Here is a 219201-nt window from a genome sequence, read left to right as displayed (position 1 = left end):
GTACGCTTAGTTGTTGATTTCATAACACTCTCCAATTTACTTAAAGAAAAGTGTCAACCTTATTTAGGACGGGTCATTAAGAACATAAAAGGCCTCAATTCTCTCTCAATGATGAAATTTATGTGATTATCAAGGCATTGTTATAAACCAATAGCTGGCTATTGAGCGTAAAAACAACGCAGATAGGCGCTTAAATAGCATTATTGAGTAAAATAGCTTAACCCGAGCTGAGGTTAATTAATAAGCGCCAGCAGCATAAGTTAATTCGTAGCTATGGCTGTAGATTTCAAGAATATTTCCAAATGGGTCTTCCATATAAATCATACGGTATGGTTTTTCATTAGGATAGTAATAGCGTGGCTCTGCCATTCTCTTTTTACCGCCTGCAGCAACAATCTTCTCAACTAACTCTTCTAAGTTTGGATCTTGTACACAGAAGTGAAAAACACCGGTTTTCCAATATTCAAAGTTGTTTTCAGGATTTTCTTGGTTTTTAAATTCAAATAACTCAACGCCGATACGATCGCCTGTCGACATATGAGCTATTTTAAACTTGCCCCAGTTAGCACCAAATACATCGGTACACATTTCACCGATTGGGCTGTCATCTTCTATAATTTCTGTTGGTTCCATAATTAAATACCAACCAAGCACTTCGGTATAAAATTTCACTGCTTTTTCTACACTAGGTACTGAAATACCTATGTGTGAAAATGTTCTTGGGTATGCTTTGCTCATAGTGTTTCCTTAAAGACTTACTTAACTCATTTGATGGGCAAAGTGTACGCCGAATGATAAAGTATAAAAAATTATCATTTTTAATAATAATGAGTACAGTTTGTAATGATAAATCCTAATTGGCTTAAAACGTTCTGCACCCTTGTTGATACCGAACACTTCACTAAAACCGCTGAACTGCTTTTTATGACTCAGTCGGGCGTTAGTCAGCACATCAAAAAACTAGAACAGCAACTCGATACCCCATTATTGATACGTGATGGGAAATCTTTTTCATTAACTTCGCCAGGTGTAAAGCTTTATCAACAAGGTAAGTATTTGTTGAACAACTTAACGGAATTAGAAGCTTCCATTAAGTTAGACGAGCCATTTACTGGCAGCGTTAAAATAGCCTCTCCAGGCAGTGTTGGCTTAAAGCTATATCCGTATTTATTAGACATACAAGAACAACATAAAAGCTTAGTAGTTGATTACAGTTTTGCGCCAAATCGTGATATTGAAGAGAAGATTATTGAACGTAAAATTGATATTGGTTTATTAACCGAACGGAGCAAAGCCAAACATGTTGTTTGTAAGAAAATAGCAGTAGAACCTTTAGTATTAGTAACATCAAGTGATATTGAATCAGTAAACTGGCAACAATTACTTGAATTAGGTTTTGTATTTCATCCAGATGCAGCCCATCACGCCCAGTTATTGTTAAGTAAAAACTTCACAGCCTTTGAACATATAGAACAGTTCGAGCGTAAAGGTTTTTCTAATCAAATTAGTTTGATTTTAGAGCCAGTCAGCCGTGGTATAGGTTTTACTATTTTACCTTTACACGCAGTTAATGCATTTCATAAACAATCAGCTATTCGTATTCATCAACTTGAACATTCAGTTGGCGAATCATTATACCTTTGCCACAATAGACAATCCTTCGAAACCAAGCGTAGCAGCTATATAGCGTCTCAGATTTGTGAGTTTCTTGGTAAATAGAATAGCGATTACATTGTTTAGCTCCGGCTTGGAACCTGAACTCCTAAGTTAGAATTTACTTAAACTGGGTATAAAGTAAAAAGCACGCTGTTATGATTAATAACCCGCCCATGAGGTAATTAAAGCACTTTAACTTAAAGGCATTATTTAACAGTATTGCCGCTTTCTTACCGACTACTGACCAGATAAAAAGGGAGCCGTAACATACAACGAAATAGATAAAAGCGAAGGTTAAAAACTCCAGGTTACTGTTTGGCACAGAGAATAAAGAAATACCCACCATACTTGCAACCCAAGCTTTAGGATTTAACCACTGCAACAAGAAACCTTGACTAAATGTAGGTTGAGCACGAGTTTCTATATCAACTTTAGGCTTTGATGTTGCTATTTTATAACCCATATAAACAATAAATAATGAGCCAACAACCGCTAGCACATCAAGAAAGTGCGGATACAAATCAATAACTTTAGAAAAACCTAAACCAACAAATAACAGCAATAATGTGAAGCCAATTGCTCCGCCTGAAACGAATCCAAATGTTTTACGTATTCCATAATTAGCACCTGAAGACACAACCACCATATTTACTGGCCCTGGTGAAATTGACATAGCTAAAGAGAATGAGAACATTGCGAATAATAACGACATGGGTTTCCTAAATATGATTTTTAGATAGTTGGAGCATTTAAAACGTAACTATAAAGACGAGAAGAAGATTAAAAATTAAACGGAACGTTGTTGGTGTTTATCAAGCCATTATATCACTAACTATAATAAGGAGTGAAAGTTGTATAGTTAATTTAAACTTAACTACATTTTAATAAGAAGCGACTGCTGATCTTTCTTACTCATGTTACTCACTACCAACTTAAATGAGTTGTCTATCATACGCTCTATTTCACCTTGTGGAATAGAGCCATCTAGAATAACGGTATTCCAGTGACGTTTGTTCATATGGTAACCAGGGATCACAGAAGGGAATATGTCGCGTAGCATTAAGGCTTCGTCAGGTTCGCATTTTAAATTGATGTAGTAATGCCCTGACATTTTGCTATCTGACTTTTCAGTCTCTTTACCTAAAGATAAAAATCCAAACATTTTATGTTTAACGCGATAAACCTCTACGCCATCACCAAAAGGATAATTTACAAAGGCTTCGGGTTTACTCAATAAGTAATCTTGTACCTGTTCTTTGTTCATAAGTGACTTTAATAAAGATAATGAAACAAAAGCATATCATAACATTCCAGATACACTTCATATTCATTACCTAAATATAAGCCGCTTATTTAGAAAGCACTTTTAAACGCTCCGATAATTTAACCACACAAAGCATTAAAAAAGATGCGAGGTAATTTGAGAAAGCTTGGCGAATGTTGAAACTGTGTAAGTAACTGCCCAATCTTATCCTGCTTCTTGTTAGTAACAAACCATGGTGGTTTAGGCAATAACGTTAGCTCACCTGATAATAGGTTACGTGGGAACGGTCGCCATGGAGAACGTACAATTACACGTTCAGGTTTGTCGAACATAAACGTATTATGTGCGAAGCCAATACCACTTTGTACATCTTGTAAGGTATGACCCGGAAATGCCCCCCAAGGACAAGCAGGAGTTAAAAAGCCAAGACCACTCCACGTATTGATAGCGATAGTTCCATAACGTAATTCAGCAATTATCTCTTCAAAGCGCTCTTTCCCTATCTGCTTAATAGTTTTAGGGTGAATAACAATATTAGCGCCCAATGTGCCATAAAGTTCGTCATTAGCAAATTTAACCGCGGCACGTAAATAGGTTTCAGGATCTAGCTCTGAAATTTCATGTGTCGCAAGTGCTGGAGCAAAAACTTCAGTTATACGATACTTATCGTTAGTTGAATCGGTTTCAGAGCTAACCAATAAAGGTGTAACGGTTCCACGATCAAATTTAACAACATTGTTCGCGCTTTGCTCGAATTCGGACAAGCGTGCTTCAGCACCAGGATAATAAGGTTGGCGAGGATCGAGGTTACCTATGGTTTCTTCAATCGTTTTCAGTAGCGTTTCTTTCTTATCCCAACCTTTTGGTAAAATAAGCATTTGGCAAGCAACACAGTTAAAGCCCGAGTTATGCATTTTTTGTGTTGCTATGTTCTCAGCCTGAAACTTTAAGTCTGCTGCTGACCAAGAACCAGGAACAACTATAGTAGGGCAAACAGCACCTAATTCAGATGTGATTGTTTTAGTCAGCTTAGGAGTGTCTGCGGCTTTGTTACGAAAGCCTTCTTCACCTGGTCCCCAAACAATAATGTCGTGTGAGGCACCAGAGCCGGTAATATGTATTTCATTCACATCCGAATGTTCACACAAATAACCACCTACATCAGCACCACCTTTGACTATACGTAGAACATTCAAATCAATCAGAGGCTTCAACGCTTCATTTAAAAATTCTGTTAGATATTCATTAACAGGGTTCATTTTCAAGATGACCACTTGATGTTCATTAAAGACTTTATGAAAAACATCTAATGGCGCTATTGATGCAATATTACCTGCACCTAAAACTAAAGCGAGTTTACCTTTACGTTGTTTTGGAGGAATGTCGTAACTGCCTGCCGTATGCTGTGCAAGATTACTTTCTGTAACTTTATCTTCCATCCACACTTCTGCAGAAACACCAGATAACAATAAATGATCCCATATAGAATGCGGTAATACTTTTACAGCGAGTTGACCTGATTGCGTTTTACGTTTTTTCAGTGAATTAAGAAAAGTTTTACCTTCCATCTTCGTGAGTGTTTGCAGTAAAGCATTACAGGCAGACATCACGGAATACGGACCTGAAATCCACTCTTCACCGACTAAAGCGGAATCTTCTGGTATACCTTTTTTATGGCCTGCTGTTTTAGCCCATTTTTCTGAAACAGGTAAAAGACAGTCTTTAATTTCAAGCAATACTGAAATACGTTTAGCAATACTTGTTTGAGACCATTCATCTTTCTCGGCAGTAAGATCACTGAGATCTTGATCCAGAGCAGTTTTATCAATGGAAATGCTTTGTTCTGTGTTATTAGTCATTATATTTTCACTTATCAATTAAGTGTTCACCAAACTGCTTACGTAATTCTGCTTTTTGTACTTTACCCGTAGCTCCCAATGGTAAGTTATCAACAAAAATAACTGCATCAGGTATTTGCCATGATAAAATTTTGTCTTTGTAGAAAGCTAAAACGTCTGCTTCAGTAGGATTCATGTTTGGAGCTTTAACGGCGATAACAATTGGGCGTTCATCCCACTTTTCATGTCGGGCAGCAACCACTGCAGCATTAGCAACTTCAGGGTGTGCAATAGCTATATTTTCTAATTCAACGGTAGAAATCCATTCTCCTCCTGACTTAATAATATCTTTGGAGCGATCACGAATAATCATAAATCCATCTTCATCAATTGTAGAAACATCACCGGTATCAAACCAACCATCATCGGTCAGTGCATCTTTATCTTGTCCAAAATAACGTTTAGCAACCCAATGCCCGCGAACCTGAAGGTCGCCTTGCGTTTTTCCATCATGAGGGAGTATTTCGCCGTTTTCATCAAGCAAGCGTAAATCGACACCAAATAATGGTCTGCCTTGCCCTGTGCGCAATGTGATTTTCTCTGTTTCAGATAATGCACTATGACGCTGTAGAAACTGATTAATGGTTGCTACTGGAGAGGTTTCGGTCATACCCCATGCATGCAATAACTCAACACCGTAAGAGGTGAAAACTGGGATCATAGATGGCGGCAATGGTGCCCCACCTACCACTGTGCGGGTTAAACTTGCTAATGTAGAATCTGAAGCTTCAAGTGCCGCTAATAAGTTCATCCAAATGGTAGGAACGCCAAGTGCTATAGTTGTTTCAGTATCATCAATTAGGTTGAGAATACTTTTTCCATCTAAGTTAGGACCTGGTAACACAAGCTTACAGCCGTTAGCCGCCGCGATGTAAGGAACTCCCCATGCATTTACATGAAACATAGGTACAACAGGTAAAACAGTGTCTTGTGCAGAGAGTGCAAGACCATCAGGCTGATTACCCACCAATGTGTGCATTAACGTTGAACGATGCGAATAAAGCACACCTTTTGGATTACCAGTAGTTCCTGAGGTATAACATAAACTTGAAGCCGAACGTTCATCTACTTCTGGCCAAGGCGCATCAGCATCACCGATAGCAAGAAGTTCATCATAAAATAACAACCCTTCAATCGTTTGAGCAAGATTTTCGTCTCGAGGACCCATCACAACAAAGTGTTTAACGGTTTTCAGTAAAGGATAAATTTTTTCAACTAAAGGTAAAAAAGATTGCTCAAAAAGTAAGACTTGGTCTTCTGCATCATTAACCACAAAGGAAAGTTGTTCTGGAGAAAAACGTGGATTGATCGTATGACACACCATGCCACCGCCAGAAATACCAAAATAACTTTCTAGATGGCGACGGTTATTCCAAGCAATAGTTGCACAACGCTCTCCACTCGCAATGCCAAGCTTACTAAGAGCGGAAGCAAGTTTGCGAGAATTACGCCCGACTTCTCCCCAGTTACTCGTGATTCGTTCGCCTGTGGTTTCTACTGAGATGATTTCAGTGTTGGTGTGGTAACGTTCCGCATGAGCAATGAGGCTACCAATAGTTAGTGGCATCTCCATCATTTGTCCTAGCATTATAACTCCCCTATTTATTTGTTATTGTTAACCAATAAAGTAATTACATTCAGAAATCCTACAAAAGTACTATTGATTTCATAAAGAAGTAACTTATCGATAGATATACATATGATATATTTTTTATATAGTCACATTGCCACAGCTTTAAAATTTAACAAGCTTTAAGAATATAATTTATAAGATTATGCTTTACAGATCATGTCAGTAAACTGCGAACAATATTTTTGTTTTGTAGGTTTTATCTGTAGTAAGGGTTATATGAGTATATAAAATATCAAATCAATTCTGTTAGGCAGAAAAGTTATTGAATTGATGACTATGAATATACTTAGTTTGCAGGTTTAAATGATATGACTTTACATTACGTAAAGTCATATCATTTGATTTCATAATAATAACAAGATTAAAACTATTTAGCGGTAGCTCACCAGTGTTGGAATAGTAAGTATATTTTTGCCAAAACGCTTTAAAGTCATATATATACCAAAGAATACTAAACTAACAACAGTCAATATGCTAAATGAATGCAAAGGTGTTGTAGCAAAAGTTGCAACTTGGTAACTAGCTACAGCTGACAAATAAGCTAAAGTGAAACTCCATGAGGCTGCAAAAACGGCCCAACGTGTACCAACTTCATTTTTAATTGCGCCCATTGCTGCAGCACAAGGCGTATAAAGTAAAATGAAAAGTAAGTAACTAAATGCGCCTATTTTACCAGCAAATGCCGCCTGCATTATAGTTATGGTACTTTCCTCAACCTCTTGAGCTTGTGCAGCCGCTTGTACTGTAGAAACGTCACCAATATCTGTACCTAGCGGGTCATCTGCTTCTATTCCTTGCAGATTATCTTTAATGCTAAAGATTGCTTCATCCCATATCACACCAAAAGATTCTGGCTCACTAGCTTCTTCTGATTTAGGTGAGTACAAACTGTTAAATGTTGCAACAAGTGCTTCTTTGGCGAATAAGCCCGTAATAATACCTACACTCGCCTGCCAGTTATCTTCTTTCACACCCATAGGTGCTAATAACGGAGTAACGACTTGAGCACTTCGACTTAATAATGAATCTTGTGTATCGTGATGACCAAACTCGCCGTCAGTACCTAAAGAGTTGAAAAAGTTAAGTACACAAACGACAACAATAATCGTTTTACCTGCGCCGAGAACAAAAGATCGAGTTCTTTGCCACACTCGTTTAAATAAGTAAGATAATTTAGGCCATTCATATAAAGGAAGTTCCATAATATTAATGGAGTTACTCCCCATTAAAATAGTTTTCTTAAGCATTAAGCCTGTAAACAACGCTGCTGCGATACCAATCAAATACAATAAAAATACAATGTTTTGACCTGAATCAGGGAAAAAAGCTGCGGCGAAAAGGGCATAAACAGGCAATCGAGCACCACACGACATAAATGGTGACATCATAACTGTGGTTATGCGTTCACGTTCATTATCTAAAATTCGTGCTGACATTACCGCTGGTACCGTACAGCCGAAGCCAACAATTAACGGTACAAAGGCTTTACCTGGTAAGCCAATTTTTTGCATTGCACTATCAACAACAAAAGCGGCTCTAGCTAAATAACCACTACTTTCTAGCAACGATAAGCCAATAAATAAACAGGCAATAATAGGAATGAAAGTCGCAACTGTTTGAATACCTAGACCAATACCACCAATAATTGTTGTTAACCAATCAGGCAAACCAAAACTACTTAAAAAATGCAGAGGGTAATCTACAAATATTGCGCCTGCTAGAATATCGAAAAAATCGATGAAGGCACTACCGACATTAATCGCAAACATGAATAATAAATACATCATTACCAAGAAAATTGGCACGCCTAATACAGGATGCAACATCCAATGATCGAGCTTATCGCTAAAGGTATTTTTTTCAGGAGGCATAACGGTAACGTCTGCAATCACTTGTTCAATAAAGCTATATCTTGCTTGCATAACTGCAAGAGCTTGCTTGTCGTTTGATTGACAAGAGCCCGAACATGCTTGACGCTCTAATGATAAAGGTATGCCTTCAAAATCAGCTAATTCAATTGGCAATGTTAATAAGTGCTTTTTTTCGCTAACCTTAGGGAGTGTTTTTAATATGTCTTTTAGGTTTTTTCCGGCATTTTTGCCGATACTATTTTCAGTAACAACAGGGCATCCAAGCTGTTTAGACAACTTGCTGATATCTATATTTTCAGCTTCTTTACGATCGTGTTTGTTAAGCACAACGATCATAGGTAACCCAAGCTCTAACAATTGAGTTGTTAAATACAGTTGACGCTTAAGCTGTGTAACATCGATTACATTAATTAAGCAATCAATCGGCTTATTTTTAATAAAGTCTTGGGTTATGGATAAGTCTTTACCTTGCTGATCACGTTGAGCTAACGAGCTAATACCCGGTAAGTCGGTTAACAATGTAGGTGTGTTGTTAATCTCACACTGCTTCTGTTTGGCAGAAACCGTTACACCTGTCCAATTACCTGTTTTTTGTTTTCCGTCACTTAAGGCATTAAATAATGTACTTTTTCCTGAATTAGCAAAACCCGCTAATACAAAATTTTGCTGTGTCATTCGTTTATTAACTCAATTTTTATTTGGTTGGCAATATTATTAGGTAAACACATTTTTGTTCCATGTAAATGGAAAGCAAGAGGCCCTTTAAAAGGCGCTTTATGTGCTAAAGATATTTGTGTTTTTAAGGCAAAACCCTGCTCAATAAGCTGAGCACTTAAATTAAAGTTATCAGGTAAAAAACAAATACGCGCTTGTTGATTGGGTGATAATTCGGATAAAGTCATAAAAGCCACAAATGAATGATAATTGTTATCATTTGATAATACTAAATCTGTGGGTATCCGACAATATAATTAACGCATAGATACCAAAATGAATGTATCAATTTGCAACAATGGAGAATTATCCTGAGTTGTTAAGCCGTTTTCAGTTTTATCTTAGAAGTTTTTTGTTATTAAAGTGTTTTTGTAAGATTTTATAAGTGCTTGTTTACATTAAAGCTAAACCTTGCATAATAACTCTCAGTATTATTGTTATTCTAGTATTCATATTATTAATTGAATCAGCGATATTATTTAAGGTCTATCATTATCTCGAAATTTTTTTCGGATATATAGAAATGTTCAACTAGGCATATTTTGATAGCTATAATTTTTATTAAACATGATTTAGCTCGCATAGTTCAACAAGCCCAGTGATATTTAATGACAATTCAATTAACAGTGGCACAATAGAAAAGTATTTAACGATAAGGATTCTCAATGAAAGGTATTATCGCCTTACTACTTATAGCAACAAGCAGTATTTGTAATGCAACAGAACAAGCAGAAGCAATTTTTAAACAACTCGCGCCCTCTCTGTACCAAATTAGACTTATCGATAAAGCCAGTGGTGAAAAATCATCGATTGGTTCAGGCTTCCAGATCACTAGCGATGGACTTATCGCAACCAATTACCATGTAATCTCTGGCTATGCTCGCCATCCAAGTAAATACAAGATTGAATACTTAGATAACAAAGGTAATAAAGGCGCTCTCGAACTTAAAAGTGTAGAAGTAATTAACGATTTAGCCTTAGTAAAACGTGAAGTTACTCGAGAAATGCCGTTTTTCGAAATTTCAGATACCACACCAACCAAAGGTGAAGAATTATTCTCTTTAGGTAATCCCCATGATTTAGGAATGATTGTGGTACCTGGCACCTACAATGGTTTGAAAAAAGAATCTTTTAACGACCGTATTCATTTTACTGGTTCAGTTAACTCGGGTATGAGTGGTGGGCCTGTTGTAAATGCTCAAACACAAGTAGTCGGAATTAACGTTGCAACATCTGGAAATCAAATAGGTTTCTTAGTTCCACACGACAAATTATTATCACTTTTTGCTGCTTATAAAGTCGATGAAAAGATAAGTATTGAACAGCAAATGTTAGATCAGCTAACTAAAAACCAAGAAAAACTCATGTCGACTATTTTAGCTAATGAATGGCAATTAAAGCAGTTAGGCGAGAGTTTAATTCCAACAGTAGATGTACCTTTTATTAGATGTTGGGGTGACTCTAACGCTGACAAAGCTGACGCACTTATTTTAGCTGCTGTTGCCCATTGTACTTTAGAAGAAAACACCTATCTTTCGTCACACTTTTTTACTGGTATTCTTGAAATGGAATTTAGGTATATGCAAGCGAAAGAGCTAAGTGATACTAAGTTTTATACCTTATATGAGCAACGTATTAAAAGAGCGGGTCCAGCTAACGAAGCCAATAAAGAAGACGTAACTGAATACCAATGTCAGCACGACATAGTAATGCCAGCTCATCAGGGAATGAAAAACAAAGCGGTATTTTGTACCCGAGCCTATAAAGACTTTCCTGGGTTATTTGATATTTTATACCTAGCTGCTTCTATTGATAAAAACGATCAAGCGCTGTTAAGTCACTTCACCGTTGCTGGTGTGACTCAAAATTCTGCCATGGCATTTTCTAAGAAGTTTATGGAGTCTGTAACATGGAAATAATTATTGAAGAAATCAGCAAGGGTCATAAGCTTTTAGGCAGACATAAGTTTTCTAAAACATCGATAACTATTGGAAGAGGATATCAAAGCGATATCATTATTTCTGATCCACATGTTTGCGCCGAGCATTTAAACTTTGCTTACGATGGTGAGCATTGGCTGGTATCTGATGCAGATACCATTAATGGTAGTTTTATAGAAAATAGTAAATCTGTTATAAAACAGCACATTGTAAAGTCTGGCGATATCATTTCGTTAGGTAAAAGCCAAATTCGGGTTTTCTTCCCTGATCATCCTGTTGAAGCGAGTACTACCTTCAGTCCTTTCGAAAACTTAATTGATATTGCACGCCACCCAATTTCGTTGGTGTTTAATATTGCCTTGTTTGCAGTTATTACTGGATTCTTATTCTATCTAAATCATGGGACCGAAGTTTCATTTACTCAGCTGTTTGTTCCTACTATAAGCATGATGTTGATGTTCGCATTATGGCCTGCAGTGATCTCAATCATATCGCATCTAACAAAACATGATGCCCGGATAACCAGCCAACTAGGCATAAGTTTTGTGTTTTTTAACTTGATGTGGGTGAGTGATGTTATTCAACGTTTTGTGCAATTTAATGTATCTAGCCAATGGCCATTGATGTGGCTAGTGTCTGCAATCCCTATCGCCCTAGCTTTTTGTTTGTTCTGGTTTAACTTGAGTATTGGTTTTCATACTTCAGAACGTCGTCGTTTAATTATTTCTGCTGTGTTAACTGGCTTGTTATTTGGTGGTAATGCACTGATTGAGTTAAGTAAAAAACCTGAATTTAGTACACGCCCGAAATACGATGCAACCTTAATGACACCAATGTTTAGCATAACGCCTAGCACCAGTGTTGATGAGTTCCTTGAAGACAGCGCTGAGTTATTTGAAAATGCGAGAAAAGAAATAGATGAGGAATAATCAGAATAATATAAGTTAAGCTATTCGATTACCTTAAAAAACTAAAACGCCCTCTAAATTTATATTTAGGGGGCGTTTTGTTTATTGCGTTTACTTATTCTGATATCAGAATAAATAACCTGAGCTCGACTTAATATATTCTTATCTAACAGCTACTTTTACTTGCTTCATCGTTAAATTTACTTGCAATAGGCTAGCTATTGACGCGAAATTTGCCTTGAAGAAAGAAAAACTATCAAGCTAGAGTATAAGTTAAATTTTATGAGTAATTATTTCAATGAATTAAAAACATCTTAAACCGAGTTCAGGTTAAATAACCAATTTTAATTATGGGCGAGGAATAAAACCAATCGCTTCATATACAGACTTAAGTACTGTTTGCGCATGAGCTGAAGCTTTCTCTGCACCTTGACGCATAACAGAATCTAAAAAGGCTTGGTCGTTACGGTATTGATGATACTTCTCTTGAATTGGCTCTAACAGGGCTACAACAGCTTCTGCTACATCGCCTTTAAGATGACCATACATTTTGTCGGTATATTCAGGCACTAATGACTCAACAGTTTTACCAGTACAACAAGATAACAATGACAATAAGTTAGACACACCTGGCTTTTCAGCGATATCGAAGTAAATGTTCGCTTGTTCATCCGAATCTGTCATTGCACGTTTGATTTTCTTGGCAATTTTCTTTGGGTCTTCAAGCAAACCAATAAAGTTACTTGGATTATTATCTGACTTCGACATCTTCTTAGTTGGTTCTTGTAAACTCATTACACGCGCACCAAACTCAGGAATGTATGGATCTGGAACAGTGAACACTTCGCCATGAATGTTGTTAAAACGTGTCGCTATATCACGAGCAAGCTCTAAATGTTGTTTCTGATCGTCTCCAACGGGCACTGTATCTGCTTTATATAATAAAATATCGGCAGCCATTAGCACTGGGTAGGTAAATAAACCAGAGTTCATATGGGCTTCAGACTTTTGAGATTTGTCTTTATATTGAGTCATTCGATTCAACTCACCCATTTGGGTGTAACAATTTAGTACCCAACTTAATTGAGCATGCTCTGGTACGTGAGATTGAATAAAAATAGTGCTTTTATCAGGGTCTACGCCACAAGCCAGATACAAAGCTAAGCCATCAAGTGTCGCTTTGCGTAATGCTTCAGGATCAGGACGAACGGTAATGGCATGTTGATCAACAAGCATATAAAAACATTCGTGGCTGTCTTGCATATTAACCCACTGTTTTAAAGCTCCTAAATAATTACCAATAGTTAATTCACCTGACGGTTGGCAGCCACTTAATACAATAGGTTTACTCATGATTTTCCTTTAATAGTTCTTTAATTAGTTTTGAACTTTGTTTATATGTTGGATACAGCTTAAGTTAGCTTTTGCTAACACTAGATAATTCTTTTCTTAGTTCATCAATAGCGACTTTATAATCAGGTTGCGAAAATATAGCACTTCCAGCAACAAACATATCAGCGCCTGCGGCTGCAATTTCTGCAATATTTTTACTGTTAACACCACCATCCACTTCAAGCCTTATGTCTCTTCCGCTTGCTGTGATTTTGGCTTTAACATGTTTAATTTTTTCGATTGTGGTCGGAATAAAGCTTTGCCCACCAAAACCTGGATTTACCGACATTAATAAAATAACGTCTACTTTATCCATAATATAATCTAAACAACTTAACGATGTTGCAGGGTTCAAAACAACGCCCGCTTTACAGCCTTGATCTTTAATTAGCTGTAATGTTCTATCAACATGATCGGTTGCTTCTGGATGAAATGTTATTATGTCTGCTCCAGCTTTCGCAAAAGAAGGAATTAAAGTATCCACCGGCTTGATCATTAAATGAACATCAATAGGAGCCTTGATACCAAAAGCCCTCAATGATTCACAAATCATTGGACCGAAAGTTAAGTTAGGGACAAAATGATTATCCATTACATCAAAATGAATAACATCGGCTCCAGCATCTAAAACAGCTTGAACATCATCGCCCAAACGAGCAAAGTCGGCAGATAAAATAGAGGGTGCAATTAAAAAAGACATAGGTAATCCTTCAAATAAAATCTGCGCTACTTTATAACAAAGCTCAATTTTTTTCCATTATAGAAGGCATTATTATCAACTTATCCCTCTGATAGTTGAATATATTAGCTATGATCACTCAAAGTTTAATAAAAAACGTTCCTCATATTCATTTTATGTCTATGCTTGAGGTTTTTACTCATTTTAAAGCACAGAAAACAATCGATTAATTCAGTTAAATATGTGAAAAATGCATAGTTCACTACCTATTTAGAATTTTTATTCTCTTTAATGGAATATTTATTTACCTTGCACACATATGGTGCACAAGTCAGATTGGATTCGCACCAAAACCGCACAAATATAAAAACAAGAGTTAACAACATGTTAAAAAAATGACATAAGTCAATGATAACAATAATAAATAAATATTTTTAATTTTTGGCAACCAAATTGCTTTATATCAAGGAAACATTTAATAAAATAATAGAGAGAACTAAACATGAAAAAATCAATTATATCTATCGCATTAAGCGCTACTTTAGCGACTTCAGCACTTGTTTCTACTCAAGCTTCAGCAGTTGAAGGTTTATCTGCAAACGTAGCAGCTTCATCAAACTACATTTGGCGTGGTATTAGTCAAACTGGTGATGAAGCAGCAATATCAGGTGGTATTGATTATGCAGCGGATTCTGGATTCTATGTAGGTACTTGGGCTTCAAGCCTAGGAGGTGGTGCTGCTGAAGTTGATCTATATGCTGGTTACGGCTTTGAAGTAGATGGAATAAGCTATGATTTTGGCTATATCTTTTACGGTTACGATAGCTCAATAGCATCTACTGGTGATGCTGATTTCGGTGAGATTTATGCTTCTGTAGGAATTGACGCATTTTCATTTGGTGTATCTGTTTTAGCTCACGCTGAGTGGGATCAAGATTTTGCTGATGACATTTATTACACAGCTGATTATGCGCTTGATGTTGAAGGTCTAGAAGTTGGTTTTCATGCTGGTTATTACGATACTGAATCTTCATATGATGAAGGTAATGTATATGATGGTTACGATTTAGGTGTAACTCTGTCTAAAAACAATTTTACTTTTGGTGTTAACAAGCACGAAAACACAAACACAAGCGTATATCTTTCTTACTCTGTAGATATTGATTTATAATCAAATCTAACTGATTTCCAAAAGGCCTAAATATTCATTTAGGCCTTTTTTTTGGGCTTTTTATCTAAAGTATCAATAAATATACTCTTGAAAATAGCCTTTAAAATACATAAAGAATCTAATCACTACTTTTTATTGTGATGACATTGCCTCCATCAGACCGGTTCATTTTTATATCTTATAAAACCTCTAATGAACTTACCTATTACGTTAAAGATTTAATTCCTCAAGTAAAAACCATTTCAGTTTTGTTTAATATATTATTGATTGAAATAAAACATCTTCATCACTGGTCTTATCTTTACTATATAAATATTGATTTATTTCCTGGATAGAGGTTTTTATGAAAAAAATACTTGGCTTAGTTTTATCAACATCAATGCTTTTGTACTCATCTTTAGCTAGCGCAGATAAAGCTGTTTTAGCTGGTGGTTGTTTTTGGTGTATGGAATCTGACTTCGAAAAATTGCCTGGTGTAACTAAGGTAGTTTCAGGTTTTACAGGTGGTAAAGTAAAGAACCCAACTTATCAAGGTGATCATACTGGTCACTATGAAGCTGTAGAAATAACCTATAATCCAGAAAAATTAAGTTATCAGGATATACTTGATCATTATTGGATTAACATCGATCCTTTTGATGCCCGAGGTCAATTTTGTGATAAAGGTTCTAGCTACTTAAGTGCCATTTTTGTTGCCAATGAAGAAGAAAGAATTCTTGCAGAAAAATCTAAAGCATTAGTTATAAAAGAGTTCCCTGATCAAACTGTTGTGACTCCTATATTAAACAGTAGTACATTTTACCCAATAAAAGGTAAGGAAAGTTATCATCAAGATTTCTATAAAAATAACCCTATACGTTATAACGCTTATCGTTGGAACTGTGGTCGTGACAAACGTTTAAATGAAATTTGGGGTGATAGAGCTAGCCATTAAAGTAAGATGTGTTATCAATAACTCTGCAAAAAGCTTAAATCGGTTTTAAATTTAGGCTTTTTTTTCGCCTATCTTTCCCTTACTCTGGTGTATCAATAAACAACGGATGTACTTATGAGTGATAAAAATGATGAAAACAGCTTTAAAGAAACAGCAAAGAGTGTTGGAGCTGCCTTTATTGGCGTGCAAAGTGAAGCTAATAGAAAGCGAGACTTTTCCAAAGGAAAGTTTAGTCACTTTGTTATAGCTGGGCTTATTGGCGTAGTGCTGTTTATAACGATGTTATTGGTTATTGTATCGGTTGTACTACCTTAAACTTTCAGACTTAAAGCTATTTAGTTTTAGGTAAATGATACAGAGCTAATAATTCTGCGGCTTTTTTACGTCCGCCACCTTTTTGGCTTATAGTTCGTGCAACTTGAATAGATTTAATTTTATTCGCGTGCTCGTAAATTTTTCTTGTCCAAATAGTATCGTGATTACTAATTAAAACACTGGTTTTAACCTTATTAATGATCTCTTCAGCCGCATTGGCTAAATCAGCTTGCTCATCTAAACCAAACCCATTACCAGAATAACTAGTAAAGCTGGCTGTAGCACTTAATGGCACGTATGGTGGGTCACAATATATAACATCGCCATCTTGTGCATTATCTATAACACTTCGATATCCCTGACACACAAAAGTAGCCTTCTCTGACTTTTCAGAAAAGTATTCTAGCTCTTCACGAGGGAAATAAGGCTTTTTGTATTTACCAAAAGGGACATTGTAACCACCTGACTTGTTATAGCGACATAAGCCATTGTAACCGTGTCTATTCATATACAAAAACAAAAGCGAGCGATAATATTTATCTGTGGTGTTGTTGAACTCTTTACGCAGATGATAATACACTTCTGGATCATTATTTTTTTGATCAAATAAGCGCGCTGCATCTTCAATAAACTTGATAGGAGTTTGCTGGACGATTTTATATAAGTTAATTAAATCAGCATTAATATCGTTAAGAACATACTCATCATAATCTGTATTTAAGAAAATTGAACCTGCGCCAATAAACGGCTCAATTAAGCGTTTACCATCGGGTAATAATTTGTTGATGGTGTCAGACAGTGTATATTTTCCACCTGCCCATTTGAGAAACGCTCTATGTTTAATTTTCATCTAACTTTTTTATGGTTAACACTTTTCTAAGAGGCTGGATTGTAACTAATTATTGAGACTGATTATATAGGTTGATTTCATTATTCACTGCTTGAACCGACTTTATCCATGGACCTCGGTCTCGAAGTTCTGGCGATAGTACACTTATTGCCTGTTTAGCTTGCGGAATTGACTTATACACATGTGAAGTAACTATATGCGTTACTTTACCATTGAGCTCTCTTGTATAACCATGGAATGGATTATTTTTATGTGTATTTAAAAATGATTTATACCCTTCTACCTTAGTAAAACTGGCAAGCTGTATAACATAACCTTCTATGTAGCTTTGGTAATAATCAGCATTATTGCTAATATCAAGCTGTTCACTTTCTGGAGAAATAGTTTGCTCGTCTACCACCTTTACTTCTTGTGCTTTTGCAACTTCAATTTTATCAGGCATACCGGCAAGTTCTGAAACAGGCAACGGCTTAGATTCAAAAGAACCTGTATTTTTATTATTTAAGCTTACTTCATTCTCTAACTTTGTTACTACTTTGTCCTTAGTTACAGGTTCATTACTACGAATATCCGCAATAGAAGCAGTTAATTCTTTTTTAATTGTATTTTCCTCTGCAATTAAAAACTTAAATACTTCTGCAGATGTAGCAATAATCGGCACTTCTATTTGTTTATCTTCCTGCAAATTAGTATGTGCAGTTTTATTGGCTTGCACAAAAACCTTTTTATACTCTTCTTTAGGAATAGTACTTTCTTGCTTGACTGAGTTGGTATTACTGAAACCACCAGATATATAAACAAATGCCAGGCCACACAATACTATTAATAACGCAAAAATTATAAGAAGATTTTTAACTAAAGCACCACTTTTCTTATTTTTAAGTATTGATGAATTCCAGCTAATAAGCTGTCCATTTTCAGCTAACAAAATAGAGATTTTATTATCAAATAAATGTTTATTTTCAGAAAGATTTATCGCTGCTTGTATCTTACCTAATAGTAAAACATTAATGGTTTTATTTAACTTCTTAGCAATTTCAGCTAATTGACATAATTCGTGAGATAACTGTAATGAAAGGTATTCTACATTTGAGATAACAATGGTAATTGCTTCGTTCTTAGCTTCAGCTAACTTGACTACATTTACAGAAAGGGGCTGCTCAGGATCGAATAAAGTATTGCCAAATAATTGTTCAATGATTCGACAACGGATTTGGATATCATTTAGTTTTGAGGAAATTGATACAAAGGCAGCATTATGATTTTTTGATAATGACCCGAGAAACTCATTACCAACATTGGTATAAACTTCAGGATCATCATCAATCACTAATACTGCATGTTTAGAGAATCTTAATATGTAGTCTATACGTGCATTAGCACTTATTGTTGTAACACTTTCACGCAAGGTTGGCGTTTTATTTATGTGCTCAATTTTAGACATACTTTTCTCTTAATAAATGTTCGCTAGTACGCGAGCAGTTTTACAGTATCTCTTTTAAAAGGTCCTCTGCAATATCGTCACGGATTTCTGATTTACCAATTGCTGTTGGTATTATAAATCTTAATTTACCTGCTAGGTTTTTCTTATCGCGCTTCATATGACAGATAAATTCTTCAAAGCCCATATTACTTGGTGCATCTAGCGGTAAATCAAATGCTTTAATTAAAGCTTCGATACGACGTAAATCTGACGTTTCAAGCAAATTTAGCTTAACAGCTAATTTAGCAGCAAGTACCATACCAGTAGCAACAGCTTCACCATGTAACCATTTACCGTAACCTTGATCGGCTTCAATAGCATGACCAAAGGTATGACCTAAATTAAGTAAAGCTCTGATCCCGCCTTCTTTTTCATCGGCAGATACAATATCAGCTTTTAACTGACAGCATGTTTCTATCATTTTGCTTAATGTAGCTGGCTCACCTGAATTAATTGCATCTATGTTATTTTCTAACCACACAAAAAAATCGTAATCACCTAAAATACCATATTTAATAACTTCGGCCATACCAGCATTAAATTCACGCTTCGGTAAAGTTGTCAATGAATTGATATCTATAAATACAGCTTTAGGTTGGTAAAAAGCACCAATCATGTTTTTACCTAAAGGATGATTAACCGCTGTTTTACCACCAACAGACGAGTCTACTTGAGAAAGTAGCGTTGTTGGAATTTGGATGAAATCTATACCACGTTGATAACATGCTGCAGCAAAGCCAGTAATATCGCCAATGACGCCACCGCCTAATGCAATTAGAGTTGAATCTCTACCATGCGCACTAGAAAGGAGATGTGACATTATTACATCAAAATTTGAAAGGCTTTTTTCTGATTCTCCATCAGGAAGAATCACTTCATCAACATCAAAATCTTTTAACGTATTTTTTAATGCTGATAAATACAAAGGCTGAACAACAGTATTAGATACAATACACACGCGAGTACCACGGATATGTTTAGAAATAAGATCACTAGTTTCTAGTAATCCTTGATCTATATATATCGGGTAACTGCGTGTATCTAACTCAACGTGAAGAGTTGTCATGACTTAAATACAACTTAGAAATCTAAGCGCTCCATTATTTTATGAGCAACAACTTTGGCACTTTGGTCATCTGTCTGTACGATCACATCAGCTATTTCTTCATATAAAGGGTTACGCTCAATAGCTAGATTTTCTAGTACTGTACGAGGCTCTTCTTCAGTTTGAAGTAATGGACGTTTTCTGTCTCTTTGAGTACGAGCGACTTGTTTATCTATTGTTGTTTCTAAATAAACAACAATACCGCGTGCTGATAGACGGTTTCGTACTTGCGCACTAATAACTGATCCACCACCTGTAGCGAGAACAATACCCTGCTTTTCGGTTAAATCTTCAATTACAGACTCTTCCCTTAAACGGAAACCTTCTTCGCCTTCTAGGTCAAACACCCAAGCAATATCAGCGCCTGTACGACGTTCAATCTCTTGATCTGAATCAAAAAAATCTAGATGCAACCTATCTGCTAACTCTCTACCAATGGTACTTTTACCGGCGCCCATAGGGCCCACAAGGAAAATATTACGTTTCTCTGCCATTAGACTAACTTTAACTCATTAAATAACAATTATGTAAAATAGGGTATATCTGGAAACCCCCAACGAAAACTCAAGGGCGCAATTATCGCAATTCTTCTATGTAAAATGCAAGTAAGTGAGGACAAAAGTCCTCACTTACTGCAAAATAGTTATAAACGCTCTGTTACTATGCGGGGTGTAACAAAGATTAATAGCTCTTTTTTCTCACTAACATTGCTGGTATTTCTAAATAACCAACCAAAATATGGCACATCGCCAAGAACTGGAACTTTTGAAACACTAGTAATCAATGATTGTTCATAAATGCCACCTAAAACAATTGTTTCAGCATTATTTACTAATACTTGTGTACCAATTCTCTGCGTATTTATTGAAGGACCAGAAACAGTTTCTTCACCTCTTGTATCTTGAGATACAATTAAATCAAGAATAATACGATCGTCAGGTGTAATATGAGGGGTTACCGTTAAGCTTAGTACTGCCTTCTTAAATGAAACAGAAGTTGCACCACTTGAAGCCGCTTCTTGGTAAGGTATTTCAACACCTTGCTCAATATAAGCTTCTTTCTGATTTGATGTTGTGATGCGCGGGCTCGCTATTACTTCACCTTTGTTCTCTTGCTCAAGGGCACTTAATTCTAAATCTAAAATAGTACCATTTGCTAATCTAGCAACCTGAAATGCAAGACTTGCTGCACCACTACTTGCTGGTAGATTTACATTTAATCTGTCAGCTAAATCAGGAATTGCACCTGTGCCCACTGGAGTTTGAGTCAACCCATTCGCGTCATCAAGAGCATCTATAGTAGCTGCACTTCCATATTCGCCATCAGTATTGGTAATGCCCCAGCGTATGCCCAACTCTTCATCTACACTATCAACAACCGTAACCATGCGGGCTTCAATAATTACTTGGCGAATAGGTATATCAAGAACCGTAACCATTCTTTTAATGTCTTCAATACTTTTTGCCGTATCACGAATTAGAAGTGTATTCGTTCTTTCATCAACGCTAACACTACCACGTTCTGATAAAATACTGTTATCTTCAGTTTTAACGAGATCAGCTAATTCACTTGCTTTAGCGTAATTCACTTGAACATATTCAGAGTATAACGGAGCTAGTTCTTCAACTTGTTGTAATGCTTGTAAGTCACGAGCTTCACGTGCAGCTAATTCATCACTTGGCGCTACCATTAAGATATTGCCTTCCATACGCTTATCAAGACCTTTAACTTTAAGGATAATATCTAAAGCTTGATCCCAAGGAACACCATCAAGTCGTAAAGTTATGCTACCAGCAACTGTGTCACTGGTAACAAGGTTAAAGCCATTATAATCTGCGATGATTTGTAAAACGGTTCTTACTGGAATATCTTGAAAGTTAAGTGATATCGCTTTACCTGAAAAGTCATCACTTTCACCTAAATAACCAGGTACTTTAATCTTCTCAGCTACAGTTAAAGAAAATAGGTTATTAAGTTGTTGATGCTTAAAAGTGAAATCACCATTTATATCTATGACTAAACGTGCATTACGACCTTCTTTAAAGGTTTCAATATTTGTAACTAGAGTACCAAAATCAGTCACATCTAATTGATATAATAAGTCTTCCGAAATTTCAGTATTATGAAATTCAACATATAACTTACCCAGTTTGTCACTTACATCAACAGCAACCATGCTATCTTCTAGGTTAACTAAAACCTGAGCTTCGTTATTTTGTCCTTTTCTAAAATCTAAAGATAAAACATTGTTAATAAAGTCTTTACCAATATCAGGTAATTGTCCAACAGATGTATTTTTTAGGCCTTTATTCAGTACCAATGAAAACTCATTGTCTATTTGAGACACATCAAATACAGATAATTGATCCATATGAATAGTAGCGACAACCTTACCTGAACGTTTTTGTACGGTTATATTATTAACACCCGCATGTTCAACTATGGTTTCTTGAAGTTGCAGATCAAAACTGTCAGCCTCGAAGGTAAGCGATATATTTGCGGGGCTCATAGAAGTTTTTACTTTCGGCTGGATCTTTAGATCTTCTGAAAGTATAAACGTTAGTTTTATTTCTTCATTTTGCATCGTATTGTATTTAACGCCTGTTAAACTAGAAGACATTGCAAATGTAGAAAATAAACACATCAACCCAGAAATAAGGTACTTAATGTTTAACATTTTATAAGAATTATATTTATTCATTTTATTTAATAGCAACATTACTTCCTTTGCCCCTTTGAATCCGATTCTGACATTGTAATAACCGTTTCTCTTTCAACCCAACAACCTGCACCATCAGGAATTAATTCTGTAACAGCAACCGACTTCTGATTTACTGCAGTAATTTTTCCATTATACAAACCTACGTATCCACCTATTGCAACACGATGCAATGTAGAATCAGATGCTTCAACAAGACCCCACGTAATACCCAGCTCACCTAAAGTACCGCGCATAGTTAGATCACTTATAGCAAACTTTTCAAGCGGTTGTTTTCTTCGACGAGGATCAGGACTTAAACATCCAGAGGTTTGCTGTAGTTTTTCTTGAATGGCTTCTGCTTGAGGTAAATCAAACGGGCTACGCATATTCTGAGCTTCGTAATCATAATGATTAAAAACAGGTACCTCTGGCATTGGCTCGATACGACTTGTCGTATTCGCTTGAACTTCTGCAATATAGGTTCTGATTTCATCAGTATCATCAAAACAACCTGATAATAACAATGGAAATAGCAAAGCTAATCTTTTCATTCTTCAGCCTCCCTATAACGATAAGTCTTCGCTTGCAGCTTTAATACAAGAAAGTCAGTCGCTTTAAAAGGAGCAGGTGGAAACTCTATATCAAAGTCATGTAATGTGACGATTCGAGGTAAGCCTGCTATTTTACTTACAAAATTACCAAACTCGTGGTAGAAACCTTGTACTTCAATATCGATTGGAAGCTCAATATAGATTTCTTTAGTAATTTCTGGCTGCCAATTAAGTTTAGCAAAATCTAATCCACTTGTAGTCCCAACAAAAGTTATATCATCCAATAAACCTGGAGTTTCATGACTCTCTGGTAGGCTTTTAAGTTGCTTAGCGAATAAATTTTCTGCTTCTTTCATTTGTTCTTGAAAAAGTTCTAAATTAGCAGCAACATGATATTTAGCACGATATTCTTCACGTAACGTTAACTCTTGAGATTGTACATTCTTCAATCTATCTATTTTGTCACTTACTAAACCGATATAACCTAAAACGAGTACGACAATACCAATAAAAATGGTAAGTACTATTTTAGGTAAAACAGGCCATTCGCCAATATTATCTAATTCTAGTCCATCAAACTGAGAAAAATCTAATTGCATATTTATCTTCCTCCTTGAGCTGATTTCGTTTGTTCATCTGACATTAAGCCCTTAATTGTGACTCTCATTTTAAAGTCACTCAATAGCTTACTCTCAGCATCTTTCGATGTTATTGATTCAAGTACAGCATCAATAAACAGATCAGATCTTTCTATCTCTCTAATCATATTTGCTAAATGGTTATTTGATTCACTTTTCCCTTGTAATTCAAGGGTGTTATTTACTTTCTTCAAATGAGTCAAATAAATACCATTAGGAATTGTCTTAGCAATTTCATTCAAAACTTGAGTACCAACATTACGGCTTCGTTGTAATTGCTCAACTACGCTCATACGTTGCTCTAATTCTTTTTTCTTTTCATCTAAAGTTTTGATTTCGGCAATGCGAATATCTAATATTTTAATTTCATTCTTTAAATATTCATTGCGTGTGTTCTGACCGTCTATTTTAGCTTGAAAATATTGGCTAATTGCAAAAACAATAGCAAAAGCAACAATTGCCACAAGCGCAAGTATAGAAAAGTACTCTTTTTGTTTAGCTTTTTCGGCTTCTTCGCGCCATGGAAGTAGATTTATATATGCCATGAACTAAAGCTCCTTAACGCTAACCCAGCAGCAACCATAAATTTAGGTGCAATACTTTCTAACTTATCCATATCAATGTTGTCAGATTTTTTCATTTCTTTAAAAGGATTAGCAATAACCGTATGTATTCCTAATTCTTCAGTAAGAAGATTTTCAACGCCTTCTACTGAAGCTGTACCACCAGAAATAACAAGGTAATCAACTTTATCTTTACCACTTGATGTTAAAAACATTTGAATAGCACGACGTATCTGTTGAACTAAAACGGTATGAAAAGGAGCTAATACTTCAAAAGTATAATTTGGTGGTAAATCATTACTAACTTTCGCAAACTCGGCTTCTTCAAAAGTTTTATTATAATAAGATACAATTGAACGGGTATATTGTTCGCCACCAAATATTTGGTCTCGACTATATATATGCTGACCAGCTTCTGTGACTGAAAATAAAGTCATCACGGAACCAATATCTACCATGGCAACAATCTTATTTTCGGCATCGTCAGGCAATTGCGATAAGATTAAATCATAAGGTCGACTGATAGCGTATGATTCAACATCAATAACTTTGGTTTGGAACCCTCCACTTTCAAGTGCTGAAACACGAGCTTCAACAGATTCAGTACGAGCCGCACTTAATAAAACATTAATTTTGCTAGGATCCGATTCATTTACATCTAATGATTCAAAATCCAAACTAACTTCATCGAGTGGGTAAGGTATTAAACTATCAGCTTCAATTTCTATCTGACTCGCTAATTCTTGTTCACTAAGGTTTACATCCATATAGATGATCTTGGTGATTACTGTTTGCCCAGATACCGCAGCAGCAGCGTGGGTAACCGAAGAAGTTATCTTTTTTCTTATCTTAGCAATAACATTACCAACGGCTTCAATATCTTGAATTTCACGATCAATCACTGCACCTCTTGGCATTGTTTCTTCCAACAAAGCCTCAAGTATGTAGCCATCATTCCCTTGATTGAGCAACACAGCTTTAACGCTATGTGAACCAATATCAATCCCAACAATGAGTGATACTTTCTTTTTCCATAGACTGCTTAACATAACATCCTACTAAGTTATTTTTGTTATTCAAAATAATAAACATAAATACATTTATTACACTGTTTTACAGGATATACTAGTAATATTAAACGATTTTATTAATTTTATTGAGTATTTTTTATTGTGTTTACATTTAAAAATCTATTAAAAGTATTTTTTATATTATTTATTCTTGGTTCGATATCTCTTGCAGCACTATATTTTTCAATGCGTTCAGAGTTACCAAGTGTCAATATTCTTAAAGAAATTCAATGGCAAACGCCAATGCAAATATTTAGTGCTGACGGTAAACTTATTTCTCAATTTGGAGAAAAAAAGCGCATACCCGTAACTTTAGATGAAGTTCCTCAGCATTTAATCAATGCACTTCTCGCCACAGAAGATGATCGATTTTATTATCATTTTGGTGTTGATCCGATTGGAATGAGCCGAGCTATTTTAGGTCAATTAACAGGCCAAAATAAGGGTGGAGCTAGTACAATAACCATGCAGGTTGCTCGTAACTTTTTCTTAAGTTCAGAAATTACTTACACCCGGAAAATTCGCGAAATTTTTCTCGCTTTTCATATAGAAAGCTTATTAACCAAAGATGAAATATTGACCCTTTACCTAAATAAAATTCCTCTTGGACATCGTTCATTTGGATTTGCTGCAGCTGCACAAGTTTATTATGGCAAAGAACTCAACGATTTGAGCTTAGCGCAAATCGCTGTTTTAGCAGGCTTACCTAAAGCACCTTCAGCAATTAACCCGATTCGCTCACCAAGTAAAGCCAAAGCAAGACGAAGCGTTGTATTAAGACGTATGCTAGACACAAATTACATTACAAATGAAGAGTACGCAGAGGCAATGCGAGAACCAATTACTGGTGAAAAGCACGGAACAGAAATACAACTTAGTGCACCTTACCTTGCTGAAATGGCTCACCAAGAAGTTTTAGATATTTTTGGCAAAGAAGCTGCGTATTCTGAAGGTTACAAAATATACACAACAGTTCAAAGTCATTTACAAATCGCTGCTCAACAAGCCGTTATAACTAATTTGCATGCTTACGATCAACGCCACGGATACAGAGGTCCATTATTAAGTTTACGTCCTCAGTTAAAAGAAAACTTTCAAGATGAAAACCCAATCATCACTAATACAGAGTTATTGACAGAATCAGAGATAACACAAGCCTTTGAACAAATAACAACTTACCAATCATTACTAGCTGCTGTAGTGATTGAGGTTTTAGATAATTCAATAAAAGTGCGTTTAGAAGATAATAGCATTGTAACTATAGATTGGGACGGACTATCTTGGGCGCGTAAATATATTACTGATAGCAGACAAGGAACAGCTCCAGATTATGCTTACCAAATTCTAACCTATGGCGATGTTATCTTAATCGACAAAAAAGATGACTTATATCGATTAAGTCAACTGCCTTTAGCTAGTTCAGCATTAATATCATTATCACCTGATGATGGAGCGATTGAAGCCATAGTAGGTGGTTATAGTTTTCAGCAAAGCCAATTTAACCGTGTTACTCAAGCCAAGCGTCAAGTAGGTTCGAATATTAAGCCTTTTCTTTATTCTGCAGCACTTGAACATGGCTTTACTTTAGCATCGCTAGTAAATGATGCCCCTATCAATCAATGGGATGAAAGTAGTGGCAGTGTTTGGCGTCCAAAAAACTCACCCGCTAAATACGATGGCCCGATAAGAGTTAGACTCGCATTAGCTCAATCTAAAAACGTTGTTGCCGTTCGTTTATTTCGACAGGTAGGTAAAACAAATGTTATTAACCATTTACAATCTTTTGGCTTTAAAAGAGACGAAATACCAAGAAACGAAACTTTAGCGTTAGGTTCTGCCTCTTTTACACCACTAGAAATTGCAACGGGATATGCAGTTTTTGCAAACGGAGGCTTCTTAATTGAACCTTACTTTATAGACAGAATTGAAGACTCTAATGGTAATGTAGTATTTAAAGCAAACCCAAAAATTGCCTGTGATGAAATCTGTATACAACAAAAATTAGCAGAATCACTAGAACCAGTAAATACAGAAAGCAATGCTCAAGATGTTGTCGTTGAATTTATCTCGAATAATGATGAAATCAGTGATGACCCAGAATTAACAGAAACAGAGCTAATTAATAGCGAACTAACTACTAGTGCTCAGGCTTCTGATGATTCGGGTATTGAGTCAAAAACGACCAACAAATCAATCACTACAGATAACAACCTAATAGAATTAAATATAGCTGAAAGAGTTTTAAACCCTCAAAACGCTTTTTTAATCACTAACGCAATGAATTCAGTCATTTGGGGTGCAGACTGGAATAAGAAGCCATACTGGCAAGGTACGGGTTGGCGATCGCGTGCTTTAAAAAGAAAAGACTTATCTGGTAAAACAGGAACAACCAACCAATCGAAAGATGCTTGGTTCTCAGGATTTTCAAGACGCCTAGTGACTTCTACTTGGATAGGGTTTGATGACCCGTCGAAAGATTTAGGGCGGACTTCATATAATAATAATCTACCAAAGAATCAAATCACTGGTTCTGAGGCTGGGGCTAACTCTGCTCAACCTGCGTGGAACCTTTACATGAAAGAAGCTTTGCCTTATTTCCCTTATGAAGCTTTTACGCAACCTAATGATGTGGTATCTGCACGTATAGATAAAGCTACAGGTAAACTAAGTCATAAAACTGACCGTTCAAGTGATTTTGAGTATTTCAAGAAAGGAACGATTCCAACAGAATCTATCCCTAAAAATGATACATATAACTTAAACGAAGGCGATAACTCTAGTATCGATGGAATATTTTAACAAAAATGTAACAACAACTAACAACTTACATAAAAAACTCCAAAACATAACATAAACCTTTCTAAAAATAGATTTCTGAATAACTAAAAACAATGTTATCCAGAAATCTCTCCCAATTCCAAATAAAACAAATAACCATTTATAAACAACAAGATAGAAAAACAAAACCCTAAAAAGATTAATTTTACTTATAATATAGTTGTGAAAGTTATATCAAAAACTTTCACAACGAAAGATTTAAACCTTTCGCTTTACATGAAAGTCAACTAGAATGATTACAAGCTTAATTCTATTTAAAACTTTACCGCTGGAGATACATCAGATGACTACTTTGGGAAATACAATCGATCTAACACAATACGGCATAACGAATGTTACTGAAATTGTTTACAATCCATCTTATGAAATGCTATTTACTGAAGAAACCAAAAGTACGTTAACAGGCTTTGATAAAGGCGTAGAAACAGAGCTAGGTGCGGTAAACGTTAATACAGGTATTTTTACAGGTAGATCTCCAAAAGATAAATATATTGTTAGAGACGATGTATCTCGCGACACGGTATGGTGGTCAGATCAAGGTAAAAATGATAATAAGCCAATGTCACCAGAAACATGGGCTCATTTGAAAGGCTTAGTGACAACTCAACTTACAGGTAAAAGATTATTTGTTGTAGACACATATTGTGGTGCCAATAATGACACTCGTTTAAAGGTTCGTTTTATCACTGAAGTAGCATGGCAAGCTCATTTTGTTAAAAACATGTTCATACGCCCCACGGATGAAGAATTAAAAACTTACGAACCAGACTTTATTGTTATGAACGGTGCTAAAACAGTTAACCCTTCATGGAAAGAACAAGGTTTAAATTCGGAGAACTTCGTTGCCTTTAACCTAACCGAAAGAATTCAGCTAATTGGCGGTACTTGGTATGGTGGAGAGATGAAAAAAGGTATGTTCTCCATGATGAACTACCTATTACCTCTTAAAGGTATCGCTTCAATGCACTGTAGCGCTAACGTTGGTGAAGATGGTGATGTTGCTATATTCTTTGGACTTTCAGGCACAGGTAAAACAACACTCTCAACAGACCCTAAACGTCAACTGATTGGTGATGATGAACATGGTTGGGATGACAACGGTGTTTTCAATTTTGAAGGTGGCTGTTATGCAAAAACAATTAATCTTAGCAGAGAAAACGAACCGGAAATTTATGATGCAATCAGACGCGATGCATTATTAGAAAATGTCACCGTTGACGCAAACGGAAAAATAGATTTTGATGATGGTTCCGTTACTGAAAATACACGTGTTTCATACCCTATTCATCATATTGAAAACATTGTTAAGCCGGTTTCAAGAGCAGGTCACGCTAAAAAAGTTATCTTTTTAACAGCCGATGCCTTCGGAGTTTTACCTCCTGTCGCTAAGCTAACAGCTGACCAAGCACAGTATTATTTCTTATCTGGCTTTACAGCAAAATTAGCTGGAACGGAAAGAGGAATTACTGAACCAACACCAACATTCTCAAGTTGCTTTGGATCTGCTTTTTTAAGTTTACACCCAACGCAATACGCTGAAGTATTAAAAAATCGTATGGAAGCAGTTGGTGCTGAAGCTTACTTAGTGAATACAGGTTGGAATGGCACAGGTAAACGTATTTCAATAAAAGATACACGTGCAATAATCGATGCAATTTTAGATGGCTCTATTGATGATACTGAAACATCTGTTGTGCCTTTATTTAACCTCGAAGTGCCAAACACTTTAAAAGGTGTGAATACACAAATATTAGACCCAAGAAATACTTACGACGCCGCAGGTGAATGGGAAGATAAAGCTCATGCACTGGCAACTCGATTTGTGAATAACTTTGAAAAATTTACTGACACCGAGAATGGTAAGTCGCTTGTGCCTGCGGGGCCACAGCTTTAAAAGTATCTAAATTCTATATTCAACATTAAAAAAGCAGTATAAGTTTTCACTTATACTGCTTTTCTGTATTACACACTCACCCAACAGCCACGAAGCTATTAAACAATATAGACTCCGCTAAGTTTAAGTAAACTTAATTTAGCTTAAAAGGTAAAGTTACAGTAGCTTTGAGACCACCTTCTGTAACATTAGTCAACTTAACACTTCCACCATGAGAATCGACAATACGTTTAATAATAGCTAAACCTAAGCCACTACCTTCACCACCCCGTGCAATATCACCTTGGGTAAAAGGCTGAAATAAACGAGATATTTCATCTTCCGGTATTCCAGGACCTTCATCTACGACCGTAATGATCACTTGATTACTTTTTACTTTCTCACTTAACTCAACCGTTATTTTACCATCGCTATAACGTAATGCATTTTGAATCAGATTAGCCATAACTCTTTTTATTGCGATATAGCGAATAGGCACTAATGAGATTTTATTCTCTTCATAATCAATAACACGGTCTTGGGTCTTTTCGGCTTGTATAACTTCTTTTAACAGCTCATTTAAGTCACTGCTTTCAATAGTATCTTTAGTATCATGGCGAATATAATCAATAAATTGATCGATGATCTTATTCATATCATCAATATCACCCTCAATACCTTCTTTTAGAAACTCATCTTCTACAGATATCATTTCTGAAGCTAAACGAATACGTGTAAGCGGTGTACGTAAATCATGAGAGATACCGGCCATCAATAAGTTTCTATCATCCTCTAACTGTAGAATACCTTTAGACATATGATTAAAGGCCTGAGTCACCGAAACAACTTCAGTCGTACCATGTTCTTCTAGTGGCTCAGGGAAGTTACCTCTTCCCACCTCTTCTGCGGCATTCTGTAATGCAGTTAATGGCCTATTCAGTTGTCGTACAAACAGCCAACCACCAGCTACACTAACCACACCTAAAATGGCTAAAATAACAAGTAATGGATAAAGATTTTCTTCTTCTAGCCCAGTTAACGGTATTTTGACCCACCAATTAGGAGATTGAGGCGGCCTTATCCAGAATAAATATTCATCACCTTGTGAAATGCGAACTTCTGCAGGTCCGCCAAGCAAGAATGACATTTCTTCAGAACGAAATGGATAATGAATGGCGTGCTGTAAACCTAGTTGCATAGCAACATTCTCACGATATACACCAATTCCAGTTTCTTTATGAAATGCCTCAGCCATTGCAGGCCTAAGAACAGGATCATCAATATCAATAAATACAGCTTTTACTTGTTTTGCGAGTAGTTGGTTAACTTGTTGGGCGTTGGGTTGAAGGATATAGATAGCAATCGAAATGTAAGAAACAACTTGGTTAACTAAGAGTAAAACACCAATTAATAATACCGTTTGCCCAAATGCGCTTTGTGGTAATACTTTCATAATAACTTTTTACCTAAATACCTAAGCTTTTGATGTGCCATATAATAACAATTTGAACTTGGGAGTGGATGTTAACTTTCGAATAAAGAATTCTGAGTAAACACTTCATTATTAAAAATGAAGTGTTCTTTCTCAATGAGTTCTAGCAGATATTCTGCCTTATAAAAATGATGTTAAGCTGTTAAAAAACTTAAGCAGTTTCTTTACCTTCAGGAACAAATACGTAACCTAAGCCCCATACCGTTTGAATATAACGAGGTTTTGCAGGATCTTCTTCAAGCATACGTCTTAATCGAGAAACTTGAACATCGATACTTCTTTCAAGTGCAGAATAATCTCTGCCTCGAGCTAAATTCATTAGTTTATCTCGAGAAAGAGGTTCTCTAGGATGACTAATTAATGCTTTTAAAACAGCAAACTCACCACTCGTTAATGGCATGCTTACATCACCTTTCAACATTTCTCGTGTTGCTAGGTTTAGTTGGTATTCGCCGAATGAAATTATGTTCTCTTCTAAACTTGGAGCACCTGGCGCTTCAAGAACCTTACGTCTTAACACAGCTTTAATACGTGCTAACAATTCTCTTGGATTAAATGGTTTAGGCATATAATCATCGGCGCCTAATTCTAAACCAATAATTCGATCTACTTCATCACCCTTAGCTGTCAGCATAACAATTGGAATATCGTTAGAGTTTTGACGTAAACGACGACAAATAGATAAACCATCTTCACCTGGAAGCATCAGATCTAATACTAATAAATGGAAATTTTCACGTTCTAATAAACGATCCATTTGTTCTGAGTTAGCAGCACTTCTTACAACATAACCTTGCTCAACAAGATAACGCTCAAGTAATGCGCGTAAACGCATATCATCATCAACCACTAAAATTTTTGGAGTTTCTTGACCCATAGGAATGTTCTCTGTTTCGGTTATGTTCTTAATATAAGTGAAAAAGCGCTAAAACTGAAAAGCTCCTTTGTGACAATGGCTAGGCATTTGTTACAAATTATGAATAGCTGAACAATTCTAACGCAATAAATGCCTGTATTTAGGTTAAATAGGTTTACTCACCCACATTCAAATTATACTTTTCAATAAGTGAATATAAGGTAGGCCTTGTTACACCTAGTAACTCAGCTGTTTTTGACATATTAGCATCTGAAAGTGAATAAGCTTTCTTGATTGCAATCGACTCAGCTTGTTCACGCACAGTACGCAAATTCAGGGACAGCTCGAAAGATGTATTTTCATGATCAAAGAAACCTAAGTCCATCGCTGTAACTTGTGTACCTGTACACATAATTACTGAGCTTTTAACTTTATTCTGTAACTCACGAATATTACCGGGCCATCTGTGTGCTTTAATAGCAGCAAAACCATCATCTGAAAAGCTCTTTACATTACTTTTATATTCAAGAGCATAACGTTGTAAGAAGTATTGCGCTAAAATGATAACATCTTCATCTCTGTCTCTAAGTGGTGGGATATTCAAAGTAATTTCACTCACACGGTAAAATAGATCTTCTCTGAATGTTTTCTCTTTTACCATTTCTTCAAGATTTTGATTTGTTGCACAAACCACTCTTACGTCAACAGAAATTTCTTGTCTGCCACCTAATCGCTCTATTTGTTTTTCTTGTAAAAAACGTAATAATTTAGCTTGAAGATTAAAAGGCATATCGCCTATTTCATCTAAAAATAAAGTACCGCCTTCAGCACACTCTATTTTACCTTTAGTGGTTTTATGAGCTCCTGTAAAAGCCCCTTTTTCAAAACCAAATAACTCACTTTCTAATAAAGTTTCAGGAATAGAAGCACAGTTGATAGCAATGAATGGTTTGTCTTTTCTATCACTTGCTAAATGAACAGCATTAGCTGTCACTTCTTTACCTGTACCACTTTCACCTAATAGTAATGCTGTGATCTGAGTAGGAGCAATACGTTTAACCATAGTACGCAGTCTGTCTATGGTTGCACTATTACCTATGATGCCAATATCGCTACCAGCAACTGAACGCATTAATCTGTTTTCTTCTTCAATTGCAGCAACGCTGAAAGCGCGAGAAACGATCACATTAATAACTTCAGACTCTACAGGCTTCTGGTAAAAGTCGTATGCACCGGCAGCAATCGCTTTTAAAGCATTGGTTCTATCATCATTACCCGTGATAACAATCACTTTAGTGTGTGGCGCTATAGTAAGAATTTCTTGTAGTGCAGCTAAACCTTCTGAAGCATTTGCTTCATCTGGTGGTAAACCTAAATCTAATGTCACTACTTTTGGTTCAAAACGTCTAACCGCTGCAATAGCACTTTCTCTATCGCCAGCTAAAACTACATCGTAATCAGATAAGCTCCATTTAAGCTGCTTTTGAATACCTTTATCGTCATCAATGATTAATAATTTTTCCATTTAGAAAGAATCCTTCTCTTTTAATCTTTCATTTATATTAATGGTGAAGTTGCTGGAATGGTAACAGTAAACTTACTACCGACTCCTTCCTCACTTTCTACTTTAATAACTCCTGAAATGCTTTCAATGAACTGTTTGGCTTCATAAACACCAATACCCATCCCAGCATTACCTTTTGTTGTATCAAAAGGTTTAAACAATCTTTTTTCAATAAATGTTTTTGACATACCACTACCATTATCTTCAATGATAATAACCGCCTCATTTGACATATTATTTAATGATACTTTTACCCAGCCATCAGGTTGTGTTGCTTCTTGAGCGTTTTGAATAAGATGATTTAATACAGAAAACAACACCTCTTTATCTGCAATAACGGTAGCTTCTGCATCTACACTAAAGGTAACTAAAGGTTTTTTAACATTTCTCTGTTCTACTACTTTTTCTAATACACCACTAATAGTAAACGTATTACTCTTAGATTGTGCGACTTGCTTATTACGTAATTGGGAAAGCACCTTGTCTAAACGTTCAGTAGCAGACTCAACTGTTTCAAACACATCATCAATAAACTCAGGGTTATTTCTATGCTTTTGTGCATTTGTTGTTATAAGTCCTAGTTGCGCTTGTATATTTTTCAAGTCATGAACGAGGAAAGCCGACATGCGATTAAAAGCATCAAATTGTCTTGATTCCGCAAGCTTATCGTTCGCTTCGTATAACGATAAAACATTACCTAACTGTTGCGATATTGCAAAAAGTAAATCGCGATCTTCCCAATTTAACTTATCTAATTTTTTCTCTGTGGCTAAAATAAATAAGCCATAAAAATCTTTTCCAATAAAAATTGGCACTACAACCGATATATTTTTCTCTTGCCACTGTAATAAATTAAGGGACAAATCCGGATAAATACTAGGCCCTTTTGAGTATTCTTTGAAATCAACAATCCAACCTTGGCGCTTACAAAAATGACAAAGGTGAATTAATTGCGGCAGAAACATTTCCTCAAACTCTAAACCAGATGAATATTTAGTTTCAAATTGCGTATTAGATACTTGCTTAACAATAGCACCATATTGCGCATCTGTTTTGTCCATCATGATATGAGTTGCCATTTGATAGTTATTTTCAGCATTACTCGTTTCAATTTTACCTATGAGGTTAAGCCATTCATCTCTGTATTCATATTTATTTGCAAAGAAGTTCTTAGCAATAAATACCTTCACATTTCTTCGTAAAGTTTCTGTCGCTAATAAAACAATAAGAACAACGCCACCTAAAACAAGAAAGCCAATACTAAATACAGATCCCCATTTGCCACCTAGGTAACTTAATACATAACCAACAATAGCCATAACAACTAAATATAGTCCTGCAATCATAAGCATAGAACTATAAAAAACAACATTTCTTGAAACGAAAATTCTTACGGAGCCATTTTTTATTCTACGTGTACTGATCAATAAAAGTGGTACAACAACAATAGCGATAAAGCCTCGGCTAAACCAAAAATCGAAGTCTAAGCTTTGCACCATCATCGCTTGTGCATACAAAACGAAGTCAAATAAAGAGATACTCGCAATAGCAATAACAAGTGGCCAGATCGCCCATCTAACTTGAGAATCTGCACTGCGATAGAGTTGTTCAAGTAGAACTAATGTCCATAAATTTAAAACTATAAATAATAAAAACAAATACTCATAAGAAAAATTAAGACTATAGGTAAGTCCCCAACAACTCAGCATTAAACCAAGCCATATTAGGCAATATTTTTTTATATAAACATTAGAAAGTAAACGCCGAAAGGTTGGCTCTTCTGTATTACATATAAGGATTAAAATAGACCAACAAGCTATTTTGAAGCCATCGGCAACCATAACAAGCTGTAAACTAAAACCCCATTTGATTTGAAGCGCCGCTACTAGGTTGGCCGCCAATGTAGATAATGCACAAATAATTATACATCGAGCCAATAAGGTATTATTTCGTGCTGCAAGGATAAGTAATGTAAAAATAACATATGAAAAGCTTGCAAATGCAAAGCCTAAAAAACCAATTGAATTCATTACTATTCATCCTATGTGCTTCTGAATAAAGAGATTAATCACGTTAGCACTCTTTAAAAACTAATAGCATGTTAACGTTAAAGTACGACTTTTTCTATGTATATGTATCGAATACAAAAGGATTTGTTTTAGAGTGATAATTAAAGCAAGAATTGGCGCTCTCGGCAGGAATCGATTAATACCCACAAGCCTTTATATACATTAAAAAACATCAAATAGACCACGCGCAGTACTACACAGGGTACTACTTAATAGGAAGTTCACTGTTTGATAGATAGTTACCAAATGTATTTTTCAATTGCTGAGCGGCTAAAGCCCAATATGTTTTTTCTAACTCAATTATTTTATTGCGTCTTTGTTCAAATGTTTTCCAACGCATCCACTTAGGTTTAGGCCAATATATGACGCGTTCAAACATATTATTAACATCAGGCCAATCATATCCCCATAAATCTTTTCTTAGCTTTCTGATTCGCCTCATAAGTCTTTCTTGTGGTCGTTCGCTTTGCGTAGCGTAATGTAAGCCAATACATTTACGGCAACCATAAGCATATTTAATTGCGTAAAGGTGTTGGCGCTGTCCTTGGCAATAAGGACAAGTTATATAAAGTTTATTGCTCGCACTTCGATTATCAAGTTTTAACGCAATATGATGGGGTTTATGATTTATAGTAAATGTTAAATAGCGAATGCCATTTTTGTTTTCTGATAACTTTAGCTTGGAGTGTTCATTATCTAAGTATTCAGAATCAAGAGAATAATTCCCTAGCGGATTTGTGAGTAGAGGCTTAAATATACGAGCATTAATCCGATGATATTCACCTGTATAAGCTCTAGTTTGTTTTCTCCCAAAATGTTGACCTTTAGGCATCAGATATACTCCAAAAACTCTGATTAAGTTATCAGATCTTCACCTGTTTCCCTGCGAGCTGTCATAATACCAACTTGTTTAATTGGAGCGCAAACAAATGGCATAAGCTTAGTTAAGAAGTTTAATCGTTGAACGGGATCTTTAATTTCAGCTAGAGTACTTGGTAAGTTTGCTAACTCACTTTGAATAGCATCATTAATTAAGTGTCTGATATCACCACTCATGTATTTACTGCTGATTGGTTTTTCCATAATACAAACCTAATTCGTAAAGATAAGTTTACATTATAGCATTTTATCTAGTACGAAAAACAGGTTTTAACTCAAGAGCTTTATAAGTAGAAATAGATTCCAATCATGATACTGTGTTTACCTTGCCAACAAGTCACACATCAATTTATACATTTCATAACCATTGTATATGAATCAGAATAGCTCCTCTTAAAAGTAACCTCATATTTATCATGCTCTAAGGCCTTCACACTTGATATATATCCGTTACCTACTTGAGCCTTATGGCTTTTAAGCAATTTTATCAACTCTCTATAACAATTAATCAATGCTTCAGAATTAAATTGATCGACTTTACATGTTGATCTAAATAATAAGATGTCTAATGCCGTTTCACCAAAATTGTGAATTTCATCTTTTGAAAACTCGTTTGGTTCAGCGCCTCTTAAGAGCATGAGTTCCGCACATCTATATATATCATTTGTGTCCATTTTAAAGTTAATTGATTTAATAAAATTATAGAAACATTGTGATGGAATACTCCCATGCTCCAACAGTGTTACCGCTAGATCAGGCCTAAAGCTTTTTATCGCTGCTTGTAATGGTGTACCGTAATAAAAGACTCCAGTTTGTTCTTTTTGTTGTTTGTTATAATTTTCCATCCTATTTAAGTTAGCTCCACATGAAATCATTTTTTCAACGATTTGATTACTATACCCTCCAGAATCAAACATCCCTGTGACACTATAAAATAATAGAGTCGTTGGCCTTTCATTTTTAATTTCATATTTTTTGTTCATATCAAGGTGAGCAATTACAGATAGAATACTTTTATCACCTCTTCTTATTTGTGAGATAAGTTCTTCATTTGTATATGTAAACTTTTTTAAATAGCCAATCAACTTTATATCCTTATTTTTATTTTGTGTATTTTATTATAAATAACTACTTATGCCTTTTAAAAAGCCCTAACGAAATTAACCTGAGAATAACTTCTCCCTTTTCTCATAAGATTTAGTCTGTAAGAGAAATTTAAGCTTTATATTTATGATTATTGTATTATTTAAAATAAATTTTCAACCTGACATATCCAATAAATGCGACACAAACATCCTTTATCAATAGTTAGATTAGCTCGAAGTTTTGAAGCTTTATTCGAGATTCTTTTTAAAATCTTAGGCGTAGCTATCACTTATATTTTATTGAATGGGATACTTATAATATTATTTAGAGATGACGGCCTAAACCGACTAATCAATAGCTATGGCCTATTACTTATCGACAAAGCCTATCAAAGTGAAGACTTATTTAATCTATTAATTTTTCCTGTTTTATATATTCTTAAAGACTCGTATAGAATAGCCGAACCTTTCTGCATTCAAGCATATATAACAGATACAGATGTCACCGTTGAAAGTGGTATTCTAACTAGAAAAGTTGATAAATTAAAAATAGAAAATCTAGAAAACATTGAACTCGTAACAACTCCAATGGGGAGGTGGAATTTAAATCTATGGAAAAAATATGGCACATTAAACCTATATGCTTATGGCGGTCTTGTTGTTATTCCATACTTAGAAAACCCAGGAAGAGAACAATTAAAGATTGAAACTAATCAGGCTAAAATTAAAACTAAAACAGTCATACACTACGATGTTTAATCAGACTTGTTCTATAATTCTTCGTTTGTGCTGGTTTATATCCTTTTCCCCTAGCTTTAGCCAAATAAGATATACGCCAAATAGCCGCCTGTATCGTTTTAAAATCACCTCTTTTTATATTGTAATAGCAGTTCTTAGGAAAGAATTCTGATCCGTCTAATTGCCGCCATATTTCTTTCACTTTTTCATTAATCGTTATAGGGTATTTAACTTTATGCCCGTCAATCATAAGAGCATAGTGATAATGCTGCTGCTTAGAGGTTTCCAGCTCCCTACACCAAACAAAACCAATACGTTTTAAATCATATTTACTTTTAAGCCATTTGTGTAATCTACGATTTAAGACCGTCATAATTCCGTTATTTTCGGTATATTCATAAACTCTTAAATCAAAGCGAATTATATGAATTTTACTATGATGACTTAATATTGCGTCAACTTGGTTAATCATTGCTTTAATTCCATGACTAATTAACCCACTACCAGAAGAATTAACCCACCATGTTTTATCGTTTACAGTTATTGCTTTGTCTTTAATTATGTACGCCATTAGATAATATAAATAACAGAGATACACTAAAGGATATTATTAAATACCTAGTTCAAAGTTAGTTATCACTTACCTATCCCAGCCTATTACTTGTATAGCCTTACCATCAAACTTTTAAAATCTAGAGGGTAAAGAACCTATAAATAAAAGTTAATAACAATCAACACATATATAAAAAGACTTAGCAGGTATGTGAACACTAACTATTGAAAAGTTGTTTTCTCAGTTATACTCTAGTTGTTGGCTAGCGGTTTGGCCGTCAAACTTCACCGTCTAGCCAGTTAAAATCAATGCCTACTTTGTTAATACTCTGTAGGCGTTTTACTTTCTATGCTAGGTTCATTAGCAGCATCACCAAGTGATAGTAAATACTCTATTTGTGCCTTATTTAATTCAGCTATAGCCTTTGGTATCCTCCTTTCTTCTTGCTTAGCTTTTTTAAGTGAAAACTCTGCCCTTTCTTTACGCCTCAAACGTCTAGCTTCAAGATCAAGTTCTCTACTACCAACTAAGTGACGTTCGTTAAAAATAAGACAACTATCACCATCTAAATCTTTATAGCGGTCAATAAGCCAATGGCCATATTTATCACCCTCTATATCTTCAAGAGGCGCACCATGAAAGCTTTCATTAATAAGCCTAAGTTCTTTTCGTTTTACACCGCAAATCAACTTATCAAATACAGGCCTTGATTTGCTTCCTAATAAAGGAATATTTTTTGAATCAACAGTTTGTTGAATATTAGTTAGTAATGTTTTCATGATCCCCTCCTAAACTGAATTGTTACGTTGATTAGTTAACTCTTGTACAAGCTCTTTTATCTGTTGAGGGGAGTAACATTTAATCATTGCGTTCACAATTGCGTAAACTTCAGTTGATACGAACCCAACCGATCTTTGACCAAGTGGGATAGGGGTTATGAAATGATGTGAGTCTATACGGTTGTACAATGTGCTTTTAGACCATCCTGTGATTTTTAGTACTTCTGGTCTGCGTAATATTCTTGGTTGGTTTTGAAATTGATATGTATTCATATAAAAACTCTCTATGTTGTTTGAGTTTTTAAAGAATATAGATAAACCTAATAGGAATGGTGGCCAGCCAAGATGTTGTTTGGCTTACTTTGGCTAGCCATAGATTTTACTTAGAATCTAGTTTGGTTGTAAGTTGATCAAAAGCCACTTTAATATCTCTATTTAAATTACTAGTCATGACTTTATTTTCTTCATTCTCATCTAAACCTAGAGATTCTACTGAACTTTCAACTGCTTTTTTTATTTGTGAAAAATTAGGTTTGTCGCCTATTTTAAAAGTATTACTTTTTTGGCTTAATAGCCATGCCATAATACCTAATGAGTCAATTAAACTAGAATTCGGAGTTCTAATTTTTTGAGTTTCTTTACCGACCATTGAGAGCTTTTCGATGTTAGTGGTACTCTGTTGGTAATTATTCTTATTATGTGTTGCTGCTTCATCCATACACTCAGATATATTACTTTGTACATTTTTGGCTAAATCTTCATGGCTATTTTCCCAAAGCCAGATAGCTAAACTTGATTTGGTGATTTTAGTGTTCTCAAGATCTATATCTTTGCTACTGTCATTATTAAGAAAACTTAGCTTATATATTTCTATATCAGTAAATTGGTTCGGTGGAGTTTGTGTCATACCTATTTCTGCATACTCGACAACTGTTTGATTATACACTTGGCATTCAAAAGCAATTTCGATTTCATCACATAAAGCTTCTTTTAATTTTATTGCTACTGATACCATATCGTTTTCTAAGTTTGGATCCGTATCAATTTCATACCAAAAGTCTATAGCGGCATCTGCCGCCTGTTGATCTAAAGCTTCATATTGTTCATTACTCATTTTAATAGCAGTAGTTAAATCATTATAATTATCCAGACCTGTCGCTAATAAGGCACAATGTTCGGCTGTAAACCCTTTATTAAATTTATTAATATGTATTGGTTTAGAAGATTTTTTTATTGTTTGTGAGAACTTATTTGCTTTCTCAACTTCACCAATATTAGTAAACCATAACGCCAAACTTTCTTTAGTCAGTTTGGTTCTCTCTAAAAGAATACTTTCTTGAGTTTCATCATTGTAAAACTCAGCGTAGATTACTAACTCTGTTTTATTCTTTTCTCCTCTTAATGCCTGATAAGCTAAAATGGTTTCATCTTCTAAAGCTTTTAAAATCTCTTCAGCTTCAGTAACTGCTTCATTGTGCTCTTCCATTAGCTTTTTGGTTTTTGGTGGAACAAATTGTTCTGATTTTGTTTCTGGTAAGAATTGCGGGTATTGTAATTGTGGTATTTGTTTATGTTTTTCTAAGCCTACGGCTAATAACGCAGCCTCTAAAGGCGTAAATCCTTTTATATATTTACTCATGTGTAACCTCTTTCACGACCTCAATAAATTAATTAGGAAAGTACTGAGGTGAGTACATTTCACTTAAAGTGATCAGCTTCAAGCTATCCTAATAAATCTAACCTATCCTAATAAATTTAACTTACAACTTGTAAGCCTTTATTAAATTTATTTGATTTTCCTATGTGAGCCTGTTCAATATACTCAGACCACCAATACATTAATTTACGTCTTCGTTCTAAATACTCAGCGCGGTTATATGCTCGCCTTACTTCGTTTTTATCAACATGTGCTAATGCTGATTCGATTACATCAGCATCAAAACCTTGTTCATTTAGTGTAGTACTCGCCAGCGAACGTAAACCATGAGCAACCAATTTATTTTTATAGCCAAGCTTTCTGAGTGCTTTATTAGCGGCTTCTTTATTTATTTGACGTGATAGTTGATCAGCAGGGAATATATATTCAGAATCACCGCTTAGAGGCTTTATATCGCTTAAAATGGCTAATGCTTGTGTTGTTAGCGGTACAGTATGCTGGCGATTCATTTTCATGCGCTCAGCAGGAATAATCCACAAGCTATTTTTAAAATCAATTTCTTCCCATTTAGCGCCAGCCGCTTCACTTGAACGAACCATGGTATGTAGTTGCCAGTAAATCAAATGACGCGTTATGAGCTTCATGTTTGAATTGTTTAATCGAGTTAATAGCTCAGGCAGTTCATTAGGTTGAATAGTGGGTAAATTGGTTACTGTGGGCGTTTCAAAAGCTTTTTTAATTCCTGCTAATGGGTTTGTTTCAGCTAAGCCAGTATTTAAAGCAAAGGTCATAATAGCGTTTAAGCGTTGGCATAACTTACTTACTAGCTCTAAGCTCCCTTTATCAGCAACCACTTGAATTATATCTATGGTTTCTTTAGCTCTAATAGAGGTTATAGCTCGCTTACCAAGCTTAGGGAATATGTAAGTATTTAGTGAATTCCAGCAATTATCAGCCGTTTTAGCTTTTACTTTGGTTTTGTATATTTTGAGCCAGCTAGCAGCAACACTTTCTAAAGTATTGTTTAATTGATTAGTTATGGCTAAAGCTTGTTCTTCTCGATATGACTTAGGATCAATATTTTCAGCAAGTAAATCTTTTGCTTCTTGGCGTTTTTTTCTTGCGTCAGCTAAAGATATATCAGGATATGAGCCAAAACTAAGGCTAGTTCTCTTTTTTGTGAATGGTTTTAAATAATCTAATAACCATGTTTTTGTGCCATTTGGTCTAATTCTAAGCTGTAAGCCGCCACCATCGGACAACTTATAAGCTGTGCCTTTTGGCTTTGCTTGTTTAACTTCTGTGTTTGTTAAGGGGGTTACTTTAGCCATATATGTAGTACCAATAAAACAATTACGTTCCAGTACTACATACGGTACTACTTAATGTTTAAATTGTCATTGATTATTATTAATCGTTAATGGCACAAAAACGGCAGACAGTTACTATTAAATATGGGGTTATTGGTTTTTACTGGTTTTAATTAAACAAAGAAATGGCGCTCTCGGCAGGAATCGAACCTGCGACTTAGACTCCGGAGGTCCACGTGATATCCACTTCACCACGAAAGCACATTAAGAGGCTGCGATTCTAGTCAAAAGCGTATCTCATTTCTAGTCTACAACCAAAATAAAAACTTGAATCTGGTTAAACCGACTTAGTAACTTATCCCTCTCTCTTTTTGCTAAGTAAACAGTGTGCTTAATTTCTTGAACTACTTTTATTCTGTAACATTACGATTTAGCTTACATATTCAGATATTTGTAGTGATTAAGTAGTTAGCGCGACTAAAATAACACTAGAGGTTGCCTATCAATACAAGTTTACGTACATTGTATTATTTGCTTAATATCGTTTAAAAATTCATGCACAGTAACGCTCTTCCTCAGAACCATTTATGTAATACCGTTTTATTAGGTAATCTAGTTGATAAGCCTATTATTAGATACCAAGCTAATCCTGTATTAGCCATTGCTGAATTTACCCTAGCAACACATAGTAAGTGGTTTGATAAAAGTAGTAATCAATATAAAGAATGGACCCGATATCATGTAGTAAAAGTGATAGGTGAAGTTGTTGAACGCTCGCTTATTCATGCACAAAAAGGCGATATCATTTTATTACGTGGTTATTTACTTAACAGTAAAAAAACCGGCCGTGAAATAATACATGCAACATATGCACAAACTTATCCTAAAGGTTATGCGAAATCTTTAAACCAAATTCATTGTAGCGGGCAAATAGATTCACCTATCAAATTCGTTACTACCGAACACAATAAAGAACTGGCAGAGTTAACCCTTTCAATAAATTTTCTTGTACACTCATCGGTAACGCAAGAGCTAAAAAATATTGAAATAAAGCGCCCAATCCATATATGGGGGAAGCAAGCCAGCTATATTAACGATCAAGCAAAAATGGGTGATCAATTAGTGATTGAAGGTAAACTAAGTTATTTAAATAACTCAAATAAATCGCAATTAATTGATTGTCAGCAAGTGATATTGTTAAAATAAGTTAATAATGGAATATACTATTATTTGAATCACGATTCACACAAAGCAGAATATGGATCAAATGAATAACAATAACAGCTCAATTACATTAAAAATCATTAAATATCTATTTTTATCATTTATTATGCTAGGAACTAAACCTCTGTTAGCTAATGATTTATATAGTGTTGAGCCTTATATTGATTTTACGATTCAAGACACTAAAGAAACGGTATGGCTAGCGCCTATTGCGAATACTACAAAAAACGACGAACTTTTCTTTGTTAACACCCATGGTGAAATATATCGTTCCAAAGGGCAGAAGATTGAAACACTTCCAGTTATTGACTTATCAGAACACTTAAAGCCAGAAGAAAATATATTATTCACCGCATTCACACTTCACCCTAGCTTTCATTTACCCGATCAAGAAGGCTCTCATGTTATTTATACTGCGCACATTGAATCATTTGATCCTTCTATCAAGAAGAACCGATTAGATAACACGGAAATAGAGAAAAAACACAGCTATGATGCAGTAGTAATCGAATGGCAACTAAGTAATGTCAATAACAATAAAGTTAATGCTATTCATCAACGAGAAGTTCTCCGCATTGCCACTACCTCTGCGGATGTTAATATCAACCAATTATCTTTTAATCCTTACTTAAAATCATGGAGCGACGATTTTGGTTTTCTTTATATAGCATTTAAAGATGATGAGACACTCAAGAAAACAAGTTTATACTCTGGTAGTATTTTACGTATAAACCCAAATAAATTTGGTCTAAAAAATTATACTATCCCACGTAATAACCCTTTTATAAAAGATCCTAATGTAGAAGACGAAATCGTAGTATTAGGCGCTCAAAACATACAACACTTTACTTGGTCTAAAAAAACCAGAAATCAGCTAGTATTAACTCACAATTTTAATGAAGAACAAACAATATCAATTACACCAGTAGGAAGTAACTACTTACTAACTGAACCTTATAACATTATTTATAAGCGTAAAGATGAAGACAGCTTATTATCAACTGTGTATTACAGAAGTAGAGAGTTAAGTGCTCTATGGAACAAAATACTTTTCATTGAGAAAGTGAATAATCAATGGCAATTAAGTGCTACAAACATTGTTAATCAAACTGAAACTGAATTAACACCAACATCTGTACTCAATTTAGATCCAAAACAAATCAATAGTGCTAATCAGCTTTCATTATATATACCTCGTGAAAATGAATTGCTTCTTTGGGACCGCTCACAAGCTATTATTTATAAAGTTTTGCCTCAACTATTAACAAACAAAGAGTCTGCGCTTGAAGATGAATTAGAAGAAGAAAGCAGTTCTAACACATTACTCTACATAATTTTTATGTTGGTACTCGTTGTCATTATGTTTGTATTTATAAAGAAACAATATGGACAAAATATCATTAGAAATAAATCATTTTTAAGGGCTAACTTCGCCCGCTTTGAATTTGATATAAAAACGCATGAAGTTAGTTTATTCAAACGCCATGAGACCGAAGTAAACACTAATTTATCCACTTCGGATATCGTTTCTAGTGAAATATGGCTAAATGACACCTTATTGAATGTTATCAGTCATGAAAGTGGCAGTGGTTTTGATCTAACAAAAGAAAATGCCCTTAAGCTTAGTTTTGAACAAGAACATCGCGATAAAATGGTTGATGATAAAGTTAGACAAATATCAGTAAAACTTATCACAAGCAGATCAAATCAATATCACATTTGTGCTTACCTCAGAGAAGGCAATCAAAGGTTAACGAAAGAAAAGTATCATGACGTTATTGATAAAATTGTTGATTGGAGCTGGTATTTTTCATCTTATGTTAACGCCAGTGAAACTCCACAAAGACCAGTAAAAGCGCCAGAAATAAAACACGAAGCGCCTAAAGCTGTAACTCCTTCAAAAACGCAGCAAGTAGTAGAGAAAAAAGCAGAAGTAAAAACTAAACCAGACCCCCTTGCATCAGAAAAAAATGAAGAAGTTACTCTAAGCTCAGCGACTAAACCCAAGGCCAAAGTAGATACCAAGTTGATTGAAGCTTTAAACAAACTTGTTTCACTCAAAGAGCAAGGTTATTTAACAGAAGAAGAATTTGCTTTAGCCAAAGCTAATTTATTAGAGAGCTTATCAACATCCACTTCAGATTAAGCAAAACGTTAAATGCTTTGGCTTAAAAAATTACTCTTTAATAAAAGCACATTATGGCTGATAGCAATCAGTGCATTTGTTGTACTTTATGGTTTGATCTCAATTACTGTTTTTACTCAGGATTCATTTCAAGAGTACTTATTATCAATTTCCCCCAACAGTCTCCAATCTATAATAACATTGCTTAGTATCTTGTTAGGGCTATCCTGCATAGGCATGCCAAGACAAGTTGTCGCTTTTACTTGCGGATATTTCTTTGGCATCGCTTTAGGTTTAGTTTATGCAACCCTAACCGTTACTATTGCCGCTGCTATTACCTACCAAATAGCGTCTTTATTTCAACAAAGCTATATCGCCAATAAATACAAAAACCAGCTAACAAAACTTAATAACTTTTTATCTGTTGATACATTTTTAAAAGCTTTAGTTATTAGATTACTTCCGGTTGGCTCAAACTTTTTAACCAACATACTCGCTGGGATAGCTAATATTCCACTATTGCCTTATATTGCCGGTAGTTGCCTTGGTTTTATACCTCAAATGGCTATATTTTCATTGGCTGGATCGGGTGTTAAATTGGCTGACTCTACACATATTAGTGTTGCAGTAGTACTCTTTCTAATAGCAACATTAATTGGCTATTACCTGTATAAAGCCCGAAAATCTGAGCTTAACTAACCTGAACTCGGTGTAAGATGTTCTTAATTCATTGAAATTATTACTAACAAAATTTAACTTATACTCTAGCTTGATAGTTTTTCTTTCTTCAAGGCAAATTTCGCGTCAATAGCTAACCTATTGCAAGTAAATTTAACGATGAAGCAAGTAAACATAGCTGTTAGCGAAGAATATATTAAGCCGAACTCAAGTTAACTAATTACTCAATTAAGCCCTCACCAATATTTTTTCACTTCCCAAGTAGTGGTATTACCTTGTAGTGGACGTAGCAATTTATTAAGCACTTATTATTAGAAAAGAACATTACTATGCTTTCAATAATCATATTGGGTGTCCTCTAGTTCACGTAAAACAAACATAAAAAAAGAGCGACAAGCGCTCTTTAATATTTAATCTGAACTTAGTATTTATTCAGTAATGATTAGCTGTTATTTCAACGTCAATAAGTGATTTACAAGTTTCTTGTAATCGCCTTCGAAATCACCTTTGTCTAGCGCACCTGGATTAATTCTGTATTTACCATTAACAATAACAGTAGGAACCGCATTTAAATAAGGCTTACCATCAGGTCCAGTTTTCTTTGAGAAGTATTCTTGGTTTTTCTTCATTAACTTAGCTTGGCTGTTAATTGAAAAACTAGACATTAACTTATCAAATTGCTCGCCATCAGCACCGTTTAGTACAAAGATATTACGAATGTCTTTTTCAGATGTAATGAAAGCACGTTGAACTTGAAGGTAATTAAAAATGGCACCAACCATTTTTTTCTCCATATCCATTTTCTTAGCAACAACTATCGCTTTACTTAATAAGCCTTGAACTTTAGGAGAAGCTGCACGTAAAAAATCAACATGATTCATTTCAAATGTTGCACCTGCAGGTAAGTCTTTTTTAACATTCTGCATAATTGGTTCGAAGTTGAAACAATGTGGGCAATAAAATGAAAAGTACTCACGAACTTCTAATTTTTTAGATACTTTATCGTCAACTACTGTGTAGTGTTCACCTGCTTTATATTCTGCTGAACACGCCATTAATGGCATACATAACATAACGATAAGACTTAAAATTTTCTTCATTATAAACATCCTAATAAATGTGTTTTGCCAATATTGGCTACATTGGAATTAAACTTAAAGGCGGTTGCTGCAAAGCAGACATTTGCTCTTTCAGCATTAAAATTTGTTGTTCCCAGTACTTTTCACTATCAAACCATGGAAAATTTCGAGGGAAAGCTGGGTCGTTCCATCGCTTACATAACCATGCCATATAATGTACAACTCGCATAGTCCTCAAGGATTCTATCAAAACAAGCTCACTACTATCAAATGTAAAAAACTCTTCATAGCCTGTTAAAAGTGTATCGAGTTGTAACAGTTGCTCATTTCGATCACCTGAAAGCATCATCCATAAGTCTTGTATAGCAGGTCCCATTTTACAATCATCTAGATCAACAAAGTGCGGGCCTTTATCAGTCCAGAATATATTTCCAGCATGACAGTCACCATGTAATCTAATTTGTTTTTTAGGTTTATACTGACCTGAAGCAACCTCTATAACTTGCTCTAAAATAGTAAAAAAAGCAGTATTTAGTGATTTAGGTACAAAGCCAGACGCTTTAATGATTTGCATTGAGTTAATTAGCATATCATCCGTTGTTAAAGCTATACGTGTTTCGAAAGGCTTTTTCGAAGCTACTGCATGAATACGAGCAATAAAGCGTCCCATCCACTCCAGTTGGTCTAAATTATCCACTTCAAAGGTTCGACCGCCTCGACAAGGTGATACGGTAAAATAATAACCTTTGTAATTAAATAAGCTTTCACCATTTACAGATAAAGGCGCTACTAGTGGTAATTCTTGCTCTTCAAGCTCTAAAGCAAAGTTTAGCTCTTCTCTTATCTGTTTTTCAGTCCAACGCTCTGGACGATAAAACTTAGTGACGTATTTCACAAGGTTTTCATCATGAAATTGATACACGCGATTTTCATAACTATTTAAAGCCAGTAAACCGCTGTCTACATTAAAACCTACGCTTTCTAATCCGTCTAAAATCAGATCAGGGGAAAGTGAAGTAAAATCAAAAACTGACATGTTTTTCTCAATAAAACTAATTGCACCAATAGTAAACGTTAGCGCTGTAACATACTAGAGATTATAAGTTTTCAATAACAACAAAAAACGGCAGTAAAGATTAAAACCTTTTACTGCCGTTTGATATTAAGCTCAGCTATTTATTATTTGAGTCAAGCTTGGGTTATTTAAACCTATTACCTTTTGTTAAAAAACCTACTTTCATGTTCAAGCTTAACATCACTTACAGGCTCTACTTGTTCAATAACAAAAGTAATATCGTTCATATACGATTCTAGCTCGTAAGGATCGACTGAAATACTAATTGGCAAAGTGAAAACCTCTGCAGCTGGCACCTTAATTACTTGGTCGCCATGCCATGTTGTATGCTCTATACCTCGCACAGATAATTTATAGGTATTATCAGTTTGTGACATATTCAGAATTTTTAAGGTATAAACATTTTCAATATCACCATTAAAATTCTCTTTCGATAATTCATTTCGATCACGAATAATATCTAGAGATACAGGTACACGATTAACAATTTCTAATACTAGTAAAGTTGTCATCACCAATAAAATAACTGCATAACCTATTAGTTTTCCACGGAAAAACTTTACCTTTTTACCTTTTAATTCATTTTCGGTTGCATATCGGATCAAACCTCTTTCGTAATCCATCTTGTCCATAACGCCATCACAAGCATCAACACAAGCCCCACAGTTTATGCATTCATACTGCAAACCGTTTCGAATATCTATACCTGTTGGGCAAACCTGAACACACAAATTACAATCAATGCAATCACCTAAACCTAAGTCTTTAGGATCTTTCTTTCGACCTCTTGGGCCTCTATTTTCACCACGTTTGGCATCGTAAGATACGGTTAAGGTATCTTGATCAAACATAGCCGATTGAAAACGTGCATAAGGACACATATGCAAACACATAGTCTCACGCATCCAACCAGCATTTCCGTATGTAGCGAAAGTGAAAAACAAGATGACACACGCTAGTGTTATTGATGTGTTAAGTGTAAATACATCAATAAATACCTCTCGCATAGGTGCAAAATAACCAACAAAGGTCATAGCGGTAAATAATGAAAACAGTACCCAAGAAGTATGTTTTAAAGTTTTCCGCCAAAATTTATTAAAATCCATCTTTTGGCTATCAAGCTTTTTACGCTTATTAGCAGTACCTTCTATTTTTTCTTCAAACCAAATAAAAATAAAAGTCCAAACAGTTTGTGGGCACATATAACCACACCAAACACGCCCCAAAAATGCAGTAACAAAAAAGAGAAGAAAAGCACCTAAAATAAATAACCAAGCTAATAAAGTAAGATCTTGAGGCCACAAAGTTAAACCAAAAATAGTAAATCTTTGTGATTCAATATCAAATAATACGGCTTGATGACCATTAAATTGAATCCATGGTAATAAAGCAAAAAAAGCAAAATAAACCAAGTTCATTCGTTGCCTCAGCTTTTGAAAAAAGCCCGACACTTTACGCACATAAATCTGATCACTGGGCTGATAAGTTTCTACCCCTTTAGTTTTATGAATTACGATATTTTTTACAGGAATTTGAACTGCGGATTTATTTTTTAACTCTTGCTCATTCACAAAAAAGTCCTTACTTAGCAAAACCGTTCATTAAAAATCAAACAGGAAAAGTGACAAAGATAATATATTGTTGACGAAAAATTGATTATCCTATCAAAACCACACCATTATACGCCAAGATATGAAAAATTTATTGATATTGATCGTCGCAGCTGCAGTATTTTTGCATTTTTACCCTCAACCAGAGTTAGAAACTTGGTATCAAGAACAAAAAGAATCGATACTTACAGGGTTTAATAATGCAACTGACACTAAAGTAAAATTGAGTGTTAAAAAAGTTTATAGCGATTTAGAGCAAAAGTTTGATCACTTTACCCCTGAAGAAATAACCTATGCCACAGAGTTAACCTCTGAACGAGATAAAGTTATCACGTTTTATAAAGAACATTGTGATAAACCAAAACCTGATTATAATTTTCAAACAGCTAATCAAAAAATGGTTTGTAAAGTTATAGGCAGATATAGAAGTTATTTTTAACTTTTAGCTAAGAGGGATACCTATTTAACCGCTTACTGCTCTCTTTTTCCTAATAACTTTGGATTAGTGAGCAGTATGTTGAATTTCAGCTAATAACGCTGAAAAATCTTGCATACTCTGTTTTTCATCACTATGTACTCCCTTTCTAACCACCCATTTACCCTTAACCATAACATCGTTGATCATATTTGTTTGACTGGCAAAAAGTAAACTATCTAAAATAAATTGCTCATCGTTAGCAAAAGTTGCCAATCGTTCTTTATCTAACACGAGTAAATCTGCTTGTTTACCTATGGCTAATTCGCCAACATTACTACTCGTAGAATTCATTCCGCCAGTTAACGCTTTGTCCCATATATAATTACCGATAGAAGGCTGTTCAGTTGATGCCAATAATGCTCGCTTTTGCTTGGTAAGACGTTGAGCGTATTCAAGCCAACGTAACTCTTCGACAGGATTTACAGATATATGGCTATCTGATCCAATAGCAAAACTTCCACCTTCTGTAACAAATTCAAGGGTCGGAAAAATACCGTCGCCTAGGTTAGCTTCAGTTGTAGGGCAAATACCGACAACTGCTTCTTGCCCAATAATGGCTTTTCGTTCGGCTTCATTAATATGAGTAGCGTGAATTAAACACCAATGTTTATCTAGCTCTACATTATCAACAAGCCATTGCATCGGTCGCTTTCCATAAAAATAAAGACAGTCATCTACTTCTTGTTGTTGCTCAGCAATATGAATATGAATCGGTGCATTCTTATCTAAAGATCTCACATGAGCAACAGCGCTTAGTAAAGAAGTTTTATCTACGGCTCTGAGTGAATGAGGCGCTATACCCAAGTTGGTGTTACTAAATATTTTGGTATATTCAAAACACTGACTGACTAATTGATTAAATTCATTAACACCATGAATAAACCGAGCTTGATTAATAGAAGGTGGTTTTTCTCCAAAACCACCGTATTGATATAAAACAGGTAAAAAGGTTAAACCTATACCTGCTTTTTGCGCTGACTCAAATATTACCTTAGCCATTTTAGGCGCCGAATGTTTAACATCTTCAACACCATTATTTTTATCAAAATGTAAATAATGGAATTCAGCCACGCGAGTATAGCCACTTTTTAGCATTTCAATATAAAGTTGGCGAGCAATAATACCTACGTCTTCAATGGTCAGGGTTTTTAAAAAGCTGTACATAACTTCACGCCATGACCAAAAACTATCGTCGCCCGAACGCTTAATTTCACTAAACCCCGCAAAAGCACGTTGAAAAGCATGAGAGTGACAGTTCACCATTCCGGGAATAACAACACCTACAGCTTCTGCACCATCAACATAGTCATCAATAATATCAATGATAATGCCATTTTCTATACGAAGGGTTTTCTTCTGTTGCCAACCATGACTTAAAAGTACCTTTTCAACGTATAACAACATAATTAACTAAGCTCCTTTGTTACTAAATTAGGTTTACAGCTGAGTAAGGCTTCGACTATGGCTTTTAATATCGGTTGTACTTGCTTAGCTAAGCTATCGTTAAAGGTGAATTCGTCTTCATTCATATAAGTTCGCTGAGATAATTCAAGCTGAATAGCATGGATGTTATTTTCAGGATCACCATATTCTCGTGTTATATAACCGCCTTTAAAGCGCTCATTCCATACAAGGGTATAAGGACTAAAATCTAAAGCTTTTATGCTATTAATAATCTCTTCTGAACAACTTCTTCCGTTAGCTGTACCCCAGTTAAAGTCTGGTAATTTTCCATCAAAAAAGCGTGGCACTTCTGACAATATTGAATGTGCATCCAAAATAATTGCAAAACCAAATTTGGCTTTTATTTGGGCTAATGTATTTTTAACTTCATCATGATAAGGCTGCCAGTATTCCGTTACACGCTTATCTACTTCTTCAGTGGGCACTATACTTTTATCTAGATAAATAGGTGTGCGGTTAAAGGTCGAGCTAGGGCACAACTCAGTACTATCAGCCCCTGGGTATAAATTTACCCCATCAACTCCCCTATTCAAATCGATAACATAACGGCTGGCGTGCGGCTTAATAATAGTTGCTCCTATCTCGTGAGCAAAATCATATAACCTATCAATATACCAATCAGTATCTTTGATTAGCAAAGCCTCATCAGTCATTAAACTTGCTATAGATTGAGGAATTATTTGACCAATATGCGGCATACTAATAAGTAGAGGTGTGGAACCTTTTAATAATGAATAACAAGCCATAATCTATTTTTGATCCTGATTTTTTCGTGTAAGAATGTGTTAACCACAAGATTGTATATACAAGTTGTATTTAATTTATCACCTAGCCCCTAGATCAATCAATAAATTCACTCAATATTTTTAATCATCTCGGTTATTTCCTTCATTTAATAGACATAAATTGTTGATGGTGTACTATGATTTAAAACAAATATTTAATAAGTTTGCTACGAGATATTGAAATATGATTAACAATTGGAATAAAGGATTATCCTCTTTGCTAGACTCTAAAGCTTTTTTTGCTTTCATCTTAGTTACAAGTGTTTTGTTTCATATCCAACAAGTTCAAGCAAAAAATAATCTGATTGAATTCCCTCAAGTGATTCAGTTAACAAACGGACAAACGTTGGATGAACAATCAGCTAATGCCTTATCGGTCCTCCATCTAGATACACAAAAGCAAATACGTAATGTTTATAAACAAGCGCTTTACGTTATCGCTACAATTTGTATTTTTGTGATCTTAGTTATGTTTATTTACTACCGTAAAATTCAAGCAAAAGAAGCGTTACGAAAAGCAATAGAAAAAGAATTAAAGGTCGCAGAAGAAGCTAGACAGCATGCAGAAGAGTCAGCTCAAGAAAAATTAACGTTCTTAGCCCGTATGAGCCATGAAATAAGAACACCTATGAATGGTGTTTTAGGTATGGCAGAAGCACTAACTTACACAGAACTAAACAATCACCAACAAGAATTACTTGGCACCTTAAAAAGTTCTGCGGGTAATTTGCTCGCTTTATTAAACGATGTACTCGATTTTTCAAAAATGGATGCAGGTAAACTTACTTTAGAAAGCGTACCGGTTAACTTACATCAATTAAGCCGTAATATTACCAATAGCTTTAAGCAATTAACTCCTCATGAACTTAATCTTAGCTATCATGTTGCTGACAGCATTACTCATAATTACCTAACCGACCCAACGCGTATGTCTCAGGTATTAAATAACTTATTAAGTAATGCGATTAAATTTACAGAGAAGGGGGCAGTAACTCTTACAATAGATTTGCTAGAGTCTAATATTAAAGATGAACAAACAATAGATACAATTAGAGTCTCGATCAAAGACACTGGCATAGGTATCCCACTTAAACACCAAACATCATTATTTACACCTTTTAAACAAGCTGACGACGCTATTACACGAAAATATGGCGGAACAGGTTTAGGCCTAAGTATTTGTCAAGAAATAGCTACCGCCATGAATAGCCAGATACAATTAGAATCAGTAGAAGGCGAAGGTAGTAATTTCTATTTTGACCTATCGTTGATCCAGTCAGGTGTTGAAAGTGATACTGAAGATAGACGAAAGAACAAACGTGTTATTAACCCACCAAACGATAATAGATTTAAGGGGTTAAGAGTATTAATTGCTGAAGATAATATTGTTAATCTTAAAGTATTAACAGCCCAATTAGAGCGTTTGAATATTTCGCCACATATTGCACAAGACGGAAAACAAGCTTTGGACATGCATAATGAGCTTGCTTACGACATTATTATTTCAGATTGCCACATGCCAAATTTAGATGGTTTTGAGCTAGCCTCCATTATATCCAAACAAGAACATGAAAAACCTATATGGCTTATTGCAATAACCGCTGATGCCTTAGATGATGCCGTTGAACATTGTATTTCTGCAGGTTTTGACGACTATATGTCGAAGCCTTGCCCACAAGAAGTTATTACCAACAAACTCAATAATGCTTATCGACAATTAAAAGAAAATCGCAGTGACCTTGAATAATAAAAAAATAGTCGCATTTAGTTACTTATCTAGTATGTAAATAACATACAAAAGCGCTATTATAACTTATACATTCATTTCGGAGATAACCATGTTCATCAACAAAGAAACACAAGCTGTACCTAACGTAACGTTTAAATTAAGAGCTAATGACGAATGGGCTGAACGTTCAACAAATGAAATTTTCAAAAACAGAACTGTTGTAGTTTTTTCACTACCAGGTGCCTTCACACCAACATGTTCATCAACTCATTTACCTGGCTACGACGAACTAGCGCCTAAATTCTTCGAAAACGGCGTTGATGAAATTATTTGTATGTCAGTTAACGATACGTTCGTTATGAATTCTTGGTCTGCAGATCAAAATACAAAAAACATCAGTTTTATTCCAGATGGTAACGGCGACTTCACTGAGGCAATGGGCTTATTAGTTGACAAATCAGACATTGGATTTGGCAAACGTAGCTGGAGATACGCTATGTTAGTTAAAGACGGAATTATCGATAAAATGTTTATCGAGCCTGAAGTACCTGGCGACCCGTTTGAAGTTTCTGATGCAACAACGATGCTTAAATACATTAACCCTGAAGCCGTTTCTACTGCTGAAGTAGCTGTAATTACAAAGCCTGGCTGTCCTTTCTGTTCAAAAGCCAAAGCCTTATTAGTAGAAAAAGGTTACCAGTTTGAAGAATTAGAATTAGGTAAAGATTTAAGCCTAACAGCACTTAAAGCAATTACTAATGCGACTGCTGTACCACAAGTATTTATTAATGGTGAGCTTATTGGCGGAAGTGACAAGTTAGAAGAACACTTTCAAAAATAATTAACTATTTTGGAATAACGAATCTTTTATCTAAAAGCAGAGCGATATAGTTCTGCTTTTTTATTATCTAGAACTTAAACCTATAATACCAAGTTGATTAATTAACTGCTCATTTTTAACGGTTAAAATTAATAATGACGGCGTTATAAAATTTATAAGTAGAATAACTACTTACTAAATTTTATGCCTTGTAATTATCCATTTTTCCTCATGAAAAAGTAGATCACTTCATTAATCAAATTGGTATTACTTAAACAGAGAAATCCTTTGGACAATCAACCATACAATCCACTACACGGTATTACCCTTAAAACTATTGTAGAACAGCTTGTTGAACACATTGGCTTTGAGGCACTTGGTCAAGAAATAAAAATCAAATGTTTTACCGACAATCCAAGCATCAAATCAAGTTTAACTTTTTTAAGAAAAACCCCTTGGGCGCGAGAAAAAGTAGAAGAACTTTACATTAAAAACAAGGCAAGCTTTCCTGAATAATATTAAAAAAATTAATATTATTCGTCATATAGCCCTTTATATTAGATCAATCTAAAAAAGTGGTCAGGTTGTTACCCGTCACTAAAACCTGTTGTTTCATTAAAAAAAATGTAAAAATATAACCAATCAATCAACTTTAATCACTGTAAATATAAAATGAGTAAAACCAACCATTACACTTTAACTTGGCAATGTCCTGATACTTCTGGCGTATTAGCAAAAGTATCTCAAAACTTATTTGAACACGGTGCCTTCATCACAGAAACATCGCAATACAGTGATCCATATACAAATACATTCTTCTCACGCATAGCTTTTGATGACCGTAACTTAACGGTACCTATTGATGAATTTACTCATGGTATTAATGAGTTAGCTAAACCATTAAATATGGAATATGTATTAAGAAATAAAGATTGCTTACCAAAAGTAGTTATTGCGGTATCACAATATGATCATTGTTTAGTGTCATTACTCACTAAGTCTAAAGCGGGTGTTTTACCTATTGAAGTAGCAGCGGTTGTGTCAAATCACCTTGATTGCCAATCATTAGTTGAATGGCATGGTATTCCATATCATTACTTGCCAGTAACGAAAGAAACTAAAGCGGAACAAGAAGCTCAGATCTTAAATATTATTAGCGAAACAGAATCAGAACTTTTAATTTTAGCGAGATACATGCAAATATTGTCAGACGACATGTGTGTTAAGTTACGAGGCAATGCGATTAATATTCATCATTCATTCTTACCTAGCTTTAAAGGCGCAAAACCTTATCATCAAGCGCATTCTCGTGGCGTTAAAGTTATTGGTGCTACAGCTCATTACGTAACAGCAGACTTAGATGAAGGCCCTATTATTGCGCAAGAAGTTAAGCCAATTAACCACACATTTACCATAGAACAAATGGTACATTTAGGTCATGACTTAGAAGCTACAGCTATTTGTAAAGCTGTAAAAGAACATGCTGAACAACGCGTTTGTTTAAACGGCGACAAAACAGTAATTCTTTCTTAATCCTCTTAAAAAATAGCTAATATCCTTGCTAGCGAGATGTTAAGCGCTAAAGTTTCTGCTACATTGAAGCATATTTTATTTTCAATGTAGCGTGACTTTTCCATGATCAATTATTCAATTTCTCCGTTAAATATTAACAGTCATTTATTTTCAGTTTCTTTAACCTTTAACGTAACTGCAAATAAACCTTATACCCTTTCTTTACCAAGCTGGCTTCCAGGCAGCTACATGATCCGCGACTTTGCTAAAAACATTATTGAAATTAATGCAACGGCAGAAGATAACAGCTCACCAATATTGATTAAAAACGATAAACAAACTTGGACACTCACTTCAAACAATGAGACAAGTGTTACCATTAATTACTCAGTATTTGCCTTCGACTTATCAGTAAGAACTGCGTATTTAGACAGTCAACGTGCCTTCTTCAACGGTAGTTCGGTATTTTTACAGGTAGAAGAACTAGCCAACCAAGCTTGTCTATTAAACATTGAACCTACCGACGCAATAAAGGATTGGAAAGTAGCGACAGGTCTTACACGACATAACACAGAGAAATACGCATTCGGTCAATACAGTGCAGAAAACTATCAAGAATTGATAGACGGACCCGTTGCTATGGGTAACTTTAGCTACAAAGAATTTGATGTTGAAGGCGTAACTCATCATGTTGTATTTACCAGCGAACATTACGGTGATTTAACACGTTTAACCAAAGACTTAACTAAACTTTGTCAGCACCATATATCGATGTTTGGCGAAGCCCCTTTCAAAGAATATTGGTTTATTACACATTTACTTGCCAACGGTTTTGGTGGCTTAGAACACAAAAATTCAACCATATTACAAGCCAGTCGTTTTGATTTGCCTAATCCAAATAAACCAGATGAACTTACAGAAAATTACCGTACCTTTTTAAGCTTATGTTCACATGAATATTTTCATGCGTGGAATGTATGTCGCATCAAACCAAAAGAGTTTATTCCTTATAATTTACAAGAAGAAACTCACACCACTCAGCTTTGGGCTTATGAGGGTATAACGTCTTATTATGACGATTTCTCACTATATCGCACTGGGCTTATCTCGTTTGAAGATTATTTGAAAATTTTGTCTAAAACGGCGACTCGTGTATACCGAGGCAAAGGTGAATTAAAACAAAGCGTGGCTGACTCTAGCTTTGATACTTGGACCAAGTTTTATAAACAAGGACCTGACGCCGTCAACAATATTGTCAGTTACTACACTAAAGGCTCTTTAATTGCTCTTTGGTTAGACTTAACTATTCGAGATAAATCAAATGGGCAATACAGTTTAGACAACCTAATGAAAGAGTTATGGATCCACTTTGGCCGAACGAATATAGGCACAAGTGAAGACGACTTTATCAATATAGCCAATATATTATGTAATACCGATATACGTGACGAGTTTACAGCCATGTTACACAATGCTGAGCGTGTAAATTTATCAGCTTTACTTAAAAAAGTAGGTATTGATTTCGCCGCCAGTAAATTCTGTAAATTGAATAGTGTAGAAACCCGCACAACAGATGAATATGTACCCTATATTGGTGCTCTTTACACTGCGACACCATCAGGGCTAAAAGTCACTCAGGTGGTAGAAGACAGTCCTGCTGCAAACGCTGGCTTAGCGGTAAATGACATCATAATCGCCGTAGATAACATGCAAGCAACAGAAAAATCATTACAAAATATAGCGGAGCATTTAGCTCAAAATACATCGGTGAAATGTCATTACTTTAGAGACGACCAATTGCTTGAACAATCGATTCGCTTTATCGATTCTCCTACTTCAGCTATTGAAATCACAGAATCGGATGCCAAATTAAGTAATAAATGGCGCAATATTATAGAGCTGTGAACTAAGCAGAATCATTACGCTTAGCCTTCGTTGTATTAAAGCAACTCAGTAAATAAAGGCTATCTTAAGGTAAATAATTCAATGTGAAGGATTTTAATCTAACGATTCACATTGAAAACCTTAAATTTTCTAGCTAAATGACGAATGAATGGTGATGACTATCGCTGTTTATCAATTAATCGAGTAAAATAGAACCATTAAGACTATAAATTGAAGTACAAACATGTCACGCGTTAAAAAATCAAGAAAACCAGGTGTAGGAAAAAGAGAAGCTCTTAGTGAAGCTGATAAAAAGCTGATCGTACCTACGCCGAAAAGAGCTAAAAAGAAAGTAGGTAAAGAGCCAGGTAACCGCCAAAAAGAAGCTTTTGAAAATAAAACTCAAAATCAAAAAAGCAATGTGCCTAAAGATCCACGCCTAGGTAGCAAAGTACCTATTGATTTAACACCAAAAGCTGCACCGAAAGTTACAACGAATACCAATAAGCCTAAAAAAGAAAAGCAATCACCTATTGCTGCTATTCGTATAGTTGAACCTGAAGTTACACCAACAAGCGCGTTAGAAGATGAGTTATATGCCATCGAAGATGATCAACAATTGCAAAGCATATTAGCCCTTCAAGAAGAAGATAAAACCCTTAGTGAAGAGCAAATTGACTATTTCAATGAGAAAATGGAACGTCATCAAGAATTACGTGAACTACTTGGTTGGGATGATGAAGAGTCTGAAGACGACGAAGATAATAATCAAAGTAAGTCGAGCGAAGAAGACTTATGGGATTCGTTAGATACAACCGATCTGTCTAAATACTAATAAGGACCCATATGCTTGAAGGTTACTGGCTTTACGCTGTTATTGCTTTATTCATTATTATTCCGCTTGCTATATATGCCGGCATGCTGCTTTCACAATTAAAAAAGCAAACCGCTAACCAAGCGATTGCTGAGCAAGAAAAGCAAGCTGCGCTAAAAAAACATGACACTAAAGTACTTAATAGTGTTGTGATTATTGTTAGAGCAATGAAAGAAGAACAGTGCGAGTTATCTGAAGGTTGTTGGCGATTGTCGGTACTATTAGACTCACTTAAACTTAGCAGTGAACTTAATACCTTATTTCCTTCAGTATATGCCTTGTATGATGGTATAAAACATATGCCTATATTGGAAGAACGTAAAAAGCTTACCAAGCCCGAGCGCATGAAACTTGATTTTGAACGCATGAAACTAGAAGCAGATCTTAAATCTAAAATTCAGCAAGATGTTGGACAATTGCACCAATACGCGACTGAACGACTTAGTGTTATTTCTGCTTAGTTTTACCTGTTAATGTGAATATTCATGATGCTATTAGATGAAAATAGCATCAGAAAACTTGAGTCAGATCAACCCTTGTTACTTTATCAATTGATACACTTACACCTAACAAATATTGTCGAAGATTTAGGTGTGAGTTTATGCAAGTTGACCAGTTTTTTAATGAAAAGTTACTCAATAAATATAATACAGCGGGTCCTAGGTATACCTCTTATCCAACAGCATTAGAATTTCATGATGAATTTTCAGAGAATGACTTTATTAAAGCCATTGAAAACTCACCTAATAAAGAACTATCCCTCTATATTCATATCCCCTTTTGTCATAGCCTCTGTTATTACTGTGGTTGTAATAAGGTTGTTACTCGCCATAGAAGTAAAGCCGACACATATTTAGAATATTTGGCTAAAGAAATAAACTCACGAGCAAAACTCTTCCAAGGCTACACCGTAAAACAATTACATTGGGGCGGAGGCACACCCAGCTTTTTAACTCATGAACAAATAACAAGATTAGTTAACTTACTCAAACAACAATTCACCTTTGCAGAAAAAGTAGACATGAGTATAGAAGTTGATCCTAGAGAAATAGAATTAAACTTAGCAGAACACTTATACAGTTTAGGCTTTAATCGATTGAGTATTGGTGTACAAGACATTGATAAAAAGGTGCAAGAGGCCATCAATCGAGTGCAATCCACAGAATTTATAGAACAATTTATCGCACATGCAAAATCTGTTGGTTTCAAATCTATTAACATTGATCTTATTTACGGTTTACCACATCAAACAATTGAAACATTTACTCGTACCCTAGACAAAGCCAAGGAAATGGACGTAGATCGTATCTCACTTTTTAGCTATGCCCACATCCCTACGCGTTTCGCATCACAACGTAAATTACGTGACGAATGGTTACCTAGCATTAATCAAAAATTTGCATTAATGAGGCTAGCTATAGAGAAACTATGTGCCTATGGCTATGAATTCATTGGAATGGATCATTTTGCAAAGCCCGACGATGAACTATCTATCGCGCAAAAGGATGGGAAACTTCATAGAAATTTTCAAGGTTATACAACTAAAGGAAATTGCGATTTATTGGGTTTAGGCGTTTCATCAATAAGTGATATTGGTAATGTTTACAGCCAAAACGTAAAAGACCTAAAAACATATTACCATGCAATTGAAACAAACCAATATGCTTTAGAAAAAGGAATTGCTCTCACCCAAGACGATATTATCAGAGGAGACGTAATACGTGAGTTAATGTGTAATTTGTTTCTTGATAAAACAATGATTAACCAGAAATATAATATTAACTTTGATGACTATTTTCTTAACGACTTGCCTGCGTTATCAACCTTCATTGAAGATGGTTTAGTGGTTAACAACAAAGACTCAATTATGATTGCTCCGCAAGCTAGGTTATTAGTGCGTAATATGTGCATGTCGTTTGATAGTTATATGAAAAAGCACATCAACATGCAGCGTTTTTCCCGTGTCATTTAAGACAGATAAAGACAGAAAAAAATTAAATAGAACCTAAACTGAAATTACAATTGGCACTAGTAAACATTAACTCGGTGCCTTTTGTTGTTTCTACTTCTTTCGCTATATCAGCCCACTGATAAAATACATTTCTATGCACCTTAGCTTTTAAATTACGTCTAACGGTTACCATCAAATCCCCTTGTTCATCTATACTCAGCGGATGATCTTCGTTTAATATAAATTCATCTTCTACATTGGTACGCACTGTCATGATAGTTTGCTCAGCATCCTGCCATTGCCATTGTGTTAATACAAACGGCGCTTGCTCAACAGTTATTTTAACTTTCTCTACCGGTGTGACTAAGAAGTAATCCTCTGCTTCTTTTTTAATAACAGAAGCAAATAGCTTAACTAAAGGTAAACGTTTAAAGATACTATTGTTGTAGAACCAATCACCATTCGCCTTTATTTTAATGTCTATTTCTCCACAATAAGGAGGATCCCATAACTCAACAGGTGGAATTTTAGATGCTTTTCCATCTGACGGTTTTCCTAATTGTTCTGAAATTCTATCTAAATTCATAAGTTACCTAATATGTGAAACAAATACCTTCTTGCAATTCATCAACCTTAGTCCGAGCAACCCTAAAGTAACTATCCACGCCGTTCATCAAAATAATGTCAATAATTGAAAACTATATGTAATAAATATACTTGGATGCTTATTAACAAAAAAAGTAGAAACTACAAATTGCACTATAATTAAAAGAACGGTAGTTTAGATACCGTTAGAGAAAAATATTGTTATAAATACAATGATCTATCGTTCATTTAAAGAAGTTAAGTTTTAACGCACTATAACCTTATTTGAAATAAATAACCGAAAAGCTATACAACTTAAGGAGGAAGAATGAGTCACCCTAAACTTATTGAAGTTTTAGTTCAGCAAACACCTAGATCTATGATTGCTTTGTTAATCGTTTCTTCTATTTATTTTGTTATATTCTTTAAGTTTATTCCGCTTTCTTTTCTTATTGTATGGCTCTTTGCTCAAACAATATTAGCTTATTATCGATTGTATAATGTAAGAATGTTTAACAAACATCTAAAACAAGCAAGCGTACATGGAATAGAGAAACAGAAGAAAGTATTCATGACACTTACAGCTTTACAAGCATGTATATGGACCGCATCGTCATGCTTAGTTGTAATATATGCTCCCCCACCATTTGAACTTGTTAATTTGGTTATAGTTATAGGAATAATTACTGCTGCCGTATTATCAATGGCAACAATTTACAAAGCCTACATGATGTTTTTCTTCATCATGGTCATCCCACAAATATTTATTCTATTTTATTACGGTAAACATCAACATATTGCTTTGGTAGTATTAATACTCATTTATATCCCAGTGACACTCCTGCTTTCAAAAGCAATTTATAACGGTCATTTAATCAATATACAAACCAACAAGAAGCTCCAAGAAAGTGTAGAAGAACTACATAAATTATCTATGATTGATAATTTAACCAATATATACAATCGACGTTATTTTTTTGAGGTAGCAGAAAACTTATTATCTATAGCAATAAGAGAAAAGAAGAAAGCTTCGCTTCTTATGATGGATATAGATTTTTTCAAGAAAATTAATGACACCTACGGACATCACGCAGGCGATTTTGTTTTAATTAGTATCGTACAAGAAATAGAAAAAATAATGCGCAAAAGTGATATTTTCGCTCGTATTGGCGGTGAAGAGTTCACTATTTTATTGCACGATACATCAATTGAAGGGGCTAAAGTGATCGCCGAGAAAATACGTTCAACAATAGAAAGCAAAGATTTTGAATATAATGAGTTAACGATCAAGCTAACACTTTCTATTGGTATCTCTGAAGTTAACCAACAAAACACTTCTATTGAAAATCTATATAAAGAAGCCGATAAGAAACTTTATAGCGCTAAAGAAAATGGCCGAAATCAAATTGTTTCATAATATTAAAGTTAAACTATACTTCAATCAGGTAAAAAAAATGAGAGATAAAGCACCGATAAAGTAAGTAAAAGTAAAATTTTTTCTTGTAAATCTGCGCTTAAATGCAATATACTCTCCGCGCCTTACCACAAGGCGATTCAAGTAATATCAGTGGTGGCTATAGCTCAGTTGGTAGAGCCCCGGATTGTGATTCCGGTTGTCGAGGGTTCAAGTCCCTTTAGCCACCCCACTTTTTTTGATTACCTTCTAATTTTTCCATAAAAATTTAACTCCTTCATAGACACAAATATATTGAATACAATTTTTGTCGAAAATTTTTACAACTTTTGTTACAAACATTTAAAATTCTTTATTTTTATCTTAAAAATCAACACGTAAACTGGTTGGTCCATATGTTGCATTCAGCTTGAATTGATATTAATTCAATTTGAAAGGAATCGCTAAAAGTGATTAAAAACAATAAAATACTAAAAAACACTCTATTAAGTTCATTAATAGCTCTATCAGCAATATCACTAAATACTAACGCAAGTGTATTATTGCAAGGTTGGGATAATTCAGGTGATGCGGGTTTTGGCGACTTAGCTTTAAATCGCAATGATGATGGCTCTAGCAGTGCTATAGCTTTTGATAGTTTTGAATTATTAAATTTTGACTCAGGCTTAAACTTTTTCGATAACAGTTATGATCAATTTTTTATAAACAACAATGGTAATGTGACTTTTAATAGTCCGGTAAGTGCATTTACACCTGAATCTTTCCCTGTTTCATCACAACCTATGTTGGCGCCTTTCTGGGGTGATGTTGATACTAGATGTACTGATTGTGGAGAAGTTTATATTGGTTCTCCGAATGCTGATACACTTGTTATTACATGGGATAGTGTTGGCTTCTATAGTTCAGACTCTTCTTTAACTAACACCTTTCAATTAGTACTTATCGATCGTGCAGATACGGGTGCTGGTAACTTTGATGTTGAATTTCGTTATGAAGATATTAACTGGACAACAGGTAATGCTTCTGGTGGTTCAAATGGCTTAGGCGGAACACCTGCTCAAGCTGGTTACGATGCGGGTGATGGAGTTAACTTTTTTGTTGTTCCAGGTTCACAAACGTCAACAGTTGTTGACTTAGATACAGCTCCTAGTAATACAGATACTGCTGGTATTTGGACATTTGCTGTTCGTGATGGTGAGTTACCAGGCGATACTGCTGAAAACCCAATTTTACCGACTATAGATCCTGCAAACCCAGGTGATTACTCTTTTGAATTTGCTATTACAGATGAAGATCCTATTTTTATCGATCCTGAAGTAGCTATTGGTTACGATTACATTATAAATAGTGGCCCTCTTTTCACTGCAGTTTTATTACCAGAAACTATCGGCGATGGCTTATTTGACCTTTGGTTATGGGACCTAGCTATTAATGATTGGTTTGATACAGGTACTGTTTTAACAGGTGGTGTATGGTATGATTTCGGTCAAGCTACTGATAGATTTAGAATTTTAGGTATTGAAACTACTGACATGTTAGATCCAACTAACCCAACAGCTTTTGTTACAGGGTTACGATTTGATGGTCGTGGTATTGTTAACTTGAACCAAACTGCGTTAACAACTTTTGTTGCTGACCCGTCTACATCAGTACCTGGTCCACAAACTTTAATCATCTTTATGCTTGGTCTAGGTTTTATAGCACGTAAATATTTTAGCACGAATAAATAACTAAAATATTCATGTAAAAAAAGGAGCTTAGTGCTCCTTTTTTAAATTAAGTCGATAAAATTTCTTAGGAATATAATGAAAAAATTATTAATTTTATTATCAGTGTTATCTTTTTCGGTTTTCGCCTCTTCAACAACGACCGTTAAGTTTGATGCATGGAGCTTAATTTGTGGTGAACAAGGTAATTGTTCAATGTCACAATTAATAGCAAAAGATAAAGCAGCAACTCAGATATTAATGGGAGTGAATATTAATTACTCTGTAAGTGAAAAGTTTCCTGTTCTGATGTTGAGGTTACCAGCACAAGTTAATCAAACGAGTGGAGTTGGGATCAAAATTGATGATAATAAATCTATTCAAGTACCTATATCGCAATGTAATGAACGTGCATGCCAAAGTATAATTAAAATAGATAACACCTTATTAAACGAGATGAAGAATGGGAAAGTGGGCATGATAGCTTTTGCTCTTAAAAGTAAGAGACAGCTAACCTTACCTTTATCACTTGAGGGATTTTCTGAAGCTTTTGAAGCATTAAATAAAGATAGATAATTTAAGTAAGTTTTCATTTTTACTTTAGGGTTTAATTCAAAAAAATAAACAACCTTTCGATTAAACCCAGCTTCTTATCTATCTAATAAAATAACTAGCCACTATTGAGTTTTAGCTTTTTTAGCCTCTGCTTCTTTATCTTGCGACAATACATAACTAAGCTCTTCAGTACGTTGACGTACCGCAATGCCATAGTTTTCATCATCTTCAGACATATCAGATAATTGATAGAGTGACTCTAGATCATGCTTTCTAAATACTTCGCCTGCTCGTTCAGCATCTTCGGTGCTATTACCTAAAAGTTTCAAAGAGTCGACAGCTAATGTGATTGCTGAATCAAAGGTCTCACGATTAAAAGCATCAACTTTCATGTTAATTAATTTGTATGCATGACCTCTATTAACTGCACGTACAACTAATTTTAAGTTTGGATAATGTCGCTGTGCAAACTCTACTATTTCTAAAGATTTTTCACTATCATCAATAGCTATCACTAACAGCTTAGCTTCATTAGCGCCAGCAGCATCAAGTAGATCTTTTCGAGCTGCGTCACCATAAAACACCTTGTGACCAAACTTTCGTAACAGATCAATTTGGCTCGCACTATGATCAAGAATAGTTACTTGGTAGCCTTGTGCTTTTAATAAACGCCCTATCATTTGCCCAAAACGTCCATAACCAGCAATAATAACGCTCTTACTTGTTTCTATTTCTTCTTTATCATCAAATGCAGGGCCTGTTTGCTTTTTGTTAATTATTTTCTCATAAACCATTAAGATAACAGGTGTAAAAAGCATAGATACCGCTACAACCAGTGTTGTTAGTTTTGTTTGCTCTACCGATAATATTTGCAGTGAGGAAGTTAAACCAAGTAATACAAAAGCAAATTCGCCCCCCTGAGCTAAAGCTAAGGCAAACAGCAACTGATTTGATTTGTTCATCTTAAATAAGAATGCCAGAACATAAAGTACCGCAACTTTAACGAGTATCAGCAAGACAACGAGTAGCACGACAGTAACAAAAGCCTGACTCAATAATTCGAAATCAATTGATGCGCCAACGGTGACAAAGAACAAACCTAATAACAAACCTTTAAACGGCTCTATATCAACTTCTAGCTCGTGTCTAAATTCACTTTCGGCTAAAACAACACCCGCTAAAAATGTACCAAGAGCAGGCGAAAGCCCTACTTTTTGCATAAGTAGTGCAATTGCGATAACTAAGAATAAAGCAAATACCGTAAACATCTCACGTAAACGTGTTTCAGCTATGTATCTGAATATAGGGGCTGAAATATAACGCCCTGCGAGAATAATAAACACGATAGCAGCGATAGATATACCAACCTGTTCCAACACAGGTAAATGCGCGATAATAGATGCGCTATGCTCTTGGCTTTCTTGTGCAGGTAAGAAGGCTAATAAGGGAAGAAGTGCAAGAATAGGAATTACAGCAATGTCTTGGAATAACAATACCGAGAAAGCATTTTGACCTGCTTCTTGTTTTATCCAGCCTTTTTCAGTTAGTGTTTGCAGCACAATGGCCGTAGAAGAAAGTGATAACATAAGAGCGATGGCTAAAGATGTCTGCCACTTCATCTCAAATACAAGATAACCAATCGCGAAAAATACAATACTGGTAAGCACAACTTGTAACCCACCTAAACCTAAAATAGATTTTCTTAATCGCCAAAGTATTGAAGGTTGAAGCTCTAAACCTACTAAAAATAGCATCATAACAACGCCAAATTCAGCAAAATGCATAACATCCGTTTGGTCACCCACCATACCTAAAGCATAAGGGCCGATTAGCATGCCAGCAAATAAGTAGCCTAAAACTGAACCTAAGCCTAAACGTTTTGCTAACGGTACAACAATAATTGCAGCTGCTAGGTAGATAATAGCTAATTCAAGCATTTAGATTTCCTTTAGGGTTTTGATCATTCAAACGGTTAAAGCCTAGTTTAACATTAAGGTGGTTTAGGCAAATATCAATAGATGTTGAAGCCCTTCTGACTTTTTCATCAATAAAGCCAGTAAGAGACATACTGTTTTTAGTCGCTAACTAACCTGAATTCGAGATAATAAACTTTGTAATCCACTGATTTACAATGACTTCCCTTTGCGACGATGCGGTCTAACTTATCTAAATGATTTTTTACTTCCCTAATGTTGATATTTAGTCCGTATAGCAAGGCGTTTTTATTCCCGATAAAAACTAAGTACCTACATCCATTTAGGCAACGACGGTGGGCGGTTAAATAACAATGTTAGGCATAATTGCTTATCCCGAGTTCAGGTTAACTAGTCTAATTGAATATGGCGGGCAAAGACTTCTTCTTGTTCTATGTGTACCCAAGAAATAGGTAAGTTAAGGGATTGTTTTAACCCTTGTAATAATTGTTTGATTTGTAGTTTAGCTTGCTCTTCTTTATCTAAGGTTACAGATAAAAGGATTTTCATGCCTTTTTCTTGAACTCCTGCTTGATATACTTCTTTATCGTGTTCACCATCTTCCGACCATATTCCATCAATCGGCTGACAACAAGCGCCAGCAAATAACTCACCTAACTTAGGGCTAAGCCAGTCCATAACAGACTGATAAGGAAAGTTAGGTGTTGAAAATATAATAGTAAAACGGATGCGTTTATTCATGATTCTTATAAAAATACAGTGTAAGTAAAATAACGAACATAAAGGTAATATTAAGTATATGTTCAGCTGAAAGTAATTGAATGAAATCTAATACTCCCATGCTATCGGCATGTGGAGTAGTGTTTCCTATACTAATTAAGTCTATCACTAAACTCAGTAAGCCAAGTGTACCTAAAAAAGTTAATAAGGTCTGTATTACCTTATTTTGTTGTCGAAGCTTTTCCTGTGCTAAACGATCTAAACGACTTTGAGTTAAACCTGTTAATTTTGTTACTCGCTCGCGCTGTTCATCAAACCCCCAAGCCTGACTAAATTGTTGAAATAATTCACGGCGTTTACCTTGCACACCTGCTTCAGCTGCTGATACTTGAATATTAATATATTCAATATGATCATTTCGATATTGCTGGTTCGTAACGTTCGAGCTTAATGACTTAACAGGCGTTTTATTATAATAATGACTGTTTAGTTTTTTTAAATTGTCTTTTAATAAGTCTTCTATACGTCCCATCAAGGCTGCGTGAAATTGTGACATCACCATAATACGATGAACATCTGAGTAGTGTTCCTCTTGCAGTAATAATGAGTTACCAGAGCCTAGGTGCAAACTCTCAGATTCAATATCTACATTCTTAAGCCAGTTTAAATAATGCGCTGGCGTCAGGTTTTGATTTTTTTTCAGCATGCGCGCTACCCATAAAGGCTTAGCGCAAGTCAGCTCTTCTTGGTCACTATTAAAAAAACGATAAGCACTAGGTTGTATCATGGGGGCTTCAGTCTTTAATACATATATTAGTTTTAGTATTGGCGCTAAATACTCTATCGATAATTGATCAACACGCTGCGAAATTGCCAGATCATCAATATTATTTAGGTCTGCATCTACACTCAAACCTAAGTTCAATACCGCTAAACAGCTATCGTAAACATATAAGCTTGCATGACTAATATCTGGCTCTTGTGTTAAGTCGGTTATCTTGAAAATAGCGGCAGGCTGATACAACTCTGATAAATTATCGTGCTCTAACGAACCATATCCCATAGGCCAATCATTAGGTTCTATTTCTAAGCCTTCAATCTTCGAAAAATACTTTTTTAATAATAAATAACGTTGTTCACTTTCTGCTATTTGCTCCGACTGCCAATTAATCGGTACATTAACCGGCGCATAAATTTCGAGTTCTAATGACATGTACAACCTATTTTATTTTTTATGGTGCTGATTATTGAACTATAATAATTTCAGTAAGTTAGTTAATTTACTATAGCGCCTTAATAGAGAGAATGACAAACTAAATACGCCTTATTAATTACTATTCAGATCGACTATTCAAAGCTTGTACGTGTTTCTCAAGTTTTGCAATAAGCATTAAAAATGTAGTTCTTTCATCAGGTGTTAAGCCGTTATCTATCTCGTCATTCAGCTTCAAGCGCTTAGGGACAATTTCATCATGTAATGATAGCCCTTTGTCTGTCAGTATAATTTCGACTTTACGTTTATCCAGCTCAGATTGTTCAGTTTCTACAAGCTGCTGTTTTTTTAATTGTTTAACCACGCGAGAAATAGCGACATGAGTTTGCTTTATATATTCGCAAAGTTCTTTGTTAGTCATTTTTCCAAATTTGGCAAGTACAGCAATAACTTGCCATTCTTTTACACTCATAGATTCAGGTATTGCATGTAGCTGATTACCGGGGGTAAGCATTTGATCTGTCAATTGTCTTATTTTAATCGAGATAGATGTATCAAAAAGAAGTGGGGTCTTTGACTTTTGGCATTTCGTTTCATTATTTTTTTTCATATTCTCTGCCATTGTTTATTTATTTTTAAGTCGAATAGTAATATTTACTTTAGCATAACAATATGTTCATATGAACATAAATAGGCGAGCAAAAATCGACCTAATAAAAATAAAAAATAACTATAAAATAATTACAATCGGGGAAATAACATGAATAAATTTAAGAGGTTGCCTCTATATTTAGCAATATTGTCTACATTTTCTATCGCAACATCCACAATAGCTGAAGAAGCCGCACCAGCAAGCCCAAGCAATAAATCTGAACTACAAAAAAGTATGGAAGTCATCTCAGTTACAGCGAGGCGACAAGAAGAAAATCTTAAAACAACACCTATCGCAGTTTCTGCTTTCACAGGTGAAGGATTAGAAGTAAGAGGCTTTCAGGACGTTAGTGATGTTGCCCAAGTGGCGCCTAATGTTGTATTTGACGGAGCTTCTCCAGTTTCAGGTAATTCAGCCGCACCGAGCGTTTTTATTAGAGGTGTTGGCCAACTTGATTTCACTATCAACTCAGATCCAGGTGTAGGCATTTATGTTGATGGTGTTTACATGGCTCGCTCTGTGGGCGGTATTATTGATTTATTAGATCTTGAACGTGTAGAAGTTTTAAGAGGTCCGCAAGGCACATTATTCGGTCGAAACACTATAGGTGGAGCTATACAACTTATTTCCAAAAAGCCTGAGTTAGACGAAGTAAGTGGATTTGCCAAAGCCACTTACGGCAGTGATAACCGCAGAGAAGTACAAGGCTCAGTTAACTTACCTATTGGCGATACTTCAGCAGTAAAACTTACCGGTTTAATTAAAAAACGAGATGGTTATGTCGAAAATGCTATTGGCCAAGATTTAGGTGACGACAATACCTATTCACTTCGTGGTCAATATAGATGGAAACCAAGCGACGCTTGGGAAACAAATCTAAACGTAGATTACACCCGTGATGATGAAAATGGTGCCGCTAATGTGTCGGTAACAGGTCATCCAAATGGTGCTATGCCTTATCGTTTCAACACAGGAGACAACTTTGGTTGTGGTGCTCCTGATGATGGCTTAACTTTTCTTAGCAATGGTGATTTAAATACAACAACGCCAGCTTACTCTAGCTATATAACTCATGTAGACGCGAATCCTGATAGCTGTTTTAGCGTAAACTCCCTCAATGCAAGTAAAGATAAAACTAACTCAACAACACCTTCTGTTTCTATCAACGAAATATTTGGAGCTTCTCTTTCTGTTGAATATGACATGGATGAGATCTCTTTTAAATCTATTACCGCATACCGTGAACTAGAATCAAAATTTCAACGTGATTCAGACCTCACACAATTCCATGTGTTTGATACCATCAATTATCAAGATCAAGACCAGTTTAGCCAAGAGTTTAATATCTCAGGCAAGCATGAAAAGTTAAAATGGTTAGCCGGTTACTACTATTTTAGTGAATCAGCAATTGAAGATGTAAACGTTGTTCTACCTGCAGAAAGTAGAACTATTTTGATTCGTGGTTTATTTGATAATGCTGTAGAAAATGATAACTGGGCTGTATTTGGTGAAGCTACTTATGATGTAACTGAACGCCTTCATTTAACCGCAGGGTTACGTTATACAGAAGAAGAAAAAACCTATAAAACCAGTCAAATATTTGGTTTTAATGGCGACGCACCTTCACCACTTTATAATCCAACGGGCTTCGATATTATTACAGTTAATGACTACTTAGCCGCTGGTTTACCTGCACTGGTTACTTTAGTTGAAGACGATACCAAAACAGATATTTCTGATACAACTATCCGTTTAACCGCCGCTTACGATGTAAGTGACAAAATATTTACTTACGCCACATTCTCTCAAGGCTTTAAATCAGGTGGATTTAATCCTCGTTACTTAGCACCAACCGGTTTAGGTAATGATGATCCAAGCGACGATTTAAAAGCTATCAGCTACGACCCTGAATATGTAGATATGATAGAAATTGGCGCCAAGTTTACCTTTGATAATGGTGTTTCTTTGAACCTTGCAGCATTCCAAATGGATTATGAAGACATGCAAGTGAGCGCAAGTACACCAAGTAGTTCAGGCGCAAGAGTTACAGATAATGCCGCCAGTGCGAGTATTGATGGTATAGAAGCTGAATTCTCTTGGTTTGTTACTGACGACTTTGTAGTTGAAGGTAGTTTAGGTTTCTTAGACGCTAAATATGACGAGTTAGATGATTCTGTAGATTTTGCTTGTTTACCCGACTGTGATCTAGCACGTATTCCAGATACAACAGCTAGTTTAAATATGGTTTACTATAGCGAACTTTCTCAAGGTGGCACGTTAATGTCTCGTCTTGATATGTCGTATAAATCAAGTGTAGAAGGCGACGCTAATAACGCAGCTGAAATTGTACACCCTAGTCAAAGCTTAGTGAATGCGAGTATCACTTACACTAGCCAAGAAGAAAGCTGGATAGTAACTGGCGGTGTAACGAATTTGTTTGATGAAGAATATATTACCTCTTCAAACAATAACCCACGCTTGTCTTACTCTGAAGTAATTTATGGTCGAGGAACTGAAGCATACATTAGCGTTAAACGCGTATTCTAAGTTCCTTTGCAGAGGTATATCAAATTTTGCTATACCTCTGTTTATCTTTAAGTTTTACCTTAATTAAGACCTTTAAATTATGAAGTTATTATACTTTTTTATGTCCACTGTACTTCTATTTAGTGCAAATACAGTGGCAAATAGTGCCTCTTCAATTGCAGAGACTACTCAAAACCCTCACTCTATTTGCGAGCAAACAATACGTGCCTATCCTAAACTACGTGATAATGGACCTGTTAAAGACTATGGTGAGTTATTTAGCCAAGATTCATTATTTGAAGTTAAAAAACTGGACATCTTATTAAATGGACGAGAGGAGATCAAAGAACGATTAAGTCTTGCGCTAGCAACAACAAAAACTCATCATATTGTAAATGATGTACAGATAAGGCTACTGAGTAAAGATAGCTATCAAGCAAAGACTTTCTTCACTCTTACTTTACTTAAGCTAACAGAACCAAAATCACAGGCAATGAATATCACAGGTCATTATCAAGACATACTGCATTTTGATGGAAAGCGCTGTGAAATTGTTTCTCGTCAAGTTAATCTCGATCCACAAACGCCATAATATAGGAAGTTAATATGTTTGCATTATTAGGGCGCTTAGGTCCTGGGATAGTTTTCGCCGCGATGGCGATAGGTGTATCCCATCTTGTTCAATCAACTCGAGCCGGTGCCGAATATGGTTTAAGCTTGCTCGCACTTGTCATTTTAGCTTCACTGGTTAAATACCCATTATTTCGTTTTGCTGTACAGTATTCAGCAATCACAGGTAAATCTCTGCTTTACGTATACAAAGACACCGGATTTTATGCCAAATGGTTGCTGATCATATCCGTACTTATCGACCTATTTATATCTACTGCTGCGGTGGCTTTACTTACTGCAGGTATCATCAAATATGTACTCGGTTTATCTATAGCTGATATTTGGGTTGTACTTATTGTGTTTGCTTGTTTATGCAGTTTGTTAGTCGCTTCAGGTTATGGGCTTTTCGAGAAGTTCTCGAAATTAATGGTGTTTACATTCACCCTACTCTGCTTTATTACTGTTGCGATTATTGCGCCCGATGGTTTTAATAGTACTACATCACTGTTTCCAAACATTGAAATAACTTCAGGATTTTTACTGTTTTTAGTGGCTATGGCAGGTTGGATGCCGAATCCGCCAAGTGCATCTTTCTTTTTATCTGCGTGGTCAGCAGTAAAACACAACAAAGATCACTCAGACAATGAAGCTAAGCAAAATGTTAAGAACGTCTTGTTCGATATTAATACGGGCTACATTATTACTATCATTATCGCTATTTGCTTCGTATTTATTGGCGCAGTACTTATTTACCGAACAGGTGTCGACTTCCCGCAATCATCGCCTGCAGGCTTTGCCAAGTTTTTGATATCTTTATTTACCGATACGATGGGGCAATGGATTTTTCCTATTATAGGAACCACAGCCATTGTAGTTATGGTATCAACACAATTTGCTTTAATGGATGGCTCACCACGTATGCTGAGCCGAATTTTTAGTAGTGATCAAGACAACAAATCCCTGTATGTTGCCTTTTTATTGATGCAACTTGCAGGGGTAATGGTGATCATTTATTTCTTCACCTCTTCATTTGGAGTATTCATAGATTTTGCGACCAGTATCAGTTTTACTACGGCACCTTTTATTGCAATACTTAACCATAAAGCCATGATATCTGATGAAATACCTGTTGAACATCGACCATCATTTTTACTACAGCTTTGGAGTGTTATTGGCATCATCACTATGTTTGCCGCGGGTGGCTATTTCTTATATATGAAATTGCTCGGCTAGAGTTTTAACTAACGAATTTAACTTTATCATTCCTTTCCATCCGATAACCCAAACTCAGCTAGGGTTATCGGAATATAAACCTCAATTTAACCTGTAAAACAGGCTGCTTATCTTATAAATATTTAGCATTTTGTAACAATTTCAGAATGTTTATACTTTTGTTAAATTTGCAATAAACCGTTAATCTATATGGGTGTTATTTGAAAGTGGTGTTTGTCCTCGACAAAAGATTTGCTTGCGTGCTTGGTAAAGTGCTTAGCTCAATAATTGCGTTCCACATTGTGGTTACTATAAAACAGATAATATGTTGAATGCCGACAGATTATTAAAGACTAATCCTAAGCTGAGCCAAGAAGAAATTGAAACCATAATGCAAGGTAATATCTATCCTTGTGTGACCTACCAAAGAATTAAGCAAACCATCGCTGAAACAACTGATGATTTAACTAAGGAGGCTTAATATGACTACTAAAAATATTTGCCGTATAAATTTTTATGAGTAACCATTTATCCCACTTACTCGCTAAGTGGTATCCCAACCGAGATAATTCAGATTGGGTTTTAGCGACCATTTACGACACTCGTGGTCCTTGCTACAGAAAGCCAGGAGCCATGATGCTATTTAGTAGCCAAGGCGATCAGTTGGGTATGCTAAGTGGCGGTTGTTTAGAGTCAGATATTGGTATTAATGCTCGTAAAGTCATGCAAACAGGTCAATCGATTTTGGTTTGTTACGACGGTTCAGATGAAGACGATTTATCTTTTCATCTCGGTATTGGCTGTGGTGGCACTATCTACATCATGCTGCAGCAAATTAACCAGAACAATAACTATTTAGCCTTAGACCAAGTGTATAGTGCACTTAAACAACGTACATCAGGTTATTATTATCAGAGTATTGTTAACACTGATGTCTCGAACAAACAAATTGAACAAGCTTATTTTGAAGCTGAAGACATTGCTGATCTTTCAGAAACTGCAGCTTTGGTTAATTCAGCACATAGTCACTCTCAGCAAGAAATTATAAAAGACACGAATACTGAATGGTTAGCCTCTCCCATCATTCCTGAGCCACACCTGTTAGTCGTGGGTGGTGGCATTGATGCCCGACCTTTAGTGAATATAGCTCAACAATTAGGTTGGAAAGTGTCTTTGTGGGATCCGCGCCCAGCCAACGCACGAAAAGAATACTTTTCAAGCGTCGACAATATTATTAAAGGCGATGCAAGCGTACTTACTTCGTTTGCTGGTCAGGAAGATGTGAATGCTGCAGTGTTGATGAGTCATAATGTTGAGATTGATGCACAAGCATTGCAAGCCTTAGCGACAAGTCAGCTGAAATACTTAGCCTTACTTGGCCCTAACAATAGAAAGCAGCAAGTAATTACCCAAGCTAAAGTTAATGAACAAAGCTTACCTTTTGTTTTTTCAGGACCAGCTGGTTTAAGTATTGGCGGTACATTACCAGAAAGCATCGCGCTAGCAATTCTTTCTGAATGTCATGCAAGTTTACATAACAAGAAAGCGCAATCGATTAGCCATATTTTATGAGCAATAGTGACTACAACTTAAAAATCATTCTGTTGGCTGCAGGTAAAAGTCAGCGCTTTAATGGTATTAAGCTGTTATCAACATTAAGTTCTAGGCAAACGTTAACGACTTCACCTAAAAAACAATCTACAACCTTAATTGAACATGTATTAAATCAGCTGAATAATGCTTTGCAGGCGTTGAAAATAGCTGACGATAATTTGCTGATAGCGACGGGAACTTATCATCAACAACTGTCAGCTTTAATTAGTGAACGTCATGGTATTCATTATTGTGAAAACGCCCATCTAGGTTTAGGTCATACCATTGCTCAATCAGTATCTGAGATACTTGAAGTGCAAAGTTCAGCGAAGCCAAGTCACATAATGATCACCCTAGCCGACCAAGTAGCGTTAACTACTGATGACTACATCCATTTAATTGAGCAATCGTTATCAACACCTAACAAATTGGTTTGTGCTCAGGCAGAAAAAGAACTAATGCCCCCAGCTATTTTCCCACAACATTATTTTAAAGAACTAGCCACTCTACATGGAGATAAAGGCGCTAAAGCTCTTTTACATAAAAATAAAGACAATCTACAACCCGTTTTATTAAACAGAGCAGTTATCGATATTGATACTCAGCAAGACCTTATAGATTGGTTAGGAAAATAAGTCCTTATTGCAAAACGCCCCTCCTCTTTCACGCAACAATAAGCTCAACTTATCGCCCTAAAAAGGTGCTGAATTATCCTCTTAGGTCAACTACACACACCTTTTATTCTTTCCGTATAATTTCGATATTTTATCTATCTAAATAATAAGTGCTTTTACACTAAAAATAGCTTTATCTTATGGTGTATATTTTGCATAATTCAAAACAAACACTTCACTCAAGGCGTTATAATGGACTCTACTCTTATCATTCTTGCTGTTTCATTAGCGCTAGCAAGTGTTTTAAATATCATACTGACCAAATTTTCTATCTCACATATTATTGGCTACATCATCACAGGTACTATTATTAGTATTGTTTTTAGTATTGATGGAGGAGCTGCCGACAGCCACAATTCACTCGATCTTATTGGCGAATTTGGCATAGTTTTCTTAATGTTTACCATTGGCTTAGAGATGTCTTTCGCTAAGCTACATAAATTAAAATATCTCATATTTTTCAATGGCTTTATGCAAGTCGCTTTATGTTCGATCTCTATATTTTGTTTAGCTTATTTTGCCTTTTCAGTTGATGTAACTTCATCGGTTATTATCTCCTTAGCATTTAGTCTTTCTTCTACCGCTATCGTATTACCTTATTTAAAAAAATCGAAAGATATAATCACACCTTATGGTGAGAAGTCTGTTGCAGTTCTTATATTTCAAGATATTGCTGTAATCCCTATTTTATTACTTATCAGCTTTTTAGCTGACGACAGCTTACCCTTAAGCGATATTCTGCTTAAAACTGCGTTATATGGCACAATTATCATCGTATTTATGTTTACTATTGGTAAAAGAATTATCGCCTGGTTATTACATTTTTCGTCTAAAGCACAAATGGAAGAATTATTTTTAGGCTCGGTATTCACTATTGTATTAGGCACATCACTTATCGCCCACTCGTTTGGCTTTAGTTATTCTTTAGGGGCATTTATTGCTGGGATGATCATTGCTGAAACCAAGTTTCATTTGAAAGTAGAAACAGATATTGCATCATATAAAGACTTATTATTAGGTGCCTTCTTCTTCTCAATTGGTACCAAAATAGATGTATCATATTTTGCTAGTAATTTCTTTATTGTGTTGTCTTTACTTGTATTAGTTATGCTGGTTAAAGCGGTTATTATCTTCTTATTAATTCGACATAAATCCAACAAAAGTGAATCTGTAAAGTCAGCCATTGCTCTGTGTCAAATTGGCGAATTCTCGTTTGCTATTTTTACCTTAGCAGGTAATCAAAATATTATTACTTCCGAACTGCAAAGCTCGTTAATTCTGATAACAGTATTGTCGATGATAGTAACGCCGTTTATGGTAAATAATATTTATAAGATTGCGGCTCTATTTGCGGATGACTTTTTTGAGTCAGATAAAATCACACCGATTGACGCTTCAGGACATACCATTATTTGTGGCTTTGAAATTTTAGGTAAAATCGTTGCTCGAAAATTAGAAAAGAACAATGTGAAGTTCTATATTATTTCAGATAACTTACAGCATGTTTTAGTTGCCAGAGAACGTGGCTACATTGCCTATTTTGGTCATTTAGATAAATTACCTGTATTAGATTCACTAAAAGTTAAAGACTCTCATTCGGTTATTTTGACCCTTGACTCTCTGGTTACCAAACAAGTGATTATTGAAGCCGTTTTAAATTACTATCCTGACGCTAATATAATTACTCAAGTGAATACACGAAAAGAGAAGCTGGCTTTAAATAAATTCAAAATTAATTCGCTTATTCATGCAAGAAACGAAATAGCGACTTTAATGGTAAATGAAAGTACTAGCGAAAACATTATAGAATCCCAAGTAGTAAATGAAGAGCGAACAATTCTTCCTTCAAATACCATTGAGCCACAGCCTTAATATATAATCAAAATCAATTAAATAATGGCCAGTTAAGTGAAAAGGTCATTATTTAACCTGAACCCTGGATAATGGATTTTGTAATGCATTGATTTTAAATACTTTATAAGTAAATTATTTCAACACCATTTGTTTAAATGATTTGTTACTCTCCTAATGTTGGAATTTAATTCTATAACAAGGCATTTTTCTTGACTAATAGCTGGCTATTAGCAATAAAAATAACGACGTTAGAGGGTTAAATAACAATATTAGGCATAACTGCTTATCCAGAGTTCAGGTTATTTATTAATAGATTTATAAATAAACCTTTATACAGGCTATTTAATTTATCGCTTACGCTAATTGTATACTACAATAATAAGATAAGTTATTAGATACATTCTTATATCTATAGACTTAATCTTTTGTCTTTTTTACTGTAGGTAAACCGGTTTAACAATATAAATTTATGAATAAAATATTCTTAGCTCTCTTACTTATTATTCAGACATACTTGCTGTTGTTTTCTCAGCTATCATTTGCAAGTCCTGAAGAGTCTGATTTTCTAGGTAAAAATAGTCGTTGGACTATTGATGCCTCAACACGCCTTACTCATAATACTGATACAAATCATAACTCTTTTCAGCATGTTATTGGTATAGATATTCATAAAGTATTTAGTGGTGAAACAGCTGATATTGGTACATTACTCTTTCAGCCTTATATTGTGAAAATTAATAACAATAATAACCCTCCATTTACCTTCGATCATGGCAACGATACTCAGTTAACATGGCGTATCGCTAATTTTAATTATACAGGGTTAAGCCAAGGACAATTTAATATTAAGGTTGGCCATTTTGAAATACCTTATGGCCTAGAACACGATACAGATACGAACGGAACATTACGCCAATTCACTTTTAATGATCGAGGTAGAAAAACAGATTGGGGCGTTTCAATTAATGGCATACTGCCTCAATTTGAATATGAAATTGCCCTGACTCGTGGTTCAGGCAATGAAATAAAAAGCCAAGGAAATCCACATGTTTTTTCAGGTCGTATTGGCACATCAAGTAATAAAAATATTGTTGCGGGTGTATCATGGTTTACCGGTGATGTATTAAATCGAAACGTAATAACCGAGCGACAAAAGTTTGGAATTGATTTATCTTATTACTATTACCAATGGCAGTTCAAAGCAGAATCATCTATAGGCTCCACTGCAAAAAATGATACCCTGAATGCGCTAATTGAAACACTATGGATGAATCCTAGAGAAACCTTATCAACTTATGTTCAAATAGGTTATCAAAGCACTGAAGTGGATAACGGAATAAGTAACGCCACTCAATCGACTAGTTATTGGTTAGCGGGTGTTCAATGGGTAGGTCAAAATGGCTTTGATATTAGCGCTCAATATAAACATAAATTAAAAGACACCGATATAATAGAGATTGACCCCGTCTTAAATATACAAATTAGATACAGAATATAAAGGCAAGTGACTGAGTAGTAAGTAATATATGTTAAATAAAATAGGTACTTTACTGTTGATAGTAATTCTTGAGATGTTAACCATATCTCAAGTGAATGCTGCATTTTGTTCATTAAGAGATCCTGTTTCAGCTATTCAAATGATGTACGAACAAGACTATGAATACCGCTCAGTAGTCACCTCGATTACTGAAGAAGACAGAACGTCTGTTAAAGAAAAGCTTTCATTTACTCTTCATCAAAGCGAAGTAGGTAAACACACTTTATACGTACTTTATAAAGACAAAAAACATGTAGGCTTCTTACAAGCTCGTTCTGAGTGGGCCAAATGGGGCTTAATTGAAATAGCTTGGGGAATAAATATAGACCGCACTATTAAAGGCTTTTATTACCAACGCTGTCGTAGTCCTGAATGTAATGACCATACAATTAAGAACATTAGTTCTGTTTTAGAAAATAAGTCTTTTGAAGAGCTACAAGCTTTACTCAGTGCAAACGGTGAAGAGCTTTCTCCTGCTGGAAAAGCAGCTTTTAAAGTTGCACCACAACTTGCCTTACTTACTTTACATTCAGCATTGAAAACCCTAGCAATTACAGATATTAGTTGGAAGAACGACATTAATCAGATTGCGGCAACTAACATATAAAGGTTTTTAATGAGAATAAGAAGCTACCTAGCTGTATTAGTAAGTATCTGTTTACTTGGCGCTTATGCTTTAGAGCAAGTGATTGCTTATCAATTCAACCATGTGCAAACCTTAGCAGACAAATACAACCAAAGTATGTTGTGGGCAAAAGATCTTGAACGCATAGAAAATAGTGCAGCTCAATTCTTAGTGTCTACTGATCTCGTTGTGGCGTCAGGTAATACCTACCTTATCTACGGCTCAAAGAATATGGGCTACTATCTAAGCAATGAGCTAGCAGAAGTATTAACTAAAGATTATTTAAAACAATTTGAAACTGAAATCAAACGATCTATAACCAACATCAAAAAAATAGATAAATACTTAGATATTATTGGTGATATTCCTTCTGATCAATTAGAAAATCGCTTAAGTACTTTATTAGATGAATATGATCCTATCAGCTTGAGCTTATCGCAAGATGTGCAATTTCTTTTAGAAGAAACCAATGCTCTTATTTTAAAAGATGCTAAATACCTAGAGTCAGAAAAGCATTTTATGACTACCGTAGGTTGGATCGGACGCGGAGTTTTCTTCTTTTTCATTATTATTTTATGGTGGTGGGCTAACAGAAAGATTTGCAAACCTTTAAATGGTTTAATTGCGTCATCTCATAAAGCTTTATCTGGAGGCAACTTTCAAGCAGCTAAAAATGCACCAACAGAAATAATGGAGTTAAGTAACGATTTTAAGTTTTTAACACATACCTTATCTCACCAGGCTTCTCATGACCCTCTAACAGAATTAAATAATCGCAGAGCTTTTGAACGTGAGTTAAACGATATAATAAAAGACACAGAACACCGCTATTATTTATGTTTCATCGATTTAGATTACTTTAAAACCATTAACGATACTTGTGGTCATGCTGCGGGTGATGAAATATTAGTAAGTGTTGCTCGCATCCTTAAAAACAATGTTCGCAGCTACGATACAGTTGCAAGATTAGGTGGAGACGAATTTGCCATTTTAATTAAAGACTGTTCTCTTGATAAAGCACTTAAGATCGCAAATCAGATAAAAGAAGACATAAACACACTCAGCTATGAATGTGAAAACGAAACATTTCATTTAAGTGCGAGTATTGGTGTTGCTCCTAAAACACAAGAAAGTACAACTACAGACTTATTACATGCAGCAGATGTAGCCTGTAGCTTAGCTAAAAGCTCTGGAAGAAATGCGGTTCATTTATTCGATAGTGACCATAAAGTTATCGACGAAAAACCTGAAGACATGCAGTCGGTTCATCAAATAAAAAATGCGATTACTAATGGAGCATTTGTATTATATAAGCAAGATATTACGCCGCTAAAACATCCAAATACAGGTAAATATTTTGAGGTTTTCGTGAGGATGCTAGATAACCAAAGCAATATAATTAACCCTGCGAGTTTCTTACCCATTGCTGAGCGTTATCAACTTAGCAGTCAAATAGACCTTTGGGTGATTAATACGGTGTATGATTATTTCGCTGAAAACAATGAACAACTTAACGATATTGATACTATATCGATTAATTTATCTGGTTTGTCATTAACCGACAGTAAACTCGAAAGTTTTATTATTAATAAGCTTACCAAGAGTAAAGTATTAGCCGAGAAACTTTGTTTCGAGATCCCTGAAAGCGCTGTTATTTGTAATACAAGTCGAGCACTCCAGTTTATAGATGCTATAAAGTCGTTAGGCTGTAAGTTTGCCATAGACAACGCTGGCAACACAGATTCCTCATATGATTACATCAAAGAGTTACCGACCAACATAATAAAAATAGACGGCGCATATATCAAGAATATGCTCAGCAATCCAGTAGACTACACCACAGTGAAATCTATTTGTGAAATAGCAAAAACTACAAACCAAAAAGTGGTAGCTGGATTTGTTGAAAATCACAATATTGTTGATGCTTTAACTAAATTAAATATTGATTATGCACAAGGTTATTATTTTGATAAGCCCGAGCCTTTAGACAAATCAATCTGTCGCCGCTAGCCATTATATTATTTAGCGAGTCTATTAATAAAAATCTGTAACCTATTTGTGATTGCTAATAATTCAAAAGTAATAAAAAAGCTGAATCCTGTTCTCACAGAATTCAGCTTTTCTTTAGCTATAACTTAGTTAACCTCAGCTTGGGATAATCAAAGTTAGTCAATAAGCTATTTTTATTGAGTGTTGTTACATTCATTATCCCGAGTTGATATTAGTTACTGTATTACATAGCTTCAGCCATTAATTTCTTTTAATGCAGGTTCCATCTGCAGTGAAGTAATGTCTTTGCTCAGCTACTGCGCTTAAATAAATAGTATCGCCATATTCAAATGCACAATCGCCTTCAGCACGTACCGTTAGCTTGCCTACATTCTCAACATCTACATGTAAGTATGTTTCAGAGCCTAAACGCTCAGATACGCCTACAGTGCCTTTCCAAGAGCCTTCTTGCGTTGATATAGTAAAATGTTCAGGACGCACACCAATTGAATCGACATTATCCTCTGCTGAACTTTCCATTGGAATAAAGTTCATTTTTGGCGAACCAATAAAACCCGCAACAAATTTGTTTTTTGGATTTTTGTAAAGCTCAAGTGGCGAACCTACTTGTTCAATCTGACCAGCACTTAGTACAACTATTTTGTCAGCCATAGTCATCGCTTCTACCTGATCATGTGTTACGTATATCATGGTAGTTTTAAGATCTTTATGTAATTGAGATATTTCTAAACGCATATTCACACGTAAAGACGCATCTAAATTTGATAATGGCTCATCAAATAAAAATGCAGAAGGCTCTCTTACAATGGCACGTCCAATAGCAACACGTTGGCGTTGACCACCCGATAGCTGCCCAGGAGTTCGATCTAAATAATCAGTTAAGTTCAACACTTCAGCAATTTGATTCACCTTCTGTGCAATAACTTCTTTGTCTAACTTTGCGCGCTTTAAAGGAAACGCAATGTTATTTCGTACCGACATATGTGGATATAAGGCATAAGATTGAAATACCATAGCCAAACCACGCTTAGCTGGAGCTAAGTTTGTTGCGTCTACACCATCAATCATAATTTGACCGCTACTTACATCTTCAAGACCTGCGATCAAACGTAATAGGGTTGATTTACCACAACCAGACGGACCAACAAAAACAACAAATTCGCCTTCTTCAATCTCTAAATCTAACGGACGAATAACTTCATGTTGTTCAAAGCTTTTTGTAACTTGTTTTAAAGAAATGCTACCCATAATAATGTTCCTATTTTACTGCGCCGAAAGATAAACCACGAACTAACTGCTTTTGACTAAACCAACCTAAAATAATAATAGGTGCTATTGCTAAGGTAGAGGCTGCTGATAATTTTGCATAAAACAGTCCTTCAGGACTTGAATAACTTGCAATAAAAGCGGTTAAAGGCGCGGCTTTTGCCGCAGTTAAAATTAATGTCCAAAATGCTTCATTCCACGCGAGAATAATATTTAGTAATAATGTAGACGCTATGCCTGGTAATGCGATTGGCGCTAATACATAAAGTATTTCTTCACCAATTGTGGCACCATCCATGCGTGAAGCTTCTAAAATCTCACCCGGTATTTCTTTGAAATAGGTATATAACATCCAAGTCATAATAGGTAAGTTTATCAAAGTCATAATTACAACTAAGCCAGTTAACGAATCTAATAAACCTAAGTCTCTAAATAACAAATAAATAGGAATAAGTACGCCAACAGGTGGTAACATTTTTGTAGATAGCATCCACATTAATATGTTTTTGGTACGCTTGGTCGAATTAAAAGCCATTGACCAAGCAGCTGGTACAGCGATTAGTAATCCAAGTAAACTTGAACCTACTGATATCACCACTGAATTCCAGAAATGTCTGAAATAAGGTGAACGCTCCATTACTTCTCGGTAATTCTCAAGAGTCCAATCAAAAAAGAACAAAGAAGGTGGTGCGCTAATCGCTTCAGCTTCAGTTTTAAAACTTGTTAAAAAAGTCCACAATATTGGGAAAAATATCGCAGTACTAATTAACCAAGCAAGTCCCGTGTAAAATAATTTACTTCGGTTAGAATTTTTAATAGACATCTTCTTATCCTTCTATGTTCTTGCCGATCATACGCATCAGGAATATTGCGACTATATTGGCAATAATAACGGCGACTAATCCACCCGCAGATCCCATACCAACATCAAACTCAAGTAATGATTGCGAATAAATTAAGTAACTAATATTGGTAGACGCATTACCTGGGCCACCTGCTGTTGTTACTAATATTTCAGCAAAAATAGACAGTAAGAAAATAGTTTCAATTAATACTACAGCCGTCATTGCGCGAGACAAATGCGGCAATACCATAAACCTGAATCGACTAAATTTACCTGCACCATCAAGTTCAGCTGCTTCAAGTTGTTCACGATCAAGTGATTGAATTGCAGTTAATAAAATCAGTGATGCAAACGGTAACCACTGCCAAGACACAATAATAATAATTGAGGTTAACGGCATTTGAGATAGAAAATCGATAGGCTCAAAACCTAACGAAGTAGCAAAATAAGCAAATAACCCATTAACCGGGTTCATAAACATATTTTTCCACACTAATGCAGATACAGTAGGCATTACAAAGAAAGGTGCTAACACCATAATGCGAACAAAATTTCTACCATAAATAGCTTGGTCAAGTAATATTGCTAAGCCAGTGCCACCAACTAAGGTAATAAACAAAACGCCCACAACGAGTATTATGGTATTAAAAAATGAATCAACAAACGCTGGATCCGTTAAGAAAAACTCGTAGTTAAGTAGGCCAATAAAGTCATGCTCACCGGGCATGAATAAATTGTAATCCAAGAATGAAAAGTAAATGGTCATTACTAAAGGAACAACCATCCATATCAACAACAGTATCACTGCAGGTGATAACATTGCGCGAGCTAGTGCTCTAGAGTTGTTAGTAGCCATATGTACTCCTAAAATTATTTAAAGTTGCATCACGAGGCGCAGGGGGTTACACCTCGTGATGCATAGGCTTAATTTTTCGGATAACCAGCTTTACGCATTGAGCGCTTAACTAACTTCTGAGAACGAGCCAAACCTTCTTTTACTGACATTTGACCAGCAAGAACAGCAGACAATTGACGACCAACAGCAGTTCCTATCCCTTGAAACTCAGGGATAGCAACATACTGGATTCCAACGTATGGAACCGGGTCAACGGTTGGGTTATTAGGATCAGCAGCATTGATCGAGTCTAACGTAATTTGTGCAAAAGGCGACGCTTCCATATAAGCAGGGTTGTTGTATAAAGATTGACGTGTTCCAGGAGGAACTTTCGCTAAACCTTTTTCTTTAGCAACCAAAGCTAAATACTCTTTAGACGTTGCCCAGCTCACAAACTTCATTGCAGCTTCAGACTTTTTGGTACTTGCAGGAACGGCTAGAGACCATGCCCACAACCAATTACCGCGTTTTCCTAATCCGTTATCTGGTGCTAATGCAAAACCAACTTTATCAGCAACTTCAGAATCTTCAGGGTTGCTAATAAATGAACCAGCAACCGTTGCATCTATCCACATGCCACATTTACCTGTTTGGAATAATGCTAAGTTCTCATTAAAACCATTAGATGATGCACCTGGAGGACCATAGTTTTGTAATAACGACACATAATAATCAACCGTGTCGTGCCATGCTTTACTATCTAACTGTGGTTCCCAGTTTTCATCAAACCATCGAGCGCCGAAAGAGTTAGACATAGCCGTAAGTAACGCCATGTTTTCGCCCCAGCCAGCTTTACCACGTAGACAAATACCATAAACACTGTTTTCTTTATCTGTCATCGCCGCGGCAGCTTTCTCAATAAACTTCCACGTTGGTTCTTTAGGCATTTTTAAACCAGCTTTCGCTAGTAAGTCAGTTCGGTACATTACCATTGAACTTTCAGCATAAAATGGAGCAGCGTGCAGCTTGTCGTTTACTGTTAAACCATCTCTTACTGCTGGTAGTAAATCATCAAGATCATAATTTGCATCAAGCTTATCTAAAGGTAATAACCAACCACGATTTGCCCAAATTGGCACTTCATAAGTACCAATAGTCATTACATCGTATTGGCCGCCTTTAGTTGCAACATCAGTTGTAACACGTTGACGCAAAATGTTTTCTTCAAAAGTAACCCACTCTAAATCTATACCAGGGTTCTTTTTAGTAAAATCATCACTTAATTCTTTCATGATGACCATGTCGCCATTATTCACAGTGGCTATTGTTAGCGTTTCAGCTAAAACAGGTAGGCTTACGGTTAGTGCCGCACACATTGCAATACATAATTTATTTAACATATCTTTTTCCTATTCTTTAGATGAGAGTGAAGAAAGAAAGGACTTTCTTACAATCAGAATTAGAGGTGTTTTGTGACCATTTCTGTATGAAATATCATCATACGATGAAATCAATATAACAGGCTGGTCACAATTTGAGCATCACTAAGTTTAGAACTTAACTGAGATCTCAGACGTGAAACCGTCAAATCCAGCACCAATTTGGCCGCCAGAATTAACACCCTCATCTTGATCAACATACTCGAACTTCAAAAGCGTTTTGTCATTGAACCAATAACCAGCCGCTAATTGAAGACGTTCAACAGTATTGTCAACCTGTTCGATAAGTTCAGAGGTATTTTCAGCTTCAGCGTAACGGGCAGCTACGTAAAGCTTGTTAGGAATAAGATAATGTTGTGCTTCTAAGCTGAAGTATTCAACTTTTGATTCACCTTCAATAACTCTTGAAGAATCAAAGGTTGTTCCTGCAGGATCAGCAACACCGTTAGTGCCTAAATACGTAATACCAGCTACTGCATTGCCATCAGCATCGGCAAAAGTATAATCATCAGTTGTTTGACCAATCATGAAGATAAGGCTGGTATTAGCGTTAGGTTGGTAAGCTAAATTTAATTGAATAATTGACTGTTCAAGACCTGGTAGCGCGCCAACATGGGTATCACGCTCGCTTGAAGCAGAAGCAGAAAAGTTATAGTTTTCACCATCACCAAAGCGATAGTTAGTGGTTGTTAAACCATCGAGGCTTGCAACGCCATTTTCAAAGCGTAATTGATCGCCTTGATTGGCTTGGAAAAAGTTTAAGCCGGCTTTAAAACCACCTTCAAACTCAAGAGTACCCTGAATTCGGTAGTTGAAACCGCGATCTTCTTGGAACGCTTCACCAAAGCTTGATGTTGTCATATGACCCGCAACGTTATAACCACGGATAAGACCACTTTCATAAGACTTGCTGTAACTTAATTGTGCACCATTTTCGGCTGTTGCATAATCAGTCATGCCGTTACCAATTAGCGCATTGCCTTGGTTATCAGCTCCATCTTGAAAGCCTTTAAATTGAAAAGGAGCTGCTCCGATGTTACCTACACGTAATGTTAAGTCTGAATCTTCACTCGCTTGACCTGTCATCCCAAGAAACTCAAATTCGATACCTGCAAAATCTTGGTGGAATGAAAAATCTCTATCGCCGTTATTACCAAAGTCATTTGGCTCTTCAGCAATATCTACATCGGCTGTAATAAATTCTGTGATATGAAACTTAAATTGTAAATTTACTCTTAAACGACCAAAGCCAGAAGACTGTTCTTCGTCTACAGGACGAAATGCGCCTTCTTTTGCTTGAATAGATTGATAGTTTTGCAGTGCTAAGAAGTTCACCTCGGCAAGACCGTCAAGAAATTCTGCCGCTTGTGTGCTTGGTGCTGAAACAGCCATAACTGCAGCTGCAATTAAGCCTATTTTGCCAAATTTAGATGATGTTTTTTGAACAGTTTCTTTTGATCTGAAGTTTTTAAACATGATTTTCCCCAATATTTTTATGTTTTAGAGCTAAGAAATGACAATTTGTGTAATGCTTTTATTTGTCAAACTATGCCCTTCGCCGAAAGAGCAATAACTTAATATCACCTCAAAAATACAAGTGAGCATAAGCCCAAGCCAAGGGCATACTCCCACCTACTTTTATTTTAGTCAACAATTTTTTGAGTATAAAAAGCACACATTATGTGACTTAAAATTATTAAGGATTGTTTAAAAGAAGAGATACATGATGTAAAAGCAAGATAAACAACACATTAACAAATCCTGTTTTTTACAATACTTTCAGCAAGATAAAAATCATCTAGCATTAATAAGAATAGAAGAATAGGTCTTAAAATTAGAAAGTTTAAATGTGTATAAATATGTCTGTAATTTATGTTTCTTCGGTTGGATTATTCCAAAACAAAAGACAAAAAAAGGCTCTTTAGGTTCTAATATTCAGTATCGAATGATGATTTTTAGTGTAGCGAAATGTTATTTATATAAGATAATGCTAAGAAAAGACTAATGACTAAACTGCTTTAGTAAACCTTAAAAAACCTTTTATAGTTATTACCTACATAAGTATCATTGGTCATGGTTTTAGCTTTAAAGAAGGAGGGAAGTGAAAAATAATTATAAAAGTGAAGAATAGACAAAGTTCATTGGTTTTAAGTTATTGATAAATATTTAGAACTGGATTATTGTCTATGAGTGTATTAAGACTCTTAATAGAGCGATAATTTCCTAGGGACGTATGAAAGTAATTCCATATGATAGTTTTACAATTGATACAACTAATCCACCCGAAATAATAGTTACTAATATCAGTAAAAATATAGGTTCTAAGAATTTTGGGCTTTTTGAAGCAGGAAATGAATACAAAGGTTCAATAACCGATAACCGATTTACAATACAAAAAAACATCTCATATCAAAACTCTTTTCTTCCTATTATTCAAGGTGAAATAACCTTAACGGATAAAGGTTCAAGCGTTAATATTACAATGAGGCCGCACGCATTAGTTTTATGCTTTATGTCTATTTGGTTTTTTTGTGTTGGTTTGGGATGTTTATTGGTTTTATCAAATCTAGATAATTTTTCTTTGCCTTATTTAATTCCATTTGGAATGTTGTTTTTTGGCATTACCCTCATTCTTTTGGGCTTTTGGCCTGAAGCAAAAAAGCAAAAGCCCAAATTAATAGAATTGATTAAAGAAAATAAATAACTATGCTTCCCATTCCTTAATTGTAAACTCATTAAACAGAACGATGAACACTCCTCTCAAAAAACTTAGGTACAAATATGGATATACGTGTTGGTGAATTAAGAACAACTCAAGTGATTGCTTTACTGCAAGCGCATCATGAGGATATGTTAAAACATTCTCCTGTTGAAAGTGTGCATGCATTAGATTTAACGGGTTTAGAGGCTTCAGATATAACTTTTTTTAGTTTGTGGGACAATGAAGAGCTTGCTGGTGTTGGTGCTTTAAAAGAACTTGATGGTGAGCATGGTGAAATTAAGTCTATGCGCACATCAGCAAATTACTTACGCCAAGGCATTGCACACCAGCTGTTAGAACACATTATTAAACAAGCTCAACATCGGTCATATAAAACGTTAAGTTTAGAAACAGGTACCGCCGATTCTTTTTTACCTGCACAAACTTTGTATCGCCAATTTGGCTTTCAAGAATGTAAGCCTTTTGCACATTACAGTTTAGATCCCTATAGTATGTTTATGACTAAGGCGTTGTAATAAAAGTCGCTTTTCAATTTAAATGAAAAACCACGCAAATAGGAAAGTCGAATGAGCATATTATTAGAATTTGTCCCAAGCCTTTTCGTCGCATTCGCTTTTGATTTTTTACTTTATAAAACAGGCGCTACCATTTTAAGTTTTGCTTATTTTAGCACATCAAAAAATCAAACCTTGAGCTATAGCGAGTTCAAAGAATCTAAAAAGCAATCGAATAAGGGTTATCTTGTGCAATATATAGTGGGCATTTTGTTTTATGCGCTTTTTATTGTCTCAATAGCTTGGCTTAACTAAATCAATAGCTAAGTCTCATCCACTCTTTACTTCTCGGCTTTATGCATTATATAAAGCGCAGTCATTAAATCTAGATGAGCACCGCCACCATTTTTAAATAGTGTGATTTCTGTTTCTGATTTACGGCCTTGTTGGTTATTACAAAGTTGGTAAAAGTCAGCAATCACATCTTCTTCTTTAATAACGCCATTTTCTATAGGCATAGCAAGTTCGCCAATATCATGAATAGCCGTTGAACGTGAATCGACGAATATGTGTGATTTAGCAATTAAAGCGTCATCGGCTTCGCGCATATCTGGGCGATAAGCGCCAATTAGATCAACATGAGTTCCTGCCTTTATCCATTCACCTTTAATAAATGACGCTGTCGACATGGTTGAAGAAGAAGCAATATCAGCGTTACTTAGCGCTTCAGGTAAGCTTTCAATGGCAATAGCGTTTTTCTCAGTCGCTAATGTTTGTGCTTTTGCAAAGGTACGATTCCATATTTGCACTTTTTCTAGCTGAGGAAATACTGCGCGGTAAGCGTCTATCATTGATGACGCAACAGCGCCTGCACCTATGATGGTTAATACTTTGCTATCAGGTCTTGCGAGTAGTTTAGCGGCAAAAACTGAGTCCCCTGCTGTTTTCCACTTGGTAACTAAGTTGCCGTCTATAAAGGCTAACGGCTGACCGTTTTCATCATCAAACAAGGTAAATACAGCTTGTACGTTGAGTAAAGCGGGTGTGCGATTGGCGTTATTTGGAAATACCGTGGCTGTTTTTACACCTATACCTTTACCTTTGATCCACGCCGCTCGGTTAAGTACGGCATTGTCGCCCTGTTTAAATAATATATCGTCGATATCAGCTTGAGGCGCTTGATGCCCTTCATGAAAAGCCTCACAAAGTTCTGACCAAGATAAGTTATTTTTAACATCGTCAGCATTAATAAAAACAGGCATTTATTCGTAATCCTTTAGGTTGATTTAAGATGGATTAAAACACATCTCGGATACTTGTGTGGTGACAATTGATCGATCGGGTTGCTTTAGAATTTTTGACCTTTATAGATTAGCCTTGATATAAATTATCAAAATTGGGGATTGTGCTTTCCCAAATAGGGGTTTCTTTACCTAGATGGTCTTTTACTGCATCAAAAAACAAACGCGTTCTCACAGGTAAATCTCGATGCGGATATAAAGCATATAAATCATTGTAGTTTTTAAGCTTTACGTCAGTAAGAAAAGGCACTAGCAAACCCTCTTTTACTTCATCTTGTAAGAGTAATGCCGGTGCCAAAACAAATGCGGTGCCTGATAACGCTTTAATTAATAAGGCTTCACCATCATTACATCTAAAAATGCTTTTTATCTTTTGTTCGCATGTTTCATTTTTATCGTTGAAGTAATGAACGCTATCAATTTTCATGTGCTGACTTGCATAACTTGCAGCAGGATAGTTGATCAGTTCCTCCATCGACTTTGGTATACCGTAGGTTTCAAGAAATTCAGGCGAAGCAAGTAAAGCTAACCTATTGCGCGCTATTTTTCGTGCTATCAGAGAAGAATCTTTTACTTCACCTACTCTAAAAGCTAAATCAAAACCGCCAGAAACAATATCCACTAATTGATCATCTAAATACAGTTCAACTTCTACTTGCGGAAAGCGTTTTTGGAAATCGTTAATAATCGGCTGAATATAACGCCTACCAATATTTATAGACGTGGTAACCTTTAGCATACCGCGAGGTTCTTGGTGATAGTTTTCAGCGAGCTGAATAGTATCGCCAAGTAGTGTTCTTAACTCTTCGGCTTTTTTCACCATTTCTGCGCCAGCAGCCGTTAACGAAAACGAGCGAGTGGTTCTATTTAACAATCGAACACCCAAATCATCTTCTAAACGACTTATCTGTTTCGATATTACTGAACGGTCAATATTTCTGTAACTTGCTGCTTTAGCAAAAGATCCCCTTGCTACAACGTCTAACAGTAAGAGTAATCGGCTACTTGTGTCCATATTTATCTCATTCACCACTTCTATTGGTGCAATATTGGCACCAATGAATGTAAAAATCCATACTTTTTCTCTACACATAAAGTCCGTATGATCGTGTCATTATCCTAGGAGTTTTATAATGTTCAAATATCTATTCATTTCTGCCCTGTTAACGTTAACGATTGTTCTTTCAGGTTGTGAAGAAACAGCATCGCAAGAAGCAGCGCCACAATTTCATCAGCCAATTGATGTCGCTGAGGTTTTAGTAAAACCAGTACAAAGATGGCATACCTATACAACACGTCTTGAATCTCCTGAAGAAGTGGCTTTAATGCCAAGAATTTCTGGTGTTATTAATGAAATAGCATTTAAAGAAGGCGAAAAAGTTGCTGAAGGTGATTTGTTATTTCAACTTGATAGACGCCCTTTTGAAGCGATTGTTTCAAGTTTAAATGCTCAACTTGTTAGTGCTAAAGCGGCTTACGAGCAAGCTAACAGTGAATCTAAACGTGCAGTAAAATTAGCAGAACGTAATGCAATTTCAACGGAAGAAGTTGAATCTCGTAAATCAACGTTACGTCAACGTGCTGCACAAGTTGCTGCCTTAGAAGCTCAAATTGTAGCAGCTGAGCTTGATGTAGAATTTGCTTCTATCCGTTCACCGATCAATGGTGTTATCTCTCGCGCTAACATTACTAAAGGTAACAATGTTATTGCGGGTCAAAGCATTCTTACTTCTATTGTTTCAAATAAAAAAATGTACGCTTACTTCGATATTGATGAGCGCACATGGAACCAATCATTCAGTGACGTTACTGCACAAAGCAAGCAACATGTTGTAATGCAAAAAGTAGGGCAAAAAGAATTTGCTCACAGTGGTTATATCGATTTTATCGATAACCGTATTAACCCTTCTACCGGTACTTTGCGCGTTCGTGCTGTTTTCGAAGATGAAAATCATCAATTACGTACAGGTTCTTTTGCTCGTATTAAAGTAGCGGCTAATGCCATTACTGAACAAATTATTGTTCCTGCTAGGGCCATTGGTACTGATTTAGAAAATAGCTTCATATTAGTGGTTAATGCCGATAACGTTTTACAGTATCGTCTTGTTGAAGTAGGTGAGCGTTACGGTAAGTTACGTGCGATCACTTCAGGTTTAGTTGAAGGTGACATTATTGCTGTAAATGGTCCTGCACGTGTAGGTCCAGGTATGACAATCACACCAAATAACGTAACGATTGATAGTGATGGCATTGCCTTTACATTAGGTTCGATTGATACCACTAACTTAATCGCTAAGCACTAAGGTTTAAGAATGAAGTTTTCACATTTCTTTATAGAGCGCCCTATTTTTGCGGCAATGCTGTCTCTTATTATTTTAATTGGCGGTGGCATTTCATTATTCCAGTTACCGGTAAGTGAATACCCTGAAGTAGTACCTCCAACTGTTGTTGTAACAGCAAACTACCCTGGTGCTAACCCTACTGTTATAGCACAAACCGTTGCCACGCCATTAGAGCAAGAGATTAATGGTCTTGAAAACATGCTGTATATGGCTTCTCAAGCAACAGGTGATGGTCGTTTATCTTTAACAGTTACTTTTGCTTTAGGTACAGATTTAGACCGAGCACAAACACAAGTACAAAACAGTGTGAACAGTGCTTTACCACGCTTACCTGAAGAAGTGCAAAGACTCGGTGTAGTAGCAGAAAAATCATCACCAGACTTAACAATGGTTGTGCATTTATTTTCTCCTGAAAATACTCATGACACGGCTTATTTAGCTAACTATGCTGACTTATACGTTAAAGACCAAATAACTCGCTTATCTGGCGTAGGTGATTTTAGACTTTTTGGTGGTAGCCAATATGCAATGCGTGTTTGGTTAAATCCAGATGCCTTATCTGCACGTGCTCTTACTGCAACAGATGTACTAACTTCATTACGTCAACAAAACCAACAAGTTGCTGCTGGTAGCTTAGGTGCACAACCTTCAGCAAATGATAACCAATTCCAAATTTTATTAAATGTAAAAGGTCGTTTAACTAGCATTGAAGAATTTGAAGACGTTATTATAAAAATTGGCGATCAAGGACAAATAACTCGCCTTAAAGATGTGGCAAGAGTTGAGCTTGGGCAAAGTAGTTACTCGCTACGAGCTTTACTTGATGGACAGCCTGCATTAGCAATGCCTGTATTTCAAAGACCTGGAGCAAATGCTATTGAGCTTTCAGGGCAAGTACGTGAAACCATGGAACGATTATCTAAAAACTTTCCTGCTGGTATTGAATACGACATTGTTTACGACCCTACAGTATTTGTTCGTGGCTCGATTGACGCGGTAATCACTACTCTACTTGAAGCTGTTGTACTTGTGGTTATTGTTGTAATTTTATTCTTACAAACATGGCGTGCTTCAATTATTCCACTGATAGCTGTTCCTATTTCATTAGTAGGTACATTTGCTGTTATGCAATGGTTAGGTGTTTCAATAAATACCTTATCTTTATTTGGGCTGGTACTCGCCATTGGTATTGTTGTAGATGATGCCATTGTTGTAGTGGAAAACGTAGAACGAAATATTGAAAAAGGTTTAAACCCACTTGAAGCAACACGTGTTGCTATGACCGAAGTAACAGGACCTATTATTGCGATAGCTCTAGTACTTGGTGCGGTGTTTATTCCTACAGCATTCATTTCAGGTTTATCAGGCCAATTTTATAAACAGTTTGCCTTAACCATTACTATTTCAACGTTTATTTCAGCATTTAACTCGTTAACATTATCTCCTGCGTTAGCGGCTATTTTATTGAAATCGCATGACAGTAAGCCAGATAGACTAACGCGTATATTAAACAAATTATTTGGCAAATGGTTATTCGAACCTTTTAACCGTGCATTCGATCGTGGTGCAAAAGGTTACGAAAAAATAGTTAAAAAACTGCTTCGCATGGGATTAATTGTAGGTATTGTTTACGTAGCATTGCTCGGCGGTACTGTTACATTATTTAACCAAGTACCAAGCGGCTTCATACCCGTGCAAGACAAACAATTAGTTATTGCTGTTGCACAATTACCTGATGCTGCAAGTTTAGATCGTACGGAAGCTGTTGTTAGAAAAATGGAAGAAATAGCACATAAAATACCAGGTGTTTCACACACAGTAGCTTTTCCTGGTTTATCAATAAATGGATTTGCTAATTTACCTAACAGTGCCGTTATGTTCACTCCGTTAAAAGACTTTTCAGAAAGAAAAGGTCCAGGTGAGTCGGCTGATGCTATTGCCGCTAAACTTAATAAAGAGTTTATGGCAATTGATGAAGCATTTGTTGCTGTATTTCCACCACCACCAGTTCGTGGTTTAGGTTCAACAGGCGGCTTTAAATTACAGCTAGAAGATCAAGAGAATAAAGGTTTTGAAGTTTTATTTAATAACTTACAAAAAGTTATCAAAAAAGCGAATGCAGACCCTGCATTAACTCGCATGTTTTCAAGCTTCCGTATTCAAGTACCACAAATGGATATTGATATTGATCGCGAACAAGCGTTAATTCAAGGTATACCTTTAGATGAAGTTTTTGATGCCTTACAAGTTTATTTAGGTTCAGCCTATGTAAACGACTTTAATCTGTTTGGCCGTACTTATCAGGTAAATGCACAAGCTGATACTGAATTCCGTCAAGATCCAGCACAAATATTGACGCTAAAAGTACGTAATAACCAAGGGATTATGGTACCACTAGGCTCAGTATTAACTGTAACTCCAACAATAGGTCCAGATCGTGTAATGCACTATAACGGTTACCCGAGCGCAGAGCTTAATGGTAGTGCGGCTCCAGGTTACAGCTCAGGCCAAGCACAAACTGCTATAGAACGTATTTTAGCTGAGAACTTAGAGCAAGGTATAAGTTACGAGTGGACAGATGTTACTTACCAACAAATATTGGCCGGTAACACTATGGTTTATGTATTCCCATTAGTTGTACTTCTAGTCTTTATGGTACTTGCTGCACAATACGAGAGTTTACGTTTACCATTAGCGATTATTTTAATTGTACCAATGACGATATTCTCAGCTTTACTAGGCGTTTGGTTAGTTGGTTCAGACAACAACATCTTTACTCAAATAGCCTTAATTGTACTGGTCGCCTTAGCCTCCAAGAATGCCATCTTGATGGTAGAGTTTGCTAAAGATCAACAAGACAATGGTTTATCGAATGTGGATGCCATAATAGAAGCGTGTCGTATGCGTTTACGTCCTATCTTAATGACGTCGATCGCCTTTACAGCAGGTGTTGTACCGTTAGTTTTAGCTACAGGTGCAGGTTCTGAAATGCGTCATGCTATGGGTAATGCAGTATTCTCAGGCATGATAGGTGTTACAATTTTCGGTTTATTATTTACACCTGTATTTTATGTTTTACTAAGTAAAAGTAAAAAAGCTAAAGCTGAGCTAACTGATAATGTTTAATTTAATGAACTCGGTAAAAAGTAAGCTTGTTATTAGCTGCTTACTTGCAACATCAATTTTACTTGCCGGTTGTGCCAGTAAAATTGATGAAGCTAAGCAACATCAGTTATTAGAAAGCTTTATAGAACGTGCTGATATTGCTTCTAACTTAGCGAGTGCAAATGAATTGAATTGGTGGCACCAATTCAATTCAGCCGAGCTAGATGAATTAGTTAAAAGTGCATTAGCAACTAACCACGATCTAAAAACAAGCCAACTGCAGTTAAAAAGCGCTTTGGCTCGTTTAGGCGCTCAAAAAGCAGAATACTTACCACAGGGTGGTTTCTCTATTTCAGCCACTCGTAGTGGCTTAGACAGCGTGATTACCCGAGAATCTAGTGGGACTTTAGGTTTAGATTGGCAACTTGATTTATTTGGTCGAGTTACGGCATTAGTTGATGCAGCTAACGCTTCAGCAATGAGCCAAGCAGAACAGATAAGGTTATTACAAATAGAGATAGTTTCTGGTGTGGTTAAAGGCTATATAAACTATCAAGGAAATATTCAAAATCAACAGATTATTTCTAAACAAATCACAGCATTAAAACAAAGCATTGAGGTACTTGAAGCCCGTGTTGAAGAAGGTGTGGCAAGTGAACTAGATCTTAATAGAACTAAAGCTCAATTAAGCCAGCAACAAGCTTTATTACCAGATGTTATTTATGCCCAATATAGTAACTTAGCTACCATTGCTTTATTAACAGGTAAGTTAACTAAAGAAATTTCTCTTAGTGAAACTCAAGCTTTATTCGATACACCAATTGAAGTAGCGATTGCCGATGCAAATAATGCTATCGCGTTGCGCCCTGATATCAATCAAGCGTTATTAAACTTTAGCCAAGCTTATTCATTAAGTGTTTCTGCAAGCAAAGCTTTACTACCTAATATTAGCTTAAGTGGTTTTGCTGGAGTACTAGGTTTAGACAACACGCGTTTAGTAGATACACAGCAACAATGGCAATTGTCTCCGCAAATTGAATGGTCTTTATTGAGTTATCCTGCCCTATTAGCACAAAGAGATGCTCAAGCATTTTTAAGTGAAGCCGCTTACAGTGAATATCAGCAGGTGGTTCTTGAAGCTATCAATGAAAGCGAACTTTCGTTACAATTTTTAGTGAAGCAATCTGATATGCAAAAGTTTGCTCAACAACGCTATAAATATGCGAATAACGCATTTTTACAAGCAGAGGTTATGTACCAAGAAGGTCAAATACCTTATTTAGAATTATTAGATGCAAGACAGGATGTTTTAGTTGCAGAAAAAAACAATATCGACTCCGCCATTTCATCTTTAATCGCGAAAGTATCAACATACCAAGCATTTAATGGTAGCTGGAGTCAGAAGTTAGCAACCGACGAGCCGTAGAATATGATGCTTTCTAACGAAACAGTACAACTTTGTGATTTGCCTGAAACGATGAAAGCCATTGTATTAGAAAGTCCAAGCGAAACATTTAGCTTACACCAAGTAGAATTACCTCTACCTCAGTGTGACGCTAACGAAATACTCGTAAAAGTTGAGTTTGTGGGTCTTAACCCTTTAGATGCACAGTTTGCCAAAACAGGTTTTTGTAAATGGCAATACCCGCATATTTTAGGTTTAGATGCCGTAGGTACTGTAGTACAAGCCAACAAAGGTCAATTCCCTAGTGTTGGCGATCGTATAATGTGGCATTCAAGCTTGGCGCAGCAAGGTGTATTAAGTGAATATGCAAAAGTACCTAATTTTGCTGTTGCTCTGATACCTGAAAATCTTGAATCTAAAACGGCTGCCGCTATTCCTTGCTCTGGTCTATCAGCATTAATTGCAGTAGAAAAAATACAAATTAATGAAGGCGATACGGTTTTCATTGATGCGGGTGCGGGTGCTGTTGGTCAATTTGCCATTCAACTTGCCAAACAACGTGGCGCAGACGTTTTTACTATGGCTTCTAAACATAATCATAAACTTGTGAAGAAGTTAGGTGCTGATGCAGTATTTAATTATACAGACAAAAAACTAAGTCAAAAAATCGCTACAGCCCTTGGTCCACAAGGATTTGATGCTGTTATAGATACCATTGGCGGTGATTCAACCTTAAGAAACATTGAGCTTATGAGATTTTGCGGGCGTATCGCCTGTTTAAAATCACTACCTATATTAACGCCTGAGTTAATGTTCAGAAAAGCGCCTAATATTAGTATTGTATCTTTAGGTGGTGCTTGGTTAGCTAACAGTTTATGTGCACAACAGCGTATGAGCTTTATGAATAACCAATTACTCGAAAACATCGATAATGGCGACATAGTTGTACCTGAAATATCACCCGTTAATTTTAATGCTGAAGCGATAACACAAGCCTTGCATCATCAACTCGATGGTGGTTTTACTGGTAAGCAAATCGTAGAAATAGCGTAAATTCATCACCAATCCCAATAAAAACAAGAGTTAGCAGCCTAATATAGAGCTGCTAACTCCCCTCTCAGTAAATTCTCCATCACTCAGAATGCAAAAATATTCTCCTCTCTTAATGGCAGAATATTTAACTTCAACTACAGTTAATATGACATTGTTGACAATTTTATTTTTGTTCTTCAAATCATACCAAGTTGATTAATTAATTGGCCACTTAGCAATAATTTATTATTCGAATGGGTATAAATTAAATACTAGGACAAATATGCATTATGAAATTCTACTGGTTGACGACGAAAAATCAGTCACCAAGGCATTAAGTCGAGTTTTAAGAAACGACTTCTCTGCCATACATGAAGCACAATCAGCTTCGGAAGCATTAACTATTTTAGAAAATAACCCTATTGATGTGGTTATTTCTGATTATCGTATGCCCGATGTAAACGGTAGCGAATTATTAACCCAAGTTCACAATCTTTACCCTAATATCTTAAATGTTATGTTATCTGGTCAAGCAGATATGGAAGGGTTTGCTAAAGCATTAAATGACGGTTGCATCAGCAAGTTTTTGTGTAAGCCTTGGGACAATAATCAATTACGCGCTTTTCTACGAGATACAATTAAAGAACATGAGTCTAAACGTAATCACGATACCTTAACGTTAATCCCCACATTAAAAATGTTTAAAGAACAAATCAAACATTTAGGTTTGAACGAATTTAACGGTGCCTGCGTTGCTCTACTCAATATTCAAAATCTTTCCAGTGTAAATAAAGATCATAGCTATAAAGCGGGTAATAAAGTTTTAAAAGTTATCGCTAGACGCTTAAGTATGATGTTCCCTGAACACATAATGACGCGAGTAGAAAGTGATATTTTTGCCATAGTATTTCAGAATGAAGGCAGCTTAGGCAAAGACGCTAATGCATTATTACGTATTATTTCAACACCTATAGGTATAGACGAAAAAGAAATAGAAATTACAGGTTGTGTAGGTATTACATCTATTAACGATTGGAAAATAGATCTTACTGAAAACCTTGAACGTAATATTAAACATATACGCGCATTAAAAAATGATAAACAAGAAATAGTTTTTTGCCCTCCGCAACAAGAAGATAAATGGTTTAACAAAGCTAAACTCATTAATGAATTAGGAAGTTCAATAAAAAACAATAAGTTGAGTCTACATTATCAACCTCAAATAGACTTAGGCCTCAATAAAATAACTGGCTGTGAAGCACTTATTCGCTGGGTTCATCCTGAACTAGGGTTCTTAACGCCTGATAAATTTTTACCTTATATTGAACGATACAATTTAGCTGATGACTTATTAGTTATGATTTTAGATCAAGCTTTCAGCTTTATGACGAGTGAAACTGAATTATTTAAAGATATCACTATGAGTATTAACTTGTTTGCTAGTCAGCTAGGTAACCCAAAGCTGACCCAAATAATTATTGAAAAGCTTGCCCTTTATCAAATTCCTGCAACATCGCTAGAATTAGAAATAACAGAAACCAGCGTTGTAAAAAGCTTTCAAGAAACTCGTGAACAACTTATTACCTTGCGTAATTTAGGTATAAAAATAGCCATTGATGATTTTGGTACTGGCCATGCTTCATATGAATATTTATGTGAATTACCTGTCGATGTTGTAAAAATAGATGGGTGTTTCATAAAAGGCATGAATAGCAGTTTAGAAAAAACTACGGCGCTGAATAATATTATTGCAACAGCTACCACCTTATCACTTGAAATTGTTGCCGAGTTTGTTGAAGAAGAGCAGCAGGCTAATACGTTAACCCAAATGGGGTGTAATCGATTACAGGGCTATTGGTTTAGTAAAGCGATAAATTGTGATGACTTCATCTATTTTGCCTCATTATTTAGTAAACCTAAGACTCATTCTGGTATAAGCGAGCATTAATGACTGAAGCAACAATGAACAAGCCAATTGTAGAGACACGTCCAGAAAACGCCCCTCTAAAACTACTATTACTTGATGATGAAGAAGACATTATCAATGCATTAAAAAGGTTACTACGTAATAACTATGAAATTATCCCCTTTAATAAAGGTGATGAAGCGCTAGCTTATTTACAAGAAAATCATGTAGATATTATTATGTCAGACATGCGCATGCCCAAAATGGATGGTGCAGAATTTTTGGCTCATGCCAGAGAAATCATACCTAACGCTATTCGTTTATTACTTACTGGCTATAGCGACATGGACTCAACAGTTAAAGCGATAAATGACGGTGGCGTTTACACCTACATTAGTAAGCCATGGAATAACCAAGACTTAAAACTCACCTTAGAAAAAGCTTCTGATCACTATCTTCTTAAAAAAGAAGCGAAAAGGTTGAATGAAGAAGTTGCTAAAGCCAATAAAGAGCTAGAAATCTTTAATCAATCACTTGAGTTAAAAGTAATACAACGTACTTCAGCATTACAAGCCAGTACAAAAAAATTAAAGAACACACTGCAAACACAAAAAGAGCTGTTTTTTGATGTACTCGATATGATGTCTGCCACTATAGAATATCGAACAGGCTTTAGCGCAGGACACTCCATACGTATTGCTATTCAGTGTAAAGCCGTAGCCAAAAAACTTGAATTAGACGAAGCTCAATGTCGACGTATTTATCTATGTGCACTACTTCATGAAATAGGCACAGTGGGGCTTTCTGATGACTTATTACAGGAAAACTCAATAGGCTCAGGGAAACTTGAAGATTTACTCATTACTCACCCAATGATCGGCGCTGAAATTCTCGGTAAAGTTAAACGCTTTGCCTCACTAACAGACAATATACTTCATCAAAACGAAAACATTGATGGCACTGGATCACCAGCTCATCTTTCAGGAGACGATATTCCTGTTGGCGCACGCATTATCAGAATAGTTAAAGATTTTGATTTTTTAATTGCAGGAAAAACTAACGCTAAAAGAATGTCGATTGCTAATGCATATGCGTGGATGAAAGAACGTGCAGATGTTTGGTACGACCGTAAAATTTTGAAAACATTTATTGACCTCCTAGGTAACCGAGAAGCTGTTGATGGTGAAATGGAGTTTAGTATTGGTGTTGAAGCGTTAAAGCCTGGTGACAAATTATTAGAAGATTTGATCCTAAACAATGGCAATGTAATGCTCAAGGCAGGCCAAGAGATCAATTCAGTCATGATCACAAAATTAAAAGAATACGAAAGAAGACATAATACTAAAGTAACACTATTTATCGCTTAGGAGACTTATATGCAAGGTTCAATTTTTACTGCTTTTTCAGACATGATTATCGATAAGATGGGAATGGAACAATGGAATGAACTATTAGAAAAAACGGAACCGGCTTCGCAAGGTATTTATACAAGTGGAGAGCAATACGAAGACAGTGAACTAGTGAATATGGTGGTGGCGCTATCAGAAAAAACAGGTGTAGAACCTGAGAAACTTATTCAAGCTTTCGGGCAATATTTATTTACATCACTTTATGAAGGATGCCCTACAGATTTGTCTAATGTTGACTCGCTACGAGAATTTCTATTACAAATAGACAGCGTTATTCATGTAGAAGTAAAACGCGTTCATCCTAATGCTTACTTACCTAAGTTTGAGTATGAAGATGGTGAAGGTACAGATTTAATTATGTATTACACATCTAAGCGTAAACTTTGTCATGCCAGCGTTGGTTTGATTTATGGTGCAGCTAAACAATTTAATGAAGAAATTAACATCACCCATCCTGAGTGTATGCACACAGGTAAAGATCGCTGTAAACTTATCATCAAGTTTAAGGACTAGCCATTGCCAGATAACAACCCTTACAAAGCTGCCTATGAAAGAGAGCGTCTAGCACGTAAAAAAGCAGAAAAATTTCTCGACGATAAAACACGAAGTCTTTACGACAATATTGTGCAACTTCAAACAACAGTGCGCGCACTCGAAGAAACTCAAGAGCAGTTAGTACAAGCTGAAAAGATGGCATCTATCGGTCAACTTGCTGCAGGTGTCGCTCACGAAATTAACAATCCTATTGGCTTTTCATTAAGTAATCTAACCACCTTATCTGAATATGTTCAATCCATAGTTAAGCTAGACGATATGGTTATCAACAGTAATGATACATTAGAGAAAAATGAATTTATCACTCAATATCAAAATCTTAGAAAAACTGAAGATATTGAGTTCATTAAAGATGATTTACAAGACCTACTTGGCGACACCATTAAAGGTTTGAATAGGGTCAGTGCGATTGTATCTAATTTAAAAAAGGTCACCCACGCAGGTGAACTTGAAATGAAAGCTTGCCAAATAAATGACATTATTGAAGAGTCGATAAAAGTTGTATGGAATGAATTAAAATACAATATGACCGTAGAAAAATATTTTTCTCCATTACCTCTGCTGGCTTGTCATTCAGGTGAAATCCATCAAGTGCTTATGAACCTGTTTTTAAATGCATCTCATGCATGTGATGAAGAAGGTTTGTTAATAATAAAAACCTATACCAAAGAATCTAAAGGTAAAAATTGGATCGTTATCGAAGTCAGTGACAATGGGAAAGGTATGCCTAGTGAAGTAAGAAAGAAAATATTTGACCCTTTTTTTACAACTAAACCTGTTGGAGTGGGTACCGGATTGGGGCTTTCTGTATCTTTTGGTATTATTGAAAAGCATAAAGGTACAATAAAAGTAGCAAGTGAAGAAGGTATAGGTACTACTTTTAGTATTCATTTACCTCTAAATGAGCAAATAAAATCTACCGAGACACTATAAGAAGAAAGTTGCTATAGTCTCATTTCTTCCTTTTTTGTCATAGCCACTGCGGGTCCTTAGCTGTTCATTGTTATTATTTTGTTAGCTTAAAGATCGTGATTGTTTATCTATCATTAACAGGGTGTTAACCCATTATAAATCACCCCTCTCCCTCTTAGTGCCAGCTTTAAAAACATAAAACAATTCTTATACATTTCAATACAATAGGTTTAAAACCTCACTAATCATTAATAAATAATGGCGCAATTATGTAGAAAGCCTAAGCTTAATAGAACAAATAAAATCAAGAATAACTATTATGAAAAACTATATAACATTTATTAAATTTCTTTCTGTAGCCACTGCTCTATTTCTAACTTTTTCAAGTCAAGCGGGTATATTTTCAGGTGCTAAATGGGGAGATTCAACAATAGGAACATCCGGCGGTGAAGTTACATGGAGTTTAATGGCTGACGACATATCATGTTATGGAGAATTCGAGCCAGCAGGTTGTCGCACAACAGCGTTATCAAGCTTTATGCCTGATGGATATGTTGACGAAATAGCGCGTGCTTTTAGTATGTGGTCAGACATTGCTGATATTTCTTTTAATATGGTTGCTGATGGTGGAGAGCCCTTTGGTGGCGTTCCAAGTGCAGACATCCGCCTTGCAGGTCATTACTTTGATGGTACCAATGGGGAACTAGCACACGCATATTATCCGATAGGAAATACAGGAGGAGACATACACTTTGACACGGGTGATAGGTGGAGTATTGGTGGCTATATCGATATTTTTTCTGTTGCTCTTCATGAGATTGGTCATGCCATAGGTATTGAACACTCAGACGTGGGCAGCGCTGTTATGGACGCTCGTTATAATGGTCCTATCACAGGGTTAACGAGCGACGACATTGAAATAGCTCAATACATTTATGGTGCGGCTCAAATACAAGCAACAGTGCCAGAACCAAATTCAATACTTTTATTTATGTCTATGATTGGCTTAGCATTTGTAAATAAACGTAAAAAATCTTAATAAAGTTTTTTACTAATAATCCTTAAATTATTTTATGTTATAAAAATTATTACAGCCCCAATAACACTTAACTGACAAAGCATTCGTTAACACGAATGCTTTTTTGTTTCTTATTTGCAACTTATTACATCTTCCTGCATCAAACTCACTTGTTAATATGTTATAAAAAGTGTTTTAAAGAGAAAAACCCTTTGTATGGCATTTCTTTCTACGTTTAATGTGTTAGTAAAATTAGGCCTCCCCCAACTTTAGGTTAAATAAGATATTATGTTATTAAGCAATAAATCCGTTTCACCTTTAACAATGATTAAAAGTCTATTTTTATTCTTTCCATTAATATTTAGTGTTTCAAGTCAAAGTAAAGACAGCTATTTTGATGAATCGGAAATAGTTACGCCTTATGTATTAACTCATCCTATATTCCCTGTAAATTTACTAGAAAATCCAGGGAAAGAATTACTTACTTTTGCTTTAGACGAAGCAGGTAAGCCATGCTTGTTAATTTACGCAAAGGATCAACAAGGTGAGTATAGCCAAGCTTATAAAACCTTTTTACCTAGAGATTTCTATCGTTTTGACATTTCCTCACCATCACAATTAGATCCGCTACAAAATCTATATTTTTTGTCTAGCAACAATGTCTTCATCTTAAATAGTCAACTCATCAACACTCAGTCATCTTTTAAAAAAGTACAAAGTATTTCATCCATTGCGATGGGCGATAACAAACAATACCTGACTAAGGGTGACTTCCTTACCGATTTAAATAACGATAATTATGACGATATTTATTTAGCAGATTTCAATAATGCTCATGTATTAATACAATCAGAGCACGGATTTACAACATCAACTTTGCCAATAAAAGTAGAATCGTTATTTACATCGCAAACAATGGAATATTTTCACATACCACCCTATTTTGAAGATGTGAATTTTGATGGTTTACCTGATGTGATTTACATTAATGAAGGTAAATTTACCTATTTTCTTCAACAACAAAATTCCAGTATTAGTCCTATTCCCAACTACCTCACAGTTAACGATATGATCACGAGTTTAGATTGGTGGTATACCCTTGACGAAAATGGAGAAAAGCCGGATCAAAGTAAATTACATTATCGAAAAATAGAACAGCTTAAAGATATTAATGGCGACAACATCATGGATATGGTGGTGCGATTTACACAAAGTGAGGGTGTATTAAGTAAAACCAACGATTATGAAATTTATCTTGGAAGAAACATAGAAAATCAATTAAGTTTTTTAACTGAGGCTGATAGCGCAATTAAAGCAGAAGGTACACTAACGGATATTCAGTTTGTTGATATTAATAATGATAAAAAAGATGAAATCCTGGTGGCCGGATTTGATATTGGTTTATCACAAATTATTGGCGCTCTACTCTCAGGTAGTATTGATCAAGATGTGCATTTATTTTACATGGACGAAAACTTTCATTTTAATAAAAATAACAAGGTGACTAAAGAAGTTGAATTAAACTTTAGCTTAAGCTCAGGTACCAGCGGCAGTCCAGTTGCCACCTTACTAGATGTTAACGGAGATAACCTTCAAGATCTTTTATTGTCTGATGACGACGATACCCTAAAAATTTATCTCGGCGCAAACAATAAACGCCTCTTCACGAAAAGAGCAATCAAACATAAAACTCAACTTCCGAAACAAGGAGATATGTTGATCACCAACGATATAAATAATGATGGAAAAGACGACATCCTAATCAAGTATGGTCGAGAAGATAAAAAAGAAGTACAAACCACATTTAGAGTTTTAATGTCGCGCTAGTTACTTTCATAGTCGCTAAGCATCAACTACAATAGAGGCAATCGTTCTACTGAGAAATGTTTCACTACATTCTATGCCTCATTCAATAATACAATTATATAACTCTGCTACTGTAGCAATATCCCCTCAACAGGTTTTAGCTTTGCTAGCATTACTATCTTTTTCATTGTTAACAAAAGCGGATGAGTCAGGTGATCAATGTATTTTAGACACCATTAAAAATTCTCAAATCGCACTAACCTATGAAGAAATAAAAGAAGCTTGTGCTATTGAAGACGTTGCCCTTGCTTCACAAGAAGTAACACCCAAAAAGGTACCTCAACAAGGTCGTTTAGCGAAAAGGATTATAAGTGAAAAACGCACGGCGTTTGACCCTTATGTTATTACACCTCATAAAATGAATTATATATTACCTGTAAATTACACCAATAAAGTAAACCGAGAGGTTTATGTGGGTAATAATGATTGGAGTGAAGACCTAACAAATACCGAAGCTAAATTTCAAATTAGTATCAAAGTACCTTTAAACAAAAAAAGTATATTTACACCTTACGACGGAATATTTTTTGGCTTTACATTACAGTCATGGTGGCAAGTTTATTCAGATGGTATTTCAAAGCCATTTAGAGAAACTAACTACCAACCTGAACTTTTTTACTACGCACCTCTAAATTTAACACTTTTCGAAGGTAATACTGGTTTTGCTGTAGGTATAGAACATCAATCAAATGGTAGAACTCAAGGCTTGTCACGTAGTTGGAACAGAGCTTACGTGGATTTTTTATATGAAAAAGATAACTTCACTTTTTCTTTTAAACCTTGGTGGCGATTACCAGAAAGCGATAAAGAGTTTTTCTTAGATCCTGATGGTGATGATAATCCAGATATTAGTGACTTTATGGGATACTTTCATTTAGCTACGGTTTATAAATGGGATGTGTACGAGTTTACTTTTATTGGCCGTGAAAACTTTGTCACCCATAATGGTGGAATGGAACTCGGATTAACTTTCCCTCTTTGGGGTAAGTTACGTGGCTACTTACAGTACACAAATGGTTATGGCGAGAGCTTGATTGATTATAATCACTCGCAACAAACTATTGGGCTTGGTATTGCTCTAACTAACGTTTTATAAGCCTATAAATACCTGTTTACTCTAATTCGTTAAGTTAAGTAAAACTACAAAGATTGTAAGTTTACTCCACGTTTAGGTGTTACTGCTTTACCATTTGATTCAAAATTGAAAGGGATGGACTCTGTTTTAAAGCCTGAGTTCTTGTAAATAATAAAATGCAAATGAGGTCCTGTTGAAAAGCCAGAAGAACCCGACATTGCTAATGTATCTCCCACCTTCACTTCATCCCCTACTTTAACTGTCGCAGTTCCAAGTAAAATATGACCATATAAAGCATAGCTCCCATCTGAATGTAATACCATCACACGGTTAGCTTTATCTAAAAAGTAAGCGGTTTGACCACCCATATGATAATCATCTTTTACATCAATAACCGTTCCACTTCGTGCTGCAGTTATATACGTCCCAACAGGTAATGCAATATCTACAGCATAGTTATTTGGTGGTTTATTATGAGAAAACTTTCCATTAAACCCTTGTGTTATCTTTCTCGGTAAGCCTGATAAAAAGGGAGTCTTGTATAAATAGTTGTCTGTATTAGAGACAGGATCACCGATGAGCCAACGATAGGTAAATTGAGGTATCACCTTAAGATTTGAATAAAGAATAGCCTTTGATTTGCCACTTATTACATGGCGAGATATTTTTTTGCTTTGTGTAAAAGTAACTTCTATTTCTACGGGTGCATAAAGTGTATTTTCAACTAAAAGCTCATGCTTGCCTTCATCATTTAATAGATAGATCTTGATAGGCGACTGCTTTTCAACAGTATCGCTATATTTTGTTTCTTCTACTTTTACATCAGTAATTGGAGGTTTATCGCTAAACACCCAATTACCATTACTATCTTTATATTTGTAGACATTACTGGCTGATACCGAGCTACATATTAAATAAAAACAAATGAAAAAAAATGTACGTAATCTCAATTTAATTAAACTCCATGTACTACAATATCCATATTTTTTGATGTTTAAATTAGTTAATAATACTAATCAAAGGCATAATTATGAAGAATACCTCTTGTATTGCAATCACTCTAGCTAAAGTTAGATAAAATCAGTTCAATTCTTAAACATAAACTATACTTAACTAATCGTCAGCACGTCACATAGTGTTAAAAACCAAAGAATAGGATATGATAATATTTTATAAAAACATGATAAGTTTCATAGACTTCATTATTATATTTGGGTCTACTCCCCTAAAAGAGAATTAAGCTAAGTTAACGATGTTGAAATTATTTGTATTCATAAGCACCTTCTTATATAGTGGTCAAGCACGAGCAGAAGCTTGCTCTCCGCCTAATACAAGTAATTGCTATACATTACAGCTTCATTACACTTTCTCTGAAGGCTCTGGCCAGCAGACTACAGACATTAGTGGTAATAACAGAAATGGTACCTTACTCAATAATCCAACATGGGTATCTAACGGCCCAAACAATTACCTAAACTTCACGCGCGCTAATCAAACTAGTGTTCAATCTCCAGCGTTTGTACCTCCTGCCGACGGCGTAGTAGCTTTCTGGCTTAAAATTCAAACAGTCCCTACAACTAGACAGCGTATTTTTGGTTTTAATGACGCTTGGGAAATTCGTTGGGATAGTAACAATGTTATGTATCTGGATATCAACAAAGGCGGCACTAATAACAGTATTCGGACTAGTTCGGCCATCACTACGACTAACCAGTGGGTGCATTTCGCTGTTGTTAGTAGTGCAACCAACAATACTTGGGAAGTTTATATTGATGGAGTGCTAGACAACAGCGGCTCTGAAACACTCACAGCCGTAACCACTTCAGAACGCCTTAGTATTGGAACACGTACCGGAAGTAATGATTATTTAGATGGCTCGATTGATGATTTCAGGCTTTATTCGGGTGTACTTACTGCCAGTGAAATTGCGGAATTAGCAGCAGACTCCCCTGATTGTTGTTTAACGTACCCATATGAAACAGATTTTGAAGGTGATAACACCGAGTGGACTCCAGAAGATGATTGGGCTATTGGTAGTTCAGGTCATGGAGCTTGGCAAGCCAATTCAGGCTCAAAATATCTTGATAACAACCCATCAGAAGTAGATCAAGAATTTCATTATAATCGCTATATTTGGTTGAATAAGCCTGTTTATATTCCTTTTACGGCTGATCAACCTACTTTAAGCTTTTACTACAAAGCGGCCATATTCTCCGGACAAGTTTATACGCAAATATCTACAAATGGTTCATCGTGGAGTTACTTAGAAACATACACAGATACAAGTAACCACAGTAACTACACCAAACGAGAAATTAATTTAGAAAGCTATAAAGGCGAATCAGTACAAATTAGATTTATGCAGAATTTTGGTTCTGGTAGCGGTGCCCGTTTATTTGTTATTGATGATTTACGTATTGGTGACTTTCAATCTGACGATTACGCTTATCCTTATAGTAATGGGTTTGAGTCTGCTGATTTAAGAACACATTTCAACTACGAGGGTGATTGGGATAGCTCTCAAGCTCACGATACTAAATGGTTCCCAAGTGAAGGTAGTTATTTCCTTGATAACAACTACAATAATGAAGACCAAGCAGATCATCGTAACCATTACGCCACGATGAATGGTTTTATTACTTTGCCAGACACTTCAGTTAATCCAATGATAAGTTTTGATTATATCTCGGATATTGTTGATGGATTAACCTATGTACAAATTCAAGAGTATGGTTCGACTGACTGGACAACATTAAAATATTTTAGAGAAGAATATAACTTTTCCAACCATACACCATATACAAAGTACGAACATAATCTAGCCAGTTACTTAGGTAAAAAGGTTCGTTTTCGCTTTAGACAATATTGGTACAGTACTACAGGCCCTAGAACATTCACCATAGATAATATTTTTGTCGGCGATCACACTGACGAACTCCCCTTTCCTTATGCCAATGGTTTTGAAACCGCAGCTGAGCAAGCTCAATGGTATCCTGATGGAGACTGGGGAATATCAACGGAGCACGATACTAACTGGTTTCCTTCAAGCGGCAGTTCATTTCTAGACAATAATGTTGATAACGAAGATCAAGCCCTTCATCGAGAGCATTACGCTACTATGGCAGGTTATGTTCAACTGCCCGCAGATAGCAGCAATGTTGTTGTAAGTTATGACTATTTAACGAATGTTTTTGATGGTCAAGGCTACATTTATATACAAAAACTTGGACAAGCTAATTGGACACACCTCAAAACATACAATGAGACGTTTAATCGCTCAGAATATGCAACAGAAGAAATAGCACTATCGGCATACGCTGGTGAAAAAGTTCGTTTTGCATTTAGGCAATATTACAATAGCACTAATGGTGCTCGTGTGTTTGCTGTTGATAACTTTGAAATTAGATATACCACCACTGAAGAGTATGCTTACCCTTATTTAAATGATTTTGAAACACCTATTTCAACCGCCGATATTAATGGTCAAGATCAGTGGGCACACATAGGTGACTGGGGAATATCACAAGCCCATGATGGGGTTTATATACCAGAAAGTGGCGCCTACTTTTTAGATAACAATTTCGAAAACAAAGACCAAAAATATCATCATGAGCATTACACCACGATGAAAGGCTTTGTTACTTTGCCTGAAGCACCAGCAAACCCAATGATAAGCTTTGACTATTTAAGTGACATATTTAATGGTCAAGTTTACTTAAATATACAAGAAGAAGGCTCCTCTTCATGGATCAACGTAAAAACCTTTACCGACGAATTTAACCATAAACCTCATACCAAATATGAATATGACTTAAGCAACTATGCGGGTAAAAAGGTACGCTTTCGTTTCAGACAATACTGGAATGATGAAAATGGACCTAGAGTATTCCCAATCGATAATATATTTATCGGTGAGCTTACCGAAACACTGCCTTTTCCATACGCTAATGACTTTGAAACAGCCGAAGAACAAGCTCAATGGTATCCTGATGGGGATTGGAATATATCAACTGCTCACGACAGCCGTTGGTATCCAAGTTCAGGCACTTCATTTTTAGACAATAACTATGAGAACGAAGACCAAAGTAATCATAGAGAGCATTTCGCTACCATGTCTGGATATATTCCCTTACCTGAAGATAGCAGTAATGTTGTCGTTAGTTTTGATTACCTGTTAGATACTTTTGATGGCCAATTTTATATTTATATTCAGAAACTTGGGCAAACGAATTGGACTTATCTAAAAATTTATCCTGAGGAGTTTAACCGCTCACAATATACTCGAGATGAAATTTCTTTAGCCGCTTATGCTGGAGAGCAAGTTCGTTTTAGGTTCCGTCAGTATCATTTTTCAAGTAATGGTGCCCGCGTTTTTGCTATCGACAACTTTAAAGTTGAGCAAGTAACTTTAGCAAATTATGACTACCCATATTTTAATGATTTTGAAACGCCAATATCCACATCCACAATTAACGGCCAAGACCATTGGGACAACATAGGCGATTGGGGAATATCGCAAGAACACGACACTATCTATGCTCCTCAGGCAGGAGAGTTCTTTTTAGATAACAATATTGATAATGAAGACCAAGCTAGCCATCGTAACCATTACGCCACCATGAATGGCTTTGTCACCTTACCTGCTGCCCCTGAAAACCCTATGCTAAGTTTTGACTACACAAGCAAAATTGGTGGTGGTACAGCCTATGTAGAAATTCAAGAATTAGGCTCTAATACTTGGATAACTCTCGACACATTTAATGAGACTGAAGACCATACTCCTTATACCAAATTTGAGTATTTCTTGGGAGCTTATGCAGAAAAGAATATACGCATTCGGTTTAGACAATACTGGGATACAACACCGGGTCCTAGAGTATTTACCATTGACAACTTTTTTATCGGTGAATTAACTAAAGAATTATCTTATCCGTATGTAAATAGTTTTGAAACCTTAGAAGAACAAGCCGAATGGCAAGCTCAAGGTGACTGGGCAGCGAACACTGAACATGATACTCATTGGTATCCTCAATCAGGTAGCTACTTTTTAGATGGCAATGCTGGTGCAGACGATCAAGCAAATCATCGCGAACACTTTGCAACATTATCAGGCTATATTCAGCTTCCCGATGATACAAGTGCCGTTGCAGTTAGCTTCGATTATTTGTTAAATACTTTTGAAGGGCAACCTTATATTCAAATCCAAAAGTTCGGTGAAAATAACTGGAGTAATCTGCGCACATATACTGATAAATATAATCACGACGGATATGTGCATGAAGAATTTGCTTTAACTAACTATGCCGGAGAAAAAGTTCGTTTCAGATTTAGACAATATTATTATAATGTTGCAGGTCCACGTACCTTTGGCGTCGACAATTTTAAAGTAGGTGAGATAGATCTACCTGATTATCAGTATCCTTACTTTAATGATTTTGAAACACCAACTTCAACACCAAGTATTAATGGACAAGATCATTGGTCGCTAGAAGGCGATTGGAATATTTCAACCGAACACGACAGTATTTATATACCCAAAAATGGTAGCAATTTCTTAGATAATAATGCAGATAATGAAGACCAAAGCGGCTATAAGCTATTTTATGCCTCATTATTGGGTTACGTGCCTATTACCAACGATGCTAACAACCCTCAACTTAGCTTTTGGTACAACGCCGATATTTATAACGGAACTATTCTCGTTGAAATCCAAGAAAAAGGCTCTAACAATTGGACCAATATTCAGACATTCACTGAGCAAAATAGTCATAATGGCTACACTAAGTTTTATTACGACTTAGATGCCTACCAAGGGAAATCGATCCGAGCAAGAATTCGTCAGTATTGGTATGCCGACAGTGGTGCCCGAGTATTTACTGTTGATGACTTTAGAATTGGTGACGACGACCGTATAACCTTGAGCTATCCATACGAAAATACTTTCGAGTCGCTCGCAGAACGAGAGCAATTTATAGCCGATGGTGATTGGGGAATATCTACTGCGCACGATACGAATTATGTACCATATGAAGGTAGTTGGTTTATTGATAACAATGCCGAATTTGAAGATCAACAGGTTCATCGACAACATTATATTACTTTAGCTGATTATATTCCTATTCCAAGTAATGCTAATGTGCCCACTGTAAGCTTTTGGTATAAAGCCGATAATTTTGATTATGCTAGTTACATAGAAATACGTCGTAAAGGCGAAACGTCATGGAGTAATCTGTTTACCTATACTGAAGACAAAAACCACGACGAATATGTCAAATTTGAGATGCATCTTGATTCCTATAAAGGTGATGAAGTTACATTTAGATTTAGGCAATATTGGAATAGCACCAGTGGGCCAAGAACTTTTGTCATTGATAACTTTAGAGTAGGAGATCTTATTCAAGAAGAATATATTTTCCCTTACTTTAATAACTTCGATACTGAAATAAGCACAGCCACAAGCAATGGTCGCGACCATTGGAATACAGAACACGATTGGAAAATATCTGATCAAAATACGGTTACAGGCACCGCAGAAAGTGGTGATTGGTTCTTAGATAATAACCCTGACGCTGAAGACCAGCGGTATCACAGGAACCAATATGCGACTATGCATGGTTTTGTGCCTATTCCTGCTGATGCGGTAAATCCTAAAGTGAGTTTTGATTACGTAGCAAACTTGTTCAATGGTTCTGCTTATATTCAAATACAAAAAGCGGGTTCTTCTACATGGACAAATTTAAAAACCTTTACCAGTAATGATAATACTGCAACTTATGAAAATTATAGTAACACGCTGGATTCCTATAAAGGTGAAAGTGTACGCTTTAGATTCAGACAATATTTCAACTCTACGAGTGGCGAACGTGTATTTAATGTTGATAACTTCACTGTTGATCAAGAGCTGCTTGGTATCTGGTATTTTGAAGAAAACTGGGAAGATTCTACAGGTAACGGATTCGATTTAAGTCCCGTAAACACACCTATTTTTGATGACACGACGCGTGCAAAAGATGGTGCGATAGGTTCAGATACAAGTACCTGTTTTTATACAGGCTACGAAAACGATCAATATGCTATTGCGACAGATACTGCTTCACAAAATCATTTTAATGCACTTACTGTATCGGTATGGATTAACCCTGCCGCTTACAATACTAATTTAAGTACTATTTTAACTAAAGGTGATGACTTTGCTATTCACTTAAATAGCGCCGGCAATATTCAATGGCAATATTTAGGTAGTCAATTAACATCTTCAACTGCGATACCTTTAAATCAATGGACTCATATTGCTCTTACCTTCAAAGATGGTGAACAGTACATTTATATTAATGGAACCAGCGTTGCGTCAGCTTCTGTTAGCGGAGTATTAACTGACTTAGATGAAGATATATATGTTGCTGCTGATTTAAACAACGCCACCAATAGCCTTTATTCAGATCGCTACTTTCAAGGTACTATCGATGAATTACGTGTTTATCGTATAGCCCAGAACTCATCTGCCATTGCTACTGACATGGATGTACTTCATCCTTGTGATATTAGTATAACACCTGATCATTATCGCATAGAACATGACGGCATAGGTCTGACTTGTGCTGCTGAAACGGTAACGATTAAAGCATGTAACGATGCACAATGTACTGATCTTAATATAGAACCCAAGACTCTGAGCTTTATTGTTGAATCGAGCGATGCAGATACTATCACTTCAACAATCACCTTTACTGGAAGTACAGAGGTTACTTTTAATCATACATCACCAGCACCTGTTGAATTATCCATTATTAATGATGTGAATAGCCCATCCATTAATAACTTTCAATGTATAGGCGGCACTGCGGAAGCACCTTGCAGTATCTTATTTAGTGATGCAGAACTAAGATTCCTAAACAATAACAATGTCGATGATATAGAGCATCAAACCTCAGGGTCTAACTTTAATCACTCTATTCAAATTCAAGCAGTGAAAGACAATAATGGTGTTTGTGAAAACTTATTTGTTAATCAAAATACTAATATTTCTTTCCAACAAGAAAATACAACAGGAGCAACGAGCGGCTTAAGCTTTACTATTAATGGTACCAATATTCCTCGTTCTGGCTATCAGGACGTCACCTTAAACTTTGGTAGTGATGGTATAGCAACAATTCCTTCGCCTGTTTATAACGATGCTGGTGAAATCAGATTGCATGCTAAATATGACCAAGATGGAGTGAACTTAGTTGGCGTAACTAATAACTTTTGGGTAAAACCTTATGCATTAGATCTAGAAGCTACTTTCAACAGCCCACATATCGCAGGCAGTAATTTTAGTTTAAAAGTAACACCTCTTAACGCAAATAATGGCGTTCCAGAAAACTACAAACAAAACGACATACACTTAACGGTAGAACGATTAACGCCAAATTCTCCAGCATCTCCTACTGGTCCAGATTATTACACCGGCGGTGTTGATGGCGTGTTTACATATAATGGCGCTAGTGTCGATCTTTCATCACCTCAGGCACTTATATTAAATCCATTTGTGCTTGTAGATAATACATTAACGTCTACATCAGATGATGTCAGTTACTCTGAAGTAGGTACTATCAGTATAGATATAGAGGACCTGAATTATGGTGGGATTTCAGGTTTTGATATTCCATCAAGTGGTTTAATTGAGATTGGCGCATTTATACCTGACCACTTCGATGTTGCTCTTGATTCAAATGGACAAGGTGCTTTTGAAAACACCTGCACTTTAGGCGCGACTTACTTTACCTACACTGGACAAGCTTTTGGCTATAAAATTGATACTAATGGCACAGTTCAGGCACCACAGCTGATCATTACAGCAAAGAATGCTAATAATGTAACCACCCAAAACTATACTGAATCAGAAAAGCTTTCAGTAACTGATATTGAAAGATCATTATCAACGGCTGATAGTATTCAAAACGGTGCTGATGGTCTCGCTAAAGTCACTATCACACCAACTCCAGATAATAATGGAACGCTCACAAGAATTAGAGCAAATAATGATGGTAGTAATATTGTAGTGGGTGGTTCAATTGAATATCGCTTCAGCGAAAATGATCGTTATACATACGATCAAAACACCAATGCATTAATTGACAAATTTACCTCTGATTACACTATAACTATTGAAAGATTAAGAGATAGTGATGGGGTTACGGCAATTCCTAGTGATACAGCACAAATCTCCGACTTGCCTTTATCATTTTCACCTGATCCTATAGAAATACGTTATGGTCGTTTAACCTTAGCAGATAACTTTGGTCCAGAAACAAGCGACTTACCCATTACCTTATCGGCTCAATATTGGAATGGTACGCAATTTGTTCTTAATACTGCAGACCGATGCACAACTTACAATTCAGCTAACTTACAAGTTACCAATGCAAGTTTGACTTCAGTAAGAACCTCTGATGGAACACTAGATGATGGCTCAACTAATCTACTTATTTTGAGAGCACCAGGTGCAGATAATCAAGGTAATACAGAAGTCATATACGATACATCCCTTACCCCTTGGTTACAGTTCGATTGGGACGAAAATGGAACTTCAACCGATCCTTCAGCCAATGCCGTATTTGGTGTGTTCCGCGGAAATGACAGAATAATATCTTGGCGAGAAGTGTTTCAATAACCTTTAGTCATAAATATACACATAGTTAACCCAACTAATGAATCAGGTATAAAAAAAGCTAACAAATGTTAGCTTTTTATCGAATCAATTTGTGCTAAGCGACTTAGTTAAATTAAGCAATTTTTAAATAGTCCTTAATAATCTCTGTGCCATTGTCTGCTTGTATAGGTTTAAAAATAAAACCTGAAATACCGTAACCTTCACATTCTTTAATTAATACTTGGTCTGTAACAGACGACAACATAACCACAGGTACATTATGACCTGCAGCTCGAATTTCTTGTAGCGCTTGATTACCATTCATCTCGCCCATAACAACATCCATAAACATAAAGTCAGGGTTGTGCTCTTTAACCATTTCAACGGCAGTTGAGCCATCATCGGCTTCAATAATGTTGTCGTAACCTAGCTTACCTAATATTCTTTTAAGGGCTTTGCGGATCATCGAACTATCATCCACTAATAGTATAGTTGAGTCTGATGGTAAATCCTTAGTATGTATATTTGCTATCCCAACACTTTCTTCGCGTTTAATACCCACCGATTGATAGTTAACACTTCGTACTAAAAGATTAAAATAATAACGACCTACACCTTCAATTATAATAGGCACAGTAACAACTTCCCGAACTCCCTTGAGATATTTCGACATATCATCAACATTGTTAACAAAGTAAGGACTCGAAAATTTATAATCTAAGTTATAACGACCATGTAAATCTGTAGACCTACCAACAATAGTATTACCCCATTCGGCTAAAGCATTACTTAATTCGTCGTTAATTTCTGTGTATTCATATTTTTCATCAAACATCTTTTCACAAACAGAGTTACCAATAGCCACAGCAGTTTCTGGATAGTGATGCATCATAATAACGCCATCCAAATGACCCGTTACATCTGAACAAACCGCATAACCTTTAAAGCGAAAGTCATCAACGTTATCCATAAAAATATCACCCGAAGAACCAGATAAATTGGTCATCGCTTTTAAGCTAGCAATAGATTCTGTAATGAATGGGTATAAAATCACTTTATAGATTGTATCAACTGACGACATGTAAATTCACTCTCTGTTATTATTGTAATGAAAATATAAAATACTTGATAAATCAGCTCTTTGCAAGGGAATGCTAAGTAGCTTATTTGGTTAAAAGTATCATATTACTGTAATAAATTTTCTTTAATTTCATGATAAATAGACGCTGCATTTATTAAGGAGTTAGCTGTTAATGAAGGTACACCGTAAACCTGAGTTTCTACCTGATATGTTGCTGCTATTTCAGTTAATAACATGTCAAAGTCACCATCACCAGATAACAAAACCACGATATCTACTTCGGCAGCAGTTTTCATAATATCGATTGTGATACCTACATCCCAATCACCTTTTGCAGAACCATCGCTACGCTGAATAAAAGGCTTAAGCTTTACATCAAATCCAATATGCTTAAGGGCTTTTTGAAACTTATGTTGTTGATCATCATTTCGTTGAATAGCGTAAGCATTAGCAATAACAATATCACCTTGGTAACTTAGCTGCTCCCAAAATTTACGATAATTAAACTGTCGCTTGTAAGCATCTCTTGTAGTGTAGTAGATATTTTGTATATCAACAAAAACCGCAATTTTCTTCATGAATTCCTTAAATTAATTTTATAACCTAAATAGGTAATATTTTTGTCACAGTAAAAACCCATCATACGACTTTTTTAAGACAAAAATACAAGATGGTGATAAAATATCGCCGCGCTAAAATATTGAGTACACAAGATGTCAGCACTACGTTCGTTATACCACTACTTATTGAAACTCCCATTAAAATTATTAGTAAAATGTAAAGTTATTCCTGATAACTTCAGTGATGGCAGTAATATTAATCAAGAACAGCCAATTTTTTATGTAGTGAGATATCAATCATCAAGCGATGTTATTGCATTGCAACATGCCTGTAAAAAACTAAATCTACCTAATCCGTTAAAAAAGGTCATCATTAATGGTAAAAGCTTTCCACGAGTTTTCTTTCTAGAAAAAACCTCGTCTGTATTATCATGGAAAGAAAAAGCTAAAACTAACGCGATTGACCAAGGTTTAGAAATATTAACTGAGCACGAACTAGATTCAGACTTAGATGCACAAATGATCCCAGTAAACATTACTTGGGGGCGTACACCAACAAAAGAAAAAAACACGGCGAACGTAGGTACTGTTATAGCAGACGAAGAGTCTCCTACTTGGTTACGTAAAATATTTATCGTGTTGTTTGCTGGTAGAGATACTTTGGCTCGCTTTAGCGAACCTATGTCTTTTAGATACATGGAAGACAAACATGGCAGCAACGAAGCGACTGCTCACAAACTTATTCGTATCGCTAGATTTCACTTCTATCGCCAAACTATATCGGTAACAGGTCCAAGATTAATGCATCGCAAACAAATGTTTACCGCGATGTTTGCAAACCCGGCAATTAAAAAAATTATCGCTGACGAAGTAAAAAGTAAAGACAGTTCTGAAGCTGAAGTGAAAAAACAAGCCTTAGCCATCATGGACGAAATAGCCGGAGATTACCGAGAGTCTATGATCAGCGTAGGAGCACGAGTTCTTACTTGGTTATGGAAACGTTTATACAAAAGCATTGAAGTAAGTAATGCCAATACAGTACGAAATTTAGCACAAGAAGGTCACGAGATTATTTATGTGCCTTGCCATCGTAGCCATATGGACTACTTATTACTGACTTATATTATTGCCCAAGAAGGCTTAGTAACACCTCGTATTGCAGCAGGTATAAACCTTAATTTTTGGCCAGCAGGACCTATTTTCAGAAAAGCTGGAGCATTTTTTATTCGCCGCAGCTTTAGAGGTAACAGACTGTATTCTACTATTTTCAGAGAATATTTAGGTTTGTTATTTGAACGTGGTTACTCAGTAAAATATTACTCAGAAGGTGGGAGAAGCCGCACAGGTAGATTACTTCCACCTAAAACGGGCATGTTAGCCATGACTATACAAAGTTTATTACGTGGTATAGACAGACCTCTCACCTTAGTTCCAGTGTATATTGGCTACGAACATGTAATGGAAGTAGGTACATATCATAAAGAATTGAGTGGTAGTGAAAAGAAAAGTGAGTCTTTCCTTGGTGTATTCAAAGCTATCAAGAATTTACGTAACTATGGTAAGGGTTATGTAAACTTTGGTGAGCCGATTAATATTAATAAGTTTTTAACGGATGAAGTGCCAGACTGGAAACAATCAATTAATCCTATCGATCCACAAAAACCTAAATGGTTAACACCTACCGTTAATTTATTAGCTGATAAAGTTATGACTAACATTAACCAATGTGCTGCATTAAACGGTGTTTCGTTAGTTGCTCTTATTTTACACTCAACAGATAACAAAGCCCTTTCAAAGATAGAATTAGAGTCGCAACTAGATTTCTTCTTAATGTTACAACGCGCGGCACCTTATAGCGCAGAGCTTACCGTTCCGGCAGATTCTGGGGCAGAGTTATTAGCAGATGTTATCGCATTAAATAAAGTGACGGTGAATGAAGACAGTTTTGGCACCATCATTTCATTAAACGAGTCTGACGCCCTTGAAATGCGTTACTACCGTAATAATATCCTGCACACTTATGTGTTACATGCCTTGTTATGTCGTGTTTTAGAATGTAATTCAAACATATCCACTTCAGCCATTATTGAACAAATTCAACCATTGTTGTCGTTAATCAAATCAGAACTATTTTTATGGGGTTCTGCTCAAGATATGGCAGTGAATATTGAAACATCTTTAAACGTACTAGCTGAGCTCAATATTGCAGAACAAAGGGAAAGTGGGACTTGGTCATTATTAGAAGCAAACAACCAAAGATCTAAATCAAGACTATTGGCTGAATGTATTGATGAAACCATTCAACGATTAGCGATTATTTGCTCGTTGATTGATCGTTTATCACCAATTGATAAAGCGACATTTGAAGATAATGTGGTTTCGATTGCGAAACGTTTATGTGTATTAAATAGTATTTCTGCGCCTGAATTTATCGACAAAAAAGCCCAATCTTTACTTATTGGCACCATGCAGAAACTTGGCTACATTGGTCTTGATGACGATGGTAAGCTTGTTCCTACAGATACACTAGCGCCATTAAAAGACATTATTTTGAACTTAACAGATATTGAAGTGCAGCAAAGTATTTCGAGATAGAAAATTCGTACTTTGCAGTGATTAGATATTGATTGCGTGCAGTCGTTTATGAAGCTTATACCTAGGGGATTTTAAAATGAATCCCCTTTTTTATTGCTATAAATACTCTATAAATATACCTAAAAATACAACCAGTCCAACAAAGTGATTATGTAAAAATGCCTTAAAGCATTTATCGCGTTCTCTATTTACAATTAAAAACTGTTGGTAAGTAAATAAACCTGCACACATCACTAAACACAATTGATAAGGCCAACCAAACGCCAGCATGTCACCCACCGTAAGTAATAAACCTAAAGTAATTAACTGCAGGAATAAAATAATACGCTTATCATGATCACCAAATAAAATTGCGGTAGATTTAACACCTATTTTTAAGTCGTCATCTCTATCAACCATGGCGTACATGGTATCGTAAGCCACCGTCCAACATAAATTCGCAATAAATAATAACCAAGCAATTAATGGCACTTCACCTGTAGATTCAGCAAAAGCCATAATCATTCCCCAGCTAAAGGCAGCACCTAAAACCACTTGAGGCAAGTTAGTAATACGCTTCATGAAAGGATAAATAATGGCGAGGAATACCGCCACAAAAGACAACATAATGGTATAAGGTTGTAAGGTTAAAACAAGAATTAAGGCATTAATGATTAAAAAGAAAAATAAGGTAAGTGCTTCAGTAACACTTAATGCGCCCGTCACTAAAGGTCGGTTTTCAGTCCGCTTTACCTTGCCATCAACTTTTCTGTCGGCAAAATCATTTATTACACATCCGGCACTACGCATAATAAACACACCTAAAGTAAATACTACAAGCAAGTGGTAGCTTGGCATACCTTCTTGAGCTATCCATAACGCCCAATAGGTTGGCCATAACAATAAATAGGTACCAATAGGTTTGTCGATACGAGTAATCGAAACAATGGCTTGCCACTTAGCTTTAAATGCATTCATAATTAATTTCTATTTGGTTATTTGTACAGAGTAATAGGTAAAGTTAAGTCTTGAGTGATCAATTCTATTCAATAAGTTGAGCAGCACGAGTTTCTGAAATCAACTCATAAGCAAAAGACTCAGGTAAAAAGACCTCAGCCACCATAATAGGTTTATTATTTAAAACAAAAACAGAACGTCGTCCCCAAACAGCTGTTGTCGGCAAGTCTAACTGCTTAATTAAAGTAAAAAGCGCACTTGATTGCTTAAAGCACGCCACTTCAATACCTTTTCGGATCAAATCAGGATGATTAAACAGCACTTGCCCTAAAGGTTGTTCACCTAATTTTGCTAAGCTTTGTTCTTCACCTGTTAAACTTTTCAAGGGTAATAAACTACGTGCAAATACTTGTGGTTTGTTATCACAATACAGTAACACCTCTCGCACCAAAACTTGCTCATCTACGGCAATATCATCGTTAGCTTCAAGCTCGCTACACGCGATAATTTCTTGCCCTAAAACTTCAACACGAAACTCTGTGCAATGAGTTTTCAAACGCGCAGTTAAAGAGCCTGTAGCAAATAGCCAATCGCGCAAACCTTCATGTACAGAATCATTGTCAGTGTTAACTGAACTCGACCATAGTGTTTGGAGCGTAACGGGAAATAAATGTGAATGATGCTTCATAGTAAAAAATAGTGAATTAAAAACACTTAATCATATCAGGATTTACACCTACACGCCTAATAGCTCAACCGATTTAGATGAGAAATTAAGGAAAAACCATCGCCTCAAAATCATCCTAAATGTTCAATTAAAATATTTTGCTTTTTGTAGATGAGTCTTTTCTTCAAACAACTCAACCAAATGCTATTCATAGCTATTAAATAATACCTTGATCAACTTGGTATAAACTGGAAAAACAGGTTAATCTATACTGTAATAGATTGTATTTATTACCTGAATTCAAGAGAGATTTAAAATGAAAAAGCTAATAATAGCCCTTTGCTGCTTACTTCCCTTTTCTTCCATTAAAGCGGCTGACTATGCATATTTCGGTTTTGAACCTTCAATAATCACGAACTATAGCGCCGTTAAAAAGAAAATGGGCTACGTAAGAATTAGCGTTGAATTGATGATTGAAAGTTCATCAAATTTCGAAATAGTAGAACATCACGCACCTTTATTACGTGACGCGATAATTACAATTATTGGCCAGCAGCCTGAATCAAAGATTAAATCTATCAACGGTCGACATGAAATTCAGCGCTTATGTGAAGACAAGGTAAAAGCTCTTTTACAAAGAGAAACAGGTGGAACCTTAATTAAAAAGCTTTTATTTACTCAATGGTTAAGCGAATAGACTAATACCAAACGGATTAATTTCTGATTAATCTAATTTTGGTTAGCTTGGCTCAAATATAAAAGAAGGGCGATATGTTAACATATCGCCCTTCTTTTATTTTAATCACTTAATTTTACTGAGTCTTTAGTCCCTCAGATTTTTATTGTTTCGACACTTTAATTCTAAACCAAGCCAGTCCACAACCTGAGACTAAACCTAATAGATGTGCAGTATTTGCCATATTTACAGGTAATACATCAGCAAAACCTAGCAACATAAAGAACAGCAAAAAGCCGACAATAGGTTTTGAAATAGTTAAGCCTTTTTCTGGCGCTAACCAACCATACCACCATACATAGCCGAATAAGGCGTAAACCACGCCAGACAAACCACCAAAGTTGGGACCCGATACTATAAACTGACCAAAGTTTGAAACGATTGCGGATACAAGAAATAAGTTAACTAATGCCCATTTCCCTAAAGTGCGCTCTATCGCTCCACCAATTTGCCACCACCACATAGTATTAAAAACAATATGCATCCATGAAAAATGGAAAAACGCAGGGCCAAGCAGTCGGTACGGATGTTCTAATAAATGATCAAATGTTAATTGTGGGAAAAAGCTAATTTCATTAAATATCGTGTTCCCCCAGCCAACTAAACTTAATAGAAATACGAACCAACAAATAGCGAATATAACTAAAGTAACAACGCCAGCATGACGGAAAAATTGATCTTTAAATTGCGTGAATATTGAAGGTCCATCATTTTGTATTTCAGCTACCTCACCATTATTCCAAGCTGCTTGCTGATACTTAGGATGATGAGGTTGTTTGATAAAATCTTCAAAAATAGCTTTAGCTTTATCTCTTTGGTTAACATCGCAAAAAATAACAAAAGTATTATCTTCAGGCACAACTTTAGCGGGAATTCTTTGGCTGATCAGAAAATTACAAAACAATAAGGCTATATTGTGATGTTTAATATCTACAAAAGCTTCTAGTGCTATCGATGTTTCGGTATTACTCATGAAGTGCTAACGTCACTCGGATGCTCTAGTTGCCATTGGGTAAAACCACCATCTAATGAATACACATCAGTAAAATCTTGGCTAATTAAATATTGAGCAGCTTGCTGGCTTGAATGGCCGTGGTAACAACAAACAACAACAGGTGCATCTAGATCTGCTTCTCTCATGAAGTCTGAAAGCGTTTCGTTAGTTAATTCTATTGCACCAGGAATATGACCACTTTTGAATGAATTAGGATCTCGAATATCAACAACGACGTAAGTTTCTTCTGCTAACGCTTGGTGTAATTCACTTATCTGCATGTGCTTAAAATTCGTTGTACTTTCTGACACGTATCTCACCTTCTTGTAAATAATCTAAAGATATCCAGTTAACTTATAAGTCATTGTATGCGTTAACTCATTTGTTGATAAGAATAATATCATTTTTTATGGTGTTGTTTAGAAAATTGTTTCGAGGGCTATTTAAAGATAACAGCCTAAAGCTTTCATTTTAGGCTGTTTGCAGGGATTAGTTCCAGTCTAGAATCACCTTACCTGATAAACCCGATCTCATTACATCAAAACCTTGTTGAAATTCATCAATAGCGTAATGATGAGTAATAATAGGAGTGAGATCTAAACCTGATTGGATCAAACTGGCCATTTTATACCAAGTTTCAAACATTTCACGGCCATAAATACCTTTAATAGTGAGTCCTTTAAAGATAACTTTGCTCCAATCAATCGCCATATCAGTACTAGGAATACCTAACATAGCGATTTTTCCACCGTTGTTCATGTTATTCAACATGTCAGTGAAAGCCGTTGGTACGCCAGACATTTCCATGCCCACATCAAAGCCTTCACTCATACCCAATTCAGACATCACATCCGTTAACTTGGTTTTGCTGACATCAACAGCGCGAGTAGCACCCATTTTTAAAGCTAAGTCTAATCGGTAAGGGTTTACATCAGTTACAACAACATGCCGTGCACCAACATGCTTAGCAACCGCTGCCGCCATAATACCGATAGGCCCTGCGCCGGTAATTAATACATCTTCGCCCACTAAATCAAAAGATAATGCGGTATGTACAGCGTTACCAAACGGGTCAAAAATTGCAGCTAAGTCATCAGATATTTCGTCCGGTAATTTAAAGGCGTTATAAGCTGGTATCACTAAATACTCAGCAAATGAGCCCGCACGATTAACACCCACACCAACAGTGTTTCGACATAAATGTGTTCTGCCACCACGACAATTTCTACAGTGACCACAGGTAATATGACCTTCACCTGAAACTCTATCTCCGATGGTAAAGCCTTTAACTTCTTGACCTATATCGACAACTTCGCCAGCATATTCATGACCAACAACCATAGGTACTGGTATAGTTTTTTGTGACCATTCATCCCAGTTATAAATATGAATGTCAGTTCCACAAATGGCAGTTTTGTTGATTTTAATAAGCAAATCATTGTGGCCCATTTCAGGTTTAGGGCTATCGCCCATCCAAATACCTGGTTCTGCTTTTAACTTAATTAATGATTTCATGGTTTGCTCAGCCCTACTTAAGAATATTCATTGATTGACCAATACGAATAAAGGCTTGAATGGCATGATCTAATTGTTGTTTTGTATGTGCCGCTGAGATTTGTGTACGAATACGCGCTTGGCCTTTTGGCACAACAGGGAATGAAAAACCAATTACATAAATGCCTTCTTCAAGTAACTTGTTAGCCATTTCAGTCGCAACAGCAGCATCACCTAACATAACAGGAATTATCGCATGATCTGCACCACCGCAAGTAAAACCAGCAGCTTCCATTTGTGTTCTAAAATATTGAGCGTTTTCAATCAGCTGTTTACGTAAGGCATCGCCATCTTTTAATAACTCAATCACTTTAATTGATGCATTAACAATAGCGGGTGCTAACGAGTTAGAAAATAAGTACGGGCGAGAGCGTTGACGTAACCAATCAACCACTTCTTTCTTACCTGAAGTGTAACCACCTGAAGCACCGCCCATCGCTTTACCTAGTGTTCCGGTAATAATATCAACACGACCCATTACGTCACAAAACTCATGACTGCCTCTGCCTTGTTCACCGACAAAGCCTACAGCATGAGAGTCATCAACCATCACCAAGGCATTGTATTTATCAGCTAAATCGCACACGGCTTTTAAGTTTGCGATAACACCATCCATTGAAAATACACCGTCAGTGGCGATCAATTTAAATCGTGCGCCAGCAGCATCAGCATCTTTCAAACATTGCTCTAATTCTTGCGCATTATTATTCGCGTATCTAAAACGTTTGGCTTTACATAAACGTACACCATCAATGATTGACGCATGATTTAATGCATCGCTAATAATAGCGTCTTCTGGGCCTAATAAAGTTTCAAATAAACCTGCGTTAGCATCGAAGCAAGACGAATATAAAATCGTATCTTCCATGCCTAAAAATTCACTTAGCTTTTGTTCAAGTGTTTTATGGATATCTTGCGTGCCGCAAATAAAGCGTACTGACGCCATACCAAAACCATGCTCATCTAAACCTTCTTTTGCTGCTGCTATAAGATCAGGATGATTAGCTAAACCTAAATAGTTATTTGCACAAAAGTTAATAACTTGCTCACCACTGGTTACAGAAATTGAAGGCTGCTGAGCTGTAGTTATAACTCTTTCAGCCTTATATAAACCGTCAGTTTTTACCTGTTCGATTTGACTGTTAATGTGATTATAAAAAGGCGATGTACGCATAATATTTAACGCTCCACTTGCTTAAAGTTAATAGTGAATGTACAAATGCTGATAATATTGAGTTCAGCTTAAATTTAGCTAGTTATTAATTTAATACCAACTATCTTGATAAAACATTGTACGCTATAGCGCACAAAAAGAAAGTAGCACCTAAATTTGATAAATCACACACTGTAAACTTTTATCACCAGTGGCTTATTTAAACGATTAAATTAGCAGTGTTATTAGGTATACTAAAACTGAACTAGGGATCCACTGTATGACCCAAAGTTCAGGCTCCCTACTTCTATCAAAGAGAATATTTGTGAAATACTTTTTATCTTTACTCTTCTACCGAGTTTTATTTTTCATCTTACTTCCCGTATTACTGCTCGTATTAGTTATTCGATCTAAAAATCATCCAGAATATCGTCAACGCTTATTTGAACGCCTAGGCTTTATTGATAAAAAGCTAAGTAAAAACGGTATTGTTATTCATGCCGCTAGTGTTGGTGAAGTTATCGCTCTTAAAGCTTTTATAGAAAAACTATTAATTAGCCAGCCAGATACCCCTATTACCGTTACAACCTTCACGCCTACAGGTTCTGCACAAGTTGAAAAGTTATTCTCAAACAGAGTTCAACATTGTTATTTACCTATCGATTCATTTATTAGTACTTGGCTGTTTTTGTCACGCCTAAAACCTAAAGCTGTAGTGTTTATGGAAACAGAGTTATGGCCTAACTTGATCGCGCAATGTCATAATAATCACATCAAGTTATTGCTAGTAAATGGTCGTTTATCAACGAATTCTATGAAGAGTTACAAAAAGCTAGCTTGGTTAATTTCACCGAGCTTACAAGCTTTTGATCAAATACTGACACAAAGCCAAATAAATCAAGACAACTTCACAGAATTAGGCGGTGAAGAGATTGCCTGTGAACTTTCAGGCAACTTGAAGTTTGATATTTCAATCACAGCAAGTATTACCAGTAAACAAGCTGAGTTAGAAAAATTTGTAGTAGGTAAACGTAAGTTATGGGTTGTTGCTAGTACACATCCAGGTGATGAAGATATTATTTTAAAAGCCTTTCAGCCTCTGCATCAACAGTACCCAGACTTACTACTTGTAATTGTTCCTCGCCACCCTGAACGTTTTTCTGATGTAGCTCAAATGGCTATAAATGCAGGTTTTACTACCTGTAAGCGTAGTGAAAACACTCAGGTAGATACAGCAACTGATGTTTGGGTACTAGATACTTTAGGTGAGTTAATGCCAATGTGTGCATTAGCTACGGTTGTAACTATGGGCGGAAGTTTTAGTCATATTGGCGGACACAATCCTTTAGAGCCTGCACTGTTTAAAAAGCCCGTTATCGTTGGCGCTAATATGAGTAACTTTACCGAAGTTATGCAGCAACTAACTGAAGCTAACGGCATAGTACAACTTCAGGGTGTTAATAATGAAAGTGAGTTGGTTCAGGCAATAACAGAGCTATTAGAAGATCAAGATAAGCAGTTAGCCTTTGGTGAAAATGCGTATAACGTGGTACTAAAAAACCAAGGAGCCAGCGACCGGTCACTAGCTCATTTGAATAAACTAATTAGTTAATAGATGGTTTGAATTGAGCTTCAAAATCTTGATTCAAACTTCAATTCACCTTTCGTTTCAAGTTCAAGGGAATAGAAATCTTCAACCACCAAGTTAATTTTACTTTTAACTTGCTCAATAGTGACTCTATCCATTAGGTCGTTTCCTTTAGCTCGAACGCCCCAAGGCAGTTGATTGTGTGGTTTGCCTTTTTGCTCTTCAATCACTTCATAGTAACAACTGGCTACATACTTTTGATATAAATAAGGTCCTACTTTGCGTGGATTGTTATGGGCATACAGGCTAACGACAGGTGTGCCAACGGTAACAGCCATATGCGCAAGATAAGTATCTGGTGCAAGGTTAATATGAGCAAGTTTTAACACGGCTAATAATTGTTTAACCGAAGTTTTACCAACTAAGTTAAGAATACTAGCTTCACTTTGCTGGCAAATATACTCAGCTAATTGGGCTGCCATTGCAGTTGAAGCAGCACAAAGTACTACACGAAACCCTAATTGATCTAAATAATTAGCCGTTTGCGCATAACCTTCAACATGCCAATTACACTCGGCTTTTTTTGCCGCTAAGCTAATAACCGCAATAGGTTTTTGCTTGCTTGAAAATAAGGTTTCATGCGCCCATTGTTCATCGCTTTCGGGGATGGGTATATCCCAAACAGGTTCGCTAACCGTTAATCCTAGTGCTTGGGTAAATCCCATAAAATCATCAACCAAATGGGCTTTAGTTTGAGGTTGAATTTTGTAGTTGGTAAATATCCATTGACATTGTTTTGCACGTTTTCTGTCAAAACCTAGTTTAATCTTAGCTGGAATAAAAAAACTAACGGAGTTTGCACGCCAGTTCGCTTGCATATTAAGTAGAATATTAAAGCTTTGGCCTTTCATGTGTGCCCGAAAATCGCTATATCCTTTTAATCCAGCTGATTGGTCAAAAGAAATAATTTCTATTTTCTCTAAATCTTTAAGTAAACCGGCCTCTTCTTTACCGCACACCCAAGTAATTTGAGTATGAGGCCATTGTTTCTGAATACTTTGAACGGCAGCAACAGAGTTACAGACATCACCGATGTCTGATAAATGCAAAACACATAAATTTTTTGGCGCTGCTAATTGACCCAGCATAGATGATTCACCACAATAGAGAGATTAAATCCGTATAATTGGTCTATTATCTTGAACCCTTCAACAATTGTAAAACCCTGTAGCAAAAAAGTTTATGAAAACAATATGATATTTTGTTTTTATGATGAAAGCGAAATAGAACATTTTTCACAAGACTTACTAGATAGTGACTACTGGCAAAGCAATAACAAGGTTGTAGGAACAGCACAAGGTAGAGGAACCACTTGGTTTATTGAAGTAGATAATAAACAGTGGGTACTAAAACATTATTACCGCGGTGGTCTTATAGGTAAATTTAACAAAGATTCTTATTTATTTTCTAGTTATGAAAATACCCGAGCTACAAAAGAATATGAGTTGTTAAATCAATTACGTGCTTTAGATTTACCGGCCCCCAAGCCTATTGCTTGTCGTGTTATAAAAAATGGTTTGTTTTATAAAGCTGATATTCTTACTGAGCGTGTGTGTAACGCACAAGACTTGATTTCATTCCTTATTAAGCAAGCTGTAAATGCTGATTTATGGCATAAAATAGGTAAAACGATAAAAGCCTTTCATGATCACAACATTTATCATCACGATTTAAATATTCATAACATTTTAATTGATGATCAAGAGAAGGTTTGGCTTATCGACTTTGATCAAGGTGAAATAAGAACTGACTCAACCAGTTGGAAAGAAGAAAACATGAGTCGATTATTGCGCTCATTTAATAAAGAAAAAACAAAGTTAGAAGCGCTGCATTGGCAAGCCAATGAGTGGGATCTATTAATGACAGGTTATACAAGCGAGTAGTAGAACGTAAACAATCACATACGAATTGTGAGTTTGTCGTGTAAATTAATTCTTTAATATCAGAATAAATTCGGCTGTTTTAAACTCGTTACATAATTTAAAACAGCTTTTTCAGTTTACAAAGTATGTTCTAGGCAGTTTCAGACAAGCTAGCTTCTAAGCGTTTACGGTACATTGTACGTGCAGCTAAAAATTCATCTTTAGCTGAGTCGCTAATGTACGGATGAATAATCACTAATATCTTCAAAACACCTTGGTAAAATACCGAGTCATTGATTTCAACATCGTTATTTTGCGTTTGATAAAAGCTTAACCAGAAAGTGTTTACTATACGAAGAATACTTACAATATCAGCTAAGTCAGCATCATCAAACTCCATCATTCCTGCGCCCTTTAATGAAATCAAAAGCTGGCTAACTCTATCGCCAATAACCGTTTGAACTTCAACAAATTTAACATGTAACAATGGATTTTTTGCCAGTAAAACCGGTAAGTTACTGTAGAAAAAACGAAACTTCATCATGGCTTGGAAAACCATATCCATGTAAAGAATAATAGAATCTAGCGGTTTAACTTCGGGCGATACTTCAGGCATGCTTTCTAATAAAAGAGTTCGAGCATATTCTTCATAGATAGAGAGAATAATGTCTTCTTTATTACGGAAATGGTAGTAGAGATTCCCTGGACTTATGCCGAGATCAGCCGCGATATGATTCGTGGTAACATTTCTTTCGCCATGTTCGTTAAATAGAGCGATGCTAGCCTGAATTATTTTATCACGAGTTTTCATTTATCTCACTTTTGGTTTATAAACTTTCTAAAAACTGATCCAACTATATTACTACCAAATACGACAAGGATGGAAGTTTTTCGAGTAATTACTTTATATTTAAATTGTTTCTAAAAATTCTGCCGGTAATTGTCTTTTGAATTTAAGGCTGTTGCCCCTTACAATAGCCCTCAATATCCTTAAAGTAGATTATTTAATGCCTATAAAAGCTATATATCCTGGAACATTTGATCCAGTAACCAATGGTCACACTGATTTAATCACACGTGCGAGTAATTTATTTTCTGACGTTGTTGTTGCTGTAGCATCTAACCCAAGTAAAAAACCTTTTTTTGATTTAGCTGAGCGTGTTGAATTAATTAAAGAAGTAACTAAAGATTTACCCAATGTTACAGTAGTGGGGTTTTCAGGATTATTAGTTGATTTAGCTAAAGAGCAAAATGCGTCAGTTTTAGTGCGAGGCTTACGTGCAGTATCAGACTTTGAATATGAATTTCAACTTGCTAGTGTAAATCGCCAGTTATCACCTAATTTAGAATCCATATTTTTAACACCTTCAATAGAAAATGGCTTTATCTCTTCCACCATAGTAAAAGAAGTAGCACGACATAATGGCGATATAACAAGCTTTGTTCATCCAGCCGTAAAGAAAGCTTTAGACAAGAAACTAAAGCCTTAACTCCTAGAAGTTCTTATCGATAATAATACCAATTTGAATAAGTAACCTGAAATTAGATAGGTGATTATTTTTATTGAATTTGATGACATTCATTATCCCGAGTTGAGGTTAATTAATCAACTTGGGATAACTTCGTCTATTACCGTAACTTAACTGTGTTAATAAATTTTATTATTATTCCAAGGTTTAGTTTTTTTGGCACTTTGGACAAAACACGGTTGCTCTACCTGCTTGTTTTATTTCTTTTAAGGCTTCTTTACAGATAAAACAAGGCTTACCACCTCTTCCATACACCAAAAGCTCTTGCGCGAAATATCCTGGTTTACCATCTGCTTGAGTAAAATCTTTCAAGGTTGTGCCACCTTGTTCTATTGCATGAGCTAACGTTTGTTTAATATGTTTTGTTAATTCAAAGTAGCGTTTTTTGGAAATTTTTCCGGCGAGTTTTTTTGGATCAATGCCCGCTTTAAACAAGCTTTCATTGGCGTAAATATTACCCACCCCCACAACAACATGGTTATTCATAAGAAACGTTTTGATTGGAGAGGTTTTGCTACGAGACATTTCATATAAGTAATCATCAGTAAAGTCTGAAGATAAAGGTTCAGGTCCAAGCTTTTTAATTAACGGATGTTCGTTAATATCTTCGGTTATCCATAATACCGAACCAAAACGCCGAGGGTCATTTAGTCTCAATGCTAAGCCATTTGCAAAAACCAAATCAAAATGATCATGCTTAATAACAGGGGTATTTTTATCTATAACCCTAATAGTACCTGACATGCCTAAATGCAGCATTAATGTACCTTTAGATGTTTCTAGTAATAAATATTTAGCGCGGCGTTTAACAGAAAGAACTTTTTCATCACAAATTTCCGAAATGGTAGGGGTAATTGGCCAACGCATTTTCGCATTACGGACAATAACCTCACTAACATTTTGGTTTAATACATGGGGTTCTACACCTTGCCTGCAAACCTCTACTTCTGGTAGTTCTGGCATAATATATTTAAATCTCTAAATTTTAGCGGCCCTAATATTAAATAGCTCAGTGTTAGATGGCAACGTTTAATATAAGAAGCCGTATGATTATATCTATTGATATTGTACTAACACGATGTGATTTTTATCAAATAACCTCAACGAGTGTTGAGGTTATGTTGTTTATTTTTTACTAATTTTTTCTTTCTTTTTTTCTGTTGGTGCGATCTTGGGTAATAAGTGAAGTTTATTGTGTATGGCATAATGCACGAAAGTAAGCTTAGTACGCACGGCTTGAGTTAATACAAACGGATAAGCATCTGCTAAGCCCATACTTCTATTTAATGCATTAAGCATCACCGAAAAATCCATCCAAGTATCTAAAATATTATTAAAGTCTGTCTGTCTTAAAAAATAAGAAGTATCTTGAGGTAAGTTCAGTTCACCAAACTCTTCAATATCTTCTTCTGCATCTTCTTCAATAACTGACGTTGAACCTGTAATTGAGAAATTTTGTGCAGTTTCTAGGGTATCAATGATGTGCATATAATGCGCCCACGTTTCTGCCCAGTCTTCATAAGGATGCATAGTCGCGTATTCACTAATAAAAGTGTCTCGCCAATTTTCAGGTGCACCATTTTTGTAATGCTTATCTAAGGCTTCTTGGTAATCTAGTTGGTCATCGCCAAAATATTGTTTACATAAGGCTTGTTTTTCTGGTGTTGGCATAATGATTAGATCAAAATAATAATGCCCTAATTCATGACGAAAATGCCCAAGTAACGTACGGTAGCGTTCGCCCATTGCATGTTTTGTTTGTGAACGAGAAACATCGTCTGCCTCAGCTAAATTAATAGTGATATGCCCACAATTATGCCCAGTTAAAACAGCTTCATAACCAGTTAATGGACTAGCAAAATGGTCGTTAACATCTCGGTCGGTTATAAAATCAAAACTTAAGCCTGCCTCAGTATTTTCAGTATTATTTTGCAGCGGGATGGGTAATGCTTTTAATGTATATAAAGCACGGCGTTTAGCGGCCTCCATCTTTTTCCACAAAGGAATATGTTCAACAATACTTAGATCAGGTACGGTTTCGTTAAAGCGACAACCAAAACACAATACTTCTTCATTATCGGGATCAGGTACAAAAGTTGTTAAATTAACCATGCCATTACAAGCATTATAGTGTTCGTTGTTATCACACTTTCTGTACTGCACTTGCGGTTGCTGTGCTTTAAAAAACAAACCTGTTTTAGCGTCCTGTTCATAAGGTTCTACTCGATCAAAACTATCATCTATGCCTACTGTTCTAGCACAATTGAGACATTGATTACTTTCAAAAAACAAAATGGGTTTATCTGTACAAGTACATTGAAATGTTTTCATAGTTAATTTAATACCAGATTGATAAGGGACACTTACTTTAAATATGGGTGGATTGCCCTGTATTTAGATAATAAAGGGCTAATTGCAGGGTTTAGTCTTACTTTAATAGTTCTGCTTTTTTGGCATTGAATTCGCTCTCAGTTAACACGCCTACATCACGTAATTCTGCCAATTTCTTAATAATTCCTATCATTTGATTAGTCGTATTATATTGTGAATTAGTTACTTCATTTGTTTGCTCAAAATTCTGAACAGGCGCTTGTGTTGGTTGCGGTTCTTGAACTGGTTGAGCAAAATTAGTTTGCGGGGCTGGGGCTGGTGACGTTCCAGAAACTAAAGGTAAATTATTAACACTAATGGTTCCCCATTGACTGTTAAATGTAAGCGAGTCGTTGCCTCCTTGTTGTTGACTTACACCACCAATGTTATGGTCTAGTGTGTCATAAATAGAAACTTGTCCATTTAACTCAACAGCCAGTCTATTAGGGAACACGGCATAACGGGTATTGTTTTGTGAGCCGCTACTAGAAGGGCTACCTAAATCCATAGGCCACCATTGGCTGCTACCCGGTGTACCAGCGGCAACAACAGGAAACACTTGGTTATTCGATAATATATTAGCAAGTTCATTACAAAGGTTGTCGACCGTTGTTTTTAACCCATTATTAAACATATCACCTACCATGGTCATTCCACCTCGCATCCATTGACCCGAGCCACCTAATTCAGGACAGTTAAATTGTGCCATCGAACAGCCACCATTATTAACTGAAACTAACATATGAACTACTGCATCACGGCTTAAACCATAACGTGACGCAATATCATTGACTAAGTTTTCACCAACATTTGTTAGCTTTTGCATGAGGAAATATCCTATTAGGTAGATTGATTAAGCTATTAAAAAGCGCTTAAGTGAATGAAAGCAGAGGCGCTTTTATTTGTGTGTAATAATGAATCACTTCCATGAGCAGAAAGTATTCGAAGTATGCTCATATTATAGCATTGTTGTTGAGCTTAATCGCTGCTTTATTGTTAACTATTTTTTAAATATCTATACAGGTTTATTTATTTTTTATAAGTCGATAATTAAATTATAAAATTTAGAAAAAGTGCTATCTTAGTGCATATTTCTGCACCATTGAGGCTATTATTTATTATTTTATTGCTGCCTGTTAATAATAGAGTACTCTTAAATCGATTATTTACAGATATATTGTGATTAAAGTGTTTGTTTTATTACGTTTATATAACTGGAATAAATCTTGCAAAAATTTACACTCAATAGCATTTCCATGTTATTCATGTAGGCATACCATCAAAGGGGAATTAGTCGATGACAATTACTGTAGGTATTTCGCACCATACCGAATATAAATATGACCGTTCTGTAAATATGGGGCCGCATATATTTCGTTTACGTCCTGCACCTCATAGCCGTACCAAAATTAAAAGTTATTCTTTAAAAATCACACCTGAAGATCATTATATTAATTGGCAACAAGATCCATTTGGTAATTACCAGGCAAGAGTTGTATTTAACGAGTCAACAACAGAGTTTAGCTTTACTGTTGATTTAGTTGCTGAAATGACTGTTATTAATCCCTTTGATTTCTTTTTGGAAGAATATGCTGAAGAGTTTCCATTTGTTTATGACAAAATATCAAAATCTGAACTCACTCCCTATTTAAAAAAACGTAAAGCTAGCCCTAAACTTTTAGAATTAATAGAATCGTTAAAACCTGAAAAACCTATACGCAGCGTTGATTTTTTAGTTGCTGTTAATAAGGTGATATATGAATTAGTCGGTTACGGTATTCGTTTAGAACCTGGCGTACAAACACCTAATGAAACACTAAACAAAAAAACAGGCTCTTGTCGTGACTCTGCTTGGTTATTAGTTCAATTGTTCCGCCATTTAGGCTTAGCTTCACGATTTGTTTCTGGTTATTTAGTGCAATTAACCTCAGATCAAAAGTCGTTAGATGGACCAAGTGGACCTGAAGAAGATTTCACCGATCTACATGCTTGGACTGAAGTTTATATCCCTGGCGCAGGCTGGATTGGACTTGACCCTACCTCTGGGCTATTTGCTGGTGAAGGACATATTCCATTAGCTTGTACTCCAGAACCAAGCTCTGCTGCACCGGTTACCGGTGGAATAGATGACTGTGAATCTGAATTCAGTTTTTATAACAAAGTAACACGTGTTCATGAAGATCCTCGCGTAACTAAACCTTATTCAGAAACACAATGGACTGCGATAAATCGTTTAGGCCAACAGGTTGATAAAGTTTATACCGAAGAGGGTATTCATTTAACCATGGGCGGAGAGCCAACATTCATCTCTATAGATGATATGGAACACCCGCAGTGGAATACGGATGCTGATGGTGCAGAAAAAAGAGTCTTAGCTCATAATTTATTTTTAGAAATGAACAAAGTCTACACTAAAGGCGGATTTACTCATTACGGGCAAGGTAAGTGGTATCCAGGTGAATCTTTACCTCGTTGGCAATATGGTTGTTACTGGCGTAAAGATGGCGTGGCGCTCTGGAAAGACTCTGCCTTGTTAGCTGATCCAAATAAAGACTATAAATTAGATCATACCAATACCAAGGATTTTGCTGAGAAACTAACGGCTGCATTAGGGTTAGGAAAAGAAGCCCTAACAACAGCTTATGAAGACATTCTCTATCATCTATGGCAAGAAGCCTCTTTACCAACCGAAGTTGGCCCAAAACAACCTGAGTTATTAGATGCAATGAGCCGTAAAGGTTTATTAGCAAAAATGGAACAAGGCATAGAAAAACCTATAGGTTATGTTCTGCCTTTACACTGGAATGATAGCAAACATTGCTGGCAATCTTGTAAATGGGAATTTAAACGTGGTTACTGTTTCTTACTACCAGGAGAGTCACCATTAGGCTATCGCTTACCTTTAGATAGCTTACAATGGTCTGATAATATTATTGATCGCGACCCTTTTGATATCCCTGATAGTTTTGCCAAAATAAAGAAAACTAAAAAAGGGTTTATTGGCACAGAGATGATTAAAACTGCTCTTGTGCTTGAAGTAAGAGAAGGCCGTTTATATGTATTCATGCCGCCAACCAGTCACTTTGAGCATTATTTAGCGATTTTAACTGCTGTTGAAAGCGTAGCTAAAGAATTATCAATACCTGTTGTTATTGAAGGTTACACTCCACCTAAAGATAGTCGAGTTGAAAAATATGCAGTAACACCAGATCCAGGTGTTATTGAAGTAAATATTCATCCTTCTATATCTTGGGACCAGCTAGTTGATAGAACAACAACCTTATATGGTTTAGCTAAACAAGCGCGTTTAGGTACTGACAAGTTTATGGCTGATGGTCGTCATACAGGTACAGGTGGCGGTAACCATGTGACTTTAGGTGGCGAAACACCTGAACAAAGTCCATTTTTACGTCGACCAGATATTTTAAGAAGTTTTATTACGTATTGGCAGCATCATCCTGGATTATCTTATCTATTTTCTGGTTTATTTATTGGCCCAACAAGCCAAGCACCACGTGTTGATGAAGCCCGTGATGAAATATTGTATGAGTTAGAAATTGCTTTCTCACATATGCCTCAAGGCGAAGTACCAGAACCTTGGTTAGTTGATCGATTACTTCGTAATTTATTAGTTGACTTAACGGGTAATACGCATCGAGCTGAATTCTGTATTGATAAGTTATATTCTCCAGATTCAGCCACTGGTCGTTTAGGTATAGTTGAATTTAGGGGCTTTGAAATGCCTCCACATGAACAAATGAGCTTAGTACAAATGTTATTACTGCGTACTTTACTCGCTTGGTTCTGGAAAAAGCCTTATCACAAACCTTTAGTGCGTTGGGGAACAGAATTACATGATAAATTCTTATTACCACAATACGTTGAAAATGATTTAGCTGAAGTGTGTCGTGATTTACAACAATCAGGTTTTGGTTTTCAATTAAATTGGTTAAATCCTTTCTTTGAATTTAGATTCCCGGTATGTGGTACGCGTGAACTTGATAATGTGACCTTGGAGCTTAGAACAGCTATTGAACCTTGGCATGTACTAGGTGAAGAGGCTACTGGTTCAGGTACAGCTCGTTATGTTGATTCATCGTTAGAGCGAGTACAAATCAAAGTACAGGGTACAATGAGTGATCGATATGTTGTTACTTGTAATGGCCGTCGCGTTCCACTTAAACCAGTTAAAGGTAAAGCCAAAGATGAGATGGTTGCAGGTATTCGTTATCGTGCATGGCAGCCACCAACAGCATTACATCCAACCATTGGCGTTCATGCTCCTCTTACTTTTGATTTAATTGATACATGGGAAGGCAGATCTTTAGGTGGTTTTGTTTATCATGTAAGCCATGCTGGAGGCCGAAATCCTGAAACTTTACCTGTTAATGCTTTTGAAGCAGAGGGAAGAAGAGTTGCTCGCTTCTGGGAACATGGTCATACACCTTCATTATTAAGCTCAGACGAACCAAGCTGGACACCATCAGCAGTTGTACATAGCTTCAAAAATGCAGGTGTTAGTGAGTTTGTTGTTCCTGAAGAAGAAAATATCAACCAAGATTATCCTAATACTTTAGATTTACGTCGACAGCCAGCCTTTAAATAAGCAGTAATGACCATATCATTCCACTTTATAATTATTTAAAGTGGAATGATCTTATTGTTCCCCCCATCTATACCCTATAATGACAATTATTTACTCAAAAATGGAGTATGTTCAGCTTGTATATTAATGATACTACTTTGCCTGAATGGTTATCCTTATACCTTAACAACTCTCATGAACATGATGAGTTAGTTAATCACAGTGGCTTAAATCCTGATCATTGGGATGCTTTATTTAATCGTTTGTCTAACTTAACTGCTGAAGATATTAACAGCCGAGCAATTGAAATTAATCAATTATTACAAAACGGTAATATCAAGTATGAAAGTAATCAGCAATGCCAATTTGATCCATTACCTTTTATGTTATCTAAAGATGATTGGAATTCAATTGAAGCCGGTATTAAACAAAGAACAACCTTATTAAACAAAATTCAGCAAGATATCTACGGCGAACAAAAATTACTTGTTGATGGCTCTATTCCAGCACAAGAGTTATTCAAAGATAAAAGTTACCTTAGAGAAGGCTTTAGTCTGCCAAGTAACGAATTAAAGTTATTTTTTACTGCCGTTGATATATATCGAACACCTACTGGCGAATTTAAAGTATTAGCGGATCATTGCCAATGCCCTCTAGGTTTAGGCGTATTATTAAAAAGTCGCATTATAGCTCGCCGTGTAATGGCTGAAGAGTTTGCTGAATGTAACGTACAACAAATTAAAAAGTTTTTACGTGCGTTTCAAGAAACCATTAATGAATATACCCATTATATGGATGACCCACGTATTGTTATTCTAACGCAAGGCATAGATGATCCTAATTATAACGAACATGCATTTCTCTCAACTTACCTCGGCTACACTTTAGTACAAAGTGCAGATTTAACCGTTAGAGATGGTGAAGTATGTTTAAAATCATTACAGGGATTAGGAAAAGTTAATGTTATTCTTCGTTGGTTACCTGATAGTGGTATTGACTCATTAGAACAGACTGAATATTCATTACATGGCATTCCTGGATTATTACAAGCTGTTAGAGAAGACAACGTTAAAGTATTAAACCCTTTTGGCAGCGGTATATTGTCTTCACCTGCCGTGCAATTTAACTTAGATAAATTATCGCACAACTTACTGCAAGAACCTCTTCTATTAGGGCAACGAGCTTACCACGATGTAAAAGATGCTGATTCATTAGACTTAAGCACACTTGAGTTAATGAGTTATCAAGACCCTACTTTTAAATTAGATGGGAGCACAGACGCTGAAGCAATAAAATTAGCGATTCATAAAGATCCTGAACAGTTTTATCTTCAGGATAAACCCATTTTCAGTAGCGCACCTTTTTGGGAAGGTAACAAACTGGTAGCTAAACCCATAGTTTTCAGATGTTATGCCTTAACTACCGAGCATGGAGTAAACGTATTACCGTCTGCATTATGTTTCTCGATTGATGATATCCACTACCCTAGTATTTCTGGTGGGATAAAAGATACTTGGATAAAAACAGATGGAAAAATCGGCATAGTTGAACCCCATGCTATAACGCCTGTTCGAAAAAGAAGAGATGTAACCTTATTAGAAGGTGTTATTTCTAGCCGAACAGCTGAACATCTTTTTTGGTTAGGTCGTTACTTAGAGCGATGTGAAAACACTGTCCGTATTTTGCGTATTTTTATCGATAGATGCACAGAGCTATCTATTTATTCAGATGTGATGCGACAAACGATAGTTACCAGACTATATACAGCAATACGCACACAACATATTGTTTACCCTTATGTTGAACAAGATTTGGTATTACAAGACTGTAGTTTAGAACAAGCAAAAAACATGGCTTTCGAATTATTAGGCGATGAACAATGTGCTGGCAGTATCATCAATACATTGAAATATTTATCTAATGCCGCTGTTCAAGTTCAAGAATTATTATCTTACGATAGTCGACGTATTCTGGATGATATTGGCGTTCAAATTAACGCTTTAAAAATGAGTACCGCAAATAAGTCATCACGCACATTGCAAAGTAGTCTAGATAAAATAATAGGCGCTATTATGGCTTTTAATGGGTCAATTGCAGACTGTATGCCTAACAGTAACGGCTGGTTCCTGTTGGAAATGGGTCATCGTGTTGAACGTAGTTTACAAATAACGTCATTAAGCGCCGCCTTGTTGACTGAGGAGCTAGAAGAATCTGCAGAAATCGGCTTATTGGAGTCAGTACTCACTTGCCAGGTAAGTTTAGTTACACATAAACGTCGCTATCGAATGCATCAAAGTATAGGTACAGGTCTTGAACTGTTATTATTAGATGCTGAATACCCTCGTTCGTTGTTATTTCAATTAGAACAAATTAGTTTATTGTGTCAGCATTTACCTACTAAACGACGACCTGGTGTTATTGCTGCTCATGAAAAAGCTATTTTATTATCCAAAACAACTTGTTATGTAACAGAGAGAGATTATTTACAAAAAAGTACTGAGGCTAAACGCCAGCAGTTAGTTGAATTTAATCACCATATTCGAAGTAACTTAGATACCTTTTGTGATGTATTATTACTGCAATACTTTTCCCATACACAAACAGCTAATAAATTGAATTGGACCAATATTGAGCAAGCCCAATCGTGAAATATAAAATAAAACATTCTACTACTTATAAGTACGCTGACTTTGTTAGCCTGTGCCAAAACCAAGCACGCTTAACACCAAAAACTAACCATAAACAGATATGCCATAGTAGTTATATTGAAATCACACCATCAACAAGTTATTTACGTGAATATACCGATTATTTTGATAACAAAGTTACAGTCTTTGAGATAGCCAAACAGCATAAAAAACTTACCGTCACTATGGTGAGTGAGGTGGAATTATTGGTTAAACAAGGTAGCAATTTAAGCAGCTTTGACATGCCTTGGAAAGATGCACGAGATTTATTGGCAGAACCTAAAACACGAGATTTATTAAAAGTTTCTGAATTTGTATTACCCTCTCAATTAACACCTTTAGAAAAAGGTATACAAGATTATGTACTTGAGTCTTTTACGCCGGAAATGAACTTGATTGAAGGCTGTACAAGTTTAATGGCACGAATTTTTCATGATTTTCACTATGATCCTGGTTTTACTACAATTAGCACTCCTTTAAGCATTGTTTTTGCACAAAAAAGGGGCGTTTGCCAAGATTTTGCACATTTTGCGTTGGCTTGTGTGAGAAGTATTGGTCTAGCAGGAAGATATGTCAGTGGATATATTGAAACACTTCCACCTGAAGGCGAAGTGAAGTTAGAAGGTGCAGATGCAACACATGCTTGGTTTGCTATTTATGTGCCTAACTACGGTTGGGTTGATTTTGATCCAACAAACAATGTTTTACCGACTGAGCAACATATTACTCTAGCGGTAGGGCGAGACTTCTCAGATGTTACTCCACTTAAAGGAGTAGTCTTTGGAGGTGGTTCTCAAGTGTTAGATGTGGCGGTGGATATGCTTCGATTAGAGTAATGTTTATACGACGACATATTAAAATGAGTTAATAAAAGGCGGGAATTGCATGGAAATTGATTGGAAAGCGTACCAAACAAATGGTTTTTTTGATGAATTGATTGACGCTAAAGGGAATATCAGACTACACGGGAAGCAGTTAGCTCAGTTTTTTTCTAATTTATCGGCTGAAGAGTTAAAAAAAGCCCGAGCTGTTGCCGATTTAGCCATTAAAGAGATGGGTATTAGCTTCACCGTTTATAATGAAGGCAATATGATTGATAGGGCTTGGCCCTTTGATATTATCCCTCGTACCATTGGCAAAAAAGAATGGCAAGGTGTAGAAATTGGTTTAAAGCAACGAACTGAAGCACTAAACCTATTTATTGATGACCTATACCACGACCAAAAAATTATTAAAGATGGTGTATTCCCAAAAGGCTTATTAGAAAAGTCTGTTAACTTCCGCCAACAATGTGTTGGTATCAATCCCCCTAATAAAATTTGGGCACATATATGTGGTTCAGATTTAGTGCGCGACGGCAGCGGCACTATGTACGTGCTGGAAGACAATCTACGTGTTCCTTCAGGTGTATCTTATATGCTTGAAAATCGCTCGGTAATGAAGCGTGTATTTCCTGAACTATTTGAACAAGTCTCAATTTTACCCGTTGACGATTACCCTTCACAATTGTTTGATATGTTGGCTGCAATGTCACCTCGTCCGCAAGATAAACCTGAAGTGGTTGTATTAACACCGGGTGTCTTTAACTCAGCTTATTTTGAACATTGTTATCTTGCTCAAGAGATGGGTTGTGAATTAGTTGAAGGTCGCGATCTTGTTGTAGAAAAAGATGACTGCGTTTACATGAGAACAATCACAGGTTTACAGCGAGTTGATGTTATTTACCGCCGAATAGACGACTTATTCTTAGATCCAGAAGCCTTTTTACCTGATTCACAGTTAGGTGTTCCGGGATTAATGCGTGCTTGGTCTAAGGGTAATGTTGCTTTAGTTAATGCGCCAGGTGCAGGTGTTGCAGATGACAAAGTCGTTTATGCTTATGTCCCTGAGATGATTAAATATTACTTAGGCGAAGAAGCAAAATTAGCCAATGTTCCTACCTTTAAATGTCTTGATCCGAAAGAATGTGATCACGTGATTAAAAATATCGATAAGTTAGTTGTTAAACCTGCTAATGAATCGGGTGGCTATGGGTTATTGATTGGTCCTAAATCCACTAAAAAAGAACAACAAACAACGATTGCACAAATAAAAGCAGACCCTCGTAACTGGGTCGCTCAACCAACATTAGATTTATCAACGGTTCCGACTTTAGAAGAAGATGGTGTTACACCGGGTGGTCGTCATGCTGATTTAAGACCTTTTATTTTATCGTCAGGTAAAGATACCCAAGTAACGACAGGTGGCTTAACTCGTGTTGCTATGGTGAAAGGGTCATTAGTAGTAAATTCATCACAAGGTGGCGGTAGTAAAGACACATGGATTGTAGACGAAGAGGCTAAATAATATGTTATCAAGAGTCGGTGAAACTTTATATTGGATGTCTCGCTACATTGAACGCGCAGAAAATGTTGCTCGCTTAATTAACGTGAATAATATGTTGATGATGGATTTACCTAAAGGGGTAAGTACTGGCTGGGAACCCTTAGTCGACATTATTGGCGCACGAGAATCTTACCTAGAAACACATACAGATTTCTCAGAGGCCAAAGCATTACGCTACTTGTTAGTTGGAAAAGATAATTTTTCTTCTATTTTAAATTCTATTATCTCCGCTAGAGAGAGCGCTCGAACTATTCGAGACGTTATTCCAAGAGATGTGTGGGAAGAAATAAACACCTTATATTATTATGTAAAAGATCATCAAAACGAAGGTTTAACTAAGCGAGGAAGATTTGCTTATTTAAAAGCCATTATTGATGCAGCACACCAAATATTTGGTGCTTTAGATGCAACTATTAATCATGATTTAGGTTATACCTTTATTCGTCTTGGACTAATGATTGAACGTGCTGATATGACATCGCGCATATTAGATATTCGCTCTGAAACCTTAATTGTAAGTGAAGAAGCTAAGCCTTTTGAAAACATACAATGGATCAGTTTATTACGCTCATTAAGTGCATACCAAATGTATCGCCAAGAGATGGGGGTCCGTGTTCAACGCTCAGATGTTATTCAGTTTGTTATGCATAGTGATGTTTTCCCAAGATCCATCTTGTATTGTTTAGACCAAATGAAGTCATTAATTTCACCTTTACCTAATTCGGCTGAAATAATAACCTCTATAGATAAAGCGATTAATGAGTTGAAAGCAGAAGATGTGCGAGCCCTGCAAAAAGGACTTTTACATAATTACATTGATGAAATTCAGCTGAAGTTAGCAGGGATCCATAATGATGTAGCTGAACTTTATTTTTTAAAGCTAGCTGAAACAGAGTAATACCAGAAAGAAGTGAGTAGACGTTCTATGCTCACTTCTTCTCTTCAATAAGTGTTTTTGTTACCCGCCCAAAAGAAAAGTTAAAAGTACTTACTTTTCATGTCAAGACGTCCTCATTACAGACTCGTATAAGTTTGCATTTTATCAACAAAAGCTTGAGCAAAGCGTTTAGGCGATTCTGCATCCATATTAAAATATAAAGAAGGCTCTATAAGTTCAGCTTCCATTAATGCAAAAGATGTTTCATCTCTCACATAATCGAGGCGCGCATAAAGCGGCATATCATGAATGTTAGCTATAGCAGAAAGTGTTTTTTCAGCCTGTTTTAACAATTCGGCTTCAGGTTCAACAGTAGTTAACCTACCACCATGCTCTTCTTGCACTCTAAAATCGTCATTCTTAGGTGTTTTAAGGATTGTATGACTGATGACCCCATTAAAATAAAACACCGAGAATTCGCCCTCTTTTATCACGCTTTCCATAAAGGGTTGCACCATAAAAGCTTCTTTGTTAAAGATCGAGCGTAATTCCGGCAGATATGTTTCAAAATTACTACGTGTTAGCCAAAAAGTATTATCAGCATTTGCTGAAATTCTTGGCTTGATAACTAGCTGCTCGGTTTTAAAGTAATCAAAATATTCATTTACCGCTTCAGTCGATAATGCTTCTTTCCAAAGCGTTGGAACTATATTGATCTGATTTTCTTCAAGCTCTTTCAGATAAATTTTATCTATGTTCCATTCAACAATAGCCAAACTATTTTCAAGAACAGCCGATGAACTTTCGATATCAGACAGCACCCTTAAAAAGTCTTCGGCATGATCTTGATAATCCCAAGGCGAACGAATGATCACAGCATCATAAGCATTCCAGTTAACATTTTTGGCTTTCCACGAAATAGTATGTGTTTGCCAACCTAAAATCTTTAAAGGTTCATCAATTAAGTCATCGTAAACTTCAAAGCCTTCTAAAGAGTCCATACTTAAAATCACACATTGTTTTTGAGGTAAGTTCACATTGTTACTCCTTATATAAAGTTACTGCTAGGCTGAAAAAATTTCATTCGGAACTAGCTGAGAGAAAATAGCCAAAGGAAAAGACTTCCATACTTGAGTGCTTCTATTATGAATTAACAGTTCGGTATCGGTGGCAAATAAATTTAAAGTATACGGTTCTGTTTGGTCTGCAAGTTCAATATTTACAACCAATGCCATCTTCTCATCGATTACAGGAGGACTTTTGACTGTGTCGCCTTCACTATTTTTCCATGATCGCATCATTTGTTCTAACGCCTGTTCATTGAGAACGGCAGGAGTTGCACGCCAGTTTTTACCAATACGTTCAATGACCACATTATGAGAGAAGGTTAACGTTAGAATAGTTTCATGAGCTGCAAACAAAGTCGCTTGTTCAACTTCTGATGCGCTTTCACTACCAGAAAAGATTTTATTGTTGGTAACATTAATTAATAAAATAAACGCCATTACAGAAAAAATGATGACGTTATTCCAGCCTGCACGCGATAGTTTCATTATAGATCATACGATAGTTTAATTAAGGCTGAATAGTATCAAACAGATGGATTGATTGCACCGCTTAGCAAATACATAAAGCCTGCTTTATGAGTATGCTCATACAAATGAAGTGACAGAACTTTATTTTAGGCAATAAAAAACCCAGCCTGAGCTGGGTTTTTGAATAAGCAGTTATCAATTACTTGATTTTAGCTTCTTTGTAAATCACGTGTTGACGAATTCTAGGGTCAAACTTTTTGATTTCCATTTTTTCTGGCATAGTCTTTTTATTCTTATCAGTAGTATAAAAATGACCTGTTCCAGCGCTAGATACTAAACGAATTTTATCACGCATAATGGTTCCTTAAATTTTCTCGCCACGGGCACGGATATCAGTTAAAACTGCATCAATACCTTTCTTATCGATAATACGCATTCCTTTCGGAGTTAAACGTAATTTAACGAAACGATTTTCGCTCTCAACCCAAAAACGGTGAGATTGAAGGTTTGGTAAAAAACGACGACGAGTCGCGTTTCTTGCGTGAGAACGGTTGTTCCCTACGACTGGTTTCTTGCCTGTAACTTGGCAAACTTTAGACATGTGAGTCACTCCAAATATTAATTTCAGCTCGAGCTATATTTCCCCAAGACCGTCGCCTCGGGATCCTGAAAAAGGTGGCATATTATAGAGAAACTGAAAAACTATTACTAGTCTTTATAAAGATCCTATTGAAATAGTATTGATATTTATTAAATTTCAATAGGTTACAAGGCAAATAAGAGGCTAAATGCCACTAATAAAGTACACTTTACACTTTATTTATGCACTTTTTGCATGAAAGTTAGACTCTATCAGTCTATTTTCGATCCTAATAGTTTGTGTAATTTTATTTGTTGGTCTTCATTACACAACTCATCAATTAAAATACGTAGAATATGTGATTTGGCTAATTTAGTCTCAATAGCAAGTTCTGACAATTGTTCTATTGCCTCTTCACTTAACGTAAAAGTGGCATGTCGAAATGTTTTCTTTGTACCCAGTTTTGACTCTTGATCTTTATTGTTTTTCTTATCAGCAACATGTTGTTTTGCTGCGATAATAGCCTGAGTTAAATTTAACTGGTTGTTAAGATCACTACTAACAATCTCAGGCGTACCTTTAGCATAATTTTCTGCATCGGAGATAAACTCGTCTACAGTAAACTTTCTTCTTTTGTTATTGCCGTCCTTGGATTTTTTAAGATCACTTAAACTCATGGGAGTTATCCGGTTTCATGGCGATTAATTCTTCGGCAATTGAAATCATTTCTGCAGCAGCTTTGCCATCAGGTTCAATTTCTATAACAGAAGAGCCTTTCTCTTCACTATCATCATACACATTACGGTTAAACGTAACGGCGTTTAATACGTTAATACCATATGAGCTACACACTTCCTTAGCTTCTAAAATACGACCTGCCTGATTGGGTAAGGATGGACATTGCGTAATAACGAACGAAGCTAACATTTTAGGATTAACCATTTTACAAGTACTGAGCATATCTTCCATATGCGGTACTGTTTTCAGATCGCGTCGTTTAGGCCTTAATGGAATAATGACATGATCAGCAACTGACATAGCAGCACGCAAAGCTAGATTATCTTGCCCACCACAATCTACAATAACGTAATCATAATGTTGATTTAAGCTTAGTAAATCATTTCTTATTTTTCCATATAGCTGAATACAATTTATCGCAGGTAAAGTTGGATCGGTATTTCTTGCTTGTATCCAATCTGATGTCGTTCGTTGTGGATCACAATCCACCATTAAAACAATGGCTTCTTCTTTTTTAGCAAAATACACTGCTAAATTTTGTGCAAGGCAACTTTTACCACTACCACCTTTTTCTCCACCTACTAATATCATCATTACCCATTTCTCCTACGATCACTGGTCAGTGATACAAAAATAATTATTATTTTAATTTTGAGTTTATATTTTCTATTAACTACTTAGTGTTTTCATCAAGACGTAACGCTATTTCAAACCAACCATTTTCTTGTTTAATACAACGTATAACACGACCATAGAGCTTTTGACTATTTGGATTAGCTGATTTAAAAACAATTTGTGCAGGTGTTTGCACTTCAATCGCTTGATCACAATCAAGTTTTAAACCGCCCCGAGAAAAATCAAGACACACTATTTTTTTATTACGTTCAATACCATCATTACCAGTCCATACAATATCAACTAGCTCTTTTTCCATATCTAAACGGAATGACTGACGACGTTCTGCTTCTTCAGTTTGCCTATCTTCAGACATATAAAATTCCTTAAACCTGTCATATTCTTATATAAAATTAACGGTCATTGGCTTGAGTTGCAACTATTTTAAGCTAAACTTTTAATGGTAAATTTTGCCCTATATGGTTATTTAACAAGCTATCAACATTGTATTAACTCCCATTAAACCGAACTAAGGTTATTAAGCTCTCCATGTTCCGCAAACGAGTAGCATTGATGCCCTGCGATAATCATATGATCTAAAACTCTGACATCAATCAAACCCAAAGCATTTTCTAACCGTTGAGTGATTTGCCTATCGGCTCGGCTAGATTCAGCAATACCAGAGGGATGGTTATGAGACAAAATAACCGCTGCCGCTTGATGCTTTAATGCATGCTCCACCACAATACGAGGATAAACAGCCGCCGAATCTATGGTGCCGTAAAATAGACGTTCAAATTTAATGACTTGATGCTGATTATTTAAAAAAAGTACAGCAAAAACCTCTCGGGTTTCATTGCGTAATTCACTGATGAGGTAATTTTTAGTGGCTTGAGAGGAAGTGAGTTCATGCCCGTGTTGCAGTTGTTCAGATAAATGCCTTTTCGACATTTCTAGGCAAGCTTGCAATTGAGCATACTTAGCTGAGCCTAAACCTTTACGGGAACAAAACTCAGTTTCAGAGGCTTTGTAAATAGCTGAAATACTGCCAAAACTCATCAATAACTTACGAGCTAATTCAACAACATTACAACCCTGCACACCTGTTCTTAGGAATATTGCTAATAACTCAGCATCGCTTAAGCTAGCAGCACCTTGGTTTAGCAGTTTTTCTCTAGGTCTTTCTACGCTTGGCCAATCTTTTAACATATCCGCCTTCCTTGCATAAATTTTAATCAATATTGACAATTTAATATATTATCGATTAATGCTATCTTAACAACCCCTTTGTTTTAAATAATATGTGTAGTAGAAAATGCTAAAAGGCAAAAATATTGTGCTTGGTATAAGTGGTGGCATTGCTGCTTATAAAACACCTGAACTTGTACGTCGCTTAAAAGAGCACGGTGCTAACATTCGCGTTGTAATGACAGATGGCGCTAAAGCTTTCATTACTCCATTAACACTACAAGCCGTTTCAGGTAATGCTGTGTCAGATAGTTTGTTAAATACAGAAGCTGAGCTCGCTATGGGTCATATTGAGTTAGCTAAGTGGGCTGATCTCATCCTTATTGCCCCAGCAACTGCAGATCTTATTGCACGCATTACACATGGCTTAGCAAACAATTTACTGACCACTATTTGCTTAGCGAGCGATGCACCTTTAGTCATTGCGCCAGCCATGAACCAGCAAATGTGGCATGCACAAGCGACTCAAGATAACATCAATATTTTAAAATCACGTAATATCACTCTTTGGGGGCCTGGAGCGGGTGAACAAGCCTGTGGCGATGTAGGTTTAGGGCGTATGCTTGATGTACCAGATCTTGTAAAACTTGCATGTGATTTCTATAAAAATGACAATGCAACTAAGGTATTAGTTGGTCAACATTGGGTGATCACAGCAGGTCCTACGCGTGAAGCGATTGACCCTGTAAGATATATTTCTAATCACAGTTCAGGAAAAATGGGCTATTCAATTGCTCATGCCGCACAACAAGCAGGAGCCAAAGTAACGATTATTTCTGGTCCTGTTAATATTTCTGCACCGCAAGATTGTGCAGTCATTAATGTAGATAGCGCCAGAGACATGCACAAACACGCAATATCCCTCGCTGAACAAGCCGATGTATTTGTTGCTTGCGCTGCTGTTGCTGATTACCGTGTTGCTGAGGTTGCTGATCATAAAATCAAGAAGACAGCAGATAACGATAACCTGACCATTGAGCTTGTTAAAAATCCAGATATCGTGGCTGATGTTGCTTCATTAACCAATAAACCTTTCACAGTAGGCTTTGCCGCAGAAACACAAGATGTTGAGCAATACGCAAAAGCTAAACTAGCACGTAAGAATTTAGATTTAATTTGTGCAAACAATGTTTCTTTAGCTGGGCAAGGCTTTAACAGTGATGATAATTCGTTAACTTTATTTAGCGCTGATGATGAAGTTCATTTACCGCTGACAAGCAAAGCAGAATTAGCTAAATCTTTAGTGTCAGAAATTGCTAAAAAGTATGTTAAATAATACGTAAAACATACGATTTTATTTCTTCTGATAGTAAGTAACCACATACGCCAGAATTATTAATTTAAATATACTGGCGTATTTATTATTTGCATAAGTGAAATAAATTTATACTCTATAAAATGCCTTGAAAGCAACCCTATAAAACCGTTAGAATTCACTCATTAATAATTATAAAAATGAGAATTTTTTGATGCCTGCCAATCAAAAACCAAATCGTAAACAACAAATCCTCGAATGTTTAGCTAGTATGCTCGAAACCAGCCCAGGACAACGCATTACTACAGCCAAATTAGCTGCTGAAGTAGGTGTGTCGGAAGCGGCTTTATATCGTCACTTTCCATCAAAAGCGAGAATGTTCGAAGGTTTAATTGATTTCATTGAAGAGTCTACTTTCTCAAGAATTAATCTTATTCTTTCAGATCATAAAGAAGCCTTAGTACGCTGCCATCATATTTTACATGTACTTTTAGTTTTTGCAGAGCGTAATCCTGGTATGTGTCGGATTCTAAGTGGTGATGCGTTAATGGGTGAAAATGAACGTTTACGTGCACGTGTAAATCAATTCTTTGAAAAGTTAGAATCTCAATTTAAGCAAGTATTAAGAGAGCGTAAACTAAGAGAAGGCAAAGGTTTTACCATTAACGAATTAGCTTTAGCGAATATTATTGTGGCTTTTGCTGAAGGTAAAATTAGTCAATATGTAAGATCGGGATTCACTAAAAAGCCAAGTGACGAATTTAATGAGCAATGGCAGTTTTTAATGGCAAGCAAATAAACCTGAGCTTATTGATAGAATACCTACTCATCAGCCTTTAAAGACTGTGAGTAGGTACGTAAATACTGTTCTACTTTGAAACAGCTGCTTGAATAGTTGCAGGGCTAGCAACAAATATATCGTACGGTAAAGGCTCTGCTAACAAGCTAGCATCTATTTCAACTTCCATGAAACCGCTTGCAGTAAAAAACGCTTTTAATTCTTCATTGGCTTTTAATTCTTCATTGGCTATCACTTCATTCTCTAAAGCCAAGTTTGTGTAATATTGCGTGTTTTCTTCGCCATTACAAAATTCTAAATCAACAAATAAATTCATCGCCATACTCATTAAGTTTAACGACTGTACTTTCGGATAATGTTGAGCAATCTCATTCAACAAGTATTGAGCTACACCTTGTTTTCTGTATTGAGGTTGAACACTTATAGCCTCAATCATGATATGTGTTTTTGCATTAGTATCTGCTTTAACCAAAAGCTTATCGCAATAGTCTGCGATTAAATTTTGCTTCTTGAAATAAACACCTAATGGGATTTCCCAATCAGTCGCTTCTTGTTCATCTAACATTTCAAAGCTTTTGTCGGCATCGCGATGTTTATTTAATGTAATAAGCTCGATTTCAGCTTTAGCGATAACCTCACCAGCTTCATTACTTACATTGATTTCTTGCGTTAGTTGCCAATCGTATGAAGCTTTTACTTCAGGTTTTTTAAATTCTATTGATAAGTTCATATATATTGTTTGCATCATGTTTTCTAACAGATGCTACCTTGATGGTCGTCTATAGAGCATAAATAAAGCCAGTATAATAACTGGCTTTATTTGATGATGTTATTCGTAGCTATTAGATAATTTAACTAATGTAATTTAGCGTATACCTGTACAGCTTTTTCAAATTGTTGACGTTGTTGTAATGTTTGAGCAAAGGCCAATAAATCGACATCGTCGTATTGTTTTTCGTCTAAGTTAACTAAGGTATTAAAGGCTTTTTCTGCCATCTCCCATTGCTTACTCGACACGGCTAAATGAGCTAAACAACTCAACCACACAGCATTTTTCGGATCTTTGTGTAAGTACTTTTGCACAACAACAATAAGCTCGTCAGGCTGAGTTATTGGCAAGCTTCTCATATTTTTCATAAATGCTTTATCAGCACCTTTTTTAATAATTGGTAATAATATTTTACTTAACGGCGCCGTAATATTATTTTCAGCAAGTACTTTACAGTAAGCCATTACAACCACTTCACGCTTCTTCACTTTACTTGACAGATTATTCCAGTAACGAGAAATTTCTTCTGAATCTTTCTCTGTGGCTAATTGTCTAAAAGCACCATAAAAAACAACATTTTCCCATTCTTGTATGGTTTGCTCTGTTATGGCTTTTTGCTTACGCGCTGCCACTAAAGATTCTGCTGCAGCTAAATAATGTTTTTCAGCAATTTGCAGATCAATATTTAGCGTTAATAGGCGTGCATCGTGTCCAATAAGCTTATGGTTTTGGTCAATCAATAAGCGTGCATTTTCTCTATCATCTTGTTGCATATATAGCTTAATGGTAACTAATAGCGACTCAATATTGACGTTCTTCGCTTTATTATCCACTTCACTAAGTAGGTTTAAATAATGCTTAGCATTAGTACTTAGCGATTGTTTAGATGCTGCTGACGATGCAAGCAAGTAACCTATGCGTTCTCTTTGAGCCGGCTCTGAGCTTTTAGCAAATAAATGCTCCGCTTGAGCATAATCTTCAAGAATATAAGAGGCTACAGCTTTCTCAAAATCTTTAACGCCACGACGTTTACTTGCATAAGCTAATTTATTCCAAGTGCCTAAACTGAATCTGAAGCCGCCTCTGAAAATAACAAAAAGTAGCACAATCACTAAAAATATAAACAAGATCCAAAAGATAGCTGAATATACCGTTAACTCATAAATCATACCGCCCATAGCAATAGAAATATAACCAGGTTCAGTAAAGAATATTGGCGTAACCGCAATAAACGTAAAGATGACAAGAAGCATAACAAACAATTTTTTCATTATGCTGCCTCGCTCATATCAGCTGCCTTTTCAGAAAGTTCATTGATTTCAGCTTCATTAACTTCTGGTATTTGCTCTTCAATTGTTTTCGGAGCGACTTCTGGTAACACCTCAGAAGTGCTTTCTGGTGCTACAATATTTTGGCTCTCTTCTACTCTGTTCTGTTCATCTTTTACTTCTTCTAATATTTCTTCTGAAGGCGCTTTGTTTTCAAGTGGTGGTGCAGGAGGTCGTGTTGATTTTTTATCTTCAAGCGCCTTTCTAATGGCTTTTAAAGAAACTAACTTAAGCTCGTCTTCAACCACTATGACTTTATTTTTAACGCTTTCAATTGAATTGATAAAGACTTTATTCTTCTCGTCATTCAAATCAAAATACTGAGTGAGCCACAATTCTGCATCATTTAACGACTTAACAAATAAATCGTGATTACCTTTACTTGCTGCCCATTGCGCAACTTGTAGTTTAAGGCTTAAATTCTCTTTCAAATGTTGGCGTTGTTCCGCTGGCAAAATAGGCTCTAAGTCACCTACTCGACTATGAACAACAACAAATGTTTGTAAGAATTTATCCCACGTTTTAGCCATATTTTCACGCCAATCAGATACATCTTCAGATAAAGTGTAGCGATCCGCATTTTCAGTCTCTTGGGCAACAGTTAAAGCGACTAAAGGTAATGACTGAACTTGTTCTCCCAAAGCCATTAGCGATAATATCACTTGCTCTGTTTCTAACCTTGGCATTAAACGTAAGGCTTCAATATCTTGGTAAATTAACTGACGTATTGGCAATATTTCTGGATCATTCAATTCAGCAATACGTGCATCGGCATCTTGTAATAAACCAATAGCCGCGGTGGTATCTTTTTCTAACCATAAAGTACGAGCTGCAACTCGGATAAGATATTCAGCTTCATGTACTAACCAATCTGTTGGTTGATTCTGACTAAACTTTTCCACCATAAAATTGAGCTGCTCAATACTTTCTTGAGTTTCTTGTTTCATATTATGGGCTGAATCAGAAAACTGCATCGCAAGATTTTCTTCCTGATCTTGTAATGTTTGCAACATTTTTTGTTGCATGCGTTCTTGCGCTAATTGATTGCCTTTTGTAGCTTCACTTTTAACTTGCTGTAACTGTGAAATAATCGTGTTTTGCTGTTGAACATGCCAGAAATAAAGTAAAACAACTCCAACCACAGCAAGTAAAGCAATAAGCAATGATAAAATGGCAAGTTTAGATACTTTTGATTTTTTTTCTGGTTCTTTAACTTGTTCTTTTTTCAATTCTGTATTTTGTTCTGGTTTTGATACTTTCTTTTGATCTGATTTCATAGTTTGTTTAACTTTTTGAGAAGACGGTGTTTGAGGAGATGCTGAAGGCTTAACTGTTTCAGTTTTTTGTGCTGCTTTATCGTCTGATTTAGCAGTAATAGGTTTATCACCTACATTTTTATTATTGTCAGTTTTACTTACAGCGGCGTTATCTTTTATCGCGTTAGTACTATTAGACATATTAACGGATACGCTTGCTTGAGAACTATTTTTTGATGAGCTTTCGGCAGACTTTTGAGTAGATTTAGTGATGGTATTAGCTTTTTCTGCTGAGTTATCACCATTTTTAGTCGTTGGCTTATCGGTCATCATCTTATTCCATGTTGATTGTTACATCAGATGTTATCGCATTGGTAATAGCATTATCACTTGCGCCATTTGAGTTTATAACGCGCTTTAAACCTAATGCCTTTGCATTTTGAGCTATTCGCTCACTTGCAACCAACCAATAACAGTCGGTTTGCCAATACTCATCTGATAGATTAATTAATTGTACTATGCTTTGTAATATAGCGTCACTAGTTATCACCATACAATTAATCTGATGACTTCGCCAATGTTGTTGAATATTGTTAGGTAATTGTCGCCAAATTCGTTGATAAGCTTCAATATAGTATACAATTCCATTTTTTGCTTTAAGAGAGTCTGCTAAATACTCCCTACCACCATCACCTCTAACAATAAGAATATCTTGTCCTTCAATTGATTGAAGTTCAGGTAAGGCAAGTAGTCCTTCACTGGTTTGAAGTTTAGGGGAAATAACATCGATATGCAGAGCTTTCAACGCTTTAGCTGTTGCAGTACCCACAGCAAATACTTTACTTGCCTGCCAAGAAGCGATATCGATTATTTCATTAGCACTGGTTACCGCAGCAACACTAATAAAAATAACAATGGGCTGATTAACTTGATTTAAACGTTGAGCAAGATTTTCAGGGCCATTCTTAGTGAGGTTATCATTGACTCTATAGTCGAACATGGGCTGACACTGAGTATTAATGCCCAGTGTATTTAACTTAGTCGCTAATCGTCGCCCTTCATTTTCAGGGCGAGTGATCAGAACATTAAGATTGCTTTTTAATAGGTTATTGTTCGGCATATACCTGTTTCAAAATAACATCCGCACCTAAACTAAGTAACTGTTGCGCTAGGGTATTACCTAATGCTTCAGCTTCCGCGATAGGCCCACGAATGTCACTATGTAAAATAGTACTACCATCAATTGCACCTACTAACCCACGTAAATAAATAACAGGCTCGTCATCGGCTGATGAAGGGTTATTTTCTAAAACAGCATAACTACCAATAGGTACTTGGCAGCCACCTTCTAGTGCTCGGTTCATAGATCTTTCGGCAAGCACTCTGGTGCGAGTTTCTTTACATTCAAGTGGCGCGATTAAGGCTTTAATATTTTCATCGTCTGTACGACATTCAATTCCTACAGCACCTTGTCCGTTAGCAGGAAGCATAAGTTCTGGAGCAATATATTCTTTAATACGTTCAGGCATTTCTAAACGAATTAAACCTGCTGCAGCTAATATAATCGCGTCGTATTCACCGTCATCAAGTTTCTTTAAGCGTGTATTTACGTTACCGCGCAAGTCTCTAATTTGTAAGTCTGGTCGTAGCGCTTTAATTTGGCACTGTCTACGTAAACTAGACGTACCTACTACTGCACCATGTGGTAAAGATTCAAAGGTTTCGATAGTGTTTGAAACAAAAGCATCGCGCGGATCTTCACGAGGACAGATCACTTCTAAGCCAAGACCTTCAGGAAATTCAACGGGGACGTCTTTCATGGAATGCACAGCAATATCGGCACGATCTTCTAACATCGCAACTTCAAGTTCTTTAACAAAAAGTCCTTTACCGCCAACTTTTGCTAATGGCGTATCTAAAATAATATCGCCTTTTGTTGTCATAGGTACGAGTTCAACCGTAATATTGTCATGATGTTTTTCAAGTTGTGCTTTCACATATTCTGCTTGCCACAAGGCTAAAGCACTTTTACGTGTTGCGATGCGTACGATATTCTTACTCATAGTTTATTGCCTGATTTTTTGTCTGGTTAAATTGTCTAGCTATATCAAGTTAAGCTTCTAAGGTAATTTCAGCTTCAGCTTGAACACTGACTGCATTTGAAATAAATTTCCAGAACTCATCTCCACCACGTTTATCTATCCATTGATCATTTTCAAAATGGAAGTGATGTCCATTAAATTTAGTTGCAACCCAAATTTCCTTCAAAGGCGCTTGCTTATTAATGATAATCTTAGTGCTGTTTTTAAATGTTAAGGTTAATAAACCACCAACACCTTCGAAATCGATATCGTAACCACAGTCTTCAATGGCCTCTTCAACAGCCAGTAATAAGTCTTCTGCTGCTATATTATATTCACTATCGTTCATTAATTGTCCTTTCTACCTAATTTGGTAAATTATTTAAGATCGCTGTTATACCAATCTGATTATAAAACGTCTATCATGGGAAAAAAATCGAATTAATCAAATATGTGTAAACAAATTTTATTTATTTTGGCTTTCGTTGTGTCTTTGGTAACAATAACAGGTTGCGGCATAAAAGGTCCTTTGTATCAAACTCCGTCTGAAAATGTTGATCCTACTTCTTCTGAAAAATTAGGATTGAGCCCAACAGAACATACAAATTCAAATATTAGCACTAGTAAAAGGTAGGAAAAGCGGTGGACTTTTTTAATCATAAAAATACATCTTTATATGCTGAAGATAGCAAAGTATCTGACATTGCCAATGACCATGGTACGCCTTTATATATTTATTCAAGAGCAACCATCGAGAGACATTGGAAAGCCTTTGATAACGCCGCAGGCGATCGCCCACACATTGTATGTTATGCAGTAAAAGCTAACAGTAACATTGCTGTATTAAACGTAATGGCACGCTTAGGTTCAGGTTTTGATATTGTATCGAAAGGTGAATTAGCTCGTGTTTTAGAAGCAGGTGGAGATCCTAAGAAAGTTGTTTTTTCTGGTGTAGGTAAAACTTCAGACGAGATCGCTTACGCCCTTGATAAAGGTATTTACTGTTTTAATGTTGAATCTGGTGCTGAACTTGATCGTATTCAAAACGTAGCAAAATCATTAAATGTTGTTGCGCCTATTTCTTTACGTGTAAATCCTGATGTAGATGCAGGTACACATCCTTATATTTCTACAGGTTTAAAAGATAATAAGTTTGGTATTAATATTGACGATGCTGAAGAGTTTTATGTTTATGCATCAAAATTATCAAACATTGCTGTTAAAGGTGTTGATTGCCATATAGGTTCGCAAATTACCGAAGTCGCTCCGTTTTTGGATGCTTTAGATCGCGTACTAATGTTAGTAGATAACTTAGCAGCAAAAAACATTAACTTATCACACATTGATGTTGGCGGCGGATTAGGTGTTTGTTATAACGATGAAAAACCACCACATCCTGAACAATATGCTAAAGCGATTGCTGATAAATTAGAAGGTCGTGACATTACGCTAATATTTGAACCTGGTCGCGCTATTATGGCTAACGCCGGTATATTAGTAACTGAAGTTGAATTCTTAAAATCAAATGAAGAATTGAACTTCGCGATTGTTGATGCCGCTATGAATGATTTAATCAGACCGTCACTATATTCAGCATGGCAAGCGATTATTCCTGTTGAACACAGAGATGCTCCAACCAAAGTTTACGACATAGTAGGTCCAATTTGTGAAACAGGCGACTTCTTAGGTAAGAAACGTGAACTAGCCATTGAAGCAGGTGATTTACTTGCGATTCGTTCATCTGGCGCTTATGGCTTTACCATGAGTTCAAACTATAACAGCAGACCACGTGTTGCTGAAATTATGGTTGATGGTGCAGACGTTCATGTGATCCGCAAACGTGAAACAATAGAACAACTTTGGCAAGGCGAATCTTTGCTTCCATAAGTTATCTCTTAAACAGTATTAGTCACGAGAATAAGAATTAAATGCTTGTAAATTTTTCAAAAATGCACGGTTTAGGTAACGACTTTCTAGTATTAGATAATGTTACGCAAAACGTTTATTTGTCGAACGAACAAATAAAGCAACTTGCCGATCGTAATTTTGGCGTAGGGTTCGACCAACTATTAGTAGTTGAGCCGCCTTACGATCCAGACTTAGATTTTCACTACCGTATTTATAATGCTGATGGTAGTGAAGTTGGACAATGTGGCAATGGTGCCCGTTGTTTCGCACGTTTTGTTCGCTTAAAAAACTTAACAAATAAAAACAAAATCAAGGTTTCTACTCAATCAGGTAAAATGACGTTGTTTGTTGAGCGTGATGGAAAAATTACCGTAACCATGCCGGTTCCACAATTTGAACCAAATAAAATACCTTTTACTGCTCAAAAAACAGAAGGTACTTATATTCTTCGTAGTGAAGATGAAACTGTGTTGTGTGGTGCTGTTTCTATGGGTAATCCTCATTGTGTTATAACCGTAGATTCAGTTAAAGATGCTCCATTAGAAACGTTAGGTAAAGCGCTGGCAACACACGAACGCTTTCCTGAAGGCGTTAACGTCGGGTTTATGGAAGTAGTTTCTCCTGAATTTGTAAAATTACGAGTATATGAGCGTGGCGCAGCTGAAACATTAGCTTGTGGTAGTGGCGCTTGTGCGGCTGTAGTTATAGGTCAAATTCAGAAAAAATTAGCAAAAGAAGTAACTGTTGAGTTACCCGGTGGCACATTAAAGATATTCTGGAAAGGTCCAGGCAACCCAGTAAAAATGACAGGTGATGCTGTTCATGTTTTCGATGGACAATTACATATATGAGTTCAGAAATAAGTTCAAACAACAAAAATAATGACCTAACAGAGGCTAATTTAATGCAATCTGCAGAACTCATTTTATCAGATGATATTGTAGTCAGTTATTTACAAGATAATCCTGAGATATTTGCTCGTCATCCTGAACTATTAACGAGCATACGCCTTACAGATCATCAGCGTGGCACTGTGTCGTTAGTTGAACGACAACAACAACAACTAAGACAAAAAGTTCATGGCTTAGAAGACGAAATCACTCAGTTAATGTCTATTGCAAACAACAATGAACAACTATTTTCGTTATACAGTGATTTGTATTTACGTTTACTTGATTGTACTTCAGCTAACGAATTACTTGATTGTTTACATCAAGCTATTACCGAATTGTTGTCTTTATCAAACCTAAAACTTTGGCTCGTTGAACCTGTAGGCATTGAGCACCACAGCTTAATTAAAAACGATTGTGGCGGTATAGTTCAAAACCGTTTAACAAAAGATGATTACTACTTTGGCCGTTTACAACAAAGTGAACAACAAATGGTATTCTCACAAGTTACTGAAGGTTCGGTAGTGCTTGTTAAACTAGAATATAACAACAGTGTATTAGGTTTTTTAGCTATAAGTAGCCAAGATGCAGAGCATTTCGACCCACGTATGGACACCTTACTATTAAGTCAATTTAGAAAGTTAATTGCGAAGTTATTACAACAACACCTAAAAGATAAAGGTGCATAATGAAAGTTTATCGTCGATTAGCGCCCTTTAAAGCCATCAGTTTTGACTTAGACGATACGCTCTATAGCAATCATCCCATCATGGTTACTACAACTGATGAAATGCTAGCCTATTTCAAAAAAGCAATGCCATCGTTACTTGAAAACTCTACTGATATTCAAACAGAATACGACGTAGAGTTCTGGTCTGAATATAAAGAAAAAGCCCTTAAATTTAATCCTGAGTTAAAACATGATGTTAGTACTTTACGCAGTGAAACTTATTACTTAGGTATGATTGATTTAGGGATCTCTAAAGCCCAATCTCGCCAAGGCGCACAAAAAGCGGTTGAGCATTTTAATTTTCATCGAAGTAACTTTACCGTGCCAGACAATATTCACCGATTATTAGCTGCGCTTGCTAAAAAGTGGCCATTAATTGCTATCAGTAATGGTAATGTGAATACTAACACCATCAAACTTAATCAATACTTTAGTGCGGTTTATCATGCGGGCGGGCAGTCTGCAGGTAAATTAAATAAACACAAACCTTGTCCTGATATGTTTAATAGCGCCTGCAAACATTTAAAAATAAAGCCTGAAGAATTATTACATGTTGGTGATTGTGGAAAGGCAGATATTTTAGGTGGCGTTTTAGCTGGTTGCCAAACCGCTTGGGTATCAAGTTATGACGTGGGTCACCCCCTGTCTATTTTACCTAATCTTGAATTATCAAATGTAGAAGAACTTTATCAATTTTTAACATAATAACTGCCCAACATACCTTTTTTATCTTTTAAACTTATCAACAATTTGGCTTATCTATGGATGTTTCTGAATTACTCGACTCGTTAAACGAAAAACAACGCGATGTCGTTGCAGCTCCCTTACAAAACATGCTGGTACTTGCCGGAGCAGGTAGTGGAAAAACACGCGTACTTGTTCAACGTATAGCTTGGTTAATGCAGGTTGAAAACGCCTCTTCTCATAGTGTTTTAGCGGTAACATTTACCAATAAAGCCGCAGCTGAAATGCGTGCTCGTGTTGAGCAAACAGTCGACGGCAACACTCATGGTATGTGGATTGGAACTTTCCATGGTTTGGCTCATCGTTTGTTACGTATGCATTTTCAAGAAGCCAAATTACCACAAACCTTTCAGGTATTGGATTCAGACGATCAATTAAGATTGGTTAAACGTATTATTCGCTCACTTAATATTGATGAGAAAAGATACCCACCTAAACAACTACAGTGGTATATCAACGGTAAAAAAGATGAAGGTATTCGCCCTCAGCATATTGAGGTTTACGACGATCCAACAGAACAAACCTTTGTTAAAGTATACAAAGGTTATCAAGATGCCTGTAATTTAGCTGGCTTAGTCGACTTTGCCGAACTGCTATTAAGAGCTCATGAACTTTGGTTAGATAACCCTGTACTGTTAGAACATTATCAGAAACGTTTCAAGCATATTCTGGTAGACGAATTTCAAGATACCAACAGTATTCAATATGCTTGGTTAAATATTCTTGGTAAAGCCTCAAGCAAAGTGATGATTGTCGGCGATGATGATCAATCTATCTATGGCTGGCGTGGCGCTAAAATAGAAAATATTGAACGCTTCTTAAAAGATTTTGATGATGCGCAAACCATCAAACTTGAGCAAAATTATCGTTCTACGGCTAATATCCTAAATGCAGCCAATAAACTTATTTCAAACAACAATAATCGTTTAGGTAAAGATCTTTGGACTCAAGACGAATCTGGAGAAAAGATATCTATTTACACCGCCTTCAACGAAATAGACGAAGCACGCTTTATTGCTGGCCGAATTAAAGACTGGCAGAAAGAAAATGGTTCATTAAGCGATGTCGCAATTTTATATCGAAGTAACGCACAATCTCGTTTACTCGAGGAAGCTTTACTACAAGGCGGACTACCTTACCGAATTTATGGTGGACAGCGTTTCTTCGAACGACAAGAAATTAAAGATGCTTTAGCTTACATGCGCCTGCTTAATAACCGAGACGACGATGCAGCTTTTGAGCGTATAATAAATACACCTACGCGAGGTATTGGTAATCAAAAGATTTCGCTGATACGAGATGCAGCAAGAAGCTTAAATGTTACCTTATGGCAAGCTTGTCAGCACATGATTAATAACGAAGAATTTAAAGGTAGAAATGCAAAAGCTATTACCCATTTTGTTGAATTAATTAATCAACTTGAAGATGACTCGTGTAATCTTAATTTAGATCAACAAGCTAACTTTATTATTAAAAACAGTGGCTTAAAATCTATGTATCAGGCCGAAAAAGGCGAAAGAGCAGAAGCAAGAATAGAAAACTTAAATGAATTAGTTACTGCTTGCCAAACCTTTGAAATGGATCCTGAATTAGAAGAAGAACAAACTAAGCTAACGGCTTTCTTAACCCATGCCGCACTTGAATCAGGTGAGTCACAAGCAGATGAATACGAGTCAGCAGTTCAGTTAATGACAATGCATTCAGCTAAAGGTCTTGAATTCCCATTAGTGTTTATCGCAGGATTAGAAGAAGGTATGTTTCCTTCTCAACAGTCGGTTGAAGAAATCGGGCGTTTAGAAGAAGAAAGACGTTTATGTTACGTAGGTATGACACGTGCTATGCAGAAGTTATATTTATGTCATGCAGAAAGCAGACGTTTATATGGTCAAGAAAAGTACCACAAACCAAGTCGTTTCTTAAGAGAACTACCAAACGAATGTACAGAAGAAATACGCTTACAAAATCAAGTGTCTCGACCAGCAAGTACGGGCAAGTTTTCAAATACGTTTACAACAGAAACATTCGCTAATACTGGATTTTCATTAGGCCAGTCAGTTATTCACGCCAAATTTGGTGAAGGTGTTGTGCTCAATTACGAAGGTTCTGGTGCTCAAAGTCGAATACAAGTAAATTTTGCTGAGGTTGGCAGTAAATGGCTTGTTGTAGCTTACGCAAACTTACAGGCGCTTTAATCAGAGGCTAGGTTTTTATTCATTAAGCTTATCATTAAAATATTAATTACAGTGTCAGTTTTGATACTGTAATTAATACAACAAGAATACGCACAAAGAGATGAGAAAGATCTAATCTTGCCCACTATTTAGCTAAATGAAATGAGCAAAATAATATTAGTTCTGCTGATAATATTTCATAAAAGTCATCCTTGATCTGAATAAGAGAAAATAAACCTCTACCATTGGCGTCAGCTAAGTTAAAATACAGATCTTATTATTACACTGAAGATAAATGTGATTAACAGCGCTGAAGCAAGCATATCAACAACACTATTAATTGATACTTTAAAACATAATTTTGGTTATGAATCTTTCCGTCAAGGGCAAGAAGATATTATCAAACAATTGTTTAATGGAAGAGACAGCCTTGTTTTAATGCCAACAGGTGGCGGTAAATCAATGTGTTATCAGCTACCAGCTATTTTATTACCCGGTGTAACTATAGTTGTGTCACCTCTCATTGCTTTAATGAAAGATCAAGTTGATAGTTTAACACTGCAGGGAATTTCAGCCGCTTATATCAATTCAAGTTTAGATCAAGAAACAATAACTAAAACAATGCAGTCTTTGTATCGAGGTGAAATCAAGCTTTTATACATAGCCCCTGAAAGACTGAATAGTTATTACTTTATTCAAGAACTCATGCAACTTAACATCAGTTTATTTGCTATTGATGAAGCTCACTGTATTTCTCAATGGGGTCACGACTTCAGACCCGCTTACACTAAACTCAATAGTATCAAACAAAACTTCCCTAACATTCCTGTTATGGCACTTACCGCAACTGCAGATGTAACCACACGTAAAGATATTTTAGCTCAGTTAGATTTGATAGATCCTTACATACATCTTGATAGCTTCGATCGCCCTAATATACGCTTAACAATGGCTGAAAAATATAACGGCGAACAACAGTTACTCGGTTATATTAAAAAGCGACGTGAAGAATGCGGCATTATTTACTGTAATAGCCGGTGGCAGGTAGAAAAGATTTCTAAATATCTTGGTAGCTCAGGCATTAACTGCGCTGCTTACCATGCAGGTATGGAAGTTGAAATCAGAAACACGGTGCAAGATGCGTTTGCTAAAGATAATATTCAAGTTGTTGTAGCTACCATCGCTTTTGGTTTAGGTATTAATAAATCAAACATTCGTTATGTAATACATTTTGAGCCACCAAAAACTCTAGAATCATATTATCAAGAAATTGGCAGAGCAGGGCGTGATGGTTTAGAAGCTGAAGCTTTATTCTTATACGACGCAAAAGATGTAGAACGTATTAAAAAGCGTATTAGTGAAGGCGAAAACGAACAAAAGGTAAACGTAGAGCTACAACGTTTTCAAGCCATGATTGGCTTCTTTGACGCTCAAACCTGTAGAAGACAGGTGGTTTTAAACTATTTTGCTGAATATACTCAGAAACGTTGTGGAAACTGCGATATTTGCTTAGATCCACCTAGCTTGTTCGATGCATCAATTGAAGCACAAAAAGTACTATCGTGTGTTTACCGTATTCAGCAGCAAGGTGACATTGAGCATGTGATCGATGTTTTAAGAGGCGAGCACACCATCGCTATCAAACAAAAAAAGCATGATGCTGTTTCTACTTTCGGCATTGGGCAAGAAAAAACACCAGGATATTGGTTTTCTATCGTCAGACAATTAATTCATTTAGGTTATTTACAGCAAGATATTTCACAGCAATCTGCTTTGTGTTTAACCCAAGCTTCTCGTGCAGTTTTAAAAGCAGAAGAACCCTTAATGTTAGCTTCTCCAAGGCTTCAAAAAGCAAGCTACTGGAAAAGAGATAAACCGAATCAGTCTTACGATAGAGCTTTATTTGCCAAACTTCGCACGCTTAGGAAAGAAATTGCAGATGCTGAAGATATCGCTCCGTTCATTGTATTTAGTGATGCAACCTTATCCGAGCTAGCAAAAGTAAAACCCATTAACTCAAGAGATATGCTGAAAATTAGTGGAATTGGTGATACTAAACTAGCGAGATATGGTCAGCCATTTTTAGAACTGATCCAACAACATGCTCATTAACTTTGCCACAAAGGTAGAAGTTGAGATGAAAAAAAAGCGCTAAATAGCGCTTTTTTGATAATTTGTTTTATTAAGCAAAGCTTATTTTAAGCTTGCGTAATATGCCGCAACGTTAGCGATATCAGCATCAGATAAGCCCATAGCCATTGGAGCCATTACAGGATCTTTACGGTTGCCCGCTTTGAAGTCTTTCAATTGTTTAACAAGGTAAGCTTCTTTTTGTCCCGCTAGGTTAGGGTACATTGGAATTGCAGAAACACCCATAGCACCGTGACAAGCAGCACAAACTGCAGTTTTAGCTTTACCAGCAGCAATATCACCAGCAAATACAGGAGAAGCCATTAGTGCTGTTAATGCAACAGCCATAGTCAATTTTTTCATAGATTATCTCTCTAAACGTATAATTATTGATATTGTTGCTTAGATTACATGGATTCACGAAAAAAATATATCGATTAGGTCAATTTTTTTTCAATCTCTCGATCAAAGTAACCTGTATTTAAAGGCCGTTGACGTATAAAATAATATAAATTTTATATAATTTAAAATAACTTATGATTATGGCTGAGCAAAGTAAAATTGCATCATTAATACTTATCAACGAAAACAGCTTACAAATAAACTTTATCAATAACTGGTATCAGGAAGATGTTTCTCAGCTCACAACAGACATACTGAGCGCATTAACCGGTCATCATATTCTTGAAAAAATTTCAGGTGCTGATCGGGAAAATTGTCGGTTTGAATGGCAGCAGGAATATTTTATGCTGAATTTTGAATGCTACAGTCAGTCATGTTGGATTGAAAACGAAACAACGCCCAACCTGTCTTTGTTGAACTCAATAAAGCAACATTTAGAAGCAGAATAACGATGCATAAGATATTTATTAGTGCCTGTTTTATGGGTGAAAATGTTAGATATGATGGTGGTCATCAAAGCTTATTGGAACATAACTTATTTGCTGAAACGATAGCGAAGTGGAAACAAGAAAAACGCTTACTTAGTGGCTGCCCAGAGTGTTTAGGCGGGCTTTCTGTTCCTAGAGATCCAGCTGAAATACAACAAGAAAGTCAAAAGATAATCACAGTAAATAATACAGACGTTACCGAAAGCTTTCATCAGGGAGCATTAAAGGCATTAGATTTATGTTTAAAGTATAATATTGAATATGCTTTACTAAAGGAATCAAGCCCTTCTTGTGGCAGCCATACTATTTATGATGGGACCTTTTCTAATACTAAAATATCAGGTCAGGGAGTAACGGCTCAACTGTTAACTCAACATAATATTCAAGTTTTTTCTGAAAAGAATATTGCAGAACTTATCACTAAAATTGATGATTAGGTGCTAATTGAGTGCCGCGTTTTACTTATAACCGCATTAACGTTCTGAGACACTTTAAAGTTATTCACCCCAACAGAAATAGTCATTTGCGGTAACCGAACACCAGATCTACTGCTTACAAACCTTAGTTTACCAACACCTTCTCTTATTTTCTCTCCTATCTCACTAGCGACAGATTCATCAACTTCAGGTAATAAGATGAGAAACTCATCTCCACCCGTTCGAATTGGCAAACCACTGCCATCCACATAACTTTCAATCTTTTTAGCTATTTTAGAAAGTAAAACATCGCCAATGAGAGAACCAAATCGTTGGGCTATTTGAGTATATTGATCGACATTAATCACAATAGCGGCAACATCCTTATCAGGATCCGTTTTAAACCAAGCTTCTATATGTTTAGACATCGCTTGGCGATTATACAAGCCAGTTAGTGGGTCTAAATAGAGATCTTTTCTCACCTCATCGAGTTCAGCTTTAAGTTCTTGATTACTTTTTTGTACTTCTTCGAGTGTTTCAGCAAGTTGTTGTTGTTTACTTTTAAAAGTAAGGGTGGCTTTTGTTAAGTTACTACATGCCTGAGATACTTTGTCTTTCTCGCCAGATTTCAAATCATGCAAATTAGCATCTAATTCGGTAATAAATCCATCAATTGAAATTGTTGATTGTTCATTGCTTGTTTGAATTGAGTCGAGGAGGCCATCGATATCATTAACAATATCATCTCTAAATTTACTCTGACCTAAAATGAATTGTTGATATACAGCTTCAATATAAAAATTATCCAGCTTTTTACCTGTAGATAATTGATATTTAATTGCGCTTACTAATGCTTTGTTAGATTGTGAAACAAATTCATAACTAACCGCATAATTGATAGGGCTTGCCGCCAAATGCCATAACCGTAATTGGTTTACCGCCAGTGACAATAATTCATCAGCCTGCTTGATGGAATCTTGATATTTCATACCACACCTTTTTATTACTTATAAAATAACAACATTTAAAATATATTTTTGGTGTATAAAGAGAGAAAGTATTGATTTAAATTGATAAGTTTTACTTATACAACTGCAGAACCGTATAATAATTTCTCTTTAACTCATAGCTACGTCACATAAAACTGTGCTTCTTTGCTTCACAACGAGTTACCTGATCTCAAGTTATTAAATAAATTGAGTATTTAACAACTTTCTTTTATGCGCATCAGGTTAATCTATTAATGTAACAGGCATTATTTAGATCTAATACGAACTTATAATACATTGTAATGACAAATTTTAAACGAAAAAAAACGAGTTACTTTTTCAAGTAACTCGTTTTACGAATTTGGTTTACAAACTTATCGTAAATGAATAGAAGGAGATGTATTTATTTCGCCATCTGATGTAATGGTAGCAGCATTATCATCACACAATAAAACGGCTGTATTACCATCTTGTTGCTCTCTTATGTAAGCAAGATCATATCCAAATTGAGTTAAGCTACTTGCCGCAAATTTTTGCGCAAGAGATAATTTATCCCATAGGCTTGATTGATCTTCTACGCTTACTCTCCTTTCTAATAACGCCTCCCTTTCCATAATCGCTTGCATAACTAACCTCTTTAATACGATAAAAACACGAAAAGTTTATTTATATTCGTAACCTACGCGACATTAATTATATATGCAACTGTTTAAATTTTAGACTAACAACTACTTTACCTATATTTAACAAGTGATTAACAATCACTCATAAACTAGCTAAACGTAAAGCAAAAAATTACATATAAATTCTAAATACACTCGTTATAATTACCTTATTATTTGTCTACGGATTTTTATTTATGGGTCAAGTGCTGACGGAATTAGTTTCCCTATTACAGTTAGAAAAAATTGAAGATGGTATTTATAGAGGGCAATCACAAGATATAGGGTTTAAAGCCTTATTTGGTGGGCAAGTTATGGGGCAAGCTGTATCAGCCGCCATTGAAACAGTTGAACCTGATCGCCATATTCACTCCTTACATTCATATTTTTTACGACCTGGTGATTCCAATAAGCCTGTTGTTTATGAAGTGGAAAACTTAAGAGATGGAAAAAGCTTTAATACTCGACGTATAAAAGCCATTCAAAACGGTAAAGCCATATTTTATATGACTGCGTCTTTTCAAGCAGTTGAATCAGGATTTGAACATCAAGACATCATGCCTGATGTGCCCGCTCCAGATAATCTACCATCATATAATGACTTTATTTTTGATCATCAAGAATATATTCCTCAAAGTGTTAGAGGAAAGTTTCTTGCTGAAAGACCTGTAGAGCTTAGACCTGTTCAAAAATATAATTGGGTGCACCCAGAAAAGTCGCCAGCACTTCATCAAATGTGGATAAAAGCGAATGGATCTTTGCCTGATGATCCACATATACATTCGTGCATGCTAGCTTATTGTTCTGATTTTCAATTTTTAACAACGTCTTTAATGCCGCATGGTGCAAGTTATTGGACACCAAACTTCCAAATGGCATCAATTGACCATGCGATGTGGTTCCATCGCCCATTTCGAGTTGACGAGTGGTTATTATATTCTACTGATAGCCCAAGTGCTTGTGGTGGTAGAGGTTTAGTGAAAGGTCAAATATTTAATCAAAAAGGTGAGTTGATTGCATCAACAATGCAAGAAGGTCTTATACGCCAGCGTTAAAATTGATAACACAATATTCATCTATGATTTGATAGCTTTATTTTACGAAGAAGTTAATAAAAACAGTCACTATAGAAAGGTATATTAAGCCGAGCTGAGGTTACTTATTTAATCTGTATATTGATGAAATAAGTAACTGTTAGCCTTACACATTAATCTTTAGCATTTAGGTTACGCCAATCATTTCCTGTTGGATGTTGGAAAATACGTATACCAAATAATGGGGCCATCGCGAATATATGGTCAAATATATCAGCTTGAATACCTTCATAATTTACCCAATTCTGATCATTACTAAAACAGTATAACTCTAACGGAATACCTGAATCGGTAGAAGCTAGCTGTCTTACCATGCAAGTCATTTCTGAATGCACTTTAGGATGTTGAGCTAAGTAGGCGGCAATATAAGCTCTAAACGTACCAATATTGGTTAATTGTCGACTATTTCTTAAATCGTCAGGCGCTAAACCCAAGGCATTACGATCTTGATTAATTTCAGCCGTTTTATCTACTAAGTATTGAGTTAGTAACTTAATTTTCGATAAATCATCTATTTCATCTTTTTGGTAAAACTTAACGCTAGTAATATCAATAATGATAGAACGTTTAATTCGTCGACCGCCTGACTGCATCATGCCACGCCAGTTCCTAAACGAACCACTGATCAACGCATACGTAGGAACAGTAGTGATGGTATTATCAAAGTTCTTAACTTTTACGGTATTTAAACCTATTTCTAAAACGTCGCCATCTGCACCGTAAGTAGGTAATTCAATCCAATCGCCAGGTGCTACCATCTTGTTGGCAGAAATCTGAATGCTAGCAACTAAACCTTTGATCGTATCTTGAAAAACCAACAAGAGCACAGCGGTTAATGCACCTAAACCACTTAATAAATAAAACGGAGATTTCCCTAAAACATAAGAGATAGATAGAATTGAAGCCACAATATAAACAATCAGTTTGATCACTTGAATTGAAGAGTTTAGAGGTAAGTATTTTTCTGTCGCAGTACGTTTATAAGAGCTTTTAATAACGTTTAATAACGCACCTATACTTCGGGCGACTTGAAAACTAATAGCAATTTTGGCGAAAGTTAAAAAGAAATGTCCAAGTACACTCTCAGCTTCTACGAGATGTGGTGTTAAAAACCATAAGAATAAGAAAGGTGTTAATAAAGCAATACGATTAAAAACCTTATGCTCAAGTAATAAATCGTCCCAAGTATTTCTCGAATGTGAAACAATTTTTTGAATCATCACAAGCAACTGATGCTTAGAAATATAATAACTGATACCACATAAAATAAAGATGAGTGCGGCGCCAACCCAAGATCTCGCGTAAGGAAGGTATGCAGCACCTACATTTTGTTCAATTAACCAATTATTTATTATTTCAATCATTTAACGACCTTGTTCTGTATTTCAGAGAATGACTAGCAAGATGTTTTAAAAGCCATTTAGCTAACTTTGCTTAATTTTAAGGGGCAATATTCACCTTTAACCACTAAACACGCACACAATACCATAAGAAGGATTATTGCTTCTAAAAGTTTAATCGCTTTATTAGAAGCTTAAAAATATAAAAGCTAAGGTACACACCTAACCATTATTCACATTAAGTTACGATTATTCTGTCTACATCGCGCGCGTGATCACATATCCTAACCTTAACTATGCAGCCTTGTATAAATATAATTTTTAAGCATTTGTAACAATTAAGGTTTAATCATTTTTTTTGATGGCACTAAGAAATTTATTACGCTTGCTTGTTTCCATACTAAGCATACAATCACCTCAGTTTTATACACTATTGAATGAAGTAAAATGAAAAAGTCATCGAAAAAGAATGTCGACATCTTTGTTATTCTGTTTATTGCATTAAGTTTACTCATAGCGAATATGGCTATGGCTTCAGCAGATGATGCAGAAAGTAAGGTTAAACAAGTATTTGAACAGATAGAGTCTTCTCTAACAAATTTGAAAACCACAAACCAATTTACTAAAAGTAATATTAGAGACGAGTTAAATAAATCTCTTCTACCTGAAGTAAATATTAAATTTTTTAGTAGTAAGGTATTAAGTAAAAACTTACAAAAAGTGCCAGAAGAACTTCGTGAAGAATTCAGTACTGAATTATCAAAGCAGTTAATTAATACTTACAGCAATATGTTAAGTAAATATGACAATGAAAAGATAACAATTGGCCAAGGAAGCTTGTCAAAAAGTGGAAAAATTGCCATGGTTAATGTCACAATAGTTGGTGAATCAGCAACAAATAAAGCCGTTGTTAAACTATTAAAGTCAAATGAAGATGTTTGGCAGTTTTTTGATATTGTTGTTGAAGGGATCAGCTTACTTGACAGTAAACAAGCAGAGATAAACTCAAGCTTCAATAAATTAGGTGCAGAAGGCACGCTGCAACGCATAAAAGAATTAAATATTCGAAGTATTAATGCTTCATAAAATAAAGAGAAGGAATTAAGAAATTATTATGAACTGGTTATACGACACGTTCAATTCAACAGAAATATCAGGTCTACTATCAAACAATAAAACTGTCGTTACCGTCACGTTTATTTTTGTTTTCTTTCTGGTGAAATATTTCATCATTAAGTTAATAAAAACCAAGTCTAAACAAAATAAAAGATTACAAATTAATATGGTAAATAACCTATTTACCTTATTAATGATTATTGCCATTTTCAATATTTGGTCTGAAGAAATACAGAAGTTTGCGTTTTCGATTGCTGCTTTTATTGTGGCTATTGTTTTAGCAACAAGAGAGTTTATTCAATGCTTTATTGGTTTTGTCTACATACTTTCAAGTCGACCTTTTAGAGTAGGTGATTGGATACAGGTAGGTAATTACTATGGCGAAGTTCACTCCACCGATTGGGCTAAACTCACGCTACTAGAAATTGATAAAGACGAATACCAGTACACAGGTAAAACGCTGTATTTACCTAATAGCCAATTAATAACGTCAATCATCAAGAATTTAAACTTCTTAAAACGCTATGCGATGCATCATTTTACTATTGTGCGTGATGACAGTGTTAACCCTTATGAATTTTTAGATGAATTAAATACTAATGCCCATACTTACTGTAAAGACTTTAGAGATGTAGCCATTCGTTATAACCAACTCATAGAAAACAGACTAGGTATTAACATTGCGGGGCCAGATCCTCACATACAAGTAGCAACGTCTGATATAGGTAATACGCAGGTATTGTTTACTGTGTTTTGTCCAACAGATAAAGCATTAGAAATTGAACAAAAGCTAACGTCTGACTTTATGACATTATGGTTCAAACATAAAGCTAGCATGCCTGTTTACTGCTCGCTAGAAAAGAAATAATAACTAAGGTATCCGACACCTATAAGGTGTCGGACACTTGATTATTCAGACTTGTTTCTCATCAAAGTAATCGCACCATCAAGATGTATATCTCTTTGTGGGAAGGCAATAACAATATTATTTTCTTCAAATAACTCATCTAATCTGAAACGTATATTACTTCGAGTAACACGTAAACCACCTTCAACGCTTGATTGAATCCAATAAGTTACTTCAAATACTAATGAGTTATCACCAAAGTCTTCAAAGGTAACTAAAGGTTTTGGGTCTTTTAGAATAGCTTCTTCTTCATCTGCAGCTTGGGCAATAAGCTCTGCCACTTTCTTAGCTGGAGAACCATACGCAACACCTACTTTAACTGAAGTTCGAACCAATTTGTCCACCAAAGTCCAGTTAACCACCGTGTTTTCAAGCAGCTTACTGTTTGGAATTAACAAATGAACACCGTCAACTCTGCGTATTCTGGTGGAGCGCGTATTAATTTGTTCAACGGTTCCTTTTGAATCCTCAACTTCAAGAAAATCACCTATTCGAATAGGCTTTTCCCACATGAGAATCCAACCGCTAATAAAGTTATTAATAATATTCTGAGCACCAAAACCAAAGCCAATAGCTATAGCACCAGATAAGAAGGCAAATGCGGTAATAGGGACATTAATCATATCCAGAGCGGTTATGGTTAAAATGGCAATAGCAATAACGTATAAAATACGCTGTAACAGATGAATGATATTTGGATCAGTTTTATTCTTAACTAAGCGTTTGGTAATTAATTTAATTCCCCAACTTGTTAGCATATAACCAACAATCAAAAACAAAGGGATCATCAACAAACCGCCCAAGGTGATAGGTTGCTGTGAAACAGTGAACACTTTTAACGCTAAAAGTGCTTTTACACTCGCAATGTCCCAATTAAAATCTATCATTAAACCTCACTTTGTTACTTATCTAAAATTAGGCGTACCTAGTTATCTATATTTTTTACAATGTAAGCTGGCTGTTACTCGTAGTTAATTTTCAATAACAGCCCTAACTCTTAAACCTAATATATAATAGATGGATAGGAACGCTTTATAATTTAAAGAATTTATTTAGAGCCAACAAACACTTTTGAAGGATCAACCAAAAATCTTTTACCTATGGCTTCGCGCCCGAACAACATTAAATAACTCATATCAGAACGGTCTGTTAAAGTTATTTCAATTGACCAAGACTCACTACCTAATGTAACTGGCGTTTCAATAACATAGCGTTGCTCTGCCGTACCATTAGAAGACTTAATCTTACGTATATCGCTTATCGGCGCAGTACAACTAACAATACGATCAACATTATGTGAGTCAGGGTGGATATCGAACGTCACACTATGTACACCGTCAATTAAAGTTTTTTTAATATTATCAACATGTAAAGATGAAGTCTTTGCGCCAGTATCAACTCTAACTTGTAAAGCATCTATACCTAACTCAGGCAACCCAATCGATTCTAGTCGACCAATAACTACTTTGTTTTTCATACACTTTAACCTTTCTAAATATTACTGTAGTGATTTTCAGGTATCAGTTGTTCATGTACGTTTTCAATATGATCCGCTATTGCTTCATCATTTTCGCTAAAGTACGCAATATGGAACATGGCTTCACCTTCTTGTACTAATGGAATGTTTTGTTTTCCAATTAAAATACCTGAACGTGGCGCTACTACCGAATTAATCACTTCACCATAAGGGCTACCAATTTCAGCTAATACTTCGCCTTTAGTAATTTGATCACCCAAGTTTACTTTGTTATTTACTATACCACTCGCATTAGCACGAGCCCATTGACTACCATTGGCAATAAATGGAGCTATCTTTTTCTTTTTAGTTGCAACAGCTTTTCGAGTCATACCTAAATGTTGTAAAACATTTAGAACACCTTTCATACCTGCACGAATAGAAAACTCATCAAAACGTAATGCTTCGCCAGCTTCATATAACAAAATTCTAGTTTCATTTTTAACAGCTGACTCTCTTAATGAGCCATCCACTAAATTTGAATTTAATATAACAGGCACACCAAACACTTCTGCTAATTCTTTTGTTTCTTCGTCTGACATATCCGCTCTTATTTGCGGTAAGTTAGAACGATGAATAGCTCCGGTATGTAAATCAATACCATAATCACAGTGCTTCACAATTTCGTTCAAAAAAATGTGTGCAACTCGGCCTGCTAATGAACCTTTAGCTGAGCCAGGAAAGCAACGATTAAGATCGCGACGATCAGGCATATATCTGCTTTGATTTACCACACCATAAACATTAACCATAGGCACAGCAATCACTGTACCTTTAGTAATTTTAAACTTCTTCTGGTTAATTAAACGTCGAATAATTTCAATACCATTCAACTCATCACCATGTACAGCCGCACTAATAAAAATAGTAGGGCCAGGTTTTTTAGCGCGAATAATATGCACCGGTAATGAAACGCTAGCATCGGTATATAACTTAGCCACGGGCAAGTCTATTTTGCGTTGCTCACCGGGTGAAATTTCAAAATCGCCTATACGTAATTTATCCATAGTATTTCCTGAAAATGTTTCCTAAATTAGCCTGTACCAACAGTCTTATTGCTGTTTGGCTTTGCATTTTTTACTAAAAATTCAATAACAATTGCAGCAACATCTTTACCTGTTGCTTTTTCAATACCTTCTAAGCCTGGTGAAGAGTTAACTTCCATCACCATTGGACCATTTTGTGAGCGAAGTAAATCTACACCACATAAATTTAATCCCATGACTTTTGCTGCATTAACCGCTGTTTCGCGTTCTTCTTTAGTTAATTTAACAACTTCAGCAGAACCACCACGATGTAAGTTAGAACGGAACTCACCTTCAGCCCCTTGACGCTTCATCGCCGCAACAACTTTACCACCAACAACCAAACAACGAATATCAGCACCGCCCGCTTCTTTAACAAACTCTTGTACCAAGATGTTCGCTTTTAAGCCCATAAATGCTTCAATAATAGCTTCAGCTGTTTTAGCCGTGTCAGCAAGTACAACACCAATACCTTGAGTACCTTCTAATAATTTAATAACAACAGGAGCGCCGCCCACATTTTTAATTAAATCTTTGATGTTATCAGGCTTACTTGCAAAACCTGTTCTTGGTAAGCCAATGCCTTTACGAGACAATAATTGTAAAGAACGTAACTTATCGCGAGAACGGCTAATTGCAACAGATTCGTTGATGTTAAACGTGCCCATCATTTCAAATTGTCTAGCTACGGCTGTACCATAAAAAGTTACAGACGCACCAATACGTGGAATAATCGCATCGTATTGAGGTAATTCTTTACCGTGGTAACGCACAGTAGAGCGACTACTTGTAATATCCATGTAGCAATGCAATGTGTCGATAACATCAACTTCATGTCCTAATGCTTCACCTGCTTCTTTCAAGCGGCGAGTTGAGTACAAGTTTGGGTTTCTTGATAAAATAGCGATTTTCATAATAATGCCTTTTGTTATTACTTTCTCGTTTAAAAGTAATGTAAAAATATGAGCAAAGTGTATAGTTCAACAGGAAAACAATAAAACGCTATATTTTGATGTGTTCAAACAAAAAAAGTGATTACACGGTGATTTGGGAATAAAAAATGAAGATTGAGCTATTAAAAACCTTCTTAGAAGTCAGTAGAACCTTACATTTTAGGATTGCTTCTGAAAATTTATTTATTACTCAATCGGCGGTAAGTGCTCGAATTAAATTACTCGAAGATGATCTTGGCGTTTTATTATTTGACCGTAGCCAAAAACATTTAAAGCTTACACCTGAAGGCAACCGCTTAATTAAGCATGCCAACGAACTGCTTTTTATGTGGCAGAAAACCAAACAAGATGTTGGCATTGCTGACAGCGATTCACATCAACTTGTGATTGGTGCCATGATGTCGATTTGGGATATTGTTTTACAGGACTGGCTGAAGAAGATTCACCGTAACCTTGATGATGTAAGTCTACTCACTAACACTTATGCACCTTCAGAGTTAAGAAAAAGTCTACTTAGTCGCGTTATCGATATCGCTTTCTTTTTTGAACCCCCTTTTGTTGAAGATCTTATCTCAGAAAAAGTTGCAACTGTTCCGCTACATTTAGTCACTACAGATCCTGAAGCAACAACAGAAAAGTATTCATTAGATAACTATATTATGGTGGATTACGGCGAGTCGGTTAATGCTCAACACAGACGAGAGTTTCAAGATGCTCCACCTGCTAAACATTTTATGAGCCAACCACGTATTGCCCTAAATTTCTTATTAGATGCTGGTGGTAGTGCTTATTTGCCGAAACAAATGACCTTCGAATATACTGAAAAAAACAAGTTGTTTCTTGTAGAAAACGCTCCCGTTTATTCAAGGGAAATTTTTGCTTCATACTTAGCTAAAAGCCAAAAAGTCGATATTATTGAGCAAACTCTAAGATTATTTCCGTATGTAAAAATATAGGTTTAAACAAGCCTTAGTTAAATGTTCATACACGCTCTAAATCACTTGTTAAAATTATTTAGAACGTATCAATATTGTTATCCGCACTTAACTTAGTTTATTAACTATAGCTTCCTATCAAGTTCATCTTGTATTTCTTTAGCGGCTTTATCGTCAGCAAAAGAAATTGGGAAAGGTGCCGTTTTTGTTCCTGAGTGTAAAGAAATATGCGGGAACGGAATTTCTATATTTTCTTTATCAAAAGCATTTTTTATTTGCTCATACATACTATTTTTCAGCTCCAGAAAGTTCTCTCGTTTAGCCCAAACAGAAAACTGTAAAGATAACGATGAATCTTCAAAACCTTGAAAAATATAAAGAGGTTTAGGTTCTTCTAAACAAAGTGGATTATTAAACGCAACCTTCTCTAATACCCTTTTAACTAAGGCAATATCTTCTTTGTAAGCGACACCAATTTTCATGTCGGCGCGGCGAATAGGAAACTTAGACAAAGTAGTAACTTCTGACTTAATTAATGACTCGTTAGGTAAGCGCACAAATAAATTGTCGAATGTTCGTATTTTTACTGAAAGTAAATCAATAGAAAGTACTTCACCTGTGGTACTTCCCACTCTGATCACATCACCTATTACAAACGATCGTTCAGCCATTAAAAATATGCCGCTAATAAAGTTAGAAGCCGATGTTTGTGAAGCAAAACCAACAGCAACAGTTAATACGCTAGCAGCACCAAGCAATACACTTAAATTAAAACCTAATTCTAAAAGAGCTGAAAATATGAAAAGCACAAAAATTAAATAAAATGCGCCTTTTTGTATTGTTCGGCTGGTGCTAGATGTAAAAACTTTTTTCAGAAACTGCAAACTAAAACGACTAACAAGCTTTGCCACAACATAGCCAACAAGTAATAAAATCGACGCTCGAAATAATTTAACCAAAATATCAGAGTTAATTAATTCTGTAAGGTATAACCACATTTCATTCATATTGTTTCCTAACTAAAAATGGCACTAAAAGCTCGAATTAACTGCCCATGATTAAACGCCACTCTTGGTCCATTAACCAATTCAGAATCTGCAGGTGGCGCACCTAATTTTAACTTAGCGAAATCACCATCGTTTTCCCTGATCAAGGAAACATTTTGTGTATAAAGTTGACCATTTTCAGTATTAAATAATGACAAAGAAGGTACCGGCAAAGCAACACGCTCAAAAACCAAATCGTTATCCGCTTGGTTCTCAATAAACAAAGGAGTTATCGCGCGTTGGGTTCTAAAAGGTAATTTTTCAGCTTCTAGTCGACCTATGGTTTGGCTGGCATAACAGAGTTCACCTTCCATAGTGGAAGAACCAAACCAAGTATCAGACAAACGCTGTGTAGCCACTTCTTTTAATAACGTAAAGTTAAGGTCTCGCAAACCTATAGTTAACCAAAGTGGCGTACTTAAATATAATGTAATGCTAGAACCCGGTAAAATAGTGATGGGAGATTTAGCTCTACATACAACATTACGATCAGCCAAGCTAGGTCTTATTTCTAGCGTATCGCTGTCGCCATGTACGATATGTCGACTTAAATCACCACTATTAACGGGCGAAAATTCACCAATAAGTTTGTTAAACTTGTTATCAACCAATTCAACATCTAAGGTTGCATCTCTTTTTACATGGATACACCATTCTTTAGCTTTGTGTTCTATTGCTAAAAAGAAGGTTGCACTGTTTAACAAAAAGCTATTTTTCTCTGGAACGGTTTCCGTTCCCCACCATGGTTCTTTTTGCATTCTATTACCAGTTTGTCTTTTAATTTAAAGAAGGCTTGGCTCTTGTGGCTGCATACCTTTTAATAGTAGACCAAAAATGTCTGCACCCGTTATGATCCGTTTATTCTCGCCCCAAACAAGTAATACATCACGTTCAATAACACCATCAAACGACTGATCAGTAGACTCGCTCATTTTTAATTTCAAAATAGCGGTGTTCAACATAGTTGATTCGTCAGTGATAATGGTTGGACGATGACAATGTTTATAAGGATCAAACGTTGATTGTTCAAAACAAGCATCTCGTAAGAAGCCATCAGAATCAACAACGATTAAAGGTTCGCCTTCTTCATTTGTTAACACAACCCAACGGTGACCGGATTTATTTAATCGTTTCAAAAATTCATTGTCTACGCCCGAACTAATATCAGGAATAATAGGTAAGTCCATCTTAGTTGGTAATGCGATGATTGAATCGGGATCAATCACTTCGCCTTCTTCAGCCACAGAAATTTTGTCTAATTTGAAAAAATTTAAAGCACCTGTACCTTCAATGTGATTAATATCAGTTTCTTCTGACTCGATGTGTTTGCGAATAATGCTACTTAATTCACTCTCAGCTAGATAAGTAATACCTTCTTTACCTAACCAGGCATCAAGAATCAAAGCCGTAGGTTTAGCTACCGGATAGAATAGTATTTGATAAAACTTAATAACTGGCGACAACATACTACCCATTTTTAACGCATTACGAGAGAAGTATGCTTGTGGTGTGATCTCACCAATAACAGTAATCGCAATAGTGGAAAATAGGAACGCACTAATACCTGCCAGCGCAGAGTCTGACAATAATGTGAGTAATACGTTAATACCAACATTACCCCACAAAATGGTGGTTAATAAAAAATTAGAATCATTTCTTAATGCTAAAACTTTCTCGGCAGCTTTATTCCCTTTTGCAGATTCAACTTCAAGCTGTAATCGGCTTAACGAAAACAAGGCTATATTTAACCCTGAAAAAATAGCTGATTGTGAGATACAAACCACAATAGCCACCCATACAAATATATCTAAAGACATGCATTCACCGAATTAATTAATGTTAAATTTAAAAGCTTAGTTTTAAGCGGAGTTTATAGACATAATATAGGTAAAGATAATCAATTATTTTAAATGTGCTAACCAAAATTATTGATCGAACTGTTTATTTTATATCTTTATTTTATATCTTTATTTATCTGATATTATCTAACGTTAATGAATCCAAATACTGTAACAAAGAGATATCAATGATAAAATGCATGCTTTTAAAAGCTGACAAAACTTCCCTTTACGGGGCTGAAGAGCTCATTGAAACATGGAATCAAGATCCTACATCTTTTTTATGGATAGATATGGATTCCCATGATCCTGAGCAAGAACGTAAGTTAATGCAAAAAATGGGTTGCCATCCGTTAGCAATAAAAGATGCTCAAAGAGAGCGTCATCCACCAAAAATAGAGTTATTTAAGAATTATATCTTTATGCTCTACAGAGGAATTTACCAACCTCAAGACGATTTACTGTTTGAACACTTACAAATTAGCATGTTTGTTGGCAAAAATATTTTAATAACCAGTCATGCCAAAAAATCTATGTCTATCGACAACTTATTTAGTGCTGAAGGCGAGAAATACTTATCTAAAAGTCCAATCACCTTAGCGTTAAGAATTTTCCATTTCAGTTGTGGTATTTACCTGCAAAAGCTATTTGAATTTGAAGAAAAGCTAGAAAGTATAGAAGACAAATTTCAACTAGGTGGCGACGACAAAATGATGCAAGAAATCACCTTGTATCGTTCAAGACTCACCAAATTAAAAAGAACCTTTAGCTATCACAGCAATATAGGTAGCGAGTTAAAAATATTGGTGACCGATGACACCGACATTATTAACCAAGCCGAATTACACACAGTTATTGATGTACATGAAAGAATTGAACGTTTACTTAGTTTATCGCAAATGCATTACGATATTTGTAGCGACTTAATTAATGGTTACCTCTCAATAACGTCACACCAACTAAATGAGACTATGCGAGTATTAACAGTTATTACCGCAATATTTATCCCGTTAGGATTTTTAGCTGGTTTATACGGAATGAACTTTGAATATATACCTGAACTAAAAATAAGTCATGGCTACTTTTATTTGCTTGGTTTTATGGGGTTCATCGCAACGGCACTCATTTTATTATTTAAGAAGAAGAAATGGCTTTAGTTTCAGAAGCACCATCAGCAGTAAGGGTGCGTCATCATATTAGCATCATACTTTTAACCTGCATCATTCTTGCTGCAGGTTATCATTTTTCAATGATTAATTTTCTTGATACTGAGTGGTTATCACGCTCAGGCAGCTTAGTTGTCGTGCTTGGCATATTGTCTGGATTTTCAGGGATTATCCAAGAAAGAATACTCTTAAGCCGTTTAGAAATGCGCAAGCGTATTGCTTTATTACAAAAACGGAAAAAACTAAGACTATTAAAAGTAGAACGAGAATTTGTTGAAAAAGAACTCGAAAGTATCGAAACTGATTTCGCAGAACAAGCGAGTGAGTTAACACAATCAATCAAATTTAGTGTTGGTCTTATTGAAGGGGTTTTACTTATGTTTGGCACTGTTGTTTGGGGTTTTGGTGATATTGCCTTAACTTTTTTACGCTAAACTATTTATATTCTATTTGCTTGAGTACCACTTTATTTTCGTACTTGCACGATCAGCTTAAAAATAATCAAAAAGCACATAAGTACGATATACTTAATTTAACCCCACAACGTGTAATTATTTATGATAACTGAACAACTTATTTGGTTTATTGATAGCCGATTTTATTACCAAAACACCTCGTTAGATAAAATTGTACAACTTGCTAACACCCATAAAAAAAATGTTAAAATCATTATTGATGCAAGCACACAATTAACCGGTCGAGGCTATTGGCATTTACTCGGTGACGATACTTTGTCGGACGAGCTAATGGTTTCTCTTGAAACTAAAAAAGCACAAATGTTGAAGTATTTTACTATGAACGCGATAAAAGCAGAGATTAGTATTCAACAATCGTCAGATTACTTGGTAAGTCTTAATGCGCAAATATCTGAGTGCAATAACGCGCTTGTTGTTATTGAAGATAATGCCGTTGCTAAGCGTCATCCAATATTTCAATTACTTACCGATATTAAAGCACCTGTACTACTTTTAAATAAAAAAGCATGGAAACATCCAATTAAAATGTTAGCGGCTGTAGATCCCTTACATGAACACGCAAGACCGGGCCAAATAGACGACGACATAGTGTTAGTCACAAAAAACTGGGCCAAAAACCTTGATGCAAGTTGGACCATAGCACATTGCTATTATGTTGCCTCAGTACTAACAACTTACAAAAATAAAGTTAAAGAAATGCACAGTGAAGGCTTTAGTGTTTTTGCTAAAAAAATGCGAATAGCGAACGAACAATGTGTTTTGTTAGAAGGCATACCTGAAGACGCTGTGACCAGTTACATCAAAAAGCATCACATTGATATTCTCACTTTAGGCATTGTTGCTAGAAATAAGCTAGAACAACTTTGGATAGGAAGCACAACAACAGCTTTATTAAGTGAACTGCCTTGTGATTTATTACTCATTAAAGAATAAATCAGCCACTTAAATCGAAGTTAATTAACACAAATAAAAAAGCTCAAATTAAATTAAATTAATAATTTGAGCTTTTACAAAAGTTATTGAGTTAACTTTATTAAGGTAATACTTTTACAGGTAAATAGTAAGCTTCTTCAAGTTCATCATTCACACATGTTAATAGATAAGCTTTCATTTCAACTTTAGACACTTCATCTTCTTGTGCGTATTCTTTGCATTGAGCAACTAAACTACTCACATAATCAGAAGGAGCTTCCATCAATTCAGCTTCGTTTTCAAAGGCAAAGGCTGCGCTTGAAGATAATGTTAGTAAAGCTAACGCTAAAATAGATTTTTTCATTTTTATTTTCATTCCAATAAGAATTAAATTACATTTCCCAATAGTTACTAAAAGAATTTAGTTGTCTATCAAGTGATCTTTTTTCATTAATTGAATCTAGCTTTTGTCTAATGTGGTATTTATTTTTTGCTGCTTTTTTAATAGCTTTTTTATTTCCAGAGCCATAAGCAATTTCAAAACCCGCAATACCCGACTCAAAATCGCTATCTTCATCAATTTCAACATCAGTATCAGTATCTTCGTAAATATCAATACTCATTTTCTTACCTTACCTAAAAATCAAAAGTTAATTTTTACAAGATAATGTTCTCTATTTTTAAAATTGGAAAGCGAAATATTTTCGTGTTTTCAATCGATTTTTTTTGTTAAACATTAATCCTATATAAAATAAAGAATCAAAAATAAGTATAAAAACAGTAAAGCATTGATTATTCTGTAAAATAAAAAATTAATTCATAATACTTATGAAAGCGTTGTTTTAGGTAACACATACAAATAAAACAGGTGTTTTCTACGTTTAGATAGTCTTTTCTTTTGTAGAAGGATTCACATTTTATCAAAAGCTTTGTAAGTGTGATGATATGAAAAATTTAAGTTATTTTTAAGGTGAAAAAGAGAAGTTCGGCGTTGCTACAGTAGAAAATTTATTATAGAAAACTTTAAATAATCAGTAACAAACAGCAAGCAGTTATAATAGCAAAATAAATAAATTTTCGACCTAAAGCTGAGTTTTTCTTTATTTGATCATTATGAGGAATGTGAATTTGTTTGATGATTTGAGCTTTATTTTTCCCCACACAATGCGGGCAAACAGAATATGAAACTTTATATTCTAGCCCACACTTCGTGCATTGCTGAGTAGGTTCTCTTGTGAATGATGTGATCATAAATTACACCTTCATACGACTAAAATTTCTTACAATAATAATAACGTTCCAACACCAAGGAAAGCGATGAAGCCGAATATATCCGTTACTGTTGTTAGTATTACAGCACCTGATAATGCTGGATCGATATTAAGTTTGTCTAATATCCAAGGCACCCAAACACCAGACAATGAAGCCACAAGGATGTTACCTAAAATAGCGATACAAATGGTTAACGACAACATAGGATTGTCGAACCATACATAAGTAATTAGTCCGATCACTGATGCCCATAAAATACCGTTTATGGTACCCACTTTAAGCTCTTTTTTAACAATAGCTTCTCGGTTCGATTCTGTAATTTGCCCTAAAGCTAAACCTCTAATAATCAGCGTAAGTGTTTGGCTACCTGAAATTCCTCCCATTGACGCAACTACAGGCATAAGCACGGCTAAAGCAACAACTTGTTGTAAGGTTGCTTCAAATAAACCAATAAACCATGAAGCTAAAAAGGCAGTAACTAAGTTAATACCTAACCAAATTGCGCGGTTTTTGCTACTTAGCCATACGCTTGAGAATAAATCTTCTTCGTCACTTAAACCTGCCGATTGCATTTCTTGGTTGTCTTTTATTTGTTGCTTAAATCGGTAAGCTGAATGTATATCTAAACGGCCAGTTAGATGTCCGTTTTCATCAATTACGGGTAATGCAGCCTTACCTGACAAAATAACTTCGTCAGCTGCTTCCTCTATATCTTTTATTGCTTCTAAAGCTTGAACAGGCTGATATTCAACATCAATTAACGGAGTATCGTTATCCATCATCAATAACTTATTAATGGCTATTTCACCTAATAGTTTTGATTCTTTATCAATAATATAAACAACGTCTACTAGAGTTTCTTGCTCTCTTGCACTGGTTTTTTTAGCAGATGACACTTTAAGATTTTGTGATATTTTTTTCTGATCAAAACTTTGCCAATGACCAACTTCATCATCAGAATAATCTTGCGCTTTTTTAAAGTGCTCCTGATGTTTGGCTGTCATTTTGTTTACAGCGTATTCGATAAAGTGATCACTTAGGTTTTCAGTGATCTCTAATAGGTCGTTGGCATCTAAGCGCTCAAATAATGGATAACAGGCTTCATCGTCCATCGAATTTAAAAGCATTTGCTTAGATTCGTTTTTCATTTCTAGAAAAACGTCTTGCTGAGTCTCGCAGCTAAATAAGGTCCATAAACTTAATCGAACATCTAACGGGAAAGCTTCTAATAAAATAGCGATGTGTTCAGGTAATAGCTCTTCTTCAATCTCAAGAGCAATATTCTTTAGTTCAACTTCATCTGTTTTTGATGCATCAATTCTTTCAATATATGCTGGTAATAATTCAATAGACATGTGTTTCCCTAAAGGTACTGTTCGATAAATTTTTTGATTAACGTGAATAAAATTTTGAGTTTTATTCATCTGGCTATTTAACTATAAAATGCGCCTATTCACTATTAATTAAAGTATAAATGTTATGGAAATGCCGAAATTACGGCCTTTAGCCATTAAAACACAAAAAAGAACCTTATTTTCTAAATTATGGCGTTTGATCTTTAATCGACGTCAATGGCAAGTAATTGAAGATTGGCATTATATTTTACCCAATAATCGACAAATTATAATTCCAAAAGGCTTTGTATTTGATGGTAGTTCATACCCCGCCATTATTTGGTTTTTATTTTCGCCTACAGGGTTATTGTTGATACCAGTAATGTTGCACGACTTTTGTTTCCGTTATAATTACTTTTGGGCGACTCATAACAATAAGATCTACAAACTTAAGATAGGTAATGGATTTTTCAGATGGTCAGCGTTAATTCGCGATGTGGGAATTGCTAGAAATGAGCTTTTTATCATCGATTATACTATTTGGCTTATTTGTATAAGTTTTGGCTGGATAAATTGGCTAGCTTTTCAAAAGAAAGATAAAAAAGAATTAAAGCCTGAAGGATTTGATAACTGAATGTTTTGGCTTGATAGGAACTAAATCTTTCATTACTTCCCTACATTGAATGTAGGGAAGCTAATCTATAAAAATTAACGGTTAATCTTTATCGCGCAGCAAAGAGAAGGTTTTATCTTTGTCTTCCCACATTTGATTAACATGTTTCTGAAAGCTAATTTTAAAGGCTCTATCGTTAAAGTAGTCGCCTTTTAGTTCATCAGATACATCACTTGTTTCTATTTTCACTTTAACTTTTTTTACGTTTCCGCAAGCAAAATCGTAAAAGCTTGGAATGCGTTCAGGATAAACAATGGTGATGTTAACAATTTTAGTTAAGTGCTCACCCATCGCATCTAATACAAAACCAATACCGCCAGCTTTTGGCTTTAATAAGTTTTGATAAGGAGAGTTTTGCTTCTTGTGTTTTTCAGGCGTAAAACGCGTGCCTTCAATAAAACTCATAACACTTACAGGTTTGTATTTAAATTTTTCACACGACTTACGTGTGGTTTTAATATCTTCACCTTTTAAGTGTGGGTTCTTTTTCAAAAAAGCTTGGCTGTGTCTTTTCATAAATGGGAAATCTAACGCCCACCAAGCTATACCTAGAAACGGTACATAGATAAGTTCTTTCTTTAAAAAGAATTTTAAAAATGGAATTTTACCGTGCAAAACACGTTGTAAAATTAAAATGTCTACCCAGCTTTGGTGATTACATAAAACTAAATACCACTCGCGCATACTTAAGTTATTTAAACCTTCAACTTCTATATCCACACGATAAAATAGTTTTTGATTTAACGTATTTACGGCAACCCAATTACTCGCCATTTGATCTAATAAATAGCTAAATACTGTACGAGAAGCTTTAAGAGGAATAAGGGCTTTTAGTAAAGAAAAGACAATAATAGGGATCAACCAAAACAATGTGTTGATGATATACAAACAAAAAGAAAAGAAACAAATAACAATAGATGGTAAAAAATTCAGCATAACCCTACTCGACACAATACCCTAAAATAAACTTTAAACGTTTGCGCTAAACAACAAAAAACCACAATCACTAATACTTTTAATAACTTAGCATTAAAACTAGTTATATATGAAATTCGATGCTTTCAGCGGATGGTTAGTTTATATAAAATTTATCTTTATAACCAACAATTCAAACATTAGCGCATAATATTTACGTGTTGCAAAAACATTCAAATAAAAAATAAGTCAGCTAATTTATCAATCAAAATCCATTAACCTTATTCTAAAATAGGTTTCTTAATCCATATATCGACTAAACGTATTGAAAAGAACAACTTTGTCTAAAGATCACTAAAATGTTCATTGCATATTTATACAGATTTCGTCATCCTAGGCTAGGAATTATATACTCTGAGCTTAAGTTTTATTTATTTTAAAAAGCTTACCGCCAGCGTTAATGATTTCAAATATCAATTCGGGAGAAGTAATGAAATTTAATCGCGCTGTAATTAAAGTTGGTAGTGCACTCGTCGCACCTGATAATAATGGATGTAGTGGTAAGCATATACTTGCTATCGCTCGTTTTATCACTGAGTGCAATAAAAGAGGTAAAGAAGTTATATTGGTTTCATCTGGTAGCGTTGCTGCTGGTCGTAAACTTATTCAGCATGGTTCTCCCGTCCCCTCTATTCCAACTAAACAAGCAATGGCTTCTGTCGGCCAAATGCAGATGATGGCAAACTGGCAACGTTTTTTTGATGTGCCTTGCAGCCAACTTCTTATTACTCATGGCGATCTAAAAGATCGAGAACGCTATATTAATATCAAAAATACATTACGTATTTTGCTTGAAAACAACATAATTCCTATCGTTAATGAAAACGATACTGTAGCAACCGAAGAGCTTAAAGTAGGCGACAATGACAACTTAGCCGCTTTAGTTGCCTTAGTCAGCGAAGCTGATTGTTTATTTATTTTAAGTGATATTAATGGCGTTTATGACAAAAACCCGAAAACAAATCCAGATGCGGTAATGCTGCCAGAGATTAAAGAAATTACACCTGAAATTTATGCAATGGCAGGTGCAACTAATAATCCTATTGCTACAGGTGGTATGAAAACCAAAATTCAAGCGGCTGAAAAGGCTGTAGAAAATGGTATAGAAACTTATATAATCAATGGTAGCGACAGTACAGTATTCGATAAATTACTTCATGGCGAAAACCCTGGTACACACTTTGTAGCAAAAGAAGGGGTAACAAAAGCCAAAAAGCACTGGTTAAAACATACTTTAAAAAGTAACGGACATGTTACCCTAGATAAAGGCGCGATTGACGCTGTTGTTAATAACGGCGCTTCACTATTACCATCGGGCATTAAAAGTATCTCTGGCGATTTTTCAGCAGGCGACTCCATCAATATTATTGATTTTGATTCCAAACAAATCGTCGCAAAGGGGATCTGCCAATACGGCTATCGCGATTTAGCGCGCATTCAAGGTAAAAATAGCGACCAAATTCAAGACATTCTTGGATTTCGTACAAGTAAGGTTGTTATTCATCGTGACGATATGGTCGTTTTATCTAAGTAACATTTACATTCAGAATTCATACAAGGTATAAATGATGAGCACTTCAACAAATTTTAATATGGCTGAAATGGCTACCTTAGCAAAGGTAGCAAGCAGAGATGTAGCACAATTAACCACTACACAAAAAAATCAGTTATTAACTGCAATGGCTAGTGAAATAGAAGCACAAAGCCAATTTATTATAGACGAAAACAAAAAAGACATTGATGCTGGCAGAGCTAAAGGCTTAGCTGACGCAATGCTAGACCGACTTCTACTTACTCCACAACGTATTGTTGATATTGCCGATGCGATTCGTGAAATTGTAACGCTACAAGATCCTGTGGGTGATATTAGTAACTTATCGTTACGTCCTAATGGTATGCAAGTAGGTAAAATGCGTATTCCTTTAGGTGTTATTTCAATGATTTATGAAGCACGCCCTAACGTAACAGCTGAATCAGCAGCTTTATGTATTAAGTCAGGCAACGCTGTTATTTTACGTGGTGGCTCAGAAGCTATTCATAGTAACTTAGCACTAGCTAACTGCTTACATAAAACCATGGAAGCTAATGGCATCAATAAGAACATTGTATCGGTTATTCCTGATACAAGCCGTGCTGTTATCGAAGAGTTATTAAAGCAACGTGACACTATAGATTTAGTTATTCCACGTGGTGGTGAAGGGCTTATTCGTTACGTTACAGAACATAGTCAAATCCCTGTAATTCAGCATTTTAAAGGTGTTTGTCATTTGTTTATTGATAAGTTTGCTGATTTAGATAAAGCAGTGAATATTTTAGTGAATGGTAAAACGCAACGACCTAGCGCTTGTAACTCGCTTGAAACCGTTTTAGTTCATAAAGACATCGCTGAACAGTTTTTACCTTTGGCTGCACTAGCACTTAAACCAGCAGGCGTTAAAGTACATGCTTGTGAGCAAAGTATGAAATATTTTGATGATGCTGAACTAGCGACTGAAGACGATTTCCATGCAGAATATTTAGCTCAAGAAATTGCCGTTAAAATAATAGATGGTTTCGACAGCGCAATTAACCATATTAATGAATACACCTCAGATCATACTGAAGTTATCATCACGCAAGACATCAGCCGTAGCCAACAATTTATCAGACAAATTAACTCGTCTGTTGTTATGGTAAACGCATCATCACGCTTTTCAGATGGCGGTCAGTTAGGTTTGGGTTCTGAGATTGGTATTTCTACTAGTAAGCTTCACGCTTATGGCCCTATGGGTTTATCATCTTTAACCACAGAGAAATTTGTGGTTTATGGTGACGGACAAGTAAGAGACTAACATTTCTATACTCTTATATTGGCAGCAGTTAATAATGTGATTAATTGCTGTAAGCCTTTACCTCTATTAACTGTTTTCCAAGCGATAAACAGCTCACAAGTTGGTAAAGGCGTTAATAATTTAACTTCTACGAACTCACCACTCTCTAATAAATGCTTAACGCGATTTAGAGGTAAGAAGCCTCCACCTAATCCCGCAGCTATCGCCTTAATTTTTTGCTCTACACTCGCAACATAGAAATGCTCGCTTTGTTCAATAACACCTATGGTAATTTTAGGTACAATACTTTTAGCGCTGTCGTGCACAATTACGGTTCTGTGATTAGCCAATACTTCTTGCGAAATAGCTTCCTTACTTTTTGCCAATATGTGGTTCTTACTTACGCAAAAAATCACTTCCAATACACCTAAAGATATTGTTCTTAAGCCTTTTTGATTAGGTACAGGAGCGGGAACACCAATAAGTAGTTCAACATCGTCTTCTATTAATGCTTCCCAAGAGCCATTTAGCACCTCTTCTTTGATATCAATTTGCACATGCTTGTATTGGTCTAAGAAACGCTTCAAGGTAGGAAAAACCGCATCTACATCAATAATTGAATCTACCGCGATACGTATCTTTGGTTCCCAGCCGTTTGCTATAGTTTGAGTTTGTTCAGATATTTTGTTTATAGCGAGTAAAATATTACGCCCTTCATCCAATAAATGTTTACCTGCTGGCGTTAAAACTGATCGCCTACCTTGCCGTTGAAAAATAGTAACTTTAAGTTGGTCTTCTAATTTTTGGATAATATAGGAAAGAGCTGAAGGGACTTTATCTAAGTGTTCAGCAGCTGAAGCATAACTTCCATGCTCTGCAATGGCATCAAGTACTAATAAAGCTTCGATGGAAATAGTGGGATGATTCATTGTGTTATAGCCTGAAAGAAAGATAAATACATATATTGTTCAAAAAAACTGAACAAATCAAACAAATAATCATGGTTATTTAAGTGATTGGTTTTATCTACAATGTTTTCATTGGCTAAACAGAATGTATGTACATTAACGATAGGCCTTATGAATCACCTCCCTCACGAGAGGGAAATCCAAAACAATGTAAAGAGAATATTATGTCAACTTCAATACTAAAAAGATCACTTACCTCAACACAAACAACAGCTACCTTACCTTTGCGCTTAATAGCCGGCATTATTTTTAGTACCCATGGGGCACAGAAATTATTTGCCTGGTTTGGCGGTTATGGATTAGAGGGCACCGGACAATGGATGGAATCAATTGGATTATCGCCTGGTTATTTAATGGCGCTTGGTGCCGGTAGTGCTGAATTCTTTGGTGGATTGTTACTCCTGTTAGGTTTATTCACTCGACTATCAAGTGTGCTATTAGCATTTACCATGATTATTGCGATATTTAGTGTGCATATCAGCAATGGTTTATTTATGAGTAATAATGGCTATGAGTTTGGTTTAGCTTTACTGGGTATAAGCTTAGCGTTAGCTATTCAAGGTGGTGGCAAGTTCGCATTAGATAACGTTATCGTGAACAAACTGTAACGAGTATTTATCTCTTCATATATTAAAATTAAGGAGAAAAACCATGATTAAACATAATCCCTTTAATCAACTAGGCAAAGCTGATCATGGTTGGTTAAAAGCAAATTTCCATTTTAGTTTTGCTCATTATTACAACCCAAAACGTATGGGGTTTGGTGTATTGCGTGTTATTAATGATGACTTGATTGCTGCCAATAGCGGTTTCCCGGCTCATCCTCATAACAATATGGAAATTATTACCTTTGTTCGTTCTGGGGCTATTCATCATCAAGATAATACGGGTAGTAAAGGCATAACTCATGCCGGTGAAGTACAAGTAATGAGTGCAGGTAAAGGTATAGTTCATTCTGAATATAACAAAACAGATGAGCCATTAACTTTATATCAAATTTGGATAGAGCCAAATAGTCGAAACGTTATGCCACGCTGGGACAGTAAATTATTTCCAACTGACTACAGCACTAACGCTTTACCTTTATTAGTGTCGGGGTATGAGGAAGATAAAGATGCTTTATTTATTCACCAACGGGCGAGAATCTTCGGCGGACAAATTAAAAAAGGCACTCGTATCCATCACAAAATAACTCATCAAGCTTATGTATTAGCATCTAAAGGGTGTTTTGAATTAGCCAATAGCGGTAATTTAATCACGATGCATAAAGGTGATGGTGCTGAAATAACTAAAACGAAAGAAATAACAATAACAGCTACAAGTGATTGTGAAATTGTTATTATTGATGCCCCTCACCAGCACTAACTTTCAATATTAAACCATTGAGTTCAGATTAAATGGCGAAAGTCTTAGACAACAGAGCTTAACAATTCATAAAAGTTGAGCTCTTTGTTTGGTTTTCTTGATAAAGAATTGTTTTTCTGTCGCTTATTTATTGCTATCAAGTTCTGATTCTGTTCAAATTTACCTATCACTAACATCTAAAAATTTAACGTGTTAAAAACTAAATTGCCTAAACTATTTATACTTAGCTTTATTTTGTTTTGTCATATTTTCAGTATGCTTATGCCTGCCAGTGCGGCGATGAACATGTCTACTGCAAATATTACAAAAAAAGATATTGCACCTATTTGTAGTGGTAATGGACAAATTAGATGGATCAAGTTATCTGAGTATTATAAAACAGGTAAACTCAGCTTTATTGAAAAACCTCTTGTAGATGAAACTTCTGAACAAAATGACAATACAGAAAACACCTGTTCATTATGTTCGCTTTACAAACAATTAGATAACCATTCAACAGCATTAATAGCGCATTTGTTTGTAATAGGACATATAACATCAGAAGCCCCTATTAGCTTTTTACAACATTTCACCAAACGCAGTTCTTTAAGCCCAAGCTCGAGAGATCCACCTTTCCTAACGTAAATAATCAGATCCTAGTTACAACTTAAATTCTTATTTTATTTACAAATTTTAGGAAAACATATGTCTTTTTTTACTAAAACAGCCTGCGCTGTAGCAATCTCATTTTTATCAATTTCTGCTCAAGCAAATGAAACTGGCGATCATCAACATGATCACACAAAAATTCTCCCGCAAGCACATGCGCCTATTGGTGTTATGGGCGACCATATGCATAACAAAGGCGAGTTTATGTTTTCATATCGTTACATGGATATGGATATGGCAGACAACACACAAGGTCGACATAATATATCGTCAGATGAAATAGCGACAACGGTACCAAACGTATTTGGTGATATGCCGCCAACAGTTCGTGTTGTTCCACAAACAATGACCACTAAAATGCACATGTTAGGTTTTATGTATGCACCAACAAACGATTTAACTTTAATGTTGATGTTAAATTATATTGAAAGAGAAATGACATTAACAACCTACGCAGGCATGACAGGTACGACACAGCTAGGCGATTTTGACACTGAAAGTAGCGGGCTTGGCGATACAAAGGTTGGCTTACTTTACCGTTTACACGATAACGACACACATCACTTTCATTTGAACGCTAACTGGCAAATACCAACTGGCGATCTTGAAGAAGAGGCTGAAGTACTAACGCCAATGAACATGCGTACAACATTACGTATGCCTTACGCGATGCAGTTGGGTTCAGGTTCAAATACTTTTGAATTAGGAACAACCTATAACGGTTACGCAAATAAAAGTAACTGGGGTGGTCAAATCATGTATAGCAAAGCTTTAGATACAAATGATGAAGGTTACCAAGTAGGCGATAAGTTACAATTAACAGCTTGGTACGGCCATCAATTAAACGACTTTTTAAGCAGTTCAATACGCCTTACTTATATTACGAGCGACGAAATTGATGGCATGGATACAGAGATTACCGCACCTGTAACTACAGCTAACCCTGAGAACTATGGTGGTAATTACTTAAATGCTTCATTTGGTTTAAATACGGTAATAGCTAACAAACACCGCGTTGCTTTTGAATATACAGTTCCATTAGAACAAAATGCAAATGGTGTGCAGATGAAGATGGATAAAATGTTTACCGTAGGTTATCAAATAGCTTTCTAAGCTAACAAAATCTAAATTCTTTAATTATAAACTTATTGATTTAAATAAGTTATTCCTTAAAAAAGCGTGCTTAATTTGCACGTTTTTTTGTATATTTATTTCCAATAGTAAAAAACATTCTGCTAGAATGAATATGGGATACAATTATTATAAACAAGGAATAAGAAATGTCAGACACAGATTTAACACCTGAAACACAAAATGCTTTTGAAGCTCCTAAAGCCGACCTATCAACACCTGCTACAGAGAACCCTATTTTAGAAATGAAACGCTTCACGGCATGGGGTGTATTTGGCTTATCAATTATAACGTTGGGTTTATATTTCATTTATTGGATGTTTACTCGTACTAAACAAATAAATATGCTTTCGAAGGTGGCTAAAGCAAATATTGTGGCGTTATATATTTACATTGGATCTAGTGTAATAAGTAATATTAGCCAGTATGTTTTAGACCCAACTAATATGGTCGTTGCTATCGTGATATTAATTGCAGGTGTTGCTGGCATTGTAGCTTACATTATGACTGTTTTCTCAGCACGAAAAGCATTACAAGAAGTGATTAACGAAGGTAGTCAAGAAGAAGTTAAGTTAGGTGGTATTTTAACGTTTTTCTTTTCAGCTATTTACTTCCAGTACAAAATTAACGAAGCAATTGATAATCAAAGTGAATAATACCAAACGCATTAATGAATTGACCTATTTTATACGAAGAATAAATGGTCAAATACAAGGCATTTATTTTAATAACTAGTTGTTCTAATTATTAAATAAATAACGATGTAGTTGGTCATTTAAACAAGTATAAATGATCAATTGGTTATTGCGATTGGTATAATTAGAATTAGGTTATTCAACTTAATAAAAAAGAGCCTGATGGCTCTTTTTTTGTTTATTAGAACTTATTCTATATTTAGGAAGTAATACCAATTCCATTAAGTTTATTATCAACTCTCAGTTACAACAGTCCAGCATGCTTAACACTCAAATAGGTATTAATCACTTGTGGCAGTAAATGCTCGGGTTGGCTATTTACGCAAATAATATTTTCTTTTCTTAAACGACTTAAGTTCTTACGGTAAGTATTTTGTAAGTCTACTGCTGCACAATACCGATGAGCTTCGCTTAACGTATCAATATCAGCCGCTAAAGTTTCAGTCAGAGCAACATTCTCAATATTCACTAAAGCGACAAGGTGATGGCGCTGAAGGTTTTTTAATGCAGGTAGTAACTCTTCAATACTTTGATCATTTAACGTAGTGACCATTAAGACCAAAGCTCGTTTACTACGTTTTTTAAGTAAATGGCTAACCGCTTGTTGATAGTCACTGGTTGTTTCATCTGGATGTAAATCGTAAAAATGATTCATCACTCGAGATACATTTTGCGCGCCTTTAACAGCAGGTAACCAACGTTCTTTTTGATTAAAGCTTTGCATACTAAACCAATCGCCTTGCTTTAAAACCGTATGGCTAAGCATAAGCAGTGCATTTAATGCTGCGTCAAAATGAGAACCAATAGCGGTTTCTATATTCATTTTATTACCCGCATCAAGCATTACAACTACATGTTGGTTTTGCTCTTCTTGGTATTCTTTTGCGATCAGTTTTTGTCGTTTACTGGTAGCTTGCCAATCTATTTGTCGAATGCTGTCGCCTTGACGAAACTCTCGTAGTTGATGGAACTCAGTACCACCGCCACGTTTTTTCATCTGCTTTAAGCCGTTGATAGGTTGATTTTGTACACCATTTAAGCTTTGCTGTTTTAAACGTTCAAAATCAGGATAGGTTTTAACCGTAATAGTGTCATCAATCAGCCAATAGCTTTGCCATAATCGCAGAGGTGATGCCAAACAAAACTCAATAGGTCCAACAGTCGCAGCACCTCTTTTTACTGATTTTAATTTGAAGAGAACGGAAGCTTTTTCATGAGCCGGAATTTCAATAATATTAGGTAAGCCTGCCAGTTGAAATTGTTGACCTATATGTTCTCTTACTGATAACCGCTGTTGGTTATCACTGTTATTTTCAATAATATACTCAACAGTATGCCAACGATTAAAACTCAGTTTATTACTTGCTGAACGCGTAATAGTTAATTGAGGCGGCTTTCTACTTTTACTAAAATCGACAATCGAAACAAGTAAGATAAAAAAGGCGCACGCGTCTATAAAGTTAACGTAGTTAGCGCTTTCATCACCGCCAACCAAAACTTTAACCGTGATAAATAGCGCAATTAAAACCCCAATCACCTTGATGATCGTATAAGAGGGTTTGAATGCTATTCGCTTCATACGCGAGGTGCTTCAATCGATTTAAGTAAATCATCAATGGTTTGATCTTGAGTAATACCTTCAAGCTCAACATCGGCTGATAATATTAAGCGATGTCTTAATACATTTTTGGCGACAACTTTAATGTCGTCAGGTACAACAAAATCTCGTCCATTCATCAGTGCTGTTACCTTAGCGGCTTTGATCAAGTTAATGCTTGCTCGAACACCCGCTCCATGGATGATCCCATGCCAGTTTCGGGTTTTAGTCACTATATCTAAGGCATAATGATAAATTTGCTCATCAACAGTTGTTTTAGTGGCTAGTACCTTAATCTTTTCAATAATGTCAGCATTCATTAATTGCGGTAACTTATTGGTATTTAACTCATGGCTTCTTTGTTCAGTATTCAGTTTTAATAATGTGATTTCATCATCTTTTAATGGGTAATCTAAATTTATCTTCATCATAAAGCGATCAAGCTCAGCTTCAGGGAGCGGATAAGTACCTTCTTGATCTAACGGATTTTGTGTCGCTAACACCATAAAAGGAGAGCTTAATAACTGGCTTTCACCGTCAATTGTTATTTGCTGCTCTTGCATCACTTCTAATAAAGCAGATTGTGTTTTCGCTGGCGCACGGTTAATTTCATCAGCTAATAATAAGTTCGTATGTGCGGGACCTTTTTTGATAATAAACTCGCCGGTTTTTAAGTCATATAAGCTATGACCCAGCACATCTGAAGGCATCAAATCAGGTGTAAATTGAACACGCGAAAAATCTACTGACAAGCTTTGTGCTAATGCTCTAACCAATAAAGTTTTACCTAATCCTGGCACACCTTCTAGTAAAATATGTCCACCTGAAAACAATACCGTAAGTACATTTTCAATGATGGTGTCTTGCCCAATCAATACACTAGCGATGCTACTTTTCAGTTGAGTTACCTGATTAAAGGCTTCCTCGATAGTTAGTTCTTGCGTTGCTTCAATCACAATAAATTCCTTAGTTCTCTAAATAACTTAATAAACTTTACTCTTTTGTTTTCATCTTCAGGTAATGGTTCAGATAAGAGTAAATAAATGTCACTTGTATTTTTCCCTGTTAATGAACTGATCAAGCTAGCTTGTTCATTTAGGCTGAGTTGTTTGTATTTTGGATGTCTTTTTTCAACAGCATTAGCAAGATCAATAAGTAATGCATTTTTAAGCACGTCGTGATGTTGATATTTAAATAAGAAATTACCAACAGCTTCAATATGTTTTGCAAATAAGTTTTTTGAGTGTTTTGATGGCTCAATCGCAACCCCTAAGCGCATACTAAGTTGCCACATCAGTAGTAAACTTAATATTAAAGTGAGTAATACAACCTGCCAGCTCCACTGCCATAACAAAACAGCCCAACTTGTAGATTGTGTACTCGGTAAGTAAACAAGTTTGTTATTTTTGCCTATTAACCACAATAAATACTCACCATGATCTAAATGCCTTAAACCATCATTTGAAATAGCATTAATACTGGGCACAAAAGTAATGTAACCCTCATTAACCCCCATTTCACAGATAAGTGTTGCTTCACTGTCTTTCTTAGAGATATCGAGCCCTGTGCAATTTTCAAAGGTAAAGCGATGTGCTAAATGTATTGAGAAGGAGTGTTCATCAGTGATAATTACTCCATTAGAGATAGGTGTGTCGAGAACTGATTCTCTAAATGCCACCTCTTCCGCATCTAAAACACTTACTTCTGATAAGGCAATAACGTCATTGTATTCTAGATTAAGCTGCTCTCGTCTGGGAGAAAGGGTATAAATTAAATGACCACCTTGCTTAACCCAAGTCACTAGCGCTGGTATCAACCCTTCATATTCAACTAAAGCCGCTTCATCGATAAGTAAGCTGGAGTCTTTAGATAAGGTAATTGTCTTATTTTTAAGAAAAGATTCTGATGAAGTTATGGTTGTAAGATCTTTCTGGTAACTTTCTAGGAATAGTCTTGCTGCAAGTAGTGGTTCCTGTTCAGCCTCTCTTGTTAAACCAATTTCTTCATCAACCATGTTCCATTCAATAACACTGATAAGATAGCCTATTCCAAGCACAAGAATAGCTAACCCAACAATTAAAAAGCCTTTAGATTTACTCATGATTTGCTTGCTCTGGCTTCATAGCATAAAAAGCAGTGATCACTTCTTCCACTTGTTGTTGAGTTACGTCTTTATGCGCCCAAGCTTGCTGAATCCACAAACGGAAAAGGTGTTGGTAATGTTTGTGTAACAATGTTGGCAAAGCTTTTAAAAGGGCAGTTTCGCATTCCTTTTCTGACATAGATTTTGTGATTAATACACTCGAAAAATTTTGCGCATAAATAAAAGCGTATTTAAGTAGATACATCAAAGCTGTTCGATAAGCATGTTCGCTATTAGCCACTTGTGCGGCTTTAAGTAAATCTTTTGGGCCTTCGGAGTGATCAATACTGCTCAGAAAAGTAGGGATTTCGACAACTTTCTCTATTGCCTTCGACTTCTGGCCACTAAATTTAAGCCATTTGAAACCTCCAGCCTGATATAACTTGTAAATAATCCAAACAATTAGTGCAGCTAATAGTAGCCAAATAAGATAAGCAGCAATATTACTTATTGCTGCTAAGCCAATAAAAAAGTTCTTTAACCAATCTAAGTTAAAGTCTTTGTTTTTGTTCTCGTTATCGGGCACCCAAACACTAGCAATCTCAATTAATTGATGTTGTTCATAAATATCATCGACTTCTTTTCTTATTGCGATATTACGCTCATTTAACACTTCTTCTATTACTGTATTTTCAGCTTCTAATGCATCAATTTTTTCAATCGCAGTTTGCTCTGCTGAAACTTCCTGAGCAGCTAATGGCGGTGCTGGTAAGGTAAAGCTAAAAATACCAATAATTAACGCTGCAGCAATATGACGAAAACGGGCAGCAATACCTTTAAAAGTAAGCTCTAAATCCCAGCCTTCCATATCAATACGAGAATTTAAGTACCCTAAAAAACCACCCGTTACGTAAAACGGTGTGATCAACATTAAAGCCACCATAAGACAGCAAGAATAAAGTAGTTCTAGTTGGTAAAAGGCGGTGCCACTGGTAAAAAATTGATCATCAATTGAGATGCCTTGCGGAATAAAGTTATAAACAACCAACATAAAGAGCATAGTGACAAGCACTTCGATATGTAAACAAAAGATCAGCCAAAAGGTTTGTTTATGATCATTTCTATTTAACAACGTATTTTTACGCTTACTTCGTTCTTTACCTTCTAGTAATTCAAGTTGTTCAATCGGCGCTAAATAGGCGCGATAAGGGCTAAAACGACGAATCGTTAACATCGAAATAATATCAATAACTTTAAGTTTTTTAATGGATAAAATCGACGACCATGTAGTGGTTGGCTGATAAAAACTACGCTTAGATAAAAAGTCTAAAAGGGGTCTTTCAAGCAAAGGTTTTAACCACCATACAATCAATGACGCTGTTGAAGCGCTAAAAATCAATGTAAGTAATATGATGATCGGTAAATATAAACAAACCACAATGAGCATAAGTTGAACAAAGTGATGTTTAACAACTAATTGAGTTAAATCGAACACTTGCCAAGCATTGCGTTGTCTAGCATTAAAAAATAGTTTAGCTATGTCCATATCGCGTCCCTCGGTAAAATATGAACAAAACGTAAAACCAACAAACAGCACCTGCACAATATTTAAAAGTATTTGGAATGTGCAATGGAGACCAAAAAGCTTCAATAACGGCTGCGATAACCAGCATAATAAAAGCGCCAACAATTAAAGGCAGTACAGTACTTCCTGCAGCTTTTATTGCGTGAGCTCTGGAATATTGCCCGGGCATCAATAAACTAAAACCTATTTTCGCGCCTGCAGCACCAGCAATAGTAATAGCTGTTAACTCAAAAGAACCATGTGTTACAACAAATGAGAAAAAGGTACTTTCATAGCCCACATTCACAATATGAGCTGAAATAGCACCAAAATAAAAGCTATTAAAAAGTAAGGGTAAAATAGCACCAATACCAAATAAAGCGCCGCCACCAAACATTTGAAAAGCTATACCTATATTGTTGTAGATATACACACCAAACATTAAAACAGTAGACCCAGATTCTCTTTCATCCATCTGAACAGAACTTGCAGGATCGTACATACTTTCAATATCTTTAATACTGCCAACGTCAAGAAAATAATAAACAGCATCAGGGTCTATTTTTACCCATGCAAACGCAGCTAATGCCAAACCATAAAATGCCCCAAATGAGATCCAAAGGTAATAACGGTTCTCGAATAGCGCACGAAAGAAGTTATATTTAAAAAGTCGTATTAATGAACTTATTTGTATTCCTTCACCTTGATATAAAATGCTTTGTCCAACAGACACAAAGTCATTAAGTTTTGCGATTAAAGACGGTGAGTAGTGACGAGTTCTTGCGGTTGCTAAATCATTACAGACTTGGCGATATAAAATAGGAAACTCTGCCGGCATATCGTCTTTTAAATTGATAGATAATTGCTCAAACTGCTGCCAGCGCGCTTCATTTTGTTGAACAAATTGGTTTTGCTTCATATTTTCTGGCCTAAATAAAAGTTAGCCATACTTTTTAATTTATGAGTAGCAGCTTCATCTTTGGCATTTAGGGCTTCACTAAGTATATTTGCAAGCTCTTCTTGGCGGGCAATAGATAACTTTTTACTTCGTTCTAAAAACTCTACAACAGCTTGTTGTTCATCAATGGCTAATTCAATACTTGGCGCATCTTCTTGGCTGATATTATCGCCTGCCAATGCTGATTTTATTTTCTGCTCTTGATAAATAACAAGTGTGCCAGCACTCCAATCACCAATACGTTTATAACTTTTACTAAAACTCATGGTAGCTATACCTAAGCAATAACCAAAAGGAAACGCATCGGCAGGACGTAGTAAATTTCGAATAATAATATTACTTAAAGTGGCAGGTAGCCCATTGTCTTGCACAACTTTCAGGTTAAATTTTTTCTTACCCGGTGTTGTTCCAGACTTAGCTTCAAAGGCAATATAGTAACCCCAAGTTATAACAAAATAGGCTATTAAAATAAGCCCTTGGCCGGCATCACCTAAAAAAGATAAAGCGGCTGCAATTAATGCAAAAACAAGCGCACGAATGAAAAAATCGTAAAGATAGGCACATGAACGAACAACAATACCTGCAGGCACAAGATTAATACTTACACCTTCGGGTAGCTTGATGAAAAACTTATTATCTAATCCTTGATACTGCATCATTACTTTTTTATTGATATCCATCTGTATAATTTTATTTGCATTAGGCTTGGTAAGCTTTAAGAGAACAACGAGAGGGAAGCTCTTTTATTTTGAAATATTACCAAAGAGCGATTATTAGATGTTGTGCTGCCTTGCATGAAAAATAAAGTAACACTTTGCTGTTAAATAATAAATAGTTTAAATGACATCAAGCTCGAGATTTTTTTATTTTCAATAAATTAAGTAACTTATAGCTTAAACAGATGAAATAAATCAGATAAAAATTAACGCTATGTTTACCCATTCTAAATGATTAAAGGTGTCATAATCAGCTAGTGGGCAAGTGCCGGTTATTTTAATTATCTGATTGTGTTACTATTAACCAGAACAATCAATAAAGTAGTGTTTGTTATTTAAGCCCAATATTCTTATTTTGATTACAGGCTTTTACTTGCTGCTATAGCTAGCTGCAATAATGGGTACCAGTGATTCTCGGTTACTCATTTCATCTTCGGTATTAACACGTGATACATACCAAGCATTATTTCGATATCAAACGAGTTTATTAAAACTTGTTTCAGTGAGTCGAGAAATTATTATCCTGATTATGAGTATTATATTGCTGTTATAACTAGATAAAAGTACAAATGTGCTAAGCTTTTACATTACATTTGGTTCGCTTTATACAATCAGCATATAAGAAAATCGGATCCACTCGTGTGAACTTTGAAAGTAACATTGATGCGATTGTTCAGAAAATTTTTGGTGGAGTATTTGATATTTACGCTTACTTAGCTTTGTTTTTGCTTGGTTTATTATGTTTATAGCAAGTAATAGTCGTAAAGTATCGAACTAAAGAATTAATTATATCTCCTTATTTATCTAACTAACTTAAGAAAGTAATAAAATAAATATGAAAAGACTTGTGATTAAAGTAGGTAGTGCGGTTTTAACTGAAAAGAACCGAATAGCAAAACAAAGAATGTTGAATTTAGTGACCTTAATTGCGCATTTACGTGATAAATATAAAGTTATATTAGTCACATCAGGCGCTGTTGCTGCAGGTTATTCAGCATTAAAACTTGATAAAAGAAAACTTATAGGAAAGCGAGCATTAGCCGCTGCTGGTCAGCCGATCCTAATGACATCGTACAAGAAAAAATTTGATATCTACGAAATAGATACGGCACAAATATTGTTAACAGAAGATGATTTTGATTCACGTAAAAGAACAAAAATGTTTCAAGAAATTATTGATGCTCATTTAGACAATGATATTTTACCTATCGTGAATGAAAATGATATTTCATCAACACCAGAGCAATTATTTGGTGATAACGATCAATTATCTGCAAATGTTACTGTAGCCACCCATGCTGAATTGCTCATGATATTAAGTGACATTGATGGCTATTATGATAAAAATCCACATGAACATAATGATGCTAAAATATTCAAAGTTGTGAACGAAATCCCTCCAGAAGCTTTATTAGATATTTCTTCACCGAATGACCCATTCGCTACAGGTGGTATTGTAACTAAGTTAAAGGCTGCTGACTTCCTAATGAAAAAAGGGAAAAAAATGTTGTTATGTAATGGCTATGATTTGAGTTCTGCTGAATCATTTTTATTACATGATGATCATCAGTTAGGAACGTTATTTCAATCTGCTGAGAAGAAAAAAGCTAAATCAGAGAAGTAACCTTGTAGTTAGAGTGCTTAATTTAACAATTAAGCATAATTGATTACCTATAATTTCAAGTTATCACTAGGGTCTGTTGATCTTTCAGGGTTAAATTTCATACAATTTAAAACGGATTTAATCGCGATGTGAGCTTTGTCTAATAGTCATTCTCGGCTTTGTCTCCTGAGTCGCCCTACCTTCTGCATCCATGCAGTCGTATTAAAAAAGCGAACACGGGTTATACGTTCCAACATAACCCAAGTACGGACTCCATGTAGGCAGCAATGAGTAAATTCGTTTTAAGTAAACTCAAAGGGCAGCATGTGTTTGAAATATGAGTTTGAAATTTTTAACTTTGGATAGACAGGGCGTTATCGTCTGTTCGAGTAGCCAACTACACGTCACATACTCTACCTTGTCTAAATACTAAACATGTTGCTGTAAAAACAATCTCGAAAGCTCAACAGCCCCTAATAACTTCTCTAATAATTGAATATATATTTTATATATAATTATTAGAGAAGGCTGTTGTTAACCTTTAGTTAATTCCCCTATTTTATCTATCTTTTAGATAGTTAGCACACCTATACTACGCCATAAAATATATGTTCATTTGGTTGAACAACTTAATTTCCTGCTATTTCTGATATCTCTCCTATACTGATAAAAGCCTCAATATTAATAAAACTCAAAAACACACGAATTAATTACACAATAATGAGGTATTAAGCTGAAGCGGACTAGGGTCTGTTGATTTTTTGCGGTTAAATTTTGTTGTGATATAAAAATGTTAATCACGAGAGTAAAGTATCGCGAGTTATTTTGAGCAGATACCACTTAACAAATAACCACAAAAACATGATGAGAAGGTTAATAGTCCCTAATAAAAACAATAATAAATAACAGAGTACTTATGTCTAACCTCGAAGTAGTTTTAAAAAGTAAAACTCGTGCAACCCACACGATTAAGTTTCGTTTTTTGTTAATAATCTTCTTTATTACAGTACCTAGTATAGGTTTAATGTATTCTCATTCTTACAAAGAAAAAGTCGCAGGGATAGAAAGAAGTATAGCCCTAACTCAGGATATAAGTTATCAAGTTGAGCAAGTTCAACGTAAAGTATTAAATAATAGTCGCTTATTTCTCAAAAGATTATCTAAAGAAGACTTCTTACAAACCCCTAATACTTCTCTTTGTAGTAAAAATTTAGCTTCAATTGTTGAGCTGAATCCTTCCTATATCAACATTGGTGTTCCACTGGTTAACGGTGATTTAGTTTGTAATGCCTTGCCACTGACGAAAGAAATCAATGTAAGTGATAGAGACTACATAAAAAGAGCAATACAAGAAAAAGTCTTCTCAATTAGCCGATTTCAACTCGATAGAGCAACCGACAAAGTTAGCGTTAACTTTGCGTACCCTATTTTTGAAAAAGATACTGACAAGGTAATAGCGCTTTTGGTTACGGTCGTTTCTTTAGATTGGTGGAGCGAACAACTCAGCTTTTATAATTTACCTAAAGATAGCGTCGCTTTTATTTCAGATGCTAATGATATTATTGTGGCTAGTTACCCTAAAAAAGCAGGCAATATAGGTAAAAATATAAGTATTTATAATATTAATAAAAACGTTGATCAACTTTCTTCAACTAATAGGGTTTATTCTCAAACTCGATTATATCAAAGGGGTGACCTAAACCCTATAAAGTTCACCATAGGTATCCCCATCAATGAGATTATAGAAAGAACAGATCATGCTTTTTATCAGAGTTTAGCTATCAATATTGTTATCGTGATTATACTGTCACTATTAGCCATTTTATATTTAAGTAAGGACATACTTTTCCATATAAATCAGTTACTAAAAGCTATTGACGATTTAGAAGAGGGTAAAATAGCAAATTTCACAACTCACTCAAGTGCAAATGAAATTATGCTATTAAGCAATAAATTCAAAAGAATGGCAGCCAAGCGATTACAGTCTGAAGAAGCTTCTATTGCTAAAAGCCAAGAGCTCGCTTCTATTTTTACTGCACTACCCGATACCTATATCAGGATAAGTGAAACGGCTCAGATCTTAGATTATAAAAGTTCGGAGGCAGATAATTTAGAGGTGTTAATTGGTAAGTCGATTGATGATTTATTTGAGTTAGATGTGCTCCAAACTTTCCATTCCAACATTGATAAGATAAAAAAAGGACAAGAAGTACCTCCTTGGAAATACTCACGCCATAACAAAAATTTAATAGACACATTTGAAGTGAGAATAGTAAAAATAAATAATTCAGATGAATTAATTATTATTATTCGAGATATCTCTAATAGAGAAAAAGCAGAAAAGCTGATCTGGAAACAAGCGAATTTTGACAGTTTAACTAACCTGCCTAATCGTAAAATGTTTCTTGAAACCTTAGATAACGAAATCATTAAAAAAACGTACAATGAACAAAAACTCGCTTTATTATTTATTGATCTTGACCATTTTAAAGAAGTAAATGACACCTTAGGACATCATGTCGGAGATATGTTACTTAAAGAAGTAGCTCAACGATTATCGCACTGTATTAGACAATCTGATGTTGTTGCACGCTTAGGAGGAGATGAATTTACAATAATTATGAATGACATAGCAAGCACTCATGTTATTGATGAAACAGCACAAAGAATTATAGACAAAATTTGTGAACCTATACTCATTGGCGATAATACGTGTTACATATCACCAAGCATTGGTGTTGCTCTTTATCCCGAAGATTTTAGTGATGCTAAAGACCTCATTAAAGCCGCAGATCAAGCAATGTTTGCTGCCAAAAAAACAGGTAGAAATCGCTATAATTATTATCAAAGCATTATGCAAGAGTCTGCAATAAAACGGATGACTTTATTAACAGATTTACGTAGTGCTGTTGAAAGAAATGAATTCAAACTCTTCTATCAACCCATTATAGATATGCAAACTGGGGAAATTAAAAAAGCAGAGGCATTGATCCGCTGGTTTCATCCAACACAAGGCATAGTGCCACCTGACCAGTTTATTAGTTTGGCTGAAGAAACCGGACTCATCTTCCCTATAGGCTCATGGGTAGTGAAAGAAGCGAGCGAAAAGATAAAGTTATTTTCCTCACATTTCGGTGAAAGCTTTCAAATGAGTATTAATATTTCACCATTGCAGTTTATGAGTTCACATAATAATAACAACGAATGGATTAAAACCATTGAAGAGTTTAAACATGCAGATGCCATCATTCTTGAAATAACAGAAAGCTTATTAATGAATGCAACACGTGAGATCAGGAATAAATTTCAATTATTTTCTAACAAAGGCGTTGCTATTGCCATCGATGACTTTGGTACGGGATATTCTTCATTAGCTTATATTAAAGAATATGATGTCGACTTCCTCAAAATTGATCAATCTTTTGTTAGTTCTCTGCAAGCTCACTCTGAAGATTATGCCTTATGTGAAGCCATTGTTGTTATGGCGCATAAATTAGGTATTCAGGTGGTCGCTGAAGGAGTAGAAACCAAAGAACAATATCAATTGTTAAAATTGATGAGGTGTGATTTTGCGCAAGGGTATTATTTTTCTCGACCTTGTGATGAAGAGGCATTTACTAAATTACAAAAACAATTTTTTGTGTGAAAAATTATTAAAAAGGGTTGTTATACATAGATAGCAACCCTTTAAAGCTTTTACTTTCTCTGACCGTTCCATCAGCTACTTGATGGAACAATATTACTCAGCAATATAAGTACAGCAATAATCAATTAACGTTTTAGCTTTAACATCAAAAGAAGCATTAGCAGGAACATAAAAAGATTCACCACCTTTGATTGTTTGCCATTGTGTTTCACCCGGTAATAATATATCTAAATCACCCGCAGTAATTTCCATTAGCTCTTTTTCAGCGGTACCAAAAGTGTATTCGCCAGGTGACATAATACCTAAAGTTTTAAAGCTACCATCAGCAAATGTTACTTTACGCGATGTTACAGCTCCATCGAAATATACATTAGCTTCACGAGTAATGGTTACGTTATTAAATTCGCTCATTTTATTCACCTTTTAATTTAAATATGTCGTGGTTATTTTAATCGTAAACAACCGACTTTACTAAAACAATAATGCGGCAACGCTAGCGGCTACCGTCATAATTAGCACTAAAACCTTTAACGTTTTAGGCTTTATATCAATAGACAACCTTACTGAAACGATTGCCCCTAAAATGCTTCCTATAGCTAAATATATACCCGCCATCCATGCGACTTGATCTCTATATATAAATACAACTAATGACACTGTGGTAAATAGTAAGGCTGCTACAATTTTTAAAGCATTAGCTTTTAATAAATCATATTTCAAAACACCAACAAATACCGCAATCAATAAGAAGCCCACACCCGCCTGAACAAAACCACCGTAAAAGCCAGCAATAAAGGTAGTTAAGAACCCCAGCTTACTGTTCGAACAATTAACAATATCGTCGCCAACATTATTTACGTCACTCTTAAATACAACCCATAATGATACAGCTACCATGGTTGCCAATAATACTGGCTTTAAAATGGCTACATCTAGAAATGAAGCAACAAGAGCACCTACTAAACCACCCAACAATATGGGCACCACTATATTTTTAATAGAGGCTTTGTCTAGCTTGTCATGCTTATAATAGCCATGAGTTGCCGTTAGCGACTGCATAAATATAGCAACACGGTTAGTTGCATTAGCTACATCAGCAGGCAAGCCCACCATCATTAATGCCGGTAAAGATAAGTTTGAACCGCCGCCAGCAAAAGTATTTATACCACCAGCAATAAAGCCTATTACGATCAACATAATGGCTTGCATTAAGTCTACAGATTCGGTCATCAAAATTACTCAGATTTGTTCGAGCTGAGGTTAATTTATTATTTACAGCAATAAAAAAAGCGGCAGTGGCTTAACCACATACCGCTTCTAACAAATTGTTAAGGGTTAATTAACCTTCAACAATTTGCTTCATGTCTGTCATATAACCGCGTAATTCTTTACCAATAGCTTCAACACCATGGCTACGAATTGCTTCGTTAACTTCGATTAAACGCTTGTTATCAACACCGTTAGACGTAGATTTTAAGCCTTCGCCTAATTCTTCTAATGTTAACTTAGCAGCAAACTCTTCTAATAATGGAACAGCAGCGTGTGAGAATAAGTAGTTACCGTATTCAGCAGTATCAGAAATAACAACGTTCATTTCGTATAACATGTTACGTGCGATAGTGTTCGCAATTAACGGAGTTTCATGAAGTGATTCGTAGTATGCAGACTCAGCGATAATACCTGAATCAACCATAGCTTCAAATGCTAATTCAACACCTGCTTTAACCATAGCAACTAAGAATATACCTTTATCGTAGTATTCTTGTTCTGTGATTTCAGTGTCACATGCTGGCGCTTTTTCAAAAGACGTTTCAGCAGTTTCTTCACGCCATTTTAATAAGTTAGCATCGCCGTTGTCCCAATCTGCCATCATACCAGCAGAGAAGCGACCTTCGATGATGTCATCCATATGCTTTTGGAATAAAGGACGTAAAATTTCTTTTAATTCTAAAGACATATCAAACGCTTTAATTTTTGCAGGGTTTGATAAACGGTCCATCATGTTAGTGATGCCGCCGTATTTTAAGCCTTCAGTAACGCCTTCAATACCGTATTGTAATAATTTACGTGCGTAACCAGCGTCAACACCTTGGGCCAATAATTGCTTATGACCTAAGATTGCTGCAGTTTGTAACATACCACAAAGGATAGTTTGCTCACCCATAAGATCAGACTTAACTTCAGCGATGAAAGACGACTGTAAAACACCAGCACGGTCACCACCAGTTGCTGAAGCGTATGCTTTAGCGATTGCCCAACCGTTACCTTGAGGATCATTCTCAGGGTGAACAGCGATAAGTGTAGGAACACCAAAACCACGTTTGTATTCTTCACGTACTTCAGTACCAGGACACTTAGGAGCAACCATAACAACAGTGATGTCTTTACGGATTTGCATACCTTCTTCAACGATGTTGAAACCGTGAGAGTAAGCTAAAGAAGAACCTTCTTTCATAAGAGGCATAACAGCTGAAACAGCTGAAGTATGTTGCTTATCAGGAGTAAGGTTTAATACTAAATCAGCAGTAGGAATTAACTCGTCGTATGTACCAACAGTAAAACCATTCTCTGTAGCCCATTGCCATGATTGACGTTTTTCAGCAATTGCTGCTTCACGTAAAGCATAAGAAATGTTTAAGCCAGAATCGCGCATATTTAAACCTTGGTTTAAACCTTGAGCACCACAACCAACGATTACAATGTTCCAACCTTTAAGGAAGTTACAACCGTCTGCGAATTCTTCACGCTTCATAAAGCGACATTGGCCTAGTTGCTCTAATTTCTCACGCAAGCTTAATGTATTAAAATAATTAGCCATTTTTATCTCCGATAATCGAGCACTCGTTATGTCAGTGTCGAATGTAATTAATGATTAAGTGAGACTTAAGTTACTCATTTAAGTTTCACTTAATGAAAATAAGTTTAAGTAAGGATTTATCTTCTTACTTGTTACGTTAGACATCATAGCGCAAGACTTACATTGCTTAAAATGATATATTCGCACTACTACGTTGCAATAAACGCAATATTAATAATTTATAGCTAAATAATCATGTAAATAACGCTTTTGATAGGAAAGCCCGTGGATTTAAAGTCATTAGAAATGTTTCAGCATTTAAGTAATAGTTTACATTTTGGTAAAACCGCAAAGGTTTATCACGTAAGTCCTTCAACACTAAGTCGTACCATTCAGCGCATGGAAGATAGCTTAGGTACAGAGCTATTACATCGCGACAATCGTAAAGTGGTGCTAACTGATGCTGGTCAGAAATTTCAAACTTATGCCATGCAACAGCTTGAACAATGGCAGTTATTAAAGTTTTCATTAGAAGAAAAACAAACTGAATTAAAGGGTAAGTTACATATTTATTGTTCTGTAACGGCAGCTTATAGTCACCTTCCACCATTGCTTGATAAATTTCGTAAACAAAATCCTTTAGTAGAGATAATGCTAACCACTGGTGATGCTTCTGATGCTTTTGAACAACTAGAGCGACAATCTGTTGATATTGCCATTGCTGCCCAGCCTGAGAATTTAGCGCGTATTTTTCATTTCGAGCAAGTGGCACAAATTCCTTTATCCATTATTGCGCCTAACATGATCTGTAAAGTACAACAGCTACTACAGGAGAACGTTGTCTCTTGGGCTAATATCCCTATTATTTTAGCTGAGCATGGTCCAGCTCGAAAACGTTTTGAATATTGGTATCGCAAAAAACAGCAAGGTAAGCCAAATATCTACGCGACAGTTTCGGGACACGAAGCATTAGTCAGCATGGTAGCATTAGGGTGTGGAGTTGGGATTGTGCCGCAAGTGGTTGTAGAAAATAGCCCGGTAAAAGACAGAGTTCAATATCTACCTAATGCTGGTGAGATCGAACCTTTTGCGCTAGGGATTTGTTGTTTAAACCAAAATAAACAACAACCTTTAGTGAAAGCTTTTTTAGATGCTTTACTGTAATAAATAAAATCAGTGAGCAAACCATTGGCAATACAAAAATCGATCAACTCACTTGCTGCGTTAGGTGTTTGAGTATTCTGTCCATAGCTCGATATGAAAGTGCTTCAGTGATATTGGTATAGTTAATATCTTCCAAGCCTTCCATATCAGCTAAGGTTCGCGCAATTTTTAATATTTTATGATGCGCTCTGGTAGATAACCCTAGTTTTTCAACGGCTAATTCTAAAAACTCATTGTCTGCTGTATTTAATTTGCAGTATTGACGAACCTCGGCACTGCCTAAGTGTGCGTTAGCAATGCCTTGACGTGCTATTTGTATAGCCCGACACCGTGCAACTCGCTCGCGAATAGCTTCACTCGATTCACCCTTTTGATCATCTTTAGACCACATACCTCTAGGCAAACGAGCAACTTCAATTTGAATATCAATACGATCTAAAAAAGGTCCAGATAAACGATTCAAATAACGTAACACTTGCTCTGGCGTACTTCGATTATCGTTATAAAATCCTGTTGGACTAGGGTTCATCGCTGCAATTAATTGAAATTTAGCCGGAAAGGTTAATTTTTGTAAAGCTCGCGAGATACATACTTCGCCAGATTCCATAGGCTCTCTTAGTACATCAAGAACTTTTCGGTCAAACTCGGGAAGTTCATCAAGGAATAAAACGCCATTATGAGCTAATGAAATCTCTCCTGGTTGAGGTTGGCTGCCACCACCCACCAAGGCTGCCGATGAAGCGGTATGATGAGGTGCACGAAAAGGTCGCTTTAACCAAGAAGTATCATCAATATTTTGATGACAAATTGACTGTATTGAAGCGGCTTCTAAAGCCTCTTGCTCTGTCATCGACGGTAAAATACCAGGTAACCTACTCGCTAACATGGTTTTCCCAGTTCCTGGTGGACCTACAAAAAGTAAATTATGTGCGCCACATGCTGCTATCTCTAACGCGCGTTTAGCTAAAGGCTGACCAACCACGTCTGACATATCCAGGGATGAAATATTGGTATCAACTTCGGTAAGCAATTTTTCTTCAACAAAAGGCAAAGTAGATTGACGAGCAAAGTGGGGATAAAGTTGCGTAAGATGTTCTATACCATGAATTTTAGCCTGCTTAACCCAGCTCGCTTGCTCTGCATTTTCTTTCGGTATAATTAATGTGCGTTTACTTTCACAACTCGCCATTGCCATAGGTATTTCACCAACAATAGAACGTAATTCTCCAGATAAAGACAACTCGCCAGCAAATTCATAATGAGATAAGTCTACTGCCGGCAACTGTTCAGAAGCAGCAAGAATACCAATCGCGATAGGTAAATCGAAACGTCCACCTTCTTTGGGCAAGTCTGCTGGCGCTAAATTTATAGTAATTCTTTTGGCGGGAAATTCGTAACCACAATTAATAATGGCGCTACGTACTCTGTCTTTAGATTCTCGAACCGATGTTTCTGGCAAACCAACAATATTGAAAGCAGGTAACCCATTGGCAAGATGCACTTCAACAGTAACCAATGGTGATTCAAGCCCAAAACGAGCACGACTATAAACACAGGCAAGTGACATATCAAATCCTTTTGGCTTGTTTTTTATACAATAGTGTACCTATTTAGCAAAAAACCAACAACAATTGTTTGTTATTTGTGCACGCGCAACCTTCAAGATTATTCTGTATATCTTACTTAATAAATAGAATGACATACTTTTGAGGTTCTCATTTTGCATCAACCTTAAGCATCTGATTTTAATTTATATCTTTAAAGTATTACTTTTTTTGCTTCATTTAATCTAGCTCAACTTATCAACTCATTTTGTATATTTCAGGTTAAAAAATAAAAACTATTCACAATTAATAGACTATATTTAATCTATAAGATTGAAAATAACGGTATGCATTTTATGAAGATATCCAGCAAGTTAATGCTAATCGTTTTATTAACTGTATTTGAAATTACGTTAACCCTTTGGTCTGTATTTGAAATATCTAATGGTGTTAAGTTTCATGAACTTAATTTAAACCACTTCAAATATAGCTCACAACTAATGAATAAAGTCTCAAGTTTAGATGCGAATTCAAATGTCAAAGTAGACAATTTACGAGCTGTTGTATTAAACATTCGCCAGCAACCAATAGATTGTATGGATACGATAAATGTTGTTAATAAATTCATTATGGAAGCTATCGACACAGACAGCGCTATAGCTCTTTGTATTCAAGATATTAAAGACGCCGACCATGCATTATCCCTTATAGATGATTTTGAAAATGGTTCCCTTGATAAAGAGATTTTTATATCAAAACTTAAAGCATCGGCGGTGACTTTTAATCAAACCTCCATACTTTTTGAAGAACCTGTTTCTAAAACATTGTCTTTTATTATGAAATTTATGATCCCGTTGGTGGTTATTATTTCATTCTTCAATATTATTTTTATCAGCTTTATGTCTAATACCATAACAAGATCAATTCGCCATGCGATTCAGCAGCTTAATCATAAAAAGAAAAAAATAAGCTTATCTGACGATATTAGTAAAAATGTTTCAGGAGAGTTAAAAGTATTACTACAAGCAGCACAAAAACGTATTACCAGTGAAATGCTCATGGTAGAAGTAAATAAGAAACTAGAAACCTTAGATGAACAGCGAACGGAAAGTCTGACTCGAGCGAATCAAGAATTATCTCAATTTGCTTATCGTACATCTCATGATCTAAAAGCGCCTTTATCTGCCACTAAGATTTTGACTCGTTTTATTATTGAAGATATAAATGCGGGTCAACTTGAGAATGCAGTACAAGATACTCAACATGTTCATGATCAAATGGAGAAGCTGGAAGAGTTAGTTATGGGGATTTTGTCATTAACAGAAGCTGACTCTACTGAAAATATAAACTCCTCTATTAATCTTGATATGGTACTTGACGATATTCAGCAACGTTTATCGGGTATGATGAATTTATCTGACTATACTATGGAAAGGCATATAAATTTGGATCATGCGCTAGTCAACAATCAAACACGGATCACGCAAATATTAGAAAACCTAATTTCCAATGCATTAAAATATAAAGACAATAGTAAACCTGATGTACCTTTTGTTCGTATTACTATTTCAGAATTGGTTGAGAGCTACCAATTAGATATTGAAGATAACGGTATAGGTATACCAGTCGACAGGCATGATGAAGTATTTGGCATGTTTAAACGTTTCCACCCTCAAATCAGTTTTGGTTCAGGTCTTGGATTAGCCATTGTTAAAAAACATGTCGACTATTTAAAAGGAACCATAAGTATGGAAACTTCAGATCAAGGCACAAAGTTCTCAATTAATATTCCAAAGGTAATAGTTTAATGAAAAGAGTTAACGTCCTCATCGTTGATGATAACGAATTAGATAGATATATTTTAAGACGGCAATTAACTAAAATTGGCGTTGAAAGCATTATTGAAAAAGATGATGGTTCTACCGCATTAGAGTTTCTTCAAGACTACGATAAAAATGCTATGTTATATCCTGATGAGTTTCCGCCTGTTGTTATATTTTTAGATATTAATATGCCTAAATTAAATGGCTTTGACTTTCTAAAAGAGTTTTCAACAATGAGAACACGAAATGAATTAGCATCCGTAGTTGTCTGCATGTACTCATCATCAGAAAGATTAGAAGATAAAGAAAAAGCAGCAAAATTTGATTTTGTAGCAGACTTTATTGTGAAAGGTGAAGTTACAGAAGCTTTTCTAGCAAATAAAATAACATCGCTCCGATAATGGCTATTTCAAATAATAGCCTCAATTTTAATTCGATATTAAAGGGGCTTATTATCTGAAATTCAAACCTTATTAGTAAAACTAGTTATTCACTGTTCAACCACTTTATAACTAATCAACTTAAGCTAGTTCAAAATGCTTTGATTAAAAGGTTGCTCCCAGCAGTCTATATATGTTACAAATTAGTCCTGTTTTGCTTTATCTCTCCTTTTTCAGAGAAAATAAGCGCATTAATTATTATTAAAGAAATTTAAATAAACATGCAAAAATTAAACTCAGTGATTATAAACCTTCTCGTCGTGGTGATTATTAAATCGTCGCAGGGGTTTTCGTTGAGCTAGAATAAAGCAAAAAACAAATAAACAGACCCTCGCTTCGAAAGAACCGGGGGTCTTTATCGTTTAAGCCTTATCGATTAAAAGGCGCATTAAACGTAAAAATTAACGTTAATACTCACTAAAACTAACTCTGGAGAATGCTATTTAAAGATTTTTACTTAAATTCATAAGTGAATAATTTTTGAATAGCTTTAAAAAAACATGGCTAGCGATCAAAAGCACACAGGTGGTTCATTATTATTTGCCGTTTTACAAGAACACGGTGTAAAACACGTATTTGGTTACCCTGGTGGTGCCATCATGCCGATTTACGATGCTTTATATGATAGCGACGTCGAGCATTATTTATGTAGGCATGAACAAGGTGCTGCTTTTGCAGCGGTAGGTTATGCACGCGCATCAGACAAAGTTGGTGTTTGTATGGCTACCTCAGGCCCAGGCGCTACTAACCTAATCACTGGGCTTGCCGACGCACTAGCTGATTCAATTCCAATTGTTGCTATAACAGGTCAAGTACCTACTGCAGCTATGGGCTCTGATGCTTTCCAAGAGATCGATGTTTTTGGTTTATCACTTGCGTGTACTAAACACTCTTTCCAAGTTACAGATATTAACGATCTAGCAGGCGTACTTCATCAAGCATTTGCTATCGCGCTTGAAGGTCGTCAAGGTCCTGTTTTAGTAGATATTCCTAAAGATATTCAAATGGCTGAGATTAACTGTAGCCTAGATGATTTATCTCAACTACCGAACAAAGTAAAACTACCTCCAGTAGACGTTACACAAGCAATCTCGTTATTAAGCCAAGCTAAAAAACCTATTTTATATGTAGGTGGTGGTGTTGGAATGGCAAACGCCATTGATGAATTACGTGAGTTTTGCGATAAAACAGGTATGCCATGTGTATCTACTCTTAAAGGTTTAGGTGCTATCTCTCCTGAAAACGAAAACTACTTAGGCATGCTAGGTATGCACGGTACTAAAGCGTCAAACCTTGCAGTACAAGAATCTGACTTACTGGTTGTTGTAGGCGCTCGTTTTGATGACCGTGTAACAGGGAAACTTGATGAGTTTGCACCTAATGCAAAAGTAATTCACTTCGATATTGATACAGCAGAAATTAACAAACGTCGCAAAGCTGATTCAGCCATTTTAGGTGACTTAAAAATCAACTTGCCTGCTTTAGCTATCCCATTATCTATTACAGAATGGCAGAAACAATGCCAAGCGAATAAAGCTGAATTTGCTTGGAGATACGATCACCCAGGTGAAAATATTTATGCGCCGGCTGTTTTAAAAGAAATTAGCGATACAATGCCTAAAAACACCTGTGTTACTACAGATGTTGGTCAACACCAAATGTGGGCTGCACAACACATGTTATTCAACGACCCGAGTGACTGGTTAACGAGTGGCGGCATGGGCACAATGGGCTTCGGTCTTCCTGCAGCCATTGGTGCACAAGTTAGTCGTCCTACAGACTGTGTTATTGCAGTATCTGGTGACGGGTCATTCATGATGAATGTACAAGAGCTTGCAACAATTAAGCGTTTCCAGTTACCTGTAAAAATATTGCTTATCGATAATGCTAAATTAGGCATGGTAAGACAATGGCAAGATCTATTCTTCAATGGTCGCTTAAGCGAAACTGATTTATCAGATAACCCTGATTTTATTATGTTAGCTAATGCTTTTGATATTAAAGCAAAAGAGATCAGCAAGAAAAGTGAAGTAACTGCTGCTATAGCTGAGATGTTAGATCACGATGGTCCTTACTTATTAAAAATTAAAATTGATGCAGAAGATAATGTTTGGCCACTTGTTCCGCCAAATACTGCCAACGATAAAATGATGGAGAGTATATAAATGAATAATTACCAATTAACCATCACCGTTGATGACAAACAAGTTGTTTTAGAGCGT

The 219201-nt window shown here is 35.8% G+C and carries 194 protein-coding genes, 2 tRNA genes and 1 pseudogene (1 of these 197 cut by a window edge); 94 read left to right on the top strand and 103 right to left on the bottom strand.

Features of this window, described 5'->3' with window-relative positions; genetic code table 11:
• Nucleotides 1-237 precede the first annotated feature (237 nt).
• Nucleotides 238-738 (bottom strand): lactoylglutathione lyase family protein, encoded by a 501-nt coding sequence (locus Q5N69_RS04080; RefSeq protein WP_304367577.1) that lies wholly within the window; start codon nt 736-738, stop codon nt 238-240.
• 105 nt (nt 739-843) lie between these two features.
• Between Q5N69_RS04080 and Q5N69_RS04075 the strand changes: the two genes are divergently transcribed.
• The gene (locus tag Q5N69_RS04075; RefSeq protein WP_304367576.1) at nt 844-1719 is read left to right on the top strand and encodes a LysR family transcriptional regulator; all 876 of its coding nucleotides are present in this window, start codon (nt 844-846) and stop codon (nt 1717-1719) included.
• Between the two features lie 55 nt (nt 1720-1774).
• Here Q5N69_RS04075 and Q5N69_RS04070 read toward each other — a convergent pair whose 3' ends face one another.
• The 6 genes from Q5N69_RS04070 to Q5N69_RS04045 form a co-directional block, all read right to left on the bottom strand.
• Nucleotides 1775-2368 carry a LysE family translocator gene (locus Q5N69_RS04070; protein WP_304367575.1) on the bottom strand — a complete coding sequence of 198 codons (594 nt, stop codon included), beginning with the start codon at nt 2366-2368 and terminating at the stop codon, nt 1775-1777.
• Nucleotides 2369-2530: 162 nt separating this feature from the next.
• Entirely contained in the window at nt 2531-2920 is a 390-nt protein-coding gene (locus Q5N69_RS04065) for an MmcQ/YjbR family DNA-binding protein (RefSeq protein WP_304367574.1), read from the bottom strand.
• Nucleotides 2921-3039: 119 nt separating this feature from the next.
• Nucleotides 3040-4779, bottom strand: a complete 1740-nt coding sequence (locus Q5N69_RS04060) for an aldehyde dehydrogenase family protein (protein WP_304367573.1) — start codon at nt 4777-4779, stop codon at nt 3040-3042.
• A gap of 7 nt (nt 4780-4786) precedes the next feature.
• The gene (locus Q5N69_RS04055) at nt 4787-6406 is read right to left on the bottom strand and encodes a long-chain fatty acid--CoA ligase (protein ID WP_304367572.1); all 1620 of its coding nucleotides are present in this window, start codon (nt 6404-6406) and stop codon (nt 4787-4789) included.
• A gap of 416 nt (nt 6407-6822) precedes the next feature.
• Nucleotides 6823-8997, bottom strand: coding sequence for a ferrous iron transport protein B (gene feoB / locus Q5N69_RS04050; protein WP_304367571.1), 2175 nt, complete (start codon nt 8995-8997; stop codon nt 6823-6825).
• Nucleotides 8994-9224, bottom strand: a complete 231-nt coding sequence (locus Q5N69_RS04045) for a FeoA family protein (protein ID WP_304367570.1) — start codon at nt 9222-9224, stop codon at nt 8994-8996. The genes feoB and Q5N69_RS04045 overlap by 4 nt, the downstream gene beginning before the upstream one ends.
• Nucleotides 9225-9701: 477 nt before the next feature.
• Between Q5N69_RS04045 and Q5N69_RS04040 the strand changes: the two genes are divergently transcribed.
• Together Q5N69_RS04040 and Q5N69_RS04035 are read left to right on the top strand one after the other, a co-directional pair.
• Nucleotides 9702-10955 (top strand): serine protease, encoded by a 1254-nt coding sequence (locus Q5N69_RS04040; RefSeq protein ID WP_304367569.1) that lies wholly within the window; start codon nt 9702-9704, stop codon nt 10953-10955.
• A complete protein-coding gene (locus tag Q5N69_RS04035) occupies nt 10946-11905 on the top strand; it encodes an FHA domain-containing protein (RefSeq protein WP_304367568.1) in 960 nt (319 codons plus the stop codon). The genes Q5N69_RS04040 and Q5N69_RS04035 overlap by 10 nt, the downstream gene beginning before the upstream one ends.
• 327 nt (nt 11906-12232) lie before the next feature.
• Here the strand turns inward: Q5N69_RS04035 and trpS are convergent, their stop codons facing one another.
• Nucleotides 12233-13237 (bottom strand): tryptophan--tRNA ligase, encoded by a 1005-nt coding sequence (gene trpS / locus Q5N69_RS04030; protein WP_304367567.1) that lies wholly within the window; start codon nt 13235-13237, stop codon nt 12233-12235.
• A gap of 64 nt (nt 13238-13301) precedes the next feature.
• On the bottom strand, nt 13302-13976 hold the full coding sequence (gene rpe, locus Q5N69_RS04025; protein WP_304367566.1) for a ribulose-phosphate 3-epimerase: 675 nt from the start codon (nt 13974-13976) through the stop codon (nt 13302-13304).
• Nucleotides 13977-14457: 481 nt separating this feature from the next.
• Between rpe and Q5N69_RS04020 the strand changes: the two genes are divergently transcribed.
• The 3 genes from Q5N69_RS04020 to Q5N69_RS04010 all read left to right on the top strand — a co-directional run bounded on the left by Q5N69_RS04020 (nt 14458) and on the right by Q5N69_RS04010 (nt 16375).
• Nucleotides 14458-15126 (top strand): TorF family putative porin, encoded by a 669-nt coding sequence (locus tag Q5N69_RS04020; RefSeq protein WP_304367565.1) that lies wholly within the window; start codon nt 14458-14460, stop codon nt 15124-15126.
• A gap of 343 nt (nt 15127-15469) precedes the next feature.
• The gene (gene msrA / locus Q5N69_RS04015) at nt 15470-16060 is read left to right on the top strand and encodes a peptide-methionine (S)-S-oxide reductase MsrA (RefSeq protein WP_304367564.1); all 591 of its coding nucleotides are present in this window, start codon (nt 15470-15472) and stop codon (nt 16058-16060) included.
• A gap of 114 nt (nt 16061-16174) precedes the next feature.
• A complete protein-coding gene (locus Q5N69_RS04010) occupies nt 16175-16375 on the top strand; it encodes a DUF2970 domain-containing protein (RefSeq protein ID WP_304367563.1) in 201 nt (66 codons plus the stop codon).
• Between the two features lie 16 nt (nt 16376-16391).
• On the opposite strand, the gene Q5N69_RS04005 is transcribed toward Q5N69_RS04010, so the two are convergent.
• The 9 genes from Q5N69_RS04005 to Q5N69_RS03965 all read right to left on the bottom strand — a co-directional run bounded on the left by Q5N69_RS04005 (nt 16392) and on the right by Q5N69_RS03965 (nt 25315).
• Complete coding sequence (locus Q5N69_RS04005; RefSeq protein ID WP_304367562.1) at nt 16392-17225, bottom strand: Dam family site-specific DNA-(adenine-N6)-methyltransferase; 834 nt, start codon at nt 17223-17225, stop codon at nt 16392-16394.
• 49 nt (nt 17226-17274) lie between these two features.
• Complete coding sequence (locus Q5N69_RS04000; RefSeq protein ID WP_304367561.1) at nt 17275-18669, bottom strand: SPOR domain-containing protein; 1395 nt, start codon at nt 18667-18669, stop codon at nt 17275-17277.
• 40 nt (nt 18670-18709) lie between these two features.
• The gene (gene aroB / locus Q5N69_RS03995) at nt 18710-19774 is read right to left on the bottom strand and encodes a 3-dehydroquinate synthase (RefSeq protein WP_304367560.1); all 1065 of its coding nucleotides are present in this window, start codon (nt 19772-19774) and stop codon (nt 18710-18712) included.
• Nucleotides 19775-19788: 14 nt separating this feature from the next.
• Entirely contained in the window at nt 19789-20307 is a 519-nt protein-coding gene (gene aroK / locus Q5N69_RS03990; RefSeq protein ID WP_304367559.1) for a shikimate kinase AroK, read from the bottom strand.
• A 149-nt stretch (nt 20308-20456) separates the two neighbouring features.
• A complete protein-coding gene (locus Q5N69_RS03985; RefSeq protein ID WP_304367558.1) occupies nt 20457-22532 on the bottom strand; it encodes a type IV pilus secretin PilQ in 2076 nt (691 codons plus the stop codon).
• Nucleotides 22532-23065 carry a pilus assembly protein PilP gene (locus Q5N69_RS03980; RefSeq protein WP_304367557.1) on the bottom strand — a complete coding sequence of 178 codons (534 nt, stop codon included), beginning with the start codon at nt 23063-23065 and terminating at the stop codon, nt 22532-22534. Before Q5N69_RS03980 ends, Q5N69_RS03985 begins: the two co-directional genes overlap by 1 nt.
• Nucleotides 23062-23664 (bottom strand): type 4a pilus biogenesis protein PilO, encoded by a 603-nt coding sequence (locus Q5N69_RS03975; RefSeq protein ID WP_304367556.1) that lies wholly within the window; start codon nt 23662-23664, stop codon nt 23062-23064. The genes Q5N69_RS03980 and Q5N69_RS03975 overlap by 4 nt, the downstream gene beginning before the upstream one ends.
• A gap of 2 nt (nt 23665-23666) precedes the next feature.
• Nucleotides 23667-24248 (bottom strand): PilN domain-containing protein, encoded by a 582-nt coding sequence (locus Q5N69_RS03970; RefSeq protein WP_304367555.1) that lies wholly within the window; start codon nt 24246-24248, stop codon nt 23667-23669.
• Entirely contained in the window at nt 24236-25315 is a 1080-nt protein-coding gene (locus Q5N69_RS03965) for a pilus assembly protein PilM (RefSeq protein ID WP_304367554.1), read from the bottom strand. The genes Q5N69_RS03970 and Q5N69_RS03965 overlap by 13 nt, the downstream gene beginning before the upstream one ends.
• A gap of 123 nt (nt 25316-25438) precedes the next feature.
• On the opposite strand from Q5N69_RS03965, the gene Q5N69_RS03960 reads away from it, so the two are divergent.
• Together Q5N69_RS03960 and pckA are read left to right on the top strand one after the other, a co-directional pair.
• Nucleotides 25439-28135 (top strand): penicillin-binding protein 1A, encoded by a 2697-nt coding sequence (locus tag Q5N69_RS03960; RefSeq protein WP_304367553.1) that lies wholly within the window; start codon nt 25439-25441, stop codon nt 28133-28135.
• 322 nt (nt 28136-28457) lie between these two features.
• Nucleotides 28458-30068, top strand: a complete 1611-nt coding sequence (gene pckA / locus Q5N69_RS03955) for a phosphoenolpyruvate carboxykinase (ATP) (protein WP_304367552.1) — start codon at nt 28458-28460, stop codon at nt 30066-30068.
• Between the two features lie 133 nt (nt 30069-30201).
• Here pckA and envZ read toward each other — a convergent pair whose 3' ends face one another.
• The 7 genes from envZ to Q5N69_RS03920 all read right to left on the bottom strand — a co-directional run bounded on the left by envZ (nt 30202) and on the right by Q5N69_RS03920 (nt 37992).
• On the bottom strand, nt 30202-31500 hold the full coding sequence (gene envZ, locus Q5N69_RS03950) for a two-component system sensor histidine kinase EnvZ (protein WP_304367551.1): 1299 nt from the start codon (nt 31498-31500) through the stop codon (nt 30202-30204).
• A 190-nt stretch (nt 31501-31690) separates the two neighbouring features.
• Complete coding sequence (gene ompR, locus Q5N69_RS03945) at nt 31691-32416, bottom strand: two-component system response regulator OmpR (protein ID WP_304367550.1); 726 nt, start codon at nt 32414-32416, stop codon at nt 31691-31693.
• Between the two features lie 154 nt (nt 32417-32570).
• On the bottom strand, nt 32571-33920 hold the full coding sequence (gene prsR, locus Q5N69_RS03940) for a PEP-CTERM-box response regulator transcription factor (protein ID WP_304367549.1): 1350 nt from the start codon (nt 33918-33920) through the stop codon (nt 32571-32573).
• Between the two features lie 32 nt (nt 33921-33952).
• Nucleotides 33953-35989, bottom strand: coding sequence for an XrtA/PEP-CTERM system histidine kinase PrsK (prsK, locus tag Q5N69_RS03935; RefSeq protein ID WP_304367548.1), 2037 nt, complete (start codon nt 35987-35989; stop codon nt 33953-33955).
• Between the two features lie 244 nt (nt 35990-36233).
• A complete protein-coding gene (locus Q5N69_RS03930; protein ID WP_304367547.1) occupies nt 36234-36860 on the bottom strand; it encodes a hypothetical protein in 627 nt (208 codons plus the stop codon).
• Between the two features lie 23 nt (nt 36861-36883).
• Nucleotides 36884-37111, bottom strand: coding sequence for a hypothetical protein (locus Q5N69_RS03925; RefSeq protein ID WP_304367546.1), 228 nt, complete (start codon nt 37109-37111; stop codon nt 36884-36886).
• Nucleotides 37112-37251: 140 nt separating this feature from the next.
• Nucleotides 37252-37992 carry a hypothetical protein gene (locus Q5N69_RS03920; RefSeq protein ID WP_304367545.1) on the bottom strand — a complete coding sequence of 247 codons (741 nt, stop codon included), beginning with the start codon at nt 37990-37992 and terminating at the stop codon, nt 37252-37254.
• Between the two features lie 195 nt (nt 37993-38187).
• Between Q5N69_RS03920 and Q5N69_RS03915 the strand changes: the two genes are divergently transcribed.
• Nucleotides 38188-38751: a PH domain-containing protein gene (locus Q5N69_RS03915; RefSeq protein WP_304367544.1), complete on the top strand. Its 564-nt coding sequence runs from the start codon at nt 38188-38190 to the stop codon at nt 38749-38751.
• Here the strand turns inward: Q5N69_RS03915 and Q5N69_RS03910 are convergent.
• From Q5N69_RS03910 to Q5N69_RS03885, 6 genes are all read right to left on the bottom strand, one after another.
• The gene (locus Q5N69_RS03910; protein WP_304367543.1) at nt 38732-39301 is read right to left on the bottom strand and encodes an inovirus-type Gp2 protein; all 570 of its coding nucleotides are present in this window, start codon (nt 39299-39301) and stop codon (nt 38732-38734) included. The two genes, Q5N69_RS03915 and Q5N69_RS03910, sit on opposite strands and share 20 nt — an antisense overlap.
• 302 nt (nt 39302-39603) lie before the next feature.
• Nucleotides 39604-40062, bottom strand: a complete 459-nt coding sequence (locus Q5N69_RS03905; protein WP_304367542.1) for a hypothetical protein — start codon at nt 40060-40062, stop codon at nt 39604-39606.
• Nucleotides 40063-40071: 9 nt separating this feature from the next.
• A complete protein-coding gene (locus tag Q5N69_RS03900; protein ID WP_304367541.1) occupies nt 40072-40335 on the bottom strand; it encodes an AlpA family transcriptional regulator in 264 nt (87 codons plus the stop codon).
• Between the two features lie 106 nt (nt 40336-40441).
• Nucleotides 40442-41701 (bottom strand): hypothetical protein, encoded by a 1260-nt coding sequence (locus Q5N69_RS03895; protein WP_304367540.1) that lies wholly within the window; start codon nt 41699-41701, stop codon nt 40442-40444.
• Between the two features lie 116 nt (nt 41702-41817).
• Entirely contained in the window at nt 41818-43050 is a 1233-nt protein-coding gene (locus tag Q5N69_RS03890; protein ID WP_304367539.1) for an integrase domain-containing protein, read from the bottom strand.
• A gap of 165 nt (nt 43051-43215) precedes the next feature.
• Nucleotides 43216-43290 (bottom strand) — tRNA-Arg (locus Q5N69_RS03885).
• Nucleotides 43291-43584: 294 nt separating this feature from the next.
• On the opposite strand from Q5N69_RS03885, the gene Q5N69_RS03880 reads away from it, so the two are divergent.
• The 3 genes from Q5N69_RS03880 to Q5N69_RS03870 all read left to right on the top strand — a co-directional run bounded on the left by Q5N69_RS03880 (nt 43585) and on the right by Q5N69_RS03870 (nt 47077).
• Complete coding sequence (locus Q5N69_RS03880) at nt 43585-44235, top strand: single-stranded DNA-binding protein (protein WP_304367538.1); 651 nt, start codon at nt 43585-43587, stop codon at nt 44233-44235.
• 61 nt (nt 44236-44296) lie between these two features.
• Complete coding sequence (locus tag Q5N69_RS03875; protein ID WP_304367537.1) at nt 44297-46399, top strand: SHOCT domain-containing protein; 2103 nt, start codon at nt 44297-44299, stop codon at nt 46397-46399.
• A 216-nt stretch (nt 46400-46615) separates the two neighbouring features.
• Nucleotides 46616-47077 carry a TVP38/TMEM64 family protein gene (locus Q5N69_RS03870; RefSeq protein WP_304367536.1) on the top strand — a complete coding sequence of 154 codons (462 nt, stop codon included), beginning with the start codon at nt 46616-46618 and terminating at the stop codon, nt 47075-47077.
• Between the two features lie 428 nt (nt 47078-47505).
• Here the strand turns inward: Q5N69_RS03870 and Q5N69_RS03865 are convergent, their stop codons facing one another.
• The 3 genes from Q5N69_RS03865 to ccoG form a co-directional block, all read right to left on the bottom strand.
• On the bottom strand, nt 47506-48156 hold the full coding sequence (locus tag Q5N69_RS03865; RefSeq protein ID WP_304367535.1) for a thiol:disulfide interchange protein DsbA/DsbL: 651 nt from the start codon (nt 48154-48156) through the stop codon (nt 47506-47508).
• A gap of 37 nt (nt 48157-48193) precedes the next feature.
• Nucleotides 48194-49171, bottom strand: a complete 978-nt coding sequence (locus Q5N69_RS03860) for a serine/threonine protein kinase (protein WP_304367534.1) — start codon at nt 49169-49171, stop codon at nt 48194-48196.
• Between the two features lie 176 nt (nt 49172-49347).
• Entirely contained in the window at nt 49348-50781 is a 1434-nt protein-coding gene (ccoG, locus tag Q5N69_RS03855; RefSeq protein WP_304367533.1) for a cytochrome c oxidase accessory protein CcoG, read from the bottom strand.
• 121 nt (nt 50782-50902) lie between these two features.
• Here ccoG and Q5N69_RS03850 point away from each other — a divergent pair, with 121 nt between their 5' ends.
• Nucleotides 50903-51259: a hypothetical protein gene (locus Q5N69_RS03850; RefSeq protein ID WP_304367532.1), complete on the top strand. Its 357-nt coding sequence runs from the start codon at nt 50903-50905 to the stop codon at nt 51257-51259.
• Between the two features lie 63 nt (nt 51260-51322).
• On the opposite strand, the gene Q5N69_RS03845 is transcribed toward Q5N69_RS03850, so the two are convergent.
• Together Q5N69_RS03845 and hutG are read right to left on the bottom strand one after the other, a co-directional pair.
• Complete coding sequence (locus Q5N69_RS03845; RefSeq protein WP_304367531.1) at nt 51323-52702, bottom strand: formimidoylglutamate deiminase; 1380 nt, start codon at nt 52700-52702, stop codon at nt 51323-51325.
• A gap of 2 nt (nt 52703-52704) precedes the next feature.
• Nucleotides 52705-53508, bottom strand: a complete 804-nt coding sequence (gene hutG, locus Q5N69_RS03840) for an N-formylglutamate deformylase (RefSeq protein WP_304367530.1) — start codon at nt 53506-53508, stop codon at nt 52705-52707.
• Between the two features lie 256 nt (nt 53509-53764).
• Between hutG and Q5N69_RS03835 the strand changes: the two genes are divergently transcribed.
• The 8 genes from Q5N69_RS03835 to hemN all read left to right on the top strand — a co-directional run bounded on the left by Q5N69_RS03835 (nt 53765) and on the right by hemN (nt 62338).
• The gene (locus tag Q5N69_RS03835; protein WP_304367529.1) at nt 53765-55294 is read left to right on the top strand and encodes an ATP-binding protein; all 1530 of its coding nucleotides are present in this window, start codon (nt 53765-53767) and stop codon (nt 55292-55294) included.
• A 91-nt stretch (nt 55295-55385) separates the two neighbouring features.
• Nucleotides 55386-56117 carry a glutathione peroxidase gene (locus Q5N69_RS03830; protein ID WP_304367528.1) on the top strand — a complete coding sequence of 244 codons (732 nt, stop codon included), beginning with the start codon at nt 55386-55388 and terminating at the stop codon, nt 56115-56117.
• A 267-nt stretch (nt 56118-56384) separates the two neighbouring features.
• Nucleotides 56385-56612 (top strand): VF530 family protein, encoded by a 228-nt coding sequence (locus Q5N69_RS03825; RefSeq protein ID WP_304367527.1) that lies wholly within the window; start codon nt 56385-56387, stop codon nt 56610-56612.
• Between the two features lie 156 nt (nt 56613-56768).
• Entirely contained in the window at nt 56769-57629 is an 861-nt protein-coding gene (purU, locus tag Q5N69_RS03820; RefSeq protein ID WP_304367526.1) for a formyltetrahydrofolate deformylase, read from the top strand.
• Between the two features lie 102 nt (nt 57630-57731).
• Nucleotides 57732-59513: a M61 family metallopeptidase gene (locus Q5N69_RS03815; protein WP_304367525.1), complete on the top strand. Its 1782-nt coding sequence runs from the start codon at nt 57732-57734 to the stop codon at nt 59511-59513.
• Nucleotides 59514-59736: 223 nt separating this feature from the next.
• The gene (gene yihI, locus Q5N69_RS03810; protein ID WP_304367524.1) at nt 59737-60327 is read left to right on the top strand and encodes a Der GTPase-activating protein YihI; all 591 of its coding nucleotides are present in this window, start codon (nt 59737-59739) and stop codon (nt 60325-60327) included.
• Nucleotides 60328-60338: 11 nt separating this feature from the next.
• A complete protein-coding gene (locus Q5N69_RS03805) occupies nt 60339-60827 on the top strand; it encodes a DUF2489 domain-containing protein (RefSeq protein ID WP_304367523.1) in 489 nt (162 codons plus the stop codon).
• Between the two features lie 140 nt (nt 60828-60967).
• Nucleotides 60968-62338, top strand: a complete 1371-nt coding sequence (gene hemN, locus Q5N69_RS03800) for an oxygen-independent coproporphyrinogen III oxidase (protein WP_304367522.1) — start codon at nt 60968-60970, stop codon at nt 62336-62338.
• 22 nt (nt 62339-62360) lie between these two features.
• On the opposite strand, the gene Q5N69_RS03795 is transcribed toward hemN, so the two are convergent.
• A complete protein-coding gene (locus Q5N69_RS03795; protein ID WP_304367521.1) occupies nt 62361-62903 on the bottom strand; it encodes a DUF1285 domain-containing protein in 543 nt (180 codons plus the stop codon).
• 327 nt (nt 62904-63230) lie between these two features.
• Here Q5N69_RS03795 and Q5N69_RS03790 point away from each other — a divergent pair, with 327 nt between their 5' ends.
• From Q5N69_RS03790 to Q5N69_RS03775, 4 genes are all read left to right on the top strand, one after another.
• Nucleotides 63231-64319: a GGDEF domain-containing protein gene (locus tag Q5N69_RS03790; protein ID WP_304367520.1), complete on the top strand. Its 1089-nt coding sequence runs from the start codon at nt 63231-63233 to the stop codon at nt 64317-64319.
• Nucleotides 64320-64472: 153 nt separating this feature from the next.
• A tRNA-His gene (locus tag Q5N69_RS03785) sits at nt 64473-64548 on the top strand.
• 217 nt (nt 64549-64765) lie between these two features.
• The gene (locus Q5N69_RS03780) at nt 64766-66046 is read left to right on the top strand and encodes a nidogen-like domain-containing protein (protein WP_304367519.1); all 1281 of its coding nucleotides are present in this window, start codon (nt 64766-64768) and stop codon (nt 66044-66046) included.
• Nucleotides 66047-66121: 75 nt separating this feature from the next.
• A complete protein-coding gene (locus Q5N69_RS03775) occupies nt 66122-66598 on the top strand; it encodes an invasion associated locus B family protein (protein ID WP_304367518.1) in 477 nt (158 codons plus the stop codon).
• A 101-nt stretch (nt 66599-66699) separates the two neighbouring features.
• On the opposite strand, the gene Q5N69_RS03770 is transcribed toward Q5N69_RS03775, so the two are convergent.
• The 4 genes from Q5N69_RS03770 to Q5N69_RS03755 all read right to left on the bottom strand — a co-directional run bounded on the left by Q5N69_RS03770 (nt 66700) and on the right by Q5N69_RS03755 (nt 70970).
• On the bottom strand, nt 66700-68514 hold the full coding sequence (locus tag Q5N69_RS03770; protein WP_304367517.1) for a monovalent cation:proton antiporter-2 (CPA2) family protein: 1815 nt from the start codon (nt 68512-68514) through the stop codon (nt 66700-66702).
• A gap of 387 nt (nt 68515-68901) precedes the next feature.
• Nucleotides 68902-69252, bottom strand: coding sequence for a hypothetical protein (locus Q5N69_RS03765; RefSeq protein WP_304367516.1), 351 nt, complete (start codon nt 69250-69252; stop codon nt 68902-68904).
• On the bottom strand, nt 69245-70444 hold the full coding sequence (locus tag Q5N69_RS03760; RefSeq protein WP_304367515.1) for a hypothetical protein: 1200 nt from the start codon (nt 70442-70444) through the stop codon (nt 69245-69247). The genes Q5N69_RS03765 and Q5N69_RS03760 overlap by 8 nt, the downstream gene beginning before the upstream one ends.
• 121 nt (nt 70445-70565) lie before the next feature.
• Nucleotides 70566-70970 carry a MarR family winged helix-turn-helix transcriptional regulator gene (locus Q5N69_RS03755; protein WP_304367514.1) on the bottom strand — a complete coding sequence of 135 codons (405 nt, stop codon included), beginning with the start codon at nt 70968-70970 and terminating at the stop codon, nt 70566-70568.
• A 234-nt stretch (nt 70971-71204) separates the two neighbouring features.
• On the opposite strand from Q5N69_RS03755, the gene Q5N69_RS03750 reads away from it, so the two are divergent.
• The 10 genes and pseudogenes from Q5N69_RS03750 (at nt 71205) to Q5N69_RS03705 (ending at nt 83739) form a co-directional block, all read left to right on the top strand.
• The gene (locus tag Q5N69_RS03750; protein WP_304367513.1) at nt 71205-73643 is read left to right on the top strand and encodes a TonB-dependent receptor; all 2439 of its coding nucleotides are present in this window, start codon (nt 71205-71207) and stop codon (nt 73641-73643) included.
• Nucleotides 73644-73722: 79 nt separating this feature from the next.
• A complete protein-coding gene (locus tag Q5N69_RS03745; protein WP_304367512.1) occupies nt 73723-74214 on the top strand; it encodes a nuclear transport factor 2 family protein in 492 nt (163 codons plus the stop codon).
• 14 nt (nt 74215-74228) lie between these two features.
• Nucleotides 74229-75467, top strand: coding sequence for an NRAMP family divalent metal transporter (locus tag Q5N69_RS03740; RefSeq protein WP_304367511.1), 1239 nt, complete (start codon nt 74229-74231; stop codon nt 75465-75467).
• Nucleotides 75468-75747: 280 nt separating this feature from the next.
• Nucleotides 75748-75927, top strand: a pseudogene (locus tag Q5N69_RS03735) ((2Fe-2S)-binding protein); the annotation flags it as partial.
• A gap of 35 nt (nt 75928-75962) precedes the next feature.
• Entirely contained in the window at nt 75963-77018 is a 1056-nt protein-coding gene (locus tag Q5N69_RS03730) for an XdhC family protein (RefSeq protein WP_304367509.1), read from the top strand.
• Nucleotides 77015-77674: a nucleotidyltransferase family protein gene (locus Q5N69_RS03725; protein WP_304367508.1), complete on the top strand. Its 660-nt coding sequence runs from the start codon at nt 77015-77017 to the stop codon at nt 77672-77674. Before Q5N69_RS03730 ends, Q5N69_RS03725 begins: the two co-directional genes overlap by 4 nt.
• A gap of 231 nt (nt 77675-77905) precedes the next feature.
• Entirely contained in the window at nt 77906-79585 is a 1680-nt protein-coding gene (locus tag Q5N69_RS03720) for a cation:proton antiporter (RefSeq protein WP_304367507.1), read from the top strand.
• A 451-nt stretch (nt 79586-80036) separates the two neighbouring features.
• Nucleotides 80037-81065 carry a hypothetical protein gene (locus Q5N69_RS03715; RefSeq protein ID WP_304367506.1) on the top strand — a complete coding sequence of 343 codons (1029 nt, stop codon included), beginning with the start codon at nt 80037-80039 and terminating at the stop codon, nt 81063-81065.
• Between the two features lie 28 nt (nt 81066-81093).
• Nucleotides 81094-81711 carry a hypothetical protein gene (locus Q5N69_RS03710; protein ID WP_304367505.1) on the top strand — a complete coding sequence of 206 codons (618 nt, stop codon included), beginning with the start codon at nt 81094-81096 and terminating at the stop codon, nt 81709-81711.
• A gap of 9 nt (nt 81712-81720) precedes the next feature.
• The gene (locus Q5N69_RS03705) at nt 81721-83739 is read left to right on the top strand and encodes a bifunctional diguanylate cyclase/phosphodiesterase (protein WP_304367504.1); all 2019 of its coding nucleotides are present in this window, start codon (nt 81721-81723) and stop codon (nt 83737-83739) included.
• A gap of 240 nt (nt 83740-83979) precedes the next feature.
• Here Q5N69_RS03705 and Q5N69_RS03700 read toward each other — a convergent pair whose 3' ends face one another.
• From Q5N69_RS03700 to Q5N69_RS03680, 5 genes are all read right to left on the bottom strand, one after another.
• Nucleotides 83980-84987, bottom strand: a complete 1008-nt coding sequence (locus Q5N69_RS03700; RefSeq protein ID WP_304367503.1) for an ABC transporter ATP-binding protein — start codon at nt 84985-84987, stop codon at nt 83980-83982.
• A gap of 10 nt (nt 84988-84997) precedes the next feature.
• Nucleotides 84998-85828, bottom strand: coding sequence for a carbohydrate ABC transporter permease (locus Q5N69_RS03695; protein WP_304367502.1), 831 nt, complete (start codon nt 85826-85828; stop codon nt 84998-85000).
• Between the two features lie 4 nt (nt 85829-85832).
• Nucleotides 85833-86705, bottom strand: coding sequence for a carbohydrate ABC transporter permease (locus Q5N69_RS03690; protein WP_304367501.1), 873 nt, complete (start codon nt 86703-86705; stop codon nt 85833-85835).
• A 68-nt stretch (nt 86706-86773) separates the two neighbouring features.
• The gene (locus Q5N69_RS03685) at nt 86774-88084 is read right to left on the bottom strand and encodes a sugar ABC transporter substrate-binding protein (RefSeq protein WP_304367500.1); all 1311 of its coding nucleotides are present in this window, start codon (nt 88082-88084) and stop codon (nt 86774-86776) included.
• A gap of 150 nt (nt 88085-88234) precedes the next feature.
• Entirely contained in the window at nt 88235-89599 is a 1365-nt protein-coding gene (locus tag Q5N69_RS03680; RefSeq protein WP_304367499.1) for a hypothetical protein, read from the bottom strand.
• A gap of 757 nt (nt 89600-90356) precedes the next feature.
• Between Q5N69_RS03680 and Q5N69_RS03675 the strand changes: the two genes are divergently transcribed.
• The 3 genes from Q5N69_RS03675 (at nt 90357) to Q5N69_RS03665 (ending at nt 91654) form a co-directional block, all read left to right on the top strand.
• The gene (locus Q5N69_RS03675; protein WP_304367498.1) at nt 90357-90827 is read left to right on the top strand and encodes a hypothetical protein; all 471 of its coding nucleotides are present in this window, start codon (nt 90357-90359) and stop codon (nt 90825-90827) included.
• 77 nt (nt 90828-90904) lie between these two features.
• Nucleotides 90905-91360 (top strand): GNAT family N-acetyltransferase, encoded by a 456-nt coding sequence (locus Q5N69_RS03670; RefSeq protein WP_304367497.1) that lies wholly within the window; start codon nt 90905-90907, stop codon nt 91358-91360.
• 51 nt (nt 91361-91411) lie between these two features.
• Nucleotides 91412-91654, top strand: coding sequence for a hypothetical protein (locus tag Q5N69_RS03665; RefSeq protein ID WP_304367496.1), 243 nt, complete (start codon nt 91412-91414; stop codon nt 91652-91654).
• A gap of 26 nt (nt 91655-91680) precedes the next feature.
• On the opposite strand, the gene Q5N69_RS03660 is transcribed toward Q5N69_RS03665, so the two are convergent.
• Together Q5N69_RS03660 and Q5N69_RS03655 are read right to left on the bottom strand one after the other, a co-directional pair.
• Nucleotides 91681-92601: an ornithine cyclodeaminase family protein gene (locus tag Q5N69_RS03660; RefSeq protein ID WP_304367495.1), complete on the bottom strand. Its 921-nt coding sequence runs from the start codon at nt 92599-92601 to the stop codon at nt 91681-91683.
• 109 nt (nt 92602-92710) lie between these two features.
• Complete coding sequence (locus tag Q5N69_RS03655; RefSeq protein ID WP_304367582.1) at nt 92711-93655, bottom strand: LysR family transcriptional regulator; 945 nt, start codon at nt 93653-93655, stop codon at nt 92711-92713.
• Nucleotides 93656-93773: 118 nt separating this feature from the next.
• Between Q5N69_RS03655 and Q5N69_RS03650 the strand changes: the two genes are divergently transcribed.
• From Q5N69_RS03650 to Q5N69_RS03600, 11 genes are all read left to right on the top strand, one after another.
• Nucleotides 93774-94943, top strand: coding sequence for an efflux RND transporter periplasmic adaptor subunit (locus tag Q5N69_RS03650; protein WP_304367494.1), 1170 nt, complete (start codon nt 93774-93776; stop codon nt 94941-94943).
• Nucleotides 94944-94952: 9 nt separating this feature from the next.
• Nucleotides 94953-98108, top strand: coding sequence for an efflux RND transporter permease subunit (locus Q5N69_RS03645; RefSeq protein ID WP_304367493.1), 3156 nt, complete (start codon nt 94953-94955; stop codon nt 98106-98108).
• Entirely contained in the window at nt 98101-99513 is a 1413-nt protein-coding gene (locus tag Q5N69_RS03640; RefSeq protein ID WP_304367492.1) for a TolC family protein, read from the top strand. The genes Q5N69_RS03645 and Q5N69_RS03640 overlap by 8 nt, the downstream gene beginning before the upstream one ends.
• Before the next feature lie 6 nt (nt 99514-99519).
• On the top strand, nt 99520-100545 hold the full coding sequence (locus tag Q5N69_RS03635; protein WP_304367581.1) for a zinc-binding dehydrogenase: 1026 nt from the start codon (nt 99520-99522) through the stop codon (nt 100543-100545).
• Between the two features lie 262 nt (nt 100546-100807).
• On the top strand, nt 100808-102472 hold the full coding sequence (locus Q5N69_RS03630; protein WP_304367491.1) for an EAL domain-containing protein: 1665 nt from the start codon (nt 100808-100810) through the stop codon (nt 102470-102472).
• Nucleotides 102472-103797 (top strand): HD domain-containing phosphohydrolase, encoded by a 1326-nt coding sequence (locus tag Q5N69_RS03625; RefSeq protein WP_304367490.1) that lies wholly within the window; start codon nt 102472-102474, stop codon nt 103795-103797. Before Q5N69_RS03630 ends, Q5N69_RS03625 begins: the two co-directional genes overlap by 1 nt.
• Before the next feature lie 9 nt (nt 103798-103806).
• Nucleotides 103807-104352 (top strand): heme NO-binding domain-containing protein, encoded by a 546-nt coding sequence (locus Q5N69_RS03620; RefSeq protein ID WP_304367489.1) that lies wholly within the window; start codon nt 103807-103809, stop codon nt 104350-104352.
• A gap of 3 nt (nt 104353-104355) precedes the next feature.
• The gene (locus tag Q5N69_RS03615) at nt 104356-105327 is read left to right on the top strand and encodes a sensor histidine kinase (protein WP_304367488.1); all 972 of its coding nucleotides are present in this window, start codon (nt 104356-104358) and stop codon (nt 105325-105327) included.
• Nucleotides 105328-105625: 298 nt separating this feature from the next.
• A complete protein-coding gene (locus tag Q5N69_RS03610) occupies nt 105626-106345 on the top strand; it encodes a matrixin family metalloprotease (protein ID WP_304367487.1) in 720 nt (239 codons plus the stop codon).
• A gap of 267 nt (nt 106346-106612) precedes the next feature.
• Entirely contained in the window at nt 106613-108151 is a 1539-nt protein-coding gene (locus Q5N69_RS03605) for a VCBS repeat-containing protein (protein ID WP_304367486.1), read from the top strand.
• A gap of 142 nt (nt 108152-108293) precedes the next feature.
• Nucleotides 108294-109286, top strand: a complete 993-nt coding sequence (locus tag Q5N69_RS03600; RefSeq protein WP_304367485.1) for a phospholipase A — start codon at nt 108294-108296, stop codon at nt 109284-109286.
• 44 nt (nt 109287-109330) lie between these two features.
• Here Q5N69_RS03600 and Q5N69_RS03595 read toward each other — a convergent pair whose 3' ends face one another.
• Complete coding sequence (locus Q5N69_RS03595) at nt 109331-110215, bottom strand: M23 family metallopeptidase (protein ID WP_304367484.1); 885 nt, start codon at nt 110213-110215, stop codon at nt 109331-109333.
• A gap of 302 nt (nt 110216-110517) precedes the next feature.
• On the opposite strand from Q5N69_RS03595, the gene Q5N69_RS03590 reads away from it, so the two are divergent.
• Nucleotides 110518-118917, top strand: coding sequence for a LamG domain-containing protein (locus Q5N69_RS03590; RefSeq protein WP_304367483.1), 8400 nt, complete (start codon nt 110518-110520; stop codon nt 118915-118917).
• A gap of 112 nt (nt 118918-119029) precedes the next feature.
• Here the strand turns inward: Q5N69_RS03590 and Q5N69_RS03585 are convergent, their stop codons facing one another.
• Both Q5N69_RS03585 and Q5N69_RS03580 read right to left on the bottom strand, forming a co-directional pair.
• Nucleotides 119030-119977 (bottom strand): response regulator, encoded by a 948-nt coding sequence (locus Q5N69_RS03585; RefSeq protein ID WP_304367482.1) that lies wholly within the window; start codon nt 119975-119977, stop codon nt 119030-119032.
• A gap of 104 nt (nt 119978-120081) precedes the next feature.
• Nucleotides 120082-120555, bottom strand: coding sequence for an NYN domain-containing protein (locus Q5N69_RS03580; RefSeq protein ID WP_304367481.1), 474 nt, complete (start codon nt 120553-120555; stop codon nt 120082-120084).
• Between the two features lie 135 nt (nt 120556-120690).
• On the opposite strand from Q5N69_RS03580, the gene plsB reads away from it, so the two are divergent.
• Nucleotides 120691-123132: a glycerol-3-phosphate 1-O-acyltransferase PlsB gene (gene plsB, locus Q5N69_RS03575; RefSeq protein ID WP_304367480.1), complete on the top strand. Its 2442-nt coding sequence runs from the start codon at nt 120691-120693 to the stop codon at nt 123130-123132.
• 96 nt (nt 123133-123228) lie between these two features.
• On the opposite strand, the gene ubiA is transcribed toward plsB, so the two are convergent.
• Complete coding sequence (gene ubiA / locus Q5N69_RS03570; protein ID WP_304367479.1) at nt 123229-124089, bottom strand: 4-hydroxybenzoate octaprenyltransferase; 861 nt, start codon at nt 124087-124089, stop codon at nt 123229-123231.
• Between the two features lie 64 nt (nt 124090-124153).
• Nucleotides 124154-124756, bottom strand: coding sequence for a chorismate lyase (locus tag Q5N69_RS03565; protein WP_304367478.1), 603 nt, complete (start codon nt 124754-124756; stop codon nt 124154-124156).
• Between the two features lie 295 nt (nt 124757-125051).
• Here Q5N69_RS03565 and Q5N69_RS03560 point away from each other — a divergent pair, with 295 nt between their 5' ends.
• Nucleotides 125052-125432 carry a flagellar basal body-associated protein FliL gene (locus Q5N69_RS03560; protein WP_304367477.1) on the top strand — a complete coding sequence of 127 codons (381 nt, stop codon included), beginning with the start codon at nt 125052-125054 and terminating at the stop codon, nt 125430-125432.
• A gap of 142 nt (nt 125433-125574) precedes the next feature.
• On the opposite strand, the gene glpG is transcribed toward Q5N69_RS03560, so the two are convergent.
• From glpG to Q5N69_RS03540, 4 genes are all read right to left on the bottom strand, one after another.
• The gene (glpG, locus tag Q5N69_RS03555; RefSeq protein WP_304367476.1) at nt 125575-126444 is read right to left on the bottom strand and encodes a rhomboid family intramembrane serine protease GlpG; all 870 of its coding nucleotides are present in this window, start codon (nt 126442-126444) and stop codon (nt 125575-125577) included.
• The gene (glpE, locus tag Q5N69_RS03550) at nt 126441-126776 is read right to left on the bottom strand and encodes a thiosulfate sulfurtransferase GlpE (RefSeq protein ID WP_304367475.1); all 336 of its coding nucleotides are present in this window, start codon (nt 126774-126776) and stop codon (nt 126441-126443) included. Before glpE ends, glpG begins: the two co-directional genes overlap by 4 nt.
• Nucleotides 126777-126954: 178 nt before the next feature.
• The gene (tdh, locus tag Q5N69_RS03545; RefSeq protein WP_304367474.1) at nt 126955-127980 is read right to left on the bottom strand and encodes an L-threonine 3-dehydrogenase; all 1026 of its coding nucleotides are present in this window, start codon (nt 127978-127980) and stop codon (nt 126955-126957) included.
• Between the two features lie 13 nt (nt 127981-127993).
• Entirely contained in the window at nt 127994-129193 is a 1200-nt protein-coding gene (locus tag Q5N69_RS03540; protein WP_304367473.1) for a glycine C-acetyltransferase, read from the bottom strand.
• A 304-nt stretch (nt 129194-129497) separates the two neighbouring features.
• On the opposite strand from Q5N69_RS03540, the gene waaA reads away from it, so the two are divergent.
• Nucleotides 129498-130784 (top strand): lipid IV(A) 3-deoxy-D-manno-octulosonic acid transferase, encoded by a 1287-nt coding sequence (gene waaA, locus Q5N69_RS03535; RefSeq protein WP_304367472.1) that lies wholly within the window; start codon nt 129498-129500, stop codon nt 130782-130784.
• A 20-nt stretch (nt 130785-130804) separates the two neighbouring features.
• On the opposite strand, the gene Q5N69_RS03530 is transcribed toward waaA, so the two are convergent.
• Nucleotides 130805-131908 (bottom strand): glycosyltransferase family 9 protein, encoded by a 1104-nt coding sequence (locus tag Q5N69_RS03530; RefSeq protein ID WP_304367471.1) that lies wholly within the window; start codon nt 131906-131908, stop codon nt 130805-130807.
• Between the two features lie 105 nt (nt 131909-132013).
• On the opposite strand from Q5N69_RS03530, the gene Q5N69_RS03525 reads away from it, so the two are divergent.
• Nucleotides 132014-132703: a 3-deoxy-D-manno-octulosonic acid kinase gene (locus tag Q5N69_RS03525; protein WP_304367470.1), complete on the top strand. Its 690-nt coding sequence runs from the start codon at nt 132014-132016 to the stop codon at nt 132701-132703.
• Nucleotides 132704-132833: 130 nt separating this feature from the next.
• On the opposite strand, the gene Q5N69_RS03520 is transcribed toward Q5N69_RS03525, so the two are convergent.
• The gene (locus Q5N69_RS03520) at nt 132834-133493 is read right to left on the bottom strand and encodes a TetR/AcrR family transcriptional regulator (RefSeq protein ID WP_304367469.1); all 660 of its coding nucleotides are present in this window, start codon (nt 133491-133493) and stop codon (nt 132834-132836) included.
• Nucleotides 133494-133689: 196 nt separating this feature from the next.
• Here Q5N69_RS03520 and coaD point away from each other — a divergent pair, with 196 nt between their 5' ends.
• On the top strand, nt 133690-134172 hold the full coding sequence (coaD, locus tag Q5N69_RS03515; RefSeq protein ID WP_304367468.1) for a pantetheine-phosphate adenylyltransferase: 483 nt from the start codon (nt 133690-133692) through the stop codon (nt 134170-134172).
• Nucleotides 134173-134358: 186 nt separating this feature from the next.
• On the opposite strand, the gene mutM is transcribed toward coaD, so the two are convergent.
• The 3 genes from mutM to Q5N69_RS03500 all read right to left on the bottom strand — a co-directional run bounded on the left by mutM (nt 134359) and on the right by Q5N69_RS03500 (nt 137407).
• Nucleotides 134359-135174, bottom strand: a complete 816-nt coding sequence (gene mutM, locus Q5N69_RS03510) for a bifunctional DNA-formamidopyrimidine glycosylase/DNA-(apurinic or apyrimidinic site) lyase (RefSeq protein WP_304367467.1) — start codon at nt 135172-135174, stop codon at nt 134359-134361.
• A gap of 162 nt (nt 135175-135336) precedes the next feature.
• Nucleotides 135337-136542, bottom strand: a complete 1206-nt coding sequence (locus Q5N69_RS03505) for a putative zinc-binding metallopeptidase (RefSeq protein WP_304367466.1) — start codon at nt 136540-136542, stop codon at nt 135337-135339.
• Between the two features lie 97 nt (nt 136543-136639).
• Entirely contained in the window at nt 136640-137407 is a 768-nt protein-coding gene (locus Q5N69_RS03500; protein WP_304367465.1) for an SHOCT domain-containing protein, read from the bottom strand.
• A 471-nt stretch (nt 137408-137878) separates the two neighbouring features.
• On the opposite strand from Q5N69_RS03500, the gene Q5N69_RS03495 reads away from it, so the two are divergent.
• From Q5N69_RS03495 to Q5N69_RS03475, 5 genes are all read left to right on the top strand, one after another.
• Nucleotides 137879-141187: a DUF2126 domain-containing protein gene (locus Q5N69_RS03495; protein WP_304367464.1), complete on the top strand. Its 3309-nt coding sequence runs from the start codon at nt 137879-137881 to the stop codon at nt 141185-141187.
• Nucleotides 141188-141303: 116 nt separating this feature from the next.
• Nucleotides 141304-143814, top strand: a complete 2511-nt coding sequence (locus Q5N69_RS03490; RefSeq protein ID WP_304367463.1) for a circularly permuted type 2 ATP-grasp protein — start codon at nt 141304-141306, stop codon at nt 143812-143814.
• Nucleotides 143811-144689, top strand: coding sequence for a transglutaminase family protein (locus tag Q5N69_RS03485; protein WP_304367462.1), 879 nt, complete (start codon nt 143811-143813; stop codon nt 144687-144689). Before Q5N69_RS03490 ends, Q5N69_RS03485 begins: the two co-directional genes overlap by 4 nt.
• Before the next feature lie 49 nt (nt 144690-144738).
• A complete protein-coding gene (locus Q5N69_RS03480; RefSeq protein ID WP_304367461.1) occupies nt 144739-146199 on the top strand; it encodes a circularly permuted type 2 ATP-grasp protein in 1461 nt (486 codons plus the stop codon).
• Between the two features lies 1 nt (nt 146200).
• Nucleotides 146201-147136: an alpha-E domain-containing protein gene (locus Q5N69_RS03475; protein ID WP_304367460.1), complete on the top strand. Its 936-nt coding sequence runs from the start codon at nt 146201-146203 to the stop codon at nt 147134-147136.
• A gap of 116 nt (nt 147137-147252) precedes the next feature.
• On the opposite strand, the gene Q5N69_RS03470 is transcribed toward Q5N69_RS03475, so the two are convergent.
• From Q5N69_RS03470 to radC, 8 genes are all read right to left on the bottom strand, one after another.
• Nucleotides 147253-148152 (bottom strand): RimK family alpha-L-glutamate ligase, encoded by a 900-nt coding sequence (locus tag Q5N69_RS03470; RefSeq protein ID WP_304367459.1) that lies wholly within the window; start codon nt 148150-148152, stop codon nt 147253-147255.
• Between the two features lie 27 nt (nt 148153-148179).
• Entirely contained in the window at nt 148180-148668 is a 489-nt protein-coding gene (locus tag Q5N69_RS03465; RefSeq protein ID WP_304367458.1) for a hypothetical protein, read from the bottom strand.
• 181 nt (nt 148669-148849) lie between these two features.
• Entirely contained in the window at nt 148850-149005 is a 156-nt protein-coding gene (rpmG, locus tag Q5N69_RS03460) for a 50S ribosomal protein L33 (protein ID WP_126670413.1), read from the bottom strand.
• Nucleotides 149006-149014: 9 nt separating this feature from the next.
• On the bottom strand, nt 149015-149251 hold the full coding sequence (rpmB, locus tag Q5N69_RS03455) for a 50S ribosomal protein L28 (RefSeq protein WP_304367457.1): 237 nt from the start codon (nt 149249-149251) through the stop codon (nt 149015-149017).
• Nucleotides 149252-149502: 251 nt separating this feature from the next.
• Nucleotides 149503-149907 carry a hypothetical protein gene (locus Q5N69_RS03450; protein WP_304367456.1) on the bottom strand — a complete coding sequence of 135 codons (405 nt, stop codon included), beginning with the start codon at nt 149905-149907 and terminating at the stop codon, nt 149503-149505.
• Complete coding sequence (locus Q5N69_RS03445; RefSeq protein WP_304367455.1) at nt 149894-150562, bottom strand: AAA family ATPase; 669 nt, start codon at nt 150560-150562, stop codon at nt 149894-149896. Before Q5N69_RS03445 ends, Q5N69_RS03450 begins: the two co-directional genes overlap by 14 nt.
• A gap of 79 nt (nt 150563-150641) precedes the next feature.
• Entirely contained in the window at nt 150642-150959 is a 318-nt protein-coding gene (locus Q5N69_RS03440) for a PilZ domain-containing protein (protein ID WP_304367454.1), read from the bottom strand.
• 143 nt (nt 150960-151102) lie between these two features.
• Nucleotides 151103-151792: a DNA repair protein RadC gene (radC, locus tag Q5N69_RS03435; protein ID WP_304367453.1), complete on the bottom strand. Its 690-nt coding sequence runs from the start codon at nt 151790-151792 to the stop codon at nt 151103-151105.
• A 106-nt stretch (nt 151793-151898) separates the two neighbouring features.
• Between radC and coaBC the strand changes: the two genes are divergently transcribed.
• Both coaBC and slmA read left to right on the top strand, forming a co-directional pair.
• Complete coding sequence (gene coaBC, locus Q5N69_RS03430) at nt 151899-153107, top strand: bifunctional phosphopantothenoylcysteine decarboxylase/phosphopantothenate--cysteine ligase CoaBC (RefSeq protein ID WP_304367452.1); 1209 nt, start codon at nt 151899-151901, stop codon at nt 153105-153107.
• 193 nt (nt 153108-153300) lie between these two features.
• A complete protein-coding gene (gene slmA / locus Q5N69_RS03425; RefSeq protein ID WP_304367451.1) occupies nt 153301-153885 on the top strand; it encodes a nucleoid occlusion factor SlmA in 585 nt (194 codons plus the stop codon).
• 70 nt (nt 153886-153955) lie between these two features.
• On the opposite strand, the gene Q5N69_RS03420 is transcribed toward slmA, so the two are convergent.
• The 6 genes from Q5N69_RS03420 to cyaY form a co-directional block, all read right to left on the bottom strand.
• A complete protein-coding gene (locus Q5N69_RS03420; protein WP_304367450.1) occupies nt 153956-154630 on the bottom strand; it encodes a GNAT family N-acetyltransferase in 675 nt (224 codons plus the stop codon).
• Between the two features lie 110 nt (nt 154631-154740).
• Complete coding sequence (locus tag Q5N69_RS03415; RefSeq protein ID WP_304367449.1) at nt 154741-155925, bottom strand: heme biosynthesis HemY N-terminal domain-containing protein; 1185 nt, start codon at nt 155923-155925, stop codon at nt 154741-154743.
• The gene (locus Q5N69_RS03410) at nt 155925-157571 is read right to left on the bottom strand and encodes a uroporphyrinogen-III C-methyltransferase (protein ID WP_304367448.1); all 1647 of its coding nucleotides are present in this window, start codon (nt 157569-157571) and stop codon (nt 155925-155927) included. The genes Q5N69_RS03415 and Q5N69_RS03410 overlap by 1 nt, the downstream gene beginning before the upstream one ends.
• A gap of 1 nt (nt 157572) precedes the next feature.
• Nucleotides 157573-158358 (bottom strand): uroporphyrinogen-III synthase, encoded by a 786-nt coding sequence (locus Q5N69_RS03405; RefSeq protein WP_304367447.1) that lies wholly within the window; start codon nt 158356-158358, stop codon nt 157573-157575.
• Nucleotides 158345-159301 carry a hydroxymethylbilane synthase gene (gene hemC, locus Q5N69_RS03400; RefSeq protein ID WP_304367446.1) on the bottom strand — a complete coding sequence of 319 codons (957 nt, stop codon included), beginning with the start codon at nt 159299-159301 and terminating at the stop codon, nt 158345-158347. Before hemC ends, Q5N69_RS03405 begins: the two co-directional genes overlap by 14 nt.
• Before the next feature lie 49 nt (nt 159302-159350).
• Nucleotides 159351-159668 (bottom strand): iron donor protein CyaY, encoded by a 318-nt coding sequence (gene cyaY, locus Q5N69_RS03395; RefSeq protein WP_304367445.1) that lies wholly within the window; start codon nt 159666-159668, stop codon nt 159351-159353.
• Nucleotides 159669-159770: 102 nt separating this feature from the next.
• Between cyaY and Q5N69_RS18345 the strand changes: the two genes are divergently transcribed.
• From Q5N69_RS18345 to recQ, 7 genes are all read left to right on the top strand, one after another.
• Entirely contained in the window at nt 159771-159953 is a 183-nt protein-coding gene (locus Q5N69_RS18345) for a lipoprotein (protein WP_369686661.1), read from the top strand.
• An 8-nt stretch (nt 159954-159961) separates the two neighbouring features.
• Complete coding sequence (lysA, locus tag Q5N69_RS03390; RefSeq protein WP_304367444.1) at nt 159962-161206, top strand: diaminopimelate decarboxylase; 1245 nt, start codon at nt 159962-159964, stop codon at nt 161204-161206.
• Between the two features lie 41 nt (nt 161207-161247).
• A complete protein-coding gene (dapF, locus tag Q5N69_RS03385) occupies nt 161248-162078 on the top strand; it encodes a diaminopimelate epimerase (protein WP_304367443.1) in 831 nt (276 codons plus the stop codon).
• Nucleotides 162075-162806 carry a DUF484 family protein gene (locus Q5N69_RS03380; protein WP_304367442.1) on the top strand — a complete coding sequence of 244 codons (732 nt, stop codon included), beginning with the start codon at nt 162075-162077 and terminating at the stop codon, nt 162804-162806. The genes dapF and Q5N69_RS03380 overlap by 4 nt, the downstream gene beginning before the upstream one ends.
• Nucleotides 162806-163552: an HAD-IA family hydrolase gene (locus Q5N69_RS03375; protein WP_304367441.1), complete on the top strand. Its 747-nt coding sequence runs from the start codon at nt 162806-162808 to the stop codon at nt 163550-163552. Before Q5N69_RS03380 ends, Q5N69_RS03375 begins: the two co-directional genes overlap by 1 nt.
• A 56-nt stretch (nt 163553-163608) precedes the next feature.
• Nucleotides 163609-165783, top strand: a complete 2175-nt coding sequence (gene uvrD / locus Q5N69_RS03370; RefSeq protein ID WP_304367440.1) for a DNA helicase II — start codon at nt 163609-163611, stop codon at nt 165781-165783.
• A gap of 279 nt (nt 165784-166062) precedes the next feature.
• Complete coding sequence (gene recQ, locus Q5N69_RS03365) at nt 166063-167874, top strand: DNA helicase RecQ (RefSeq protein WP_304367580.1); 1812 nt, start codon at nt 166063-166065, stop codon at nt 167872-167874.
• An 81-nt stretch (nt 167875-167955) separates the two neighbouring features.
• Here recQ and Q5N69_RS03360 read toward each other — a convergent pair whose 3' ends face one another.
• The gene (locus tag Q5N69_RS03360; protein ID WP_304367439.1) at nt 167956-168255 is read right to left on the bottom strand and encodes a cytochrome c; all 300 of its coding nucleotides are present in this window, start codon (nt 168253-168255) and stop codon (nt 167956-167958) included.
• Between the two features lie 179 nt (nt 168256-168434).
• Between Q5N69_RS03360 and Q5N69_RS03355 the strand changes: the two genes are divergently transcribed.
• Together Q5N69_RS03355 and Q5N69_RS03350 are read left to right on the top strand one after the other, a co-directional pair.
• On the top strand, nt 168435-168743 hold the full coding sequence (locus Q5N69_RS03355; RefSeq protein ID WP_304367438.1) for a DUF3630 family protein: 309 nt from the start codon (nt 168435-168437) through the stop codon (nt 168741-168743).
• Nucleotides 168744-168745: 2 nt separating this feature from the next.
• The gene (locus Q5N69_RS03350; protein ID WP_304367437.1) at nt 168746-169219 is read left to right on the top strand and encodes a DUF523 domain-containing protein; all 474 of its coding nucleotides are present in this window, start codon (nt 168746-168748) and stop codon (nt 169217-169219) included.
• On the opposite strand, the gene Q5N69_RS03345 is transcribed toward Q5N69_RS03350, so the two are convergent.
• Together Q5N69_RS03345 and Q5N69_RS03340 are read right to left on the bottom strand one after the other, a co-directional pair.
• Nucleotides 169216-170187 carry a GGDEF domain-containing protein gene (locus Q5N69_RS03345; protein WP_304367436.1) on the bottom strand — a complete coding sequence of 324 codons (972 nt, stop codon included), beginning with the start codon at nt 170185-170187 and terminating at the stop codon, nt 169216-169218. The two genes, Q5N69_RS03350 and Q5N69_RS03345, sit on opposite strands and share 4 nt — an antisense overlap.
• 374 nt (nt 170188-170561) lie before the next feature.
• A complete protein-coding gene (locus Q5N69_RS03340; RefSeq protein WP_304367435.1) occupies nt 170562-170813 on the bottom strand; it encodes a hypothetical protein in 252 nt (83 codons plus the stop codon).
• 233 nt (nt 170814-171046) lie between these two features.
• Here Q5N69_RS03340 and tesB point away from each other — a divergent pair, with 233 nt between their 5' ends.
• Nucleotides 171047-171904 (top strand): acyl-CoA thioesterase II, encoded by an 858-nt coding sequence (gene tesB / locus Q5N69_RS03335; protein ID WP_304367434.1) that lies wholly within the window; start codon nt 171047-171049, stop codon nt 171902-171904.
• 152 nt (nt 171905-172056) lie between these two features.
• Here tesB and Q5N69_RS03330 read toward each other — a convergent pair whose 3' ends face one another.
• Nucleotides 172057-173307, bottom strand: coding sequence for a mechanosensitive ion channel family protein (locus Q5N69_RS03330; protein WP_304367433.1), 1251 nt, complete (start codon nt 173305-173307; stop codon nt 172057-172059).
• A gap of 423 nt (nt 173308-173730) precedes the next feature.
• Between Q5N69_RS03330 and Q5N69_RS03325 the strand changes: the two genes are divergently transcribed.
• Both Q5N69_RS03325 and Q5N69_RS03320 read left to right on the top strand, forming a co-directional pair.
• Entirely contained in the window at nt 173731-174369 is a 639-nt protein-coding gene (locus Q5N69_RS03325; RefSeq protein ID WP_304367432.1) for a phospholipid-binding protein MlaC, read from the top strand.
• Between the two features lie 28 nt (nt 174370-174397).
• A complete protein-coding gene (locus Q5N69_RS03320; protein ID WP_304367431.1) occupies nt 174398-175267 on the top strand; it encodes a mechanosensitive ion channel family protein in 870 nt (289 codons plus the stop codon).
• A 41-nt stretch (nt 175268-175308) separates the two neighbouring features.
• On the opposite strand, the gene Q5N69_RS03315 is transcribed toward Q5N69_RS03320, so the two are convergent.
• The 4 genes from Q5N69_RS03315 to rimK all read right to left on the bottom strand — a co-directional run bounded on the left by Q5N69_RS03315 (nt 175309) and on the right by rimK (nt 178761).
• Complete coding sequence (locus tag Q5N69_RS03315) at nt 175309-176193, bottom strand: mechanosensitive ion channel family protein (protein ID WP_304367430.1); 885 nt, start codon at nt 176191-176193, stop codon at nt 175309-175311.
• Between the two features lie 161 nt (nt 176194-176354).
• A complete protein-coding gene (locus Q5N69_RS03310) occupies nt 176355-176783 on the bottom strand; it encodes a RimK/LysX family protein (protein WP_304367429.1) in 429 nt (142 codons plus the stop codon).
• 14 nt (nt 176784-176797) lie between these two features.
• Nucleotides 176798-177829, bottom strand: a complete 1032-nt coding sequence (locus Q5N69_RS03305; RefSeq protein WP_304367428.1) for a succinylglutamate desuccinylase/aspartoacylase family protein — start codon at nt 177827-177829, stop codon at nt 176798-176800.
• A 26-nt stretch (nt 177830-177855) separates the two neighbouring features.
• Nucleotides 177856-178761, bottom strand: a complete 906-nt coding sequence (gene rimK / locus Q5N69_RS03300) for a 30S ribosomal protein S6--L-glutamate ligase (RefSeq protein WP_304367427.1) — start codon at nt 178759-178761, stop codon at nt 177856-177858.
• Nucleotides 178762-178907: 146 nt separating this feature from the next.
• On the opposite strand from rimK, the gene Q5N69_RS03295 reads away from it, so the two are divergent.
• Nucleotides 178908-179756: a LysR family transcriptional regulator gene (locus tag Q5N69_RS03295; RefSeq protein WP_304367426.1), complete on the top strand. Its 849-nt coding sequence runs from the start codon at nt 178908-178910 to the stop codon at nt 179754-179756.
• A 104-nt stretch (nt 179757-179860) separates the two neighbouring features.
• Here the strand turns inward: Q5N69_RS03295 and Q5N69_RS03290 are convergent, their stop codons facing one another.
• From Q5N69_RS03290 to Q5N69_RS03280, 3 genes are read right to left on the bottom strand one after another with little or no spacing between them, the layout of a single operon-like run.
• Nucleotides 179861-180742: a mechanosensitive ion channel family protein gene (locus tag Q5N69_RS03290; protein WP_304367425.1), complete on the bottom strand. Its 882-nt coding sequence runs from the start codon at nt 180740-180742 to the stop codon at nt 179861-179863.
• A gap of 8 nt (nt 180743-180750) precedes the next feature.
• Nucleotides 180751-181539 (bottom strand): hypothetical protein, encoded by a 789-nt coding sequence (locus tag Q5N69_RS03285; RefSeq protein WP_304367424.1) that lies wholly within the window; start codon nt 181537-181539, stop codon nt 180751-180753.
• A gap of 24 nt (nt 181540-181563) precedes the next feature.
• Nucleotides 181564-182598 (bottom strand): DUF21 domain-containing protein, encoded by a 1035-nt coding sequence (locus Q5N69_RS03280; protein ID WP_304367423.1) that lies wholly within the window; start codon nt 182596-182598, stop codon nt 181564-181566.
• Between the two features lie 209 nt (nt 182599-182807).
• Here Q5N69_RS03280 and Q5N69_RS03275 point away from each other — a divergent pair, with 209 nt between their 5' ends.
• The 3 genes from Q5N69_RS03275 (at nt 182808) to Q5N69_RS03265 (ending at nt 185194) form a co-directional block, all read left to right on the top strand.
• Nucleotides 182808-183776, top strand: coding sequence for a magnesium transporter CorA family protein (locus Q5N69_RS03275; RefSeq protein ID WP_304367422.1), 969 nt, complete (start codon nt 182808-182810; stop codon nt 183774-183776).
• Nucleotides 183767-184219, top strand: a complete 453-nt coding sequence (locus tag Q5N69_RS03270; protein ID WP_304367421.1) for a hypothetical protein — start codon at nt 183767-183769, stop codon at nt 184217-184219. The genes Q5N69_RS03275 and Q5N69_RS03270 overlap by 10 nt, the downstream gene beginning before the upstream one ends.
• Before the next feature lie 123 nt (nt 184220-184342).
• Complete coding sequence (locus Q5N69_RS03265; protein WP_304367420.1) at nt 184343-185194, top strand: universal stress protein; 852 nt, start codon at nt 184343-184345, stop codon at nt 185192-185194.
• 100 nt (nt 185195-185294) lie between these two features.
• Here the strand turns inward: Q5N69_RS03265 and Q5N69_RS03260 are convergent, their stop codons facing one another.
• The 4 genes from Q5N69_RS03260 to Q5N69_RS03245 all read right to left on the bottom strand — a co-directional run bounded on the left by Q5N69_RS03260 (nt 185295) and on the right by Q5N69_RS03245 (nt 187800).
• Entirely contained in the window at nt 185295-185537 is a 243-nt protein-coding gene (locus tag Q5N69_RS03260; RefSeq protein ID WP_304367419.1) for a hypothetical protein, read from the bottom strand.
• Between the two features lie 28 nt (nt 185538-185565).
• On the bottom strand, nt 185566-185796 hold the full coding sequence (locus Q5N69_RS03255) for a hypothetical protein (RefSeq protein WP_304367418.1): 231 nt from the start codon (nt 185794-185796) through the stop codon (nt 185566-185568).
• 400 nt (nt 185797-186196) lie between these two features.
• The gene (locus tag Q5N69_RS03250) at nt 186197-186424 is read right to left on the bottom strand and encodes a hypothetical protein (protein WP_304367417.1); all 228 of its coding nucleotides are present in this window, start codon (nt 186422-186424) and stop codon (nt 186197-186199) included.
• Nucleotides 186425-186453: 29 nt separating this feature from the next.
• Nucleotides 186454-187800 (bottom strand): magnesium transporter, encoded by a 1347-nt coding sequence (locus tag Q5N69_RS03245; protein WP_304367416.1) that lies wholly within the window; start codon nt 187798-187800, stop codon nt 186454-186456.
• 130 nt (nt 187801-187930) lie between these two features.
• Here Q5N69_RS03245 and Q5N69_RS03240 point away from each other — a divergent pair, with 130 nt between their 5' ends.
• Entirely contained in the window at nt 187931-188413 is a 483-nt protein-coding gene (locus Q5N69_RS03240; protein WP_304367415.1) for a DUF1353 domain-containing protein, read from the top strand.
• An 81-nt stretch (nt 188414-188494) separates the two neighbouring features.
• Here Q5N69_RS03240 and Q5N69_RS03235 read toward each other — a convergent pair whose 3' ends face one another.
• Complete coding sequence (locus Q5N69_RS03235; protein WP_304367414.1) at nt 188495-189388, bottom strand: acyltransferase; 894 nt, start codon at nt 189386-189388, stop codon at nt 188495-188497.
• 469 nt (nt 189389-189857) lie between these two features.
• Here Q5N69_RS03235 and proB (Q5N69_RS03230) point away from each other — a divergent pair, with 469 nt between their 5' ends.
• Both proB (Q5N69_RS03230) and Q5N69_RS03225 read left to right on the top strand, forming a co-directional pair.
• Nucleotides 189858-190961 (top strand): glutamate 5-kinase, encoded by a 1104-nt coding sequence (gene proB / locus Q5N69_RS03230; RefSeq protein ID WP_304367413.1) that lies wholly within the window; start codon nt 189858-189860, stop codon nt 190959-190961.
• Nucleotides 190962-190995: 34 nt separating this feature from the next.
• Nucleotides 190996-192258: a glutamate-5-semialdehyde dehydrogenase gene (locus Q5N69_RS03225; protein ID WP_304367412.1), complete on the top strand. Its 1263-nt coding sequence runs from the start codon at nt 190996-190998 to the stop codon at nt 192256-192258.
• A gap of 5 nt (nt 192259-192263) precedes the next feature.
• On the opposite strand, the gene Q5N69_RS03220 is transcribed toward Q5N69_RS03225, so the two are convergent.
• The gene (locus tag Q5N69_RS03220; protein ID WP_304367411.1) at nt 192264-193166 is read right to left on the bottom strand and encodes a LysR substrate-binding domain-containing protein; all 903 of its coding nucleotides are present in this window, start codon (nt 193164-193166) and stop codon (nt 192264-192266) included.
• A gap of 203 nt (nt 193167-193369) precedes the next feature.
• Between Q5N69_RS03220 and Q5N69_RS03215 the strand changes: the two genes are divergently transcribed.
• The 5 genes from Q5N69_RS03215 to Q5N69_RS03195 all read left to right on the top strand — a co-directional run bounded on the left by Q5N69_RS03215 (nt 193370) and on the right by Q5N69_RS03195 (nt 197005).
• Complete coding sequence (locus Q5N69_RS03215) at nt 193370-193813, top strand: DoxX family protein (protein ID WP_304367410.1); 444 nt, start codon at nt 193370-193372, stop codon at nt 193811-193813.
• 43 nt (nt 193814-193856) lie between these two features.
• Nucleotides 193857-194570 carry a pirin-like bicupin family protein gene (locus Q5N69_RS03210; protein WP_304367409.1) on the top strand — a complete coding sequence of 238 codons (714 nt, stop codon included), beginning with the start codon at nt 193857-193859 and terminating at the stop codon, nt 194568-194570.
• A gap of 285 nt (nt 194571-194855) precedes the next feature.
• The gene (locus Q5N69_RS03205) at nt 194856-195194 is read left to right on the top strand and encodes a hypothetical protein (protein WP_304367408.1); all 339 of its coding nucleotides are present in this window, start codon (nt 194856-194858) and stop codon (nt 195192-195194) included.
• A gap of 60 nt (nt 195195-195254) precedes the next feature.
• A complete protein-coding gene (locus tag Q5N69_RS03200; RefSeq protein WP_304367407.1) occupies nt 195255-196331 on the top strand; it encodes a transporter in 1077 nt (358 codons plus the stop codon).
• 167 nt (nt 196332-196498) lie between these two features.
• Complete coding sequence (locus Q5N69_RS03195) at nt 196499-197005, top strand: DUF4234 domain-containing protein (RefSeq protein WP_304367406.1); 507 nt, start codon at nt 196499-196501, stop codon at nt 197003-197005.
• 283 nt (nt 197006-197288) lie between these two features.
• On the opposite strand, the gene Q5N69_RS03190 is transcribed toward Q5N69_RS03195, so the two are convergent.
• From Q5N69_RS03190 to Q5N69_RS03165, 6 genes are read right to left on the bottom strand one after another with little or no spacing between them, the layout of a single operon-like run.
• Nucleotides 197289-198623, bottom strand: a complete 1335-nt coding sequence (locus tag Q5N69_RS03190; RefSeq protein WP_304367405.1) for a DUF58 domain-containing protein — start codon at nt 198621-198623, stop codon at nt 197289-197291.
• A complete protein-coding gene (locus tag Q5N69_RS03185; RefSeq protein WP_304367404.1) occupies nt 198620-199597 on the bottom strand; it encodes a MoxR family ATPase in 978 nt (325 codons plus the stop codon). Before Q5N69_RS03185 ends, Q5N69_RS03190 begins: the two co-directional genes overlap by 4 nt.
• Nucleotides 199594-200742 (bottom strand): hypothetical protein, encoded by a 1149-nt coding sequence (locus Q5N69_RS03180; RefSeq protein WP_304367403.1) that lies wholly within the window; start codon nt 200740-200742, stop codon nt 199594-199596. The genes Q5N69_RS03185 and Q5N69_RS03180 overlap by 4 nt, the downstream gene beginning before the upstream one ends.
• Nucleotides 200735-202270 (bottom strand): hypothetical protein, encoded by a 1536-nt coding sequence (locus tag Q5N69_RS03175; RefSeq protein WP_304367402.1) that lies wholly within the window; start codon nt 202268-202270, stop codon nt 200735-200737. Before Q5N69_RS03175 ends, Q5N69_RS03180 begins: the two co-directional genes overlap by 8 nt.
• Nucleotides 202257-203207 (bottom strand): stage II sporulation protein M, encoded by a 951-nt coding sequence (locus tag Q5N69_RS03170; protein ID WP_304367401.1) that lies wholly within the window; start codon nt 203205-203207, stop codon nt 202257-202259. Before Q5N69_RS03170 ends, Q5N69_RS03175 begins: the two co-directional genes overlap by 14 nt.
• The gene (locus Q5N69_RS03165; protein ID WP_304367400.1) at nt 203204-203926 is read right to left on the bottom strand and encodes an RDD family protein; all 723 of its coding nucleotides are present in this window, start codon (nt 203924-203926) and stop codon (nt 203204-203206) included. The genes Q5N69_RS03170 and Q5N69_RS03165 overlap by 4 nt, the downstream gene beginning before the upstream one ends.
• A 433-nt stretch (nt 203927-204359) precedes the next feature.
• Here Q5N69_RS03165 and Q5N69_RS18340 point away from each other — a divergent pair, with 433 nt between their 5' ends.
• The 3 genes from Q5N69_RS18340 to Q5N69_RS03155 all read left to right on the top strand — a co-directional run bounded on the left by Q5N69_RS18340 (nt 204360) and on the right by Q5N69_RS03155 (nt 209211).
• Nucleotides 204360-204515, top strand: coding sequence for a hypothetical protein (locus tag Q5N69_RS18340; protein WP_369686660.1), 156 nt, complete (start codon nt 204360-204362; stop codon nt 204513-204515).
• Nucleotides 204516-204797: 282 nt separating this feature from the next.
• Entirely contained in the window at nt 204798-205586 is a 789-nt protein-coding gene (gene proB / locus Q5N69_RS03160; RefSeq protein WP_304367399.1) for a glutamate 5-kinase, read from the top strand.
• 895 nt (nt 205587-206481) lie between these two features.
• The gene (locus tag Q5N69_RS03155) at nt 206482-209211 is read left to right on the top strand and encodes an EAL domain-containing protein (protein ID WP_304367398.1); all 2730 of its coding nucleotides are present in this window, start codon (nt 206482-206484) and stop codon (nt 209209-209211) included.
• Nucleotides 209212-209304: 93 nt separating this feature from the next.
• Here the strand turns inward: Q5N69_RS03155 and Q5N69_RS03150 are convergent, their stop codons facing one another.
• From Q5N69_RS03150 to ilvC, 3 genes are all read right to left on the bottom strand, one after another.
• The gene (locus Q5N69_RS03150) at nt 209305-209622 is read right to left on the bottom strand and encodes a pyrimidine/purine nucleoside phosphorylase (RefSeq protein WP_304367397.1); all 318 of its coding nucleotides are present in this window, start codon (nt 209620-209622) and stop codon (nt 209305-209307) included.
• Between the two features lie 60 nt (nt 209623-209682).
• Nucleotides 209683-210441: a sulfite exporter TauE/SafE family protein gene (locus tag Q5N69_RS03145; protein WP_304367396.1), complete on the bottom strand. Its 759-nt coding sequence runs from the start codon at nt 210439-210441 to the stop codon at nt 209683-209685.
• 109 nt (nt 210442-210550) lie between these two features.
• Nucleotides 210551-212029, bottom strand: coding sequence for a ketol-acid reductoisomerase (gene ilvC / locus Q5N69_RS03140; protein ID WP_304367395.1), 1479 nt, complete (start codon nt 212027-212029; stop codon nt 210551-210553).
• A 264-nt stretch (nt 212030-212293) separates the two neighbouring features.
• Here ilvC and ilvY point away from each other — a divergent pair, with 264 nt between their 5' ends.
• Entirely contained in the window at nt 212294-213172 is an 879-nt protein-coding gene (ilvY, locus tag Q5N69_RS03135; RefSeq protein WP_304367394.1) for an HTH-type transcriptional activator IlvY, read from the top strand.
• A 43-nt stretch (nt 213173-213215) separates the two neighbouring features.
• Here the strand turns inward: ilvY and Q5N69_RS03130 are convergent, their stop codons facing one another.
• Nucleotides 213216-214739 carry a YifB family Mg chelatase-like AAA ATPase gene (locus tag Q5N69_RS03130; protein ID WP_304367393.1) on the bottom strand — a complete coding sequence of 508 codons (1524 nt, stop codon included), beginning with the start codon at nt 214737-214739 and terminating at the stop codon, nt 213216-213218.
• A 333-nt stretch (nt 214740-215072) separates the two neighbouring features.
• On the opposite strand from Q5N69_RS03130, the gene Q5N69_RS03125 reads away from it, so the two are divergent.
• The 4 genes from Q5N69_RS03125 to ilvM all read left to right on the top strand — a co-directional run.
• Entirely contained in the window at nt 215073-216524 is a 1452-nt protein-coding gene (locus Q5N69_RS03125) for an ATP-binding protein (protein WP_304367392.1), read from the top strand.
• Complete coding sequence (locus Q5N69_RS03120) at nt 216524-216940, top strand: response regulator (protein ID WP_304367391.1); 417 nt, start codon at nt 216524-216526, stop codon at nt 216938-216940. The genes Q5N69_RS03125 and Q5N69_RS03120 overlap by 1 nt, the downstream gene beginning before the upstream one ends.
• 539 nt (nt 216941-217479) lie before the next feature.
• Nucleotides 217480-219144: an acetolactate synthase 2 catalytic subunit gene (gene ilvG, locus Q5N69_RS03115; RefSeq protein ID WP_304367390.1), complete on the top strand. Its 1665-nt coding sequence runs from the start codon at nt 217480-217482 to the stop codon at nt 219142-219144.
• A protein-coding gene (gene ilvM / locus Q5N69_RS03110; RefSeq protein ID WP_304367389.1) for an acetolactate synthase 2 small subunit crosses the window boundary here: on the top strand, nt 219145-219201 show its beginning. The gene runs 201 nt beyond the window's last position; the window shows 57 of its 258 coding nt (coding positions 1-57); its start codon is at nt 219145-219147; the stop codon falls past the right edge of the window.

Source organism: Pseudocolwellia sp. AS88 (assembly GCF_030551755.1).
Lineage (GTDB): Bacteria > Pseudomonadota > Gammaproteobacteria > Enterobacterales > Alteromonadaceae > Pseudocolwellia.
The sequence above is the reverse complement of the archived record's forward strand: the minus strand, read 5'-3'. Positions and strand labels throughout refer to the sequence as shown.

Coding starts and splice junctions, on each gene's coding strand:
- Q5N69_RS04080 (WP_304367577.1), bottom strand. CDS start 738: ATGAGCAAAGCATACCCAAGAACATTTTCACACATAGGTATTTCAGTA.
- Q5N69_RS04075 (WP_304367576.1), top strand. CDS start 844: ATGATAAATCCTAATTGGCTTAAAACGTTCTGCACCCTTGTTGATACC.
- Q5N69_RS04070 (WP_304367575.1), bottom strand. CDS start 2,368: ATGTCGTTATTATTCGCAATGTTCTCATTCTCTTTAGCTATGTCAATT.
- Q5N69_RS04065 (WP_304367574.1), bottom strand. CDS start 2,920: ATGAACAAAGAACAGGTACAAGATTACTTATTGAGTAAACCCGAAGCC.
- Q5N69_RS04060 (WP_304367573.1), bottom strand. CDS start 4,779: ATGACTAATAACACAGAACAAAGCATTTCCATTGATAAAACTGCTCTG.
- Q5N69_RS04055 (WP_304367572.1), bottom strand. CDS start 6,406: ATGCTAGGACAAATGATGGAGATGCCACTAACTATTGGTAGCCTCATT.
- feoB (WP_304367571.1), bottom strand. CDS start 8,997: ATGACACAGCAAAATTTTGTATTAGCGGGTTTTGCTAATTCAGGAAAA.
- Q5N69_RS04045 (WP_304367570.1), bottom strand. CDS start 9,224: ATGACTTTATCCGAATTATCACCCAATCAACAAGCGCGTATTTGTTTT.
- Q5N69_RS04040 (WP_304367569.1), top strand. CDS start 9,702: ATGAAAGGTATTATCGCCTTACTACTTATAGCAACAAGCAGTATTTGT.
- Q5N69_RS04035 (WP_304367568.1), top strand. CDS start 10,946: ATGGAAATAATTATTGAAGAAATCAGCAAGGGTCATAAGCTTTTAGGC.
- trpS (WP_304367567.1), bottom strand. CDS start 13,237: ATGAGTAAACCTATTGTATTAAGTGGCTGCCAACCGTCAGGTGAATTA.
- rpe (WP_304367566.1), bottom strand. CDS start 13,976: ATGTCTTTTTTAATTGCACCCTCTATTTTATCTGCCGACTTTGCTCGT.
- Q5N69_RS04020 (WP_304367565.1), top strand. CDS start 14,458: ATGAAAAAATCAATTATATCTATCGCATTAAGCGCTACTTTAGCGACT.
- msrA (WP_304367564.1), top strand. CDS start 15,470: ATGAAAAAAATACTTGGCTTAGTTTTATCAACATCAATGCTTTTGTAC.
- Q5N69_RS04010 (WP_304367563.1), top strand. CDS start 16,175: ATGAGTGATAAAAATGATGAAAACAGCTTTAAAGAAACAGCAAAGAGT.
- Q5N69_RS04005 (WP_304367562.1), bottom strand. CDS start 17,225: ATGAAAATTAAACATAGAGCGTTTCTCAAATGGGCAGGTGGAAAATAT.
- Q5N69_RS04000 (WP_304367561.1), bottom strand. CDS start 18,669: ATGTCTAAAATTGAGCACATAAATAAAACGCCAACCTTGCGTGAAAGT.
- aroB (WP_304367560.1), bottom strand. CDS start 19,774: ATGACAACTCTTCACGTTGAGTTAGATACACGCAGTTACCCGATATAT.
- aroK (WP_304367559.1), bottom strand. CDS start 20,307: ATGGCAGAGAAACGTAATATTTTCCTTGTGGGCCCTATGGGCGCCGGT.
- Q5N69_RS03985 (WP_304367558.1), bottom strand. CDS start 22,532: ATGTTGCTATTAAATAAAATGAATAAATATAATTCTTATAAAATGTTA.
- Q5N69_RS03980 (WP_304367557.1), bottom strand. CDS start 23,065: ATGAAAAGATTAGCTTTGCTATTTCCATTGTTATTATCAGGTTGTTTT.
- Q5N69_RS03975 (WP_304367556.1), bottom strand. CDS start 23,664: ATGCAATTAGATTTTTCTCAGTTTGATGGACTAGAATTAGATAATATT.
- Q5N69_RS03970 (WP_304367555.1), bottom strand. CDS start 24,248: ATGGCATATATAAATCTACTTCCATGGCGCGAAGAAGCCGAAAAAGCT.
- Q5N69_RS03965 (WP_304367554.1), bottom strand. CDS start 25,315: ATGTTAAGCAGTCTATGGAAAAAGAAAGTATCACTCATTGTTGGGATT.
- pckA (WP_304367552.1), top strand. CDS start 28,458: ATGACTACTTTGGGAAATACAATCGATCTAACACAATACGGCATAACG.
- envZ (WP_304367551.1), bottom strand. CDS start 31,500: ATGAAAGTATTACCACAAAGCGCATTTGGGCAAACGGTATTATTAATT.
- ompR (WP_304367550.1), bottom strand. CDS start 32,416: ATGGGTCAAGAAACTCCAAAAATTTTAGTGGTTGATGATGATATGCGT.
- prsR (WP_304367549.1), bottom strand. CDS start 33,920: ATGGAAAAATTATTAATCATTGATGACGATAAAGGTATTCAAAAGCAG.
- prsK (WP_304367548.1), bottom strand. CDS start 35,989: ATGAATTCAATTGGTTTTTTAGGCTTTGCATTTGCAAGCTTTTCATAT.
- Q5N69_RS03930 (WP_304367547.1), bottom strand. CDS start 36,860: ATGCCTAAAGGTCAACATTTTGGGAGAAAACAAACTAGAGCTTATACA.
- Q5N69_RS03925 (WP_304367546.1), bottom strand. CDS start 37,111: ATGGAAAAACCAATCAGCAGTAAATACATGAGTGGTGATATCAGACAC.
- Q5N69_RS03915 (WP_304367544.1), top strand. CDS start 38,188: ATGCGACACAAACATCCTTTATCAATAGTTAGATTAGCTCGAAGTTTT.
- Q5N69_RS03910 (WP_304367543.1), bottom strand. CDS start 39,301: ATGGCGTACATAATTAAAGACAAAGCAATAACTGTAAACGATAAAACA.
- Q5N69_RS03905 (WP_304367542.1), bottom strand. CDS start 40,062: ATGAAAACATTACTAACTAATATTCAACAAACTGTTGATTCAAAAAAT.
- Q5N69_RS03900 (WP_304367541.1), bottom strand. CDS start 40,335: ATGAATACATATCAATTTCAAAACCAACCAAGAATATTACGCAGACCA.
- Q5N69_RS03895 (WP_304367540.1), bottom strand. CDS start 41,701: ATGAGTAAATATATAAAAGGATTTACGCCTTTAGAGGCTGCGTTATTA.
- Q5N69_RS03890 (WP_304367539.1), bottom strand. CDS start 43,050: ATGGCTAAAGTAACCCCCTTAACAAACACAGAAGTTAAACAAGCAAAG.
- Q5N69_RS03880 (WP_304367538.1), top strand. CDS start 43,585: ATGCACAGTAACGCTCTTCCTCAGAACCATTTATGTAATACCGTTTTA.
- Q5N69_RS03875 (WP_304367537.1), top strand. CDS start 44,297: ATGAATAACAATAACAGCTCAATTACATTAAAAATCATTAAATATCTA.
- Q5N69_RS03870 (WP_304367536.1), top strand. CDS start 46,616: ATGCCAAGACAAGTTGTCGCTTTTACTTGCGGATATTTCTTTGGCATC.
- Q5N69_RS03865 (WP_304367535.1), bottom strand. CDS start 48,156: ATGAAGAAAATTTTAAGTCTTATCGTTATGTTATGTATGCCATTAATG.
- Q5N69_RS03860 (WP_304367534.1), bottom strand. CDS start 49,171: ATGTCAGTTTTTGATTTTACTTCACTTTCCCCTGATCTGATTTTAGAC.
- Q5N69_RS03850 (WP_304367532.1), top strand. CDS start 50,903: ATGAAAAATTTATTGATATTGATCGTCGCAGCTGCAGTATTTTTGCAT.
- Q5N69_RS03845 (WP_304367531.1), bottom strand. CDS start 52,702: ATGTTGTTATACGTTGAAAAGGTACTTTTAAGTCATGGTTGGCAACAG.
- hutG (WP_304367530.1), bottom strand. CDS start 53,508: ATGGCTTGTTATTCATTATTAAAAGGTTCCACACCTCTACTTATTAGT.
- Q5N69_RS03830 (WP_304367528.1), top strand. CDS start 55,386: ATGTTCATCAACAAAGAAACACAAGCTGTACCTAACGTAACGTTTAAA.
- purU (WP_304367526.1), top strand. CDS start 56,769: ATGAGTAAAACCAACCATTACACTTTAACTTGGCAATGTCCTGATACT.
- Q5N69_RS03815 (WP_304367525.1), top strand. CDS start 57,732: ATGATCAATTATTCAATTTCTCCGTTAAATATTAACAGTCATTTATTT.
- yihI (WP_304367524.1), top strand. CDS start 59,737: ATGTCACGCGTTAAAAAATCAAGAAAACCAGGTGTAGGAAAAAGAGAA.
- Q5N69_RS03805 (WP_304367523.1), top strand. CDS start 60,339: ATGCTTGAAGGTTACTGGCTTTACGCTGTTATTGCTTTATTCATTATT.
- hemN (WP_304367522.1), top strand. CDS start 60,968: ATGCAAGTTGACCAGTTTTTTAATGAAAAGTTACTCAATAAATATAAT.
- Q5N69_RS03795 (WP_304367521.1), bottom strand. CDS start 62,903: ATGAATTTAGATAGAATTTCAGAACAATTAGGAAAACCGTCAGATGGA.
- Q5N69_RS03790 (WP_304367520.1), top strand. CDS start 63,231: ATGAGTCACCCTAAACTTATTGAAGTTTTAGTTCAGCAAACACCTAGA.
- Q5N69_RS03775 (WP_304367518.1), top strand. CDS start 66,122: ATGAAAAAATTATTAATTTTATTATCAGTGTTATCTTTTTCGGTTTTC.
- Q5N69_RS03770 (WP_304367517.1), bottom strand. CDS start 68,514: ATGCTTGAATTAGCTATTATCTACCTAGCAGCTGCAATTATTGTTGTA.
- Q5N69_RS03765 (WP_304367516.1), bottom strand. CDS start 69,252: ATGAATAAACGCATCCGTTTTACTATTATATTTTCAACACCTAACTTT.
- Q5N69_RS03760 (WP_304367515.1), bottom strand. CDS start 70,444: ATGTCATTAGAACTCGAAATTTATGCGCCGGTTAATGTACCGATTAAT.
- Q5N69_RS03750 (WP_304367513.1), top strand. CDS start 71,205: ATGAATAAATTTAAGAGGTTGCCTCTATATTTAGCAATATTGTCTACA.
- Q5N69_RS03745 (WP_304367512.1), top strand. CDS start 73,723: ATGAAGTTATTATACTTTTTTATGTCCACTGTACTTCTATTTAGTGCA.
- Q5N69_RS03740 (WP_304367511.1), top strand. CDS start 74,229: ATGTTTGCATTATTAGGGCGCTTAGGTCCTGGGATAGTTTTCGCCGCG.
- Q5N69_RS03730 (WP_304367509.1), top strand. CDS start 75,963: ATGAGTAACCATTTATCCCACTTACTCGCTAAGTGGTATCCCAACCGA.
- Q5N69_RS03725 (WP_304367508.1), top strand. CDS start 77,015: ATGAGCAATAGTGACTACAACTTAAAAATCATTCTGTTGGCTGCAGGT.
- Q5N69_RS03720 (WP_304367507.1), top strand. CDS start 77,906: ATGGACTCTACTCTTATCATTCTTGCTGTTTCATTAGCGCTAGCAAGT.
- Q5N69_RS03715 (WP_304367506.1), top strand. CDS start 80,037: ATGAATAAAATATTCTTAGCTCTCTTACTTATTATTCAGACATACTTG.
- Q5N69_RS03710 (WP_304367505.1), top strand. CDS start 81,094: ATGTTAAATAAAATAGGTACTTTACTGTTGATAGTAATTCTTGAGATG.
- Q5N69_RS03705 (WP_304367504.1), top strand. CDS start 81,721: ATGAGAATAAGAAGCTACCTAGCTGTATTAGTAAGTATCTGTTTACTT.
- Q5N69_RS03700 (WP_304367503.1), bottom strand. CDS start 84,987: ATGGGTAGCATTTCTTTAAAACAAGTTACAAAAAGCTTTGAACAACAT.
- Q5N69_RS03695 (WP_304367502.1), bottom strand. CDS start 85,828: ATGTCTATTAAAAATTCTAACCGAAGTAAATTATTTTACACGGGACTT.
- Q5N69_RS03690 (WP_304367501.1), bottom strand. CDS start 86,705: ATGGCTACTAACAACTCTAGAGCACTAGCTCGCGCAATGTTATCACCT.
- Q5N69_RS03685 (WP_304367500.1), bottom strand. CDS start 88,084: ATGTTAAATAAATTATGTATTGCAATGTGTGCGGCACTAACCGTAAGC.
- Q5N69_RS03680 (WP_304367499.1), bottom strand. CDS start 89,599: ATGTTTAAAAACTTCAGATCAAAAGAAACTGTTCAAAAAACATCATCT.
- Q5N69_RS03675 (WP_304367498.1), top strand. CDS start 90,357: ATGAAAGTAATTCCATATGATAGTTTTACAATTGATACAACTAATCCA.
- Q5N69_RS03670 (WP_304367497.1), top strand. CDS start 90,905: ATGGATATACGTGTTGGTGAATTAAGAACAACTCAAGTGATTGCTTTA.
- Q5N69_RS03665 (WP_304367496.1), top strand. CDS start 91,412: ATGAGCATATTATTAGAATTTGTCCCAAGCCTTTTCGTCGCATTCGCT.
- Q5N69_RS03660 (WP_304367495.1), bottom strand. CDS start 92,601: ATGCCTGTTTTTATTAATGCTGACGATGTTAAAAATAACTTATCTTGG.
- Q5N69_RS03655 (WP_304367582.1), bottom strand. CDS start 93,655: ATGGACACAAGTAGCCGATTACTCTTACTGTTAGACGTTGTAGCAAGG.
- Q5N69_RS03650 (WP_304367494.1), top strand. CDS start 93,774: ATGTTCAAATATCTATTCATTTCTGCCCTGTTAACGTTAACGATTGTT.
- Q5N69_RS03645 (WP_304367493.1), top strand. CDS start 94,953: ATGAAGTTTTCACATTTCTTTATAGAGCGCCCTATTTTTGCGGCAATG.
- Q5N69_RS03640 (WP_304367492.1), top strand. CDS start 98,101: ATGTTTAATTTAATGAACTCGGTAAAAAGTAAGCTTGTTATTAGCTGC.
- Q5N69_RS03635 (WP_304367581.1), top strand. CDS start 99,520: ATGCTTTCTAACGAAACAGTACAACTTTGTGATTTGCCTGAAACGATG.
- Q5N69_RS03630 (WP_304367491.1), top strand. CDS start 100,808: ATGCATTATGAAATTCTACTGGTTGACGACGAAAAATCAGTCACCAAG.
- Q5N69_RS03625 (WP_304367490.1), top strand. CDS start 102,472: ATGACTGAAGCAACAATGAACAAGCCAATTGTAGAGACACGTCCAGAA.
- Q5N69_RS03620 (WP_304367489.1), top strand. CDS start 103,807: ATGCAAGGTTCAATTTTTACTGCTTTTTCAGACATGATTATCGATAAG.
- Q5N69_RS03610 (WP_304367487.1), top strand. CDS start 105,626: ATGAAAAACTATATAACATTTATTAAATTTCTTTCTGTAGCCACTGCT.
- Q5N69_RS03605 (WP_304367486.1), top strand. CDS start 106,613: ATGTTATTAAGCAATAAATCCGTTTCACCTTTAACAATGATTAAAAGT.
- Q5N69_RS03590 (WP_304367483.1), top strand. CDS start 110,518: ATGTTGAAATTATTTGTATTCATAAGCACCTTCTTATATAGTGGTCAA.
- Q5N69_RS03585 (WP_304367482.1), bottom strand. CDS start 119,977: ATGTCGTCAGTTGATACAATCTATAAAGTGATTTTATACCCATTCATT.
- Q5N69_RS03580 (WP_304367481.1), bottom strand. CDS start 120,555: ATGAAGAAAATTGCGGTTTTTGTTGATATACAAAATATCTACTACACT.
- plsB (WP_304367480.1), top strand. CDS start 120,691: ATGTCAGCACTACGTTCGTTATACCACTACTTATTGAAACTCCCATTA.
- ubiA (WP_304367479.1), bottom strand. CDS start 124,089: ATGAATGCATTTAAAGCTAAGTGGCAAGCCATTGTTTCGATTACTCGT.
- Q5N69_RS03565 (WP_304367478.1), bottom strand. CDS start 124,756: ATGAAGCATCATTCACATTTATTTCCCGTTACGCTCCAAACACTATGG.
- Q5N69_RS03560 (WP_304367477.1), top strand. CDS start 125,052: ATGAAAAAGCTAATAATAGCCCTTTGCTGCTTACTTCCCTTTTCTTCC.
- glpG (WP_304367476.1), bottom strand. CDS start 126,444: ATGAGTAATACCGAAACATCGATAGCACTAGAAGCTTTTGTAGATATT.
- tdh (WP_304367474.1), bottom strand. CDS start 127,980: ATGAAATCATTAATTAAGTTAAAAGCAGAACCAGGTATTTGGATGGGC.
- Q5N69_RS03540 (WP_304367473.1), bottom strand. CDS start 129,193: ATGCGTACATCGCCTTTTTATAATCACATTAACAGTCAAATCGAACAG.
- Q5N69_RS03530 (WP_304367471.1), bottom strand. CDS start 131,908: ATGCTGGGTCAATTAGCAGCGCCAAAAAATTTATGTGTTTTGCATTTA.
- Q5N69_RS03525 (WP_304367470.1), top strand. CDS start 132,014: ATGATATTTTGTTTTTATGATGAAAGCGAAATAGAACATTTTTCACAA.
- Q5N69_RS03520 (WP_304367469.1), bottom strand. CDS start 133,493: ATGAAAACTCGTGATAAAATAATTCAGGCTAGCATCGCTCTATTTAAC.
- coaD (WP_304367468.1), top strand. CDS start 133,690: ATGCCTATAAAAGCTATATATCCTGGAACATTTGATCCAGTAACCAAT.
- mutM (WP_304367467.1), bottom strand. CDS start 135,174: ATGCCAGAACTACCAGAAGTAGAGGTTTGCAGGCAAGGTGTAGAACCC.
- Q5N69_RS03505 (WP_304367466.1), bottom strand. CDS start 136,542: ATGAAAACATTTCAATGTACTTGTACAGATAAACCCATTTTGTTTTTT.
- Q5N69_RS03500 (WP_304367465.1), bottom strand. CDS start 137,407: ATGCAAAAGCTAACAAATGTTGGTGAAAACTTAGTCAATGATATTGCG.
- Q5N69_RS03495 (WP_304367464.1), top strand. CDS start 137,879: ATGACAATTACTGTAGGTATTTCGCACCATACCGAATATAAATATGAC.
- Q5N69_RS03480 (WP_304367461.1), top strand. CDS start 144,739: ATGGAAATTGATTGGAAAGCGTACCAAACAAATGGTTTTTTTGATGAA.
- Q5N69_RS03475 (WP_304367460.1), top strand. CDS start 146,201: ATGTTATCAAGAGTCGGTGAAACTTTATATTGGATGTCTCGCTACATT.
- Q5N69_RS03465 (WP_304367458.1), bottom strand. CDS start 148,668: ATGAAACTATCGCGTGCAGGCTGGAATAACGTCATCATTTTTTCTGTA.
- rpmG (WP_126670413.1), bottom strand. CDS start 149,005: ATGCGTGATAAAATTCGTTTAGTATCTAGCGCTGGAACAGGTCATTTT.
- rpmB (WP_304367457.1), bottom strand. CDS start 149,251: ATGTCTAAAGTTTGCCAAGTTACAGGCAAGAAACCAGTCGTAGGGAAC.
- Q5N69_RS03450 (WP_304367456.1), bottom strand. CDS start 149,907: ATGAGTTTAAGTGATCTTAAAAAATCCAAGGACGGCAATAACAAAAGA.
- Q5N69_RS03445 (WP_304367455.1), bottom strand. CDS start 150,562: ATGATGATATTAGTAGGTGGAGAAAAAGGTGGTAGTGGTAAAAGTTGC.
- Q5N69_RS03440 (WP_304367454.1), bottom strand. CDS start 150,959: ATGTCTGAAGATAGGCAAACTGAAGAAGCAGAACGTCGTCAGTCATTC.
- radC (WP_304367453.1), bottom strand. CDS start 151,792: ATGTTAAAAGATTGGCCAAGCGTAGAAAGACCTAGAGAAAAACTGCTA.
- coaBC (WP_304367452.1), top strand. CDS start 151,899: ATGCTAAAAGGCAAAAATATTGTGCTTGGTATAAGTGGTGGCATTGCT.
- slmA (WP_304367451.1), top strand. CDS start 153,301: ATGCCTGCCAATCAAAAACCAAATCGTAAACAACAAATCCTCGAATGT.
- Q5N69_RS03420 (WP_304367450.1), bottom strand. CDS start 154,630: ATGCAAACAATATATATGAACTTATCAATAGAATTTAAAAAACCTGAA.
- Q5N69_RS03415 (WP_304367449.1), bottom strand. CDS start 155,925: ATGAAAAAATTGTTTGTTATGCTTCTTGTCATCTTTACGTTTATTGCG.
- Q5N69_RS03410 (WP_304367448.1), bottom strand. CDS start 157,571: ATGATGACCGATAAGCCAACGACTAAAAATGGTGATAACTCAGCAGAA.
- Q5N69_RS03405 (WP_304367447.1), bottom strand. CDS start 158,358: ATGCCGAACAATAACCTATTAAAAAGCAATCTTAATGTTCTGATCACT.
- hemC (WP_304367446.1), bottom strand. CDS start 159,301: ATGAGTAAGAATATCGTACGCATCGCAACACGTAAAAGTGCTTTAGCC.
- cyaY (WP_304367445.1), bottom strand. CDS start 159,668: ATGAACGATAGTGAATATAATATAGCAGCAGAAGACTTATTACTGGCT.
- Q5N69_RS18345 (WP_369686661.1), top strand. CDS start 159,771: ATGTGTAAACAAATTTTATTTATTTTGGCTTTCGTTGTGTCTTTGGTA.
- dapF (WP_304367443.1), top strand. CDS start 161,248: ATGCTTGTAAATTTTTCAAAAATGCACGGTTTAGGTAACGACTTTCTA.
- Q5N69_RS03380 (WP_304367442.1), top strand. CDS start 162,075: ATGAGTTCAGAAATAAGTTCAAACAACAAAAATAATGACCTAACAGAG.
- Q5N69_RS03375 (WP_304367441.1), top strand. CDS start 162,806: ATGAAAGTTTATCGTCGATTAGCGCCCTTTAAAGCCATCAGTTTTGAC.
- uvrD (WP_304367440.1), top strand. CDS start 163,609: ATGGATGTTTCTGAATTACTCGACTCGTTAAACGAAAAACAACGCGAT.
- Q5N69_RS03360 (WP_304367439.1), bottom strand. CDS start 168,255: ATGAAAAAATTGACTATGGCTGTTGCATTAACAGCACTAATGGCTTCT.
- Q5N69_RS03355 (WP_304367438.1), top strand. CDS start 168,435: ATGGCTGAGCAAAGTAAAATTGCATCATTAATACTTATCAACGAAAAC.
- Q5N69_RS03350 (WP_304367437.1), top strand. CDS start 168,746: ATGCATAAGATATTTATTAGTGCCTGTTTTATGGGTGAAAATGTTAGA.
- Q5N69_RS03345 (WP_304367436.1), bottom strand. CDS start 170,187: ATGAAATATCAAGATTCCATCAAGCAGGCTGATGAATTATTGTCACTG.
- Q5N69_RS03340 (WP_304367435.1), bottom strand. CDS start 170,813: ATGCAAGCGATTATGGAAAGGGAGGCGTTATTAGAAAGGAGAGTAAGC.
- tesB (WP_304367434.1), top strand. CDS start 171,047: ATGGGTCAAGTGCTGACGGAATTAGTTTCCCTATTACAGTTAGAAAAA.
- Q5N69_RS03330 (WP_304367433.1), bottom strand. CDS start 173,307: ATGATTGAAATAATAAATAATTGGTTAATTGAACAAAATGTAGGTGCT.
- Q5N69_RS03325 (WP_304367432.1), top strand. CDS start 173,731: ATGAAAAAGTCATCGAAAAAGAATGTCGACATCTTTGTTATTCTGTTT.
- Q5N69_RS03320 (WP_304367431.1), top strand. CDS start 174,398: ATGAACTGGTTATACGACACGTTCAATTCAACAGAAATATCAGGTCTA.
- Q5N69_RS03315 (WP_304367430.1), bottom strand. CDS start 176,193: ATGATAGATTTTAATTGGGACATTGCGAGTGTAAAAGCACTTTTAGCG.
- Q5N69_RS03310 (WP_304367429.1), bottom strand. CDS start 176,783: ATGAAAAACAAAGTAGTTATTGGTCGACTAGAATCGATTGGGTTGCCT.
- Q5N69_RS03305 (WP_304367428.1), bottom strand. CDS start 177,829: ATGGATAAATTACGTATAGGCGATTTTGAAATTTCACCCGGTGAGCAA.
- rimK (WP_304367427.1), bottom strand. CDS start 178,761: ATGAAAATCGCTATTTTATCAAGAAACCCAAACTTGTACTCAACTCGC.
- Q5N69_RS03295 (WP_304367426.1), top strand. CDS start 178,908: ATGAAGATTGAGCTATTAAAAACCTTCTTAGAAGTCAGTAGAACCTTA.
- Q5N69_RS03290 (WP_304367425.1), bottom strand. CDS start 180,742: ATGAATGAAATGTGGTTATACCTTACAGAATTAATTAACTCTGATATT.
- Q5N69_RS03285 (WP_304367424.1), bottom strand. CDS start 181,539: ATGCAAAAAGAACCATGGTGGGGAACGGAAACCGTTCCAGAGAAAAAT.
- Q5N69_RS03280 (WP_304367423.1), bottom strand. CDS start 182,598: ATGTCTTTAGATATATTTGTATGGGTGGCTATTGTGGTTTGTATCTCA.
- Q5N69_RS03275 (WP_304367422.1), top strand. CDS start 182,808: ATGATAAAATGCATGCTTTTAAAAGCTGACAAAACTTCCCTTTACGGG.
- Q5N69_RS03270 (WP_304367421.1), top strand. CDS start 183,767: ATGGCTTTAGTTTCAGAAGCACCATCAGCAGTAAGGGTGCGTCATCAT.
- Q5N69_RS03265 (WP_304367420.1), top strand. CDS start 184,343: ATGATAACTGAACAACTTATTTGGTTTATTGATAGCCGATTTTATTAC.
- Q5N69_RS03260 (WP_304367419.1), bottom strand. CDS start 185,537: ATGAAAAAATCTATTTTAGCGTTAGCTTTACTAACATTATCTTCAAGC.
- Q5N69_RS03255 (WP_304367418.1), bottom strand. CDS start 185,796: ATGAGTATTGATATTTACGAAGATACTGATACTGATGTTGAAATTGAT.
- Q5N69_RS03250 (WP_304367417.1), bottom strand. CDS start 186,424: ATGATCACATCATTCACAAGAGAACCTACTCAGCAATGCACGAAGTGT.
- Q5N69_RS03245 (WP_304367416.1), bottom strand. CDS start 187,800: ATGTCTATTGAATTATTACCAGCATATATTGAAAGAATTGATGCATCA.
- Q5N69_RS03240 (WP_304367415.1), top strand. CDS start 187,931: ATGCCGAAATTACGGCCTTTAGCCATTAAAACACAAAAAAGAACCTTA.
- Q5N69_RS03235 (WP_304367414.1), bottom strand. CDS start 189,388: ATGCTGAATTTTTTACCATCTATTGTTATTTGTTTCTTTTCTTTTTGT.
- proB (WP_304367413.1), top strand. CDS start 189,858: ATGAAATTTAATCGCGCTGTAATTAAAGTTGGTAGTGCACTCGTCGCA.
- Q5N69_RS03225 (WP_304367412.1), top strand. CDS start 190,996: ATGAGCACTTCAACAAATTTTAATATGGCTGAAATGGCTACCTTAGCA.
- Q5N69_RS03220 (WP_304367411.1), bottom strand. CDS start 193,166: ATGAATCATCCCACTATTTCCATCGAAGCTTTATTAGTACTTGATGCC.
- Q5N69_RS03215 (WP_304367410.1), top strand. CDS start 193,370: ATGTCAACTTCAATACTAAAAAGATCACTTACCTCAACACAAACAACA.
- Q5N69_RS03210 (WP_304367409.1), top strand. CDS start 193,857: ATGATTAAACATAATCCCTTTAATCAACTAGGCAAAGCTGATCATGGT.
- Q5N69_RS03205 (WP_304367408.1), top strand. CDS start 194,856: ATGTCTACTGCAAATATTACAAAAAAAGATATTGCACCTATTTGTAGT.
- Q5N69_RS03200 (WP_304367407.1), top strand. CDS start 195,255: ATGTCTTTTTTTACTAAAACAGCCTGCGCTGTAGCAATCTCATTTTTA.
- Q5N69_RS03195 (WP_304367406.1), top strand. CDS start 196,499: ATGTCAGACACAGATTTAACACCTGAAACACAAAATGCTTTTGAAGCT.
- Q5N69_RS03190 (WP_304367405.1), bottom strand. CDS start 198,623: ATGAAGCGAATAGCATTCAAACCCTCTTATACGATCATCAAGGTGATT.
- Q5N69_RS03180 (WP_304367403.1), bottom strand. CDS start 200,742: ATGAGTAAATCTAAAGGCTTTTTAATTGTTGGGTTAGCTATTCTTGTG.
- Q5N69_RS03175 (WP_304367402.1), bottom strand. CDS start 202,270: ATGGACATAGCTAAACTATTTTTTAATGCTAGACAACGCAATGCTTGG.
- Q5N69_RS03170 (WP_304367401.1), bottom strand. CDS start 203,207: ATGAAGCAAAACCAATTTGTTCAACAAAATGAAGCGCGCTGGCAGCAG.
- Q5N69_RS03165 (WP_304367400.1), bottom strand. CDS start 203,926: ATGGATATCAATAAAAAAGTAATGATGCAGTATCAAGGATTAGATAAT.
- Q5N69_RS18340 (WP_369686660.1), top strand. CDS start 204,360: ATGGGTACCAGTGATTCTCGGTTACTCATTTCATCTTCGGTATTAACA.
- proB (WP_304367399.1), top strand. CDS start 204,798: ATGAAAAGACTTGTGATTAAAGTAGGTAGTGCGGTTTTAACTGAAAAG.
- Q5N69_RS03155 (WP_304367398.1), top strand. CDS start 206,482: ATGTCTAACCTCGAAGTAGTTTTAAAAAGTAAAACTCGTGCAACCCAC.
- Q5N69_RS03150 (WP_304367397.1), bottom strand. CDS start 209,622: ATGAGCGAATTTAATAACGTAACCATTACTCGTGAAGCTAATGTATAT.
- Q5N69_RS03145 (WP_304367396.1), bottom strand. CDS start 210,441: ATGACCGAATCTGTAGACTTAATGCAAGCCATTATGTTGATCGTAATA.
- ilvC (WP_304367395.1), bottom strand. CDS start 212,029: ATGGCTAATTATTTTAATACATTAAGCTTGCGTGAGAAATTAGAGCAA.
- Q5N69_RS03130 (WP_304367393.1), bottom strand. CDS start 214,739: ATGTCACTTGCCTGTGTTTATAGTCGTGCTCGTTTTGGGCTTGAATCA.
- Q5N69_RS03125 (WP_304367392.1), top strand. CDS start 215,073: ATGAAGATATCCAGCAAGTTAATGCTAATCGTTTTATTAACTGTATTT.
- Q5N69_RS03120 (WP_304367391.1), top strand. CDS start 216,524: ATGAAAAGAGTTAACGTCCTCATCGTTGATGATAACGAATTAGATAGA.
- ilvG (WP_304367390.1), top strand. CDS start 217,480: ATGGCTAGCGATCAAAAGCACACAGGTGGTTCATTATTATTTGCCGTT.